Source organism: Arsenophonus sp. aPb (assembly GCF_029873475.1).
GTDB lineage: Bacteria > Pseudomonadota > Gammaproteobacteria > Enterobacterales > Enterobacteriaceae > Arsenophonus.
On record NZ_CP123499.1, the window covers coordinates 807,400 to 1,038,085 of the forward strand.

Sequence of the window (230,686 nt, forward strand, 5' to 3'; positions counted from 1 at the left end):
ATAAAGAAGGTGAAAACCGTGAAAATGATGAAATGTTATATAAATATAACAAAATAAATAATTGGCTTATACAGTCTCCTGATGAAAAAAAATCTTTTGAATCAATAAAACAGGAGATGTATGAGATTTTATCGTAATGTAAAAAAAAGGCATACTCTAATATGTCAAAAAATAAATCAGAACGATATTTTACTGCAAAAATTAGATAATAAGATAATGATATTAGAAGATGAAATAAATGAAATTAATAAAGAAATCTTATTTATAAATAGCTTATTGACAGATATTAATAATTTAGGATTTTTATCAAAAGAGGAATTATTAGCAATAAAAAGAAAACAAGCTGTATTTAATCATCAATTAATCGATTTAAAACTGGAGAAAGCAAAAAAGGAAGCTACCCATCAGGCTATTATTTTAGAAAAAAAAGAAAAATTAAATATTAAAAAAAATTTACACATGAAAAATGAAAAGTATATTTTTTTGTTGAAAAAAGAAATGGTTAAAATTATTCAAAGGAAGTATCTTATTGAAGAAAATGAAATAGAGGAAGTTCTTTATGCCAAAAGTAAGCTCAATAAAAATTTATAATATGCAATCAAAGCAAAATAGAACATGCTCATTAGATGATATTATTAAAGAGAATATAAAAAATAATAAATCATTATCTCAAATTGATTTAACAAAAACTAATGATTTTGATTTATCAAATGATAATGCTATTTTTTATGATCATAAATATAAAGATGAAATTGATGAAGTTGATTATCCTAGAAATATTAATGAAATTAATTTGTTAATAAAAAATGAAGAAAAAGATAGTGTAATAGTAGATAATGAAAGTTATGATATGTCTTTAAAGTTATCTGAAGATAATATAAAAAACATTATAACAAGTAATCACTCAATATTTAACGATTTTGCAAATGGGGAGGAGATAAAGAATGATAAATTTAGCAATCATAAAAATTATATTTCCACTGATAAATTATCTAGCCAAATACACTTTATAAAATATGAACATAGCCTTATAAAAAAAGAAAATACTATTAATAAATTAAGTATCAGTAATCCTGTTGATGCTAGTTATATAACGACTTTAGTTGACACTATTGATTTAGGATCTCGTGGACAGAACAAAAAAAGTAGCGTAAATAATTTATTTCACAATCAAGAAATAAATTTAACAGCCAACTATGAAACAATACCCGTAAGTTATAAAAATAGTAATGATTACGATTATCATAATACATTTTTGTTATCTAAAAAAACATTTAATAAAAATATAGAGTTACCCTTATTTGAAAATTCACTAAAAAATAAAAATATAAAAAATAGCTTTATTAATAGTAATGAAAATAGAGAGTTAAAATATTATTTTAAAAAATGGGGAAAAACACATTATGTGGATATAAGTATAAGTAAGAATTTAGAGCATTATCCATTATTTAGCTTTTGTCCATCAGATTCATTAGTTGATAATAGAATTCATAACTATTTAAATAGTAATAATAGTTGTGAAAAAAATTTTTTCATTATAAAACAAGATAATAAAGATGAAGATAATGAAAAAAGTGATAAATATCGAATAGTTTCCGAGGATGAAGAATGATAAAAAATTATTTTCCTATAAAAAGCCACAAGGAAATTAATTTTAAACAATTGTTAATTTCATGGCAAAAAAAAGGAATTAGTCAAAAAAAATTTCCATTACCAAATGGAGAATTTTTATTATCTTTTTTTACTGATAAAAATTGGAAAGGGATCATAGACTTAAGCGAATGGTTAGAATTAATAAAACCAGATTTAAATGGTTTATCTAAGTATGCCTGGAAATTTGAAGAATTAGAGGCTCTTTTTTTAAATAGCTATACAATAAATGAACTTTTACCTTATGAATTAGAATTTAATGTCATATATAGTAATGGAAAAGTTAGTTGTAATGATAGCGATTATAAAAATATTATAGCTATGCTTAGGACAGATTATGGTAATATATGGATCCATGATATTGATAATAACTTGAATGATGTAAATAAATTAGAAAAATATAAATGTGATCATATCCCAGTGGAATTAATTTTCAGAATGGGTTTCAGTAATATAACTGCAATAACTTTAAATAAGATTAATGTGGGTGATATTTTATTTGTAAATCAGCAAACGTATGATGTGGTTATTCAGAACAAAGTTATTGGTCATTTTACTAACGATAATGGTGTTTATATGGTAAATACTAATTTTTATGATGAAAGTATTGATGATACAATCAATGAGGATAATATTCTAATTGAGTCTAGCAATAAAATAAGATCTAAAGATGATATTCCTATTACCCTTGAATATATTTTACAAAAAAGCAAAATTCCTTTATCCGAATTAGAAAATATTTTTCAAGGTAAAGTATTACCATGTGACTTAGCAGCAGAAAATAATGTTAAAGTTGTTGCTAATGGAGTTTTAATTGCAAAAGGAAATATAATATGGATTGAAGATAGATTAGGTGTAGAGATCACTCATTTATTTCATAACGAAAAATAAACAATTACTAATATTGAGAGTAAAAATAGAAATTATGAATAATGATATTTCTCTGATTACCCTATTGGCATTTTCTACCTTATTACCATTTATTATAGCGACGGGAACATGCTATATAAAATTTTCTATTGTTTTTATTATGGCAAGGAATGCTTTAGGTCTACAGCAAATTCCTTCTAACATGGTGTTAAATGGTATTGCATTAATATTATCATTTTTTGTCTTACTGCCAATAGTAAAAACCAGTTATCAAGAATTTAATAAGGTCAATATAGATTATAAAGATATTGATTCTATTATTAATTCAGTAAATTCTGGGCTAAGTGGATATAAAAATTATTTAATAAAATATTCAGATAAAGATTTAGTCTCATTTTTTGATAAGTTACATCAAAAGTCGGATGATGGAAATGATAATCAATATGAAAATGGTAATGATAGTTCTATTGTTTCATTACTTCCAGCATATGCTTTAAGTGAAATAAAAAACGCCTTTACTATCGGATTTTATTTATATTTGCCTTTTGTTGTTATCGATTTACTTATTTCAAGTATTTTATTATCGCTTGGAATGATGATGATGAGTCCGGTAACAATATCTGTTCCCATAAAGTTAATTTTATTTATATGTTTAGATGGATGGAGCTTGTTATCAAAAGGATTAATAACTCAGTATATTGAACTAGCAACAGGATAATGTATAAAAATTATGAGTAATATTATTTTTGCAAGTAATAAAGCATTATATTTAATATTAATATTTTCATTATTACCCGTCATAGTTGCAACAATAATTGGATTGTTTGTTGGACTTTTTCAGACGGTAACTCAACTACAAGAACAAACTTTGCCTTTTGGGTTAAAGTTAATTGGTGTAATGGGATGTTTATATTTACTATCAGGTTGGTATAGCGAAGTTCTTTTAAGTTATGCTCATGAAGTTATTAAATTAGCCCTATCGTGATGTAATATTATGCATATAGATACCAATCTTTATTTTAATATTTATAATTTTTTATCCCATTTAGTGGTCATAGCATCCCGTATTTTTCCAATATTTTCGATTATTCCATTTTTATCTAACAATATTCTATCTCCCACAATAAAATTTCCTCTTTCGTTATTTATTGCTATGGGTGTATGGCCATATGATGTATATGCATTACCTCAATTAGAATCGATGAGTTATTTAGTTATCTTGTTAAAAGAAATTATTATTGGATTAATGATTGCTATTTTTATTTCTTTACCTTTTTGTGTTTTACAAATAACCGGAAATATTATTGATAATCAAAGAGGAGCGACATTAAGTAGTAGTATTGACCCTATTAATGGTGTAGATACATCCGAACTGGCTAATTTTTTTAATTTATTTGTGGTGACACTATTTTTAGCTAATGGTGGAGTTATAACAATTTTGGAAATTTATCATCATAGTTATCGTTTGTGGCTACCTTTTTCAATGGAATTTCCATCAATTTCAAATATTTTAACTTTTATTTCTTATGCCATTTCAAAAGCAGTAATGTTAGCAAGTCCATTAATTATTATTTTTTTGGTCACTGAAATTATGCTTGGACTGCTTGGTCGATATGCTCCACAATTAAATCCCTTTTCTATTGCTTTAACTGTTAAAAGTCTAATTTGTTTTACTATATTGATGATTTATTTTTCTTCATCTTTTAGTGAAACGGTATTAATCATGCAGGAAATATCTTTTAAACTAATACAAAACAGTATCTAATGGAAAGCTATGTCAGCAAACAAAACAGAGAAACCAACACCTAAGAAGTTAAAAGATGCAGCCCAAAAAGGAAAAAGTTTTAAAAGCAAAGACTTAGTTATTAGTTGCCTTATTTTTTTAGGTTGTTTATATTTGACAAATTATATTAATTTTACAACTATAATAGATATTTGGGCAAATACATTAAAAAATAATCATAGTATCACACCACTAAATTATACTTTTGTTCTTTTTTTTACGGCATTAAAGATTTTTTTACCTTTTCTTTTTTTATGTATATTAATTATTATGCTGACAACGATGGCACAGACAGGATTTAAAATTGCAACTAAAATATTAAAGTTTGATTTTAATAATTTAAATCCTATTAATGGGATTAAAAAGATATTTAGTATTAGAACTATAAAAGATTTTATTAAAACATTTTTATTTATCATAATATTTTTTATTGTTACATATATTTATTGGAATAGTAATAAAAAAATTATTTTTGCTCAAATTTATTTAAATATTGAAAGTATTTTTATAATTTGGAAAGAATTAGTTAGTGATTTTATTATTATTTTATTATTATCATCTATTATTATTTTAATCTTAGATGCAGTTGCAGAATATTTTATTCACATTAAAGATTTAAAAATGGATAAAAATGAAGTTAAACGTGAATATAAAGAACAGGAAGGAAATCCTGAAATAAAATCAAAAAGAAAAGAATTGCATGTTGAGATTTTATCTGAACAAGTAAAAAGTGATATTAAGAGTTCCAAATTTATGATCGCTAATCCAACACATATAATTATCGGTATCTATTTAAATCCACAAATAGTTGCAATACCAATGGTTTCGGTATTAGAAACCAATCAACGTGCACTTGCTGCACGTGCTTATGCTGAAAAAGAGGGCGTACCCGTGGTAGAAAATATTGCATTAGCACGTCGAATATATAATACACACCAACTTTATGCTTTTATTAATTTAGAGGAAATTGGTGAAGTAATTAAAATTCTAAGTTGGTTGCAAAAAGTTGAAAATGAGTGGGATAACTAAATTACATAAAGAATTACTTTTTGTATGAGCGTTATTTATGTGTACATGATTTATTTATCTGTTTTAATTATGAAAATGAATGCTAATAGCAATTCAGGAGATTTACTATGCCCTGTAATAATGAAAATATATCTCTTACTCAGAATGAACAAGATAGTTTTGGTCTTGAAGAAACTATTCTGACAGTTATGAATACGGGTGCCACTTTAAAAGATATCTATGAAATAGATGAAAATGTTATAGAGAATATTTACGCGCATGCTTATGAATTTTATCAACAGGGTAGGCTTGATGAAGCCGAAAAGTTTTTTAAATTTCTATGTATGTACGATTTGAAAAATGCGGATTATTTCATTGGCTTAGGTGTTGTTTATCAGCTTAAAAAGGATTATACCAAAGCTTGTGATATTTATGCTTTATCTTATGTAATGGCAAAAGATAATCATTGCCCTGTCTTTTATTCAGGCCAATGCCATTTACAAATGGGCGATATTGCTAAAGCTCTTTATTGTTTTGATTTAGTTTGTAATGAAAGTACGGATGTTAAATTAGTAAAAAAAGCGGAAGTTTATCGAAAAGTTATTAAAGAAACGAGATTATCAGAATCAGAAGTGAAAACAGAAAGTTCAACTTCATAATAACATATATACAATTAGGGGTTATTTTATGGGAGAAATAGATACATTAAATATAAGGAGAAATTTTTCTAATAATTTTAATAATGAAAATGTCAATGATGATCATTTTAATGAAATTGCCAGCGTTATTAAAAATAAAATGACTATTTCTCCCGAAGAAAGAACACAATTAACTAATAAAGCTAAGTTAGAATTAATTCTAAAATCAGATTCTAATAATAAAGAGATTTCTAATAGTTTCATAGATATTCCCCAAATTAGAAAGCCTAATTCTTCACTATCAGGAAAAGGTAATTTATTATTTCTTTTGGCTGAAATGCAAAAAATTAGTGTTGATCTTCAAGGAGAAAATTTAAAACTAAGAATTCAAGTGTTTAACGTTAAATTAAAAGCTAAGACTGAAAATGCTAATCAACTATCAAGCGAAATTGATCAGTTGAATCGTGAATATCAACAGCAATTAGCGTGTTTAGATAGCATGACGATAAAACTACGAGAACTAAAATCTTATAAACAATCACTTGAGAATGAAGTTAGTGCTAAAAAAAATGAACTAGATAGCAAGCAGCTAGAATATAAAAATATAAAAGAAAATTTAACAGCAAATATAAAAGAAAATCTAACTGAAAATAGTTTGCTGTTAGAAAAAAAGTTAGCAGAGGAAATAAAGACGCTTACTAATTTTATTCAGCAAAAAGAAAGTGAGTTAATTGAAATAAATAACTTATTTGAGGTGAAATCAAATGAGTGTGAAACTGCTATTAATAATGTAGCTCAATGTGCTGATTTGCTTGATGATGCACTAAATAAATTGCGTGAATTTAAAGCAAACGATATAGAAAGCAATAAACCTATTGAACATCATATTGAAGAGGCTCTGTCAAACACAGCTAAGTTGTTAGAAATTTTAACAACATTAATTATTACTATTGGCAATAGTGCTGTTGATAAATTAAAGGATGATCTTGAGATCAATCGTAAACGGGCAACGGCTAATCAAAATGAGCTGAAACGCAAATCGGAAGAATATGAACAACAAGTACAAAAAGCTGAACAAACACAAAAAATAGCCAAATGTGTCGGACAAATTCTGGGTGGTTTGGTTATGGCTATTGGTGCAGTCGGTGCGCTATTTGGCGGCGCTGGCATTGCTTTAATGGCGGTTGGTATAGGGTTATTAGCAGTAGATTTTATTGCTGAAAAAGCGACAGGTCGATCATTAACCGATAGGATCATGAGTCCGTTAATGGAGCATGTTTTTATGCCATTAATGGAGATAATAGGTAAAGTTGTCGATGCGATATTAGAATATACGCCACTTGGTAGTTTATTAAAAGAGATCGATAAGGCTGCTGGCACTGATTTATTGTCAATAGCAAAAGGCATTGCAACTGCGGCGGTCGCGGTTGCTGCGATGATTGCTTTAGCTTATGTGGCGAAATCTTCAGCAAAATTTCTTTTTGAAAAAATGTCACAAACTTTTATCAACTCAATTATGCAAGTCGCTAAACAAGCAATTACTCAGGCAATAAAGAAAATTATTCCAAATGTAGTAAAGAATATGAGTAATCAAACATCTGTGGTAGTAAAAAAAATAATCGATGAAATTGCTAAAAAGTTAGAACAAGTTGCTAGTAAGATTTCAGCGATGATGGAAAAGGCGACGCAACACGTTAATAAGTCGGTATTTAAAGATATCAAGCTAAGAACGCCAGAAGAAATTCATCGTTTGATGAGAATTACCGCCAATAGATTAGCTATGGCTAATCAAGCTATTATGTTTAGCAATACCGCAACGCAAGGAGGATTAAGAATTAATGTTGCTAATGCTGAGTTACAGAAAGCCAATATCAATGCTGCAATGTTGTTTGATCGATATGAAATTGACCGTTTAATGGATGATTCACAGCATTTATTTACAACTTATAAACATCAGCAAGAGAGCGTGATGAAATTATTTTCTGATATAACAGAGATAATCACTGCTCAAAATGATACTGGTAAATATATCAGTAAGCCTTTGCGTGCTTAAATTAAAGAGGAACATATGACAGCAATAAGTAATTCTGATAATAAAGCTATCTCATACCCAACTCATCCTAATATTGATGATCCAGAGACTATTTCTAGTAAGGAAAAACCTTCTATAGCTGGATCTGTGCCAACAGCAGCCAATATAAAAAACATAATAAATAATATAAATACAACAAGCGATGAATTGGAAAAACCTTTATTACGAAAATCAGTCAAGCCTGACGGAAAAGATTCAGCTAGTGATGTAAAAGAAGCTGTTGAAAGCTTACTTGCTAATGTTGAAAATAGAGCAGAATTATTTAACTTTTTGCTAACAGTTAAAGGTAAAGAAGGGAGCATCGAGATTGATGAAAACCTAAATGTTAGCAATCGTTTTGAGATCACCCAATTGGCCAATGGTTATACCGGTAACCAGGATAAATTAATCCAGGCAATGTTGATGGCGGCTTTAAGCCAGTTAGAGACCCGTCGTCAATTAGCTAATATGGAGGTTAAGATCGCCTATGATTCAATCAAATCAAGTGCTAATAATATGGTCGAGGCGGCTCAGGAAGGGAAAAAACAAGCAATAACAACGGCCATGGTTTCTATTACTATGGCTGGTGCTGGAACCTTTGGGTCAATTAAGAGCTTAACTAAACAAAATTCGTCACTCAAACTTCACGATTCTCAAGCAGTTAAATTAAATGCAGATGCAATAGAGCAAAGAAATGCGGCCTACAATGCATCGCGTGCTGGTACGGATAATGAAGCCGCAGCAGCTTTTATGTCTAATTCACAGGAATATCAAACTAAAGCACAGTTGCTTCAGTTGACTGGACGAGAAACGCAAAATCAAGCGCAAAAAGGTTTAGTGGCGGCAAATGCACTAAATCAAAATTCGGCAGTGGTAGGCCAGATGGCTGGACAGCAGAATGCAACAGCGCAGGCAGAAAAATCGGCTCAATCGCAGGTTGATTCTGCGGTAGAACGTGCTTATAACGAAATAGCGCAAATATCTAAAAAGGCGCAAGATGAATTTATCACATTATTAAAACAGATTTTAGATATGTTCATGGAAGAATATCGACGTCGAGCTCAAACTAGCCGAGCAATTATTGGTTAATTTATTAACGATATTCGAGATAAAAAGTAAGCTGCTAGACTAATATTATTGAAATTTAAGGCTAATATTAAGCGCCCTTATTGGGGTTTTTAGACAAGATTCTTACAGGAATGGAGATGGAAATTTATAACCCCTTTATAAATCAGGCATCAATTTTTTATAAGAATGATGATAACGTTGATAATGCTGATAGTAATTCTTCCCAGGTAAGGAATAAAAAAACGGTTATTGCTAATCAGAATGTTGGATTAAATCAACTAAAATATTTGCGTAACCGTAATGAAGATTTAGTTAGGAAAAATAAAAAGTTAATTCAGATAATGGAAAATCCAGCGAGTAGTGAAAAATCAAATCAACAAGCGGAAAAGATAAATAATCATGAACGTTTGTTGTCATCTGCAGACGCTCTACGTGGTGGACAACAGATAGAAAATCAGGCAATAGCACAGTTTTTGGCTAGTCTGGATTATGAGGGGAAAGACAGCGAAGAGACTGCTAGAAAAATTAGAACAATGCGTAGTGTAATCGATCAATATAAAGAAGAAAATCTACCAGGCGCAAAAAATTCTTTATCTAGCAATGCTAATGTTTCTCAGGTTAAATCAAGTCGGGAAATAGCTATAAGCTTATATGAATGTATTACTAATATTAATAAAGATTATTTAAAAGTTTTTCAGGATAGCGCTAAATCTTATGCGGATGCGCTAAGAGAACTCAATGAAATACTTGCCTCCTTTAAAGATGCCATAAAAACCGATAAAGATACGATTGAATTTAAATTTGATGAAACAAAAAAGATAATTGATAAGCTCATAGCGCTGAAAAAGAAGTATCAAGATAGAAGGCTGGTACCCGCTGAAGGTTATCTAAAAAATCGAGCTGAGGCAGATGCATGGTTTAGACAGCTTGGTTTGAATGACGAAAAATGCATCTTTGGTGATAAAATAAATTTTTATCTTAAAATGGATATAAGCTTTATTGATGAAATAATCAATCATTTTCCAAAGCTTAGCGATAAAGAAGGTGACAAAAAATTTTTATCTGATGTTAAATATAATTCAGCACGTTGGGCGGCATGGCAATCTGGTTTCGACCAATTTAAAACAGAAGCGCAAACCATTTCACAAACAGTGACGCAGAAATATTCAAATGCGAACGCTATTTACGATAATGTCATTAAAATATTGACCAATACAATTAGGGAATTACAAGAATCGAATAAATCATTTCTTACTATTTAATAATTGGAGAGGAGTTATGCCTAATCCATCTTGTATTAATAAAGCTAGTTTAACAGCAAATTTTAGTCAGCCAATAGGTCAAACTAATTATCCTGAAGACACATCAAATGTATACGTAAGTAAAATCCAGAAAGTTGGTAATAGTAATAGAGATTCGATAGCTGGTATTTCGCATTCTAAACAATCTATTTCTGTTTTTAATGATAAAGGTAATAGCAGTATTAATAACAGTAATACTGTATTATTAAGTGAACGTATATATAAAGCTAAGATAAAAATGCCAGATCAAAAAACAGCAATATTGATGAGTTTTGATCGTCAATTAGATCGATTAGAAAAGAGCAGTCAGTTAATTTTAAATCAGTGTCTGGAGATCTTCAAAAAACATTCTTTTAGCCAACTAAACAAAAAACAAAAAGAATATCTCTATATTTTTATTGCGTTAAATAATTTTATATTAACATCAGATTTAGTTAAGAATAATAAAAAGAAAATATATGAAGAGTTTAATGATTTTTTTAAAAAAGTAGTAGATTATAAATGTGATATTACAATATTAAATGGGACTACCACTAGCTACGTAAAAGATGCGCTTAAATTCCAAAAAATAGCTAAATATTTATTAACTAGATATAGCGAAACTATAAATAAAAATGGATTGTCATTTTCTGATTATATCAAAGAACTTGCATTAACAGAGTTATATGCTCATTTTAAGCAGTATGGTATAGAGCAAAGTATAATTGATAGTGAAATAGAAAATGGACAGCTTTTTTCGGCAGGATTTAATATTTTTTATGATAAGAGAATGCTAACAATCAAAAATGAAGAAGATATTTTGATGCGCTTTAATAATATAGTTAATTGTGAATTTATTGCTTTTAATTCATTAAATTTTTCAAACAAATATGGTATAGAAGAAATCGCTGCTAGTGATATTACACAAAATCACAATAATGATAACTCTTGTGCCCAATCAATTGAAAATAATAAAGGTATTTTTCAACAATTATCAGATGAAGCGAGTGCTCCGCTTGAAACATTGGCGACTAATTTTCAAAATGTTAAATATATTATGGGATGGAAGCCAGAGTATCGATTAGAATTTCAACCAGAGTATAATCCAAAAAATACTTAATTTAGTAATTATTATTGCTAAATTATACAAAGAATAAATATTAATAAAATATAGTTATAATTTTATTATAAATAAAACAATTTTTTTCTTAATAATTATAATTTAAAGTGTCAAATTTAATAAAATGGCGCTCTGTTTTATAATTTAGTGCTATATTTTTATTTAATGAAATTTTTTTATTATCTATGCTGAGATAATATAATACATGGATCCTTTTAATTATAAAATGATAAATAATATTATTGCAAAAAGTCTCAATTTATCCCTTGAAGAAATTTCATCAGAAATGCATTTACTATATGATTGTATGGCTGATTCTTTAATGTTAATAGATTTATTTATTGAGTTAGAAAATTATTATCAAATAAATTTCACAAGTAAAGATATTGAAAGTATCGAAACTGTTGGTGATATATATAATTTTTTAGGTTTATCTGAATTAGTTTTAAATAAAACATATTAATTACGTTAGTGAATATTACATGGATTACTTTTCCATTTTTTAATTATCATTATAATTTGATGATTATTTGATTATGCTTTTTTTTGTAAAAAAATGTATTGTAGACAAAAGTAATAATTAGATAAGTATTAACTGTATGGAGATGAATAAAGATAAGCAACTTATTTTTAGGATCCTAAATGGAAAACTAGCTGGGTGTGAATTTTTGCTTGATAATCTTCATACTGTTTTTATGGTCACAAATGATAACACTATTGAGACGATACATAAAGGAAACTTATATCCAAATAATCTTATTTATATTCCTTGTATTGATCGTGAATATAGTTTTGAAATCATTGTTAAAAATAATACATTAAATGGTAATGGTAATATTATTGTTAGGGAAACCAGTAATGAAAATGTAGATAATGAAAAAAGTATTATCTTGAATGAAATATACCATGTTAACGATCTTTCGTTTGCGATTCGTAACATGGGTGATAGCTTTAGTGAAGAGGTTTTACATTACCGTTATCCGATTATTGATATAACGGCAGATAGATTTTCTCCAGCCAAGAAAAATTATTTAGTTATTACATTATTTTGTTTATTGATATCATTAGTTATAGGTATTTGCGCTTATTTTTATTTTACTAGTGAACAAAGAAAGATATCTAAGCTTTCTGTTTTATTACGTAATGATTTAGAACATTATCGAATAAGTTATGGGCAGGATAACATTATATATCTGTTAGCAAACAAAGAACGTTATGTATATCATGCTAGAAAGCTATTAAATAATAGCGATGATGCTAGTCAAGTGAAAGTATTATCGAAAAAAAAGCAAATAAAAGCTCTTGCTAGCTGGTTAAGAAAAAATTTTCCGCTAGTCTATTTTCATGCTATTGAGCTGGATAAAGCTGAGCAGCCAGTCCTATCACTTAGTAAAGAAAGGGCAAGCTTAACAGATAAAGAAAAATCTTATTTAATCAAAAAGTTAAAAAAAGATTTTTTATTTATAAGAAATGTGGTTTTTAAGTCGATTAGTGATAAGTATATTGAAAATATTTCAGAAAATGGAATTAAAAAACTAAAAATAAATTATAAAAAAATTGTCTCTAAAAATAGCATTACTTTTTTTATCTTAGATAATTTAAGTGATCAGGAAATGCAGTCAATAAAGCTATTTATTAATAATTTTTATAAAAATTGGGGAAAAAATTATATTGATTTTACTATTGAGTTAAATAGTGACTGGCTACAAGATAAATCTTTTAGGTACGGTAGTAAAAATTATATACGTACTTCTCCATTTCACTATTATTTTAATAAAAATTAACAGGAGGTTTTATATGGCGGAACCAATTGGCGGTAGCAACATTAATGGGGCGAATACTGGTCATAAACAAGAGAAATTTGATGCAACACAGTCTGTTGGTGGTTATCTGGTTAAAACAGCGGCCAGCTTTGATAATGGTGTGAAAGAAATGAATAGAGCTCTTGATGACACCTTAGCTGAATTAACTCAGGATCCATCAAATCCGATGTTGTTAGCTAAATATCAATCTCTACTTTCTGAATATACCTTATATCGTAATCTCCAATCTAACGTGATAAAAGCGCTTAAAGATGTGGATAACAATATTATTTCTAATTTCCGTTAAACTTTTTAGGAAAATATTTTTTATTAAGAGTGATTTATGATAACAAAAATTATTAATTCTTTTGTTAGTAATCATATTACTGATATTGTTAAGTTACATTCTAGCACGGTCGGCTTAGATAATTATTTAATAGCGCATTTTGCTAGGCTATCTTATACAACTAAAATGGAATACGAACAAATATTGAATGTAGCAAATAACCCTGCAAATTATTCGGATCCAAAGTGTTTAAGTTATCTTCAACAAAGGACGGCAGATTATAATTTACGTCTTTCACTGTTACAAACGCTCTCTCGCAAAGGAGTAACCGCGGTTGAAACATTATTGAAAACCTAGTATGAAAAAATTTTATCTCAACTTAATTTTGTTACTGCTGTTATTAACCGGTTGTAATGAACAAGAATTACTTAAAAATTTGGATCAAAATCAAGCTAATGAAGTGATAGCTTTATTACAACAAAATAATATTGATGCTTATAAAAAAGAGAGCGCAAAATCAGGTTATATTATTTATATTGAAAAAGAAGATTTTATTCCGGCGGTAGATTTGATTAATCGTTACGGTTTACCACGTAAACCCAGATTAGAAATTGCGCATATGTTTCCGTCTGATAGCTTAGTATCCTCACCGTTAGCTGAAAAAGCACGCCTCTATTCAGGAATTGAACAGAGGTTGGCGCAATCTTTACATTCTATTGAGGGCATCGTAACTGCTCATGTGCATATTAGCTATGAGTTAAATAGTGTTGAAAGCAAAAAAGAGCACAAATATCATGTCTCGGCATTAATTAAATATAATGATACGATTAAAGATGTAAACCTATTAATTAATGATATAAAAAGATTTTTAAAAAATAGTGTAAATGGTGTAAGTTACGATGATATATCTGTTGTTACCACAGAAATGGAACAGATAAATCGAATAAAACTAATATCCAATCATCAGGATGCAACATCCGGTTTAATATGGTTATTTTTTGCTAATATTTTTCTTGTTTTAATTATCTGTTTTATATTTTTCTTGATAAATAAAAATAGAAAAACACCAGCATTACTTACGATGAATAATAATTCTATGGCAAATTTCATTAAAGAAAAACTCTCTATAAAAGATAGAAGTAATAAATAAATGGTTATGATGTCTAGTAATACAATTAATTTTTTTTTATATGATCCGCTATCTTGGATGCATCGCGATCATTTTTCTCTTCCTTTATTTTTTAATAATAAAGTTTGTCGATCGATTTTTAATAGTGTAGTAATAGATTTTTATTCTCTTCCGATTAATAGTAATTTTAATCACAATTATATTGAAAGATATATTATAAAAAATTGGAAGATAGTATTGCAGGTTTCCTTTATGTTAGCTTGCTTACGCTATCGTTCACTATTATTCCGCAGTGGAAAAATAGTCAAATTAGATGAAAATATAAGAAGTTTTTGTAAGTTAAATATTATTGATGATTTTTCTCTTATCGCAAAAAACAATTTTTCTGATATTGATTTTTGGTTATTAGCCAGAAACGAAATATTTATATTCCAAGACTTTTTGTCAGAAACAGTAATGAAGAGATTGGCGATATTATTTCCTAGAATAAACAATAATGATTATAACTTTATTAAAATAAATCCGCAATTTAGCTTATTAAAATTGGCTGTTCAATATGCAAAAAGATATCAATAATCTCAGTATAATAGATAATGTTTTATTAAAAAAAGAGATATTAACTGAACATACTAAAGCATTTTCAATTATTGAAAAGTCAGAAAATTATGCCAATGTTGTAGTCAATCATGCAGTCAAAGAGTCGGATAGAATAACTAAAGAAGCATTTTTAATCGGCTACAAAGCTGGGCTAAAAAGTATTATTGACAATATTATCTGTTATTTTAAAAATTCTGATGATATTTATCATGCAATTCAGCAAAAAGTACTAAATCAAGTTAATCAATGTTTGATAAAAATTATTGATGATGAAAAATTAGTTGCTCATTTTATTAATAGCTATTTAGCTAGTTTTTCCACTAGTATAGAGGAAGATGAACTTATTATTATTCAGCCAAAATTATATAAAAAATTAGAGTATAAAATTATTAATAGTATTCAATTCAAACAACAAAATATTATTTTTGATTATCATTCTGAAAACTATTTTCTTATTAAATATAAAGATAATATGATAAGATTTGAACATAGCTTGATATTAGAACATATAAATTTATCTATACAAGAAAAATATTTTTATAAAGAAATGATCGAAAATATTGATCAACTTATTGATAATCTTTCACCTTTAGGAAAAAAATATGAAAATTCCGATGATGAATAATACTGTGTCATCTATTATAGAATCTCCTATTACAGAAACAACTAAATCATTAGATGATAGATTGAAAGAAAATGAAATAGCTGCAAATTATCATGATTCTGGCGCGGTAAATAAAAAAGCTGGTGTAGATCCTTTTTTATATACCCAACTACGTGAACTATATGAAAAGGCTGAAGAAAGCGAAAAGGAAGGATTATAAATGGTAGGTAAAACTATTTTTATTTATCTTATCATATTTTTTTCTGGCATTATCAGTGGTTGCCATACTTTTTTTGATCAGAGTAATTCACCGGTCAGCGGTTTAAATAACAATCTACAATGTGCAAAGGTAAAAGGTAATTTAAATAAATCTACACCGATTGTTTTGTATAAGGGAATGGTGGATTGTATAAAACTACATCAATATGAGAAAGGTGTTTTTCTTTATTCATTAGCTGGAAGTTATACTTACTACGATGCAAATCGTATAAATACTTTTTATGCTAGAAAAGCTCATCATGATTTATTGACTGAAAATTTAGCTTTTTTAACAAAAGCTGAATATAACTCTTTTTGGATTTTTTTAAATAATTTTATGCAGCAAGATAAGCAGAAAAAGATGATCTGTAGCAAAATTGAACAAGTTGGAGCACCCGATTATCAACCCATTTATATGTTGAAAAATAAAGTTAGTACAATCTCACGATATGATATTGATTACGCTTTATTTAAAAAAAGTTTAAATAACTACTTGAATTGTTGATGTAAATAGCTGTCAGCTCTTTTTTATAAAAAATAAATTGTTTATCATAAGTTAGTCTTTTATTTTATTTAAATATTATATTTTAGTATTTATTAATTTTCTCATCATGATTATGATTAATATTTTAGTTAATATACCTTCATGCTAAATGTCTCATTTGATGGTGAATATTATGGATTGTATAAATTATAATATTGGACAAATGATAAGAAAAAAAAGACAAAAATTGCAAATTTCAGCTGCAGATCTGTCAGCTTTATTAGGTATTAGCCAACAGCATCTTTCTCGCTATGAGAGAGGTGAAGTTAGGATTAATGTTGAATGGTTGATTAAAGTTTCAAGGGTACTAGATATCGCTATAGAAAGTTATTTTGTTAATTCGAGAATTAACTTTTGGGAGGATTATTATAGTATGGGAAATTGTTTAATGGTAACTAAAAATAAACGTTAGTAAGTGTTCAGCTTCTTTTTAACTGTCTATTAGAATTAAAAATCAAGCTAATATTGATATAATTTATAAATAGAATCTTCTTCGTCCCTATAGAAAAATAAACTGCCTCTTTATTTTTCTTTTTAATAACCAATACAGAGTTATTACCCCCATTTCTTTGATAGGAATTGGGGGTTTTTAATGGTTTTAGCTAAATTTATACTAGTATAATTATATTATGTTTGACTTAATTGTATTGAATAAATTATTCCTACTTACCAGATAACTATTTAACCGTATGAAAAAATAGATACTTTCATGCGGTTATTTTTTTATTACTAATTACTATTCTATAAGCATAATTGTATTTTAAAATAATTAATTGTTTAGACGAGAATATTTATGGAAATAACACCTAGTCGTATTAAAAATATAAATCCTGTCAAATTAGATACGGACAATGAGAGTAATAATAAGCTAAAGGAAGACAAATCAGCAAAACAAATATTAGATGAAAAAACGACAGTGCTGATATCGTCAGATGAAGGGGCTGTAATCACTGATCATTTTGAAATGATGAATGCAATGAGTGCTCAGCGCGCAGAAAATATACGCAATACTCAAGTAAAGAAAACAATTTCAAACGAAATTCTTGTTGATGTTCTCAATTTAATTAATGCTGCTGACAATAATATGAAATATCCAAATAACACAGCTGTGATGAATTATTATTTTATAGTAAAAGATAAAATTGCTATAAAGAAACTACAACTAGAAAATTATCAACAGCAATTAACGGTATTAAAAACAGATGAACAGAAATATAAAACAGTACAAAATGAAATAATTGGAATTGAAAATGATATTGAAGTTTGTCGTAACGTATTGTTGATAGCTGAAAAATCTACTCGTGTTCATCAGCTCAGTAAGCTAGGCTTTTCAATAAATACAATCCCTATTTTTAGATTTATTCAAGCATTAAGCAATATAATCGAGAATAATTTTTATTATTCCCTTTCAGCTGATAGTAGTAAATCGTTTGTTTATGGATTAGATAATATTATTAGTTTAATCGATCAAACTGATAAATATGTTTCTGATCACTACTTAAATATGCTTGAAGCATTATATGAAAATAAATTAAAAAGTATAGTAAAAACACCGATACATTTTAATAAAGAAGATATTATCCAGCATATAATTACCCTCAATGTAGAAGATTGGCAAAATAAAACTGCGGCAGAAAAAGCAGAAGTATATGAAATGATTAATGCAGCAAATAAAATAATAAAAAAACTTAATAGCGGCAAATCTACTATTAATCCAGAAATTGAAACATTAAATATTTATGCAATATCTGTTTTAGCATCTATTTATGAAACCGACGCACACGTGTTTGGTAAATTATCATTAGATGATATTACATCAACTGAGTATGTTTATAGTTATAAAGATCTAAATGGTAGAACTCAAGTTGATACAACCACAATTTATGAATATATGTTACGACATATAAAAGAAATTGATTCACCTTTATCAAAAAGAGATCATATTAAACTAAAATTTCCTGCTGAATTTCAACCTGGTTTAATTTATTATCTGGAAGAAGAGTGTGAAAATATCAAACAGCATTATTTTTTTATTAAAAATTTTCAAAAGCTAGAACAAGAAGTTAATGATATTAATAAGTTAATACCCAGCTCAGCGCAATATTTAACTGATTTTTTATCTCATCTAGAGGATAAATATCAAGTGGAAAACCTTTCTTTAACAGATGAAGTGAATTATGAAATAACTAGAGTTGTACCTACTGGTTTAGTTGATTTTGATTCAGTTAGTAAATATAAAAAATTTACAATATATGATATTCTTACTGGTAGAGATAGAAAATATATATCAAAAGAATTTGGGCTTATTAATTATTCACTATATAGAGACTTCTCATCTAAATATGATAAAAAAATCATCGAAGTAATAGATTCAGTCGATATTCAAACTGATTATACTAATAAGATAGAAGTATTAAAAAATAATGCTAATTCGAAAAATAAATTTTATCATTATATCGATACGTTACTTACTGTTTATAATAATAAAAACAAACCCTATTATCTTGTCGAAAATTGCCCATCGTTGTTAGTTTATGCACAGCATGAAATAATGGATCGCACCGGAAATGACCCAATTAATTATCAAAACCTGCATCCTGAGAATACCCCAATTAGTGTGATCTCAATTATTACCGGTCAACGTCTCCAATTTAGTTCATTACGTGATATGAAAAATAAAATAAAAAATAATAAAGAAATAAGCGATTGGTTTAATTATCACTTTCCGCTTGATTATAAAATAGCTGCTGCAGAATTAAGACTAATAAAGCAGGGTAAGGATTATTCTTATTTATATGACAATATATTAGAAAAGTATCTTACTGATATAGATGTATTAGTTTTTTCTCATAGTGAAAATAAAATATTTAATATATTCGAACATATTAAATTATTTATATTACCTGCTTTTTTTATGGAACCTGTAGCTGGAATTTTATATGGTAGTTTAATTACTATTTTACCTTTACTTGGCCAGGCTGCTAATAGTGATACTGTAGAAGAGCGTAATTATTATTTAAAACAAGCCGCTTTTGCGATGGCTCTCGAAGTCGCGGGTGGGATCTCTCTTGTGGTTTTAAAAAAGATAATTTCTATGGCAGCGACGCTCTATGCCAAGACTAAATTACCTAAACAAGTATTTGTTGCTCCAAATAATATTATGGATGATTTGTCCCATTATGGAATAAATCGAACTGGTACGTCTAGTTTAGCGTTAGGAACGACAAGGATGACGTTGTGGCCACAAAATATTAATATCCTTAATAGTACTAACACTATGAGTTATATAGGATTGGCGCCGAGAAATCGCATAAGAGAGGCTATTCGCTCAAATATGCTGGCAGGGACAAAGTATGAAACAGCTGAACTTTATATTGCCGATATATTAAAGCAAGCAAATATCATTACTGAGCTACAAGAACGCTCATTAATTGAAAATTTAAAGAAGGCAAAATATTATACTGATTTTTTGCGTAATAGTGATTTATTTAATGATATACAAAAAATAACCACCATAGATGATCTTTTGCGAATTAAACAAGGACAACTTGTTGTCTTTACCAAAACAGTGGCTAATACAGATTGGCCAGTGCATGCAATGGTTAGTGTAGGTAATGGCCGTTTTGCCGGCATAAAAAATAGCCTATTGGATGTTAATTTAGGTGATGGTAAGAAAATTATTACGGCAGAACAATTAGGCCAATTTGAAGGCGGTATTTTAAAACATTCCGGTTCATTAGAAGTCGGTGGATTCAATGTCTGGGCTGGTTATCCTAAAGGAGCAAAATATAGCTATGGTCAACCAATAGACCAAGTTGCTAAAGATTTAATCTCAGAGCCTATTATAGATTCAGCAAAATGTATTGCTGAGCTATTGGAGCGTTCAGGTGAATTATCTACTGAGCAAGCGTTGGTATTTTATGGTGTGGCGAAATCGCTATATTCCTCCAGTAATCATCAAAAAGCGCTACAACGGTTACTCACTAATCAAAAACAAATTAATCATTATTCGGAATTGGCGTCGTTGCCTAAAGGTAGCCTAGTTGCTTTTCATGAAAATGATTTTTCTGTTAAGAAATTAATGGTTAGCCTGGGTGATAGAAAATTTGCCATTAGGCATCCTGATCATTTGGAATTAGCTTTTGTTAGTAATTTTACCCAACTTGTTGATGGTAAATTTGGTCCCTATCAAGTAACGGCTGGTAAGGTTAACTTATCGTCGATGCGACAAGCGTCATTGTTAGGTAAAGATTCCAATTTTGGTTTACAAGGTAATAAATTACTGATTAGGGCACATGGGGCACCATCAATTATTAATTATATGGATTCAATAGAATTTGCCAATGTTGTTAAGGGTTTAATGTTAAGAGCAGAAGATACGATTGATTTACGAAGCGTCGGCGCTATCGAGTTACAATCATGCTTTGGTGCTTTCGGCAGGTATTCTTCTGGGCAGGTTTTAGCCAATGAATTAGGCAAAAAAGTCACAGCTTACCCGCTAGCATACAGTAAAAAGATTGCGCAAAATCCCGAATGGTGGCGGCCATACCCCAAAACGTTTATGCCAGCGAGTGATTTAAATTTCACCCAACAATGGCTAATTAATCAGCAACACATGCGCAATCATAATTTTTGGAATGAATTACTTGGTCTATACAAAAAAGTTACCATGACTAATAGTCGCCTTGCCCGAGCAGTAGAGCATAATAAAGCGGACAGCACTATTGAATCATTGACCCATGATATAGCAAAATTAGTATTAAAAAAAATAAGCGTTGATGATTTCTTACAATTGCATGCCGAATATTATAGTGATGGTCTAACAGAGGTTCCGCCAGCGGTGATAAAGTTAGCATTAGAAACTTTATTGGCGAAGGATATACCTAGTAATGAACAAAGTTTTGCCGAACAGATAATCGCTGTTTTCTCGTTAAATAGATATTCATTTCAGTTATTAGATAATTATCTCTCTAATATATAATGGTCTTAACGTATGACAATATTATTAGCCGCTGTAGCGGTAACTGATAATAAATCTGCTTATCGGTAAAATACAGGCTTGATGAATTCTGCTATCCATAACGATGATAGCAGAATAATTGTCACTATAAAGGTATTAAAGGTGTCTGTGTTAAAACACCTTTTCGCTTGTAGATCTTAGGGCTTTAATATGGAAATTTTTACCGTTTAATGCCGGATTTCGCACTTTTGTACTAAAAATCACCGTTGTGCTAGCAATAGGATAAATATCTTATAAATGACAGTGGCAAATTTTGATTTAATTTTTTTAAAATATACTTTTATTTTTTTAATTAAATTTTAAATTAAAAATAAACATTAAAATCAGCAAATAAACTTTGCCATATCTTTGTCTATTAATGAAATAGTATTAGCTTTAATGCCAAATTAAAAACTATCAAAATTATCTTTACTAATTATTTTAATAAGTAACAAAATAACGAAATGACTTTATTGAATTTTTTATTAATTGTGTTTTGTAAGATATTTATTTTGAGGATAATAAAATGACTAACATAGCATTTAAAACTAGTCGTTGGACTAGAGCTGATGCGCTTAAAGTTTGTATTGATGATCCAACAACAACCCAACCACTTATTGATTATAATTTTCCAGTTATGGATGAAACATTGTTTATCTGGGATACCATGCCGCTTAGAACGTTAGATGGAACGATTGTTTCGGTTAATGGATGGTCAATCATTTTTACGTTAACGGCTGAAAGACGCCCAGATTTATTTAAATACAAAGATGGTCGGTACGATATAACGAGTGATTGGCATGACCGTCACGGCCGTGCTCGTATCTGCTTTTGGTATTCAAGAGATGGCCAAAGTTGGGAATTCGGTGGTCGAGTGATGCAAGAAGGGGTTTCACCTACTAGTAGAGAATGGGCTGGAACACCGATTCTTATGAATGATAAAGGTGAAATAGAGTTATATTTTTCCTGTGTAACCCCAGGTGCGTGCATGGCTAAAGTTTGTGGTCGGGTTGTTACAACGAACAGGGATGTTAGAATGGTCGGTTTTGACGAAGTAATCCAGCTATTCTCGGCGGATGGTTTTTATTATCAGACCGAAGAACAAAATCAATACTGGAATTTTCGCGATCCATGGCCTTTTATCGATCCTATCGATGGTAAGCTCTATATGGTTTTTGAAGGCAATGTGGCTGGTGAACGTGGTACACATATTATTACCAGTGATGATATGGGGGACATTCCGCCTGGATATGAAGAAGTTGGAGGGGCGCGTTTTCAGTGTGGTTGTATTGGAATTGCGGTAGCAAAAGACAAATCTGGTGAGAACTGGCAGTTACTTCCTCCATTGCTCACTGCTGTAGGCGTGAATGATCAGACTGAACGGCCACATTATGTATTTAAAGACGGTAAATATTATTTATTTACCGTCAGTCATCAGTACACCTATGCCGACGGTTTAAATGGCCCTGATGGGGTATATGGTTTTGTCAGTAATAAACTGCTCGGACCTTATGAACCATTAAATGGCTCTGGTTTAGTTCTTGGAAATCCATCAGCTCGCCCTTATCAAACTTATTCACATTATGTTATGTCCAATGGCTTAGTCACATCATTCATTGATAATATTCCCAATCCTAATATCGATGATGGCAAAGGACAATATCGCATTGGTGGCACTGAGGCACCAACGATCCAAATCAAAATTGAAGGAAACCGTACATTTATGGTGAAAGAATTTGGCTACGGTTATATTCCACCGATGGAAAATGTAGTAGTTAGAAAGAGATGTAGTGGTTAACTAGTTTTAGTTGCTAAATCTATTTTAAATTTTGCCCAGATGAATAGTAATTTAAGAATCGTATTTGCTGGCTAATTTGATATTTTCTGTTCTTTAATCTATTAGTTTCAAATTATGGCTGGAAAATTAACCTATAACATTTAGTTGTTGCTTTTGTACGGCTATTAACTCATATCGATTAGTCAGTAAGAGAGATAAAATTAATTTGATAGATAATCCAGCATTGATATAAAAGATTTTCACCTAATATTCATTGAGAAATAAACGTTTATTTGATTTATAAGAAATGAATACATTATTTATTTTCAAGTAATTAATCTAATTGATTTTATGATGAATATTGAAAATGTTAATGAAAATTATTAAAGATTAATCATATTATTGATTGTTTAATTTAGATTTCTATTGGAATATTTAATTGTCAGATGTTAATTAATTTAAGCATTTTTTATTCGCTTTGATTTAGTATGATTAGCATTCTCCTCTGTTTAAAGGAGAATGCTAAATTTTAAAATTGTGATAATTTTAATTTTGTAATATTAAGTGAGTTTTATCAACCGCAGACAAAAAATTAAAGCGGTAGACATTAATGTCACGCAAACAAAAGCTGCTGGTAGGGTGAACATATGGGCAATACCGCCAATCAAAGCAGGTCCAAGTAAAATACCAGAATAACCTAGCGTTGACACTGCGGCTACGGCTAATGCTTCAGGCATTGCGGTTTGCTTTCCTGAGACAGTAAATAGCATAGGTGCAATATTTGATAATCCAAGACCTATTAGCATAAAGGCTATTGCTAATGTCCATAATGGACCATTGGCTACCAAAATAGCAAAACCAAATACTGCCATAAAGCTACCATTAATAAATACCCGTTGAGCCCCCCATTGGCTAATTGCTTTATCGCCAAAGATGCGGCCAAGCGTCATCATGATGGCAAATAATGTATAGCCTAGCCCGGCATGGTTAGGAGCAATATTCTGTTGACTGAGGAGTAAAATACCACTCCAGTCGAGCATTGAACCTTCCATGATATAAGCGATACAGCATAATAATCCCAAGATAATCACACTACCTTTTGGTAGGACAAAAAAAGGCGTGTCATTAGAGGTAGTATAATTTGTTAGGCCGTTCCAGGTTGATATCATTAATAAACATATAAATAATATAACTAATATAATTACTTGTAATGGTGTAGCGCCTAATGTTAATAACAAGCTAACAATGCCAGCGCCAGCAAATCCTCCTAAGCTAAATAGTGCATGAAAACCTGACATTATTGGTTTTTGTGCTTGTTTTTCGGTCATCACCGCATGAATATTAACGACAACATCCATTGCACCAATACCCGCACCAAACAAAAATAGTGTGATTGCTAATGGTAAAACCGTTTCTATTGAAACGAGTGCTGGTAATGTTACCAGCACTAATATTGTCGCTAGAGTAAATATTCGCCGGCATCCAAAACGAGCTGCTAGCATCCCAGATAATGGCATCATTAATAAAGAGCCCACACCAAAAGCCAGTAGTATCGCCCCCATGGTGCCATTTTCTACCTGTAGTCGTTGCTTAGCTAAAGGTATTAATGGTGCCCAGCTTGCCAAACTAAAGCCAGCAATAAAAAATGCTTTACGAGTTGCAATAATAGGCAAGTGCATAGCTCTCACGATATTTATTTCAGACACAACGAGTTCCTCGACAGCGAACAGATATCTTAAAAAGTGATTGAAAATTAGTTTTAATTTTTCAGCTTGGCAAAATCCACTATCTCATCGAGATGGTTAATGATTGCAGTGGCTTGATGATAACATTGCTGACTAGATAACTTATGCGGCCAGGCATATATCTTACGAAGACCGGCATCATAAGCTGAACTGATACCTAAATCTGTATCTTCAATAACGATGGTGTTATTGATGTTAGCTTTTAGTTGAGTCATCATCGTGAGATAGGGTTCTGGATGAGGTTTGGTACATTTAACATCATTACCCGCAATCAATTTAATAGGGGTCAATAGTTCAAGTAAATTTATGTTTGCTAAACATACATCGCGTGGTGCCGTAGAAACGAATCCAAATGGAATATGTCGTTGTTCCAGTAAATTAATTAAATCAGTGACCCCCGGTCGCAAATATTTTTTAGCTAATTTAGCTTTATAGGTTTCAATTATTTGAGCGGAAACCGATGGTTGCTGTTCTGGTGGGATACCAATATATGATAAGGTTTCCTCTATACTTAGCCCAATTAATTGTTGTGCTGCAATATACTGAGTTTGCTCAGTTACCACTGTGCGTAGAACATCAAAATGTAATTGTTCGCTATCAACAATAACACCGTCTATATCAAAAATAACCGTCAGTTTATCCATTTTACTATTCTGCTTATCAGCTAATTAATATTAGATAGTCGTAGTAGTACTTTGCAGTTGGGCGCTTCAAGTGGAGCCATCGTTTTGTTATTAATATCGCAGCCAACGGTACGAAAAGCGGATAGATAATCGGAAAAATTGAATGTATGGCTTATTAATTTTTCTGCCGGGATTTGTTTGTCGCGGATCATCGCATAAGCACGTTCGAAACTATTATTTAGCGAATCAATTGAACCTATGATTGATAAACTTTTATCAGCGATTTTTAGTACGTCTAGCGTTGCTTTTTTATCCTTCAAGGCAACATTCAGTAATTTACCACCTGGGGCCAGATGAGAAATGAGTAATTCGGTAATTTGGCCGGTGGTATCAATACATAAATCTATTTGACTATTACTTGTACCATACTCTTGTTCTATTGCTGACTGAAAATCATGATAAATTTTACTATTGGGTGGTAAATTTTTACTGGCAAACTGATAACGATGGGAATTTTTTTCAACAATAAATGCATTTACACCTCGTTGATGAAGTACCCACAAATAGAGCATTCCCATTGGGCCTGCACCGATTACCGCAGCACGAATATTAGTATGGGTAATGGCTAGTTTATCGACTCCGGTAATGGTACAACTCAAGGGTTCAGTGAGTGAGGCTGCCTCCATACTAACATGCTCGTCTAACTTAATTAAAAAAGCTTCTTTAGCTCGATATTGATTAGCAAAAGCGCCATCATAAGAAACACCGGCTTCAGTCCCCATTTTCATTTCACAATGATTAGGATTACCAGTTAAACACATCCGACATTTTTGGCAGGCATAAGTTGGATTGATAACAACCCGATCGCCAACTTTAAATTTAGTGACATTCTTACCAATTTCAGTTACTACGCCACTGGCCTCATGACCGAGTGTGGTTCCCGCTATCGCAACCGGATAGTTATCATTAATAATACCGATATCTGTCCCACAAACGCCACATACTGCGATATTAACAATCACATCATCAGCCTCTTGGCAGTGAAGAGCAGGAGTTTCATGGATATTGATTTGCCAAGCTTGTGAATATTTGAGTGCCTTCATGGTATCATTACCTCTGGTTTATTTGATTTTAACTGACTCATTTCATTAAACGTGATATCCAGTTTATTGATAATTTCATCGATATGCTGGCGGGTACAAATGAGTGGTGGACGTACTTTTAAGGTGCAACTTTTACCATAACGCGATCCTCGAATGATAAGATGATGCTTGTTAGCGAGGTCAATAATTTGGGCGGCGTATTCAGGTGATGGTGTGTCGAAACCAAACATATATCCAAGACCACGTACTTTAGTAATATCAGCGTGCTTATTTTGTAATGCAATTAAACTATCTCGTAAATAACCTTCATTTTGTTGTACATTAGCCAAAATATTTTCATCTTCGATGATATCAATAATTTCATTAAGTGCGGTTAATGCTAATGGATTGGCACCAGAAGTACTTGAGTGCTCATAGAATTCAAGCACATCTAATTCTTCTTTCATTAAAATGCCGCCTGTTGGAATACCAATTCCACCTGCACTTTTAGCAAAAACAATAATGTCAGGCTCAAGATCTTTGGCATAACCATTAGAAGCAAAGAATGTTCCTGTACGACCAAAGCCGGTTTGTACTTCATCAGCAATAATAATAATGCCGTATTTATGACAGACATCTTTTATATAGCGGTAGAAATCAGTGGGTATAACAATATTTCCACCATTACCCATAACAGGCTCAATAATAAGACAAGCAATATTGTCATTAGAACCGAGTTGGATAATTTGATCTAGATCGGGATAAGAAGCTAACGTATTTGTTTCTTCAGCACCGGCTAGTATGCTGGGTGGCATAGGAATTTTAAGCGACCCTTCAATATTAATGCGAAAATTTTTGATTCGAAAAGCATTCCCGGATATTTGTGCCGTTGCCAGCGATTGGCCATGATGAGCCAGGTATAGTGAAATGACGCCAGAACGGCCAGTCGCTTTTTGTGCCATTCTTATTGCACCTTCAACAGCACCCGATCCTGAAACATCTCTAAACCAAATACGATTAATTTTTTCAGGAAGATATTTGCTTAATTTTTGTAGAATGCAAATTGACATTTCACGGGTAAAGGCAGAGCTTAAATGGGTACAGCGATCTATTTGCTGCTTTAGTTTATCGGCTATTCTTTTATTAGTGTAGCCAAGTGGTAGATTGAATGTTCCTGAAGCCGCATCAATATATTTATTTCCGTCTATTATTAAGTAGGGGCCGTCACCTTGGTATTTAGCAATGAGAGTTTCAAATGTTGTCTGCATAATATTAAAGCCTCCAATTTAGTGAATATTTTATATTTTATGGTTTTATGATTATTATTTATTAATAAATATCAAAAAATAAATAAAAAAATGATAATTACATATAAATCAAAAAATATTAAAAAAATAAATTAGTATTAAATTAATGGCTATTAACTCTGGTTGCGTTATTTTTTTATTATAAATCAATTTGTTATGTATTTTTTTTGTAATTAATGAATTCATTCGTTCAATGAATTATTTTGAATTTTTATAATTGTAATATCAGTTATAATATCGACGCGATATTAAAAATAATAATTTAAAATTAAAGATTGTGTAGATTAATCTCCATTATGATGTCTTTAATTAAAAAATTAAACAGATAATATTTTTTTTTACAGAGGATGTTAATTTTCTTAAAATATTATTTGATTATAAATATCGATTGATATTTTAAATTAATATTTTACATGATTAGTAATAATTATTTAAAAAATAACTTTAATTAACTAATCAGAAAAATAGTTTAACAACCAGTTAGTGGTGCTTAAATCGATGTTAGATGCTCTCCTGTTAGGAAAAATATCGACCACAACACTTTTTCAATCTGTTTTGCCAGATAAAAATATTTTATTTTTTGTTATTTACTATATTACACTGTATTTTTATACAGTATTGTTGTGGTGATTAATATGGATAATTTGCCTTTATTTTTAGATAAGATCGCTTGTGGCTTTCCATCTCCTGCTCAAGATTATGTTGAAAAGCGGCTTTCTTTAGACAAACAATTAATTCGTTTTCCTGAAAGTACCTATTTTTTGCGGGCATCAGGTCATTCGATGAAAGATGCCGGGATCTTAGATGGTGATTTGCTGATTGTGGAGTGCCATAACACAGCAAAACAGGGTGAGATTGTGATTGCCGAGTTAAATGGAGAATTTACATGTAAATATTTACAATTATCTCCGTTTAAAGCACTTCTTTCAGCTAATTCTGTTTTTCCGCCGATTGTTATCAATGAAGATATGTCGGTACGTATTTTTGGTGTTGTCAGATATGCTATTCATTATTTTTGAGTGACAAAATGTTTGCGCTTATTGATGTTAATAGTTTTTATGTATCTTGCGAGCAAGTTTTTCAGCCTGATTTAAAAGGAAAACCAACGGTTGTTCTTTCTAATAATGATGGCTGTGTTATTTCACGTTCTGAGCAAGCCAAAGCTTTTATAAAAATGGGAGCACCCTGGTTTGAAATTGAGTCGATGGTTAAAGCTAACAATATAGCGGTATTTTCCTCCAATTATACCTACTATGCTGATATGAGTATGCGTGTCATGGAAGTGTTAGCCTCTTTGGTACCCAAATTAGAAGTTTATTCTATTGATGAGGCATTTTGTGATCTCACTGGTATTGACTCATTACACGATTTAACCCAATTCGGTTGTTATCTACAACAACAAATTATGCAACGCTGTCATTTGCCTGTTGGGGTAGGGATAGCCACGACAAAGACGTTAGCGAAATTAGCCAATTTTGCCGCCAAGCAATGGAAAGGTGCAAAAGGTGTTGTTGATCTTAGTCAACGCGATAGGCAACAAAAATTAATGTCTTTAATTGCTGTTGATGAAGTGTGGGGGATAGGTCGAAAATTAGCCAACAAGTTAAAATTAATGAATATTAAAACAGCATTAGATTTAAGCCAACTGCCACCAAGCGATGCGCGCAAATTTGGTTCTGTCGTATTAGAAAGGACAGTCCGCGAATTAAATGGCGTTTCGTGCTTAACATTAGAGCAGCAACAAAAAGCCAAAAAGCAGATAATTTGTTCTCGTTCTTTTGGCCGCAAGATCACCGAGTTTGAATTTGTTAGACAAAGTATTTGTGCGCATGCAGAGCGTGCAGCAGAAAAATTAAGGCAACAAAGACAATGCTGCCGTTTTGTTAGGGTTGCGATCCAAACTAGTCGTTTCTCATCAAGCGACCCGGCTATTTACCGCTATGCGAGCAAAATATTGTCTTATCCAACGCAAGATAGTCGAGATATTATTAAGGCGGCAACGGAGATTTTATTGCAGATATGGCAGCCGGGAGTTAGATATAGCAAAAGTAGTGTCATGCTGAGTGATTTTAGTGAGCCAGATTTGAGCCAACTTTCTCTTTTTGCAACAGAAAAGCCATTAGCTAACGCTTATTCCCTTATGCAAGTGATCGACACTATCAATCAAAATCAAATTGGCAAAATAGGCTTCGCCGGGCAAGGGCTGATTAATAAAAAATATCCTTGGGTAATGAAGCAAGAATATCTTTCTCCTCATTGGACGACGGATATTAATCAAATACCTATCGTAAAATGCTAATGTAAGAAACGGTTTGATAATATTTACACTGCTGTATTTGACTACTGTTTTTGATAAGAGTTGCTGATTTTAGGTTGCCTTGTAATGGTTATTATACGGAGTGTGTCAGATTTTTATTAAACAAATTCAATGCTATTTTTTAATCTATAGTTTGTAGCTGTTTCTTAATGCTCAATGGCTTATTTATCATATCTGTATAGTATATTCCGCTATTAACCAATTTTTAGCACAAAAATAATTGCTAAAAAAATTATTTATTTGTGCAGCAATTTAACAAATAAAAAACATTTGATTATATAGTTTAACATTCGTGAAAATTAAATAATGGAATGTATCATGACATTAGTAAACTCAAACGCCCCATCATCTGCCTGGTTAGCATCTACTTCAGATTTTTCACAACGTAACAAAAGAGCGGCTGAAAATAGAGCCAATGAAGAACAAGCAACAGATAATTTAATAAATTCAGAAAGTATAATACCGCAAAATGAAGAAACGTCATCAACATCACTGGCAAATAACGCTACTACCAAATATGAGTATGAAAGTGTTGCACTTATCAATCAATTGCATCATACATTATCAACTGCTATATCATTATCGACAGAAGATTTTTATTATTCTGTTAACGATGAACAGGTTAGACTCTTATGTGGCCTGCTAACCGAAGAAGGTTATATCACTTGTCAACCTTGCGATATTATTTTAGCCAGTGAGTTGGTAAATCATGTCACTGATTACCTGATCCGCTATAAAGATAATGAAGAGCAGATAGCCAAGCTCGTTAGGTTACTATTAAAACCTTTAGGTGAATATGGGGCTAATCCAGAGGAAAAAATTTCTTCTGCCCGCCAGCAAGCAGCTATTGCCAATTGGTTACAATATGCTGTATTAGGTATAACATTTGAGGCATGGATATTAAAACAAATCAGTGATATCAAATCACAGGGGGATCCCCTATTCCACCATTCCAGTCTGCAAGGTCGGTTATTCAATCAACTCAATAGTCAGAGTGAGTCTGGCAAATTGTCGCCTGACACCTGCGCTTATTTTCAACAGCACGTCATTAATCGTATCATGCCAGCCTTTATGCCACAGGTTGAGGCGCATAAGGATGGGGCAAAACTACCAGGGGTGATGATAAATCAACCAGAATGGGGCTATTTGCATGCCGGACTGACACTATTACAGGAGAGTGGTGCTGACATTAAGGGTATGAGCCTGGTAGAGATTAGTAATAATGGTATGCTGCTGGCCGCACTTTTGCAGGAAAAGCTTGTTACCGCTGAATATAAGCGATACTTCAAAATACCGGCTATGATCCATGAGCAATTAAATCGCGAACAGAGCTCCACCCCAACGTCGGAAATGACCGACGTTTATGACAATTATTTTGATTATTTAACCCAATCTGAACAAAACAATCCCTTTATTAAATTGATTAATTTATCACAAAATTGGAAGTCCCGACCCGAACTAGCTAGTCAAAAATTAACAGCGCATAATATCCCTAGCAGTTGGTTAAATGACTATTTGGATCAAAATAGAGAGGTTACTATTGAAAATGAACAGGGAGAAACGTTTTTATTACCTAATATAGATGAAGTTTTTGCCGAGCAGAACCAACAAATTGCTAAATTTACCGAACAGACAGACAGGATTATGCTACCCCTGGCTTTTAATTCAATCAAACAAGATGATCAAGTCTTTATTGAACGGGCTGACATTAAACTGGTGAAGGCCGAATTTAATGCTATTGGTAGTTATCGCAGTTACCCTATGCGAGGAGCAAGGCGAGGAATGGCTGCGGGTGGATTAATAACCCGGGTGCCTGAATCAATTGATTTGCTACAGTGTAAGTTTAATGGCGAACAACGTATGTACGCATTAACCCTGGAGCAGGATGTAGGGCGTTATAGATTATATCGTGTGGATGAAGATAAACAGTCAATTCTTGGCCTATTTGGTCATGATGGTCGAGCCTATAATGATGATTATAAATTAAAAACCCATCCTATCATGCCTTTAAAAACAGCAAATGATAAAGCCGATATTCTGTTTGAAAAGTTGGCTAAGCGGCATGGTGAAAAATTAGCTGCACAACTGCAAGAGGAAGGTTATCAGGAAACCACCCGGCAAAAAGTCGAGGCTTTTTTCTTAAGTCTTATTCCCTTCTATACCATGATTACTGAGGCACAAAAGGGGAACAAAGGGAAGGCGGTTCTGGCGGGCTCACTTGATCTGTTAAGTTTTTTACCATTTATCGGCAAAGGTGCTCAAGTTGGTAGCCGGTTCAGTATCGCGATGGGAGAAGCAGCAATTAGAGGCTTACGAACTGGATTAATGAAGACTACACTCAGACAAGCATTACGGAAAGGTGGAGAACAATTTGTTAAGTTTGGCATTCCTCATGTAATGAACAGGGTGCCACAGAAAACTTATATTAACTTAGGGATTACTTTTTTACATAGTACTGATCCGGGTTTTGGATTGTTAGTCTCAGGTGGCATAAAAGGAATTAATGCGTTAAAAAATGCGGCAAAGTATTTACAACATGAAATTAAAGGATTAACTCCCTTAATCAAGGCGTTGGAAAAAAAGACACAAGATTTGGCTGCTGAGTCAGTTAAAGCGTTCAAGATGGAGACCGCTTATCATCCTGAATTGGGAAAAGAAGTTCAGATCGTTAATATTGGCCAGCAGCAAGGTAAAGACATTTGGGTACAAGTCAATTTAGAAAACAATACCCTTTTTGGTCGAAAATATCTGCGTAATTCAGCGGGGGAGCTGGAATTAGCACCGATACCAATTCGTGAGCGATTGTATCAACTAACAACCCAGGGAATGGGTGGTAAAGGGGCAAGTAAAGCCGCTCAAAGATGGGCTGCCGAATCTAAGCGAGTAGCAGGATCGGCAGCAAATGCTGAGCGACTCTATAAGCTAAAAGAATTAATTGTTAATCGGGAGGCTAACACGGTTATCAATTTAGCCGATGCGGATTTGAGTAATATAAACTTTAGCAGTTATTTTAATATGTTTAATGTAAAAATAGATCTCTCATTCGCTGACCTATCCAATGCTAATTTAAGTAATAGTAAGCTATATCAAGTTAATCTGAAAAAAGCTAATTTCGATGTTGCTAACTTGGCTCAAAGCAGTCTCATGCATTCAAATTTAACCGAAGCCTCAATGGTGGCCGCTAACCTACGTGACGCTAAATTGAATCAGGCTATTCTGAGGAAGGTTGATCTAAGGGCTGCTGATCTGACAAAAGCGACCCTAAATGGTGTTGATTTGACAGAAGCTAAACTCATGAATAGCCAGCTGGTGGATGCGCAGATGATTTTCACTAAATTAAATAACGCTGATTTAAATAGCGCTGATTTAAATAATGCAATACTGATTAATGCTGATCTGACGCAAGCTGATTTAGTTGGTGCTAACTTGACAGATGCGGATATGACAGCTGCGACACTCACTAAAAGCAACTTAAATGATGCTGAATTAAAAAACGCAATTCTAAATGACGCTGATCTAACTAAAACTAAATTGCATGGAGCAAAATTAATTGGCGTTCAATTGGAAAATGCTAATCTGACAGAAGCTAGACTAGGCCAGACTAACTTATCTCGGGCTAACTTAGCCGGTGCGAAGTTGATAAAAGCTAACTTGGCTGAAAGTAGGATGGTTAATGCTACTTTGTCCAATGCCGATCTATCGAATGCTTATCTAGTTGATGCTGAGTTAATGAATGCTAAATTAATGAATGCTAATTTATATGAGGCTAATCTCACTAACGCGAAGTTGGTTGAGGCTGACTTAACTGGAGCTAAATTAATTAAAACTCGTTTAAATCATGCTATTTTGTTCAAAGCTAATCTAAACAATGCGGATCTAACGCATGCGAAAATGCAGCAGATTGATTTAGCGGCAGCTGATTTGAGTGATGCTGTTCTCAATGGTGCTGATATGAGAGAAGCTAAATTGGCGAACGCTAATTTAATTAAGGCGCAATTACAGGGCGCTGATCTTAGTGAGGCTAAACTAACAGAAGCTGTTCTAAAGGCCGCAGATCTGACGGGTGTTAAGTTGATAAACGCTAAATTAAATGGTGCTGATTTGACTCGTGCTACGCTAATTGGCGTGGATCTGCATGGCGCGCATCTGATTGAAGTTAAATTTAACGACGCTAACATGGCTAAAGCCGATTTGACAGACGCTGATCTGACTGACGCCAAATTGAATGGTGCTAATCTGATTGGTGCTGAGCTAACTAAGGCTAAATTAGGTGGTGCTAAGTTAATAAAAGCACAATTGGATGAAGCTAATCTATCTGATGCTCTATTGATTGAAACTGATTTAACGGAAGCTAGACTGGTAAAAGCAAATTTACATAGTACGGTTTTATTCAAGGCTAATTTGACTGGTGCTGATTTGAGCGAAGCTAAATTGATTGAGGCTGATCTATTAGAAGCTGATTTGAAAAATGCTAATTTAACTGCGGTTAAAATGCATCGAGCGAATTTATCCAAGGTTCAATTGACCAAAACTACCCTAACTGGGGCAGATTTGACTGAAATTAAGTTGAATGGTACTAGTCTAATTAATGCTAACTTAAATAGCGTTGATCTGACCAGGGCGGAACTTAAAGAGGTCGATCTCACCAAAGCAGATTTATCGGCGGCTAAGTTGACAGAAGCGAAATTAGAAGACACTAATCTGACTGAGGCTAATTTGACGCAGGCTAAGTTGAACAAAGCCAGTATGCAGCTAGTTAATTTGACCAAAGCGGAATTAAATGGTGCAAAATTGTATAATGCTGACCTAAGTAAAGCTAAACTCACTGGCGCTAAAATGGCTAACGCTAAATTGGATGAAGCAATATTGATTGCTGCCGAGTTGAATAATGTAGATTTGACTAAAGCGAGTATGCAATTGGTTGATCTAAAGGAGGCCAAATTAAGGGGCGCTAAATTGAATGATGCTGAACTAACTGGAGCTAAACTGAGGAACGCGAAGCTAGAGAACGCTGAATTAATCAATATAAATCTGTCAAAGGCTGATCTATTCCAGGCTGAATTAAGTCAAGCGAAATTAACTGAAGCCAATCTATATAAGGCAGATTTGACTAAAGCAACGTTGACTAAAGCTAAATTAAGAGGCGCTAAATTAAATAAGACTAACTTGACTGAGGTCACGATGGATCAGGCTGATTTATCTGAGGCTGATTTGAGTAGTGCTATGCTCTATAATGCCAGCCTGAGCGGAGTAAATTTCAGTAACGCTATATTAAATGATACAAAATTGAATGGCGCTCAGCTGGTTACTGCTATTTTAACCGAGGCTGATCTGACTAATGCTAATCTGACGGATGCTAAATTGATGTATGCAGATTTAACCGGTGCTAATTTAACCGGTACTAATTTGACTAATGCTATTCTGATTGACGCTAAAATAAATAAAACTAAATTGGCTAATACCAATCTAACCGGCGTTAAATTAATTGGCAATCATCTGGCAGAAGTTCAGTGGCAGGGAATTAGGCTAGCAAACGCTAATCTAAACAGAGTGAAAATGCGTCATGCCAATCTGAGCAAGGCTGATCTCACTAATACTAAATTAGTAGATGCTGAGCTAACAGGGACTGATCTAACAGAAATAAAATTAAATAAAGCCGATTTGTCTAACGCTAACCTAAAAGCGAGTAAACTGATTCGGGCTGATTTGCAGAGTGCTAAACTAAAAAACGCCGATTTAACTAACGCAATATTAACTGATGCTAATCTTGATAGTGCTGACTTAAGTGGCGCGACGTTAGTCGGTACTGATATTAGAAATCTTGATCTCAGTAAGACGACGCTATCACAATTACATATTAGGAATACAGATTTTACTGGCACGGTTCTCAACGATACCTTTACTCTTGGTCTTCCTACCGAATGGAATGACGACAAGCTAGAATTAATGCTTAACCATTTTAATAATTCTGGCAGTATTTTAACCAGCATCAATAGTATTGATAGTGCCTATGATAAGTTAAAAACGGAGCTGGTTATTCAATTAATTCACTCTCTAGATCAGCCAACGATTAATCTCAATCGCGTTACGCTACCGTTATTAGATATTGTCGCTAGATCGCCGTTTATAAAAAATCAGCAAATCAATCAGTTTGTTAATAAACTGCTAGATAATTACTTGAAGGATTACTCATCAGAATTGCTAAGTGCGCTAGAAGCGCATCCGACAATAATTAATAGCTTACTCAATTATTTCGAGCAAAAGCCGAGCTTGATGGTGTTGCCAGGATTCCATAGTAGTTTTATGCAAACTATTTTGGCGGCAAGGAATCAAGGTCTTGATGTTGCAAACACTGGACTGGCTAATAACTTATATGAAAAATATTTAAAACTACCTGAAATTCAGCAACAACTGCAATATGAACAAATTAAAGATATTTTTGGTGATTATGCAGGGAATGTAGATTGGTCAGATAACAGTGCGCAAAACTATCTGTTTTTATCGCCGACTAAGCCAGGCAGAGTATTAGTTGTTGCTGAAAATATCCTGTCACAAATGCTACATCCTAATTCAGAAACCAAATGGGATAATATTTTCCGCTTTCAGGATGGTGAGTATTTAAGCTTTAGCGAGTCTAACTTAGATAAATGCTACAACGAAGAGTTTCCTCTATTCTCTAAATATTATATCTATAATCATCATCAGGCTACATTTGGTAAGTTAATCGAGGCGCTGGATTTGGGTGACCAACTTAAACCTTTATTTCATGATGCCTTGAAAAACAATACATTTACGACAAAATTAGTCGATGATGCCTCGCAACAAGCATTAAGTGATGTTTTTTCTAAGGTACTTAATTTTACTAATAATAGTTTAAAAAGCGAAAATTATAGCCAGATCATGAAATTATATGATTTGACAGCCAGCTCAGAGAGAGAAAAAGCGGAACATTTATTCTCACTATCAGCCGTTTTTACCCGTTATTCCTCCAGCACTATATTTGGCACTGAACATCATTCGCCATTAATGCTAAGGTACTATGCCTATGCTTTAATGGAACAAGCCCACAAATGTGATCCAACCCTAATTGGTCAAAATTTATTTAATGATTGGAAGGCGCGATTATTAGGAACAGAGGATGCTTTCACTTGTACGGCGCTTTTATCTGATGTGATGATTGAGCGAGCAAGAGAACGTTGTAATGAAGTTTTAAAAAGGATCCAACCACCGGCCTGGCGGTAAGGATTCTTATATATTAATCAGTTACTAAATAAAATGGCACTGGTGTTATTTATCACAGTGCCACCATTGAAATACCACTATTTTTGCTTAGCCAGTTTTTCATTGATTACGGCTAACCGATTAGCATATTATTAGTTAATAATACTATTTATTGCCACTCTCTTTAATCTAACTGTAGTAAAATATTTTTATGATATTTTATTAGTAATAAATCTCTTTATATAAAATATTAATTAAATATTGAAAAACCTTCTATCAAAAGAAGAAAAGTATTGCTAATCAGTAAATTTAAATAACTTGTAATAAGATAATAGTGAAGTCATTAACAATAGAGGAAGTTATTATTCTATTATCAAAGTAATTTATTGAAAATTTATAACTCTATTTAATGTCAAATTTATATGCTCTTCTATAATTATTTTTCAATTTTTATTTTGTGACGACAAATAAATAGAGGATAAATTTAATGCAAGATAAATTAGGTAGCCATGACTCGACTAATAAGATAATTAATGGCACTGATGGTAATAATATATTACAAGGAACGACAAGAGATGATGAAATATACGGTCATGGAGGGAATGATAAAATATTTGGTTATGCGGGTAATGATAACTTAGCTGGAGGTGCTGGCAATGATATTATTTCAGCTGGGGACGGTGATGATCACTTGGAAGGTAATTCAGGCGATGATCTCCTACAAGGTGATGCTGGTAATGATAATATCGAAGGGGGAGAAGGAAATGATCATTTAACTGGAGGTAAAGGTGATGATCGAATATTTGGCAATCAGGGAAATGATAATATAGATGGTGATGAGGGAGATGACACCATAGAAGGCGGTGAGGGAAATGATAATATAAAAGGTGGTGAGGGAAATGATAATATAAAAGGCGGTGAGGGATATGACAAAATAGAAGGTGGTGAGGGAAATGATATTATCACAGGTGATGCAGGACGCGATTATATCGATGGGGGTTTAGGAAATGATAATTTAGCTGGTGGTGAGGATAATGACATATTAATCGGCGGTGATGGCAATGACACCATAACCGGCGATAATGGCAATGATGCTATTATAGGCGGCTTTGGCGCCGATCAATTAACCGGTGGTGCTGGCAGTGATATTTTTGTTTATATAACAGTAAATGACTCTTCAGTAGCAGCACCGGATAAAATAAATGATTTTGAAACGGGTATAGATAAAATAAATCTTAATTCACTTAAAAAATTTAATAATGAAGAAGTTGAAATTAAAAAAGTAGCTAGTTTTACTGGAAAAATAAATGAATTATTGCTTGATTATAATGAAAATACTAATGTGACCAATCTAATATTAGATCACGATGGTAATGGGCAAGCAGAATTTAACATTGAAATTGTAGGTAAAGTCGATTTTGAGCAGGATATTGTTACTTAAGAGTTGTAAAAAGTAAAATCGATTAATACGACATTATCATACAACGACTCGAAATAACCGGGTCGTTTGCCGATATAATCTAATAATAAAGCCAGCAAAGCTAAAAAGATGGCACTGAATATCGACAGTTAGCTTAACAACGCAACTTCTATTTTTGGGCAGTCTAGAAATGCGGGTAACGCACAGGAAGTTTCAATCACGTGGACGCGAGTGATGCCATGGCGGACTGACGTAGCGACCACTGTCAGCTTTACAGGTGACCCAATCGGTATTGTAATCATATCTTTTCAACAGTAATGTTATGAGCTACTCCTACGTCATAACTTTTATTGGCAATATCACTCAACCAAACGATCACCGGCATTTTCAGAGCGGAATTAAAAACGGCTAAAATTTTATCAATGTTAACTTCGGACTTTTTACCAAACCTTATCCTTAAGGGGTAGAACGTATAGAGTCTTCTTTAAATCGCCAGCATAAGTTAATAACCTTATTAAAATACAATATATTAAATAAAGTTAAACTAACACTTTAAACTAATAAAATAATTAATAAGAAAAATTTTCGCTAGAAAGGGCAAATTTTCATAATTTAAATATAATTGATTATTTAAATTGAATAACGGCTCGAGAATGACAACTATAAGCTCAATATTTTCATCTACAGCCAGCTTATCATCTAATTCAGATCTTTCACAGCATAATAAACGAGAAGCTGAAAATATATTAACTGAAGAACAGCGCTTAAATGACAAAGAAACGCTAAACAAGCAAATAAAAGAGAGTGAAAAGCTACCATTAAATGCCTTAGCGGAGGGAGAATTCACTAGTTCAACTGGAAACAGTGTCGAGGTAACCAGCAAGCAATTTGCTTATAATTTAGAATTACTATTACGCAATTCAAACCATCGAATAAATATTACTTTACCCGCTTCAGAGATTCCTTTTTTTAATTCAGTTGCCTATAAAGAGCAAAATCGTCTGTTATGTTCCCTGTTAACTCAAGAAGGTTATACAATAAATCAGCAAGATGATGGCATGTTATCATATCGTTTAGTCAACCATATTAGCGATTATCTTTCTCGTAATGAAAATGCGCAAGATGAAATAGCAACCGTCGCAAAGCTACTATTAAGGCCATTAGGTGAATATGGTGCCGGTGAGGGAGAAAAAATTTCATCATCTCGTCACCGGGCCATTATTGCTCAATGGCTGCAGCATGCGGTGTTAAATTTGCCATCCGACATATGGGTTTTATTGCAACTTGAGTCGGCTATCACAGGTAATAATACGGGTAAAATTGAAAATAATTTACTTTTTCGTCATCAATATCTAAAACACCGTTTTTTTAAACAATTTAATAGCACAAAGGAACTGGCCACATTATCTTCGCAGGCTCGCACTTATTATCAAGAAAATGTATTAAGCAGAGTCTTGCCTACATTTTGTCTGCAGTTTAAGGATCAGAATGAACAGCTAAGACTGGAAAATATGAGGCTAGAGCAACCGGAGTGGGGTTACTTGCATGCGGGTGCTATGATACTTAGAGAAAGTGGGGTTGAACTGAACCGAATGCGTTTGGATGATATTATTAGCACTGGAATTCTACTGGAAACACTTATTGCAGGTGAGAAAGTCACTGCTGAATATGCTCATTATTTCAAATTACCCGCTCTTATCCATTACCAATTAAAAACCGGGTATGAGACAGATAGCACAGAAATAAATGAGCAAGCTATGCCATCTATTTATCAGAATTATTTTAAAGAATTACATCAAGTCAGCCAAAATAATCCTCTGCTCCAATTTAGTAACTTATTACAAAATTGGAAAAGCCGACCAGAGCTAGCTAAGCAACAATTAAAAGCACATGATGTTGATGAGGGCTGGTTAAATCAATATTTATATCACAATCGAGAGGTTGTTTTTTACAATCGATTGGGAGAAACGCCGTTATTACCCAATATAGATAAAGTTTTTGCCGAGCAGAATCAACAAATTGCTAAATTTAGCGAACAAACAGAAAAGATCTTGCTACCCCTGACTTTTAATTCAATTAATCAAACCGAACAAAACTTTATTGGACAAGCTGACATTCAACTAATAAAGGCTGAATTTAACGCTATTGGTAGTTATCGCAGTTACCCTATGGGAAAAGCAAGGCGGGGAATGGCTGCGGGTGGATTAATAACCCGGTTACCTGACTCAATTGATCTGCTGAAGTGTACGGTTAACGGCGAAAAACGTATGTACGCGTTAACTCTGGAGGAAAGTTTAGGGTGCTATAAATTATATCGTGTTGATGAAGATAAAGCATCAATTCTTAGCCTATTTGGTCATGATGGTAGAGCCTATGATGATGATTATAAATTAAAAACGCATCCTATTTTGACCTTAAAAACAACAAATGATAAACCTAGCATACTGTTCGATAAATTGGCTAAGCGGCACGGTGAACGATTATATGAAAAACTGCAAAAAGAAGGTTATCAGCAAACAACCCGGCAAAAAGTAGACGCTTTTTTCTTAAGTCTTATTCCACTCTATACCTGTATTACTGAAGCACAAAAAGGCAATGCAGGCAAAGCAATTGAAGCCGGTTTATTAGATATCGTAGGCTTTTTTCCTTTTATCGGCAAGAGTGCTCAAGTTGGCAGCCGATTTAGTGTTGCGGCCGGGGAGGCGGCTATTAATGGACTACTAACTGCCTTAAGACAAGCGACGATTGCTCAGGCTTTAAAAGAAGGAGGAAAACAGCTTATCAAATTTGGGCTACCTCATATAATGAAAAGTGTACCGCCAAAAGCTTATGTTGGTCTGGGGGTAGAATTTATTCGTTCGGCTGATCCTGGATTTGAGTTACTGACATCAGGCGGAATAAAAGGTCTTAATAGTCTAAGAAATGCTGCTATAAAGGTAAGGAAGGAAATTAACGGCTTAACTCCGTTGCTAGAAGCTATTGAGAAGCAAATAAAAGGGTTATCAAATAGACCCGTTAGGAGGTTCAATACTGAACTCGCTTTTCGTCCTGATTTGGCTAAAGAAGTTCAGGTAGTTAACATTGGCCAGGAACGGGGAAAAGATATTTGGGTACAAGTACATCCTATAACCGATACTCTTTTTGGTCGAAAATATCTGAAAGATGCTGCCGGTAATCTGGAATTGGCGCCTGTTTTAATACGAGAACGTCTTTACCATTTAAAAACACAAGGTATGGGTGGAAAAGGTGCTAGTAAAGCCGCCAGAAATTTATCTTTTCAATCCGATACCTTTTCAACTCAATTAGAGAAAATACCGCTTAAGCAAGTGGAAAAATTATTAGTAAATCAACAAGCTAATACAATTATCGATTTATCCAGAAAAGATTTGAGTAACATGCAGCTTTCTCACTGTTTTAATCAAAACATAGACAGCGCTTTCGTCAATCTCAATGGTGCTAATCTCACTAAGTCTAAATTGATTAAAGCTAATCTAATTAACATTAAGCTAAATGACGCGAATTTGACAGAGGCCAATCTGACAAATGCTAACTTATTCGCCGCTGATCTGACAGCAGCGGACCTGACAATCGCTAACTTATTTGCCGCTGATCTGACAGAAGCTAATTTAAGTAATGCTAAGTTGTTCGCCGCTGATCTGACAGAAGCTAATCTGACAAATGCTAAGTTGTTTGCTGCTGATTTGACAGAAGCTAACCTGACAAAGGCTATGTTATGCGCAGCTGTCCTGACAGAAGCTAACCTGACAAAGGCTAAATTATTAACCGCTAATTTGATAGATGCCGATTTAACAAAGACTAACTTATTCGCCGCTAATCTAACCAGCAGCAACCTTACTAATGCGAACTTAACAGCAGCGGATCTGACAGAGGCTGAATTATCAAATGCTAGCTTCTTAGACGCTAATCTGACAGAAGTTAATCTAACAAAAGCTAACTGCTTAGAGGCAAATCTGACAGGTGCTAACCTGACAAAATCTAACTGCGTAGAAGCTAATCTGATAAAAGCCAATTTAACAAAGACTAATTTATTCGCCGCAAATCTTACCAAAAGCAGCCTTATTAATGCTGATTTATCAGCAGCTAATTTAAGTAATAGCAAATTGATTGATGTTAACTTAAGTGGGGCTAAGCTTTATGATGCCAAAATGCTTTATGCCAATATGCACGGAGCTAATCTGTCAAGTGCTGACCTGACAAAAGTGCATTTAACCCATGCCAATTTAGTCAATAGCAATTTCAGTAATGCTAACTTATCAGCAGCGGATCTGACAGAGGCTGAACTATCAAATGCTAACTTCTTAAAAGCTAATCTGACAGAAGTAAACCTGACAAAAGCTAACTGCTTAGACGCTAATCTGGTGGGTGCTAACTTGACAAACGTTAACGGCTTAGAGGCTGATCTGACAATGGCTGATTTAACAGGCGCTAATCTTACCAATAGCAACTTCACTAATACTAGTTTAGAGGACGCTAATCTAACCGATGCCAATCTGACAAAAATTAATTTAACTGAAGCTGAACTTATCGATACCAACTTGGCAAATGCTAATTTGCAATTAGCTAATCTAACAGATAGCTACTTGATAAATGTCAACCTGACCAATGCTAACTTAGCAGGAGTTGATTTTAGTGGTGCTTTTTTGCGTAGAATTAATTTTAGGGGGGCTAATCTAGGTGATGCTAATCTGGAAGGAGTAAATATTATATCTGTTGATTTTTCTGGTGCGCTCTTAAACAATACACTTTCACTGAATCCATCTGTTGAATGGAGTGACGCTAACTTGGATTTGATACTTAATCATTTTGCTCATGAAGAAGGTAGTTTTTTAACTAGTATTAAGAGCATAGATGATAGATATGGTGAATTAAAAACTAAATTGGCGCTGCAACTTATTCATTCCCTTAACCGTACTGACATTAATCTTGCCCAGGTCAGGCTACCACTGATAGAAGTGTTAGGGCAGCCCCCTTTTATAAAAAATCGAGAAATTAGCAATTTTATTAATAAACTGATAGAGAATTATTTAATAGACTCTTCCTTAGAACTACTCAATAACTTGGAGTCTCATCCTAAACTCATTAAGCCCTTTTTCAATTATTTCGACCAACATCCACATTTACTAGCCTCAGCACACGCTAATAGCGCTTTTATGCAAACCATATTAGCGGCCAGAATGCCAGGCATAAACGTGATAGAGATTTCGGCTGTGAATAAACTGTATGAAAAATATTTAAGACTACCTGAAATTCAGCAACAACTACAATACGGACAAATTAAAGACATTTTTGGTGATTATAAAGGCAATGCAGACTGGGCAGATAAATATGCAACAAATTATCTGTTATTATCGCCAACAAAACCAGGCAGAGTATTAGTAGTTTCTGAATATATTTTTACTCATATGCTGCACACTGATTTGGACACACCATGGGATAACATTGTTCTTTTTCAGGATGGCAACTGTTTGAGTCCGGCTGAATACAATCTGAGCCAATGTTATAAACAAGACTTTCCCCTTTTCGCCGCACCGTTTATTAATAGTGAAAATCAGATAACATTTAATCGATTAATTGATAGCTTCGATTTAAATCAAAAATATAAACACTATTTCCTTGAGGCGATAAAATCCAATTCCTATAGTACAAAACTCATAGCTGACACTCATCAACAGGCATTAATTAAAATTTTTTCTCGTCTACTTGATTTTCAACAGGGCTACAGTTTAAAAAAACAAAATTATGATCAGATTATCAACTTATACAATTTAACATCGAGTACGGATAGAGAAAAAGCAGAGCATCTATTTGCATTATCTACCGTTTTTACTCGTTATTCATCCAGTGCTATTTTTGGCACCGAGTCAGATTCCCCACAAATACTCAGATATTATGCTTGCGCCTTAATGGAAAAAGCCCACAATCTGGATCATACACTGATTGGTCAAGATAAATTCAATGATTGGAAAGATAGATTATTAGGAACAGGTAATGCTTTTACTTGTACGGCACTTTTGTCTGACATGATGATTGTGCATGCCAGAGAATACTGTAATGGGGTTTTCAAAAAAATCCAACCACCGGCATGGCGGTAAGGGTTCTGCTATATTAATTAAGTTGCTAAATACAATGGCACTATTGTAATTTATCACAGTGCTAATTAAACAGGCTGATATTTTTTCCTAATTGAAGTACTGATTACAGATACCTAATTGGAATCATCATTAGTTAATAATATTAGCCACTATATTTATTATTAAATATCTTTAATGTAGCCATAAGAAAATATACGCACTATCTTTATTTTATTCTATTAATAATGATTAATGTTTTTTATTAAGAATTAATTGAAAAATATAAATTAAATATACTATTAAAACAAAATGGCTATTGATAATAACTAAATATAACCATCTGATAATCCGACTTTTAATAAACGCATTAATAATAATGTAAGTTATAAGTTTGGGTTAAAATAATTAATTGAAGGTTTTATAATGTTATTTAAGGCTAAAATAATATGCTCTCCTATAATTACTTTTAATTTTTTATATTTTGTGGTGATAAATAGAGGAGAAATTTAATGCAAAATAAACCAGAGAGTCAAAATACTACTTATAATATCATTAATGGTACAGATGATAGTGATATATTAACAGGTACAGCAAAAAATGATCAAATATATGGTAATGCAGGAAGTGACCAAATATTAGGTTATGACGGTAATGATCGTATTTTTGGTGGTGCAGGGAATGATGTTATTTCAGGAGGTGAGGGGGATGATTATCTAGAGAGTAACTCAGGCGATGATGTGGTAGTTGGTGATGCTGGGGCTGATAAGATAATTGGTGGTCCAGGGGCTGATAATTTATCCGGTGATGACGGGAATGATGATTTATCCGGAGGAGATGGGAATGATAATATAGCAGGTGGTGCAGGAGATGATAATATCGACGGTGGTGACGGAAGTGATAACCTTGCCGGAGGAGATGGAAACGATAATATTGTCGGTGGTAATGGAAATGATAACCTTTCCGGTGGTGATGGAAATGATAACCTTGCCGGAGGTAACGGAAATGACACCATAAAAGGTGATAAAGGTGATGATAATTTATCTGGTGGATCTGGCAATGATATTCTATCTGGCGGCGAAGGCGATGATTTTATCATGGGGGGTTTCGGTGCTGATGAATTATCAGGTGGTAGTGGAGATGATATTTTTCTTTATCAATCAATCGTTGACTCTTTACCACAATCACCGGATAAAATAACTGATTTTGAGAGCGGTAGAGATAAAATAGATATTTCTATTTTTAGAAGAATTAGTAATCAAAATATTGAATTTAAAAAAGTAAATAGTTTTACGCATCATAAGAATGAGTTGTTATTTGCTTATAATCAAGAAGCTAATTTGACCAATCTAATGTTAGACAATGATGGTGATGGACAAGTGGATTTTAAAATTGAAATTATCGGTGAAGTCAAATTTGCCGAGGATATTTTAATTTAAATGCTATAAAAAAATAAAATCTATTAATATTAAATGATAATAGAAACGACTCGAAACAGCTGGGTCGTTTGCCGAATTAAGTTGATAATAAAGTCAGACTAGAGTAAATAATGTAATCGGGATTATGCACTACTCTACTTCTATTTATTATTTCGTTAAATTTGACCATAATAAGCATGCCCTCATTGCTCTTTAGACTGGTTATATTAATGTGATATAACTAAAGTAGATTATTTTCCAGCAGATAGATATTTTATAATAAAAAAATTGTCTCTTATCAGACGTTAATTTATTTTTTAGTATAGTTATTTTTGCAACTAATATAAATTATATAAATGTATTTTTAATGTATATAAAAATTGTGAAATAGATTCTCTCATTTAATGTTTATAAAATGTTGTTCATCAGTTAAAAATAATTTATTTGGTTCCAATATTTTAGCTTTTGCCATCTATTCTTCTTCATGATTCATAACTGTTTCGATAGTTGAAAAAAGATAAGCTATTACTTTTTTGTTTAGTACATAAGCTAATTTTTGTCCTAAAGAACTACTTCCTAACGTACTAAAACAAGACCGTAACGCTATACCAGGGTGTGGTATTGCTAAGTCCTGCGGTTTCTCTTAATAGGAATCTTGCATATATTACATAAAGACAAAATTTCTCTATAGCATAAAACTATCAAGCGAGTAGATTCATTTAGGGTTTAGTTGTCTGAAAATTTTTCATTTGGCAACTTGATGTGGCGAAACTAGCTATAATAATAATTCAATTGATATATATCAGTATTAAAATTAAAAATTAACACATAATAATATATTCAGTTTATCTATTTTTAATTTATTATTTAAACTGAAAAATTATTAAAACAAGCAATATACATTATCCTTTTTTATTTTAACAAAAAATAAATATGTTATTAAAAAATAAATTACTCCTCGGGGGAGGGTTAGCTGTCTCTGCTGGTTTTATGTGGGGAACGCTAGGTGTAATTACTGTTGAATTGATTAATTTAGGTTTAGACGCCTTTCAAATTAGTTTTATTAGAATGGGAGGCGCTTTTTTAATCTGTTTATTAGTTGGCTTGTACAGGCAGCAGTTTACATTAATTAATTTACGCCAGTTTTTTTTTCTTATATTGGTTGGATTGATTTGTCAGGCACTAAGTAGCTATGCATTTTCCGAATCAGCCAGCAAGATTGGTGGAAATATTACCATTGCATTGATGTGTACAGGGCCAATCTTTACATTATTTTTAAACCGTATTCTGTTTGCTGAAGTCCTACAAATAAAAAGTGTGTTATCAGTCTTAGTTGCAATTTTAGGTTTGCTTTTTTTAGTTATCAGCAACGATATTTCTATGAACCATAAAAATTTAGTCAACATTTGGATTGGCTTAATTTTTGGTATTATTTCTGGCTTTTGTTATGGTTTATTTCCTATCTTAGCTCGTTACTTAGAGAGTGTCTCCCCCTTTATTATTGTTAGTTATAGTTGTGGGTTTGCTGCACTTATATTACTTCCAGTTCAATCAAATTTAGTCATTAATCAACATCTCAGTTTAGACCTGATATTTTGGGGCGCGTTATTAATTTTTATACCGACGATAATTGCTGATCTATTTTATGTTAAAGCAATCCATCTCTCAGGAACATTAATCGCATCTTTATTTGCTTTAGTCGAAGTTCCTGCAGCAACTATTTTCGCTGTAATGATCCAATCAACCCACATCAACCTTATTCAAATATTAGGTATAGGTATTTTTTGCATAGGACTTTCTGGATTGATTATTAATAAAAATTTAACAAATTAAAAAGGTGTTTTTATGCCAAATTATTTTAACCAAGTAATATCCTTTTTTAATGAAATACATAATCAAATATTAAAAGATGCTGAACTAAAGCAACAAAAATTACCAGAAATAAAAAGTTTCAAAAATAATTTAGGCGCAAAATTTCCAGTTACACCGTTTAATTATATTAACGAACTAAAATCAATTCATGATAGCCCATGTTCAAAACAACAGTTAATAACTGAAGCCGCTAAATTTTTTGAAGGTTCAATCCAAGTTGGCTCAAAAAAATCTTTATTTAATATGATCCCTCAACCAAGCCCTGAAGCAACGGCAGCTGCTTGGGCGGCAACCTATTTTAATGTTAACAGTCTTATGGATGCATTTGGTGGAAAAAGTCTGTTAGTTGAGCAACAAGTAAGCCGTACTATTGGTCGTTGGGTAGGTTGGCATGATGCGATGGGAATTTCATGTAGTGGTGGAAAAATAACAATTTTGTATGCACTTAAATCCGCTATCTCCAGACTTTGTCCTACTTCAATTCGTGATGGCTTACCGAATAATTTAGTTATCCTATGTAGTGAAGGGGCACACTATTGTGTCGAACATGTTGCCAGTATGATAGGAATAGGAGCAACTAACTGTTGGCGACTGAAATCTGACGATGAGGGAAAAACCACCGCTGGATCGTTAAAATTAGCATTAGAAACTGCATTAAATAAAGGTAAAAAAAATAGCTGCAATCATCTGTTGTGGCGGTACCACAATCAACTTTAATTGTGAAGATACTGTGACAATTAATACTGTTATTGATCAATTTATTGTTGAGAATAAACTTAATTATCGTCCTTACCTGCATTTAGATAGTGTTATTGGTTGGTTGTTTTTTTCGCTGATGAATCAATATGAAAATCAACTAACGACTAAAATTAACAATGATACGATTGCTAAAAAATTTCAGATAGTATTAAAAAGATTTCAAGCGCTAGATAAATTTGATTCTTTCGGCGTTGATTTTCATAAAAATGGTTTATGTCCTTATTCCAGTAGTTTTTTCATCAGTAAAGATTGTAGATTTATGGATGAGCTAGGAGATGGAAGTTATCGCTATTCTAAGCAAGATTTTCAGTATGGGAATTTACGAGCCTATAGATATACGTTAGAAAATTCACGTTCTAGTCATGGGATACTCTCAAGTTGGGTAAATCTTAAATCCAAAGGACGACTAGGGATGGGAGAATACCTTATTTCACTCTATCAAAGTCGTTTTAATCTAGAAAAAAAAATGCAAACAATCAGCCGGCTATCAATTCTAAATGGCAAAACATTAGGATGGGAAATAGTCTTTGATATCAATTTTTCTACCCATATTGTTAATATATTTGGTGACCAGCATAAAACAAAAACAAATTTTATAATTTATTGTTGGGAAATAAGCAACTTAGGCTATGACATTCCTTTTTTCAGTATTGTGCCAAATTACCGGATTAATAACCAAAGAGATAGGGTTACTACAGGTTTTTTATTCTATCCGATGAAACTATTATCTGAAAAAGAATGGTTAGATATTCTTGGGCAACTAGAACTATTGATAAACAAATTTGAGCATAAATCACAAAAAGAGCAACAAAATATACCGCAAAAAACAACTAAGTTTGAGGCGCCAATTCGTTAATTACTATAATTGACTCAATTGAAAAAATAAAAAATGTTAAAAAATAGTTATTGTTAGCATAATTGATTTTTTAATCTTAATTTTATCTCTACATAGAAAACAAATTATGATAATCCAAGAACAAGAAGAAGATATTTTTGTCTGTATCGAACAATGGTGTCGTGAATATCAAAATAAAGTCATTAAAAATCCAAAACAACTGCCATTGATTGATTTATCTATAGGAAATCCTGATTTACCACCAAATGAAATATGGAAAAAAAAATTGTGTTCTGCCATTCAGCAGCAAAATATGCATGGTTATGCTGATTTCAGACCTGAAATTAATCAAAAATTAAGAGCTAGCTTTAGTGATTATTTTAATCGTCGTTTTATTTCTGATGATCGATATACGATTGAGGCAGAAAAACATGTAATTGACTTCGCTGGAAGCAAGGAAGGCATTTTTTTTAGTTTATTTTGCTTACTTTCGGCAGGTGATACGGTTTTGATGCCAGATCCTTCCTATTCAGTTTATCATAGCTGTATCCAAAAAATTGGTGCTAAGGTTGAATTCTTTTCGTGCGATATAAAAGGGCAGCCAGATCTTAGTTCAATTACTGCCGCACAACTATCAAAGGCACAATTGATGGTGTTATGTTCACCAAACAACCCAACGACAGATAGTATAGAAGAGAGCGTGCTAGATGAAATACTAGCATTTGCTGAACAACATAAACTGACAATTATACTGGATCGCGCTTATGCCGAAATACAGTTTATAAACCCACCGCTCGTTAAAAATTTACCAGGCTCTCTTTTATCTCGACCTAAAGCATTTGAGCGAGTGATTGAATTACATAGTTTAAGTAAATCTTGCAGTATCGCTGGATGGCGGGTTGGTTTCATCGTTGGGGCAGAATCAATTATTAATAAACTTAAATCCATGCGCTTTAATACTAATTTTGGATTATTTTTGCCAATCCAAGCTGTTGTGACAGATATGTTGGATTCTTTGGAACAAATCGCGCAACAAAATAGCATTATTTATGAACAACGTATAAATTACTTCATAAATCAATTATCAGAAGCTGGATGGAATATTACAAAACCCAAAGGGACTTTTTTTATTTGGACACCCTTACCGAAAACAATAAAAGCAATGTCTGATCGCATTTTTGTCAAAGAATTACTTAATGAAACGGGAGTGTTAATTTCGCCAGGCAGCGGTTTTGGTTCTGCAGGGTCAAATTATGTTAGAATTGCTTTAGTGCAAAATGAAGAAAAACTAAAAGAAGCGACAAGCCGAATAAAACGATGGCTTAATGAGATAGTGATATAACTGGAATTATAAGCGTTGTAAAAATTTGGCAAGCTAGATTTAACAAATTTATGTGATATCGTTTTTATTTAGTCCATCCTAATTACTATCGGTTTAATAAAATTTAAATTTACGGCAATTAATGCCGTAAATTTAATGCTTGATAATCATTATTAAAACTAAGATTAACGCGATTATCATTTTCACATACTCGTAACTAGATGGGGTCAAGAAACGGTACTTGTGTAATAGTTACTAATATTAATAAAAAATACCGTGGCAATTATTTTGCAAAAAATGAGAGCACCCCTGTATTAAATAAGGTTGAAATAAAGGTATTAATTCCAAACACCTATATCGCAACTATTCAGAACAACAGTATGTTAAATTTGACAATTGATGATTTGGGGAAAAACCTTACTGAAGCTAATTTCTGCTTTACATAAGATGGAGCAAAATGCCAAATGTTTTTCCCATTACCTGAGGGCGATAACAAAGAAGAAAGTATTACATTTTTACTAAGTCCGATAAAATTAAAATAGATAACCTCGTGCACCTTAGTTCTTAATGTGACAAAACCAAAGCAAATTATACTTTACAAAAAGATAGCTATTGATTTTTTAATAAAAATTTGCGTCATATTATGTGTTAATTCATTTTTGAATATTGTTATTTTAGCAAATTTAAACTTAATGCATATAAAAATTCATAAAATATAGTTTTAATAACGATAAAAAAAGTATCGATATTTTTTATTGCGGTTGTATTAATTTCTAATGGTATAATTTATTGCAATAATGTCATTATATAAATATATTTTTAATAAATAAAATATATTACAATATCTTTAATTATTTATTTTCTGTAAATTTTTTAGAATCTTATATACTAAGATATTATATTAATATTGATGGATTTTATGGAAAACAATGATGAAAATTTCAAATAATAATTTTAATGTAAATTATATGTCTTTGGATAATAAAAAAAACATTAATGATGAACAAATCACAGTAATTAACTCAGATGAAAATAAAATTAATACTGATAGTCTTTATTCCTTTAAAAATCAAGCTGTTTTTAAGGAAAGAGTAGTTAGGGATGTATTTCCTACTGAAGCTACTGAAGCTACTGAAGCGACAGAATCCAATGAACTAAATTTTCAATCAGATGCTTTACTTAATTTACTTAAACGTATAAAAGAGAATATTATTGAATTAATTAATATAAATGATACCGCTGAATACTTAAAATTAAAAAAAGAAATTTTTTCTCTCCAGTTAAAAATAACCAATGATAAAAAATTGAGTTCAGCAATAAAAAATGCAAGAGAAGTTTATCAATCCCTGAGAAAAGATATATATAGCCATGAGCTTACTAATTTGCTTTATCGTAAAATTTTATTTTTAGCCGAAAAATCTTCATTTATAAATTACATTTATGAATTAGGGTTTCAAATCAATAAATTACATATAGCTGATATAATAGAAAAAATAGAAAAAATGGAGGAAACTATTGCTGAACTCAGTGAGATAAATAAATATGCCTCTTTAGAAGAGTTTAACAAACATAAGGAAAGTTTAATTCATGATATAGGGGATATTCTTTTAGCAACAAATCTGACGCATGAATTTGTAAAAGATCATTTTTTTGATCTTGTAAAACAGACCATCGATCAAAAACTGTCTGATATAAATCCTATACCTATAGGCTTTCAATTGCATAATATTTTGCAAGAGGCACTCAATGATGAACTTAAAAATACCGATGCTAAAGATGAAAAAAAAGTATTAGAATTCATCTATAAATCAAATGCTATTAATAATTTATTTAGTATAAAATATAATTTTAATAATAAGTTGAATTCTTTGTATGATATTCTTAAAGTTTTTGCGTTATCAAAAATTAATGATGTTTATGAAACAGATAAACATGTTTTTGGGGATCTATCAATTGAAGATATCATCAATACAGAAATCATTTATAGTTATACTACGAATAACCAAACTCACTATTCAACTTTTACTATTTTTGATTATCTTGTTCGTCATGTGATAGGAAAAGATTCTCCTTTAATAACAAGAAGCAATATTAATATAACGTTCCCTAATAAATTTAGTTCCCAATTGATAAAGTATTTAGACGAAGAAGCGTTACAAATAAAAAAAGAGCTTGATTTGGTAAAAAATATTGATTTATTAAAAGAAAAAAAAGATAAATTACAAGAAAAAATGCCCAATCTGGAAACTTATTTAAAAACATATTTAGCAAAAATAAGTAGAGAGCATAATGTTAGCCATACTAGCTTAAATGACCTAGTTGAATGTCGCTATATAGCTACTTCATTTAATCCTGAATTGAATGCTGCTATCAATAATTATCACCCACCGGTTGAAAAATTATATACTGTACGTGATATTTTGCTAGGTAAAGAGCGAAAATGGTTATCTGAAAATACCAATTATAAATTAGATGAAGTATTAAGCGTTTTATATCCTACTCAATATACAACAGAACTTATTAGTAAAATAAATTCTGCTGATATTCAAAATAGTTATATTGCTGAAATGGAAGAAGTTAAAAAAAGTAAGGAGATAAAAGAGCTGTTTAATGACTTTAGAATCCAATTATTAACTACCTATGGTAAAAAGGACGTTTCATACTATTTAGTGGAAGATAGTCCGGGTTTGTTAATTTTTTCTGATAAAGATGGCGGACCTGTTACTGGCATTGATGAAAACGTTAACAGCATTGACCCGGACCACACACCTATTGCCGTGATATCGATTTTTACCGGTGAATGTCTTCATTATCCCTCATTCCGTGATTTTAAACGCGCGATTACTGCAAGTGAAAAATTAAAATTATGGATAACGGCACATTTCACTAATTACAGTGAAATTAATCCTTCTCAACTTAAATTAAAAAGAAAAAATAAGGATTATTCATTTCTATTTGAGGATATTATCAATTTTAATATAAAAAAAGCCGATGTATTAGTTAGATCCCATAAAGAAGCCTCGCTGTTTGAATTATTTGAGCGACTTAAGCATATAACATTTCCTTATACTTTTTTTACATTTTTAATGGGTAATATTCCTGGGATTGTCTATGGTAGTGTTTTATCAGCCACGCCTTCATTTTTACAAGCGTCGATTAGTGATACAGAAGCTGAATATAAAAATTATTTAAAAGAAGGAGTAATCAATATTATAGCGGAAACTCTTGGCGTAGTAGTTCCAGAGGCTATTATTCATGTAGCTAAAGGAACGTCAAAAGGAATTAATCTTTATGCAAAATACAAATTTAACCAAAAAATTCTTCAGATTGATAAAGATGCTATCCAACAGTTAGCTAATGATTTTCATCATAGTCAAAATAATTTAAGACTTGGCGTAAGGTCTATTAAAAATGAAAATCAATATTTACTGGAAATTAAACCTGCCTTCAAGCCAAATAATTTAACAAATGATATACCCGCGACTGAATATCTAACTGAACTTCAATTCAATTCTTCTACTGCTCAAATAATTAATAATCCTACTGCGGAGGATAATGTTTTAATGAGTGCGGTAGCCCTATTTATGCGTCAGCATGGTATGGTTGATATTAAATATCGAGGAATATATATTTGGCAGAATGTGAAAGATGAAACCCCAATAACGCATTTTGCTGTGGTTGGCAAAAAACAGGATAAAAATTATATTTTTGATTTAACAGCCGAACGTTTTAAAAATATTAGTAATTCAAATTTAGATGGCCCACTTATTTTAGAAGAATCCGTATGGAAAAATAGATATCGGCAAGCTTTTGCTGATAGTGTTGTTAGATATAATGATTTTGTCAACGAGGAAATAGCGGAAGGCTCATTCAAAAAATATTTAAATTTAGAGATTGCTGAAGCTATTAAAAATTCTACAGCATTAACAACGCCAGCCTGGTACACGGAACAACTTACAGGACAAAAGAATTTTATAGACAAATTTAATAGCTTAATTAACAACAATTCAATTCACAATATAATACATGAAATGTATTGGTATAATAATTTACCCAAAGATAATATCAACTATATAGCTGAGGTTTTATATCAGGCTAATATGTTATTAAATAAAGAAAATAAGAAAAAATTAGTAGAAGCATTATCAAAAATATTACAAAATGAAAATATTAAAAATAGCAAAAGCTTGTGGTTGCAAGCACTAGATAATTACCGTCAAATTAATAGTATGGATCAATTATTACTCGTTAAGCCAGGAGAAATTATATTTTTTAATAACCAAGAAGAAAAGCTTGTTTCGATGTTGGTTAGTTTGGGCAATGGCTTATTTTCTAGTCTAGAAAATAATAAATTATGCCCTTATGTTAAAAATAACAATGGTATTATTATGGCAGAACAAATTGGCCTATTTGTTCAAGGTCAGTTAGAGCAATATACTACGCCAGTAACAAAACTAAATGCCTATGTGGGTCAAGCGAAAGGCTCACAGATACAACACAACTCACTTAATGAAGTGGTTGAAAAATCTTTAAAAGAAGAATTCGTTGAATTACCAGAATATATGGCAGAAACTTTAAAGGAAGCTAACGTATTATCTGATGAACAGGCGTTAATTTTTTATGAAGATTTGAAGTTACTTCGCACTAATAACAACAAATCAAAAAGTGTGAGAAGCTTACTAGCAGATGTAAAACCAATAAACAGTGCTACGCAATTATCTTCTTTGCCAACGGGTCGTTTGGTGGTTTTCTATGACTTGGATTATGAATTAAAAAGTATGATGATAAGTTTAGGTGACGGCAAATTTGTTATTAGCAATGGAGCTAGTATAGGCATGCCCACAGAAAAGTATAATGATATTATTTCAGCTTCTCAATTTGATAAAATTGTTAATGGCAAACTTCATAACACAAATGTTATTTCAGGCTCAGTTAATGTACAGGGAAGCCGACAAGAAACTTTACTTGGGAAAGATGCCATTTTCAATATAGAAGGAAATCGATTATTTATTAAAACACAAGGAATACCGTCTAGTGTAAATTATATGGATGGCTCCGAGCTGAGTAATGTTATTGAAGGATTAGCAATACAGTCTCTTGGTTTTAATAATTGGCAAAAAGTAGAAGTCATTGAATTACAATCTTGTTTTGGTCCATTTGGTAGCATTCCTATTGGTCAAGTGATAGCACATAAATTAAATAAAAAAGTAATAATACATCCATTTTCAGCAGAAAAAGGTTTTGGAGTAACAAATCAACCATTAGCACCGATGTCTAAAATATATGAAGCCGGGGTTTATCTTAGTGAGGATGATTTAAAGCTTGCTAGTGAGCAGAGTTATCTGAATACCTTATTTTGGCAGCAATTATTGTTTTTATTTGAAAACACAAATAAATTGCTCGATATAGCAGAAAATATTGAACATGCGTTGGAAGATAAAGTAACCCTCTTAATACTGGACTTAGTCAAATTAATTTCCAAAAAAATAACTATCGATAAATTTTTACAGTTTCATCCAGAATATTATGCATATAATGGTGAATTAGGTAAATATTTATTCCCTAAAATCGATAGGCTATTAAAGATAAAAAAAGTTACTAATGCTGATGAATTTGCTGAACTTATGATTGAATTTCTTTCTTTAAGTAATAATTCTTATACTTTGTTGGATAAGTTTATGGGAATAAACATTGAAGCAGTAAAATTATTAAATCAACGTTCAATCGAGGGTGATTTCAAAAAATAATTGAAATACTCAGTTTCAATGACTGTACTAGGATGTGGTGCCCGGAGGCGGAATCGAACCACCGACACGAGGATTTTCAATCCTCTGCTCTACCGACTGAGCTATCCGGGCAACAGGGCGTATTAAACCTGATTATAATATTTTCGTCAATTAAAATTATTGCAATAAACTTTCTTATGCTTGTTTTTTCAACAATTTAAGTAGTGCTATATAAAAATTGTTCTAAGCTTTTTCGCCAAGTAGAAATGGTACCCTTTTTATCAGGGTACCAATTTAACTAAATAAAAAGGTAATTAACGGTAATTTTTCTGCGCATTATTTACTTTAATCAAATAATTACGTGATTGAGCTGCCGGATGTTTAGTCACTAATGTTTGGTAAACGTCACCCGGTGGCATTTGATTAATAATTTGGGCTGCCAGCTTTTTATCGTTATGGAACACTCTTAAAACACTGCCAGCTCCACCGTTATAGGCGGTGATGATCGCATAGCGACGCGAGGTAGCATTGGTAATTTCACCTAGATAAGTGTTTTGTAACAGTGATAAATAGGCGGTCCCTAGATCAATATTATTGGCCGGATCAAATAAATAACTGCGACTTGGTATGCCCGATTTTCCTTGGGCACGAAAAACGTCTCTACCTGCGGTGTTTGGCATAATCTGCATTAAACCTAAGGCATCAGAGCGACTCACTGCATAAGGATTAAAACTAGATTCTATTTGCATAATTGCCAGAATCAACGATTCATCAACGTCATATTTTGCCGCTGCCTGTCGGATATACGGTAAATACTTATGAGCACGTTTATCCAGGTGATTTGGCACTAATTGGATGGTAATTGACCAGATGACGTGCAGGCCTGACTGACGTCGCTGTAATTTATTTTCTAATAAATAGTCGGCGAATTTTGTTGCTCGCCATTCCCAACGGATCGGTTGATTTGTGTGATCAAGTACTTGTCCATACAAAAACGGCTCTTTACTGATAGCGATATTATTAATATCAGAGTAGAGATCAATGGAACCTGGATCATCTCCCATCAATAAGGTGGTCATGATTGCCTTTTTTAAGTATTCCTTCGGCTCTACGCCCGCAATCGTTTCAATTGTAATGCGGCCGCTATCAAAATTAATATGGCTACGGGTTTGGTATTGATCAGTATATTTGACGTAATCTTTTGGTCCCGCAATCAGGACTTCGTGAATGCCCCAAATATTCTCAATATTATGAGCAAATTGCTGAACTAAAATATCAAATCCATTGGTATCTTTGACGTATTCGGGATGAAATGAGATTTCTTTTTTACTGGAACAAGCCAGCAAAAGTTGGGCAATGAAGAGAGGGAGCAGCAGCTTTTTCATATCACATATCATTCACAGTTTGTCAGATAAAAAGCCATCAGAATGGTCAAGATTCTGATGGGTTAAGCATTATTTTTCGGGTGGAGTATAGCCTTCGATATGAATGTCTTGCCCCTCAAACAAAAATTTTACCATCTCTTGCTCTAGTAATTTTCTGTCTTCAGGATTCATCGTGCTAAGCTTTTTTTCATTGATCAGCATAGTTTGTTTACTCATCCATTGTCCCCAGGCTTCTTTAGATATTTGATTAAAAATCCGTTTACCTATTTCACCAGGATAAAGCTGAAAATCTAAACCTTCCGCTTCACGTTGTAAAAAAGTACAAAAAATAGTTCTACTCATTAAGTGATCCTCAGAATGGCAAAGTTAATTTTTAAATTGTTTCAGTAAGTTTTCAACCGGTGCTGCTAAGCCTATTTTTATATCTTGCTGTAAGTTATACCAAAGTCCTTTCGTTTCATCCATGCAAGCGGAAAATTGATTAATAGTGACATAAATAGGGATAACATCTAAATGAAAATGGCTAAAAGTATGACGAAATGTAATGAGTTGTTCTATTTTGTCATATACAACACCTGAATTATCAAGCCACTCATTTAGTGCATTAAGCGTATCAAATTGTGGAAAAATAAATAAGCCTCCCCAAATACCAGAAGGAGGGCGTTTTTCTAACCAAATTGAATTTTCATGTTGTAGAATCAAAAACCAGCCACTTTTGGCAGGAATTTGTTGTTTAGGTTTTTTTGTAGGAAAATTTTGCCAGCTATGGTTTATAAAAGCATGGCACCCTTTTTGTAACGGACAAAGCTCGCATTTAGGTTTACTACGACTACAGATCATAGCACCGAGATCCATCATCGCCTGATTAAAATATTGGGCATCATTAGCAGGAGTTAACCGGGCACTGATAGCCCACAGTTGGTTTTCAACTTCTTTTTTACCGGGCCAACCTCCAATTCCATAATAACGCGTAAGCACGCGTTTTACGTTACCATCCAGGATCGGGAAATGTTGATTTTGTGATAACGATAAAATAGCGCCAGCGGTAGAGCGTCCGATGCCCGGCAGTGAAATAACATGTTCGAATTTATTAGGAAAATGGCCATCATAGTTTGCCACAATTTGTTGAGCTGCTTTATGTAAATTGCGAGCTCTGGCATAGTAGCCGAGGCCAGTCCATAGATGCAATATTTCATCTTGCGAAGCATTTGCTAAAGAGGTGATGTCAGGGAAATGGTTAATAAATTTCTCAAAATAGGGGATCACGGTAGCAACTTGTGTTTGCTGCAACATGACTTCAGATAACCAGACGTGATAGGGTGATTTTTCTTGTTGCCAGGGAAGCGTTTTGCGCCCATAACGATGATACCAGTTAAGTACAGAATGAGAAAATTGCAGTGTATCCATATAAAAAGTCTTTACTCTAAACAGTTTTTATAAAAAGTAGGTTTTGATATGAGCAGTGGTATCATTGATAGCCGTTTTGTTGTTAGGAATATATATTTTTACTTTTTAATCAGATATTAGCTTTGATAAGGCTTTTTATTCCGTCAATAAAATAATGCTTTTTTATCAGCCATTTTCATATTCAACTACTCGTAATATAATTGTCACTATTATGAATAGTATTAATTGGTAAAAATAATCTCAATACTTATGATGAAAAATGTTATTACTCCAGAAGTTAATGAAGAAGGCAAAGTTATACGTCGCGTTCGTAGCTTTGTCCGCCGTCAGGGACGATTAACTCCTCGTCAGGAAAATGCGCTGCAAATGTTATGGCCTAAGATGGGAGTAGATTTTACCGGCCAACCGCTATCGTTTGATTCACTATTTGGTAATAATGCTCCGGTGATCCTGGAAATTGGTTTTGGTATGGGAGCATCATTAGTTACCATGGCAGAACAAAATCCGGCCAAAAATTTTTTGGGCATTGAAGTCCATGCTCCGGGAATTGGTGCCTGTTTGGCTGCAGCCGAACAGGCTAATCTGAGTAATTTACGCGTTATGTGTCATGACGCAATTGAAGTATTGGAGAAAATGTTGCCAGATGATTCGTTAAATATGGTGCAACTTTTTTTCCCGGATCCCTGGCATAAAGTAAGGCATAATAAGCGACGAATTGTGCAGCGACCTTTTGCTGAGCTTGTTTTACATAAATTGAAATTAGGTGGAATATTTCATATGGCGACCGACTGGCAGCCTTATGCCGAGCATATGTTAAATGTAATGCATGACATCAGTGATTATCGAAATTTGTCAGCAGCAGGCGATTATGTTGAGCGACCCACTTCGCGACCGATGACTAAATTTGAAAAGCGTGGCCAACAGTTAGGCCATGGGGTATTTGATCTTATGTTTGAGAGGATAAAATAATGTCTAAGCAGCGTAGCCGCCGTTTACGTAAAAAACTACATATAGACGAATTTCAGGAGGTTGGTTTCTCAGTAAATTGGTCTTTTGCCGCTAAAACACCAGTTGATAAGATTGATAATATGGTTGATACCTTTATTATAGAGCTTATTCAGCCTAATGGTTTAGCGATGGACGCCAGTGGTTATTTAGATTGGGAAGGATTAATCTGTATGGAAAAAACTGGCAAATGTACAGAAGAGCATCGTAAATTAGTTGAAGAATGGTTAAAAAACCAAGGTATGAAGAAGGTGGTTACTTCTGAATTATTTGATATTTGGTGGGATTAATCTGTTTTAAATATTATTAGACAGATTATTGTTACTAAGTATTTTTGGCATCTTTAATTTGTCTAACATAAGAATAAGGGATTCTTTAATCTACATATAACGATTGCTTTTTTGATGTAAATAAGTTTATTAATAAAATTTTGTACTATAAAAGTTTATTTTTAAAGATAATCGCTTATTATTTTTTAGTTGATATTAATTAAAGAAAAAATAAATAGAATATTTAACAAATTTAAAATTATTTTTTATATTTTTAAATTGCAAATAATTAATTAGAAAATTGATAAGTGTTACGCTATATTGTTTTTTGATTTCTCATAATAAATAATGATAAAATTAAATTTATATTAACTCATTGAATAAAAAACTATTCTAATATTTCTATTTTAAGTAATAAATATTGTCTTTATTACAAGAATATATTTTTAATAATTTTAAATCATCAAAATGGTTGTATGCCATTCTACCTACTATACATGTATAAAAATATTAATATTTTTTTCAAATAGTTAACTATAGCCTGCTTATAATATTAGCTAAAATAAGTATTAACTTAGCATTCAATTGATTATTTATTTTATGTGGTATTCATTAAATTGATTAATTAATTTTACTGATGCTTAATATTGGGTGGTTATATATTACATTATAAGTTAAAATTTTATTATGTTTTTTATATTATAGTTAATGTTGAATGTTTTTTTGTCATTAACTTAACTAAGTGATATTTTACAGTATAATAAACACTTGATAATTATGAGTTTTGAAATTAATTAAATTTTTTAATCATCAATTGGGTAAATTTTAAGCATAAAGAGAAAGTAGATAAAAATTAACCTAATAAATAGATTATATTTTTATCATGGTAATTTATAGGAAATAAAAATAATATCGGATAGTATTAAGACATGAAAACTTTAAACACAACGCTTTCTAATACATTACTCATAGATATTTTACAGCAAGTTCGTGCTCTGATTGGACAAGGAAAAGTAGCAAATTATATCCCAGCGTTAGCAGAAGTAGCGAATCACCATTTGGCTATGGCTGTTTGTACTATTGAAGGAGAAATATTCTCGGCCGGTGATGCATATGAGCGTTTTTCTATTCAGTCAATTTCAAAAGTCCTTGGCCTTACCTTAGCCATGACCCGTTACCGGGAAGATGAAATTTGGTGTCGTGTTGGCAAGGAACCGTCAGGATTACCTTTTAATTCATTGGTACAGTTAGAAATGGAAAAGGGCATACCGCGGAATCCTTTTATTAATGCAGGGGCTATTATTATCACAGATATGTTGCAGTTTCGATTTAGCACACCCAAGCAACGAATGCTGGAATTTGTCCGTTCACTTACCGGTCAATCGGATATTGGTTACGATAACCAAGTGGCGCGCTCGGAAATGGAGCATGCGAGCCGCAATGCAGCAATTGCCTATTTAATGAAATCTTTTGGTAATTTTAAGAGTGATGTTTTAGCAGTATTAGAAACTTATTTTCATTATTGTTCGTTAAGCATGAATTGTGTGGAATTGGCCCAATGTTTTAATTATTTAGCTAATAATGGAAGATTATTAAATAATGATCAGATCATCACACCAATCCAAGCCCGACAAATTAACGCCCTTATGATGACTTGTGGTATGTATGATGGTTCTGGTGAATTTGCTTTTCGTATTGGTATGCCGGGTAAATCAGGTGTTGGTGGTGGCATCATTTGTGTTGTGCCTAATGCTTTTACCGTAGCGGTATGGTCACCTGAATTGAATAAATCAGGGAACTCTTTGGCAGGTTGCGCTGCCTTAGAATTATTATCCCAACGGATAGGTCGCTCTGTTTTTTAGTATATGGCAATATAAAGCAGCGGGTTACAGGAGAAGATATGTTACGTATTTTACTAATTGTTTGTACATTACTGATGGCAACTTTTGCTGTGGCTGAAGGGCATCAATGTTCTACAAAGCTTAAAGATGACATTATTATTACCAAACAGCATATCCAGGTGAAAGGTGCCAGTGGTAATTTACAGATAACACCTGATGGTGGCGTTAGATTGAATGATAAAGTAATACCATTAACCGCAAAGCAGAGACTACAAGCTATTGATTATCAAACAGAGGTGCGTAAGGAGTTGCCGTGGATAAGACAGAATACAGAGCAGAAATTAGCTGAAGCTAAGCAAATACTCGATAAGCTGGTTGTTCGGGTGATGGGACAAGACAGTCAAGTGAGGAATCGCTTAAATGTGCTAAAACAGAATTTGAATAAGCAGATAGATAAGGTTATCGAACAACGTGCTGATAGTCTGATCTTTCATCATCAGAGGTTAAAAACGCTTGAAGCTGATAGCCGTATTTTACTCAATGAAAGTTTAGGTGGAATATTGCAAGATAGTATTAATGAAATGGGACGTAGACAATTATTAACCGGTAATGATGCAAATCAGTCGCTACAAAATTTGCTCGGTGGGTTAAGCGGATTACAGCAGGATTTAGAATTAGAATGGAAAAAACAGGAAGATAATTTTCGCCAGTTTGGTCAACAGGTTTGTCGAAAAATTGCCCATATGGAGCAGCTTCGTATTGATCTATTAAATAAGTTGAAATAGTTTTTTAAGCTCTCATCTATTTCAACCATACAATTTAACCCCGTCATGATTAAATTGAGGGCTTAATTTAATCGCAATTTATTTTAATCAATAAAATTTAATCTGATTATTACCTGTTATTGTTGCAGGTATTAGTCAGGTTAAATTTTCTGACATTTTTCTTGCTAGATTTCAGTGAAGTTTTTAATGAGAAAAAATTAAAAATCTACAAGCTTGTTCATTACTCCATGAAATATTAACTATTTGATAAAAATCAGGCTATACCCTGATATCTCTATTCTATTAAATGAAATAATTTATTAAATATAATAACACTTATCGTTAAATAGACTGTTTTTGTTAGTGGCTAATGTCAATAAAAAAGACAGTACTAAGTATGAAACTTAATTGATAAGCCTGTTATAGGAAATAAATGACTAAAAAAGTTTGGCTTTGATAGGAGCACAATTCATGTCTACCATATTAAACCTAGGTCATAATCACAATTATAACTTTAATGAAAGTCGCCTTAATCGTGTTATGAATGCAGAAACTTTGGCTGAAGCACAATATATGGGATTATGGGATCGGATTAAAGATTTTTTTCAAGGTGGTGTGAAGCGGCAAGCAATAGAGGCATTGTTTGATCAAATTAATCAACCAGCACGCCATGATGCATCACCGAATAAACAACTAGAGAAATTTGAACGATTGATTGATTTAGCCAAATCAGAACAACAAACAAAGTTTACTGTTGAGGTTAATCCACCTAATCAAGCTAGAGAATGGAGTTTTCAATTCAAGATTGGCCAACACAATATATATCAATCCAATATGATCCCTGATCAGGCAGAAACCTCCTATGATAGTTTTTGCTCAGTTAAAACAGAGATGGAACATCGTCAATTTATAAGACAAAATGCCGAGTTATTAGAACAGGTTAACGGTTTTTTTCAAGATGAAATGAAGCCACAGGTATTAGAGAAATTATTTCAAATTTATCATCCATCATCGGATGATATTGCACTAAATGACCGATTACAGAAATTTGAACAGTTGCGTCAGTTAGCCAAACCTGAACACCAAAAAGATTTTACCATTGACGCTGATCCACCTAATAAATATGGTAAATGGGATTATCGATTACAGATCGCAGCACATAATGTATATCAAGCCAATAAGATAGTTGATAGTGCAACCACCTCTTATGGTGCTTTTTGTGCAGCTATGACAGGTATGGCGTTTCGCCAATATATATCTGATAACCCTGATATTTTTGGTATTGGTAATGCGAATACTGATGATCATATTAGAGTAAGTATCCAATGTATGAGTGATGATGAAATAATACGCGAGCAGCTTGGAAAAAACTTAGACAACCCTAAGTATGGCCATGAAAATTTTTGTACAATCGAAGAAGGTGCTGATTCAGCAAAATTTATTGCTCACTTCAAAGAGGGGAGTTTAGAATTTTCTAATAGAGACAATTTACACGGTGAATTTAGGGGAGCTCTTTTAAAAAACGCATTGCAAAGTGGTAATTATCGCAATTTGAGAGAATTGTGTGTACAAGGTAATAATCGTACAGGACAAAATACCATGCTACTGTATGCGGTACCTCCTCATCTGGATATTTTTATTCAACTGCTGACTAAGGGTAATTCCATTGAGTGGCGGGATGGCATGTATGATCCCATTAAGTTTCTAATTGAAAATAAAAGTCCTCTAATTAGCAAGGAAACTGTACAAGCACTCCATAAACAGGTTATTGGTGATACGACATTAGGTAAATTATTTGGTATCACTCAACCTGATATTAATGATACTGATGGTAAGCGTAGGAATACTATAGTAGATAAGAGAGTATAATTGCTCAGATAAGTAGAATAATATGCCGTCGTTTACATCCCATTTTATATGGGATGTAAACGACTTTACAGAAATAGCGTTAACAAGGAGTTAAGAAATAATTTACCCTGCTCGGTGATCTGCCAGTGCGATTTTGTTTCTGTGATATAACCTTGCTTCAATGCGTTATCAAGTTGTTGGCGAATGACATTTTCGGCTAAACCTGTGTAATCAATAAAATCCTGTCTTGCTACCGCCTCAAGCAAGCGAAAGCGATTCATAAAGAATTCAAAAGGTCTCTCTGATTGGTTTATCTCTTGTTGTTGATAGAGATAGTGACCCGTCATATAGCCTCGGGGATGTTTTGTTTTCATCGTTCGCAAAATACGACCATCGGCAAAAGAAATTTTCCCATGTGCTCCACAGCCAATACCTAGATAATCGCCAAAGCGCCAATAATTTAAATTGTGCTGACACTGATAGCCAGGCTTAGCATAACCAGATATTTCATATTGTTGATATCCGGCTTTATTAAGTAGCTGATGTCCTTGAGAGAAAATCTCCCATAGTGCATCATCATTAGGCAGTATCGGTGGGCAAGAGCCAAAATGGGTATTAGGCTCAATCGTTAATTGATACCAAGAAATATGGGGCGGAGATAAGTCAATTGCTTGGCGTAGATCAGAAAGGGCTTGTTCAAGAGTCTGATCAGGTAAGCCATGCATTAGATCAAGATTAAAACTACGTAAATTTAATGCTGCTGCCAGAGAAGCGGCTTGGATGGCTTCTTCGGGACCATGTATTCTGCCTAGTTTAGTGAGTTTATCGGCAGCAAAACTTTGTACGCCAATCGAAATCCGATTAATGCCAGCTTGTTGATATTGGCTAAAACGATCCGCCTCAACGCTGCCAGGATTTGCCTCCATGGTGATTTCAGCATCTGAAGCTAACGATAATCTTTGCCGTATACCATCAAGTAAAGATTGCATCGCGTTAGCGTCGAGTAGACTTGGCGTACCTCCACCAATAAAGATACTATTAACTTGGCGACCATTTATTAATGCCAGGTCAGCCTGGAGATCGGTTAGAAGATGTGTGACATATTCTTGTTGGGGTAGCTCACCTTTTAGTGCATGTGAATTAAAATCACAATAAGGACATTTTTGCACACACCAAGGGATATGAACATACAGACTCAATGGCGGTAATTTAAGCATTAGTTAAAGATCCTAATAACATCCTTAATGCTTGCCCACGATGAGATAGTGCATTTTTTTGTGCTTTGGTTAATTGAGCTGCGGTAAGTTTTAATTTGGTGTCATAAAAAATCGGATCATAACCAAAACCGTTGCTACCTTTGGGTTCATGGGTTAGCACACCTTGCCATATACCGTGACATATAATCGGTGTTGGATCGGCAAAATGGCGGAGATAAACCAGTACACAATTGAATTGAGCTTGGCGTTGGTTATCCGGGATATCTTTCATGACGGATAATAGTTTATGCAAATTTTCTTCGTCCGAAGCATTTTCACCCGCAAAGCGAGCTGAATAGATACCAGGCGCCCCATTTAGCGCATTAACCGAAAGGCCTGAATCATCGGCAATGGCCGCTAAACCAGAGACTTTTGCCGCGTTACGTGCTTTTAATATCGCATTTTCAATAAAAGTTAACCCAGTTTCCTCAATCGCCCTGATAGCTAACTCAGTTTGAGCAATAATATTTAAGTTACACTCTTTTAATAGTTCAGAAAATTCACATACCTTGCCGGCATTACCCGTTGCTAATACCACTTTTTGCATGAAGTCTGTTCACCTTTTCATCAAATAGCCAACTGAAAAAGTATGCTGGTAATAGTCGGATCAATAAATAGCAGGATATCCAAACGTAGATAATTTAAAGCTATCAAGATCAGCATCACTATCATGGCAGAGAAATCCAATCCACCCATAGCAGGAATGATTCGACGAATAGGTGACATCAAAGGTTCGGTTAATTGCATAAGCATGTAATCAATAGGATTGCGGCCTTGGCTTATCCAACTAAGAATAGCTCGAATCAAGATTAGCCAAAAAACTAACTTGCCAGCATAGGTTAATAATTGGATAAAGCTAATAGGTAGTAGCGTTATACTGATTAAAGCGAGCGTATTAGTTGCCCACATGACAAAAAGAATATTGGCTACGGTAAGAATATAGGCGACTAATAAAGTTGCTGTATCAATCGCACCGACGGCAGGAATCAAGCGACGCAATGGTCCTACTATCGGTTGAGTAACTTTGACCACAAATTGGGAAAATGGATTGTAGAAATCTGCTCTGACCCACTGCATCCAAACGCGTAGCAATAAAATAATAATGTATAGTTGAATAATAGTTGGTACGATAAAAGTTAAAAATTGCATTTAATTATCCTGAAAGATCAAAATTGTTTTTCCATTTCTTCAGCGCGACGGATTGCCGCACGCATGGCGTTGGTAACAATTTGAGGTAAATTAGCTTGATAAAACTGTTCTAAGGCTTTAGCTGTAGTCCCGCCCTTAGAGGTTACTTGTTCTCTTAGTGCCGCGAAAGAAAGATCTGATTTGCTTGCCGCCAGGGCAGAAGAGCCTTGGGCGGTATATAAAACCAGCTCTCTTGCTGTTTTACTATCATAACCAAGTCGTTCAGCCTCCTGTTGCATTGACTCCATAAATAGAAAAAAGTAAGCGGGTGCACTACCAGTGACGGCAATAATATCATTAATTGTCGCTTCGTTAGTCAGCCAGAAAACTTTACCAACACTTGCCATTAGTTCTGTGGCAAAGGTTTTATCATCCTCTGATACACAATCCATGGCATACAATCCACTAACACCTTGGCCAACCAATGATGGTGTGTTTGGCATAACACGCACCAAATTTATGTTAGGCGCAAGATATTGTTGGTAACGTTTGACCGGAATTCCTGCGGCAATTGTTAAAACCAGTTTATTGGTAAAATTAACCTGTTCTTTTAGTGGTTGACAAACAGTTTCCATAATCTGAGGCTTAACAGCAAGAATAATAACATCTGCATGTTTGCTTGCATCACTGTTATCACTTTTTCCGTTTATACCATATTTTTTTACCAGTAGATCACGATTTGTAGCCGTGGGGGAACATGCTGTAATGTAATTTGCTGGATAGCCAGCTGAAATTAATCCTGTAATAATCGCATGAGCCATATTCCCAGCTCCGATAAAGGTAATTTTTCGCTGTTGCATTATATAGCTCCTTTTACTGATCGCCTCGATTTGCAAATTAATTCGTTATCGGGAACCAAAAATAGCTGTGCCAATTCTGACTAATGTTGAACCACAAGCAATTGCAATATCGAGATCAGCGCTCATACCCATGGAAAGTGTATCAATATCTGGATATTGTTTTTTTAACTGGTTGAATAAATTTTCCATACTGCGAAAAATTGACATCTGTTGGCTCAATTCATTATTTGGTGCTGGAATTGCCATTAAACCACGTAATTTTAAATTTGGTAGCAAGACAATTTCAGCCGCTAATTTATCTAATTCTTCTGGCGCAATACCTGATTTACTTATTTCATCACTGATATTAATTTGGATCAGTACGTTTAATGGTGTCTTATTTGCCGGACGCTGATTATTTAATCGTTGTGCTATTTTTAATCTATCAATGGTATGACACCAATCAAAATTCTCAGCTATCAATCGGCTTTTATTGGATTGTAGCGCGCCAATAAAGTGCCATATTAAATCCTGTTTATGACTAAAATAGGCGATTTTTTCTATCCCTTCTTGCAGATAATTTTCGCCAAACTGGTATTGCCCCGCATCGATAGCTTCTTGAATTGCATCACATGATTTAGTTTTACTGACGGCAAGCAGTGTAATATCTTCTGGCGATCGATGATATTTATTGGCCGCTTGTATAATGCGATTTTTGACATTAACCAGATTTTGTTGGATTTTTTTCATAAAATTCAGATGCTAAATAAAAAGTAAAAAAGGATAAAAGTATAATTTCATTGTCGCGGCCATAAGTAACAGTTTATTATAATTATGCTGACTAAGCATGTTGTTCAAACCAACTTTCTAAAATAATGACAGCAGAAATGGAATCAATTTTGCTTTTATTTAAAGCCCGATAACCACCCTGATTAAATAGTTGTGCTCGCGCTTCTATCGTTGTTAGACGTTCGTCGTGTAATGTAACTTGGATACCAAAGCGCCCATGAAGGCGATTAGCAAATTTACGAGCTTGATTGCTTATTGGTTGCTCTGTTCCGTCCATATTGAGAGGGAGTCCAACTATAGCCAGTTCAGGTTGCCATTCTTGTAATATTTTTTCAATTTCTAACCAATTGGGTTTACCATCTTTGGCTTTTAATGCTGTTAAAGGACGGGCAGTTGTTGTAATTTCCTGCCCGATGGCGATGCCAATACTCAGAGTACCGAAATCAAAGGCGATAATTGTTCTATTTGCCATTATGCATGACCTGCTTGATTTGAAATATTAAAAATATCAATTCCAATCAAAGCAGCGGCTTCACGCCAGCGTTCGGTAATAGGTGTGTGAAAAATGATATTGCTATCAGCTTTGGCGGTTAGCCAATTATTTTCCATCATCTCTTTTTCCAGTTGCCCTTGTTCCCAGCTTGAATATCCTAAGGCGATAAGTGTTTTTTCTGGTTGCTTGGTCGTGCCTAAAGTTTCGAGAATATCTTTTGACGTTGTGATCATAATTTCATCAGAAAGCTTTAAGGTAGAATGAAAGCCATTTTGTGGCGAATGTAGAATAAAACCATGCGCCTCTGCGATCGGGCCACCAGAAAAAACCGGTTGGCTTAATTCAGTTATATGATCGTATTCTGTTGTTTTGATGTTTAAATTTTTCAATATACTATTGATTGAAATTTGTTCAATTGGTCTATTGATAACTAAACCCATAGCACCTTTTTCATTATGTTCACAGATATAAACCACCGACTTTTGAAAAAACGGATCTAATAATGTTGGCATGGCGATGAGAAAGTGGTTTTGTAAATTCATATTATTAAACTTATTTTCCTGAATTATCAATAAAATATACCCGAATTAAGCGATAAAAAATAATTAATCAAACACACTAGGTTGTATAAATTCTATCGAGGGTTGACTGTACGATATTCGTATTTTATAACAGTAGAAAACATTTATAGTATCTTTTTTATTATTCAGTTAACCACAATGTTAAGTATTCGTTAATTTTTTGTTTTTGCAGTTAGCCGTTTTTCTATTGCATCAAATAACATACCAGTAATTGATATATCCGAAAATGCGGCTTCAATTTCACGTATACAGGTAGGGCTGGTGACATTAATTTCGGTTAAGCGATCACCAATAATATCTAAGCCAACAAAAATTAATCCTTTTTCTTTTAATATAGGTGCGACCGTTCTAGCAATTTTCCAATCACTTCCTGTCAATGGTCTTGCTTCACCATATCCTCCGGCAGCTAGATTTCCTCTCGTTTCGCCTTGAGCTGGAATACGGGCTAAGCAATAAGGAACCGGCTCACCATCGACAACCAACACCCGTTTATCACCTTCTTTGATAGCAGGTAAGTAATCTTGCGCCATACAGAAACGTTGGCCATGTTGGGTTAATGTTTCGATAATGACGCTGACATTAGGATCATCTTTTGTTAGCCGGAAAATAGACGCGCCACCCATTCCATCCAGCGGTTTAAAGATGACATCACCATATTTTTGATGAAATTCACGCAGTTTTTTATTATTTCGGGTTACTAATGTATCAGGCGTTAACTTAGCAAACCAGGCAGTAAATAGTTTTTCGTTACAATCCCGTAGGCTTTGAGGTTTATTGACAATTAAACTACCTGCTTGTTCTGCCCTCTCAAGAATATAAGTGGTGTAAATATATTCAGTATCAAAGGGAGGATCCTTTCGCATTAAAATCACATCAAAATTTTTCAGCGCAATATCTTGCCCCGCGCCAAATTCATACCATTGCGTCGTATCTTGTTGGATATTGATCAGTTGCTTAGTATGCCCGTATGCTTCGCCTTGTAATAAATAGAGATCGCCCATTTCCATATAGTGAATTTCATATCCACGGCATTGTGCTTCCAATAGCATAGCGAAACTACTATCTTTTTTAATTTTTATGGTTGAAATGGGATCCATCACAATACCTAATTTGATCATTTTGTCTCCTTAACCAAGATCGCCGAAACGAACTTGTAATGCTGTGATTGCAGTTAACGCAGTGGTTTCTGTTCTTAATATCCGAGGTCCAAGTAGGATATTAGTAAATTGGTAATTAGTTGTCATTATGATTTCATCCGGTGAAAGTCCACCTTCTGGGCCAATGAGTAAACGGATTTTATTAACAGATGCAGGCAGTGTATTAATACTTGATTGAGCTTTAGGATGAAGATTAATTTTTAATGCATCATCTTTTTCCATGCACCAAGCTTCAACAGGCATTACTGGACGAATTAAGGGGATTTTGTTACGTCCACATTGTTCGCAAGCAGAAATAGCAATACTCTGCCATTGTTGTTGCTTTTTACTAAGTCGCACAGGATCCAATTTAACATTACAGCGTTCAGAAAGAAGTGGAGTAATGATATTAACACCAAGTTCTACTGATTTTTGAATAGTGAATTCCATTTTTTCCCCGCGGGAAATGACTTGTCCTAGGTGGAGATCTAAAGGGGATTCTCTGTTTGCAATTGTCGCCAGCCCGAGCTGGACTTTAACTGACTTTTTATTAGCCTCAAGTATTTTCCCCACGAAAATAGAATTACTACCATCAAATAACTCAATATTTTGTCCTACACTCATGCGTAGAACTCGACTAATGTGGTTAGTAGCATTATCGCTTAATCGTATTATTGTGCCTGATTCTAATGGTTCAGGATGATAGATCCGAGGAATGCGCATAGCCATGCTTCCTTATAAACTCAATGCTAGCAAAATATTGTGCCTATAATAGAGATGGGAAAATAAACTAGCAAGTTGTCTGGCTAGCTATTGTTTTTCCCTTTTTATTTTGCGTACTAATTCGCAAAAATTCGCTCACAACCAGATTATTGTTAATATTTATTGTAGAACTGTTATATAGCATTGCTTTTTTATTTATAGATATTGGAAAAGGATGCTGAGTGACTAATGAGAATTTTTCAAAAAGGAATTTGAAGATGGCAACATGGCTCACTACTTTTTCGTATTGGTCGCTGATACAAGCGTTTATTATAACGATTATTTTATTACCATTAAGCCACTTATTAATTAATTTTTTACCCCTTTATCTATTTAATTATAGATTAAAGGACTCACTGAGTAGATATCTCCTTTTTATCACTCTTTTTATTCCTTTCAGTATCATTTTTTTGCTGATCTCAGACTTTAACCATATGGTGATTTTACTTTTTTTCGTCTGGTTCAGCGTATTACTTGCTTTTATTGATCATCACACAGGCTATTTGCCAGATTTATTAGTCTACCCATTACTTGTATTAGCGTTGCTTTTTCATGCTATGCAATCTAATGAGCAGTTGTTATTAGCTATTTATGGTGCCTTAATTGGTTATTTAATATTTTGGTTTATTTATGGTTTTTTTAAATTAGCTATCAAGCGTCGAGGATTAGCGCAAGGAGATATTAAACTGGTTGCGGCTTATGGCGCTTGGTTAGGCATATATATTTTACCTTATTTGATGTTATTATCTGCTTGCCTGGGCATACTTAATTATGTTTTTTTATGGATCAAAATACGATATAAACCAGATAAAATTGCTTTTGGACCAGCATTTACCAGCGCAGGTATTAGTCTAATGTTGATTAAATATTTTAAAGAAGATTGGATGATAAAAATTATTCTTTAACAGGTTAGCATGCCGCTATTTGGGGCTATAGGGTAATATCTGTTAAACTAGACTGGTATTTTTAATGAAAAAAGACTTCATTAATTTTATGTACTTTTAACTCACTAGATAAAATATGAGGAAAGTTCAAATGAAAAAAGCAAGTTTGCTGTTATCTTTTCTTTTCTGTTGTTCATTTTCAATTATGGCATCTGTGCCAAATGGTGTTACGGTATTTGCCTCTCAAAAAGAAGCCGGTAGTATTTCTACACCGAAGAAATCTTATTATACAAAAACATTTGATGTAATGGTTGCCAATTTATCTGAAAAGGAGCTTGATCTATCTAAATATTGTTTCAAGGCCTTTTTAGGTTCACGAGAATTTAAAGTGGATACCATTGATGAGAACTTACATAATAAAGTGCTAAAAAATAATGAAAATGCAAAAGGTATGATTGTATTTGCTTCTATTAATCGTGATATTACTAAAGCAGCAATGGTTAAATTAACTGATAAATGTAAATAATCTCTAAACGCAGCTTAATTTTATAATAAGAAGCTGCGTTAAATTATTAACGCCGGCATTTTATTAAGTTAAAATTTATTCGTACGCTAAGTAAATAACTGTTAATCCCTTTCCATCCATGGAAAGACATAAATAATTTTTATGATAAGGAAGCAGCCGATAAATTTTCCAGATATTTTTGCCATAGCTGTGGTTGAGAAAAATATTTATCTAAATTTATTACCATTAGGTTTTCATTATGTTGAGCAATTAAGGTCGGAAAACCGGAACGAGCAACTTGATGTAATAAGGTACGACTTGATTGGATATGTTTGTTTGTTGGTTCATCTTTATTAATAGCAAAAGTTTGTTGAAATAGCTGTTTATCTAGTCCAATCTGTTGTGCTAATTGCAACAAAGTCTTTTCGTCACTAACTCGACGACCATCAATATAATGTGCTGTTTGGATGGCCTTTAACATTGTTAAACCTTCATTTGCTAATTCATCAGCGGTAATAATTGCTGTTATCGGTGGTAATGAATCTAGTATTACATCATTTTGTTGTAACATTTGGTGATAACTATCACCAAATGTTTGTCCAGTAATACTGGCGATCTGCTTATCAGTATCTAACAAAAATTGACGCCATTGATCGTCTATCTTTACTCGGTTGTAACCTGTCAGCATACCACCACCATGTAGTTGTAGTTTAATATTTGGCTGACTAGCTGCAATTTCTATCAATGGAGACGCACCATAACACCAACCACAGAAAGGATCAAAAATATAGTGTAAGGTTATTGATGACATTTTTTCCTCGCGAAATTATTGCGGCCATTTCATTTCGCCCTTCAATACTTTGGCGCTCAATTCGAGACTAGTAGGCTCTTTTAAATTTGGATAAGCTTGCTGCATAATGTCAATGACTTCAGTTGAATTTTTACTTTTTGCTAAAACTTTTTCTAGTTTTTTCAAATAGTTTTCTGTAAAAGTAACGGTGGTAATATCTTTTGCCGATGGTTCAAGATAATGTCCGGGAATAACGACTTTTGGCTTAAGTTGTTTAATACTTTCCAGGGATTGTTGCCAGTGTTGGCGAGATGCTTTGCTTTGAGTATCAGCTGTCCAGACATGAATATTGTCAGAGACAAGAACGCCACCAACAACAGCTTTAAGTTTGGGGATCCAAACAAAAGTACGATCAGGCGCAGCGCTTTTTAATCCCTGAATTTTAATTTTTTCACCATCAACCACTAATGTATTACCTTGTAACACATCAGGAACAATAATTTTAGTTGGTGCTTGTTCTTTCAATATAGGCCCCCAATAGGCCTGTTTACCATCTTTGGTCGCCTTTATCGCTTTAACCGTCTCGGCTGTTGCTAATACTTTTGCATTAGGAAAAGCTTTAGTAATAACCTCTAGCCCAAAATAATAATCGGGATCAGAATGACTAATATAAATTGTTTTTAGTTTTTTATTTAGTTTTTTTATACGATTAACTAATTCTTCCGCATCATTTTTTTGAAATTGTGCATCAATGAGAATTATTTCATGCTCGCCACTAATAATTTCAGAAGAAACAGGAAAAATACTTTTTTCACCAGGGTTATAGACTGACATTTTTAAATTTGTCGCTTGAACTAATGTGCTGAAAGTAAAAAGCACAGCCATAGTGATGATGGAGCCAACTTTCATAATGTTTTCCTTAATACTGAATGAATGTTTAGTCACTCATAGCAAATGGTAAAAAACTGAAAAAAATAACACAATTGACAGTAAGTTGTTGCATAAAATGTCTATCCAAACAGGATAACAACACAATTTCACTCGTAAAGCGTATTTTAGTCGCTAGCTTGGCAAATTGCGCCCATTTACAAAATAGTATTACTGTGGATCGACAATTAAGCAATAAAACAGTTAACTGACGAGATGATCATATTGAATTAGCATGACATCTTATTAATAAATCAAAAAACAATCTAATTATTTTAATTATCAATATGTTATTTGCCAAAATAAGTCAGTAAGATTAAGAATTATTATTCAATTTTTAAACTTAAGTTGGGTGATGGCTCAGATTAAAAGTAATCAATAATGAAAGGCATTGAGTAACTGCGTTTCAAATTCTTTAATTGTGATTTTTAGGCATTGAATAAATCGTTCGGTAAGTTCAGAAGATGGCCGATGCATTGGCTTAATTAAATTGACAGTGAAAGGAATTGGTTTAATAAAAGGTCTAGTACAAAAGCTATCAGGTTCATGTTGTAAAAAATCAATAACGGTAAATGGGTTGACGATTGAAATACCTAATCCTTCCCTTACCATAGCACAAACAGAGGCAGCATTATGCACTTCCATTATCATTCGCCGGCTAATATGTTGTTCAGCAAAAAATGTATCAATTGCTTGTCGATAATTATCGGTAATTGAGAGACTAATAAAAGCAACATTATTAAAGTCTTTAGCAGTTAAATATTTTTTTTTACTTAGTGGGTGCATACGAGGCAAAATAACGACTTCATTTAGGCTAGTTAAAATATCGCCATAGGTGCCGGTGGGTATCTGTCGATTCTCTGTCAAACCGATATCATAGTGTTGCGCCGAAAGCCATTCCTCTAATATAGGTGACTCTTGAGAGGTAATAGTGAAGTTAACTTCAGGGTAATCAAGCAGAAACTGCTTACAGACTTTAGGTAATAGCGACTGACTAAATACCGGTAAGCAGGCAATTGAAAGCTGAGTATCTCTAAATTGTCTAATAATTTCCACCATATTATAGATCCTTTCTAATCCATAATAAGAACGTTCGACTTCTGCGAATAACCTTAATCCCTGAGCAGTTGGTAATAGCCGTCCTTTGATCCTATCGAATAACTTAAATCGTAACAGTTTTTCTAGACGACTGATTTCACGGCTGATTGTAGGCTGAGATGTTCTAAGTAATTGAGCTGCATCGGTTAAGTTTTTGGTGGTCATGACCGCGCGAAAAATTTCTATATGACGCCAGGAAAAAGTTTTCATTTACATAACTCGCTGCAATTAACTATATCCAATATGAATAAACTATAGCTAAATAGATATTTTTAATCCTTATTTTTTCTATTAATAATAATAAAAAAATGAAAAAATAAATTAAGGTTATTAATGACAACATTTGCAACCACGACAAGTCGATATTTGACAGCAGAACAATTAATTAAACTTCCCACTCAATTCGGAACCCCTATCTGGATCTATGATAGCGAAGTTATTACACAGGCTATTAAACAGTTGAGTGCATTTGATGTGATCCGTTTTGCGCAAAAAGCATGCTCCAATATTCATATTTTGCGTTTGATGCGTGAACAAGGTGTGAAAGTTGATGCTGTATCATTAGGCGAAATTGAAAGGGCATTAGTGGCAGGTTTTCGTCCGGGAAGCGAAAAAGCCGAAATTGTATTTACCGCAGATGTCATTGAAAAGCAAACTATTGAGCGGGTAATAGAGTTAGATATTCCGGTTAATGTCGGATCAATTGATATGCTCGTTCAATTGGGAAAAGCCAAACGACATCATCCTATTTGGTTACGTATCAATCCTGGGTTTGGCCATGGACACAGCCAAAAAACCAATACCGGTGGAGAAAATAGTAAGCACGGTATCTGGTTTAGTGATCTGCCGTTAGCAATTGAAAAAATTAATCAATATCAGTTAATGCTGGTCGGGATACATATGCATATTGGTTCTGGGGTTGATTATTGTCACCTAGCTAAAGTCTGTGACGCTATGGTAGAGCAGGTCATCTTAAGTGGTTGTGATATACAAGCTATTTCTGCTGGTGGAGGATTGTCGATCCCTTATCATTTAGCTGAGGAGCGAATTGATATTAACCACTATTTTGCTTTGTGGCATGACGCTCGTGAACGTATTTCAGCGCATTTGGGGCACCATATAACACTAGAAATTGAGCCTGGTCGTTATTTGGTTGCAGAATCAGGTGTACTTTTAGCTGAAGTTAGAGCGATAAAAAGAATGGGGAAAAATCATTATGTATTAGTTGATAGTGGTTTTAATGATCTCATGCGTCCTGCTATGTATGGTTGTTATCATCATATTTCTGTCTTGGCCGCGGATAATCGTGATCTTTCGAATGGAAATTTACGTGAAACATTAGTTGCTGGTCCTTTATGTGAATCTGGTGATGTTTTTACGCAGGCAAATAACGGCGCTGTTGTCTCTCGTTTATTACCTGAAATTTATGTGGGAGATTACTTAGTCTTTCATGATACTGGTGCTTATGGTGCGTCTATGTCTTCTAATTATAATAGTCGCCCGCTAATCGCTGAAGTGATGTATTTAAATGGTGAACCAAAATTAATTCGTCGGCGTCAAACATTAGCAGAGTTGCTGGCATTAGAAACATGTTTGATAACTAGTGATTAGGGAGCTTAATAGCTCCCTGTAAGATCCAGTATTAAGCTGCTTGCTCTTTATTTAATGACGAACTATTTTTCTGTTTATCAGATTTTTTACTAGCCACAGCCAGGGCATCATATTCAAATTCATCAACATTGATTGATCTCAAACGGCTGGCTTCTGCTTTACGTAAAATGTCAGCTTCTTGCTGGGTAATTTTACCGTCGGCAAGTGCTTGCTTGGCAAGTTTATCTAAATTGGTAAAGTGCGGTTTATGTGCATTTTGGCTAACCAAGCGTTCGAAGATTGGCTCGGCGGCAATAATATCTAATAATGCAGTATTAATTATGCCATGAGGGTTGTGCTCACTGGGTATCATATATTGACCGCGACCAATGCGATCACGTGTTTCTGATGGTGTCATCATAATTTTTGCTAGTTTATGATCAAGTTGATCACTAGGTGGTGCATAGCGATAACCCAAAGGAAAAATGATAATACGGGTTAACGCAGCTACTAGGCGATTTGGAAAGTTACGTAGCAGTGCTTGCATGGCTTTCTCTGATTGAAACAGACAATCTTTTATTACCCATTCAACAATAGGTAAATCCATTGTTGGGCGGTCATCATCTTCAAAACGTTTAAGTGTTGCTGATGCTAAATAGAGGTGACTTAAAATATCGCCTAAACGGGCAGAAATACGTTCGCGACGTTTTAACCCACCACCTAATACAGCCATAGAAATATCAGCCAGTAAGGCAAGGTTGGCACTTTGTCGATTTAATTGTTGATAAAAGCGGCGAGTGTTATCTTTTATTGGTGTTTTACTTGTTCTGCCGTTTGTTATACCCAAGTAAAAACTGCGGAATAGGTTACTTATTGTATGGCTCAAATGGCTAAATAGTAATTTATCAAAAGTGGCTATATCGTTATTTTGTGTTGCTGCTATTTCCTGCAAAATATAAGGATGACAGCGAATAGCTCCTTGGCCAAAAATCATCATACTTCGTGTTAAAATATTGGCGCCCTCAACAGTAATCGCGATAGGAGCCCCTTGATAAAACCGAGCGAGGAAATTTGCAGGGCCCATACAAATACCTTTACCGCCGGCAATATCCATTGCATCAATAATTGCTCTTTGGCCTCGATGAGTACAGTGGTACTTCACAATCGCAGAGAGGACGGCTGGTTTTTCGCCAGATATAATTGCTGTAGTAATTAACGTTGAAGCGGCATCCATTAAATAAGCATTACCAGCGATACGCGCTAAAGGCTCCTCAATACCCTCCATTTTTCCAATAGGTACTTTGAATTGACGACGAATATAGGCATATGCACCAATTGCCATTGCAATACTTTTTAAACCACCCGTTGCGTTAGAGGGAAGAGTAATGCCACGACCAATAGAAAGACACTCCATTAACATACGCCAGCCTTGGCCGGCCATTTTGGCACCACCGAGAATATAATCAATCGGCACAAAAATATTTTTACCGCGTGTAGGGCCATTTTGGAAAGGAATATTCAAAGGAAAATGGCGATGGCCAATTTCTATACCATCAATATTGGTAGGGATCAAAGCGCAGGTAATGCCTAGATCAGTTATATCGCCCAATAAATGATCAGGATCATAAAGTTTAAATGCTAGCCCTAATACTGTAGCTACCGGGGCTAAGGTAATATAACGTTTATTCCAATTTAAACGCATGCCTAATATTTGTTGGTTTTCCCATTCGCCCATACAGACAACACCGGTGTCAGGAATGGCTCCAGCATCAGAACCAGCTTCAGGACTTGTTAATGCAAAACAAGGGATCTCTTCACCGCGAGCTAGTCTAGGCAGATAGTGTTGTTTTTGTTCATCGGTGCCATAATGTTGTAAAAGCTCTCCTGGGCCTAATGAGTTAGGTACACCAACAGTAATGGCTAATATGCCGGAAACCCCAGCTAATTTTTGTAATACTAGTGCTTGAGCATAAGCAGAAAATTCGAGACCACCATACTCTTTTTTGATGATCATAGCGAAAAAACGGTGTTGTTTTAAATGTTGCCATAATTCAGTGGGTAGATCTGCTAGTTCATGGCTAATTTGAAAGTCATTAGCCATACGGCATGCTTCTTCAACTGGGCCATTTAGAAAAGCTTGTTCTTCAGTTGTTAATTGTGGTTTTGGATAATTATGTAATTTATCCCAGTTAGGCTTACCTTGAAATAAGTCGCCTTCCCACCAGGTTGTGCCCGCCTCGATGGCTTCTTTCTCGGTTTTTGACATCGAGGGAATGATTTTCTGAAAAATTTGTAAGACTTTGCTTGAAATGAATGAGCGGCGTATTGGCAGGTAGACAAGCGGAAATAGTATCGCTGCTGCGAGCAATAACGTCCAATAATACCATAAACCAGTACTAGCCATAATTAAACAATAAGCAAGTATAAGTAGGCTACTAAATAGTAGATTTGCTTTGTGATAACAAAGAATTCCGATTAAACCAATAAATAGAAAAATAGTGAGTAGAGCCATCATGGTACTCCTGATTATGATTAAACTAAGTCATCGGAGGTCATATCTGTGTTTTTTCTTATCTTTAATCCATGTGATTTTATTTATCAATATTTTTACATGTTAATTACAATGTAGTTCACAAATTATTTATTGAGCTTAACTTAGTTATGATAAGTATTTTTGATACTTCTTTCATAAAGTTTAATCCGTTACACTGGGATTGTTGAAAAAAATAATATTTTATTAGGAGTAAAAATGATGTACCACGAGCTTATTTGTGCTGAATTAGAAGAAGCGGCGGTGACATTGAAGAATTTTCTTCAAAATAGAGAAAATATTGAAGCGATTGAGCAAGCCGCGATTATGTTGGCAAATGCCTTTAAAGCGGGAGGAAAAGTAATATCTTGTGGCAATGGTGGCTCGCATTGTGATGCTATGCATTTTGCAGAAGAATTAACCGGACGTTATCGTGAAAATCGGCCGGGTTATCCAGCCATTGCGATTTCTGATGTTAGTCATCTCTCCTGCGTTGGTAATGATTTTGGCTATGACTATGTTTTTTCTCGTTATATAGAGGCAGTGGGTAAAGAAGGGGATGTATTATTTGCACTTTCAACTTCAGGTAATTCTGGCAATATCATCAAGGCAATTGAGGCGGCGCGAGCTAAAGGGATGCAAGTGATTATATTGACAGGTAAAGAGGGCGGGAAAATGGCAGGAACCGCTGATATTGAGATTCGTGTACCTCATTTTGGCTATGCCGATCGGATCCAAGAAATTCATATTAAAGTGATCCATATCTTAATTCAGTTAATAGAAAAAGAGATGGAGAAATAACATTGCTATGCAACATTGCCGGATAGGCGATGGGATTATTTTGCATGATTATGTTTAGATTTAGAAATTTTATTCTGGCATAAAGGAGACATTATGTGTGAATTACTCGGTATGAGTGCTAATGTCCCGACAGATATTAATTTTAGTTTAAGTGGTCTTATCCCTCGAGGAGGCCAGACAGGGCCACATAAAGATGGTTGGGGTATTACTTTTTATGAAGGTCGAGGGTGCCGAACATTTAAAGATCCCAAACCTTGCTATCAGTCGCCTATTGCGCGCTTTGTGCAAGAGTATCCGATTAAATCGGAGGCAGTTATTGCACATATTCGCCAGGCAAATCGGGGCGAGGTCTTATTAGAAAACACCCATCCTTTTACCAGAGAACTGTGGGGAAGAAATTGGACTTATGCACATAACGGCCAACTTAAAGGTTATAAAAAATTACCTGTAGGGCATTATCGACCAATTGGAGCGACAGATAGTGAGTGGGTGTTTTGTTGGATTTTAAATCAATTATCAGAAAGATATCCTAAAAAACCGACTAACTGGTTAACTCTATATCGGTTTATTGCCAAGCTTGCTGATCAATTAAAGCTGATGGGGGTATTTAATATGTTGATTTCCGATGGAAAATACATAATGGCGTATTGCTCGACTAATTTGCATTGGCTTACACGCAAAGCACCTTTTGGTAAGGCAAGATTGCTTGATAATGATATTGAAATTGATTTTCAGCAACATACTCAAACTACTGATATTGTATCAGTGATTGCAACCCAGCCTTTAACTGGCAATGAGAATTGGCACCGAATTCAGCCGGGCAGTTTTGTTTTATTCCATTTGGGTAAGCGCATATTGTAATCTTTCACCAGCTATAGCTGGTGATAATTGATGGTTAGGAAATTTGTTTACTAAATATTGTCCTTGTTGGATATTAATTACCGGCAATTGATTTGTTTTAGTAAAATATTCATATGCAGGTTGCAGTTGCTGCCAAAACGTATAGTAACGTGAATTCCGGTGGCGATTCATATTGGCAGATGTCATTTTAAATGGATAAATATTGACCTGTATTTCATATTGGCCATTCTGTAATGCATTTTCCACATAACGATAGATTTCATTTATATAGCGATCCGTCATAGCATAGCAGCCAATTGACCTACACCCACCATGTACCATCAAATAAGCGCCAGTATAGCCATGAGCTCGGTCATATTCATTAGGAAAACCTAAATTAAAAGCGCGATAATATTTACTATCGGGTTTTAATTGTGAGCGTGTAATGCGATAAAATCCTTCTGGACTTTTTAAGTCACCTTGTTTTGTTTTAGGCCCTAATCCACCAGAAAAATTACAGATTGGATAGCTTTTAAACAATGAAAATAAACCTTTTTCATTTTTAGTATAGAGTTCAAGTACTCTTTCTTCTTTAAAAATTTGAATAAATAGTGAATTATTTAACAATTTTTTGCCGTTATCACTGATATCTAATGGATAAAATGGTCTTGACGCTGAGTAGCTATTACTGATAAAAAATGAAAGGGAAAAGATCCCTATGCTAATAAAAAAAGAGCGTTTCATAAGCTTCCATACAAAAGTGAGTTATTGTACAAAAAAAGTACACAAATATTAATCATACATTTGTATTGTAGTTTTTTATATTAAAAATTAATAATTTTGTCTCCTGCCATTTTTGGCTTATTTTGCTAAAAATTCTAATATCCATCGAAAAAGATGATTCAAATGATCGTTATTTGCGAATTGTTCTCAAAATAATAAAAAATTTATTCTTATTTGCTTGAACTAAATCACTTGTTGTATCAGACAGCAAGCCAGGGAACTGATAAAATCATCTGCGTTAAAATAATAGGTAAATTGTAATAATTAGTGGAGATTCATTAGCTGGCTTGTTTCAATTATTCAACAGCCTTTTGATTATTGGTTGCTATCTGATTTCATTTGAAATCGTTAGCTTAGGGTTTAACTGATAAACTTGTGCAATTCTTATGATTAAAATTAAAAAAGGACTCAACCTCCCGATTGCAGGAGTGCCCGCTCAAGTGGTAGCGGATAGCCCTGTCATTCATCATGTTGCAGTATTGGGTGAAGAGTATATAGGGATGCGTCCTTCAATGTTGGTGAAGGAAGGTGAGCAAGTTAAAAAGGGGCAAATTCTTTTCGAAGATAAGAAAAATCCAGGCGTATTTTTCACCAGCCCGGCTTGTGGCACTATCATAAAAATCAATCGGGGTGAACGCCGAGTACTTCAATCTATTGTTATTGAAATTAATGGCGATGAGCAAATTGTATTTAACCGTTATGATAATAATCAACTTGATACATTAACACATCAACAAGTAGAAGCTAATTTACTTCAGTCAGGTTTGTGGACAGCGATGCGGACGCGTCCTTTTAGCCATACTCCAGTACCCGGTACTAGCCCAAAAGCAATTTTTGTTACGGCGATGGACACGCGTCCACTGGCGGCTGATCCCTTGTTGATTATTGCGGCGGAGGAAACGGCTTTCAATGATGGTTTGAAAGTATTAACTAAATTAACCGAAGGAAAAATGTATGTTTGCCATGGAGAAGGTAACTTAGTTAAGTTAACTGGCAATAAACAAATTATTTATAAGCAATTTATTGGACCCCATCCTGCGGGGTTAGTCGGTACCCATATCCATTTTCTAGAGCCGGTAAGTACAGAGAAAACTGTCTGGCATTTAAATTATCAAGATGTGATTGCGATCGGTAAACTTTTTACGACGGGTCATCTTTATTCGGATCGCATTATCTCACTTGCTGGACCTCAAGTTAAAAAGCCACGTTTAGTTCGGACTTGTTTAGGCGCTGATCTCTATGAATTAACGGATGGTGAATTAAAAATAGGAGAAAACAGAATTATCTCAGGGTCAATCTTATGGGGTAATAAATGTGATGATACACGAGGTTATTTGGGCAGATTCCATAATCAAGTTTCGGTATTGAGCGAAGGGCGTGAAAAAGAGTTATTTGGCTGGATTGTACCCGGAAGAGATAAGTTTACTATCACCCGCACGACACTTGGCCATTTCCTGAAAAATAAACAGTTTAATTTCACCACGACGACCAATGGTAGTGAACGTTCTATGGTTCCGATTGGTAATTATGAACGTATTATGCCGCTTGATATTATGATCACTCATTTATTACGCGATCTGCTAGTTGGTGATTTAGCCAGCTCTCAGCAACTTGGTTGTTTGGAACTGGATGAGGAAGATTTGGAGCTGTGCACCTATGTCTGCCCAGCCAAATATGAGTATGGTCCTGTACTTCGTGAGGTATTGGCCAGAATTGAGCAAGAAGGTTAACTACATGGGCTTAAAGAATTTATTTGAAAAGTATGAACGTCATTTTGAACCCGGTGGAAAACTAGAAAAATACTATGTGCTCTATGAAGCAGTGGCGACTATTTTTTATACCCCGGGCACAATCACACACGGGTGTTCACATGTTCGTGACAGTATTGATCTAAAGCGAATGATGATTCTAGTCTGGCTGTCCGTTTTTCCAGCCATGTTTTGGGGAATGTATAATGTCGGCGCACAAGCGATTCCAGCTCTTTATCAATTACATAGTGAAGCTGACTTGCAGAAGATCCTGGTTTCTGATTGGCATTATAGCGTCGCTCAGTTTTTGGGTGCTTCATTAACACCAGAAGCAGGCTGGGCAAGTAAAATGTTGCTTGGTGCAGTATATTTTTTACCTATCTATATGGTTGTTTTTTTAGTCGGTGGGTTTTGGGAAGTATTATTTTCGTTGATCCGTGGTCATGAAATCAACGAAGGTTTCTTTGTCTCTTCGATTCTGTTTGCCCTTATTGTACCGCCTACTATACCACTTTGGCAGGCGGCATTAGGTATTACGTTTGGTATTGTTGTGGCGAAAGAAATTTTTGGTGGTACTGGGCGTAATTTTTTAAATCCAGCATTAGCTGGTCGTGCATTTCTATTTTTTGCTTATCCAGCTCAAATTTCAGGTGATTTAGTTTGGACTGCGACAGATGGTTTCTCTGGTGCTACGCCATTATCACAATGGGCTAGGGGTGGAGATCATGCATTAATAAATAATTTGACACATCAGCCTGTTACTTGGATGGATGCTTTTTTTGGCAATATTCCAGGCTCAATTGGAGAAGTTTCAACATTAATGATCTTAATCGGTGGGGCGTTGATTTTATTTTGCCGAATAGCTTCATGGCGTATCGTTGCCGGTGTAATGATAGGCATGATGGCAATGTCTTATCTATTTAATGCTATTGGATCATCGACTAATCCATTATTTGCGATGCCTTGGTACTGGCATTTGGTGCTAGGCGGTTTTGCTTTTGGCATGATGTTTATGGCAACTGATCCTGTTTCGGCCTCTTTTACTAATGAAGGTAAATGGGCTTATGGCATGTTGATTGGTGTAATGTGTGTTCTCATCAGAGTCATTAATCCTGCTTATCCGGAAGGGATGATGTTGGCGATTTTGTTTGCCAACTTATTTGCGCCTCTGTTTGATTATCTGGTAGTTCAGGCAAATATTAAACGGAGAAAAGCCCGTGGCTAACGATAAAACAAAAAATCCAAAAGATAGCATCGGCAGAACATTTCTTGTGGTATTTATTCTGTGTTTAGTGTGTTCAGTAGTTGTATCTGGTGCAGCGGTAGGTTTGAAATCTAAACAGCAAGCACAAAAATTATTAGATAAACAACGTAATATTCTTGATGTTGCCGGTTTACTCAAGCCCAAAATGTCAGCTGAAGAGATACAATCTCTTTATAATAGTCGTATTAGCGCTAAAATTTTGAATTTCAAAACAACTGAAATATCAAATAGTAATGGCAACTTCGATCTTAATAATCAGCTACGTAATGATGAAACACGAATGGTATTATCACCAGAACAGGACGTTGCTAAGATTCGTTATAGAGCCAACTCGGCAGAAATTTATTTAGTCAATGATGATCATGGTAAAACCATGGCGCTTGTTTTGCCGGTTTATGGTTCTGGTTTATGGTCGGTAATGTATGCTTTTATTGCTGTTGATATAGATGGGATCACATCACGTGGTATAACTTATTATTCGCATGGTGAAACGCCAGGTCTAGGTGGAGAGGTGGATAATCCACAATGGCGTGCCCAATGGATTGGTAAAAAGCTTTACAATCAACAAGGGAAACCTGCGATAAAAATTGTCCGTGGTGGAGCAATAGGTGATCCCTCTAGCATCGATGGTCTATCAGGAGCAACATTGACATCAAACGGTATCCAGAAAATGTTTGATTTCTGGTTGGGTAATAATGGTTTTGGTCCGTTTCTGGATAAAGTACGCAAAGGAGAGTTAAATCATGGCTGATAGTAAAGAGATTAAACGCGTGCTAATTGGACCTTTATTGGATAATAATCCTATTGCTTTGCAAGTTTTAGGGGTTTGTTCGGCTTTAGCGGTAACGACAAAATTAGAAACTGCTCTTGTAATGGCTATTGCTGTAACTTTAGTGACCGGTTTTTCTAGCTTTTTTATCTCATTGATTCGTCATTATATTCCTAGCAGTGTGCGAATTATTGCTCAAATGACTATCATTGCTTCTTTGGTTATCGTGGTTGATCAAATCTTGCGCGCTTACGCTTATGAAGTCTCTAAGCAACTTTCAGTATTTGTCGGTTTAATTATTACTAATTGTATCGTCATGGGACGTGCTGAAGCTTATGCAATGAAATCGCCACCAATTGAAAGTTTTATGGATGGTATTGGTAATGGTTTGGGATATGGCGCTATTTTAATTTTAGTTGGTTTCCTAAGAGAACTATTTGGTTCAGGTAAACTGTTCGGTATTACTATTCTGCAGTCGGTTCAGAATGGTGGTTGGTATCAGCCAAATGGCTTGTTCCTGCTTGCACCAAGTGCGTTTTTCATCATTGGTATGTTGATTTGGGGACTGCGCACATTAAAACCTTCACAGGTTGAAAAGGAGTAACAGACGCAATGGAACATTATATCAGCTTGTTTGTTCGAGCTGTGTTTATTGAAAACATGGCTCTCGCCTTTTTTCTGGGTATGTGTACATTTTTGGCCGTTTCTAAAAATGTCAAAACCGCCTTCGGGTTAGGAATTGCAGTTACTGTTGTTCTGGGTATTTCCGTACCAGCGAATAATTTAGTTTATAATTTCATTTTACGTGATGGTGCCCTAATAGAGGGAGTTGATTTAAGTTTTTTAAACTTCATAACTTTTATCGGTGTCATTGCCGCATTAGTACAAATTCTTGAAATGATTTTGGATCGTTATTTTCCCGCCCTTTATAACGCATTAGGTATTTTTCTACCATTGATCACCGTTAATTGTGCGATTTTTGGTGGTGTCTCGTTTATGGCCCAGCGCGAATATAATTTTAGTGAATCTATTGTTTATGGATTTGGTTCAGGATTGGGATGGATGCTAGCCATTGTTTTATTGGCATCTATTCGTGAAAAAATGAAATATGCTGATATCCCATCGGGTTTAAAAGGTTTAGGCATCACCTTTGTCACTACTGGTTTGATGGCATTGGGCTTTATGTCTTTTTCCGGTGTACAGTTATAAGGGTGAAAATAATTCATGGATATTATTATTCTTGGTGTCGTAATGTTTACCCTAATTGTGTTGATTCTAACGGCAATGATTTTATTTGCCAAATCTAGGTTAGTAAACACAGGGGATGTAAAAATTGAAGTTAATGGTGACCCTAAAAAGAGTTTTGCTGCTCCAGCAGGCGATAAGCTATTAAATATGTTGTCCAATCAGGGTATTTTTGTTTCATCTGCTTGTGGCGGCGGTGGTTCTTGTGGCCAATGTCGGGTGACAATCAAGCAGGGTGGCGGTGATATCCTGCCTACTGAACTGGCCCATATTAATAAACGAGAAGCTAGAGCAGGATGTCGTTTGGCTTGTCAGGTTAATGTAAAACAGGATCTGAAAATTGAATTACCTGAAGAGATTTTTGGGGTAAAAAAATGGGAATGTGAAGTTATCTCGAATGAGAATAAAGCAACTTTCATTAAAGAACTGAAATTAAAAATTCCAGCCGGAGAAGTTGTCCCATTTCGGGCAGGTGGCTATATTCAGATCGAATGTCCGCCACATAAAGTTTCTTATGCTGATTTTGCTGTGCCTGATGAGTATCGTGAAGATTGGGATAAATTCAATCTATTTCGTTATGTTTCTGAAGTAAAACAGCAGACAGTAAGAGCATATTCAATGGCAAATTATCCAGATGAACATGGAATTATCATGTTAAACGTCAGGATAGCAACACCACCGCCAAAAGCCGCAGATTTACCTCCAGGAATTATGTCCTCTTACATTTGGTCATTAAAACCAGGTGACAAAGTCACTATTTCTGGTCCATTTGGTGAGTTTTTCGCTAAAGACACCAATGCGGAAATGATTTTTATTGGTGGGGGAGCTGGTATGGCGCCAATGCGCTCTCATATTTTTGATCAATTAAAGCGCTTAAATTCTAAACGAAAAATCAGCTTTTGGTATGGGGCTCGTTCAAAACGTGAAATGTTTTATGTTGAAGACTTTGATCAATTGGCTGCGGAAAATGAAAACTTTACCTGGCATGTTGCGCTATCAGATGCCATGCCAGAAGATAACTGGCAAGGCTATACAGGCTTTATTCATAACGTTTTATATGAAAACTATTTGAAAGATCATCCAGCGCCTGAGGATTGTGAGTTTTATATGTGTGGTCCTCCTGTGATGAATGCCGCAGTTATTAAGATGCTTAAAGATTTAGGTGTTGAAGATGAAAATATTTTATTAGATGATTTTGGTGGTTGATTCTTTCCTGTATTTTGACTCATTGTATAACCGTTGAGTTAATATGGACTTAATATTCTTAAAAAATTTTATGCTAAAAAATAAATTATTCAATTGGATTATTACCTTATCTACTATTTTCATGCTTTGTGGTTGTTTTGATACAGAGCAAAAGAGTATTCAAGGGCAAACGATGGGAACTTACTATGTCATTAAGTATGTCAGTGAATCATCTCATCCTTTTTGGGAAACATTGCGTGACGATATTAATAGTCGTTTGGAAGAAGTTAACAATCAAATGTCAACTTACCGCCCTAAATCTGAATTAAGCCAATTTAATCAATTTCAACATGTAAATACACCATTTCCTGTGTCGCTAGCCATGATGACAGTGATTAAAGAAGCGATTCATATTAATAAATTAACCAATGGTGCGCTCGATATTACTATCGGGCCATTAGTTAATTTATGGGGATTTGGCCCAGAAGGCAGAATAACCAAATCACCACCGGAAGAGACATTGGAGTTGCGTCGGCAATGGATTGGTATTGATAAACTTGCAATTGATGGTAATAGCCTGATAAAAAAAATACCTCAACTCTACGTAGATCTCTCATCTATCGCTAAAGGATACGGCGTTGATGTTATAGCGGAATATTTAGAGTCACAAAATATTCATAATTATATGGTCGATATTGGTGGTGAAGTCCGGACAAAAGGCCATAATGGCAAAGGGATAGCGTGGCGTATTGCAATTGAAAAACCTTCGGATAAAGGACTAGAACAGTCGGTACAAGAAATTATTGAGCCTGGGAATATGTCAGTTGCTACCTCTGGTGACTATCGTAATTATTTTGAACAAGATGGTGTTTATTATTCACATACTATTGATCCAAAGACCGGTAGACCGATTGTTCATAATTTAATATCTATTACTGTTATCGCCCCAACTTGCATGATGGCAGATGGTTTATCTACTGGCATAAATGTGTTGGGGGCTGAAAAAGGAATGGAATTAGCGGAACGTTTAAATTTACCGGTTTTCATGGTCGTTACGACTAATAAAGGTTTCGAAGAACGTTATAGTTCGGCATTTAAACCTTATTTAGTAAAAAAAATGTAGCGGAGGTTTTATGTTAACGATATTTATCGCTACTTTGTTTTTTTTTCTACTTGCTTTTATTGCTATGTCTCTTGGATATATTATTAAACGCAAGGAAATTCAAGGAAGTTGTGGTGGGTTAAGTAATATTGGCATTGAAAAAGTTTGTGATTGCCCGCAGCCATGTGATCTTCGCAAGAAGCGTATGGCTATGGAAAACCGTCAAAAGTAACAACAGATGAACGACCGTATTATTTGATAAAAAATCTCGTTATTAATAGTAATAACGAGATTATTAATATTTTGTTTTTTATTATTTTATATCTTTAAAATATTTAGGTGAATCGACCATAACTTCGTCTGCACCTAGCTCTTTAGCCAGTTGATAATCAGCTTCATCTTTTATGCCAAATAAAACGATATGTGCTCCACCGCTGGCACGAAAACATTTCATTGCTTCATGATCCCAAACTAAATCTGATGATGAACGAGCTTCACCAAGAGTATATTTTTCTACAACTTCTACTTTACGTCGCAGTTCCAGTCCATACCAGCGCTGAGTATTAATTTTTTTATCAATCAGACAATGATGATTCATGGTAATATTAGCCAGAATATCGCGGGTTTCATCACGACTTTCAAAACGCTGTACATGATCAGATAAAGCATTTAAGAAAGCTTCGTTGGTGGAATAAAAGCGAGTACGTCGAAAAGCTTTTTCTTCTTTTAATACTTTTTCAATCGCTTGTGCTTGTTCGTAAGGATCGGCATCGGGAGATTTCAGATCAATATAGAAATCGGTTGCCCGAAACTGTTGCAGTACTTGCTTCAATGTAGGAATGACTATACCTTTATTACAATAGAGATGGTTATGACGAGAACCGAAACGGTAACCAGCATCAGCTTTCATAAGTTGCTGTGCACGGTATGAGGAAACCGGCCCACTTCTATTGGTTAAGGTATTTAAATCAGATGGGCGATATAATATGGGAACTTTATCACTGGAAAGTTGCACAGTGATCCATATTTTGTCTGCACCATTTTTTAGTGCCTGGTCAATGGCATAAATGGTGTTTTCTGGTGCATCAGCAGTTCCTCCGCGATGGGCAACGATTTTTGGTGAATTTGCTAAGGCAGTGACTGAACAAAGCAAAAGTAGTACTGCGGTGATACTTTTATGCATTATCTTCTCCATAAGTTGTGTGTATGAAAAATTTTATGAATTAATTTTATTATTAAAAGCAGTAGATTAAATATAAATTAATATAGCAAATTTTTATTATTTTTTATCGTAAATATAAAAATATAACTTAGCATTATGTTAGTTATAAAATTATTTATTTTTTTAATTATAAAATCGAAAGTTATTTTCTGAATAAATAATTTTTTCTATTGTTAGGTAGAATATTATATATTATTTTAAAGTATTTTATCTTTTTAATGATAACTTGCTGTAATAGAGCTTATTATCTATTAGATAAAATTAGTTATAATAAAATAGAAAAATAAACTTATTTTATCTTTATCTCATATAAAAACATATTAATTTTTTATATGCTATATATTATATTATATTATATTATATTATATTATATTATATTATATTTATGGAAATTTTTTATTCTAGTTGTTTGTAAAAACAATTAAAGAATATAATTATAACTTATTCTTTAATAAAGCCTGAATAATGAATTAAAAAAATTTTTTCTTTTTATATTCTATCATTTTTTAATTTAAATTTATTTTATTTTATTAATAATTAAAATAACTATCGCTTAATATAAAATAGGATATTAAAATTATAATGTTTTAAATGAACTTATTGGTTTATAGATAATAGTAAAATAGCATTATTGAATTTTTTAAATTAAGAAATAATAGTAACCACTATTATTTAAATTATTTTTTTAATTAAAAAGGCTATTAATCATGAAAGTTTATACGTTTAATAACACGGTAAAAGATCCTTTTTGTCGAGGAAAACAGATTGGTGAATATTGGGCGCCGCAAATAAAACAGACGGTGATGCTTTATTTAGATTTTTTTTCTCGTATTGGTATAACTGGCGATCAGGCGAAAAAAATTGGAGAAAATAGTTTGGCTGCCCTGGAATATTGGTGTCCGGATTTGGCAAGTGAAATGGAAGCAACAGCTATGGGAGCTAATCTTCCGATTTGGTATCTAGCAAGTTTAAATGCACGAACTGAAATTTTATCAACAAAGTCAACATCCTATGCGAGTGAATGCTCTACCGCAATTTATGCAGCTCCTGATATTAATATGCCACAAACCATGCAAACCTGGGATTGGCATGATGTTTTAGCGCCTCATGGGTTGATGATTCAATTACAAAATAGAAAAGGGATGCAATTTAAGCTTTTTACTGAATTTGGTATGTTAGGTAAAATTGGTGTTAACAGTGCTGGATTAGGTTTACATTTTAATATCTTACATCATACAAGTGACAATGATTCTGGTGGTGTGCCTGTACATGCAGTAGCTCGCCGAATATTAGAAGAAGCAACAACCATAGAAGAGGCTATCGCTTTAGCATTTTCTGCGCAAGTCAGTGCATCGTCAGTATTAAGTGTCTTTTGCCATCATGCAGCACGATGCCGAGCAGTAAGTATTGAGTTAAGTCCATTTCGGTCAGCGATTGTTTACCCACAACAAAATAATTGGTTACTTCATACTAATCATTTTCTAGCGTCGGAATTGGTTTCGGGGGAAGGTACTACTGATGATACGACTTATAAACGTTATGAACATTTAAAAAGCGTATCTAGTGATATGAAAAATAAAAGCATTATGGCGCGCGCGGCTGCAATGTGTGGTCCTGAAGGTGAGCAATCACCAATTTGTTTTCTACCTGACAGTTCGCAACCGGATACAGAGCGTTGGCAAACTTTATTAACAATTAGTATTAATACTAAAAATGCTATATTAAAATATGCAGCAGGTAATCCTTATCAATTATCGCAAACCGGTTATCTTTCTTTCTGACAAGGAAACTTATTAAATCCAATAAAAGGTAATATGCAATTCTAATCAAGTATTTTATGGCCATAATCCTATAGTGGAGTTGTTATTTTAATTAAATTTTTTGTTTACCATTGGTAAAATTAGCATTACACTGTTTATTTAAACAGTGTTATTAGGAGAGGGTGTGCGCAAAATTATCCATATTGATATGGATTGCTTTTATGCAGCCATAGAGATGCGTGACAATCCTTCTTTACGCACTATTCCGCTAGCGATCGGAGGTAGAGCCGATCGGCGTGGAGTAGTTAGTACAGCCAATTATTTGGCTCGACGTTATGGCGTGCATAGTGCAATGTCTACAGCTTTGGCACTTAAACGTTGCCCTCAATTGAAAATCATTCCTGGCCGCATGTCCTTATATAAAGAAATATCATGGCAGATACGGCAAATTTTGCTCGAATTTACCCAATTAGTTGAGCCAATTTCTTTAGATGAAGCTTATCTTGATGTGACAAATAGTCCTCATTATCACGGTTCGGCAACCTTGATAGCAAATGAGATAAGACAGCGGATTTTTAATGAATTATCGCTTACGGCATCAGCGGGTATCGCACCGGTCAAATTTCTAGCTAAAATTGCTTCAGATATAAATAAACCCAATGGGCAATATGTTATTACCCCTGAGCAAGTGACCAATTTTATTTATCCATTGCCCTTAAGAAAAATTCCTGGAGTGGGTAAAGTTACGGCACAACGGTTGCAAAAAATGGGATTGGAAACCTGCGGCGATATACAACAATTTGATTTGCTTACATTAGTGAAAGAATTAGGTAAGTTTGGTCAAATTTTATGGGATCTTAGTCATGGCGTAGATCCGCGTAGGATCAATAGTGAGCGTTTACGCAAATCAGTTGGGGTCGAGCGTACTGTTGCTAAGGATATTTATCAATGGGATGAATGTATGAAAATTATTGAACGACTCTATCCAGAGCTTGAGAGCCGATTAGCAAAAATTAAACCAGAGCTTAGCATCGCCAGTCAAGGGGTGAAGATGAAATTTGCCGATTTTCAATTAACGACTCAAGAGCATAGTTATCCCATTTTAAGTAAAGGGGATCTTATCCAAATAGCGCAACAAATTTGGCAACAAAGACGAGCGGATCGTGGTGTTAGATTAGTTGGACTACATGTCACTTTACAAAATCCTCAGTTAGAAAAGCAGTTAATACTGAATTGGTGAAAAGCAGGCTAGATTAGCCTGCTAGGATTGTTAACTTTTCTCAGGTATTGATTTGAGTACTGATGTTAATAACTGCCAATACTTCGCTACACTTTTAATATTGGCGCGTTCATCAGGTGAATGAGCGCCATATATTGTTGGCCCAATGGAGACCATATCCATCTGCGGATAAGGTTTTTTAAATAGCCCACATTCTAAACCAGCATGGATCACCATGATCTTTGGAGCTTTACCAAATAGTTGCTGATAGGTATTGCTAACAAGTGCCATGACGGGAGATTTCGGATCAGGTTTCCAGCCAGGATAGCTGCCTTTATGTTCAAATTCTGCACCGGCAAGCATCGATAATGATGTCAACATATTAACGACATAATCTTTGCCTGTTTCGATTAATGAGCGAATTAAAAAAGTAATTTCGGCTTTTTTTTCGTCCATATCAACAACGCCGGTATTAAGGGAAGTTTCAACAACATCTTTTATTTCATCGCTCATCCTAATAACACCGTTAGGTGCAGCATTGAGAAAATTTAATAGACGAGATTGGCAATCCGCAGTTAGCGTTAATAATTCTGTGCTTGTCTCATCAAGGGTAATGACTAAATTTTTTTCGATCGCGGCAAATTCAGATTTTAGTAGTGTTAGATAGTGATTTTTGCTGGTCTCTAAATTAGCTGCTATTGATATAGGCACTGCAACAATTGCTTCACTCTCGCGTGGGATTGCATTACGTAAACTACCCCCTTGAATGTGAATGAGCCTTAATTGTAATTCACTCCCATGCCCTGCTAGAAAACGTGCCAATAGTTTATTAGCATTAGCCAATCCTAAATGAATATCACCACCCGAATGGCCACCGGTCAATCCTTTAAGTGTTATTTTATACACTTTATGATTAGCTGGAATTGCTTCTCTTGCCAATGTAAAGGTGGTGGTAAAATCAACGCCGCCTGCGCAACCCATGTAGATCTCGCCTTCTTGTTCCGAATCGGTATTGATCAGAATATCCGCTTGTAACCAATTTGGCTGTATGCCAAAAGCACCAACCATACCGGTTTCTTCTGTCATGGTGAGTAAAACTTCTATTGGTCCATGTTTAATATTTTCATCATCCAGTACAGCTAAAGCGGAAGCCATACCGATACCATTATCTGCACCTAATGTAGTACCTTGCGCTTTTACCCACTCATTATCAACGTAAGGACGGATAGGATCCTGAGTAAAATTGTGCTGAGTATCACCGTTTTTTTGTGGCACCATATCCAAATGGGCTTGAAGAACAACAGGTAGGAGATTTTCCATGCCGGCTGTTGCCGGTTTGCGAATAAGAATATTACCGACTTTATCGCGTTCAACATTAAGTTTTTTTCTCTCTGCCCATTGCATAATATAAGCAGCAAGTGCTTCTTCATGTCCAGATGGATGAGGAATTGCACAAATTTGTGCAAAAATATCCCAAAGTGGCTGTGGTGAAAGTTGTGAAAGCTCAGACACGTTTTCTCTCCTATTACTACCCTATTATTAAGATTGCTAATTAATTCTACAGTTTTGGAAAATATTATTTATCTTATTAATTCAGAATATCATCTTCTGGCGTCTATTCCTTTAGTTAATTGTGATAATATTAATTAATTTCTGGTTTTTGTTATTACAAATCACTATAATCTCGCGCAATATTTTTTCCACTAATGTACTTTGCTAAAATAGTCTCTAGTCGTTGGGATCAAAATTTTATGAGTGAAAAATACATCGTAACATGGGATATGTTGCAAATGCATGCCCGTACTTTGGCACAACGCTTATTACCTGCCAAGCAATGGAAAGGCATTATTGCTGTTAGCCGCGGTGGGCTTGTTCCAAGTGCTATTCTTGCTCGTGAATTAGGTTTACGCCATGTTGATACTGTCTGTATTTCAAGTTACGACCATAATAACCAAAGAGAACTCAAAGTGATTAAGCGAGTGGAAGGTGATGGTGAGGGGTATATTGTTGTTGACGATTTGGTCGATACTGGCGGAACAGCGCAAGCTATCAGGGATATGTATCCCAAAGGCTATTTTGTGACTATTTTTGCTAAACCTGCCGGACGCCCATTAGTTGATAATTATGTTATTGATATACCGCAAAATACCTGGATAGAACAGCCATGGGATATGGAAAAAGAGGTTTTTATTAAGCCACTTTGTGAACAATAATAATTGTTTTATTTATTTCGCTTTAATCACTAAATAAAGTATATGATATAGGGGATGCTAATCGCATCCCTTTTTTATTGCTGAATTTTTTAACAGAATAAGGTCGATATGAGTGAAAAAAATCTGTCAGAAAAGCTGTTTAAGCCTAAATCAAAACTGAAACAAACTGAGACTTCTGTTCTGGTGACTTATAGTGTGCCTAAAACCCACTTATTGAAGCATAGTTCAACATTCGAAGGGACGAGTTATGTTAGCTGGTATCGTATGATTAATCGGCTAATATGGATTTGGCGTGGCAACGATGGATTAGAGATTGAAGCGGTATTAAGTCGAATTGCGGCAAATAATCGTGTTCGTAGCTGTGAAAATTTACTTGATACCGTAATTGGTTATCAGCCGGGAAATTGGGCTTATGAATGGTCACAGCAAGCAATGGCCTGGCAGAAAAAAGCGCTTGAGTTGCCTACAAAAATAGCAACTAGCCAGGCTTGGTTACGGGCCGCTAATTTATATAGTATCGCTGCCTATCCTCATCTTAAGGGTGATCATCTTGCTGAACAAGCGGTATTATTAGCGAATAAAGCTTATGAAAATGCTGAGCAATTGACCGATTTTCGACTGAAAAAAATTTCTTTCAAAATAGAGGATGGTAAAAAAGAGCTAATTGGTTTTTTACATTTGCCTAATACCAACCAAGGCCCATGTCCTACGATTTTAGTTTGCGGCACATTAGATAGTTTGCAGCTAGATTATTACCGCCTTTTTAGCCAATATTTAGCGCCGCAAGGTTTTGCTATGTTAACCCTGGATATGCCATCAATTGGCTATTCTATTAAATATAAACTTTCTCAGGATACTAGCGCGCTGCATCAACAGATACTTAATCAATTGGCTAATATTCCATGGATCGATCATACTCGAATAGGGGTAATTGGTTTGCGTTTTGGCGCTAATATTGCCCTTCGTTTAGCTTATTTAGAGCCCAAGCGCTTAAAAGGTGTTGCAGTTTTGGGGCCAATTGTTCATAGCTTATTTAATGAGCAAAAATATCAAGATCAAATACCGGTAATGAATATTGATATCTTTGCCAGTCGACTAGGTTTCTATCAGGTAGATGAAGCCGTTTTACGCTCAGAGCTTAGCTGTTACTCATTAAAAAAGCAGGGATTATTGGGGCGTCGTTGTCCTGTACCATTTATGGTTGTTAATTGGCAAAATGATGTTTTCAGCCCTAAGGAAGACGCATTGCTTATCGTGCGCTCCTCAATTGAAGGTAAGTTATTAACCTTACCCGCCAAGCCGTTATATCAAAATTTTCATCAGTCACTTTCTGCAGTAGTGAGTTGGCTGAAAAGCAAAATTGAATAATTATTGTGATTACTTGATTATTTTTCCTTATTTGCTAAAAAGGTAGCTTAACAACAAGGAGATCCTTATTATGGCTTTAACTTCAAATTATTCTAAAAGTAAATTATTGAAGCATTTTACCAGGTTAGGACCTTATCTCCGTGAATCTCAATGTCAGGATGATCTCTTTTTTTTCGACTGTCTTGCTATTTGTGTTAATGCAAAAACTGCTCCAGAAAAGCGTGAATTTTGGGGATGGTGGTTGGAATTAAGACGAGAACTTAACGGATTTGTATATCATTATAAATTAGGTATGTTTGATAAAGCCGGTAATTGGCAGCATATCGAAATTAATAAATCAAACATTATCAAGTCGCTTGAAGATACATTACAAGAATTCCATAAACGTTTAAGTGATTCACTTAATACATTAGAATTAACATTAACCCCTTGCCCAAAAATGGTTGCAATTAATTTATAGTTTGTATTGTTTGCAGCTATTGTAAAATCAACTTTTCATTAAAATTGCGTTATGTCGGTTGGCATGACGCTTCTTACTTGATAAAACTGATGACTAAATTTTTATCGTTATAGAGAGTTAATAACAGAAGCATGATGAACAACAGCCAAACTTTGGTGATAAAACTAGGAACAAGTGTATTAACAGGTGGCTCGCTTTGTCTAAATCAGGCGCGTATTGTTGAATTAGTGCGCCAATGTGCACAGCAGTATGAAAAAGGTCACCACATTGTCATTGTCACTTCGGGCGCAATTACTGCGGGCCGAGCCCATTTAGGTTATCCAACTTTACCTGAGACAATTGCCTCAAAACAATTGCTCGCGGCGGTTGGGCAAAGTCATCTGATCCAACTTTGGGAACGATTGTTTTCAATTTATGGTATTCATATTGGTCAGATGTTATTAACTCGGGCGGACATTGAAGATCGAGAACGTTTTTTAAATGCACGGGATACATTACAAGCGTTACTAGATAACCGTATTATTCCGGTTATCAATGAAAACGATGCCGTTGCGACGGCCGAAATTAAAGTTGGTGATAATGATAATTTATCGGCATTGGTTGCAATTTTAGCTGATGCGGATAAGTTACTATTATTAACGGATATTGACGGACTACATACAGCAGACCCTCGGCACAATCCAAATGCACAATTGATCACTGAAGTTCATGATATTAATGATGAACTAAGATGCATTGCAGGTGATAGTGTGAGCGGTTTAGGTACCGGTGGAATGGCAACAAAATTGCAAGCCGCAGGCATAGCTGGTCGAGCGGGAATAGAAGTCATTATTGCCGCCGGTGATAAGCATAATGTGATTGCAAATGTGCTCGAAGGTCAACCGGTAGGAACAAAATTTCATCGCTTAAAAACGCCAATGGAAAACCGAAAACGGTGGATTTTTGGTGCACCTTTGGCGGGTGAAATTGTTGTTGATGAGGGAGCTGCTTTGGCAATCCAACAAAAAGGCAGCTCATTATTACCAAAAGGTATAAAGAAAATTAGTGGTAATTTTTCGCGCGGCGATGTTGTGCGTATTCTTAATTTATTAGGTAACGACTTAGCTCATGGTGTGACTCATTATAATAGCGATGCTTTACGTTTAATCGCAGGGCATCATTCGCAAGAAATTAATCAAATTTTGGGTTATGAATATGGTGCTGTTGCCGTTCACCGGGACGATATGATAGTGAGTAAATGATGTTGGAAGAAATAGGCAAAGCGGCTAAAAAAGCTTCATGGTACCTGGCAGGGCTAAACACAAAACAGAAAAATAATATCTTAATGGGTATAGCAGATTGCCTGCAACAACAGAGTGATGCAATTTTAGCCGCTAATGCTCAAGATATGGTGTCAGCAAAAGTTAACCATATGGGTGCTGCTATGCAAGACAGATTATTGCTAACTGTCGAGCGATTAGCTGCCATTGCAAATGATGTAAGAAAGGTATGTCAATTAGCTGATCCAGTTGGACGTATCCTCGATGGCGGTTTATTAGAAAACGGCTTAAATATACAACGGCGATGTGTCCCACTGGGCGTGATTGGCGTTATTTATGAAGCGCGGCCGAATGTAACGATCGATGTTGCTTCGTTATGTTTGAAAACAGGTAATGCGGTAATTTTACGTGGTGGGAAAGAAACATCACAGACTAATCAAGCAATCGTTAAAGTTATTAAGCAAGCGTTGCAACAAAATGCTATTCCGCAGGCAGCAGTTCAGTCTATTGACGACCCAGATAGAAAATTAGTAACACAATTACTGAAAATGGATCGTTATGTAGATATGTTGATCCCGCGTGGTGGTGCAGGGTTACATAAGCTATGCCGTGAACAATCGACTATTCCAGTGATTACTGGCGGTATTGGTGTCTGTCATATTTATGTCGATCAACATATTGATTTTGACAAAGCACTTCCACTCATTGTGAATGCTAAGGTGCAGCGTCCAAGTGCCTGTAATTCATTAGAAACTTTATTAGTTCATAAAAGTATTGCGGCTACATTTCTACCGCTTCTGGCTGAGAAAATGGCTGAGCAAAATGTGACACTCCATGCCAGTCGGCATGCAATGTCCTATTTAAAATCGAGCCCAGCAAGCGTTGTTGAAGTAATGGAGGAGAATTACCGTGATGAATGGTTATCGCTTGATGTTAACGTCAAAATTGTCAATGATATTGATGCCGCGATTAACCACATCCGGGATTATGGAACGGCCCATTCTGATGCTATTTTGACCCAATCAATTCAACAAGCAGATTATTTTGTTCAGCGTGTCGATTCTGCGGCTGTTTATGTTAATGCAAGTACACGATTTACTGATGGTGGACAATTTGGATTGGGTGCGGAGGTTGCGGTAAGTACGCAAAAACTCCATGCACGAGGCCCAATGGGATTAGATGCATTAACAACCTATAAATGGATTGGTTATGGCGATAATTTAACGCGTTCTTGAGTTATTACTTCACGATTTTTTGAGCCACACTGTTGTTGTGTGGCTTTATTTTAATCGTGTTAATTTAGGATTTTTACTTTTGTAAATTTTAAATCGTGCTTGTAAGCTGACATATATATTCTGACTAATTAAATAAATTATCGATTAGGACAACTTGACATGCTTTATCTTATTGGACCAAGAGGTGCAGGGAAGACAACAGTAGGAAGAACGTTAGCTGAATCTAGGATGTGTCATTTTTTTGATACCGATTCGTTAGTTAAACAGAATGCTAAAATAAGTATTGCTGAGATAGTTGAACGAGATGGTTGGCCTCGCTTTCGTGACTTGGAATCCAGTGTTTTGCGATCAATACAACAACCAAATTCAGTGATATCAACGGGTGGCGGGATTATTTTACTAAAAGAAAATCGTGATTTTATGAAAAAAAATGGCTGTATTATTTATTTACAAGCGCCATCGGAAGTATTAATTAACCGTTTGTCTGTTGATCCTGAAACTTCGCAACGACCGACATTAACAGGTAAACCCTTAGCAGAAGAAATAGTTGAAGTCATGAAAGAAAGAGAAAGCTACTATTTAGATACCGCTGATTACATTATTGATGCCGCTTTACCTACGACAAAAATTGTTTACCAAATAGACCGCTTTTTGCAAAACGATAAAAAATACTTTGTATGATCTCAATTTTGCTATGTAACGCCTCTTTGGTGATAGATGTACTCTAAAATGATCAATAACATTAAGGAGTAAGGAAAGAGATATGCTGATAAAATTATTGCGCGCAATATTCCAGTTTTTTTTCCGTGTAACAGTGGTTGGTGAAATAAAACTTAAAAAATATGAGCGATGTTTAATAACACCTAATCATGTCTCTTTTCTAGATGGGATTCTGCTCGCTCTCTTCTTACCTATTCGCCCTCTTTTTGCTGTTTATTCATCTATCGGTACCCCACGCTTTATTAAATTATTAAAGCCCTATGCCGATGTTGTTCCGCTAGATCCTGCTAACCCGATGGCTATTCGAACTTTAGTTAGAGAAATAGAAAAAGGGCGCCCGATCGTCATTTTTCCTGAAGGAAGAATTAGCGTTCATGGCTCGTTGATGAAAATTTATGATGGTGCTGCGTTTGTGGCGGCAAAAACTGGCGCTAAAATTGTTCCTATTAGAATTGATGGGCCTGAATTAAGTTATTTCAGTCGATTAAAAGGGATTTTTAAGCTCAAATGTTTTCCTAAAATGACACTAACGATTTTACCAGCAACAAAAATCACCATGCCTGAGGCGAAACGAGCAGCAGAGCGTCGTCGGCTGGCGGGGGCACAACTTTATAAGATTATGAAAGAAGCTCGGTTGCATAATCGCCCCCAGCAAACATTGATGGAAGCTTATTTTGATGCGATGAAACGTTTTGGTCGTTTTACTGCTTGTATCGAAGATATTAGTTTTAAAGAAGACAGTTATCAAAGTTTTCTCAAGAAAATCTTAGCGGTTGGGCGTATTATTGAACGTTATACCAAACAGCATGAACATATCGGCTTACTTTTATCAAATGCAACAATGACGGCGGCGACAATTTTTGGATCAATATTGCGTGGTCGGATCCCTGCCATGATGAATTATACTGCTGGGAGCAATGGGTTAAAAAATGCCATCAAAGCGGCATCCATTAAAACCATTTTTAGTTCTCGTCAGTTTATTGAAAAAGGTAAGCTGTCGCATTTGCCTGAACAGGTTACTGAAGTTAATTGGATTTATTTAGAAGATCTGCAAGACTCCCTGACTTGGCAAGATAAAAAATGGATCCTCTATCACTTACTATTGCCCAAAAAAGCGCTTATACCAGCAAAACCGGATGATGCGGCATTGATCCTTTTTACCTCGGGCTCGGAAGGAACGCCTAAAGGGGTAGTACATAGCCATACCAGTTTATTGGCTAATGTAGAGCAAGTTAAAACAGTGGCTGATTTTACGCCTAAAGATCGCTTTATGTCCGCTTTACCTCTTTTCCATGCTTTTGGGCTGACGGTAGGTTTATTTATTCCTATTTTTTCCGGTAGTCGTGTATTGCTTTATCCTAGTCCACTGCATTATCGGGTGATCCCAGAGTTGGTCTATGAAAAAAATTGCACGGTACTTTTCGCTACTCCTACTTTTCTAGCACATTATGCTCGTTTTGCCCATCCTTACGATTTTGCGCGCGTGCGTTATGTTGTTGCCGGAGCTGAAAAACTTATTGAAAGCACAAAAAAAGTTTGGTTCGACAAATTTGGCATCCGAATACTTGAAGGTTATGGTGTAACTGAATGTGCTCCTATTGTATCCATTAACGTTCCGATGGCAGCTAAAGTTGATACTGTTGGTCAAATTTTACCTGGTATAGAAACCAGACTACTGCCGGTACCAGGTATTAAGCAAGCCGGCCGTTTACAGTTACGTGGCCCAAATGTCATGAAAGGCTATTTACGCGTTGAAGATCCTAATCGTTTAGAGTTGCCTCATGCAGAAAATAGTCAAGGAGAGAATGAGAAGGGATGGTATGATACCGGTGATATTGTTGAATTTGATAGTGACGATTATTGTGTCATTCGCGGTAGAGCTAAACGTTTTGCAAAACTAGCGGGCGAAATGGTTTCACTAGAAACCGTCGAGCATCTTGTTGGCAGTATATCACCTCATGCTCAGCATGGCGTCGTGATCAAAACTACCGATAATAAAGGTGAAAGTCTGATCTTATATACCAGCGATAATACATTAGATCGTCGTCGATTATTGGCGGCGGCGAAAGAAAAAGGATTACCTGAATTAGCGGTACCCAGAGATATTCGCTACCTAAAAACATTTCCTTTACTTGGCAGTGGAAAACCTGATTTTGTGGCGTTAAAAAAAATCGCGGAAGAGAAATCTTGATGAATGATTCGATAATATCACCGTCGCTATTAACTAGAGGGATGAAAGCGCTACTTTTATCTCAATTTTTTTCTGCTTTTGCTGATAATGCCCTATTATTTATTATTTTAGCGCAACTCAAAGCCGCGCTTTATCCCGATTGGAGTCAACCTATCTTACAAGTGGTGTTTGTTTTTACTTATATTATATTAGCGCCTTTTGTGGGGCAAATAGCCGATTGTTTTGCTAAAGGTCGAGTCATGCTATTGGCTAATATTAGTAAATTGATTGGGGCGGTCGGCATTCTGTTCGGATTAGATCCTTTTCTCTGCTATGGTTTAGTTGGCATTGGTGCTGCAGCTTACTCACCAGCAAAATATGGCATCTTAGGTGAGATCACAACGGGCAATAATTTAGTCAAGGCGAATGGTTATATTGAAGCTTCGACGATAGCGGCTATTTTATTTGGTTCTGTTGCGGGCGGTTTTTTTTCCGATATTAATCTGTTATTTGCTTTAGCAATGTGTGTACTGTTTTATGCAACTGCTGTGGTGATTAATTTATATATTCCTCAATTAATGCCGGCTAAAAGCAAGCAAAAGTGGATTTTTTGCCAGTTAATTTTGAATTTTATCTGTCTATTTAAAACACTTTGGCGTGATAATGAAGGACGATTTTCTTTAATTGGTACCAGTCTTTTTTGGGGCGCCGGTGTAACACTACGTTTTTTATTAGTGCTCTGGGTGCCAATAGCACTTAATATTACCGATAATACGACACCCACATTGCTTAATGGCGTGGTGGCAATTGGTATCATCATAGGCGCCGGATTGGCGGCACATGTTTTTACACTTAATAAAGTTAGTCGGTGTATGCCGGTAGGGATCTTTGTTGGTGTGATAATTATTATTTTGTCAATGCAACAACATCTTTTATCTACTTATTTGATCCTTATTATATTAGGTGTCCTAGGTGGTTTATATATAGTTCCGCTTAATGCTCTGCTACAAGAAAAAGGTAAACAGACGATTGGTGCGGGTAATGCTGTCGCTATCCAGAATTTAAGTGAAAATACCACCATGCTAATTATTTTAGGGTTTTATTCATTAGCGCTTAAAGCAGGTATTTCTATTATTACTGTAGGAATAGTGTTTGGTACAACCTTTGCGATAGCAATCGGAAGCCTGTGGATTTGGTATCTATATCGCAAGATGTATGAAAAAGGAAAATAGCTAAAATGAATAGTGAGCAGTTGCTCTATGAATTAAGTAATAATTTGGCTAATAGCTTAAAGAAACAGGGTAAAACAATAACCTGTGCAGAGTCATGTACAGGCGGATGGATTGCTAAAGTCATTACTGATATTTCAGGTAGTTCTGCCTATTTTCAGCGAGGTTTTGTTACATATAGCAATGAAGCTAAGCATGATATGCTAGGTGTGAGTAAAAACACCTTGCATAAATATGGTGCCGTTAGTGAACAAGTTGTCATAGAGATGGCAGAAAGAGCGTTAGCTCGAGCGAATGCTGATTTTGCGGTTTCAGTTAGCGGTATTGCCGGCCCTGATGGCGGTACTGAGGTAAAACCGGTTGGTACAGTTTGGTTTGGTTTTGCTAGCAAGACTCTTTCTATCGCTAGGGTGGTAACCCGTTGCTGCTTGTTTAAAGGCGATCGTATTCAGATCCGACGCCAAGCTGTGGTATTTTCGTTGACTACATTAATGAAAGAAATAATCAAAAATTAACTTGATACTGGATGGTTATACAGTATAATTATCAACAACCGATATCTAATCGTCTTATCTGCAGTGAAGTATTATCTTCACTTCATTGCTCGGGGGAGTTAAACAATGGCTATTGATGAAAACAAACAGAAAGCACTTGCTGCCGCATTGGGTCAAATTGAAAAGCAATTTGGTAAAGGATCAATTATGCGCTTAGGTGAAGATCGTTCTATGGATGTAGAAACTATCTCTACCGGTTCATTATCTCTTGATGTTGCCTTAGGTGCAGGAGGCTTGCCATTAGGTCGTATTGTTGAAATTTATGGCCCAGAATCTTCCGGTAAGACCACGTTAACATTACAGGTCATTGCTGCAGCTCAACGTGAAGGTAAGACTTGTGCTTTTATTGACGCAGAACACGCTTTAGATCCTATTTATGCCAAAAAACTTGGCGTTGATATTGATAATTTACTTTGCTCACAGCCGGATACGGGTGAACAAGCACTGGAGATTTGTGATGCTTTAACACGGTCTGGGGCGGTAGATGTTATTATTGTTGATTCTGTAGCGGCTTTAACACCAAAAGCTGAAATTGAAGGTGAAATTGGTGATTCACATATGGGATTAGCTGCTCGTATGATGAGTCAAGCGATGCGTAAGTTAGCCGGAAATTTAAAAAATTCTAATACGCTATTAATTTTTATTAATCAAATCCGAATGAAAATTGGCGTTATGTTTGGCAATCCTGAAACAACAACCGGTGGAAATGCGTTAAAATTTTATGCTTCAGTGCGCCTTGATATCCGACGTATTGGTTCCGTCAAAAATGGTGAAGAAGTTATTGGTAGCGAAACGCGCGTTAAAGTAGTAAAAAATAAGGTTGCGGCTCCTTTTAAACAAGCAGAGTTTCAAATCCTGTATGGAGAGGGGATTAACATCTATAGTGAACTTATCGATCTAGGTGTGAAATATAAATTGATTGAAAAAGCGGGGGCTTGGTATAGCTATAATGGTGAGAAGATAGGTCAAGGCAAAGCAAATGCGACAGTCTATTTGAAAGAACGCCCGAAAATTTATACTGAATTAGATAAAAAATTACGCGCTATGTTGCTTAATCATGCTGGTGAATTTAGTAGTGCTGCTTCTGATTTTGTAACAGAAGCGGTAGAGGAAACTTCATTACCAGAAGAATTTTAACTTAATAAATAAAATTGATTAAATCTATGGGCTATATTCGATTTGGATATAGCCTTTTGCTTATTATAAATTAGTTATTAATATAAGTTAGATTAAATTATGATTTGAAACGCACTTTAATAAAATAGCCTCAGGATTTACAATATTATTAGCAATTAATGGATATGATTGGTTCATTTTTTACAAAAAGTGCTTTGTTTTATTATATATAGTAAATTGTTATTATTGGCTTAATATATACAGGCGCAGTTTTTGATTAACTTGTGTTAGACTTATACTATCTTTTTTCTCAATCTTCTATTTAGCTAATAACTAATAGCTTATACGTAATTTAAACTAAGTGAAATTAGCCACTCGGGTTATCTATTGGAAGTTGTTTTACTAAAGGTAGATGGAGATAAAATTTAACAGCTTTGTTCCTATAATAGGAAAATAAATATAATGAAATAATGTTAATGTAGTGTTAGTTTCGCTGCATAATAATTAAATCTTTTTGTGTTAAACTAACCAGACTAGTCGTTGTTGTGTTAGTTAGAAAACGATATATTTAGGGAAAGGTGTACCTATAAAACCTGGACATTTGAGCGATGTATTAATACACATCAGTTAGTAGATCCTTGTCACCAATTTAGTCATAAAACAATTTAAGGATTTCTCAGGTTTGCCAGGTAAAAACGCCGCCGGTAACTTGATTGATGATAAAAAATGTTTATCACATCAAGTCATAAATCTGTTTTTCCAGCTTGATTTCAGGATAATTATGAGTAGTAAAAGCACCGCTGAGATCCGTCAAGCGTTTCTCGACTTTTTTCATACTAAAGGGCACGAAATTGTACCTAGTAGTTCATTAGTACCAAATAATGACCCGACATTATTGTTTACTAATGCAGGCATGAACCAATTTAAAGATGTATTTTTGGGATTGGATAAAAGAGCTTATTCACGAGCAACAACTGCGCAACGTTGTGTGCGTGCAGGAGGCAAACATAATGATTTAGAGAATGTTGGTTATACTGCCCGCCATCATACTTTTTTTGAAATGTTAGGTAACTTCAGCTTTGGTGACTATTTTAAACAGGATGCAATCAAATATGCCTGGGAACTACTGACAAGTGAGCAGTGGTTTAATTTACCAAAAGAGCGGCTTTGGGTTACCGTTTATCACACTGATGAGGAAGCTTATAATATTTGGCAGCAAGAAATTGGTATTCCGACCGAACGTATTATTCGAATAGGTGATAATAAAGGTACTCCTTATGCTTCTGACAACTTCTGGCAAATGGGGGATACCGGTCCTTGCGGTCCTTGTACAGAAATTTTTTATGATCATGGTGAACATATTTTAGGCGGACCGCCAGGTTCACCTGAAGAGGATGGTGATCGCTATATTGAAATCTGGAATATTGTTTTCATGCAATTTAACCGCCAGTCCGATGGCAGTTTAAAGGCACTTCCAACGCCTTCTGTTGATACCGGTATGGGACTTGAACGTATTGCCGCTGTATTACAACATGTTAACTCAAATTATGAGATTGATTTATTTCGTCAATTAATTGCTTCTATTGCTAAAGTGGTCGCTTTATCGGATCTGAATAATAAATCATTACGCGTCATCGCTGATCATATTCGATCAAGTGCTTTTCTTATTGGTGATGGTGTATTTCCTGCTAATGAAGGACGTGGTTATGTGTTGCGTCGGATTATTCGTCGAGCGGTCCGTCATGGATATATGCTAGGAGCGAAAGAGACCTTTTTCTATAAATTAGTTGCACCGTTGATTCAGGTAATGGGTAACGCAGCGGATGAGCTAAAATCTCACCAAGCAACGATTGAAAAAACATTGAAGAATGAAGAGGAACAGTTTGCTCGTACTTTAGCGCGTGGACTGCAACTATTAGATGAGGAATTAGCGCAATTACAAGGGGATACTTTAGCGGGTGAAATCGCATTTCGCCTCTATGATACTTATGGTTTCCCATTTGATTTAACCGCTGATGTTTGCCGTGAACGTAATATTAAGGTCGACGAGTCAGGTTTTAATGAGGCGATGGAGCAGCAAAGATATCGAGCTCGGGAGTCGAGTGGCTTTGCGACCGATTATAATGATGTCATTAAAGTAGATAGTCATAGTGATTTTTCAGGCTATGAAAATAACAACCAACAAGCTACAGTAACAGCTATTTTTCATCATGGTAAGCCTGTCAATGTATTAAACCAAGGTGAAGAAGGAATCATTATTCTGGATAAAACCTCTTTTTATGCTGAGTCAGGTGGTCAGGTTGGTGATAGCGGCATACTTAGCAATAGCCATGGACAATTTGCTGTTTCTGACACACAAAAATACGTCCAAGCAATTGGACATATTGGTAAGGTGATAACTGGCTCAATAACGGTAAATAATTCAATTGAAGCAAAAATTGACATTGAACGTCGTAATGCTATTCGTCTCAATCACTCTGCTACCCATTTGTTGCATGCGGCTTTGCGTGATGTATTGGGAGAGCATGTTAGCCAAAAAGGATCTTTAGTGAATGAGAAATATTTACGGTTTGATTTTTCTCATTTTGCCGCAATGACGCCTAAGCAAATACGCCAAATTGAAGATATCGTAAATTGTCAAATTCGTAAAAATGACCCTATTATAACGACATTAATGGATTTAGAGACGGCAAAAGAAAAAGGCGCGATGGCGCTTTTTGGTGAAAAATATGATTCCAAGGTACGTGTTCTTAGTATCGGGGATTTTTCTATTGAGTTGTGCGGCGGTACTCATGCCAATCGGACAGGCGATATAGGATTATTTCGCATTAGCAGCGAATCAGGTACGGCAGCTGGAATTCGTCGGATCGAAGCAATAACCGGTCAAGCTGCTATAGATGACCTTCACCAGCAATCCCAGGTATTGGCAGAGATTGGTCAATTAATGAAAGGTGATGCTAATAGTCTAATGGAAAAAATTAAAGCGACATTAGATAAAGTTAAGCTATTAGAAAGGTCGTTAAATCAACTGAAAGGGCAACAAGCAGCTCAAGAAAGCGTTTCTTTAAGTCAACAAGTTAAAAAAATTAACGGAGTAAATTTATTAGTTACTCAATTAAATAACACTGAGCCTAAACAGCTACGCATCATTGTTGATGACTTAAAAAATCAATTAAAATCAGCAATTATTGTGCTTTCTACTATAAGTAATGATAAAGTCAGTCTAATTGTTGGTGTAACCAATGATTTGACTGCTAAAATAAAGGCTGGTGATTTAATTTCATTTGTTGCGCAGCAAGTAGGCGGAAAAGGGGGTGGTCGCCCTGACATGGCTCAGGCCGGCGGCTCTAATATAACAGCACTTCCTGCTGCATTAGCATCAGTTGAAGAGTGGGTTAATTCACACTTGATATGAGTTAACCATGAAGGTTGCATAACTTAATTATGCAACCTTTAACGGATTGTTTTTAAATGACCTAAGTACAAAATTATATTTTTAGCTACAATATTAGTATGATGATTGCTTTAGGTTAAATACTTTAGGTGAATATCATTGCTTTACGTTTTCACGGTGTGTGATGGATAATAGCGGGGAAACCTAGAGACCCGACTCTTTTTAATTTTCAAGGAGCAAAGAATGCTTATTCTGACTCGTCGAGTTGGTGAAACGCTCATGATAGGCGATGAGGTAACAGTAACGGTGCTGGGTGTAAAAGGCAACCAGGTACGTATAGGGGTTAATGCACCCAAAGAGGTTTCTGTTCACCGTGAAGAAATTTATCAACGGATCCAAGCTGAAAAAAGCCAGCCCAATAATCAGTAATTTTTAGTAAAGCGTTCATTCTTAGGTATATGTTAATTATATTTATGGAATGAGCGCTGTTTCTTATTGCCGTCTATTTTATGACTGTATTTTTTCAAGCTTTGTATCCTATAAAATCAATTACATAGATTGTAAAAAATGTCTTTTTCTAGTATTTTTTTACATTTATTAATAAACACTGGATTTTAATTGTTAGATGCCAACACATTTTAAAATGCTTATAAATAAATGATTAAGTTATTAGCTAACATAAGTTTATAAAAAGGAAATGCTTAGGTTAACTATTCTACTCTGGAATAGTTTCTTTTATTGAAGGATAAGAACTTACTTTTTATCTGTTTTTTTCTGTTAATCTTCCAACTTCGACGTTTTTATTGGTGAACATAAAATGCCATATTGTTTTATTTCGTTGTTAAACTACTCATCTTGATTGTGAAATGTGCAAACGAACTAAAGAACGTAAAAAGATTGGAAAAATTGTTTGACTTCTAAGTCTGGGAAAGTAATATGAGCGCCACGCAACAGAGAGAGGGTTCAATATTGTCTCGTTGCTATTCGATGGTGAGGTGGCCGAGAGGCTGAAGGCGCTCCCCTGCTAAGGGAGTATGCGGTTAATAGCTGCATCGAGGGTTCGAATCCCTCCCTCACCGCCATTTTGATAGTGCATCCATAGCTCAGCTGGATAGAGTACTCGGCTACGAACCGAGCGGTCGGAGGTTCGAATCCTTCTGGATGCGCCATTAATTTTAGAATAAAGAATATTGTTTATTAAGGATAACTAGCGTATCTTTAATAATAGCAAAACAAAAATTGCATCCATAGCTCAGCTGGATAGAGTACTCGGCTACGAACCGAGCGGTCGGAGGTTCGAATCCTTCTGGATGCGCCATATAATAAAACCCTGTCAATCAACGACAGGGTTTTTTGTTTTATAATTAAAACGTGTTTATTAATAAAATATACCTATTACTTTAGTCATTTGGTCTAAATGATCTAGACGGCGACAATTCTAGTTATTTACGCTAAAGTAACTTTTCTAAAAGTAAAAATAACGAACGGATAACGGGAGGTCGATTTGATCCCGAATGTATCAAAAGCGCTATCATGGTTAGAGGCACGGCCTAATATTTTACAGGGTCTTCGTCGAGGTATTGAACGTGAAACATTGAGAATTACGCCAACAGGCGATTTGGCTAAGTCTCCACACCCTGATAGTTTAGGGAAAGCGTTAACTCATCCATGGATCACGACTGACTTCGCTGAAGCTTTGTTGGAATTCATCACCCCGGTTGATAATAATATTGGGCACGTTTTGGCATTTTTAAGAGATCTACATCGTTATACAGCACGTCATCTTGATCATGAATTGATGTGGCCATTGAGTATGCCTTGTTTTATAGAGCGCCAAGATAACATTAAACTTGCTCAATATGGTGTTTCTAATATTGGCCGTTTTAAAACTTTATATCGGGAAGGATTAAAGAATCGTTATGGTGCGTTAATGCAAACAATTGCAGGAATCCATTATAATTTTTCTTTACCGCTTGAATTTTGGCAAGCGTTGGTTGGAGTTAAAGATGCCGAAAGTGGTAAGGATAAAATTTCTGCTGGCTATTTTCGACTCATTCGTAATTATTACCGTTTTGGTTGGGTTATCCCCTATTTATTTGGTGCGTCGCCAGCAATTTGTGGTTCTTTTTTGCGCGGAAATGCCAGGAATCTTCCCTTTGAGAAGACAGCGAAAGGAACCTACTATCTACCTTATGCCACATCGCTACGAATGAGTGATTTGGGATATACCAACAAATCCCAAAGTGATCTGAAAATTACCTTTAATGATCTATCGACTTATGTTGCTGGCCTTAAACAAGCGATAAAACAGCCATCGCCCGAGTTTACAAAATTAGGGATATACAATAAAGATGGCAAACATTTGCAGCTGAATACCAATATTTTACAAATTGAAAATGAATTATATGCGCCTATTCGTCCCAAACGAGTACTTATTGGTGATGAGTCGCCATCCGATGCACTGTTAAAAAGAGGAATCGAATATATTGAAGTTAGAGCTTTGGATATTAACCCATTTACTGCCATTGGTATTGATGAAGCTCAGATCCATTTTCTTGATCTTTTTTTAATCTGGTGTGTGTTAGCAGATGCACCCATGATGGATGAAAAAGAGTTGAATTGTTGCCGAACGAATTGGAATAGAGTGATCCTTGAAGGTCGTAAACCTGGACAAATAATCGGTGTTGGTTGCGGTGAATCAATGAGGCCTTTAAAAGAGGTAGGGCAGATATTATTTGATGATTTAATTAGAGTTGCTGATGTGTTAGATGTTAGCGGTAATACCCGATATCGTGAAATTTGTTCTCAATTAATAGCAATGTTTGAAAATCCAGAGCTTACTTATTCTGGCCAAATATTATCCCCAATGATTGAACAAAGTATTAGTCAATATGGCTTACAGTTAGCCAAAAGCTATTATCAGCAATTAAGCAATGAATCTTATGAAGTGATAACGGCTACTGAATTTACTGATGTTCGTCACGCCTCAGTTCGCAAACAATCAGCACTTGAACAAGCAGATAAAATAAGTTTTGAGCGCTACTGGCAGAAACATGCAGGGTGAGAATAAAAGAAAATGGCCACTTTAAAGTGGCCAAAATAAAATCTCTTAGAGAATAGGATGATAACAATTTTCGCGTCTTGCCTAAGTAAGACTTGCAATATGATGGGAAGTTCCATTTATTTTGTAAAAAAATAATTTTTTGGAGGCTGCAGTAATGCCACTACTTGATAGTTTTATCTGATGCGCCGTAAAACCCCGTCCTTAGGGCGGGGATATAAGGCGCGGTTTTCAAACTAACCAGGTGTTTGCTGTTGCTCAATGTACTGTCGGATAATAGATATCGGTGCGCCGCCACAACTCCCTGCAAAATAACTTGGTGCCCATAGAACTCCTTTGTAGTAATAACGTTGTGCTATATCAGAGCGATCCCGTCGAAGTAATCGACTCGACACCCCTTTGAGACTGTTAACCAGATTAGATATCGCCAATTTTGGGGGGTAATTAATCAGTAAGTGAACGTGATCATTCTCGCCATCCATCTCAACCAGTTCAACATCAAAATCGACGCATACACTGGCGAAATATCCTCTCAGTTTTTCTATAGCATCCTGATCAAATATTTTTCGCCTGTATTTTGTGACAAAGACCAAATGGACGTGCATCAGGAATACACAATGTCTGCCACGGCGAATATCGGTTTCTTTTTTCATAGACCAAAGTATAATAGATAAAATGAAACGCCTACAAGCCTTTAAATTCCAGTTAAGACCAAATGGTCAGCAGGAGCGTGAGATGAGACGCTTCGCTGGGGCTTATCGTTTTGTTTTCAATCGGGCGTTAAAGCTTCAAAACGAGAATCACGAAGCAGGAAACAAATACATTCCTTACACAAAGATGGCTTCCTGGCTCATTGAGTGGAAATCTGACATAGAGACACAATGGCTGAAAGAAGCGCCATCACAGCCGTTACAACAATCACTTAAAGATTTGGAACGGGCTTACAAGAATTTCTTCCAGAAGCGAGCCGCTTTTCCCCGTTTCAAAAAACGCGGTCAAAATGACGCTTTTCGCTACCCGCAGGGTGTGAAGCTCGAACAGAAGAACAGCCGTGTTTTTCTCCCTAAACTCGGTTGGATATGCTATCGCCATAGTCGTGAGGTTGTAGGAACGGTGAAGAATGTCACTATCAGCCAGTCATGTGGTAAATGGTACGCCAGTATCCAGACGGAATACGAAGTGGCTGCTCCTGTTCACAATGCAGAGTCGATGGTAGGACTGGATGCCGGAGTAACGAAACTCGCCACACTTTCAGATGGCACGGTATATCAGCCCGTCAATAGTTTTAAAGCAAGCCAGCGCAAGCTAGCAATGCTCCAACGACAATTAAGCCGCAAAGAAAAGTTCAGTGCAAACTGGCAGAAACAGAAACGAAAAATCCAGCGTCTTCACTCGCACATTGCTAATATCCGGCGCGATTACCTTCACAAAGTCACCAGTGAAATCAGCAAAAACCACGCGATGATCGTCATTGAGGAATTGAAGGTCTGTAATATGTCAAAATCGGCAAAAGGTACCGCAGAGCAGCAAGGGCGAAACGTCAAAGCTAAATCTGGCTTGAACCGTTCGATACTGGATCAGGGCTGGTACGAAATGCGCCGTCAGCTTGAATACAAGCAGCTTTGGCGCGGCGGTCAGGTGCTGGCAATACCGCCTACCTATACCAGTCAGCGGTGTGCGTGCTGTGGTCATACAGCAAAAGAAAATCGCCAGTCACAAAGTAAATTTGAATGCCTCGAATGCGGATATACCGAAAACGCGGATATCAATGGGGCGCGTAACATTTTAGCGGCAGGACATGCCGTGCTTGCCTGTGGAGGGAGGGTGCAGTCAAACCGCCCGTTGAAGCAGGAACCCACCGAGGCGAATCAGACTTCACTCTGAACGCGGGAGGAATCCACGTCCTTTAGGGGGTGGAGGATGTCAAGCGTGATCACCTTAATAATAGCGATATAGAGATTATTGATATCTCACCGATGGGTTGTCGTACAGGATTTTATATGAGTTTAATCGGCCAGCCTAATGAGCAATGTGTTGCTGATGCTTGGAAAATGGCCATGCAAGATGTACTTAAGGTCGCGGCTCAAAATCAAATACCTGAGTTAAATAAATATCAGTGTGGTACTTATGAAATGCACTCTTTAGTTGAAGCACAGCAAATTGCTCGCAATGTGATTCAAAGTGGCATTGTTGTTAATAAAAATAGCGAACTGATGTTATCGAAAGAAAAATTAACTCAGTTATCATCATAAAATAGCCTAATAAAAAGTGGCTAAAGCGATATCTAAGATGATTTTTGTCCTGTCGTAAAGGGTAAGTCAATCGGCATTGCTCTAACTTGTTTGATCACGTTACCATTGATAGCTAATACTTCAAAACGGTACTTACCTATCAGGATTTCAGTATTTAGCATGGGAGTGTCACCCAGCTCTTCTAATAACAAACCATTGATAGTCCTAGCGCCGTCAACAGGTAAGTGCCAATTAAAAGCTTTATTGATTTCTCGTATATTAGCAGTACCATCAATTAATACAGACCCATCGGTTTGTGGTAAAACTTCCTCGGCTAAACTGGGCGACATTGAGGTAGTAAAATCACCAACTATCTCTTCAAGAATATCTTCTACCGTTACCAGTCCTTGAATATCGCCATATTCATCAACAATAATCCCTACTTTTTCATTATTACGTTGAAATTTTATTAGTTGTATATTTAATGGGGTACTCTCTGGAATAAAATAAATTTTATCAGCCGCTCTGATTAAGTTTTGCTTGTTAAATTCTTTCTTTTCGACCATCAGCCGATAAGCTTCACGCACTCGCAACATACCGATAATATCATCAAGGGTATCTCGGTAAAGGACAATTCGACCGTGTGGCGAGTGCGTTAATTGGCGGATAATCGATTTCCATTCGGTATTAACGTCAATCCCAACGATTTCATTGCGAGGAACCATAATGTCGCCTACGGTAACTTTTTCTAAATCTAAAATTGAGATCAACATATCCTGATTACGGCGAGAAAGTTTACTTTTGGATTCATTAACAATCGTACGCAATTCATCTTTGCTAATCGCATCGCTACTGATAATGGGTGATTTAATACCAAAGAAATGCATGAACATTAGGGTGATAGTGTTAAATAACCAAACTACGGGTAACATTAATTTCTGTAGCGGTTTAAGTAGAATACTACTAGGAAAAGCCACTTTTTCTGGATAGAGTGCCGCCATGGTTTTGGGTAACACTTCAGCAAAAACCAGGATCACAAAAGTTAAGATACCAGTAGCAATAGCAACCCCAACATCGCCGTAAAGTCTCATTCCAACGATGGTTGCTAGCGACGAGGCTAAAATATTAATCAGATTATTACCAATCAAAATAAGACTGATTAGGCGATCTGGCTGTTTTAATAATGATTCAACGCGACGAGCAGCTTGATGGCCATGTTTGGCTAAATGACGTAATCGATATCGATTAAGGGTCATCATTCCTGTTTCAGAGGCAGAAAAATAGGCTGATAAAATAATCATGACAATAAGTATGATGATTAAAGTACTGGTTGAGACTTGCTCCAAGGTAAAATTCCTATGTTGTTCATCAGTTAATTGTAAAATAATCTAAAAATTAAATGGTTACTATATGTAGTAGCAATCGATTACCAAAAAAAGCCAATGTTAAAATGAATGCGCCAATCAGATTAAAAACGATCACCCTTCTACCACGCCATCCGTGATGAAAGTGACCCCATAACAAAATAAGGTAAATTACCCAAGCACAAATGGATAAAATAGCTTTATGGATGTTTTCTTTATTAAAAACATTATCCATAAAAATCATTCCTGTCCCGAGGGTGAGGGTTAGTAAAATGACCCCAACTTGGATAATGTGAAACATTTTACGCTCAATAACCATTAATGGTGGTATATCCGGTGTAAATATTAATTTTTTATTTTTTAATTGATAATCTAATAAAGCTAATTGTAGTGCATATAACGCGGCAATAATCAGGGTTGCATAGCCTAATAATGCTAGCCCGATATGAATAAAAGTTGTCACACTTGCTTCTAGGTGGGTGATAAACTCACCAGGCATAATGGTTGCTAATAGTAAGTTGATAATAGACAAACTATAAACGATCGGTAATAGGAACCAGGCGCGGCCATTAAAGGCAACAATGGTCATAATAATACTGATTAACAAACTGACGGTAGAGCCTAAATTTAACAAGGTTAAGTTCTGACCTTCGCTAACAAAGATCAATGTTTTTAATGCGATACCATGACTTACCAGAGCAATAACCGCTAATACGAGTGTAAGCCTGGCGTAAATTTTTTGTTTACCAGCTAAACCTGGCATAATGAGTAGCACACTCAAAAAATAGGTACTAATGGCTATAATAGCGAATACTGACATAATGTTTTTATTTGTTAGCTAATTTATTAAATGTAAGTAAGTTAGTATAGCGTTTGCCAGCATTGCCTCCAACTGTTGATCACTATTCTTATGAAACTCGATGCAGAGATTGAATTATCATCGTGTTATAATAAAAAATTAACTGACAGCAGATCCCTTTAACAGAATTGAGTTAAGCACATGTTTGATAATTTAACTGACAGACTTTCGCGTACATTGCGCAATATTAGTGGCCGTGGAAGATTGACTGAAGACAATATTAAAGAAACATTACGTGAAGTTCGCATGGCTCTATTAGAAGCTGATGTTGCTTTGCCAGTTGTACGCGAATTCATTCAATCGGTAAAAGAAAGTGCAGTAGGTCAAGATGTCAATAAAAGTCTAACACCAGGCCAAGAATTCGTTAAAATTGTGCAAAATGAGCTCACTAAAGCGATGGGTGAGGAGAACAGCGCTTTAAATTTAGCCATACAACCGCCGGCCGTTATTCTTATGGCGGGCTTGCAAGGTGCGGGTAAAACCACCACTGTGGCTAAATTAGGAAAATTATTAAAAGAAAAACAGAAGAAAAAAGTTTTAGTCGTTTCTGCTGATATTTATCGTCCTGCTGCCATTAAGCAGTTAGAAACACTCACTCAAACGGTCGGAATTGATTTTTTTCCATCCACCTCAAGTGAGAAACCTGTTGAGATTGCGACTAATGCGCTACAACATGCAAAATTAAAATTTTATGATGTGCTAATCATCGATACTGCTGGGCGTCTACATGTTGATGAAGCCATGATGGAAGAAATTCAGGCGATCCATCGCGCCATTAATCCAATTGAAACCCTATTTATTGTTGATGCAATGACCGGGCAAGATGCGGCTAATACCGCTAAGTCTTTTAATGAAAGTTTGCCATTAACCGGTATCATATTAACGAAAATTGATGGTGATGCTCGTGGTGGTGCCGCATTATCAATCCGTCATATTACCGGTAAACCCATTAAATTTTTGGGAATAGGGGAGAAAATTGATGGCTTAGAACCTTTTTATCCTGACAGGATTGCCTCTCGTATCCTGGGTATGGGAGATGTTTTATCGCTGATTGAAGAGATAGAAAGTAAAGTTGACCGTGAAAAGGCGGAGAAGCTTGCTAATAAACTTAAAAAAGGGAATAGTTTTGATCTAAATGATTTTCTTGAGCAGCTTAAACAGATGCGCAATATGGGCGGTATGGCGAGTATGCTAAGTAAAATGCCAGGTATATCCCAAGTTCCTGATGCGGTTAAGTCACAAATGGATGATAATGTGTTGGTCAGAATGGAAGCGATTATTAGTTCGATGACCATTAAAGAACGACAAAAACCAGAAATTATTAAAGGATCACGCAAGAGACGCATTGCAGCCGGTTCTGGCACACAGGTACAGGATATTAACCGGCTACTGAAGCAGTTTGATGATATGCAACGCATGATGAAGAAAATGAAAAAAGGCGGATTAGCTAAGATGATGCGCGGGATGAAAGGTATGATGCCACCGGGTTTCCCTGGCGGTTAACAACTGAGCATTAAATAAACAATTCGTACTTTTGATTGCTTTTTATCTTAAAAAGAGTAGAATCTTGGGGCTTTTTATATGACAACCAGACTCTATTCCTCGATAGAGTCTGGTTGTTTTGTTAACTAATGAGGATGTTATGGTAACAATTCGTTTAGCTCGTGGTGGCGCAAAGAAGCGTCCATTTTATCAAATAGTTGTCACAGATAGCCGTAATGCACGTGATGGTCGCTTTATTGAGCGTATCGGTTTTTTTAACCCTATCGCATCAGGTAATGCGGAAGAATTGCGTTTAGATTTAGATCGTGTAGAGCATTGGGTTGGTTTAGGTGCAGCAGTTTCTGATCGTGTTTCGACACTGATCAAACAAGCAAAAAAAGCAGCTTAATTTACTACGGTGGTGGTGATGAGCAAAGAGGTTTGCCTTAAGATCCCTGTTAATCCTATTGTATTAGGAAAATTAGGCTCTGCCCATGGCATTCGTGGTTGGCTCAGAGTTTTTTCATCCACCGAATATACCGAAGATATTTTTGAGTATCAGCCTTGGTTTATTCAACGTTCTGGTCAGTGGCAACAACTGGAATTAGAAGGTTGGAAGCATCATAACCAAGATATTATCATCAAAATAAAGCATATTGATGATAGAAATGCTGCTAACTCAATGACTAATTGCGAAATTATCGTTGATTCAGCACAACTACCTGTACTTGAAGGTAATGAGTATTATTGGAAAGATCTGATTGGTTGCCAAGTCATAACTACTAAAGGTTATAGTTTGGGTTATGTTCAGGATTTAATGGAAACAGGCTCAAATGATGTGCTGGTAATTAAAGCAAATCTGAAAGATGCATTCGGTATTAAAGAACGGTTGATACCGTTTCTTGATGAGCAGGTGATCAAAAACGTTGATCTTACTACTAAGACAATTGAAGTAGATTGGGATCCTGGTTTTTAAACGCCAGTTGTAGGTTGAATGAGTGGAACGCAAGATGTGGATTGGGATTATTAGCCTGTTTCCAGAAATGTTTCGCGCAATAACCGAGTATGGGGTGATAGGTCGCGCAGTTAAAAATGGCCTATTGAATATACAGTGTTGGGATCCGCGAGATTATACTCACGACAGGCACCGCACTGTAGATGATCGCCCTTATGGCGGCGGTCCAGGTATGTTGATGATGGTGCAGCCTCTTAGAGATGCCATCCATGCAGCAAAATCTGAGATCGGTGAAGATGTTAAAGTAATTTATCTTTCACCACAGGGGCGCAAACTTAATCAGCAAGGTGTTTGCCAATTGACGGCAAATAAAAAGCTTATTTTAGTTTGTGGTCGATATGAAGGTATTGATGAACGGATCATTGAAACCGAAATTGATGAAGAATGGTCAATTGGTGATTATGTTCTTAGTGGAGGAGAATTACCAGCAATGGTAATGATCGATTCAATTTCCCGGTTTATTCCTGGTGTATTAGGTCATCATGCATCAGCGGAAGAGGACTCTTTCATGACTGGGTTACTTGATTGTCCTCACTATACCCGTCCTGAGGTGTTAGAAGGTATGGAAGTTCCGAGTGTCTTATTGTCGGGCAACCATGCTGAAATAGAGCGTTGGAGAAGAAAACAGTCACTAGGCCGAACTTGGCTTAGAAGACCTGAACTTCTAACAAGCCTAGCTCTGACTGACGAGCAGAGAATGTTGTTGGCAGAATTTCAACAGGAATATGAAGAACAGCAACGTATTAATTGAGACATTGTATCACACTGTCTTGTACATATCAGTTTACCTAGGGTAAGAGAGTAATTATGAGCAACATTATTAAACAGCTTGAACAAGAGCAAATGAAGCAAAATATTCCTTCATTTCGTCCAGGAGATACCGTAGAAGTTAAGGTATGGGTGGTTGAAGGTTCTAAAAGACGTTTGCAGGCATTCGAGGGCGTGGTTATCGCGATTCGTAACCGCGGTTTGCATTCAGCATTTACTGTTCGTAAAATTTCTAATGGTGAAGGTGTTGAGCGGGTATTCCAGACACATTCACCAGTTATAGATAGTATCACAGTTAAACGTTGTGGTGCTGTTCGCAGAGCTAAATTGTATTACCTGCGAGAGCGTTCTGGTAAAGCCGCTCGTATTAAAGAGCGCTTGAATACTAAATAATTCGCTTTTCGCTACATCCTAACAATCTTTAAAGCTCGCAAAACTGCGAGCTTTTTTTATTATCTTTTTTCAGCTTTTTGCATTATCAGTCATTATTTTATTAAATCTTTTGTGTAATTTTTTATAAACATAAAAATATTTTTCTTAATTATAGAATAGAATTTTTTTGTTTATTTTCATTTGATTATATATTTTTGTTCCATTTTTATTTTATTAGTAAAGCAAATGTTACTATGTGTTGTCGCCAATGGATTGTAATATTTACAGTTCATGTTATCGTATAGCTGAACCTCAAATCGGTGTAATGCAATGCAGGATAAAAAGTTAAACAGGTAAAGATAATGATCATGCAAAAAGATGAGCTTAATAATGTTAATATTTCTGATGAACAGATTTTAATTACACCGAAAGAGCTTAAAAAATATTATCCATTGGATCACAAGAATCAGCAAATAATTACCCATTCTCGCCGAATTATTGCTGATATTATTCAGCATCGTGACCCACGGTTATTAGTTATTTGTGGTCCCTGCTCTATCCATGATGTGGATGCAGCACTGGAATATGCCCATCGTTTAAAGCAGTTAGCAATAGAACTTGGTGATAGTTTATATATTGTTATGCGGGTTTATTTTGAAAAACCTCGTACCACCACTGGCTGGAAAGGTCTGATTAGTGATCCGATGATGGATGGTTCTTTTGATATGGAAAAAGGGCTGCATATTGCACGTAAGTTATTGTTATCGCTTGTGGATATGGGATTGCCATTAGCGACAGAAGCACTTGATCCAAATACTCCACAATATTTAGGCGATTTATTTAGTTGGTCCGCTATAGGTGCTAGAACGACTGAATCACAAACACATCGTGAAATGGCTTCTGGACTCTCTATGCCAGTGGGTTTTAAAAATGGTACTGATGGTAATTTAGTTACAGCAATTAATGCAATGAGAGCAGCAGCGATGCCACATCGCTTTATGGGTATTAATCAATCAGGTCAAGTTTGTTTATTACAAACGCAAGGTAACCCTGATGGTCATATCATTTTAAGGGGAGGGGAAAAGCCAAATTATAGTGCGCAAGATATTGCAAATTGTGAAATACAGATGCGCAATACTAATTTATTACCCTCTTTAATGATTGATTGTAGCCATGGTAATTCGAGAAAAGATTTTCGTCGTCAACCGTTAGTGGTGGAATCGATTGTAGAGCAAATAACTCATGGTAATCGGTCAATTACAGGTATGATGCTTGAAAGCCATATTAATGAAGGAAGTCAATCTTCAGAACAATTACGTTCTAAAATGAAATATGGCGTTTCTGTCACTGATGCTTGTATTAGTTGGGACACAACAGACGCAGTATTAAGAAAATTACATACTAAAATTCACTCGGTACTTAAAGAGCGTATTAAGACCCTAGAAAAAGCAAGCTAATACAAGGTAAATTGATGTCAGCAGAATTATTACAATTACGTCAACAGATTGACGAAATCGATAAATCATTACTCGCATTACTAGCAAAAAGAATGCAATTAGTGTCGGCAGTTGGTGAAGTAAAAAGCCAACAAGGGTTACCTATCTATGTCCCAGAGCGCGAGGCTTCAATGTTAGAAGCGCGTCGCAAAGAAGCGGAAAAAATAGGTATTGCTCCTGATCTGATTGAAGATATTTTACGCCGCATTATGCGTGAATCTTACCAGCATGAAAATAATCAAGGTTATAAAAAACTAAATGCTGATCTAGGACCTATTATCATTGTGGGTGGCGAAGGTCGGATGGGAAAATTATTTAGTCAATTATTTACCCTCTCAGGCTATGAAGTTTATAGTTTGAACGAAGAAGATTGGAATACAGCAGATAAATTATTGGCTAATGCTGCCGTAGTCATGATTAGTGTCCCTATCCATTCAACGGTAGAAGTTATCCATAGATTGCCAAAGTTGTCTGAAGATACATTATTGATGGATATCTCTTCTATTAAGCAGCAACCGCTTGAAGCTATGTTATCAGTACATAATGGGCCTGTTATTGGTTTACATCCCATGTTCGGCTCAGATATCAATAGCATTGCTAAACAGGTAATTATTTATTGTGAAGGAAGAAATCCACAAGCATACCAATGGCTATTAGAACAATTGACGGTTTGGGGAGCCAGATTACATAAAATTAATGCTACAGAGCATGATAAATGTATGGCATTTATTCAGGCGCTTCGCCATTTTACTACTTTTGCTTATGGACAATATTTATCTGAACAAAAAGTCGATCTCCAACAATTATTAACTCTTTCATCGCCTATATATCGATTAGAGTTAGCAATGGTTGGACGTCTGTTTGCTCAAGATCCACAACTTTATGCAGATATTATTATGGCATCCGATGAAAACATTGATTTGATTGTTAAATATTATCAAAGTTTTGGTCATTCGGTGGCATTGCTTAAAGATCAAGATAAGAACAAGTTTATTTCTCAATTTGAGAGAATTAGTCAATGGTTTGGTCAGGATGCTAAACGGTTAATGCAAGAAAGCAATGCATTATTACAACAAGCTAATGATATTAGTCGTTAATTTACTGTTACTAATACTTTTTGAAAAACCGGTTATACAACCGGTTTTTTAGTTAGCAACACCGCTAGGTACTAAATTATCAGCTGGGTAGCAGCCTAAAATTTTTATTGAGCGCGTCATTGCAGTTAATTTTTCTAATGCATGTTGCATATCTAATGAGCGTAAGTTTGCCTGTACATCAATATAAAACATCTCTTCCCATGGTTTATTTTTAATTGGACGGGATTCTAATTTACTCATAACAATATTATGCTCTTTAAGTACTAATAATGCATCGACTAAAGCACCAGCATGTTGACTGGTCGCGATTAACAATGTTGTTTTAGCCGGAATTTGCGCTGAAACTTGTACAGCATTACGGGCGATAACAATAAAACGTGTCATATTATCGGGTTGATTAGCAATATTTTGTTCAAGAATGGTCAAGCCATATAATGAGCCGCCCATTTCGCTACCCAATGCGGCTACTTTAGCTGAATTGATTTTAACCACTTTTTGCATGGCACTAGAGCTACTATCGCAATATTTAATTTTCCAATTGGGATATTGTTGTAGAAATTGATTGCATTGTTGAAATGGTTGTGGATGGCTATATACCGTTTCGATGTTTTTCAATGGCACCTGAGTTATCGCTAGTAGGCAGTGATTGATGGGTAATCGCATTTCACCCACGATCGCAAGTTGGGTGTTTTGTAGCAAATCGTAAACGTCATTAATTGCCCCTGAGCTGGAATTTTCTAAAGGTAAAATACCATAATCAGCTTGTTTTGTTTCAACTAAAGCAAAGATATCTTGGAATTTATTACAGCTACATTCGATAGAATGGCTAAAATTTCTCGCTGAATATTGGCGTGCTGCAAGATGAGAATAGGATCCATTGGGTCCTAAAAAAGCAATTCGGGCAGAACCATTTACTACTGGATTTAAATGTTGCTGAAAAACAGCTTGCTGAGTTAACACACAATCTTGGTTGATGATTTGAAAAAGGCGAGTAATATAAAAGCTATCTAAGCCTTGCTTCTTCCCTTCAGCTATTAATCTATTTAGTAATTGCTGTTCATGGTTTATATCATCAATAGGCTGCTGCAGTTTTAATTTAGTCTGAGCGATATGAGTCGCTAAATCATGTCGTTCAGCCAGTAAATTTAATAACAAATTATCAAGTTGATTTATTTTTTTCTGCATGTTTAATAGATTGGATATACTGTCCATAATTATTTTCTCTGCTGTTTTATTTTTTTATTATTGTGTAATGAATGAGAATAAAAACGCCTTTATCATAATTATCAAGAAGCTAACAAAAAACTCAGTAAGTTTAAGGATTAAGCTAGATTATTAATAATGTATTTAATCAACTTGAATTATGAAGCTTATTTTTATGTTAAGCAAAACAAATAAAATAATAAAAAGCGCACTTCTATAAGTACGCTTATAGAAAAGTAAAATGGCACATACTTATGGCTGAATGGCTAGATCTATCTCTTTTGCAGTTGGATGAGCACGTCTGGCCTCATTTTTATGTTGACGCTTATTAAGTTGTTTTTCTAGTTTATTTATTAATTCATTGGTTGCAATATAAAAATTACTATGTTTTGCACTAGCAAATAATTTTCCATTTGGTGTATGAATATTGGCATCAACAATAAACTCTTGAGGCTCTTTTGACAGCACAATGTGAGGATTAATTAAAGAAACTCGCCATTTGCTAAGTTTATTCAAACGTTCTTCAATATGGTGACGTATAGCAGGTGTAATTTCTATGCACTTACTTGTTATACTTACTATCATATCGCTACCTCACTTGTCATTGAGTTATAGATATTTTCAGGATAGCGATAATTAATAGAAAAAACGTGATCTTGATCGGTTTTATTTGCTCTCTTGCTAAAGTAATGATGGGAGTGTGGATGTATTATCAAAAAAAATGCTTGTTACTTGCATAAGAAACTCGTTTTTTGCATTATTGATGGATTGATCTATTTTTATCAGTTTAAAAAATTAGTATCTAGCTAAAATTATTTTTTAATGATTAATATTAAAAAACAGCAAAATAGCTTTGCTGTTTTTTAATCAATAAATTTTAGTGATTATTTAGCCGTTAGGCGGGGTTAGCTGCGATTAACGCTGCAACTTTATTTTTTTCCTGGATTAAGCCTAACTTATTATAGGCTATCTCCATATATTTTAGTGCATTGCGTGTTGACTGGGTATCTGGATAATTTTTTAGCATTTGTTCAGAGCGATTAATAACAGCAACATACGCACCACGTTTATTATAATATTTAATAATAGCCAGCTCATATTTTGCTAAACGTTCTTTTAGAAACGCTAAACGTTTGCTAGCATCTGTTGCATAAATACTATTTGGATAAAAACGAACCAGCTGGCTAAAGTCTCTAAAGGCTACGAGCGCATGTTGAGGATCGCGATCTGAACGATCAATACCAAAAAAATCTTGTAGTGCACTATCGTCTAACGCTTGTGCTGTAAGACCACGCATATACAAAACATAGTCAATATTAGGATGTGTTGGATTAAGGCGAATAAATCGGTCAATAGTTGCTATCGCTAATGGTAGCTCAGCTGATTTATAATAAGCATAAATCATATCCAATTGAGCTTGTTGGGCATAAGGGCCAAATGGATAACGATTATCGAGAATTTCTAATAACTTGATAGCCCCTTTATAATTACCGCTTTGTAGTTTCTCTTGACTGCTGGTATAGATATCAGTGGGAGAGCTTTCTGGTACAGCATCCTTATTGCTGGAGCATCCGGTAACAAGTAAACTCAGTGTGGCTGCTGCCAGCAGATATTTTATACGTATAATCACGTGGTTGTTTCCTCTGAATGTTTTTGGGCGATCTCCATAAAGCCCCCTAACGAAATATGAGTTACAATAGCACATATTTTAATTAAAACGGCACTGCCGTCAAAATGTAAACTTTACTGTAGATAATTTTATGGCTCAACAATTACAACTTCAGGCACAAATTCTAGAATCGCAACTTGGCCAACGTTTAGACCAAGCATTAGCTGAATTATTTCCTGATTATTCTCGCTCACGAATAAAAGAGTGGATTTTAGATAATAGAGTGCTGGTAAATGGCAAAATTATAAATAGACCGAAAGAAAAAGTATTTGGCAGTGAACAAATTGCTATTGATGTACTGATTGAAGAAGATATGCGTTGGCAGCCACAAAATATTCCACTAAATATTGTTTATGAAGATGACGAAATTCTTGTCATAAATAAACCTCGTGATTTAGTGGTCCATCCCGGTGCTGGCAATCCAGATGGAACGGTACTAAATGCACTGTTATATCGTTATCCTGAGATTATTAATGTTCCACGAGCAGGGATCGTTCATCGGCTTGATAAAGATACTACCGGGTTAATGGTTATTGCAAAAACGATACCTGCTCAGACTCATTTGGTAGAAGCTTTGCAGCGAAGAGAAATTACCCGTGAATATGAAGCGGTAGTAAATGGTCGTATGACGGCAGGAGGAACGGTAGATGAGCCGATTGCTCGTCACTCAACTAAGCGAACACATATGGCTATCCACCCGATGGGCAAACCCGCTATTACTCATTATCGGGTAATGGAGCATTTTCGCGCCCATACTAGGCTCAGATTGCGCTTAGAATCAGGTAGAACGCATCAAATCCGCGTTCACATGGCGCATATTAATCATCCTTTAGTTGGCGATCCGGTATATGGTGGTCGGCCACGCCCCTTAAAAGGTGTCTCAGAAGAGTTTCGTCAAATTATGAGCAATTTTAATCGTCAGGCGCTCCATGCCACAATGTTACGTTTATATCACCCTCTAACGGGTATTGAAATGGAGTGGCACGCAGATATTCCTGCAGATATGGTTATACTAATTAATATACTCAAAGCCGATGCAATGATGCACAGAGATGAGATGGATTGGTAATGGATAGCTTAATATATCCGAACTGGCCGCAACCTGAAACAGTCATGGCTTGTAGCACAACGCGTATTGGTGGCGACAGTTTGCCACCTTATGACAGTTTTAATCTAGGGTTACATGTCGGTGATCAAGCGCGATTAGTGAAACAAAATCGCAATAGCTTAATGAAAATTGCACAACTACCCACCCAGCCTAGCTGGCTTAATCAGGTACATGGCACGCGTATTATCGATTTGGCTAAGCAAAAAAAGGGTAATCTGCAAGCGGATGCCGCCTACAGTTGTGAACTAGGACAGGTGTGTGTCGTGATGACAGCAGACTGTTTGCCTGTTTTACTCTGTAACGAACAAGGCACAGAAATTGCTGCCGTACATGCTGGTTGGCGAGGTTTGTGTGATGGGATTTTGGAAAAAGCGATAAAACAATTTAAATCACCGGTTTACTCTATTATGGCCTGGCTAGGGCCGGCAATTGGCGCGGAAAAATTTGAAGTAGGTAGTGAAGTGAGAAGTGCTTTTATTGAACATAGTGCAGAATTAGCGCAAGGCTTTAAAGCTTTTGAACAGGGTAAGTATCTTGCTGATCTCTACTTGCTAGCGCGTTTAAAATTGAACGCAATGGGCGTCCAGCATATATATGGTGGAACCTATTGTACCATGAGTGAGCCAACGCGTTTTTTTTCTTATCGTCGTGATGGCGTAACGGGACGAATGGCATCATTAATCTGGTTAAAATAAATCTTTAACAATATTAGTTATTATTTTTATATCAATAGTTGATTTTTATCGTAAGTAACTTGAATAATGTGAAATAAAACCTCATTTAATCTGCATAAATGATTGCAATTGTATTTTGGAGGTATTATGCGTTTGGATCGTCTTACCAACAAATTCCAACAAGCACTAGCTGATGCTCAATCTTTAGCAATTGGACAAGATAATCAATTTATTGAACCAGTACATTTACTCGTTGCCTTGTTAGATCAAGAAGGCGGTACTTTACGTCCTTTATTGACATCGATAGGGGTTAATGTCAGTCAGCTAAGTAACAAATTAAACGATATTCTCAATACCTTACCGCAAGTGCATGGCACGGCTGGTGATATCCAACCCTCAAATGATCTTATTCGGCACTTAAATTTGTGTGATAAGTTGGCACAACAGCGCGGTGATACGTTTATTTCCTCAGAGTTATTTCTTCTGGCAATTTTTGATGCCAAAACCTCCCTGGCAGATACGCTTAAAACGATGGGAGCTAATAAAGCAAATATAGAAAAGGCGATAGAACAAATGCGTGGTGGTGAAAATGTTAATGATCAAAGTGCTGAAGAGCAGCGTCAAGCACTTAAAAAATACACAATTGATTTAACAGAAAGAGCCGAACAAGGCAAACTCGATCCTGTTATTGGACGCGATGAAGAGATCCGCCGCACAATACAAGTTCTCCAGCGCCGAACAAAAAATAATCCGGTTTTAATTGGTGAACCAGGAGTTGGTAAAACCGCGATTGTCGAAGGTCTCGCTCAACGAATTGTTAATGGTGAAGTCCCCGAAGGGCTGAAAAATAAACGTGTTCTCTCCTTAGATATGGGGGCTTTGCTGGCTGGCGCAAAATATCGCGGTGAATTTGAAGAGCGCTTAAAGGCAGTTTTAAATGATCTGGCCAAGCAAGAAGGAAATGTGATTCTGTTTATCGATGAATTGCATACTATGGTTGGTGCAGGTAAAGCTGAAGGTGCGATGGACGCCGGTAATATGTTAAAACCAGCACTAGCACGAGGAGAATTACATTGTGTCGGGGCAACTACACTTGATGAATATCGTCAGTATATTGAAAAGGATGCGGCATTAGAGCGTCGTTTCCAAAAAGTTTATGTTGCTGAACCTACTGTTGAGGACACCATAGCAATATTAAGGGGACTAAAAGAACGTTATGAACTGCATCATCATGTACAGATAACTGATCCTGCCATTGTTGCTGCTGCCAGTTTATCAAATCGTTATATTTCTGATCGTATGCTACCTGATAAAGCCATAGATTTAATTGATGAAGCAGGTGCCAGTTTACGCATGCAGATGGACTCTAAACCGGAAGCCCTTGATCGCTTAGAACGCCGGGTTATTCAATTAAAACTTGAACAACAAGCACTGAAAAAAGAATCTGATGAAGCCAGTAAAAAGCGGCTTAAAATGTTAGAAGAAGAGCTAACAGAAAAAGAACGGGAATATTCAGAGCTAGAAGAAGAATGGAAAGCAGAAAAAGCAGAGCTTACCGGGACACAGCATATAAAAGCAGAATTAGAAAATGCACGTATAAGTTTGGAACAGGCTCGGCGCAGTGGTGATTTAGCTAAAATGTCAGAATTGCAATATGGTAAAATTCCTGAATTAGAAAAACAACTTGCAGCTGCTACCAAAGCCGAAAGTAAAACCATGAAGTTGTTGCGTAATAAAGTGACTGATGCTGAAATTGCTGAAATATTAGCACGCTGGACAGGCATTCCTGTTTCCAGAATGTTAGAAAGTGAACGTGAAAAGTTACTTCATATGGAACAGGATCTGCATAAGCGTGTCATTGGCCAGAATGAAGCTGTTGACGCAGTATCTAATGCCATTCGCCGTAGCCGTGCTGGTTTATCAGATCCAAATCGACCTATTGGCTCATTCTTATTTTTAGGTCCTACCGGTGTGGGTAAAACTGAGCTATGTAAGGCACTGGCAAATTTTTTATTTGATAGTGATGATGCGATGGTGCGCATTGATATGTCTGAATTTATGGAAAAACATACTGTTTCCAGACTAGTTGGTGCACCTCCTGGTTATGTAGGATATGAAGAAGGTGGTTATTTAACCGAGGCAATCCGACGCCGCCCTTATTCAGTTATTTTGCTTGATGAAATTGAAAAAGCGCATCCCGATGTTTTCAATATTTTATTACAAGTTTTGGATGATGGGCGCTTGACTGATGGGCAGGGAAGAACTGTCGATTTTCGTAATACAGTTGTTATTATGACATCAAACTTAGGCTCGGATTTGATCCAAGAGCGTTTTGGTAGTCTGGGCTACAACGAAATGAAAGAGATTGTCATGGAAGTTGTTAGCCGTAGTTTCCGACCTGAATTTATTAACCGTATTGATGAAGTTGTGGTATTCCATCCACTTAATAAAGAGCAAATTACAGACATTGCGCAGATCCAACTATCTCGTTTATATAAGCGTATGGAAGAGCAAGGCTATAAAGTAAAAATAACGCCAGCAGCGTTAGAAAAATTGGGTGAAGCGGGCTTTGATCCGGTATTTGGTGCACGTCCTTTGAAACGTGCGATCCAACAAGAGATAGAAAATCCATTGGCTGAACAGATGCTATCAGGTAAGTTAGTGCCTGGCAAACAAGTAACTTTAGATATTAAAAAAGGTGTTATTGTTGCTAAGCAATAAATAAAATTAAATTGTTAATCCTATTTGAAGAGGCAATATTTGCCTCTTCAATGTATTATAGTAATTCAATAACTTTGATTAAAGATCGTTATTAGCTTAAGTGATTAACAACTAACATCGTTGCTATCAATTTACGGTTAGCACAATAAATGAGCACTTAAACAGAAAAAATGCAAATAATAGTTGTTAGTTTCAGAAAACCCCCTATAATGCCCTTCCTGTTATCGCGACTTATTCATCAACGGGTGAATAAAAGTGTAACGTTAATTTAAGGTGAAAAGCGTAATATATGCCACCTCGCGACTCCGGTCGCACGCTCTTTAACAATTAATCAGACAATCTGTGTGGGCACTCGCAAGACATCATCAAAACTATTTGAAGATTAAGTCTTGAAGAGTGACGAAACAGTTAATTCATAACGAATAGCAGTCAGAAATTCTTTGAGCATCAAACTTTTAATTGAAGAGTTTGATCATGGCTCAGATTGAACGCTGGCGGCAGGCCTAACACATGCAAGTCGAGCGGCAGCGGGAGAAAGCTTGCTTTCTTGCCGGCGAGCGGCGGACGGGTGAGTAAGGTATGGGGATCTGGCCGAAGGCGGGGGATAACCACTGGAAACGGTGGCTAATACCGCATAATCTCTAAGGAGCAAAGTGGGGGACCTTCTGGCCTCACACCTTCGGATGAACCCATATGAGATTAGCTAGTAGGTGGGGTAAAGGCTCACCTAGGCGACGATCTCTAGCTGGTCTGAGAGGATGATCAGCCACACTGGGACTGAGACACGGCCCAGACTCCTACGGGAGGCAGCAGTGGGGAATATTGCACAATGGGCGCAAGCCTGATGCAGCCATGCCGCGTGTATGAAGAAGGCCTTCGGGTTGTAAAGTACTTTCAGTCGTGAGGAAGGTGTTAAGATTAATATTCTTAGCAATTGACGTTAGCGACAGAAGAAGCACCGGCTAACTCCGTGCCAGCAGCCGCGGTAATACGGAGGGTGCGAGCGTTAATCGGAATTACTGGGCGTAAAGGGCACGCAGGCGGTTAATTAAGTTGGATGTGAAATCCCCGGGCTTAACCTGGGAATGGCATTCAAGACTGGTTAGCTAGAGTCTTGTAGAGGGGGGTAGAATTCCATGTGTAGCGGTGAAATGCGTAGAGATGTGGAGGAATACCGGTGGCGAAGGCGGCCCCCTGGACAAAGACTGACGCTCATGTGCGAAAGCGTGGGGAGCAAACAGGATTAGATACCCTGGTAGTCCACGCTGTAAACGATGTCGATTTGGAGGTTGTGGTCATGAACTGTGGCCTCCGGAGCTAACGCGTTAAATCGACCGCCTGGGGAGTACGGCCGCAAGGTTAAAACTCAAATGAATTGACGGGGGCCGCACAAGCGGTGGAGCATGTGGTTTAATTCGATGCAACGCGAAGAACCTTACCTACTCTTGACATCCAGCGAAGCCTTTAGAGATAGAGGCGTGCCTTCGGGAGCGCTGAGACAGGTGCTGCATGGCTGTCGTCAGCTCGTGTTGTGAAATGTTGGGTTAAGTCCCGCAACGAGCGCAACCCTTATCCTTTGTTGCCATCGAGTTATGTCGGGAACTCAAAGGAGACTGCCGGTGATAAACCGGAGGAAGGTGGGGATGACGTCAAGTCATCATGGCCCTTACGAGTAGGGCTACACACGTGCTACAATGGCGTATACAGAGAGAGGCGAGCCTGCGAGGGGAAGCGGAACTCAGAAAGTACGTCGAAGTCCGGATTGGAGTCTGCAACTCGACTCCATGAAGTCGGAATCGCTAGTAATCGCGGATCAGCATGTCGCGGTGAATACGTTCCCGGGCCTTGTACACACCGCCCGTCACACCATGGGAGTGGGTTGCAAAAGAAGTAGGTAGCTTAACCTTCGGGATGGCGCTTACCACTTTGTGATTCATGACTGGGGTGAAGTCGTAACAAGGTAACCGTAGGGGAACCTGCGGTTGGATCACCTCCTTACCGAGATAGATGGAATGTGAGTGTTCACACAGATTGTCTGATGAAGATTGAGCAGAAGGTATCATTAGGCTTGTAGCTCAGGTGGTTAGAGCGCACCCCTGATAAGGGTGAGGTCGGTGGTTCAAGTCCACTCAGGCCTACCAAGATTGCTGGCAGATATTGCCTAAAGGCGAAGTTAGCGGGAAGGAGTAATGATACAAGAATCTTAATGGGGCTATAGCTCAGCTGGGAGAGCGCCTGCTTTGCACGCAGGAGGTCAGCGGTTCGATCCCGCTTAGCTCCACCATATTGCAAGATAAAACTAGATAAAAAGTTATTCAGAGCAGGCTGGCAACAGTATGCTGCGAATAATAATGCTCTTTAACAATCTGGAACAAGCTGAAAATTGAAACACACATTATTGAGAAAAATAATGTGGAGAACTCTCAAACTCCAACGTGAAGTGTATTCGCTGTCAGGAAGGCAGGCATTATGAGCGAGCAGTCAGGAATTCGAGGCGGCCAGCGCGCAGCAAGCGCAGCGTACAAAGTACGTGAGCATTGCGAGCACTGCCCAACAAAGAATTGCTGCACGCGCAGCCATAACCTATCAGAATGATAGTGAAATAAAGACATCTTCGGGTTGTGAGGTTAAGCGAACGAAGCGTACACGGTGGATGCCTAGGCAGTCAGAGGCGATGAAGGACGTGCTAATCTGCGAAAAGCGTCGGTAAGCTGATATGAAGCGTAATAGCCGGCGATGTCCGAATGGGGAAACCCAGTGCATTAATGCACTATCGTTTGATGAATTCATAGTCAAACGAGGCGAACCGGGGGAACTGAAACATCTCAGTACCCCGAGGAAAAGAAATCAACCGAGATTCCCCTAGTAGCGGCGAGCGAACGGGGAGCAGCCCAGAGTCAGCATCGATATTAGTATCAGGAGAAGGGTCTGGAAAGGCCAGCAATAAAGGGTGATAGCCCCGTATCCGAAGATGTTAGTATTGTGAGCTCGAAGAGTAGGGCGGGACACGTGTTATCCTGTCTGAATATGGGGGACCATCCTCCAAGGCTAAATACTCCTGACTGACCGATAGTGAACCAGTACCGTGAGGGAAAGGCGAAAAGAACCCCGGCGAGGGAGTGAAAAAGAACCTGAAACCGTGTACGTACAAGCAGTGGAGCCCCACCACCAAAGTATTTCTGCACGCTGTTTGGCGGTTGGCGGAGCGTAGCGACGCCCAACCAATCCAATCAAGCAGTGTAAGTCCCAACGAATCAAGGCGCGTGATTTAGATTGAATCAGGTAAAATCTGATTTAAGACGCATCAGGCCAATTGACTGGGATGGGGTGGGTTGCCGAAGGCAACCGCCGCAAAGTACGGAGTACTTTGGGGTGGGGTGACTGCGTACCTTTTGTATAATGGGTCAGCGACTTATATTCTGTAGCAAGGTTAACCGCATAGGGGAGCCGTAGGGAAACCGAGTCTTAACTGGGCGTTAAGTTGCAGGGTATAGACCCGAAACCCGGTGATCTAGCCATGGGCAGGTTGAAGGTTGGGTAACACTAACTGGAGGACCGAACCGACTAATGTTGAAAAATTAGCGGATGACTTGTGGCTGGGGGTGAAAGGCCAATCAAACCGGGAGATAGCTGGTTCTCCCCGAAAGCTATTTAGGTAGCGCCTCGTGAATTCATCTTCGGGGGTAGAGCACTGTTTCGGCTAGGGGGTCATCCCGACTTACCAACCCGATGCAAACTACGAATACCGAAGAATGTTATCACGGGAGACACACGGCGGGTGCTAACGTCCGTCGTGAAGAGGGAAACAACCCAGACCGCCAGCTAAGGTCCCAAAGTCATGGTTAAGTGGGAAACGAAGTGGGAAGGCTTAGACAGCCAGGATGTTGGCTTAGAAGCAGCCATCATTTAAAGAAAGCGTAATAGCTCACTGGTCGAGTCGGCCTGCGCGGAAGATGTAACGGGGCTAAACCATGCACCGAAGCTGCGGCAGCAACAGCAATGTTGTTGGGTAGGGGAGCGTTCTGTAAGCCGTCGAAGGTGGACTGAGAGGTCTGCTGGAGGTATCAGAAGTGCGAATGCTGACATAAGTAACGATAAAGCGGGTGAAAAACCCGCTCGCCGAAAGACCAAGGGTTCCTGTCCAACGTTAATCGGGGCAGGGTAAGTCGACCCCTAAGGCGAGGCTGAAAAGCGTAGTCGATGGGAAACGGGTTAATATTCCCGTACTAAGGGTTACTGCGAAGGGGGGACGGAGAAGGCTAGGCTATCCGGGCGACGGTTGTCCCGGTTTAAGCGTGTAGGTGGGTCGTGCAGGCAAATCCGCATGGCTATAACACTGAGGCGTGATGACGAGCCACCAAGGTGGTGAAGTAGTTGATGCCAAGCTTCCAGGAAAAGCCTCTAAGCGATAGGTAACCGTTAATCGTACCCCAAACCGGACACAGGTGGTTAGGTAGAGAATACTCAGGCGCTTGAGAGAACTCGGGTGAAGGAACTAGGCAAAATGGTGCCGTAACTTCGGGAGAAGGCACGCTGGCGTTAGGTGAAGTGGTTCGCCCATGGAGCTGAAGCCAGTCGCAGATACCAGCTGGCTGCAACTGTTTATTAAAAACACAGCACTGTGCAAACACGAAAGTGGACGTATACGGTGTGACGCCTGCCCGGTGCTGGAAGGTTAATTGATGGGGTAAGCCGTAAGGCGAAGCTCTTGATCGAAGCCCCAGTAAACGGCGGCCGTAACTATAACGGTCCTAAGGTAGCGAAATTCCTTGTCGGGTAAGTTCCGACCTGCACGAATGGCGTAATGATGGCCAGGCTGTCTCCACCCGAGACTCAGTGAAATTGAACTCGCTGTGAAGATGCAGTGTACCCGCGGCAAGACGGAAAGACCCCGTGAACCTTTACTATAGCTTGACACTGAACATTGAGCCTTGATGTGTAGGATAGGTGGGAGGCTTTGAAGTGTGGACGCCAGTTCGCATGGAGCCAACGTTGAAATACCACCCTTTAATGTTTGATGTTCTAACTTAGGCCCGTAATCCGGGCTGAGGACAGTGTCTGGTGGGTAGTTTGACTGGGGCGGTCTCCTCCCAAAGCGTAACGGAGGAGCACGAAGGTTGGCTAATCACGGTCGGACATCGTGAGGTTAGTGCAAAGGCATAAGCCAGCTTGACTGCGAGCGTGACGGCGCGAGCAGGTACGAAAGTAGGTCTTAGTGATCCGGTGGTTCTGAATGGAAGGGCCATCGCTCAACGGATAAAAGGTACTCCGGGGATAACAGGCTGATACCGCCCAAGAGTTCATATCGACGGCGGTGTTTGGCACCTCGATGTCGGCTCATCACATCCTGGGGCTGAAGTAGGTCCCAAGGGTATGGCTGTTCGCCATTTAAAGTGGTACGCGAGCTGGGTTTAGAACGTCGTGAGACAGTTCGGTCCCTATCTGTCGTGGGCGAAGGAAGATTGAGGGGGGCTGCTCCTAGTACGAGAGGACCGGAGTGGACGCACCACTGGTGTACAGGTTGTCATGCCAATGGCATAGCCTGGTAGCTAAGTGCGGAAGAGATAACCGCTGAAAGCATCTAAGCGGGAAACTTGCCTCAAGATGAGTCTTCCCTGACAGCAATGTCCTATAAGGGGTGTTCGAGACGAGGACGTAGATAGGCTGGGTGTGTAAGCGTAGCGATACGTTGAGCTAACCAGTACTAATGACCCGAGAGGCTTAACCTGACAACACCGAAGGTGTTTTGAGAAGAGAGAAGAAATTTTAGCTTGTTCGGAGATTGACTCCTGTAGGAATTTACGTGAATGGCAGTGAGCTGGCGCTAGGTGCATACTGAGGTATGTGAATGAGGCGAAAGGCTGGCCGAGATAGCAGCGTAATGAAACAGGATAGCGAAAAAAGAATTTGTCTGGCGGCAATAGCGCGGTGGTCCCACCTGACCCCATGCCGAACTCAGAAGTGAAATGCCGTAGCGCCGATGGTAGTGTGGGGTCTCCCCATGTGAGAGTAGGGAGCTGCCAGACTTTAATTATGTTAAAAAAGCCACCTAAGGATGGCTTTTTGACGTTTTATCTACTGATAACTTTTTTGATTTTTGATATAAAAATCTAATTATTTTAGCAGTAGAAAATTGAGCTAGCCTATTAGAGAATGCGACGTATTAACCTATCCACGCGGATCCTGCGTAAACGTCGAATAAGTTTTTTAATTTTTACTGGATAACGTTGGATATTTTCAAGCTCTTGGTAATGCTTCACGATATGAGTATTTGTGGTTATACATTTTAATTCTTTGTTTTTTTGCTGTAGCAGAACTTTTTGCGGATCATGAATTAAAATTGCATTTTCCAAATCGAGCCCCCATGCCCGAGGATTGAGATTATTGCCAGTAAGTAATTGCCAATTATTATCTATCCAAATTCCTTTTAAGTGATAGCTATTGTCACCATCTTTCCATAATCTGATGGTTAATTGTTGGCTATCTACAAAGTGTTGTAATCGACAGATAAATCGACGTAGGTTAATTTCATATAAATAAGGTAATGCACTGATAATTTTGAAAGGTTTTTCTGGTGGAATATAAAAGTCATTAGCAGTTTTATCGCCAATAATAATTTCAATGTGTTTGCCGTCACGCAATAATTTACTAATTATACGCGTTAAAATAGTGGGCAAATTAAAATAGGGGGTACAGATAGTCATTTTCTTTTCTGTACTATTCATTAAATGCATAATAACTTTATTTAATTCATTTTTTTTGCCTAAACCAATTAATGGAGTTACTGCTAACTCTTCATTTGTGGCATTATTATGCAACTGGTAGTGACAACTTTTTAAACTATGACGAAATTGTTTAATCAAACTTTTAATTTGAGTATTTCGTGGGCGATGTGCTTGATCTAGACGCTGTATGGCGGGTGAAGATAGCAAGCTTTGGTCGATAAAACTTTTCATTGTCGCTGCTAATTGGGCATTATCTAATATATGATAACGATCGTAGCGATAACGTTGATGTTGTTGCAGATAGACATCATTAATACTGGCACCACTATAAATAATGGTATCATCGAAGATGAAGCCTTTTAGATGTAAAACGCCTAGTGCTTCCCGTGTATTAACAGGGATACCAAAAATAGCAATATTCAGTCCTGGGTGGGCCATCATCATTTGATAATACCAATCGGCATTAGTTGCGTTGGCATCTGCACCAATGCGACCACGTTGGGCGCGATGCCAGTCAACCATTATTTTGATATCTAATTCTGGTCGTGCCATTTTTGCTTGATAAAGCGCATTTAGTATGTCTTGTCCTGCATCATCATGTTCGAAATAAAGTGCAGTTATATAAATATACCGTTGAGCGCTGGCAATTTTGTCTAACAGCGCTTTACGGAAACTTTCTGTTTGGTAAAGGGTGACAACACCAGTTGCAGACTGAGGTAATTTTGCTAATTGCTCAAGATATAGTTGATGCTTTGCTTTTTTTAATTTGGACAACATCACAGTGTAAATTTTCTCTTTTTTATTAAGGGAGTAGATTATATACTTTGGTTTAGGTTAATTGAAAATTAGTAATCCATGATACCATTAGTTTAATTTTTTGTATCTATTAATCCCAGCTATGTTGACCGATTATTCAGTCATTATTTATTACATTATTAGATCTATTTAGTTATAAGATTATTTTCCTCAAAGTGCTAGATCTAGGTTGACAATGCTATCTTCAAATTGAGGATCGAGATTAAAACCTAATTTTTGTGCCAGTTGTAGCATTTTTTTATTTTCAGGCATGGTAATTGCAGTAAGTCGCTGAGTACCACGGCTACGGCTATATCTAATAATTTTATCCATTAACTGATAGCCAAGTGTATTACCTTTCATATCAGAACGTACTAAAACGGCAAATTCTGCTTGCTGATTGTCAGGATCCTCTACCACGCGAACTACTCCAATGATCTCGGAATTTTTTTTAATAGCAATAAAAGCCATTTCTCGGTCATAATCGATTTGTGTCATATTTGCTAAGTCATCATGGGTAAATTCGCTGATTTCACTAAAATAACGATAATAAAGATCTTCTTTTGTTACCTGAGTAATAAAATCTTTAAGTAAATGTTCGTCTTCGGGTAGGATAGGCCTAAGTAGACACTTTATTCCATTTTTAAGAGAAATAATTTCTTCTAATTCATTAGGATAAGGTCTAATAGCTAGTCTTGCTTTAGGATCACCAACAATAGGGCAGAGTTCCATTGTAACATCCAGTAAAGTGAATTCCTCCTCAAATGCTAAAAGTGGGTGAATATTTAGTCGGACAATTTGCGGGCAATCTATCAGTAAATTTGAAACGCGGACCAGTAATTGGCAAAGACCATCAATATTTAGTTGATGGGATGAATTTGTTGATTTTATCTTTTGATTTTTAATTGCTTGAATAACTAAATATCTGGCTAATGTCATGTTAAGAGGGGGGAGCGCCACCGCAGCATGGGTTTCTGGCTGCCATTCAATATCACCATCACCTAATAAGATCAAAGGACCAAAAATGGGATCTTGTTCAATTGCTATTTTTAACTCGAGAGAACCTGCTTTATTTGCCATACTTTGTACTAATAAACCTTGAATTATGGCGTTAGGAAAGTGTTGAGCGGCACGATCAAAAATTCCCTGGCTAGCATCTGCCACTTCTTTGGCATTGCGTAAATAAAGCATAACGCCTTGAATATCAGATTTGTGAGGAATATCTGCTGAGCGTAATTTTAAAGCAACCGGATAGCCAATTTTTTCAGCAATAGCGATTGCCTGATCACTATTATGAGCTATCCATGTGGGTAATATTTTTAAGCCATAGGCGCGTAAAATAGGTTCCACCTCGTGAGTATCAAGCTGGGTTACCCCTTTTTTTAATGCTTTTTCAATCAATGCATGGGCTTTTGTAGTGTTAGCGGTTAATCCAATAGGTAATGCCGGTGTCTCAGTCAATTGTTTTTGGTTACGGCGATATTCAACCATATGCATATAAGCAGTAATGGCGCCTTCCGGAGTTCGATATGTTGGAATACTCGTTTCACTAAAACGTTTACGTGCATCCTGGGATGAATATTCGCCACACCAGTTAGTTAATATAGTTAACCATTTACCGCGGGGATGTGATTGAATAGTTTGAATGATCCTCTCCGCGGTAAATAAACTGGGGGCTATAGTACTAGGCGAATGAATAAGTAATATAGCATCATGATCCTGGCTATCTAACATAATATTAAGGATTTTAATGTAACATTCGATGGTTGCATCATCACCGATATTAATTGGATTTTGATTTGAGTGAAGATTGGGAAAAATGGCTTGAATTTTTTGTTGAGTATTAGTATTAAGTTTTGCCAACTTTCCTTTGCGCCGAAAAAGCTCATCGAGGGCCATTGCGGCAGGCCCGTTACCATTACTAATAATAGAGAGTCTGTCCCCCTTTAAAGGGGACATGTGACTTAATGTTTCAACTGCGGAAAACATTTCATGGGTATCTTGCACTCGAAGTAATCCTGCTCGTTGAATAGCTGCGTCATAAGCAGCATCAAAGCTTTGTACTTCTCCTAGTAAATATTGTGCTTGTTGAGTACGTCCACTTTTAACAACTAGAATAGGTTTATTACGTGATGCACTGCGAGCAGCTGAAAGGAATCTCCGCGCCTGCTGAATATGTTCTATATAGAGTAATATGGCGCTGGTTTTATTATCTCTAGCAAGAAAATCAAGTAGATCATCGATATCAATATCCAAACTATTTCCCAATGCAATAAAGTAAGAAAAGCCAATTTTACGCTGTTGTGCCCAGTCCAGAATAATATTAGAAACTGCAGCAGATTGAGAAATAAAAGCTAGTTTGCCTTTTAAGATTGGAATTGGTGAAAAGCTAGCATTTAATTGTTGCCAGGGTGCTAGGATCCCCAAACTATTGGGCCCCAATAATCTTATATTGTATCGTTGTGTTAATGCTTTCAGTTTTACAAACTGAGAAGGAGGCGATGATAGGATAATGGCTGCTTTACAACCCATTTTGCCCAGTTGTTTTAGACAAGTTAAATTTCTATCTGCATTTGTGCAGATAACCGCTAAATCTGGTGAGAATGGTAATTTATCAATTGTAGGATAGGTGAGTATTCCCATTACCGCATTTTTATTTGGTGTAACCGGCAGGATCGGGCCTGTAAAACCACTAGAAAGTAGATTCTTTATAATCACGGATCCTGCTCGTTCTGGTTTTTCTGAGGCACCAATAACTGCAATGGATTTAGGTCGCAATAATGCGTCGAGTCCACGCTGGCTCATAGATATTTACCTTGTCATGGGTATTGTCTATCAATGTAGCTGATATTTTCGCATTTTTCTGTGATTTTTGCCGCCAGAGAACAAAGTTTGTTGGTTAGATACTATTTATAAAAAATAAATCATGAAGTGATAATTTTATAATTATTAGTTTCTTATGAATATTTTTTCATTCTTGAATGGTGTTATTTTAACATCACACACATTTACACGATAAAGATTAAGTGGTGTTAAAAAAATTAGTTTGTTATTGAGAGCGGAATTTAAAAGTAAAAAAAAGATAAAAGTTTACTATTCCAAATAGTAAAGAATATTATTTTGTTTTATATGAAATAAAAAATTATTTTAACATGTTACTGTCAAGAATTATTATTCTGAACAGAAATTAATAAAAAAGTATTTTGAGCGATATGATATTGGCAATAATGGAGAATTCAACATCATAGAGGTTAATATGTTTAATATCTTTAAAAACGAAAATATTTTATTTTCACCCATAGAGCCCGACCTTATTAGCGAAGAACAGGCCAAAGTAAAAAAGGACTTGGCAATTTTAACCAAAAAATTAACTTTAGATAGTGGTTTAGCTGATAGGCAAGATTTGCAAAATAAAAAACTAGCTATTTTACTGGAGAAATTACAAACAAGAGAAGCAGGTGATTGCGTTGAACTAAATGAAATTGACTTGACGGGCATGGAATTACCCGCAGCGATTGAACTTTATAACGTTAATTTAATGCACAGTAAATTAGTAGCGGTTAAGATGATGAATGCTAATTTACAACATAGTAATTTGTCTAGCACGGATTTGAGCAAAATAGATTTAAGTGATGCTAAATTAAATAATGCCACTTTGATCCAGTCGGTTCTGACAGATGCGAATATCGCTAATGCAGATTTGCAAAACGCAAATTTCAGGAGCGCTAATTTAAAATATTGCAATTTGGCAATGGCTAATTTGAGCAGAGCTCATCTACAAGACGCTGATTTAATGAGAGCGAAGTTGATGGGAGCAAATTTATCGCAGGCATTTTTATTGTGTAGCATTATGCAGCGAGCTGATTTAACCGCAGCAAATATGTTTAATGCCGAGATGTTGAGCATAGATTTAACAGACGCTAATTTGACTAACGCTAATTTAGAACAGGTGAGGGGTGAAAATTCAATATTAAATAACGCTAAATTAATAGGTGCAAATTTAACGCGAGCTTTTTTTCGTGGCGCTAATATGCAAAATGTAGATCTTACCAACGCAATTTTACTTAATACCCATTTGTTTGGTGCAGACTTGACTAATGCGAATCTCACGGATGCAAATTTAAAAAATGCTAATCTAACCAATGTTAACCTCACTAACAGCAATTTAAGTGGTGCGACAATATCTTTGCAATCGGTTATTAACTTAGATCTCCAGTCGATCATTTTGCATAAAGCAATTAATTTATCGATTGAGTTAAAGTGGGAACAAAATAGCCTTGATCAATATTTAAATCATTTAAATAATCGAGAGACAAATAGTGTATTAACCCAGATAGCTAGCATTGATAAAATGTACGATGCGGCAAAAATAGATATGATAAAACAAATTATCGCATCATTAAGTAATCAGCGAGTTAACATTTCCTCTGTCGCAGCATCATTGATCGATATTTTAGCTGAACCACCCTATTATGCGGATGCTGAAATTTCAAATTGGCTAAAAAGTGTTTGTGCTAACTATATTGAAAAATTTAATGATTGGCCGATGCCATTACAAAAAGAATCGGTTATTAATTTGATGATTGATACTTTCCAACATTATCCTGATTTACTTTTTAATTGTAATTCAGCCTTTATACAGATTATTTCCCAAGCAATATATAAAATTGATTCAGCGCAATTAAAGCAAAAAGCGATTTCTGTTTATGAGCATTACCTAAAAAGTAGCCAAATCCAACCTTATGTCCAGATGGATGATTTTGGCTGTTATGGTGAAAATAAAACCGATTGGTCAGACAAAAATGCGGCAAACTATATTCTATTTTCTTCTACCGAACAGGGTTATGCCATGATGTTGTCGCAAAATGTACTAGCTGGAATGTTAATGCCAAATCTAGCAGGCAAAGATCAAGTATTAAACCAATTTTTTCTTTACCAGCAACAAAATAATTTAAATCAAGCTGATTATCAATTAGAGGATATTTTAAAAAATAAATTTCCAATATTTTATAGCGGATATCAATCTCTGCTTAGAATAAATACTTTTAACCGTTTGCTTGATTTATTAGATTTAGATGAAAAATTGTATGACTTATTTATTGCAGTAACAAAAAAAGCTATTTCAACAGAAAAATTAGTTAATCCTGAAGAACAAATTCAACTAGAAAAGCTATTAACTAATAAAGCATATCAGTTTATCGCGCCAAGTGATTATCAATTAACAGAAAAATTTTATCAGAATATTCTCAATACCTATAAATTGAAAGAGGCAACTGATAAGGAAAAAGCAGAAAAAATATTTAGCTTATCAGCGGTATTTGTTAAATATACTTCTAGTGCTATTTTGGGTACTGAGACGGAATCACCTAATGCTTTAAGATATTTTTCCTGTGCGATGTTAAATAAAGCCTATGAACTTTGCCCGGCCATTTTTGATTCTGAGCAACAAATTACAGAGTGGAAAAATAGATTACTTGGCTTAGAAAAAACTTTTTCTTGTACTGCGGTATTGTCTAGCGCAATGATAGATCACGCAAGGAAACAATTTTCTAATCAATTAGCAACTGTATTGCCGCCTGATTGGTATTAAACGTTAATCTAAAATTTTACCGAGATGATTTTTTTAGCTTTACCGTTTAATTGGTTATAAATTGATTGTTTGTTGGTAAATAATAATAGCGAGTTCTCTGACGTAGGCTAACAGCGCTTTTTATATTGCTATTTACCCATCAACATTTGATTTGAATGGTTTACTATCAATGGTATGTTGTAGAGCTAAACCTTAGCATGATATTAATAACATACATGCCAAACTCTTGCTAATGATTAGAATCAATACTCAGAGAACTCACTGTGACATATATGAACACAACTTTATTTAATTTAAGCTAACTTTTCCATACGTAAAATATGTCCTGTACTGTAATTAGTGCCATCTATTGCTCCGGCTAATAGTGCACCGCCTAAATTCATTATTGTACCAACAGGATCACCAATCTTGGCCCAACCTACCGATGATCTGGCGAAGGCAGAGGTATTAGATCTAAAACCATTTTCAACATCAGTGCTATCCTGAGCATACTGCCTAGCCTTCCAGCTGGGTATATCTACCCCGTAAGTTCCCATACTACCGTTTATATTATATATTGCTTGACCAAATGGTTGATGGCAATTCTGAGTCTGCTCAGAAAGCAGCTGTCGAGTTTGGCTTAATTGCTGAGGAGTGACTTGGTTTGGAAATAGCGCTTGATTAACACCAACAACAAAATCATTAAACATCTTCATTTTTCCCCCTAGTTAAGTATTTAAACGTTGATCCTAAAATTAGTTATAAGTATTTAAATTATTCGCTAAAAACTTACTCACTATGCTTAAGTAATGGCAATAGGTTGCTATTTTTTGTAACAAATAAGTTCTTTGCAGCAAATTTCTTATGCTATAATTTCTAGCATTAATTCAGAAAATTGAACAAACTCATCGAACCTGCCGATTAAATTTTTTTCAGAAAAAACCATATCAGTAAATCCTTGCCAAATAACTAGCTGTTTATCATCACTGATTGCTAATACTGGTTGATGCATTTGATGATTTATTAAATTAAATTTCATTAACTCAAGAATTTTTTCTTGGCTAATAGTTTGTAATACAGTGCACAAAACCAATCTACCCACAGGGTACTCAATTAATCTAACGGAAAATTTTCCATCTACTCTGATGGAAAAATCAATTTGATTGAAATTTATTGGTAATTGCAGTCCAATATTTTCATACAGTAACGTTAATTGAGCCGCAAATTCATCTCTCATATGTTTATCCCTTTCGAATAATACAAATTAGATGGTCTAATTATTAAATGAATAAAATTCAATCATGATCAGGTATAGACCTGAAATATTTTATATTTTGTTAAAATACCCATTAGTAGCTAAAAATAAGCTAAATCTAAAGGTGAGCAAATAATTAAATAAGCCTGATTTAAAAAACAACACTATTATAAAAATAATATTATTGACTAAGGCCGATGTTTAATTAAAAACGCTATTACTATGTTTGCATTTAGAACTTAGCGAGCAATAGAACGCTTTGGAAAGAGTAGAGATACTACACATACAAGCTACACAACAGCTACTTATCAATAGGTAACTATAAATTAGGGAAATGTCTTTTATCCTTTAATTGGCTGAAAATTTTTCTATAGCAGCAAAATTTAATCTTTCTCTACTAATGCGCCAGCTTTCTATTTGTTCGGTTAATAATAAAGTATAAAAAGTCAGTAGCGTTAGATCCTAACATCATGTAATCTGCCTGGCATAACGTGGCTGGAGGCACTCATGAATGATTCATATAGCGGTAAAAACGGTAAAGTAAAAGTGATGTATGTTCGTAATAACGACAACAACACCACCAATGATCGACGAAAGAATAAACATCTTTCCGCTAAAAATAAGAAATCGTCATCACGCCGTAGTGATCGTAATCATGAACGTTTAACGGATGATCCTTGGAAAGCGATTTCTCAAAGGAGAGATCCTGTTACTAGCCATAGTGGTATTAGTGGTAAAAGTCTACTTGATCCAGAACAAATCCGTCGCCAGCGTTTAGAAGAGACACGTATCTATGGTGAGCATGCCTGTCAAGCGATGTTCAAACATCGTCCGGAGGCAATTGTTCGCGCCTGGTTTGTTCAGTCTATCACTCCCCATTTCCGCGATGCACTTAAGTGGATGGCAGCAAATCGCAAAGCTTATCATGTGGTTAACGAAGAAGAGCTGGTAAAAGCTTCTGGTACAGAGCATCACGGTGGAGTTTGTTTCTTGATTAAAAAGCGAGCTGGGTTTGATGCTGAAGCTTATTTAGCCCAATCGACTAAAATTGATTGTGTATTAGCTGTTGAAGATATTGGTAATCCACATAATTTAGGGGCGATTATGCGTAGTTGCGCTCATTTTGGTGTACAAGGCATTATTCTGCATGATGTTGCAGCAATGGAATCAGGCTCTGCGGTTAGAACCGCAGCAGGGGGCGCCGAGTATATTAAAGGCATTCAATCAGATAATTTTGCTACCACATTGAATAAATTTCGTCATGCAGGCTATACCATTGTTACAACGTCTAGTCACAAAGATAATATTGATATTGCTAAAGCTGAGTTACCGGGAAAAACAGTACTGCTATTGGAACAGGAAAGTGATGGATTGACGGCAAGCCTTTGTCAGAATGGCGATATGAGTTTGTCTATTGGAGGCACTGGTCAGGTTAAAAGTCTAAACGTTTCGGTCGCTGCCGGTATTATATTGGCTAAATGGTGGCAACAAAATAAAATTTAGTCATATTTTATTGAGATAGTTAGTCAAACTAAACTATCTCAATAACTATCATAATTATTGCCTAGCTTATTTTTTATCACACTTTCTATTAATGTGCGCCTCCGCTGTTTTGGCTATCGCCTGCAGTGAAAGGTGGTTTTGCCAACCAAAGTAAAACTAAAAGAGCAATAAAAACGCCTGCTGATAACCAAAAAATTTCATTAGCTGAGATAATTAATCCTTGATCAGTAATCATTTTGGCTAGATAAGCTGATGATTGTTGCTCATTTAATCCTAGTGCGGACAATTTTGCGTAGAATTGTTGCGACTCTGGATTATAGGGGGTAATAATCTCCGTAAAGTGGGCATGATGCATTGCTTCCCTTTGTGTCCATAAAGTGGTTGTTACAGACGTTCCTATCGCTCCGGCAAGTGTGCGGGCAAAATTGGATAAACTGGATGCTGAGGCGATCTTTTCAGCTGGCAAGCCAGATAGAGTAATGGTGGTAAGTGGCATAAAAAAGCAAGCAATAGCTAATCCTTGAACGAATTGCGGCCAAGCTGCGGCTGCAAAATCCATTGCCGGCTCAAATGTCCACGCGCGCCAATAATAGCATACGGCATAAACAATAAAGCTGAAGGTAACGATAACACGCATATCAATTTTATGGCTAAATCGCCCAATTAATGGTGTTATCAGTAGGGGTAAAATCCCGACCGGCGCTGAGGCTAAACCTGCCCAAGTTGCCGTATAACCAAACACTTCCTGTAATAACTGCGGTAGTAATACAATCGTACCAAAGTAGAGCATATAAGCCAGACTAAGCGATAAACAGCCAATAGTGAAGTTACGCTCTTTAAACAGTGAAAGATCAATAACCGGATTATTATCTGTGAGTTCCCAAATAATGAGGAAGCTCAATGCAATTACTGCGGTTATTGCTAGCACAATAATTTCTGTTGAATTAAACCAATCTAGCTCTTTACCTCGATCTAGCATAATTTGTAATGCACCGATACCAATGATCAGTAATGTTAATCCAATAGTATCAATCGGTTTTATCTCAGTTGCTGTTTCCCGATCACGCAATATTTGCATAATAATGAAAATAATAGCGATACCAAACGGGACATTAATAAAGAAAATCCAACCCCAGTGATAATTATCACTAATATACCCCCCCAAGATCGGACCACAAATCGGGGCAATGACAATGGTTATTGACCAAAGCGCAAGCGCCATATTACGTTTAAGCGGGGGATAATTATTAAGTAGCAAGCTTTGTGACAAAGGAATAAGAGGGCCTGCCACCATCCCTTGTAAGATGCGAAAGAAGATCAATGTTTCCAAACTGCCAGCAACACCACATAACCATGATGTTAGGGTGAATAGCCCAGTTGACCAAAGAAAAAGTTTAACTTCGCCAATACGTTTAGCCAACCAACCTGTTATGGGGATTGAAATGGCATTCGCTACCCCAAAGGAAGTAATCACCCAGGTACCTTGTGAATTAGAAGCACCTAAATTACCAGCGATTGTCGGGATAGCTACATTAGCGATGGTAGAATCCAAAACCTGCATAAAGGTCGCTAATGATAGTGCAAATGTCATCCATGCCAGTTTTGCGCCTTGTAATGGCTCTTTAGCCACGATTAGCTCCTTTTATTTGGTTCCTGAATTGTTATTAATAATATCGGTAACGAGTTGATCGACGGGAGCCATATCAATTTTAAACACATTCGTATGGTAAGCGGGATTAGCGCGAATTTTTCGTGAAAGTGTCAGGCCATTTTTGTTATTTGTATCGACGGTAACTTCACTTGAAAGTCCAATCCTTAAAGGGTATTTTTTTAACTGTTCTGCATCAATGGTTATACGGACGGGTAAGCGTTGAACAATTTTGATCCAGTTACCACTTGCATTTTGGGCAGGTAATAGTGAAAAAGCACTACCTGTTCCCATATCCATGCCTTCAACGCGTCCTTGGTAAACAATATTTTTACCATAAAAATCGGTAGTAATTTTTGCTGGTTGACCGATACGAATATCGGCAAGTTGGGTTTCTTTAAAATTTGCGTCAATCCACATATTGTCAGTGGGCACTACCGCCATAAGCGGTGTTGCTGGAGTAATACGAGCACCGACTTGAACACTTCGACGTGAAACATAGCCATCAACTGGGGTAACAATTTGAGTTCGTTCTAAAGTTAACCAAGCATTACGAAGCTCAGTGGCCGCTTGTAAAACCGCAGGTTGTTTATCTAGCGGAGTATCTAACACGATAGCTTGGTTAGCATTAAATTGCTCAACAGCAATATCGAGAGCGGCTTTAGCGCTGGTCACCGCTTCACGAGCGTGTTGTAATTCTTCTTTACCAATAACTTTTGATTGGCCAAGAATTTCACGACGTTGAAGATCTTGCTGTAATTTATTCAGTTCAGAGCGACGAAGAGAGATATTAGCTTGATATTGTCGACTATTAATCATATGTTGATGGGTTTGCCGGACGCTGTTAGCTAAGTTAGTTTTTGCTTTTTCCAATGCCAAAGTGGCATCTTTGGCATCAAGCTTAACCAATACTGTGCCACTTTTTACAAAATCCGTATTTTCAACGTTAACGGTAATAACGCTGCCGGGCACTTGAGACATTATCTGGATTTGATTGCCTGCAATGTAGGCATTATCGGTACTTTGATGGTGTCGAAGCACTAAAAACCAATAAATCCCACATATTAATGCAGTAATAATAAAAAAAATGCTAACTAGTACAATTATAGTTCGGCGTTTTTGTGTTTTAGTAGCTGTTATTTGTTGTTCATTAACGCCCATGTTGTATCAAACTCCATATTATTCATTTTACTAATGTTTAATCTACGCTTAATAAGCAAAAGTTTCCAGTAGCTTATTATTATACCACTGGAAACGGTATGGTTATTATTAATAATTTTTTATGATTGGGGATGGTTTTGTGGTAATCATCAACATACTGTTTGATTGTCAAGATCATCAAGTTTAACTAATAACTTTCTCATCAATTTTTCGATAGTATTTTTTTCTTCAGCGCTAAAAACAGACCAAATTTTTTCTAAATTTTCGTTTTGACGAGGAAGTATTTTTTTTAAAAAGTTTGATCCCTCTTCGGTTAAATGTAGATGTAAGCATCGACGATCATTGTGACTTTCCTTACGTTCAATCCATTTGCGATTTTCTAGTTCATCTGCAATACGCGTTGCATTTGTTCTCGAAGAACCTAAAGCATCGCTAAGTTCAGATGGTTGTATGCTATGAGTTTTTTGGGTGTCGAGAATTATTAACGCCATAAATAATGTTTCATTAATTCCTTGTTTTTTAAGCATATTATTTCTATTTTCTAACAATTTACCTTGAACATGCATACATAGGCGCGTAAGCAAAATTTGCTGATAGGGTAACGGAATTGTTGTTTTTTGTTGTTGTTGTTTGCGTTCATTAAGTAATTGCTCTATGGGAGAAAATGAAGTTTCTTTTTGTGTTTGTGTGCTTTCCATTATTTATATACCTTATTAGTTTCAGTTGGTAAGATAGCAACTGTCATAATCAATCTAAATGGTATATCAAAAGCTAAAATTATCAATTATAGTTATTTATTATCGCGAAATTTATTTTGTTATTGGTATTTAATTCATAAATATTTTGAATGTTAATATAAGAAAAATAAATTTTAAAATAGATTTAAATAGTCCATAACTTCTTATTTGCAAAATAATTTCATTATCCAATTAATAAAAAATAAATATCATTAGCAATAAATAATATACATTTAATATTAATTTATTGTTTTGTTATAACAATAATATTAAATTAAGTATATATAAATTAAAATAAACAATGGCTAATCTAAACTAGCTATCTATTTGATTGTAAGATGATAAGTAAAAATTATTTTACTTATTCCTTTAAATATTGGCGAATGTCTTTATTCCCATTAAGTTGCAATACAATATAAAAATAGGTTAAAAATAGAGCATTCAACCTATTTATATAAAATCACATAAAATGTGTAACGATAGGGTTTTTACAAGCTAGCTTTCTAAAGCCATCTTTATCCAGGTATTGAAAAGTTGTTGATGAGCTTTTATCCAGCCTCGAGCATGACGTTCAATGTCAGCTTGTGAAGCTTCACCATTATGCATACGAAGATTCTGGGCATTGATATCAGTAATTGGAATTTTCATAATGGCAAATAGTTTCGCAGCAGCAGGATTCTTTTCCGCCCAAGTTTTATTGGCGACGATATGCATCGAACTAGGTGGAAAACCATAATTTTTACCATTTGTTAAAGTGGTATCAGTTTTATCATTGTTTGGTAGTGAAGAAAAAGGAACTTGCAACCAGACAACGTCTTTACCCGGTTTAAGCACGGCGTTGACCCAATAAGGTGCCCAGGTATAGTAGAGGATGGGTTTGCCTTCTTTATAACGAGTGATGGTATCTGCAATCATCGCCGCATAGTTACCCTGATTGTGCTCAACGGTTGTATTTAAGTGATAAGCATTTAAATGGTTATTAATTGCGGCTTCACAACCCCAACCTGGGTTACAGCCAGTCAGGTCAGCTTTACCGTTGCCATTAGTATCGAATAATTTAGCAATATTCGCCTCTTTAAGTTGTGCTAAGTTGGTGATGTGGTATTTATCAGCCGTTTTTTTATCTATCAGGTAACCTTGAACTGCATTACTGATATAGATACCTTTGCGGTATAGGCGTTTATCGCCACCAACTGCTTCATATTGAGCATTGTGTAATGGCTGCCAATTGACAGCCATAAAAGTTGCATCACCGGCAGCAAGAGATGCGTAAGCAACGGTATAGTCGACCTCTTGAGTCGGTAATATTTGGTAACCTAATTTTTCCAATGCTTTATTCACGATCAAAGTTTGAAAAGTCTCTTCTGCAATGGTGCTTTGAATAGGTTGTACTTTTATACCTTTGCCAGGTAGTTCAGTAGCAGAAAGTTTAATACTAATTAATATTGTTAAAACCGCAGCCAGGAAAACAGAGTTGCGCATTGCTATTTCCTCTCTAGGGATCACAGACAGATGAGCGAGCTAAAAAATTTTTTATCTGATGAAAATAACGTCATGTCTATTGCCCGAAGCGACTTTTAGTTTTTTGCAATAAACAGATAATTAAGCCAATAGGTCCCGTGTGATACCACGCGATATTTTTTTTAATGCTGGCTTTTTCACCTAATGATTGTGTTAGTCGATCCAGAATAATAGCTAATATAACAATACCAGTACCGCCTACGGCCGCTAATCCCATATCTAATCGGCCTATTCCCCTTAGTACCATTTGCCCTAAACCGCCAACAGCAATCATAGAGGCAATAACAACCATTGAAAGTGATAACATCAATGTCTGATTAACACCCGCCATAATAGTTGGCGCAGCAAGAGGTAGCTGGACTTTAAATAAAAGTTGATTTCGACTGGCACCAAACGATTCTGCTGCTTCAATAAGATCATCAGGGACTTGCCTTATTCCCAAAATAGTTAATCGAATGATTGGTGGTAGAGCAAAAATAATTGTAACGACAATACCAGGGACGTTACCAATTCCAAATAACATGACAATAGGGACCAGATAAACAAACGCGGGTGTAGTTTGCATTGCATCTAATAGTGGCCGAATTATTTGGCTTGCTGGTTTGCTATTTGCTAACCATATTCCCAAGGGTAAACCAATTAACAGACAGAAAAATAAGGAAGTTAATACCAGAGATAAAGTGATCATTGCTTCTGACCAGGCGCCGATGGCTCCAATGAAAACCAATGAGATAAACGTAGCTACTGCTATTTTTTTATTTGCTAACTGCCAGGCTAACAGTGCGAAAGAAATAATAATTAAAGTAGCAGGTAATGTGGTTAGTATATGTTCAAAACGACTTAACATAAAATCAATCGGCAGACGGATCCCCTGAAACAATGGGCGAAAATGTAAAACTATCCAATCGATAGCCTGCGAAACCCATGAGTCCAGCGGTATTAGTGGCTGCTGGAAGGGATGCATGATATCAAAATGTTCCGTAGCTACATCTGCGGGGTTATCTAACCAATCTGTAGCGCTTTCTGTTGTTACCGTGTTCCAAGGGTCATTAATTATTTCTTGATTTATGGGAGTTTGTTTAGCCATTTATTGTCTCCTTGTCTAATGCTTGCAGTAAGATCCCTTTGGAAATAACGCCAATATAACGTTGATTATCACCAATGACAGGAACTGCACAGGGAGATTGAGCAATGGTTGAAATAAGTTCATTCAGTGGCGTGTTGGCATCAAGAGCACCAGGTGAGGCTAGGATTGCCTGTTCAATATTTTTTTTATCGTGTAATGCTTGTTCCAATGAGCTAATCGAAACGATACCGACAAATTTTTGTCCTCTTTCAATTAGATAGCCATAATCACGATCTTCATCATTCAGTATTTTTAGTGCTGAACGTGGTCCAAAACCAGGAGCAACATGTAATAGGGCGTCAGGGCGACGGCGGGCAATATCTTTGGCAGAGAAGACTTGGCTAATATCAACGCCACGAAAAAATGTTTTAACATAATTGTTTACGGGATTATTTAAGATTTCATCAGGGGTACCGATCTGGATGATAATGCCATCTTGCATAATAGCGATTCGATCACCGATCCGCATCGCTTCATCCAAATCGTGAGAGATAAAGATAATTGTGCGTTGTTTATCACCTTGCAATGACAGTAATTCATCTTGCATTTCTGTTCTAATTAGCGGATCTAGTGCAGAGAAAGCCTCATCCATCAGCAGAATGTCAGGATCATTAGCCAATGCCCGCGCAAGACCGATACGTTGACGCATCCCACCTGATAGTTCGTTTGGAAAAGATTGAGCCCATTGTTCAAGATTAACTTGTCGTAAAGCGGCTAATGCTTTTTCTATTCGTTCTGGTTTGGCAACACCGGCTAATTCCATACCAAATGCGACATTATCTAAGACATTGAGATGGGGCATTAAAGCAAAGGATTGAAATACCATACTAATTTTTTTACGGCGTACTTTACGTAATTTTTCCTGTGAAATGCTAGCAATATCTTCGCCGTCAATTAAGACTTGTCCTTTGGTCGGTTCGATTAGGTGATTGAGGAGGCGCACTAGGGTAGATTTTCCTGATCCCGATAGACCCATAATGACAAAAATTTCGCCTTCTTCAATGGCCAGATTGGCGTTTTTAACACCAACCGTTAAACCGGTTTTATTAAATATTTGTTCTTTACTTAAGCCTTTATCGATAAGTTTAAAAGCCTGCTTAGGGTGATCTCCGAATATTTTGTATAAATTTTTCACTTCAATTTTAAATGACATGCAATAATAATATCCTTTGACTAGTTAATTAATGGTTTATTAATTCTTCGTATCCTTATTTAAATTTATGCTTTATATAACCTAACATAATGAAATGTGCTGACAACCCTATATTTAATAAAATTAATCAAAAAGCAGGATGTTGTTTTTTGAAAAATGTGGATTGATGCTTTATTTTTGTCGTTGATTATTTGGAGGGTGATAAGCTTTTTGTTTTGTAACTTATTGATATTAATGTTAATATTTTTTATTTTTCTTTAAGGGTATTATTTTTTATATTATTAAGTGATTTTTAGTATAATTTTTTATTTACCAATTAAATTAATTTATAAAATTAATTAATTTTATTTTTTATAGTCAAATAACATGTCTAATTATCGCGAAAATAGGTTTATTTTCTGTTATCAAGGTGAAAAAAATTGATTTGATATCTGTTATTGATAATAAAAAGCAGGCTAAATAAAGTATGCATATTTAATATTATAAACGGCATTTATTTAGCTGCTTTATTGTCATTATTTAATAAAATATTAATAAATTAGAAGTTCCAATCCTCATCTTCTGTAGTGATCGTTTTACCAATAATGTAAGAAGAACCTGAACCAGAAAAGAAATCGTGATTTTCATTGGCATTTGGGGATAGTGCTGACAAGATTGCCGGGCTGACATCAGTCATCGTTTCTGGAAAAAGAGACTCATAGCCTAAATTCATTAAGGCTTTATTGGCATTATAGTGAAGAAATTTTTTTACATCTTCTGTCCAACCAACTTCATCATATAAAGATTCACTATATTTAATTTCATTCTCGTATAAGTTTAATAATAATAAGTAGGCAAAATCTTTTATTTCATCTTTTTCTTTATCACTATATTTGATTAAAGATTTTTGAAATTTATAGCCGATATAGTAGCCATGGATCGCTTCGTCGCGGATTATTAGCCGAATAAGATCGGCAGTATTGGTTAATTTGCCTCGGCTTGACCAGTACATTGGCAGGTAAAATCCGGAATAGAAGAGAAAGGATTCGAGAAAGACACTGGCAATTTTTTTCTTAAGTGGATGAGTATTACAATAGTGCTCCAATATTAAATGGGCTTTTTTTTGTAAAGCGCTATTTTCTTCACTCCATTGATAAGCATCATCAACATCAGTTGTTAGACAAAGGGTTGAAAAGATAGAGCTATATGAACGAGCATGGACTGCTTCCATAAAGCTGATATTTGACATGACGGCTTCTTCATGAGGTGTTAAGGCATCTGTCATTAATGCAGGCGCTCCTACATTGTTTTGGATAGTATCCAGGAGGGTTAAGCCAGTAAAAACGCGTATTGTTAATTTTTTTTCCTCTTTTGTTAATGTATTCCAAGTTGGAATATCATTTGAAAGCGGAATTTTTTCTGGCAACCAAAAATTGGTGGTTAATTTATTCCATACTTCTAGATCCTTATCATCTTCAATACGGTTCCAGTTGATTGCTCGTACTATCGAATTTGTTATCGCCATTTGTTAAACCTATAAATTATAGTGCACATGAAACGCAGCCTTTGACTTCTGTCCCTTCTAATGTTGATTGGCGGATACGTATGTAATAAAGGGTTTTTATACCTTTTTTCCAGGCATAAATCTGAGCACGATTAATATCTCGAGTGGTTGCGTCATCAGTAAAGAAAAGGGTTAATGACAATCCTTGATCCACATGTTGAGTAGCAGCTGCATAAGTATCAATGATTTTTTCAGCGCCTATCTGATAAGCATCTTGATAATATTCTAAATTTTCGTTCGTCAGGTAAGGCGCAGGATAATAGACGCGGCCAATTTTACCTTCTTTACGAATTTCAATACGTGCAACAATAGGATGAATGCTTGAAGTTGAATGATTAATATAAGAAATAGACCCAGTTGGCGGAATAGCTTGTAAATTCTGATTATAGATCCCGTGTTCCATAATAGATTGTTTGAGTTTTTGCCAATCTTCAGAAGTGGGAATATGAATGGCTGAGCGTTGAAATAGCTGTTTTACTTTTTCAGTTTTAGGTTGCCACTGCTGATTGATATATTTTTCAAAATATTCGCCAGAGGCGTATTTAGAGTGCTCAAAACCGCTAAAATAGCGTTGACGCTCAATAGCTAGCTTATTCGACGCCTGTAATGCATAGTAAGTTACGGTATAAAAATAGATATTGGTGAAATCAATTCCCTCTTCTGAACCATAGTGAATATGTTCACGAGCCAGGTAGCCATGTAAATTCATTTGTCCTAAGCCAATAGCGTGTGATTTATTATTACCTTCTTGAATTGAGGGCACTGATTGGATCTGGCTCATATCTGAAACAGCCGTTAATGCTCGAATGGCAATTTCAATTGAATGAGCAAAGTCAGGGGAATCCATCGTTTTAGCGATATTCATTGAGCCTAAATTACAGCTAATATCCTTACCGACATGACGATAATCTAAATTTTCGTCGTAAATACTGGCATCATTAACTTGTAAGATTTCGGAGCACAGATTGCTCATATTAATTCGGCCATAGATAGGATTTAGGCGATTGGCATTATCTTCAAATAAAATATAGGGATAACCTGATTCAAATTGAATTTCTGCTAAAGTGAGAAAAAACTCACGGGCGTTGATCTTCTGTTTGCGAATGTTTTTATTATTTACCATCTCTGAATATTTTTCAGTGACGTTAATTTCTGACATTGGGACACCATAACAGTGCTCAATATCGTAAGGTGAGAAAAGATACATATCTTGATTATTTTTAGCCAGATGAAAGGTAATATCAGGGATCACTACACCCAGTGATAAGGTTTTAATGCGGACTTTTTCATCGGCGTTTTCACGTTTAGTATCTAAAAAGCTTAAAATATCAGGATGATGGGCGTGGAGATAAACGGCTCCAGCGCCTTGTCTTGCGCCGAGTTGATTGGCATAAGAAAATGCATCTTCTAACATTTTCATCACAGGGACTACACCAGAAGATTGGTTCTCAATTAGCTTTATTGGTGCTCCAGCCTCACGTAAATTGGTCAGTAAAAAAGCCACGCCGCCGCCACGTTTTGACAATTGTAAGGCCGAATTAACAGAACGGCCTATCGATTCCATGTTATCTTCAATTCGTAGTAAGAAACAAGATACCAGTTCACCGCGCTGTTTTTTACCGCAATTTAAAAAAGTGGGAGTTGCTGGTTGGAAGCGGCCACTAATGATTTCATCTACCAGTTGGCTAGCTAACTCTTGATTTCCTTGTGCAAGTGTCAAAGCAACCATGCATACTCTATCTTCATAACGTTCTAAGTAACGTCTACCATCAAAAGTTTTTAAGGTATAACTAGTATAATATTTAAAGGCACCAAGAAATGTTTGAAAGCGAAACTTGTGGTTATAGGCTTGCTGGAAAAGTTTTTTTATAAAAGTAAATTCATATTGTGCCAGTATTGCCGATTCGTAATAATTTTCTGCTACCAAAAAATCCAGTTTCTCTTGTAAATTATGAAAAAAAACCGTGTTTTGATTGACATGGTGGCGGAAGTAATGATGGGCCGCTTGCTTATCTTTATCGAGTTGAATTTTATTATCGTTATCATACAGATTTAGCATAGCATTGAGCGCATGATAATCGAGTTGTTCTTGAGGCTGTACTGTCATAAAGGAAGCTCCGTATTACTTTACTGCATTTGTTGTTGCCAAAATTGTTGTAACCCTTGGCGTACTTGTTGAAGATCCCGTTCAGTACCGAGTAATTCAAAACGATAGAGCAATGGTACTTGGCATTTAGCGGAAATAATGTTGCCTGCTATAGCATAAGTTTCACCAAAATTACTATTTCCTGAAGCAATGACGCCCCGCAAAAATTTTCGATTTTGTTGTTGATTTAAAAAGTAAATAACAGGTTTAGGTACAGCTCCTGTTGTGCCACCTCCACCATAGGTAGGTAGCAGTAAAACGTAAGGTTGTGTCGCATTTGTTAGTATTTCATTTGCATCAATGGGAATGCGTGTAGCCGGGATGCCCAACCTTTGCACAAAACGATGGCAATTTTCCGATTTACTGGAATAGTAAATAAGTGACTGTGTTTTCATCATATTGTTTTAGTTACTGGCTAATTGACTAATCATATCTGGCCGAAAGCCTGACCAATGTTGCTTACCTGCGATAACAACGGGCACTTGTTGATAGCCCAATTTGGTAATAAAACGTAGTGCTTCATGATCTTGGGTTAAATCCACGACATCATAAGGTAAGTTTTTACGTTTTAGTGCTAGACAAGTTGCATTGCACTGTACACAATCTGGTTTACTATAGACGGTAATAATCATTGTTAGCTCCTTAATTCGTAATGACTAAGTTTACAATCGATCAATTATTATAAATACTATATCTTGATTTATTTTTATTCAACCATACTATATATAGTGTTATCTGATTTGTGGCAGGAATTTTATCTAACTTATTATTTCAACAAGAAATAAAAAATTTGTATTTTTATTATATTTTTTTAACAATATTCCAAATAGGCGGAAATATTTTTGCAAACAGAGGTAATTTTGCTTGAGGGATAAAATGAATTGTTAAAATAGTTCTCTATTTTAAGGAAGTTGTTATGTACCATCATTACTTTTCTACTCCCAAAGACTTTCCAAGACCCTACATTCACATTACCGCTGATAATAGCGGAATAATCGGTGTTAATTTTGTTGCACAAATGATTGAAAGAGAAAGTAAAAATGCTCATATCGAACAATGTATAAAAGAATTACACGAGTATTTTAATGGTGAAAGAAACAATTTTTCTGTCATATTGAATCCCAGCGGTAGCCATTTTCAAAAAAGAGTTTGGCAGCAACTTAGTGAAATTCCGTATGGCCAATGTTGGAGTTATAAGAAACTGGCAATTGCGCTAGGTTCTGCTAATTTTTGTAGAGCAGTTGGTATGGCGAATTCGCGAAATCCTATTGCGCTGATTATCCCTTGTCATCGTGTTATTGGTCATGATGGTAAATTGGTAGGTTACAGTGGCGGGCTAGATATAAAAAGCTGGCTGTTAGATTATGAAAAGAATGTAAATAATCGAAAAGTTGGCTAAAAATGTTATAATAAATATTAATAAACACGATTATTAGTTTTTTTTATTGTTTTTTTAGGTTGTTATCCTATATTATAATGATAATTTAGGTTTTTGATTAATTTCGTGATCTTAGTAGTAGACAATCAAGCATAATTTTTGCTGTACTATATACGGCACAAACTGTGTGTTTTTATTAAGTAAAGGTAATTTTGATGTCAAAAGTTAAAGGTAATGTTAAGTGGTTCAACGAAGCAAAAGGTTTTGGTTTTATCACTCCAGAAGATGGCAGTAAAGATGTATTCGTTCACTTCACCGCTATTAAATCCGAAGGTTTTAAAACTCTAGCCGAAGGACAGAAAGTTGAGTTTGATATAACTGAGGGGGAGAAAGGGCCATCTGCTATCAACGTTGTCGCCATTTGATTTACTATAAGAATTTATAACAGTCCGTCTCATCAATTGAGACGGGTTCTTATGTGGTATGAAATTAAATGATTTATCATTTAATTTCTATGCCTTTCGCTTGTAAATCTGCATGATAAGATGAGCGAACTAATGGGCCGCAGGCTGCATGCGTGAAACCCATTGCGATTGCCTCATTTTTCATTTCTTCAAATTCTTTCGGGCTGACGTAACGTTTTACTGATAAATGATGGCGGCTGGGTTGAAGATATTGGCCCAAAGTTAACATGGTAACGCCGTGGCGGCGTAAATCACGCATAACATCAACAATTTCTTCATTAGTTTCACCTAATCCAACCATTAATCCTGATTTTGTTGGTATTTTAGGATGCATTTGCTTGAATTTTGCAAGTAGTTGCAATGACCATTCGTAATTAGCGCCAGGACGTACTTGGCGATAGATACGAGGAACATTCTCAAGGTTATGGTTAAAAACATCGGGTGGCGCAGTGGCCAAAATTGTTAAGGCGCGATCCATACGACCCCGGAAATCAGGCACTAGTGTCTCTATTTTGATGTTTGGATTTTTCTCTCGAATAGCAGTAATGCAATCAGCAAAATGTTGAGCTCCGCCATCACGTAGATCATCACGATCAACTGACGTAATGACAACGTACTTTAATCCCATATCTTTAATAGTTTCTGCTAATTTTTCTGGTTCATTGGGATCAGGAGCATTAGGTCGTCCATGGGCAACATCGCAGAATGGACAGCGACGAGTGCAGATAGCGCCTAAAATCATGAAAGTGGCGGTACCATGATTAAAACATTCAGCGAGGTTAGGACAAGAGGCTTCTTCACAGACTGAATGTAACCCATTCTTACGCATTGCGTTTTTTATTTCTTTTATTCGGCTGGAATCAGCGGGAAGTTTTATTTTCATCCATTTAGGTTTAGGTAAAATTTCTGTATGATCCGTTGTTACTGTTTTGACAGGGATCAATGCCATTTTATCAGCGTCACGATATTTAACGCCACGCTCCATTTGAATTGGTCTACTCATAATTATGCCAGTTCCATTAGGTTCCTGCTGCGGATCAATAATAGATATATTTTATGCTATCACATGTGATCATTATTTATGTCATTTTCAATTTTTTTTTAATAATTATAAAAAAATTATAACAATTTATTCTGCAAGTTGAAATCCTAATAGGTTGCAGAAATGTTTTATTAGTAAAGGTTCGACATCTTTAACCTGGCAGCCAGGAACTAAATCATTAAGTTGAGTCATTTGCATACCGGCATAGCCACAAGGATTAATACGCTGAAAGGGGGCAAGATCCATATTAATATTTAATGCTAGGCCATGGAACGAACAACCTTTATGAATACGTAATCCAAGAGAGCATATTTTTTTTTGTTCAACATAAACACCAGGGGCTTCGCGCTGCGCATAAGCGGTAATACCAAATTCGGATAAAGTATCAATTACCGTATTTTCCATTGTAGTAACCAGATCTCTTACACTAATTTTATTACGCTTTAAATCTAATAAAATGTACATTATTTGCTGACCAGGGCCATGATAGGTGATTTGTCCGCCACGATCAGATTGGATAACAGGAATATTTCCGGCCGCGAGTAGGTGCTCTTTTTTACCCGCTTGGCCTTGGGTAAAAACAGGGTAATGCTCCACTAACCAAAGTTCATCTGGCGTATCAATCGTGCGTTTTTTAGTAAACTGATGCATTGCATCGGAAATGGGTTGGTAAGTATGAAGCCCAAGTTGACGTAATATAATGGTTTTTTTTAACAATCTTTCTCTGCCGCTGATAGATATATGCACTAATTATGCAGTATAACCTGCGCAAATTATTCTTGCTAGCATAGTTAGTGCTGCACTTGAAATTATAAAACCCGAAAATATCGGATTTTCGGGTTTTATAATTTCAAGCACAACAATAAATTGTGTTTACAGCACCATACGAACTAATTCTAGTTTTGCTAATTCTTCATACAGTTTTTCTATCTGGTCAATATTAGTTGCTGTGATGGTAATTGATACTGAGTGAAAGTTACCTTTACTACTAGGCTTAACTGATGGCACATAATCACCAGGAACATGTCGTTGAACCACCTCAATGATTTGATCAGTTAACTCAGGTTTAGCGACCCCCATCACTTTGTAGGTAAATGAGCAGGGAAACTCTAGTAGCTCATGTAGTCTGGTTTTCATAGGTTCTCCTAAAATACTACCACTAACCTTATTACAATATTAAAAATTATATGATTTAGGTGGTATACTTATTCATATTTCTTAATTAAAAATTAAGTTATAAATTGAACATATTTACCATAATGGAGGTAGCAATGTTATTTTTCAATATTTAGCCAAACCAGCGCTGAAAAAACAATTTAATATAATCTAATATTTTACTAAAAAATCCACCTTCATCGACTTCTTTTAATACTACCAGCGGACGTTGTTCAATAATCTTACCATCTAATTGTAAGTTAATCGTGCCAACAACTTGGTTTTTTGCTAAAGGTGCCTGTAGTTCAGTATTGTTTAATGTATAACTGGCTTTTAAATCTTTCATACGCCCACGGGGAATGGTCAGATAGAGATCCTTTTCAATACCCAGTTTTACCTGATCAGTATTAGCAAACCAAACGGGTTGAGAGGCAAACTCCATCCCACCTTGTAATGGTTTAACGGTTTCAAAAAAGCGAAAGCCCCAAGTGAGTAATTTTTTACTTTCTGCATCACGCCCTTTACTGCTATGCCCCCCTAACACAACAGATATCAGCCGCATATTTCCCTCGGTAGCAGAGGCAACGAGGTTATAACCGGCAGCATTAGTATGTCCTGTCTTAATACCATCAACATTCAGGCTTTTATCCCATAACAAACCATTCCTATTTAATTGACGGATCTTATTAAAGGTGAACTCTTTTTCTTTATAAATAGCATATTCTTCAGGGACATCGCGGATTAGCGCTTGACCGATTAACGCCATATCCCGAGCGGAACTATATTGCCCATCGGCATCTAAGCCATGGACAGTAAGAAAGTGGGTGTTTTTTAATCCAAGGCGTTGAACATTGTCGTTCATTAATTTGACAAAACTCGCTTCATCACCCGCTACATACTCGGCCATTGCAACACATGCATCATTACCAGACTGCAAATTGATACCACGTATCAGTTGAGATACTGATACGCGATCACCGGGTTTTAAGAACATCAGCGAAGAGCCTTTAAAAACCGGGTTACCGGTAGCCCAAGCATTTTCGTCGATAGTAACAATATCATCCATGCTAATTTTGCCGGCTTTAATGGTTTGACCAATGATATAACTGGTCATCATTTTAGTCAGACTGGCAGGATCTCGACGTTGGTCGGCATTTTTCTCTGCTAAAACTTTGCCTGAATAATAATCAATAAGAATATAAGCTTCAGCGTCAATATTTGGTGCCGAGGGGATCACATTGATTTGCATCGCATTATTGCTATTAGCGAATAGAGTGCTGGAAAATATAAGACTAGTAATTAATATTAGACTACCGATAGAACGGGAGAAAATTGCATATTTCATAATATTATACGGGATCCGAGGACAATATGTTAATAGAGTGGGCATCCTATTATCAGCATAAAAAAGTAATATTTTATTCTGAAATAGAGATGCCAGCTTAGTTGATTTTTATTTTACTCTAATTAGATTTTATTGATTAATCAATAAATTATTCGCTATTTATGATAATGCTCGATTGTTTTAATTCTGTTAATATTTTATTTTTTATCTGTTCTGCTGTTTGAGGATCTTGAAATGGGCCGAGTTGTACGCGATAGATATTGTTAAATGGTTGAATACGGCCAGTTGTGTTCAGTTGTTTGGAAACAGACTGTTGCCATGCTTCTGCTCTTGCTTGATTACTTAATGCACCTATTTGTACAAAGTAACGTTTAGTAGCACCACTAGTCGATTTCATTGACGACGGATTAGGATGGTTATTTTCAACAACCCTATTATTAGTTGCTACCGTATTGCCGATTGTCGTTGGTTGGATTGATTGAGATAAAGTGGGTGGGTGAGCATGATCCTCTATCGTTGATTGATTGTTGTTTGAAGAGAAGTTTGCAAAATGGGTCTCTAATTTCGGTGGCTTAGGCAAGGCATAATTCTGCTTAGCAATATTGACACCAATTGTACCAGGTCCAGTTAAATTGCCGGCAGGGGAAACTAAAATCGGATCAATTTTGATACGCGCAGTTAGCATTAAATTTAACCTATCGCCAGCTGCTTGAGAGAGGGCAATATTTTTACCTGATATATAGGGGCCTCGATCATTAATACGTACTATTATCATTCTGCCATTAATTAAATTAGTAATGCGGGCATAACTTGGAATAGGTAAAGTAGGGTGTGAAGCCGTGAATGCATAAGGACTGGCTTTTTCACCTGTCGCAGTTATTTTACCGATAACTTCAGGGCCAAAAATGCTGGCAAAACCTGTTTCACTGAAATGAGCAGGATCTTTTACTATTTGATAAGTTTGACCATTAAGTTGGTAGTCATCATTAGCGCCAGAATGATAAGGCTCGTAACGGGGCTCTGCTCCTAATATATCTTGTACCGGCATCATAGGCATATCGGTATTTTGTTGAGTTTGAGAAGCACAGCCAGCTAAAATTGCTATTGTAATGCTAAGTATAAGTCCATGATAGTGCATTACAGACCTCGTGGTTATAAACTTTTTGACAGAAATTTTCGGTGGGTATGGATTGACATAATAATACCGAATCCGGCCATTAAAACAATTAATGCAGAGCCGCCATAACTTACCAACGGTAAAGGAACACCCACTACAGGTAAGATACCGCTAACCATGCCAATATTGACGAATATGTAGACAAACAAAATTAACATTAGGCCACCAACCATCACTCTACCAAAGGTATTTTGTGCATTAGCTGCAATTATTAGCCCGCGCATAATTAGCAATAGATATAATGCGAGTAAAATAACGACACCAATTAGTCCAAGCTCTTCAGCTAATACGGCAAAAATAAAATCAGTGTGGCGTTCTGGTAGAAATTCTAATTGCGATTGTGTGCCATGTAACCAACCTTTACCAAATAATCCGCCTGAGCCAATGGCAATTTTAGATTGGATAATATGATAACCCGCTCCCAGTGGATCCGTTTCTGGATCGAGTAACATCATAACGCGATCTCGTTGATAATCATGCATCAGAAAGAACCAAAGAATAGGAATAAAACAAGCAATACCTGTGGCTGCAATGGCAATTAATTTCCAATTCATACCCGCTAAGAATAGGATAAACAAACCGGAGGCAGCAACTAGAATAGATGTGCCCAAATCAGGTTGAGCGGCAACAAGTAGAGTGGGCAGAAATATAAGTATTAATGCCAGTAGAGTATTTTTTAATGTGGGAGGACAGAGATCGCGATTAACAAAACGTGCAACCATTAATGGAACCGCAATTTTAGCAATTTCAGAGGGTTGAAAACGAACAAAGCCAAGATCTAACCATCTTTGTGCACCTTTACTGATTTGACCAAATGCATCGACAAAAACTAATAAAATTAGGCAGAAAACATAGAGGTAAGGCGCCCAATTTTCATATATACGCGGTGAAATTTGCGCCATAACGATCATGACCACAAATCCAATTGCGATTTGTATTAGTTTACGCTGCATCATATCCATGTCTTGACCACTTGCGCTCCACATGATCATGACACTGTATATTGTTAAGGCAAGAATAATCAGTAACATTGGAATATCAATATGTAAGCGTGTCCAAATAGGTAATTTATGTGAATTATCGGTCATATATTACTGATCTTCTTCTGGAGATACATTCGTATCGGGCGTTTGTGATGTCGTTTTTTTACCAAGCAATACATAATCAAAAATATTGCGAACAAGATCGCCAACAGCCGGCCCGGCACCACCATTTTCCAGAATAATAGCAACGGAAACGGTTGGATTTTGGTAAGGGGCGAATCCAATCATTAATTTATGATCACGCAGGTGCTCAGCCAATTTACTCGCATTGTAGGTTTCATAACTGAATACCTGTGCCGTACCTGATTTGACAGCGGCTTTATAGGGTGTATTAGCAAAACTTCTCCGTGCTGTACCGTTTGGTGCATTAGCAACACCATACATACCTTCTTTAGCTAATTCCCAAAAGCCTGAATGAATATCGCCGATTTGGATATAATCTTTCTGTTCATAGGGTAGCATAGCGTTACCTAATTTAGTGCCATAAAGCAGGTGGGGAATTTTAACTACGCCGTCATTAATTAATGTCATTAATACTTTTGCCATTTGGATTGGGGTTGTGGTCCAATAACCTTGGCCAATGCCTACTGGAATAGTGTCTCCTTGATACCAAGGTTTTTTGTAACGTTTTTGTTTCCATTCACGCGTTGGCATAATGCCAGAACGTTCTTCCGCAAGATCAATGCCGGTATAGTGACCATAGCCAAATTTCTGCATCCAATCGGAGATACGATCGATACCCATATCATAAGCAACCTGATAGAAAAAGGTGTCGGCTGATTCGATAATGGCTCTAACAACACTTAATCTACCATGTCCCCATCGTTTCCAATCCCGATAACGTTTTTCGGAATTTGGTAACTGCCACCATCCTGGATCAAAAATAGCGGAGTTAGGCGTGATAACATTTTCACTTAATGCGGCAACGGCAATAAACGGTTTAACGGTAGAGGCGGGTGGATATAATCCCTGGGTCGTTCTATTAATGAGTGGGCGATCGGGATTATTTAATAAAGCTTGGTAGTCCTTATTAGAGATACCATTAACAAATAGATTAGGGTCATAGCTGGGGGTAGAGACCAGAGCCAGTACTTCTCCGTTGCGGGGATCGGTGACAACAACGGCAGCTCGGCTGGTGGTTAGCAACTTTTCGATCTCAATTTGTAAATTGAGATCGATAGTGAGATAAATATCTTTGCCAGCTTGAGGTGGTTGTTCATGAAGTTGACGTATAACTTTTCCCCGACTATTTACTTCAACTTCTTCATAGCCGGTTTTGCCATGTAAATTATTTTCGTAATACCGTTCTATACCTAATTTACCAATATCATGGGTATCAGTGTAATTTTTTAGTAGACCGTCACTTTCTAGACGTTCTATATCCTTATCATTAATTTTGGCAACATAACCGATAACATGCGTTAGCGCGGAGCCATAAGGATAATAACGGCGTTGGTAACCTTTGACCTCAATCCCCGGGAACCGGTATTGATTAACAGCAAAACGTGCAACTTGTACTTCATCTAGTGAGGTTTTCAATGGGATAGAGGTAAAGCGACGTGAGCGTTTACGCTCTTTTTTGAAGTTTGCAATGTCGTCGTCAGTGAGATCAACTACATCACGCAATTGTGCTAACATCTCTGTTAAATTAGTTACTTTTTCAGGAATGACCTCTAATTGATAAAATGTTCTATTTAACGCGAGAGGAATACCATTTCTATCGTAAATAATACCTCTACTTGGTGGAACAGGCACCAGTTTTATCCGATTATCGTTGGAGCGAGTTTGGTAATCTTCATGGCGAACCACTTGTAGATGATAAAGATTGGCAATTAAAATACTGACTAATATTACAATGATAATAAAAGCTATTAACGCCCGACGAATGAATAGAGTAGATTCAGCGGTGTAATCGCGAAAAGGGGTGCGCTTCTTTTTTTTTGTTTCTTTCTTCGCATTCACACTCATAACCTACATAAATATGTTATTCCCGATGGTAAGGATGATTTGTTGTAATGCTCCAGGCCCGGTAAAGGCTTTCAACAACAAATATTCGAACTAAAGGATGAGGCATAGTTAAGGATGACAGTGACCAACTTTGCTCTGCTGCTGCTTTACAGGCAGGAGCAAGACCTTCTGGGCCACCAATTAGAAAGCTAATATTACGTCCATCTTGTTTCCATTGATTTAATTGTGCGGCAAGTTGTTGAGTTGTCCAGCTTGTGCCTGGTATATCCAGGGTAATTATGCGGTTACCTTTGCCTACAGCAGCCAGCATTTGTTCTCCTTCTTTCTCGATGATACGTTTGATATCGGCATTTTTCCCGCGTTTTCCCGCTGGGATCTCAATGAGTTCAAAAGCCATATCTTTTGGAAAACGATGAAGATAATCTTGAAAACCTGTTTGGATCCAGTCAACCATTTTGCTACCAACCGCAATCAGTTGTAATTTCAAATTCAACTCCAGAGTTTTTCAAGTTCATACATACGGCGACTATCTTCTTGCATGATATGAACAATTGCATCGCCTAAGTCAACAACGATCCAATCCGAAACACCTTGTCCTTCAACGCCAAGAGGAATTACTCCTGTCTTACGACATGCTTCAATTAATTTGTCGGAAACTGATGTCAGATGGCGATTAGATGTTCCAGTACAGATTATCATGCAATCAGTAATGCTAGATTTTCCACTTACATCAATAGTGACAATATCTTGCGCTTTGGTATCGACCAGTTGGTCGATAATAAATTGTTGGAGTTCAGTTCCTTGCAAAGGTTCACCTTTCATTTCAAGTTAAATAAAAAATATTAATGTTTTATTTTATTCAGTTATAAAATTTTGTTGAAAGAAACAAGCATAAGATAATCTATATTTTAATCTAATTTTTGGTAAAACCAGTTGAATATTTATAATTAGTTTTAGGATAAATTATCGGAAATTATGCCTTATTTTCAACAGTAGTATAAAAAGCGCCAAGATAGTACCAATCACCTTATATACTCACAATAGTTTAAGGTAATTTTTGTCAATTTTTTATATTTATTGATTAATTATGCGCAATTTTGATAAAGATGATGTTTATCAATATAGCGCAAAACTGCGGGTGGCAATATATCTTTACAACTTTTTCTATCACGTTTTCGTTCACGAATTTCAGTTGCGGAAATATTTAATAACGGAGTATCAGCCAGATATATGGCACCACAGGGTTTATGGCTGAGTATTTCCGGATCATTCACTTGATGGTGTGTTAGCCATTGTTGCATTGGTGAAGTTGGAAAATAAGTGGGATAGCCTGGACGGGCGCAAACTAATAAATGACAAAGATCTAGAATTTTTTGCCAATCAAACCAGGTATCGATCGACAGTAGTGAATCTTGTCCGATAATAAAAGCTAAAGGTTTTTGCCAACCAATTTGTTGCCGGAAAGAGAGTAATGTTTCAACGGTATAGGAGGGGGTTGTACGTTTAAGTTCACGGGTATCAATACTAAATAGTGGATTATTTTTGATCGCTAATTTTATCATCGTCAGTCTTTGTCGAACGGTTGCTTCAGGTTGTGGGCGATGAGGTGGCACATGATTAGGAAGTAAAACAACCTGTTGTAAACCAACTTGTTTAGCTAGTGCTTCAACAGGAAGTAAATGACCATAATGTATCGGATCAAAGGTACCACCAAATAGTGCTTGAATAGATGGAAAATTAGCTGTTTGTTTAGTTTGTTGAGTCATTAATAAAACTCTCGGGCAGTGATTTACCGCACAATAGCATAGATAAAGTTTCTAATTTTGGCCAAATTGAGTGACCATAATCTTGTTTTAAATGTAATTCAGCTTGGGTAATTAACTCTATTGCATGCTGTAGTTCGTGAAGTGGTAAGCGTTGTAGTGCAGCATTAATGAGAGGGCGGCGGGCTTGCCAAATTCTATGCTGATCAAATAATTTTTTTAAATCTTTATCGTTACTTTGTTGTTTTAATGTTAAAAGCAATATGAGCTCACGTTGAATTATACGTAATAGAATCACTGCTTCATAATCTTCGCGTTGTAATTGTTGCAAGATATGCCAACTGCGTTTAATTTTGCCGGCAAGTAGCGCATCAACCCAATGATAAGGTGTAAAATTAACGGCATTATTTACTGCTTCTTTGACACGAGGTAAGGTGAGATTACCGTCAGGATATAATAGTGATATACGTTCAAGCGCTTGATTAAGAGCCAGTAAGTTGCCTTCATAGCTGTAGCAAAGAAGCTGATTAGCTTGTTTATCTAAGGTAACAGACATCGCTTTTGCTCGTTGCGTTACCCATTGAGTCAGTCTGGACTGTTCAGGTGTTAGACAATTAATATAGACTCCATCTTGGCCTATTTTTTTGTACCAGGCACTATTCTCTTGTGCTTTAGTTAATTTGCCGCCGCGTAATATAAGTAATAAATCAGGATGTAATAATTCAGCCAACTTAAGCAGCTTTTCTGCTATGACGGCGGTGGGACCACTTTCAGGCAATATCAAGATAAGGATTTGTCGGCTAGCAAACAGGCTAAGCGATTGACTCAGACGATAAATAGTATCCCAGTCGGTGCTTGTATCTAACGAATAGCTATAGCGTTCAGTAAAACCTTGCTGCTTGGCAACTTGACAAATTTTGTCCACGCTTTCTTGTGCTAAAAAAGGGTCATTGCCAAAAATCAGGTAACAAGCTCGCAGCTTATCAGCAAGCTGCGAAGTGAGTTGTTCCGGATAAAGACGGATCATTCTGAATCTTCCGCTCGCGCTTTTTCAACAGCAACGGATTGTTCAGGTTCATTTTGAATAGAGCTATGAACGATCAGTAATTTACGAATTAACTGACGAGCAGCTTGTTCACGCATTTCTTGTTTAACAAGTTCGTTTTCGGCGTCTTTTGCCAGTGTTTCTAACGGATTATCAAAGAAAGCGCGCTCGACACGGGTTTTGATTGGGTAAACAGTGCCGTTGGGTAGGATAATTTGCGCGCTGACCCAAAAATTTAACTGTTTTTCTGCACTTTTACCATCTTGGTAGATGGAAACGGTTGTGGTGTTTTCAGATGAACCAACAATTTTTAAAATTGGCACATTCTGCAAATTTTCATCAATTAAGTTGACATTATTTAGGCGTAATTGCTGTCTAATTGCGCGCGCCAGCGGGCCGTATGGATCGCCGCTACTTAATCTTAATGTTTTTAGTTCTTCAGGTACTTGCGTCGTACCTTGTAAGCGAAATCCACAACCAGCCGTGATCAACACGGCTAAGCTTAGAAATAAGGTAATTAAATAACGCACATCTTCTCCTTATTAAATTAGCCAACAACAAGGTTTAACAGCTTGCCTGGCACATAAATTACCTTACGGATGTTCATACCTTCAAGATATTTTGCTACACCATATTCTTGCATTGCCAAAGCTAAAACAGAATCTTGTGATGCATTGATATCGACAGTAATACGTCCACGAACTTTACCATTGACTTGAATAATGATTAATTTAGTATCGTCTATTTTGGCTTGTTCGTCAGCAACCGGCCAAGGCGCATTATCGATATCTTCCTGGTGACCCAGTGCTTTCCACATCATAAAGCAGGCATGAGGAATAATAGGTGACAGCATCCGCACGATAGCCTCTAAAGATTCTTGGAGTAACGCACGATCCTGCTCACTGTCATGAGAGGCACGCGTCAGTTTATTCATGAATTCCATAATAGCGGCAATCGCAGTATTAAATGCATAACGGCGGCCGATATCATCAGTCACTTTAGCGATGGTTTTATGTAGCTCACGCCGAAGGTTTTTCTGCTCTGGCGTGAGGCTGCTGCTATCTAATGGCGCTGTTTTACCTTTTTGTGTATGTTCAAAAACGGTGCGCCAGAGACGACGAACAAAACGATTAGCACCTTCTACACTGGATTCTTGCCATTCTAAAGTTAGTTCCGGTGGAGCGGCAAACATCATAAATAGGCGGACCGTATCAGCTCCATATTTTTCTACCATTAATTGTGGATCGATGCCGTTATTTTTTGATTTGGACATTTTACTCATTCCGGTATAGAAGAGTTGATGTCCATGTTGATCGATTGCTTTGACAATCTTACCTTTTTCATCGCGTTCAACCGTTGTATCAACGGGTGACACCCAAACTCGTTGTCCATTTTCACCTAAGTAATAAAAAGCATCTGCTAATACCATTCCTTGACATAACAGGCGTTTAGCCGGCTCATCTGAATTTACTAAGCCAGCATCTCGCATTAATTTATGGAAAAAACGAAAGTACAATAGATGCATAATGGCATGCTCAATACCACCGATATATTGATCAACGGGCAACCAATAATTGGCCGCGGCCGGATCTAGCATTCCTTGGTCATAATTAGGACAGGTATAACGAGCATAATACCAGGATGACTCCATAAAGGTATCAAAGGTATCGGTTTCACGTAATGCCGCATGACCATTGATGTCGGTTTTGGCCCATTGTGGATCGGCTTTGATTGGACTTGTGATCCCATTCATCACGACATCTTCAGGTAAGATGACGGGTAGTTGTTCTTCTGGTACTGGCATAACAGAGCCGTCTTCCATGGTTACCATTGGGATGGGGGCTCCCCAATAACGTTGGCGAGAAACGCCCCAGTCACGCAGACGATAATTAACTTTGCGTTGAGCAGCACCTTGTGCAACCAGTTTATCCGCAATCGCATTGCCGCCTGTTTGGTTATCCATACCACTAAATTCACCTGAATTGATTAGTGCATTTTTTTCAGTCAGCGGACCCGTTTTTAGATCAGGGATCTGGCCTTCATTATCAGCAATAACTGCTTTAATCGGTAAATGATATTTGGTTGCAAATTCCCAGTCACGTTGATCATGTCCTGGAACCGCCATTACTGCCCCTGTACCATATTCCATTAACACAAAATTGGCTATCCAGATCGGAATTTTTTCATTAGTTAGTGGGTGAATTGCGAACAAATTGGTGGCGATACCTTTTTTCTCCATGGTTGCCATTTCTGCTTCAGCAACTTTGGTATTGCGACATTCATCAATAAAAGCGCTAAGTTTAGCATTTTCTTCTGCCGCGTCTTTTGCTAGCGGATGAGTAGCTGCAATAGCGAGATAAGTCACTCCCATAAAAGTATCAGGCCGAGTAGTATAAACAGTTAGTTTTTCATCCTTGTCTGCCAGAGCAAAGGTAATTTCAACCCCTTCTGAGCGGCCGATCCAGTTACGTTGCATGGTTTTAACTTGTTCTGGCCAGCCATCGAGTTTATCTAAATCATTGAGAAGCTCTTCAGCATATGCGGTAATTTTTATGAACCATTGAGGAATTTCTTTACGCTCGACAGGGGTATCGCAACGCCAGCAGCAACCATCAATAACTTGCTCGTTAGCTAAGACCGTTAAATCATTTGGACACCAGTTAACAGCGGAGGTTTTCTTATAAACCAAACCTTTCTCATAAAGCTTTGTAAAAAACCATTGCTCCCAACGATAATACTCCGGGGTACAAGTTGTGACTTCTCGACTCCAGTCATAACCAAATCCGAGCATTTTTAATTGATTTTTCATGTACTCAATATTGGCATAAGTCCATGGTGCTGGCGCAGTATTATTTTTTACCGCAGCTCCTTCTGCTGGTAAACCAAAAGCATCCCAGCCGATAGGTTGCAGAACATTTTTGCCTAGCATGCGTTGATAACGTGAGATAACATCACCAATAGTATAGTTGCGAACATGCCCCATATGTAGTTGACCAGATGGGTAAGGTAACATTGACAGGCAATAGTATTTTTCTTTGTTATTATCTTCTATTACTTTAAATGTTTGTTTTTCTTCCCAATGACGTTGTACGTATTGTTCTATCTCTTCTGGTCGATATTGTTCTTGCATGACACCGTTGTTCCTATGGCGAAAATGCGGCATTGGCCGCGAATAAAACTGTGAATTTTAGATCTGCATAGAATAGCGGATAATTGGCCCTAACAACAACTATTGATGAATATTTAATGGACAGGCAAAATTAAATTTATATATGCAAAAGTTGTTTAGTTTCAAAGAGTAGTATTTTAGATTATCCGTCTAGCCGGAATTAGACTCTATTTTAATATTATTATTTAGCTGATTGGGCGACGGTTTTGGTCACCCAATTACGGATAGTTGGATTAATGTATGATCTTAGCAAGAAATTCTTTAGCGCGTTCTGATTTCGGCGCAGTAAAGAAATCGTCTTTATTGCTATCCTCAATTATTTTTCCTTCGTTCATAAAAATCATTCGATGAGCAACTTTTTTAGCGAATCCCATTTCGTGAGTAACGACTATCATGGTCATTCCTTCTTTAGCAAGCTTTATCATCACATCAAGTACTTCGTTGATCATTTCGGGATCTAATGCGGAGGTTGGTTCGTCAAATAGCATCGCAATGGGATCCATACAGAGTGCTCTAGTAATGGCAACACGCTGCTGTTGCCCACCTGATAATTGGGCTGGAAATTTATTGGTGTGGTTAGCTAATCCAACTCGCTCTAATAATTTTAAGGCAGTGCTTTCAGCGGTTTTTTTATCTCTGTTTAAGACTTTTATTTGTGCTAGTGTTAAATTCTCAATAATTGATAGATGAGGAAAGAGTTCAAAATGTTGAAATACCATACCTACTTTTGACCGCAATTTAGCTAAATCGGTCTTTTTGTCATTAACATGAATATTATCAATATATATTTCACCACTTTGAATTGGCTCTAAACCATTAATGGTTTTTATTAATGTTGATTTACCTGAACCAGAGGGGCCACAGATAACGACAACTTCCCCCTTTTTGACATCCATCGAACAATCAGAAAGCACCTGAAACTGTCCATACCATTTAGAAACATTTTTTAAAGAAATCATTAATAGTCCTTTTTCAGATAACTGACCAGCATAAATCTAAATAAACCAATAAAAAATCAAATTTTTCAACAAATAATAAATTATTATAATAAAAGAGAACATTAATTTAATGATAAATATTAATAAGCAAGATAAAACCGTATCATCGGTGGTTTAATCCATGATGATAATTAATATATGCTAAATTAGTTAATCTTCTTTTCGCTTAATAAAGCATGCCCATATAAGAAATAGAGTCACCAAGGCCCACATAGGCCAGTTACTCCAACGTGCATAAGGTGTAAGACCCGATGTTGGTGTTACCTCGGTATTTAATACTGAGCGAGTAAATTGAGGAAGTTCTGCCTGAATATCTCCATCGGCTGTGATCACTGCCGTAACACCGTTATTAGTGGCTCGCAATAGTGGTCGGCCAAGCTCAAGCGCACGCATGCGCGCCATTTGAAAGTGTTGCCATGGGCCGATAGAATGGCCAAACCAGGCATCATTTGAAACTGTTAATAGAAAATCGGTATTTGATTTAAAGTTATCCCTAACTTGGCTACCTAAAATAATTTCATAGCAGATAGCGGCAGTTAAATGAATATTGCCAGCAGTTAATTGCTGTTGCTCATAATTACCACGACTAAAACCTGACATTGGTAAATTGAATAAAGGGGCAATGGGTCGAAGAATATTTTCTAATGGCACAAATTCACCAAAAGGCACTAGGTGGTGTTTTTGATAACGGTTACTGGTTGGATATTGATAAGGTTTATTTTCTCCCAGCACAATAATACTATTAAAAAAATCACTTACGCCTTGTTTGCTTGGTTTGGCATCAACAATGCCAGTAATTAAGCGAGTATTTTGTAAGCGTAGTAGTTTATCTAATGAGGTTAGCCAAATGTTATTATCTAATTCGATCGAGGGTATAGCCGATTCGGGCCAAATAATGATATTAGCGTTGCCAAAATAAGGTCTGGAGAGATCAAGGTAGGTGCTAATGGTTTGTTCGAGAAATCCTGGTTGCCATTTTAAGCTTTGCGGAATGTTACCTTGAACTAAAACAATTTGTGATTTTTTTTCTGCATCCGGTGTAAACCAGTGATAATTTTTAATTACTAACGGTAAAAATAATAAGATCACGGCCGTGATTAGCGGAATAACTCGGCGTTTTACGCAAGCAAAAACCAAACAACTACTAATAATCAGCATTAGCAAAGTTATCATCTCAACGCCAAATATCGGTGCAATGCCTTTGAGTGGCCCATCGATTTGACTATAACCAAATTGCAACCAAGGAAAACCAGTTAATATCCAGCCACGTAAATATTCAGTTATTTGCCATATTGCTGGCGCGGCAAAAATAAAGCGTGCAATATTAAGGTTTGGAAAGAATCGATTGAGTAGATAAGCAAATAGCGCGGGATAGAATGATAAATAAGCTGCCAGTAAGATGACTAAAAAGACATTAACCAGCAATGGCATACCGCCAAACTCGGCAATACTCACATAAACCCAGTTAATACCACTGCCAAATAAACCAATACCCCAACAAAATGCTATCAAACCAGCTTGTTTGCTTGAACGATTAACAATTAACAGTTGTAAGCCAAAAAGAGAAAAAAGAGCGGCTAACCAAAAATCAAAAGGTGAAAATGCCAGTGTTCCGCAGAGCCCGAAAATTAACGCGATTAAGGCTCGTAACCACTGACGCTGATAGAGTGGCATTTTTTTCATTAATGCTATTCTTCTACAAGATTTGGGATAGGTGCTTGATCAGGAATTTTTACCTGAACTTGAATGATTTTGCGGCTATCAGCCATGGTAATTTTAAAGATATAACCATCAATTGTGATGATTTCACCTCGGGCAGGCAAATGGCCGAATGCTTGCATCACCAAACCACCAATGGTATCAACTTCTTCATCGTTAAAACGCGTGCCAAATGCTTTGTTGAAATCATCAATTTGGGTTAACGCACGAACAGAGTAAGCATGTTTACTTAGTTGGCGAATATCAATGTCATCTTCATCATCATATTCGTCTTCAATCTCACCAACAATTAATTCAAGAATATCTTCGATGGTAACTAAGCCGGAAACGCCACCAAATTCATCGATGACAATTGCCATGTGATAACGTTGTGAACGGAACTCTTTTAATAATAGATCAACACGTTTACTTTCAGGTACAACAACAGCAGGACGTAATACTTTATCGATATTGAAAGGTTCAGCATCAGTACGCATAAATGGCAGTAAATCTTTCGCCATTAATAGACCTTCAATATGATCTTTATCTTCACTAATTACTGGAAAACGAGAATGTGCTGAGTCGATAATTACATCAAGGCATTCATCTAACGATTGATTTCGTTTTAAGGTTACTATCTGCGAGCGTGGGATCATGATATCCCGAACACGTTCGTCAGAAATATTCATGACACCTTCAAGCATTTCTCTGGTATCAGGATCAATAACATCTTTTTGCTCTGAATCACGAATTAGTTCAACTAAGTCATCACGATTTTTGGGTTCACCGTGAAATAATTGATTTAGGCGCCCGAAAAAACTCTTTTTCGAGTGATGATTGTCATTGTTTGTAGGATGGTCGTCGCTCATGGCGTTTTATTAATATTTCTCTAGGTAGTTAATCGTATCATACATTGTTTAGCATAAAAGTAGCATTATGATTAAGCTTTTTCATGCTGATAGGGATCAGGATAACCTAATTTTTGCATAATTTCAGTTTCTATTGTCTCCATTTCTTCTGCTTCAAAGTCATTTTGATGATCATAGCCTAGTAGATGAAGACAACCATGTATTACCATATGCGCCCAGTGAGCATCTAAGGTTTTGTGTTGTTCAATAGCTTCTTTTTCAACTATTTGACGACAAATAACCAGATCGCCGAGTAAGGGTAATGTAATATTGTCTAATGCCTCAAATGGAAAGGATAGCACATTTGTTGGCTTATCTTTGCCTCGATAAGTCAGATTTAAATATTGGCTTTCTGCGATATCGACAATACGAATTGTAACTTCACTTTCAGCTTGAAATTGTGGCAGAAAAGCCTCAAGCCAATGTTGGAATGTCGTTTCATCGGGTAAGCCATGATGATCGCTACAGGCCAGCTGGAGATCAAGAATAACTGATTGCAAGCTAATATCTCCCTTTTTATAGAGCGCCTGAAGGCTCTTTTTGTTGACGAAGTAACTGTTTGCGTTCTTGTTCTTTTGCTTCCCAATTTTCGTAGGCAATAACCACTTTTGCTACTATAGGATGACGTACTACATCATCACTATGAAAGAAATTAAAGCTAAGTTCTTTAACTTCAGAAAGTACTTCAATTGCATGGCGTAAACCTGATTTATGACCGCGTGGCAGATCAATTTGGGTTACATCTCCAGTGATTACGGTTTTAGAGTTAAACCCAATGCGGGTCAGAAACATTTTCATCTGTTCAATCGTGGTATTCTGGCTTTCATCCAAAATGATAAAAGCATCATTCAGAGTACGACCTCGCATATAGGCTAATGGTGCTACTTCAATCACATTGCGCTCAATCAATTTTTCTACTTTTTCAAAACCAAGCATTTCAAATAAGGCATCATAAAGAGGCCGTAAATAAGGATCAACTTTCTGACTGAGATCACCTGGTAGAAAACCAAGTTTTTCGCCGGCCTCAACAGCGGGGCGAGTAAGTAGAATACGACGTATTTCTTGACGTTCTAAAGCATCAACAGCAGCTGCAACGGCGAGATAGGTTTTACCTGTTCCGGCAGGACCAATGCCGAAAGTGATGTCATGGCTAAGCATATTAGCAATATATTGCGCCTGATTCGACGTGCGTGGTTTGATAATGCCTCGTTTGGTTTTAATGTTGATGAATTTGTTGTAACTACCAACATTTTCAACTGATTGTTCAACAAATTGACTTTCCATGATAGATAGGTGGATTTGTTCAGGGACAATATCAGGGATAATGCCACGTATAGGCGCTGTATCAACATATAGGCGGCGTAAAATATTGCTAGCTGCGTTGATATTAAGTGGTTTGCCAATCAATTTGAAACGGTTATTTCGACGATTGATTTCAATACCGAGTCTGCGCTCCAGCTGCTTTATATTATCATCGAACGGCCCACAGAGGCTGATTAACCGTTGATTATCAGCCGGCTCTAAAAATATTTCGCTAGTGGCAATTTGTGGATTATCTTTTGGGGTCACTGAGTCTCTCTATTTAATATTAAGGTTGGTAATTTGCTACACCAAGATCGTCTTCTTTACGTGTCCGAGCAATAACCGATTCGGGTGATTGTTGGCTCCTTAACGCCATGCTATCTTCAGTTTTCACTACTTTACCGCGCAAAGAATTGGCATAGACATCGACAATTTCGACATCGACAAACTTTCCGATCATATTTTGTGTCCCTTCGAAGTTTACCACCCGATTATTTTCGGCACGGCCAGAAAGTTCCATGATATTTTTACGCGAAGGGCCTTCAACCAGAATACGTTGAATGCTACCCAACATTGTTCGGCTATAATTCATTGCTTGTTGATTAATGCGTTGCTGAAGTAGATAGAGGCGTTGTTTTTTTTCATCTTCACTCACATCGTCAGGCAAATCAGCGGCAGGCGTACCAGGGCGTGGTGAGTAGATAAAACTAAAACTCATATCAAAATTAACATCAGCAATAAGTTGCATGGTTTTTTGAAAATCATCTTCGGTTTCACCAGGAAAACCAACAATGAAATCTGAACTGATGAGGATATCAGGTCGTGCTTTACGTAATTTACGGATAATACTTTTATACTCAAGGGCCGTATGTGATCTTTTCATCATTGTCAAAATACGATCTGAGCCACTTTGAACCGGCAGATGCAAGAAGCTAACAACTTCAGGGGTATCTTCATAGACAGCAATAATATCGTCGGTAAACTCAATCGGATGACTGGTGGTAAAACGGATGCGATCAACGCCATCAATGGCGGCAACCAGACGCAATAATTCTGCAAATGAACAAATGGCACCGTCAAAAGTTGCTCCACGATAGGCATTGACATTTTGACCCAATAAGTGAATTTCACGTACTCCTTGCGCGGCTAATTGTGCGATTTCAAATAACACATCATCACATGGTCGGCTTACCTCCTCACCCCGTGTGTAAGGCACGACACAAAATGAGCAGTATTTATTACAGCCTTCCATAATGGAAACATAAGCGGAAGGGCCTTCTGCTCGTGGTTCCGGTAATCGATCAAATTTTTCAATTTCTGGAAAACTGATGTCGACAATTGGACTACGCGTCCCCTTAACTTGATTGATCATCTCTGGTAGACGATGCAAAGTTTGTGGGCCGAAAATAATGTCAACACTAGGAGCACGTTGACGAATGAAATCCCCTTCCTGTGAAGCGACACAACCACCAACACCAATAATAATATCAGGATTAAGCTCTTTTAGATTTTTCCAGCGCCCTAATTGATGAAATACTTTTTCTTGCGCTTTTTCACGAATTGAGCAGGTATTTAGTAGTAGAATATCGGCTTCTTCGGCAATTTCTGTTAATTGATATCCATGGGTGCTGTTGAGCAGGTCAGCCATTTTCGATGAATCATATTCATTCATTTGGCAACCCCAGGTTTTAATGTATAGTTTTTTATTCGTCAACATTTTGTCTATCCGAAGTTTTCAGCAGCAAAATCTGTCATACTGAAAACATTATGTATTAAATTAGAAAATTTTGATATGTATTGTATTCGTTTGGGGCATCGCTGACCAGTATGTAGAATAGATTATTAGTAAATGACTTAAGAAAAACTAGCCCTACTATTAGATTGATGACTATAGATAGCTAAGTTGATATGAATAGAGTAGATGAAAATTATGACATTGTAGTCGTTGGTGCGGGTATGATAGGCGCAGCCATGGCAATTGGATTAGCCAAAGAAGGTTGGCGGATCCTGTTACTTGAACATACTAAACCGGCACCTTTCGATCCGTTAGAGCAGCCTGATTTACGTGTTTCAGCGCTGAGTTGTACTTCCGTGGATTTACTCAAGCAACTTGGTGTGTGGAATAGTGTTTTAAATATGCGCGTTGCCCCATATCGAAGATTAGAAACATGGGAAGGGGAAAATACACATGTAATGTTTGAAGCAAGCAGTCTGGGTTTACCTGAACTGGGTTATATGGTTGAAAACCGTATTTTGCAATTGGCATTATGGCAACAATTTTCTCAATATCCCAATCTTACCTTGCTATGTCCGGCTAAATTGGCCGCAATGCAGCGTCACCATCAACAGTGGAAAATTACCTTAAATAACAATCAGCAAGTGTTGGCAAATTTAATTATTGCTGCTGATGGTGCTCATTCACAGGTGCGTTCTTTGGCTGGAATTGGTAGTAATGGTTGGCAATATGGTCAATCATGTCTGCTTATTACGGTTAAGATGGAACAACCACAACAGGATATTACTTGGCAACAATTTTTTCCTTCTGGCCCGCGAGCATTTTTGCCTTTATTTGATCATTGGGCCTGTTTGGTTTGGTATGATAAACCTGCCCGAATTAGACAACTGCAAGCTATGTCTTTGGAGCAACTGAAGCAAGAAATTATTTCAGCTTTTCCAGCTCGCCTTGGCTCACTGCAAGTTGTTGCTAAAGGTAGTTTTCCACTGAACCGCCATCACGCTAATCGTTATGTTGACGAGGGGCTAGCGTTGATTGGCGATGCTGCCCATACCATCAACCCACTTGCCGGACAGGGAGTCAATCTCGGTTACCGTGATGTTGATAGTCTATTAAAGGTGTTGATTGATGCCAAGGCGCATTTATTACCTTACTATGATCGAAAAACTTTAGTGATATATCAACAGGATAGAATGCGAGATAATAAATTGATGCAGGCAGGTATGGATGCTATCTATACACTATTTAGTTCCCAGTTAGCGACGGTAAAAGCTGGCCGAAATTTAGCCTTAATGGTGGTACAACAGCTAAGTAGCGTTAAGAAAAAGGTACTTAAATATGCTTTAGGTTTATGAAATAAAGATGGTTGTTATGCTATTTTCTGACTGCTGTGTCGTGACACCTTGTTCTTTAGATAGAGAAGAATGTCAAAATTAATTAAATTGTGAGATGGATCCAAAAACCATCATTTTTGTTATTCTTTTATGAGTCACGTGTTATACTGCTATATAGTTATTTGTTTTTATTCATAAAGTTTATCGTCCTTACTGGTGTTGGCAGTCCAACTTGGCATATGTTTTTGTCTATTTCTATCATATTAAAGTGATCTTAATAGCTATATTTTGATATTTTTTATTTTATGCGTTTGAAGTAAATCGCCGCTGTTTTTCAGCGGCGTTGTTAATTTGGTATCTACCATCTACCATCTATCTGTTATTCTCATATTGTCTCAATATTATCTATCTTCTTTTCTCTAACTATTTATAACGCTACATACTAATTTTTTGCCAGCCTAAGGGACTATCACGATAAATAATAAAAGTAATAGATAGTCATTTTGCGATGATAGGTCACATTGTTTGAATAAATTAACAAGTAATTTTTAATCAAAACTTTTCAGGTGCTTCTATTTTGGAGATTTTTACCCTTAGCGACGTTTAACTAAGCCTTTAGAAGTTATGCTAGTAAAATTATTGTTAATAAAAAATTATTTTTTACATCTAGCTTATTCTTTTTGAATTCTGTTAGGTATTTTTGATTTGTATAATTGATTGAAAATAATGGCTGGGGTACCAGGATTCGAACCTGGGAGTGCCGGAATCAGAATCCGGTGCCTTACCGCTTGGCGATACCCCAATCGGGGATAATTGATATAATAGTTAAAATTTATAATATGGCTGGGGTACCAGGATTCGAACCTGGGAATGCCAGGATCAAAACCTGGTGCCTTACCGCTTGGCGATACCCCAACTGAATAAACGATAAACTAACTAACATCTATAAAGTGGCTGGGGTACCTGGATTCGAACCAGGGTGTGCCAGGATCAAAACCTGGTGCCTTACCGCTTGGCGATACCCCAACAAGATATAAACAATTTTTATAAAGAATGGTGCGGGAGGCGAGACTTGAACTCGCACACCTTGCGGCGCCAGAACCTAAATCTGGTGCGTCTACCAATTTCGCCACTCCCGCAAATTATGGTGGCTACGACGGGAATCGAACCTGTGACCCCAGCATTATGAGTGCTGTGCTCTAACCAGCTGAGCTACGTAGCCATCTTTTTGCACAACCTTTATCGGCGTTGCGGGGCGCATTATGCGTATATCGCCCCGAATCGTCAACAGATTTTTTTACGATTTCCGCAGAAAAATATCTGTTTGTTTGGGTTGTAATCACTTTGTCGATAAAATCGACAAAAAATAACGGTGTTATTGCCAAATAATAATAGCTTGATATGTCAAATATAAAAACTAATTGAGTTAGCTATTTTTGCTAATCAAATAAGCGATGCTTTTTACTTCAATGGTGGTGATAATTTTCATTAACAACCAAACGCATTTATTAATTTATTGAGATAAAATGTGATAGTCATTGAGCTATTTATTAGTGAGCGAAAATGAACAAATTAGCGCAAAATATTGTATCTATGCTGCTACTTTTTAGCGATTAATAATTGCTGTTGTATATTAAAAATTTTTTTAATTAAAAGAAAAATGTGTTATTTGCAGCATAATTTTTTATATTCCCGCTAATAAAAAGCATCGAACGATGTATTACAACGTTATTGCTATTCAAGCAAATGTTGCAAAAGTTCGCCATTTAACATAGCACGTTTAGTTAAGGCGAAAGCGCCAATCGCTGAATTATGTACCAGTTGTGAAGTAACAATCGGTAGATCATTACGAAAATCTTTTAGTGCTTGGGTTTTGATACAGTTTTGCATGGCGGGTAGGAGAACTTTTTCGGCTGCTGTTATTTCTCCTGCAATGACGACTTTTTGCGGATTAAATAGGTTAATAATAATGGCAATTGCTTTACCAAGATGATGACCTACGTGTTTAATTACTTCAATTGCTAACGGATCGTTTTTATTTGCTGCCTGGCAAATTGCTTTAATAGAACAATTATTTGGTTTTAATTGGCTTGGATAATTTTGTTCAAGTTGTTGCCTAATTCTATTTTCAATAGCGCTATTAGCTGCAATTGTTTCCAGACAACCAAAGTTACCGCAATGACACCGTTCTCCTAATGGATCTATTTGTATATGGCCGACTTCACCCAGGTTGTAACGGTTGTTTAATAAAATTTCACCTCCCATAATCACACCAGCTCCAGCGCCATGATGGATGCGTACAAAAATTGAATCGGCGCAATTTTGTGTTGCACCGAAATAATGTTCTGCCAGTGCAAAACTACGAATGTCGTGACCGATAAAACAGGTCATTTTGAAATGCTCTTTCAGATTACGCAGTAACTGCCAGTTATGTACTTTTATATGGGGCATATAATGGACAATTCCTGCTTGTGGATTGACTAAACCAGGTAAAATAACTGAAATAGCAATCAACTCGCGATTAGGGCGTTGATGTTGTTGAATGAAATTTTCAATAGCTGCAATTAAATGATTTTCTATTTCTTGTTGGCCGGTTTCGGGTAATGGTGAATGCGCTTCAGCGAGCATTTTGCCGTTTAAGGCGTAAAGTGCTAATGTACAATCACGACGACCCAATCTCACGCCAATGCTATGAAAAAGGTGATGTTCAGAAATAATTGAAATGGGTCGGCGACCACCAGTGGAGGCTTGTTGGGCGACTTCTTTAATTAAACCGCGCTCAAGTAATTGGCGCGTTATTTTGGTTACACTGGCAGGCGCCAATTGGCTCTGTTCTGAGATCTGAATTCGAGAAATAGGGCCATTTTGATCAATAATTCGATATACTACAGCACTATTTAATTGTTTAACTAAATCAATATTACCAATTTGTTTCAAAATGTAATTGTGACTCATCAGTATATATGCTCGTTACAGTTTGATTTCACGGCCATTAACAATGGTTTTATGGATAATGAAGTCGCGATTAAATACCATAAGATTGGCAACTTTATCTTTTTCTATGCTCCCAAGTTTTTTGTCGACACCAATAGCACGAGCGGGATAAAGTGTGGCCATTCGTAGCGCTTCATCTAATGCAATACCTACATGTTCAACACTATTTTTCACAGCATTTAACATCGTTAACGATGAACCGCTTAATGTACCATTTTTATCAACACATAATCCATCACGATAATATATGGTTTTACCTGCAAAGGTAAAATAATCCATTTCATTGCCATTAGGATCAAGTCCAGCAGGTGCGGTAGCATCTGTTACTAAAATTAATTTATCGCCTTTTAATTGTTTACTATCACGAATATTAGCCCAGTGAACATGTAATCCATCGGCAATAATTCCTGCATATACATTAGGCGTATTATAAATAGCGCCAACTAATCCAGGAGCTCGACCTGAAATAGCAGGCATAGCATTGAAAAGATGAGTTGAGAATTGAATACCGGCCTTGAAACCATTCTGTGCCTCTTCGTAAGTTGCATTGGAATGACCGGCTGAAACAACAATACCTGCTTCAACTAATTGGTGAATATATTTTTCGGCAACGATTTCTGGTGCTAAAGTAATTTTAGTGATCACATCAGCATTTTGACATAAATAGTTGATCATTTCGGCCGAAGGCTTACGAATATATTCGGCATTATGTGTACCTTTTTTGACTGGGTTAATGTAAGGTCCTTCAATATGTAGCCCTAATGCCTGGTTTTTATATTTGGCCAGATAGTCACGCATCGTTTCTATTGCTGTTTTAATCAACGAATCAGGGCTGGTGATCAATGTAGGTAGGAAGCTGGTACAACCATGTCGTTCATTGGCTTTTTGCATAATTTCCAGCGTCTTAATTGAGATATCTGCTAGATTATCATTGAACTGTACACCACCGCAGCCATTAACTTGTAGATCAATAAATCCTGGCGCTAGAATGGCATTTTGTAGATCATGAATTTCAATATCCTGAGGTAATTCTGCTATTGGACAAACGTGTTTTATTTGTTCTTTTTCAATAATAACTGCATGATTGTCCAGTTTTTCATAACCTGTGTAAATAATGCAGTTGGTTAATGCATACATGATGTTTTACTCTTTTGTTATGGACAAAAAATAGGATAATCTATCGAGTTATTAGCCTATTTTTAGTCGATAGTATTAAATTTTACTATCTTAATTTAACTAGCAAATTGATTTATAATGTCAGATTCTAATTGACGGAAATATTTTAAAGTTTTTACTTTTAGCTCAAGGGTTGCTGGTTCATCACAAACCAGCGCTGATTTTGCATGCATTTGTAGGCAGCTAATCGTCCACATATGGTTAATCGAGCCTTCTACCGCAGCTTCAACAGCTAATGCTTTATTGGCACCGGTTGCTAGGACTAAAATTTCTTCAGCATCAAGTAAAGTTCCTACACCAACCGTGACGGCATATTTAGGCACTAGATCAATATTGTTGTCAAAAAAACGGGAATTTGCCTGTCTGGTTTCTGGTGTTAGCGTTTTGATCCGGGTTCGAGAAGATAGCGATGAAGCGGGTTCGTTGAAGGCAATATGGCCATCACTACCAACACCCCCCATAAATAGATGTATTTTACCATAAGACTTGATTTTATCTTCGTAACGTTTACATTCAGCATCAATATCTTTTGCATTACCATCAAGTAAATTAATATTATTTTTCGTGATATCGATATGGTTAAAGAAATTTTCATACATGAAAGTATAATAGCTTTGGGGATGATCTTGCGGGATCCCGACATATTCATCCATATTAAAAGTAACCACATTTTTAAAACTAACTTTACCCGCCTTAAAAAGATTAATCAGCTCATGATAAGTAGCGAGTGGTGTTCCGCCTGTGGGCAGTCCTAATATAAATGGATGTGCAGCCGTTGGATTGAATTGATTAATTTTATTTGCAATATAATTAGCGGAAAAAATACCAACATCTTTTGCAGTTGTTAGAGGAATAAGCCTCATTATTTTTTTACCTCACTTAATTTTGCTGCATATCAGCTATATTTTAATGATTTTATATTATTCTTTGCTATTAATTCAGTTTTTATAACGCAAAGATTGTCTATTTGTTAACGTCTGAAATCTAGTAAAATAAGATATTTTTCACAAAAAAAAAAGATTTTTTGTTTAGCCACTATTTTAATCAAATAACAGAGTGACATTTAGACTTTTATCACAACTTTAGCTGATTTAATTTGTGATGCAAAATAATTAGGTCTAAGTGACTTAATGATAATATATGCAAAAAATTGAATATTTATAATATTTAGCCATAAGAACTCAGCAATGAGGTTATTCAAGGGGAAAACAGAGTGAATGTGTTAAGTTATTTGCAGCGAATAGGTCGTGCTCTTATGGTACCTGTTGCTGTGTTACCTGCCGCTGCGATTTTAATGGGGATTGGTTATTGGATTGATCCTAACGGCTTGGGGGCTAATAGTACCATTGCCGCTTTATTGTTCAAATCAGGTGCGGCAATTATAGATAATATGTCAACCCTGTTTGCAATTGGTGTTGCTTATGGTTTGTCGAAAGATAAAGATGGTTCTGCGGCATTAACCGGTTTTGTTGGTTTTTTAGTGGTAACCACCCTATGTTCTCCGACTGCTTTTTCGATGATCATGGGCGTTGCTAGTGAGCAGGTCCCAGCGGCATTTAGCAAAATTAATAATCAGTTTATCGGGATATTGGTCGGTGTATTGGCTGCGGAACTTTATAATCGCTATAGTGGTGTTGAGTTACCAAAAGCTTTGTCGTTCTTTAGTGGCCGCCGTTTAGTACCTATATTGACTTCTTTTTTGATGATCCTGGTGTCCTTCGTTCTGATGTATGTTTGGCCATTCATTTATAATGTATTAGTGGTGTTTGGTGAAAATATTAAAGATTTGGGTTCATTAGGCGCCGGTATTTATGCTTTTTTTAATCGTCTGTTGATCCCAGTTGGATTACATCATGCATTAAATTCAGTATTTTGGTTTGATGTGGCGGGTATTAATGATATTCCCAACTTTTTGGCGGGAGCTAAATCGTTGGCAGCAGGTATGGCCGAAAAAGGGATTACTGGGCGTTATCAAGCTGGATTTTTCCCCATTATGATGTTTGGTTTACCAGGTGCGGCATTGGCCATTTATCACTGTGCCCGCCCGGAAAATAAAGCAAAAGTAGCGGGTATCATGATGGCAGGTGCTTTCGCCGCCTTTTTTACTGGCATTACTGAGCCACTCGAATTCTCATTCATGTTTGTTGCGCCGATTCTTTATGTCATTCATGCGCTATTAACTGGATTTTCTGTTTATATTGCCGCAGCAATGCACTGGATCTCGGGTTTTGGCTTTAGTGCGGGTTTAGTTGATATGTTACTGCAGAGTCATAATCCATTAGCAGTGCATTGGTATATGTTGATTTTCCAAGGTTTAATTTTCTTTTGTTTGTATTATGTCATATTTCGTTTCGTGATTAATAAATTCAATTTAATGACTCTTGGTCGTGAAATGACAAACGGGGAGCAAGAAGTTGATGATTATGACAAAGATATCACGATCAGTGATAAAGATATTACCCATGAAGCATACCAATATCTTGCGGCGGCGGGTGGAACAGATAATTTAACAGTAATCGATGCTTGTATTACTCGTTTACGTCTAGGCGTTAAAACCGGTGATATTGTTAATGATGATTTGGTAAAAAAATTGGGTGCATCAGGCATTATTCGTTTAAATAAACACAATGTGCAAATTATTGTTGGAACGCGCGCAGAAATGATAGCAGAAGCAATGAAAAGGATTGCTGCAAGAGAGGTTGTTGCACCATCAAATTTTGTTGAGAAAGATAATCGACAATTAGCAGTAAAAGCAAAAAATAAACCTATAGGGCAAACGATTTTAACGCTGGTTGCGCCAGTTAGTGGTGAAATTTATTCCCTTGATGAAGTTCCTGATGAAGCTTTTGCTAGCCGTATTGTCGGTGATGGTTTAGCGATCAAGCCAACCAATGGTGAGGTGTTAGCGCCTGTAGCGGGCAAGATTGTAAAAATTTTTGCTACCAATCATGCCTTCTGTATTGAGACTAATGAAGGTGTTGAAGTGATCGTTCACATGGGTATTGATACTGTGGCATTAAAGGGGCAAGGATGCGAGCGTTTAGTTGTAGAAAATAGTGACGTAAAGGTAGGTCAGCCTATCCTGAAACTAGATCTACCTTACTTAGAGCAGCATGCTAAATCAATGATAAGTCCAATTATTATCAGTAATATTGATGATTATCAGGGATTGACAATAGTGGCAACGGGTGAAGTAATCGCGGGAATAACGCCAATTTATGATATATTGAAGTAATGTGTTTTATTATTATGATTTGATATAATAACCGTAGAATTAATAATGGATAAAAACGGGAAGGGTTATGAACCTCCCGTTTTTCCTTTATGCGCTTTTTATTAATTCAATAAAGCTTAATAATATGTGTTAATAAACGGTTGTTTCTAATTCGGATATCGTAGATGATAAAAGCGTTATTAACATGCTTTTGCATTGAGGAACTATGACAATGAATGAGGCAGATACTCGCCCAACAAATTTCATTCGCCAGATTATTGATGAAGATTTGGCTACAGGTAAACATACTCATGTATATACCCGTTTTCCACCTGAGCCAAATGGTTATTTACATATTGGTCATGCGAAATCAATCTGTCTGAATTTTGGTATTGCTAAGGATTATCAGGGTCAATGCAATTTGCGTTTTGATGATACTAATCCAGTTAAAGAAGATGTTGAATATGTTAACTCTATTCAAGAAGATGTGAAATGGCTAGGCTTTAATTGGAGTGGTAACGTTAAATATTCGTCAGATTATTTTGATGACCTTTATCAATATGCTATTGAGCTGATTAAAAAAGGCTTAGCGTATGTTGATGAATTAAGTCCTGATGCTATTCGAGAATATCGAGGAACTTTAAAGCAGCCGGGTAAAAATAGTCCATATCGTGATCGCAGTATTAAGCAAAATTTGCAGCTCTTTGACAAGATGCGAGCGGGCGGATTTGAAGAGGGTAAGGCCTGTCTGCGCGCTAAAATTGATATGTCATCTCCTTTTATCGTTATGCGTGATCCGGTGTTATATCGAATAAAATATGCCGAGCACCACCAATCAGGTAATAAATGGTGTATTTATCCAATGTATGATTTTACCCATTGTATTTCGGACGCATTAGAGGGGATTACTCACTCACTTTGTACCCTGGAATTTCAGGATAATCGCCGCTTATATGATTGGGTATTAGATAATATTACTATTGATTGTCATCCAAGACAGTATGAGTTTTCACGTCTAAATCTTGCCTATACGGTGATGTCAAAACGTAAACTAAATCAGTTAGTGGCAGAAAATAGGGTTGAAAGCTGGGATGATCCTAGAATGCCAACTATTTCAGGTTTACGTCGTCGTGGCTATACGGCTGCATCAATTCGTGAGTTTTGTCGGCGTATTGGCGTTACCAAGCAAGATAATACGGTTGAAATGGCAGCATTGGAGTCTTGCATTCGTGATGATCTAAATGAAAATGCACCACGAGCCATGGCGGTATTAGATCCGATAAAGTTAGTGATTGAAAATATGTCCGCTGATGAGCAAATGCTGACAATGTATAATCACCCGAATAAACCTGAGATGGGCACCCGTCAAGTACCATTTAGTCGAGAGCTTTATATCGATCGGGCTGATTTTCGTGAAGAAGCTAATCGACAATATAAGCGCTTAGTTTTAGGTAAAGAGGTGCGTTTACGTAATGCTTATATTATACAGGCTAATCGGGTTGATAAAGATGCAGCAGGTAATATTACCACGATTTATTGTACTTATGATGTTGATACATTAAATAAAGATCCTGCCGACGGGCGTAAAGTCAAAGGGGTTATCCATTGGGTAAGTGCATTACATGCGCTGCCAGCAGAAATCAGGTTGTATGATCGCTTATTTACGGTGCCTAATCCGGCCGCAGAAGAGGACTTTTTAGCCGCTATTAATCCAGATTCTTTAGTGATTCGGCATGGGTTTGTTGAGCCAAGTTTAATTACCGCGCAAGCTGGAAAAGCTTATCAGTTTGAACGCGAGGGCTATTTTTGTGCCGATAGCCATGATCATACTGCTGAACAGTTGGTATTTAATCGCACGGTAGGGTTAAGAGATAGTTGGGCAAAAATCGCCAGCTAAGAAATTATATCATTGATAATGACTATAAAAAGCGTGGTTGATAACCATGCTTTTTTTATTAAAAAGAAGAGAGAGTTTGTTTGGATAGTATATTTTTTTAAACAGAAAAATATGGCTTTTAGTCATAGATTTCTAGTTGGTTAAAACAAGATAACCACTCTTTGGCAAATATAATTATTAAACTGACCCATTGGCTATTAATAAGGATGTTATGCCATGCCAAACTTAATCAATTCAAACTATTTAGTAAAAAATGTGTTTTTGCCTAAGGAGTCGCAGCTAATATCCCCTAAGGACAATTTGCTCTCTCTATTAAAGACTATCCATAATAGTAATGTTGAGATATTACAACAAAAAACGTCGCTAAATGAGTTGCATACTTGCCAAAAATTAAGTCTCCTGTTAGATAAAGCCAGCATCAAGCAACATTATCATGATGCGTTATTAGCTGATTTTGTGTACAACCGTAACCTTGCCACATTAGAATCCACCCAATGGGGGATCGATCGTGAATTGGCCAGCTTCCTATCTAAAAAGACCAATATAAAACTGTATCCGCAGCATGGTTTATTAAACGATAGTAAAACCGGATTAGTTGCTTATATTTTTCACAATAAGATTAGGCAGGAAATTCGCTTGGTTTTTGGTGGTACCACCAGTGGTGAAGCGGTAAGTGGTGGAGCGCCGCGTTATATGAAGAATCCGAGAACTTTTATTAATCAATGCAATGCGAATATTAATAATGTGTTTGGTGACATTCCTGCTTGCTATAAGCAAGCTAGCCAGCTACTGCACAATTTGCAACTACTTATGCAACAGGAGAAATGGCAGAAATATAGTCTTTCAACCAGCGGTCATTCATTAGGCGGAGGCTTAGCGGCTTATTCTGCGCTAAAAGTATCTACTACAGAAAAGGCTATTCGAGCAGAATGTTTTAGCAGCGCTCAACTTGGCTTAGGTTTACAGAACGACTTGTTAGCGCAATATAGCAATTTAGCCAACTTAAAAAAAGTTAAGGGTAATATTAATCACTACTATGTTGATGGTGATATTGTGCCAAAGTTGGATAAATTTTTTGCCGTTGATCATATTGGTAGCGTTAATATTATTCCGCAGATAGCGGAGAAAAAAGATAGCGCCTTAGCCGCACATAGCAGATATGTAGCGCATATTCGTACTTTGTATCAGCAAGCAGTTTGACAACCTAGTTGCTACCACTTTTTGACCCTATTTTGATAAGTGTTAAAATATTTCTTTGATGTAATGAATACACTTTCAAGCCGTGCGCGCAGGATCGTAAAAGAGAAATAAACGTTATTAACGCTTCCATTGATAATCAAAATGGAAGCGACGATTAATATTAATCCTCGGGAATATTGCTAATTTGTTGTTCAGCAGATTTTTGTAGTTGCATTAAAGCAGGTAGCAAAATAGCAATAGCTGACAATCCATGACCTAATTGACATAGGCTTTCCAGAGAGAACTCTGATACTTTATTATCTGCCAAAGAAAGCAAGGTTTTCGCCAAAAAATGTAAATTATGGCATAATCCAGCGCAACACTCTTCGCTGCTGTTTGCTAACTGTAGGATATTATCGGTACTCAAATGTGAGATATCTAGCTTGCGAAGCACATTAGCTCATTCGGAAAAAAGAATATTGCTATCAGACAGCATTGTGCACCCCCAATGATTGACGACAGATAAGTAATAATGGAAACGTGGTCAATATCGCGTGGGCTTGCACTTTTTCTCTCGCCAATATGAAAATCAAACGTAATAACTGGCTTTTCGAGCCCATCTTATGGGTATGATAGTGAAGGAATGTATAGCGCTTTAGATATGTGTTTGTGATACTATTGGTACTAGCCATAGCATTAGCCCTGTTAATGTTGTGGTGAGAGGCTCGTAGGTGTTGGTAGCACCTGCGGGCTTCGTTGTTTTATGGTGACTGTATCATTACAATAATGGTTACCATCTAAACATCATAATATCTGGTAATTACCAATGTCAATACCAAAAGAAAAACGTTCGCCACAATATCAAATGCGTCTTACGGAGAAATTTCGTGAGCAGCTCGAAGAGCAGGCCAAAAAAGATGGTGATACTTCTTTAGCGATGTGGATCAAGCGTATCTTAAGGAAGGAGTTACGTAAGCGGGGAATTGAACCGCAAGGGTAAGCTGCATGTCAAGCAAGATGTTAGCGCTATAGCCTACAATAGGCCAAGCATATATTATTTGTTGTATCATACTTAAGGATATTATACATGAGCGATTATTTGTAGCTGAATAAGCTGTAACAGTGTTAGGCATAATACTTTTCAACTGATATCTCATTGTTTGCAAGGTAAAATGAAAAAATTGTTAAAATCTGGGCTAATTTTTAGGTTGAACAATAAAGTAAAATATTACGGTTAAATAAAAGGAGAAATACGCTTGCTATTCTCCTTTTATTTTCAATTGATTAATAACAAAAACAGTGATAGGCAGGGTTATTTTTCTTCTTTACTATTGCGGGCTGGGTGCCCCAAGTCGTTTTCATCACAATGGTCTTTTTTGGAGCAATGTCCATAGAGATAGAGACTGTGATTAGAGAGTTTAATACCATGACGTTCGGCGATGTTTTTTTGTCTTGTTTCAATCGATTCATCACTAAATTCAATAACTTTACCACAATCTAGGCAAATTAAGTGATCGTGGTGATGTTGTTGTGTCAGCTCAAAAACTGATTTACCGCCTTCAAAGTTATGGCGAGTAACAATACCCGCTTCATCAAATTGGTTTAGAACACGATAAACCGTTGCGAGGCCAATCTCTTCCCCCATATCAATGAGTTTTTTATAGAGATCTTCCGCACTGACGTGATGGCACTCTGGCTCTTGTAATACCTCTAAAATTTTCAAACGTGGAAGTGTTACTTTAAGCCCTGCATTCTTCAATGCTTTATTGTTGTCGGTCATGCGGATCCTACCTTGTTGCATTAGTAGTGAATTCAATAATATCAAAACATTGTTAACAGTAGCATACTGTTTCTTTCAAACTAATTTTACAATTATATATGTCTTAATATCATTACACAATTTGCAGGAATTATCATGTACAAAAAAAATTGGCATCTATCTATGGATGATGGCTGGCAATTCTAGCTCGTCGGATATTTGTTTTACCCAATTTTTCACCCGCTCATCGGTTAGTTCCGGTTGCCGGTCTTCATCAATGGCAAGACCAATAAAATGAGTGTCATCAGCGAGTCCTTTTGATGCTTCGAAGTGGTAACCTTCGGTTGGCCAGTGACCAATAATGCTAGCACCGTTAGGTTCAATAATCTCTTTCACAGTTCCCATTGCATCACAAAAATATTCCGCATAATCCTCTTGATCGCCACAACCAAAAATAGCGACCAGCTTACCTTCAAAATCAATTTCTTCCAATGTCGGAAAGAAATCGTCCCAATCACACTGTGCTTCACCATAATACCAGGTAGGAATACCGAATAGTAAAATATCAAATGCTTCAATATCCTCTTTACTGCTTTTAGCAATATCATGAATTTCAGCAATATCAGCGCCGCCAAGCTTTTCTTGGATCATTTTGGCAATATTTTCTGTATTGCCAGTATCACTGCCGAAGAAGATACCTATGATTGCCATAAAGTAAATAAACCTCTTAATTTTAATTTGCGTTGTTTAGTTATCTTATTGTTACTAATAGTAGTAATAGGAAAGATAATAACAGTTGATTAATAAATAATTAAATGACCATTATTTTGACGAAAATAACTGCATAATTCTGTCAATTTTGTGTGTTTTAGACAAAATAAACCAGTAAAACTGCAATTCATCGGTTTTTCTTTGCTAATTGTGTCAGTAATATTTGTTCTATTAGTTCACTACGGCTTATTTTTTGTTCTTGGGCTAGCATATTTAATGCCGCAACAGCCCGCTCATTGATTTTTAATTCGACACGACGTAAGCCTTTACTTTTATCACGTTTTAATTGATTACGTTTATTAATTTTTAATTGTTCATGTCGAGATAAGGGATTAGTTTTCGGACGCCCAGGCCTAAGTTCATCGGCGAATAGATCCCGGGTTGTGCGATCAGTCTGCTCTTTTGCCATAAATTTAAATGTTGATGGAAATTTGCTAGTTACTTAAAACAATCATACCCTAGCAAGATAACTATCGCTACTATCAGATAAAATATATCCTATTGATAAAGCAGCCTATTAGTGAGCAAGTGAAATTAGACATAGCCAGTAAAACAGATAAATGAGAGCTTACTGGCAACTTATGTCATGTTTAAGCGTTAATTTTTGCCTTTGATCCTATTTGCTGATACCAGAGTTGAGCATAAAACCCATTTAACCTGAGTAGATTATCATGGCTATCGCATTCAACGACTTGTCCTTCATTTATCACACAAATTTTATCAGCATGACGGATGGTATTAAGCCGGTGGGCAATACTAATTACTGTTCGACCAGCAGATAGATAATGCATATTTTTCATGATAGCGGCTTCTGAATCGTAATCTAGCGCAGAAGTGGCTTCATCAAGAATTAAAATGCGTGGTTGTGTTAACAGGGCACGGGCAAGCGCTATACGTTGCCGTTGGCCACCTGATAAATTCATCCCCCTCTCTGCTAACTGGGTATTGAAACCCTGCGGAAGTTGTTGAATAAAATCGAGTGCGCCTGCCATTTGCGCGGCCTGGGTCACGGCTTCGTCAGAAGTTGCCGGCTGGCTTAAGCGGATATTGTCTGCTATTGAGCCTGCAAACAGAATACTTTCTTGCAGTACTACACTCATATTAAGACGTAAAGCCATGGGATCAGTGACAGCCAGATCCATACCATCAATTGTAATTTGACCCTGCTGAGGAATATAAAGTCGTTGTAATAGTTTCGTTAAGGTACTTTTTCCGGATCCTGAAGGGCCTGTGATACCAATAAATTGTCCGGCTTTAATTGACAAGGATAGGTTTTGCAATACTTCTGGCATATCACTAGCATAACGAAATCTGATGTGATTAAATTCTATATTACCCTCAAGAGATGCTGTATTAGTTAACCCTGTTTGGCCAAATTCGGTAGGTTCATCAAGAATATCACCAACACGTTTTAGCGCGATAAGGGTATGTTGAAAATCTTGCCATACTTGTGCCAGCCGGAGAATCGGTTGGGTTACATGAGCACTAAGCATATTAAACGCAATTAATTCTCCAGGGCTAAGCTGGCCTTGCATGACGGCTTTAACACCAAACCATAATAAAATAGCGGTAGTTATTTTATTGACCAGTGTTATGATTTGACTGGCTATCACACTACTTTTTTGCACCTGAAAGCTTTTTTGTAATTGGTGACTTAAAATTTTCTGCCAGCGTTGTAAAAACCTATTCTCTGTGGCAGTTGTTTTAATGGTTTCAATACCAGTGATTGATTCAGTAAGAAAAGTGGTATTTTCGGCTTGAGCTTCATACTCTTTTTCTACCCGTTTACGGATAATGGGGCCAATTAATAACCAAAAGATAAAATAGATAACCAATGAACCAACGACGATACCAGCGAGCAGTGCACTGTAATTGAACAACACAGCAATAAATAAGGTGACAAAAACGAGATCGATAAACAACATTAAAGTTGAGCCAGTGAGGAATTGCCGAATTTGAGCCATTTCACGAACCCGGGCAATAATTTGTCCTGTTTGTCGTTGTTTAAAATAATCGAGTGGTAGCCCTAATAAATGACGATATAAGCGGCCAGATAATTCAGCATTAATTTGGCTAGAGGTATGGTTAAAAATTTTATTACGAATAAAGCTATAAATAGGTTCGGCTATTGCTAATGACACCATAGCAAATGCTAAAACATGTAAGCTATTTAGGCTACGACCCACCAAGACTTTATCAATGAGATGTTGAAAAAGGATTGGATGAATAAGGGCAAATATTTGCACTACACTGGCGAGTATAAAAATATCTCTTAGTTGTTTATTTTGTCTAAGAACCGAAGGGGAAAACCAATCTAATCCAAACTTGATTTTTTTGGCAGTTAATTTTTTTTCAGCCACCAGCAATATTTTAAATTTGATTGGGCTATTTGGGTTATTATGATGGGGAAAAGTTAATGTTTTCTCAGAACACGGATTTATTACTTCAATGATTTGTTGCGTTATATTGGTAAATACCCACCATATTCCTTCTATTTCAATTAATGCGGGTAACGGAATTTGCTCCAGTTCAGAGGGTGTAAGAAAGTTTACTTTGCTTCTTAATTGCATAAAATCCGCACACTCTCGTAACTGCCAGTCGGTTAGATGTTCAGATTCTAATCCTAAAGAGTGAGTTAATTGTTCAATTGTAATGGATTTACTCAGTTGTTTACCAAGCCAGATTATTGCATCTAAGGCTTGGTTAGTTGACATTATAATTAAGCGTTAATTATCAGTATAATAGAAATGCATTATCACTATAATTCACTATTCATTCACTATAAATTATAACTCAACCCAACCGTTATTTCTTTCATCTTGATATTTTTCTGTCATTTCAATTGACTTATGACCAAGTAGTTTTTTGGCAAAATCTGTTCCCATAGTCTCAGTATATAATCTAGCTGATAAACTCCTAATTTCATGAAAAGAGGGTGGATTTCCCTCCCATTTCAACTCAGATTTATCTCTAAACTTAGCAAATGTCTTAGATATTTTATCTGTTGACAATTTTTTATCTCCATTTGTAATAATATATTCTGATCTTTCGTTTTTTAGTTCTAATAACTTTGATAACTTAATATTTGCTATTTCAATATTTAAAGGAATTGCTATTTTGGATTCTGTTTTTTGTTGAATAATCCATAATTTATTATCATAAATATTTTCCCATTTTAATTTAGAAATATCAGATATTCTTTGTCCTGTTACTAGAGCTATTTTCATTGATTTTGTCAGCCAATGATTTTCATCATTAATTAAATTTAATATAGCTGTAAAATCATTAAAAGATAGTCTTGCTCTTTGTATTTTTATTTTCGGTATTTTTGTTGGGGTAACTGGATTTATTTTTAATATACCTAATGATATAGCCTCTTTAAAATAGTCATTTAAAAATACACGCATTAATTTTGCTGTTGTTATCTTTCCTTTATTAATAAAGGGATGAAGTAAATCAGCAATATTTTTAGTTGTTATACTTTCAATTGGTACATCAATCATTTCTTTTCTTATAACACTAATCCTATGTTTATAATCTTTCATTGTTTTTTCTTTCAAACCTCTGGAATATAGAATTTCCTCATACCTATCCAAAAACTCATAAAAAGAGACCGATCCGTGTCCCTCTATTCTTTCAGTTAAAGGCTTTGAGACTTCGTGATTAAGTAATAGTTGATTAGCGCTAACTGCTTCGTTGATTGCGTAGGCTTTCTTTCTGCCTAGGCTATATTCTTTTCTAGTGCGAGGGTCGCGATAGGAATAGTAACCGTTTCTGACATATAAATTAGGTGGTAAATCCCGATTTTTTTGACTTCTCACGCGCGGCATGTCCGATCCTCTGCAACAAATTAGGTGAACCTGTTTCATTAATGCTGTTAACTTTGACGGCAAATTCGTCTACTAGATACTCTCTGCCATCTTTAACGGGTGGGGGCTGGATTAGCCCATTTCTAACCCATCCCCTTACTGTGTCCATCCTTCTAGGCCTATCCCTCCTTGCATTCCATTCTGCTAATGTTATTTTCATTGGATGTCCTCTGATTTACACGCAAATCTCACGCAATTTTTGTTTGTTTGATGATTTTGTTTCCTATTGACATTAATTCGTCACGATCGACATAGTTTGTTATATTTCTAGGTTTAATGAAGGGTCTCCAGATAAACAAAACAGATCCTTTCGTATTGCCATCTTTCTTTTTGTTTTCGCCGGCAGGAATAAAGTTAATCCGGCCATTTTCAATAAATCTGACTTCATCAGCCGTTTTTCTTGCTGTACAAAACCATTTAACCGATATATCAGCAGGCAGAAGCATAACAACCGTCTGCATTTGTTTTCTGCACTCTTCATTTGCTTTTATTACCCATGGCAAAATTTTTGAGTAGGGCGGATTACAAAATATCGCTCCGTAGCTAATCCAGTCACAATTTAAAGCATCATTTTTTTCCGTCAGATAATGGCTGCATAGCGCATTGTTATGCGCTGCCGCAGCGTCTAAATAAAATCCGAATTCTGAATCAAGTGCTAAAAAGAGTGAAAGGGGAGTTTGCCATCTGTCACGTATTTCTTTTGGTGTGTGGCTGCCACCAAAGTCTGTTTTCATGTGTTCTTACACCTCGACCAACGTATTTTTACCGTCTTTATTATCTAAATCTACTATTGCAACTGGACAGGGTTGCCCTCTATTTGGCACCCACACCTTAGCCACACAATCGTATTTTGGCATCTGAAGATAGCCAAAAACACAACCATCATCGTCAGTAGCTAAAAAATTAATATCAGCATCAACCGTTAATTCAATGCCAAAATAATTGACGTCTTTAGTTTCTCTTTCACATTTTTCAATTAATTTCATTTTTTATTTTCTAAATGATTAATTAGTTCTGCGGTAAGTCTTTTTACTTTGTACACATCTAATTCAGTTGCTTTAGTTGATTTGATATCTACTAATTTTTCACCACAAGTTAATTCTTCCATTTGTTTTTCTCTAGTTAATTCAGCCATTATTTCTTTATCATGTAATATGTTTATAAGATTATATACTCTTACATCTAGCTTTTTCATTTCACTTTAAACCCCTGTTCTGTTAGTTTTTGTTTTACTTCTTTAACTTTATAAAACCCACCATCACGTAAACTGTAAATACCAGAGTATTCGCTAGGCAACTCTACTTCAAGATTTTCTCTGGATGCTTGCCAAGCCTCCCACATCCTTCTCACGTAAGGGCTATAGTACTTACCACTAATAGGGCATAAATTCTCTACGCTCGATCTAGTGTACCCTTTGCTAGTCACTAACCACCTCTCAAACTCTTCCCGCATTTTTTCGTTAGTCATTTTCTGCCTCAATATTTTCTATAGCCCCCATCACATCAGAGCCTCTAATTTTTTCAAAAGCTAAACAAACCATTTCAAAAATTAACTGTTCCTGAGGATGGCTGGATTCCCAATATTTGAAATTCTTTCTTGCTACATAACCATGTAAGCGATAAAAATCGTTAGCTAAAGCTATTGCGGCATTAACTAATTCCTCATCAGTCATTGTTTCCATTTCAAAACCTCAAAGCTGATTGCCCATACCCATGGATTAGTTTCCCAGCTACCTTTGCCATAAATTGAGTCCCATGTTTGAGCAAACCATGAGCGTGAGAAATCTGAAAACCAGGGTTCTTGTGATGAGGTATTTACAGCTGGGTGATCTGGAATAACTCCTTCTGCTATCGTATCTACCAGGCTGATATCATTCAATTTCTCTACACGAACACCAGTAATTTTTAATGTGATGCGAGAAGCCCAGCGTGGCATGTTAGGTGGGTTAGCTACTGGGTTTTCATTCCAGGTCTTAGCGTTCCGCACTGACCAGATGGTTGATTGCGATACCCCATACTTAACGGAGAGGGCTCTTTGGCTTAGTCTAGACTCCCGGATATCATTTACGATTTCTGTCGTGAGCTTGGAGTTGTGATGATCTTCACCAAGTGATATCCCATTAACGAGTCGGTCTGACCAGTTCTGCTCCTGGGTTCCATAATCCAAATTTTCAGGAGCATTGTTTCTCTGGAAGCCATCAAGATGTCGAATTTGCATCCCGTCCGGCCGCTCCCCAAGAAAAGCCTCCGAAACCAAATCATGAACCAGCCTAGTTTTGTACTTCCCATTACTCGCCGGAGTTACTGTTAAATACCCTTTGCCGTTGGCGGAGCCAGAAAGTCGCCTCCATTCACCACCTGAATTAGCTCGTGACCAAATATAACCAAACACATCTGCGCAATATCTTCTGTCGAGTGATGGAATGTACATTGCTGGGATTAGCCGATCGCCAACATTTCCGAACGGACAAGGTAAAGGCCTGCCATGCTCATCTTCATAACCTGCATGACCATTAAAAATGACATTGCTATATCTAACAATGTTTGGATTACTTTTTATTGGTCTCCTGGTCTGCGTTTTACGTCCGTCTAAAATAGCTCTTACCATTTCTCCGTTAAAAATTATTGGTCTTTCTTTAGTCATGATTGCTTCCTAATTTTTTCGCTGGAAAAGACGGCCAGAATTCCATTTCTACCTTAAAATCTCCTATTATTTCATTATTAGCAAAAATTCTGATAACTAGCGGCCAATCAGATTCCCAGCCATCATGATTATTGTGATAATCTTCCGCGCATTGTGTTGCTATAAGATCAGACCATTTTTCGTCATATGAATTAATTTCAAGTTCATATCTATCTTCTTCATCATTAATATCATGTATTGCATATTGAATTAACATAACTCACCTTTATTAAATACATGTAAATAATTACAGTATTTTGTTTAATTTATGTTATAATTGAGACTTAAAACTACAATATAATTCCCTGGTGTTGGCCAGCCTTGCGCTGGCTATTTTTTATTTATCATTCGTATATATGCGCTTATAAATTCTTTCGCGACCGGCGCGACAAGGGCATTACCGTAGGCGCGCAGGCGTCCCACTCTGTTGGTAACCCCATTAGCCAGCGGGAATGTGCCGGATTCAATCGGGCGCAACTTTCCATCTCTACACAAGATCCAGTCTGTATTTTCCCAGAATCCAGATACATAATTGCTTGCTCTTCCAGATTCCCCGGGCTTAATGATGACCTTCCCGTTATCAACCTTTTTCTCTGACGTTCTGCTAGCGCATCCGGTGATCGTGTTGAATTCACCGTTGTCGGCGTTAACCATCCTGTTATCATCATTCCTTGTTCTGTTGCATAATCCAGTCTGCTGAACATCCTGTTTTTTCCATCCTTCCGAATTATTGTTGGTCCACTTCCTTTGCAGTCGTTCGCCGTTGGTGTTGGCCACCCAGTAGAGTCTTTGCCTGATGTGCGGCGCACCGAAGCCCGCAGCGCATAAATCAAGCGCTGTTGTGGTGTAGTTCTCTGCTTCCAGGTCAGTTTGTACAATGTCGAGCCAAGTGAGTCCGTCTTTGCTTGCAACCTGTTCACCAAAGATAACGTCAGGGTTGCACTGGCAAATGAGGTGGAAAAACGCGGGCCATAAGTGCCGCTCATCAGCAAACCCATTTCTTTTGCCTGCCGCGCTGAAAGGCTGGCAGGGGCAACTTCCTGTCCATACTGGTTTATCATCTGGCCATCCTGCCTTGCGTAATGCGTATGACCAGACGCCGATTCCTGCGAAGAAATGACATTGTGTATATGCTTTAAGGTCATCGGGTTTAACATCCTCTATTGAGCGTTCATCGACATCGCCATCGGCAATATGTCCTGCTGAGATTAAATTACGCAACCATTGAGCTGCGTAAGGGTCAATTTCATTGTAATAAGCAGCCAAAAGGACTCCTTACCTTGCGGCATTGGTTATTTACATTGGGTAATTAGGGAAGGTTACTTCTTAACGCATATAGCCCTGGCGTTAACATCAAGCAGTTGTTTAAACTTTTCTTTGAACTTGTCTGCTGCGATTAAGCAAGTTGTTTCTGTACTAAACTCTTGTGTGTTGATAGTAGAAAACTTACCGTCTGAGTACTGATTTGCGTACATTGCTAAGATGAGTATCCACATGATAGTTACCTCGTTTTAATGATTAATAGCCTCTTCATTTTGCATAAACTTTGATTTTATTTTCAAAAATCCCTCTTTTAAGATACTGCTTTTCATGTTTTCAATGGCTGTCCAGCTCCTAGTTCCGAAAAACTCCTCCATGATATTCTGTCGCTGTTCTTTGGCCTGCTGGCCATTTCCGTCCATGCTGTATTTAACAAACAACCCTTTGATTTCTTCACACATAATCTCTCTTTGCTTTTTCTCATAAGAAAAGCCATTGTCTGTAATTTCATTTTCAAAGAGAGATGAGCTATCTTTTGTTTCCATTGAGCCAAAATGCTGGCCGCCAATATTTAAGAAATCAAAGTGGGGTGAAAATGTCTCAAAATTAGGAAAGTCGAATTCTTTACCGTTTAGTCTGTCAGTTCTATCTTTTTCAACCAACGCACGATTTATGATCCGTCCATCTTCTCTGTGCTTAATCATTTCGATAAGCAGTGATGGCTCATATCCCATTTCTTTTTCTGTGGCCATCTTAGTACCGCTGGTGATGAGTTCCATTTTTCCGGTTTCATCATTTTTTTGATATTCGTAAATAGAACCCGCTCTGCCGCAAACTATTGCATGTATTTTTGACGACAGGAATAAATCTGTGAACGATGACCATTGTGCTTTGATCGGCTTCCAATGATGAAATTCGAGTTGATACATCGGCCTTGCTCTTGGATTTGTTTCTCTTCTTTTTGCGTTAAGCGCTTTTAAATATGAGTCCTGACAGTCTTTCCAAATGTGCGTAATACTATCAACGATGATGACGGAACATGCTTTCTCTGCTTCATGCCAAAATGAAACTAAATCTTTCAACGCGCGGCTTTCGTCATAAACATAAAATTCAATACCGGCTTTCTCAAAAAAAGGTATGATATACGTAGCGGCCGGTTCAGTATCGAACATTGCAACGGGTTTTTTCAGGTCGTATTGTTTCCACAATCCAATTGCTATTTCAGTTGCAGTTCGTGTTTTACCTGAACCGGCATCACCGTAGATGCCGATTTTTGCATAAGCCTGTTTTCTTTCTGCCTTTTTTAGATAGCTTTTCACAATAAACCTCGCTTATCTTTTAAATAGATTTCAATTGTTGCTTTGAGACTGTTTTCAAAATTGTTTTGTGCTTTTAGACTTTCTCTTAATATGGGCTCTAGTATTTTTGCTGCCTCATCGCTTAATAAATTAACTGGCAGTTCGTTATAAATATCATTAGCATCATTAACCGCCATTTCATTTAGAAAATCTAATTCATCTGATTTATCCATACGTTCATTTTCTATTTTGTCTTTGAGATAATAAGCATTCATGTGACTTTTCTTGATATTAATAAAACGAGGGTGGCTAATAAGATGGTTACTATTGTTGGTATTAACTTTATTTTTCCGTGTTCTGGAGGATTTCTATTTTTAAAGCTATCGCTATTTAAACGATAGCGTAACTCCTGCTGTTTAAGCATATTCATAAGTTAGTCTCGATTATTATTAGAAGTGAAGAACTAGAAATGTTATTTATTAATATATTATTTTTGTATGACTAATTAATCCTTTCGCGATTAATTTAATACATAATTTAGCGTATTTTTCTGATACGTGATTTTTAATAAAATCATTTAATATTTCATTATGTATATTACGTTGATGTTCTATGTCTGCTTGTCGTTTTAATTCCTCTTGTTTTAAGCGTTCAATTTCTGCCAAGCGCATTCTTTCAGCTTGTTCTGCTTTTCTACGTTCGGCTTCAATTGCTTCCTGCTTTTCACGTTCAGCTCGCTCAATCGCTAACTGCTTTTCTCTCTCTGCACGTTCGGCTGCTAATTTAAGTTCAGCCTCACGTCTTGCTGCTGCTTCTATCTCTTCTCTGGCTTTATTCTCAGCTTCAATTCTTGCCTTTTCTGCTGCTTGACGCTTAAGCTCATTCTCATGCTCAATACGCTTACGTTCCGCTTCTGCTTTACGTAAATCAAAAACCTCATTCATCTGTATCGCTTCTGCATGATCAGACTCTATTTGCTTTTTAAGCTGTTCTGCTGCAATACGTTCTTTTTCTGCATTCTCCCACGCCGTCACTGGCTGTCTGATATCTTCACTTAGCTTATCGAGTTCATCTCTTATTTGCTTACGTGCAGCATCAACTTTCTTTGGCATCTCTTTTAATTTTGCAGCCAAGTCTTTGCCAAAAGTTTCAATGTAAGTTTTTGTTCTTGTGACATCAGAAGATAATGAAATAATTTTCTTTCTGTTTGTGCCAACCGATAAATCAAGTTTTCCGAGTTCATTTTGCTTTTCTGCTGCAATCTGTTTTACTTGATTAATTAATGACTCTACTTTGTCATTCTCAGTAAATAAAACAAGCGCACTAGATTGCTCAATTGAAATTAATTCATTTGACATGATATTTACTCTTTATTTGTTTATTTGAAACTGAATTGAAGATATTAAGCGATGAAAAGTTTTGATATTTTGTTTTTGAGATATGCTTTTTTATTTATTCTTTTTCTTATTATTTCAGAACGTTTAATTGTTGTTTTTAACAAATAATCAAGTGATTTATCTGACTCCGTTGTTTCATGAGTTAATTTATTATAAACAATATCGTTAAGTATTCTTGCTAATACTTTTTCTTCACCGTTATTGTCTACATATGTGATATAAGTAATAAAGTTATTCTTTGGTTTGTGCATTTTCATTTCTCACCTCTAGTATTGCGTCAGCCATCTCATAAGCCGCTTCTGCTAATGCTGTGTATTCCACTATTTTCCTGTAATCGTGCTGGTGTCCCATGGCATTTATAACAGCCATCGCAAACTCATCGCGGAGGGTTTTTTGTGCCACATCTTTATCATGATGTATAACCTCCAATAGATGGCAGCATTTGCGGATGAAGTATATATCACCTGCATCATTTATGATATACGCATCCAAATCGTCAGCTATGTACACATCATAAATCTTACCTAATGTTAAGAAATACCCTTCATTAATACATTTAACTTTCATTTTTATCATCCTCAACCACATATGGAATACCTATCGTCAGTTCACGATTATGTATTTTAATTAATGTATCAGGTGGATTAATACCATTTAAATCAACATCAACAAGATGGTATTTTTGATAATCACTACTATAATTGTTAAAATCCCACTCCCAATTTCCCGTATATTCATCGTAATGAAGTCCATTATTAGACGTAAACCCGATAATTCTCCCGTATCTATCTGTTGCCAGATACTCAATAAACTGTGGGATGGATAGCGTTAAACCTAAGTATTCTGTTTTATAAATATCCAGTGTATTATTTTGTTTTAAAATTAATTCTCGCATTTCAAACTCTTCCATATATTTAAATATTCTTTTTTTCAAAATGATTTACCATTGACGTTACAAAATATTCAGCTTCAACCAATTCATTTCTTAGTTGTGATATTTTTTCTTCGTGTTTATTTCCGCACATTATTTCGATATTCTTTGCTGATAACTCAAAAAACTCCCTCTCTTTTTTAATATGTTTTAAATCCCATTTAAATATTAGTAAACTTGCTTCGTTAGGGGTCATTATTATTCCAAATCATCTTGGCTATTTAATTTCGTAACTTGATCTTGCAAATAGACAACATGCTCCATTGTCTTTGTTATTTCTGTATTTAAATAGTTCTCTATCCAGTAATTTTTAGCGCTTTGATAATCATTAAATAAAATATACCAGCGACTTTGAATAGTTGTTGAATAACCATTTTTATATTTTTTTACTTTAACTTGTTTTGCGGTTGGATGAGATAGAGCTATAAACTTATTAAAAAGAGGGAATTCACCATCTATTTTTACTGCATAAAATACATCACCACATTTGATGTCTTTAATTTGTATTTTCATTATTTAACCACCATCAACTTCATAATTAAATTATCTATTCTTTTCTTTGATTCTTTGGTAATATTTTTTATTTCATTGCTATCAGTAGAAATAAAAATAAAACAACTTAGCGGTATATTTAAAGCATTACAAATATTTTCAATATTTTCTAAACTTGGTATTTTTCCATTTTTGATAATATGTGTTATATAAGAGTTAGATAAATTACATTTTTTTGCCAGCTCTATTTTTTTCATGTTGCGTTTTTTTCGTAAAATATCAATGGCTTCTCCTATGTTCATTATTTAACCTCACACTCTTCAATAGCTCTTAAAGTAGCTTTCCAATCCATTGCCTCTAAGTCAACAATAGCTAGTACGTGTGTTTCATTCCCATCCACATACGAATGCCAGTAATCTTTACTTAATTCATTTTCATTACCAAGCTCATCAGGAACGATATAGTGAGTATTATCTTCCTATTTAATAACATATAATTTGTCCTTTTTGTAAATGAGGTCTCTTTTGAAAATACAATCTTCCAAAAACTTAATTTGCTTTGTCATAATTTTTTACTCATTAACTTTAATTGATTTAAATTAAAAAACACTGTGTCTTTTAAATTATCAAATTCAATTTGAAGCTCTATCTCATTTTTATTCATGTTAACTTTTATACAATTAGCTTTGTAATATAAAGCTATAAATCTTAAATAAATAATAAATATTTCTTCTCCTTCCTCTGCTTTGTATTTAACTCCATAGACGTGTTCTTTATTTTTAAGTTTGTAGTGACTTATAATTTCCATTTTATATATGTCTTATGACTCCATCATTCTCGATAGATATTTCGGCATGAGATGGCATTTCTAGAATAGTTTTAACTGCACACTCAGCCTCTTGCTTATATAACCTGAATTTAGTTTCTAATTCTTTGTATTTTCTTTCCCAGACATCGTTATTTGTTTGTGCTATATCTGAAGGTGAGGGATAGCTATGTGCCAGACTGTAATTTTCAAATGTACCCTCAACACTTCCGGCCAGGCATTCAACCTGTTCTTTCGTTAGTTGTAATCCGCATTCTTCTGCGCCGATTACAATACTTTCTTTCCAACATTCAATGCACATTTTTTATCCTTAATTTAGGTAATAAAAAAGACCGGTTAGGTCTTGTTTTTTTATAATTTTAATCCTCTTGAAACATGGTTATTTTTATTGTGGCCTTTTTATCTTTACTAAATATTTCAGAAATAACATCAGATATAATTAATAAAGAAGATATTGTTTCTATTCTTTCAAACCCGTATTTACTAAGAACGCTTATCTTATAAGCTTCTCCCGTAATCCATAATTTATTGTGTTTAGCCTTGGATTTTTTTAGAATTTCTTTAGCCTCAGATTCTCTATTAAAGAATAGAGTCTCACTTTGTCCGTCATCATAAACTTTCGTTAAATAAATCATTTATTCATCCCAAAATTAATTTTATTAAAAAGGCCACTTATGCGATTTAAGCGGCCTTGGAACATTAAAAATTTACTACGTGATTGCCTGCTTTTAACCACGTCAGGCGAGGTGGTTTGTGTATTTACCACAACACACAAAAAACGCTACTATGTGCTTACCACAACACATAGAAATGAGATTTTAATTATGCCTGATTGGGTTATGTCTGTTATTTCCTTTTTAAAGGGAAAAATTTCGGTGAGTTTTAGTATGTTTTGGTTAATGTTTGGTTTGATATTGTGGATATTTTTACCTGAGAGTTTTTTCATTTATGTGGATTATAGGCCCATCTTGCCTAATGTTTCTAATTCACTTCTTCTAATTTTTTTCACAGGTTTCTTTGTTTCTAAGTTAGTGAAATTTAGTATAATATTTTTTTCTACATTAAGAAAAAAGATAAAATTAGCAAAAGAAAAAAAAGATAGTGAAAACCTGATAAACAATCTTTCCAGTAAAGAATTAAATATTTTGTATGATGCCATAATTGACGGTAAAAGGCTTTTTAAATTTCACAATAGAAGTCCATCTGCATTGAGATTGATTGAAAAAAACATATTAAAATATCATGGCACTATCAAAGATAAACCAATTATGGGATGGTTTGAAATAAATAAAAAATATTATCAGATAATATTAAAAAAGTATGCTGATAAGATAAATCATCGTTAACACTTTGCCGTCACCTCTCCAGACATCAGAATAGGGCGGCGGCGTTTTTGACAATTAACTTATTTCCGCATCCTGGACAGTAGTTCATATCGTTTTCTTTCGGACCACCATCCATGAATTGAAATGTAAACCCGCAAGATGCTTCCCAGAAATAATCTGAATCAATCCAAGACCACTCACATTTTTTGTGATCTTTTTCGTCATTATCAGGCATTAGCGCTAATTCCAAACTGTGTTTTAGGCTTGCTGTTAAAACGTTTGGTGCTGTACATAGCAGTAGTTGGCATACAACAGTTATCAAACGTATCTTTAACTTTTTTCTCAACATTTCCCTTAAACTGAACGATTAAATCAACGATAACATTTACCCATGTGTTAATTTTTTTACGTTTTGTGGTCAACTCTTTTTGAACACTGTTTTTTATGCCAAAGGCTTTATCGATAATGCTTTCAAGAAATTTTCTTTTAGAACGGCGGATATTTTCTTCAAGACGACGGATCATCATTAAACGACCGCGCTTTTCATAACGACGCATTTTTGAGTTAGTACGACCGGTTCTGGGTAAGTAAATGATTGTTGCCATAAATTCTCCGCTTGTAGATTAGATGCCGTCTTTCCGGCTGTCATCACTCCCACTGTTACACCGGTATTTCTCTCGTAATACTCAGCCGTTACTCGATTGCGATACCCTAACTATTAGGTCACCCGTTAAGGGAGGGAGTGAACCCACCCATCAGTTCGAAAATGGCACCTGCTTTTGTATACCGCTCAGGTGGCGCGGTTCCTTGCTTTCCACAGTCAAGGAAAATTGATATAGTTGTAATTCCACAGTCAAAATAAGGAAATAAAATGGCAGACTTTACTGTTCGTGTAGAATTACATGGTGCAAATGCTGATGATTACGTATTACTCCATGACAAGATGCAAGCAAAAGGATATTTCAAAGAAATCATCCATTCAGATGGAAAAAGATATAAATTGCCCATGGCTGAATATATAACTACTAAAAATAAAGCAGCATCTGATATATGCAGAGAAGTTGTAAATATAGCATCTGAGGTTAAAAAATATCCTGATGTGCTAGTTACAAAATCAGAAACCAGAGCTTGGTCTCTAAGTATCGCTTGAACCAAATTCAGGTAATTTTTCTTCGCTTTCTAGTTCCACAAATGCTTTTCTTATTTTGTGGGCTAGAAAGGTAACCACATCGTCATCGAGAACAAATACTTGTTGATACTTAATACGCAATAATTCAGCTAAAACTTCCCGTGCTTTTTCTTGCGATTGTTCGCTTAACTCTTCAAACTTCATAACCTCTCCTTGAATAAATAAGTTTTAGCGATGTGTGACAGGTAACCTCTCCTGCTCAGTGCCGCGGTGTTTTTAATCATAGCCGACCGTTCCATCAACGTATCTTTGGCCTTAGATAGCATATCCTTATGTTCGCTTAGGACGTTTAGGCTGCTTATCTTGTCCCGACCGTTTGACGATTGTCATTCGTCATTCACACATCCCAAAACTTACTTGCTTGGCGCTACACTCTCGTAGTAGCCAACGCTCATGCCCTTGAGTCTATGTCGCCTCAGCCGCTAATAACCGGTGAGAGTCTGGCTTTCTCTCTGCATGCTTTACCGGCGCACCTTCTTCTTTAATTAACCCTAACTAGCGTGCGTTGAAGTTTGCACCTTCATCTAGCTCTCAAGGAGACTCGGGGCTACTTCATGACAGTAGCTTGCAAGTTGCCCATCACTTAATTCACCATGATTAATATCTCCGTAGATGAAAACTTAACTACTAAATATTTTCAGGTAGTTCAAAACTAGGTGAAAATAAGAATTAACAGAGTATTAATCTATCAACTTGATATTGCCTCTCCACAAGAGCGGAGCATTCGTTTTTGTACTTCTGTGTTGATAGAGTTAATTATCACTGATGGAGGTTTTATTGTCAACACCGCCAGTGATTATTTTAATTAAAAAAACACAACACATTGATTCAAAAAGAATTATTTTTTGTAAATTTTTTTGGAAAGGTAAGAAATGGAGAGGAGGGCAATAAAAAACCCTCGGGGAAGCGATTAAAATTTGGGTATGATAGGTAGATTCTCTATATTGAATCCTGACATATTTAGCAGGTTTACAATATACGTTCTAATATAAGGATAAGCTAATCGATGAAAGTTAATCTCAGCCATAAAATCATTTAATTTACTACTTGAAATTTCTTTTTTAAATTTTAGGAAAAAGTTGTATTTGAAAGATAATTCTAATGTGTCAGCAATTAATAGTACTGTTTCCATGGTTGCTTTAATGTTTTTTTTATCTTTCTGATCAATAAAGTAAAACGATGTTATAATTATGTTGCTTTTAGTATGAGATGTATTTTCTTCAAGCTTAATCTCTGAAACGTTTGCTTTAGTTATTGTAAATTCCATTTAAACCTCAAAGAGACATTCTCATAGTGTTATGAGTAACAGATTGACATTCAATCCAATGGTGAACTTCTTGCTTAATTGAAGATGATTTAACGTTAATCGTAATAGAGGTATTGCTTTGATCTAATTGATTGCTATCAGCAATTCCTGCACTAACAAGTTCAGATAATAACTCATTTCTACTCATTGATTTCAGACGAGCAATAGATTCTTTTGCTAGTTGCATTTGGCTTTTCATATCACCCTCCCTCGTTGTACAACTGTCAATGAATTTTTGTCAATAGAACGTAATGGCTCCCTTATGCTTATAATTGTACAATTTTGAATCCTAGAGTTGTATATATTTTTTCTTGACCACAGATCAAGCTTGATATATTCACTCCTAATAATAGCATCACAACCTATTGCTTTTGCTATATAGTTGCATACCTCACAATCATTCTTGAGTGATTTTTCGAATGATTTAGTTGATGAGATGTTATTTTTCTTCATAATACCAATTAGTTCATCTCTATAGTAATTAAATACTTTTTTCCCTTCTATAGAATCCAGGTTTAGTGGGTTATTTATACTAATATTAGCTTTAATTACAGAAAATTGTGTATATTTATAACGTTTTCTAATTTTATCGTATGAATGTCTTTTAGCCCAACACGAAGCATTATGTTCTGGATCGCTAACTCCATCGATAAAAAAATAAGCCCCAGTTCCTAGCCATTCATCTTCCTTTGTACTGACGCGAAAATTACCACTCAGAATCATATCTTCATTTTCAGCATTTGTACCGTGATAACCTATTAATTCCATATTAAAACCAATAAATTTGCATCCATTATTGTAATTACTCTTTTTTACTGCTCTCTACCCACCTCACGATGCTCTTTTGGATTTTTTCTCTTTTTCTTTTAAAAACTCAGCTATCTCGTCTATGTGTTTCTTTTTGTTAATAATTGCTTTGATAATGTCTTCTTGATCCTTTTCAGTAATGTTATTGAAGAGATCTAAGAAAATTTTGTCTTTTCGTGAAATCTCAATAAAATCTTGTTTGTGATGATCTAGGTCGACAGCTTGATACATTTTGACTATTTCTTTGGCAATAGTAGGACTGAAATCATTTACAGATACTTTCAGAAGTTTTGCTAAAGCAACAGCATTTCGTAAATTTAATGCATTTATTCCATTGAAAAGAGAATTAACAGCACTTTGTACAATGCCTAAATGATCAGCAACTACTGCTTGAGATAAGCCCAATTCCTTTTTTTTGGCGTTATATATAGCCTTTAATCGCTTAGCGTCTGCGAGCTGTTCCGCATTTAATGGTTTCTTTTTCATAAAAAAAATTTTATCACCAAACGGGATAATTCCCAACCTCCTGCGGTGTTGACAATGAAATCTCTCAAGGTGATAATGAATAAGCACCAAAGGAGATTGAAATGAAACAATTAACACTAGCTGAATATGTAAATATTCACGGACAAGAAAAAACAGCTAAAACTTTTGGGATTTATCAAAGCGCTATTAATAAAGCCATTCATTCTAAAAGAAAAATTACAGTTTTTATTTATGAGGATGGAAAAGTAGAGGCCAAAGAATTAAAGCCATTTCCATCTCAGCGTCCTAACAAAAAATTAAATTAAATTTTTACTGTTCTTTAACAACTAACCAGTTCCGCCTATGTGGAACACTTTTTAACCGCTGCATTTTTTGCAGTAGTTACCTATTTAACATTCCCTCACAGGGAGGGGTAAGTATTACTTTACGGAAATTATTATCACAAATGGAAAGTACAGTTACACGTAAATCGAACGTAAAACAAATAGAAGCACGTATTAGGAATGCTATTCAAATGCACTCAGGAGTGAAGATAGCAGAAGTAGTGGGGTTAAGCTCAGCACAGATAACACGCTGGCAATATGAGAATGGCATCATAGAGAAGATGGCTAAGTTACTCGATTTCATCGGCTACGACTCACCCAATCAGGATTTAGTAATTACAAACATATCAGGTGATGAAATTCGAAAACTAATCGACATGTTAGAGCACTTAAGGTTGCCAAAAAAGAGAGCCTCGAAGGCGGCGACCAATGAGGCTAAATACAATTTTGGTTTTGAATAAAAAGTAAACTGTTAAAGCAAGGTAATTATACATGAAAACGAAATTTTATCATAGCGCTGTGCATAAAAATATCCAGCGCGAGCGAGTTTATCGCGCTTTCACCAAGTTGGGCGTTAAAAAATTAAAGGCTGCATTTGAAGATGCAAAATTAAGACTGAAACATCGTAGGGAATTAACAGGAGATAACCATCATGAGTAGATTGCTAATTAATGAGCCTCCTATCGTGTTTTCTCCTTCATTGGCTGCATTAATTGGGACTAATGAGGCGATAGCTCTTCAACAGATACATTATTATGTGGAAATATCTAACAATCTTCATGATGGATGTCGATGGGTATACAACAGTGTTACCAAGTGGAAAATTAATCATTTTCCTTTTTGGAGTGAATCAACAGTTAAAAGAACCTTATTAAATTTAGAAAAAAGTGGATTACTCATTACTGGAAATTACAACAAAGATAGTAGAGATAGAAGTAAGTGGTACACAATTGATTATGCCAAATTAAATGAACTCGAAAACAACGATAAAGATAAGGATGAGGAAAATGCATTAGGTCAAAATGACCTAATGGACGATGTCAAAATGACCCAACCATTACCAAAGACTACTACAAATATAAATAATAAAAACCAACAAAAAATATCGTCTGACGACTCGAAACCTGCAAAACAGGTTTCACGTAACCGGCAAAGTAAAATTCCCTATCAGGAGATTATTCAGGCGTTCAATGAGGCTGTCGGTGATACACTGCCTAATGCTGAAACCCTGAATGACAAACGAAAACGGGCAATATCCAAGTTCTGGAAAGAACTCAAAGAACCATCACTGGAAGCGGTCAAAAACTATTTTGGGTATTTCATGGAAACGGCAACGCCTTGGTATTTCGGTGAAAATGATCGGGGCTGGAGAGCTAATTTTGATTATCTGTTACGGCCTGACACGATAACAAAAACACGGGAGGGTTCACTTTGATACACCAGGTACCTCACAACTATCTGGCTGAGCAAAGTGTGATTGGTGGATTACTGATTGATCCTCAGGGTGAAAACTCCCAACAGGTGTTTTCCCTGATAAGCCCAGATGATTTTTACTCACACCACCACAGTGAAATTTATGCCCAGATGCGAGTAATGAACAGTCACAGAGAGCCGATAGATATTATTACTCTATCGGATAGAATAACCAAATGCGGGAAAAATGAATCAACAGGCGGTTTGGCTTATCTGGCTGAAATAGCCAAAAATGTTCCTAGTGCTGCAAATATTGTGAATTACGCAAAGAGTATCAAAGACTGTGCGCTCAGCCGATATGCGATTGAAAAAGCAAAAGAAATTCAGCGATTATTTACAGAAAATACGCTCATGCAATTTAGTGAAAAAATCAATATAGCCCAAAGGTTGATCGATGATGCAGCCAACTTTGGTAAAACTGGCCAAAAGACAGGTCTTCGTAGAATTGATGATGTGGTTGATGATGTATTTACTGAAATATGTGAGAGGCAGGATGATCCGGAAAAACATCGTGGTTTAAAAACGGGTTTTCAACATTTGGATGAATTATTTGCACCGAAACAGATCATGGCTGGTTCATTGTTTGTGATCGGAGCAAGACCAAAGATGGGGAAAACAACCGTACTGACGGAAATGGCAAAAAATGTTTCAAGGCAGGATAAGTCTGTTTTGTTATTCAGCATGGAAATGACCGAGAAACAAATTGTGGAAAGGTCGCTATCACAACAATCAAATATCAATTCAGACAGATTTTATGAGAAACTTGAGCAACAAGAATGGGATATGCTCTATAAAGCGATAGGAGAATTAAAAAACGAACCGAACATTTGGATCGATGAAACCCCTGCAATGACTTTGCAGCATATTCAATCTGAATGTCGGAAGATAAAACGTAAAATTGGCAGTATAGGATTTATCGGCGTTGATTATTTAACCCTGATGCAAACTGAAAAGGCTGACAGAAATGATTTAGCATATGGAAATATTACAAAGGGTTTGAAAATATTAGCAAAAGAATTGAATACAGTTGTTGTGTTATTGACTCAACTTAACCGTAAACTGGAAGACAGGGCAAATAAGCGTCCTATCCCCAGCGATAGTCGAGATACTGGACAGATCGAGCAGGATTGTGATTATTGGCTCGGTGTTCACAGAGAAGCATTCTATGATCCGAATGCAGATAAAACCTTGACAGAATTAATTGTACGATTAAACCGACATGGTAAAACAGGAACCATTTATGTAGACCAGAAAGGGCTCTGTATTTTTCCCCTTGATCAGCATCTCGCCGCAGCAAAAAGCCAACCAAAGAAAGAACCCAAGCGTTATTCAGACAAGAAGTTTTAATTGAAAGGATCATGATGACCTACCTAATCGAAGCAACCATTGTTAAAGATATAAACTAAATTGAAAAGTTGAATGTTTTTTCTGGAAAAAATATCATTTAATTCTTCATATGGGTTTATTTGATCACAAGTTATAATATCTTGTGTTTTTTTATCAAGACAAAGAGGTTTAGCAGTTATATTTGGATCTTTATTGTTAATACAAATAATTCCATTTATATTATGTTTTGTATATCCATTAGGACAACTAACAATATTATTTGAAAATACAAATATGAGAATTAATAAAATTGAATTTTTCATATTTTTATCTTCCTGTTGTTTTATTTAACTTTATAGAAATTATTTTTTAATGATGAAAAATTTATTCCTTAAAGTGAGTAGCGAGGATGGATTAAAATGATCAATCATGAAGTTTGTTATATTTTGTAATTAAAGCAGAATAAAAAATAAACAAGAAAAAGTAAAAAGAATTTTTGTCAATTAAATAATTGGATGAAGGAGTAAGAATGGAAGATAAAGTAATCCTTCACGACTCAACAAGACACAATGTCTGGCCAATACTTCAAGCAGTACTAGCAACAAAACAACCTCACTATCTCATCATCAAGCCCTATAAACAAACTAGAAGCCTATCGCAAAATGCCACAGCCCATTTGTGGTTTGGAGAGATAAGCAAGTATCTGTGTGCAAATGGCGCTAACTATACGCCTGAGCAAGTGAAAGAGATGCTTAAGCACACATTCTTAGGCTATGAAGTCGTAGAGCGTATTGATGTGACAACACAAGAACCTGAGCGTGTGAGAGCGCTCAGGAGAACTTCTAAGTTAGACACGGGTGAGATGTATATCTTTATGCAAAGAGTGGAAGCATGGGCGGCTAGCATACGTTGTTTCGTGACAATACCTTGTAACTCAGAGTATATCAAATTAAAAAATAGGCAGGAGGAATGATGACAGATTTTAAAATAGCAATTTGTTGTTTTTGTAATAAGATATTAGGTCTTTATGAGCATAAATATAATAACGCCTGGGATGTTGAATTAAATAAAATGATTGATAACTGTGAGGTTATTCAATGTAACGAATTCAGAATATCATTTAAAACAGGAGAAAAAATAACTGAGGTGTGGATAGGAAACCCATTTTATGCTTATGCTAATAAAATAAAAGATGGCCACCTTAGCTATTCTTATTTTGGAGGAAAACACAGGCCATCATATAAAACAATGAAGAAGTTATATCGATTAGTTGAATCGTTGGAAAATAAAAAATGGATAGCTTGATAATTTTTATTATCATCTTTGTCATCATTTTTTGGTTATTAATAGCACTCGGAAATTTGTAAAATATGAACTCAGCTAAAAAGCTGAGGCCAAAAGTCTGTAAAATCTGCAAGAATAAATTCACTCCTATTAAATCTCTTCAATTAGTTTGTAATCACCAATGCGCAATTCAATATGCACGTCAAAATCTAGATAAGTTAGCTAAAAAGCGAGTTATCGAAGAAAGACGTCTATTGAAACAAAGAAAGACAGCATTAAAACCGCTTTCGCATTGGCTACGCATGACACAAAGAGTATTTAACGATTATATTCGAGAGCGAGATAAAAACGATGGCTGTATTAGCTGTGGCAGTAAAACAGCTATTAGTTATCATGCAGGACATTACAGAACAACAGCCTCGGCATCACAACTTAGATTTAAAGAAAATAATTGTCATAAACAATGTTCTGCATGTAATACACATAAATCAGGATCAATAACTGAATATAGAATTGGGATAATAAATAAAATAGGAATTAATAAAGTAATCGAATTAGAAAATAACAATGAAATAATTAAATACACGCCTGAAGTTTTAAAAGAAATTCGCAATAAATATAGAAAGAAAATAAAAGAACTTTGATATAATATCAACGGAGAATATTGATGCGAGACATACAGCAAGTTTTAGAGCGTTGGGGCGCATGGGTCGCTGATAATCCAAATGATGTGGCGTGGTCTCATATTGCGGCTGGGTTTAAAAGCGTGATACCGAGAAAGGTAAAATCAAGGCCACAATGTTGTGAAGATGATGCAATGATAATCTCCAGCTGTGTAGCAAAACTAAATAAAAATAATCGCGATATTCATGACCTAATATTTGAGTATTACGTTTTCGGAAAAACTTTTATTCAATTAGCTAGACAATATAGTTGTTCAGATACACATATAGGAAAAAAATTACAAAAAGCGGAAGGGGTAATTGAAGGTATGTTGATGATGCTTAATATTAAATTAGAAATGGATAAATTTGTTCAAAAGAATTAAATAAATAACTTTACGATCGTAAAAATAATGATATTGTGATAGTGTCTGTGTTTATAAAGACAATTAGACACGAAATAAAATATTATCGATATTATCCAAAAGCCCACATTTAAAGTTCAATACCAATAGTTAACAGTATTCTAACTGCCGATGTGGCAAGTATTTATAACCTCGCTTATGCTGGGTTTTTATTGATTTTTAGTATATATATCGTTATTATTTACTTTCCATTCCATAGAATGGAATAGATTTACCCTTTATGTTTAATTATGATTATTATATCCATTATAAAGGTCGCTAAATGCGGCCTTTTTTCATTTTGACTAACGTACAGGGAAACACTCTATCGGAGTGGCATATGCGCATGCCTGAAAAAAATATCGGATTCTGGACTCAGGTATTCATCTGGTTACAGGTTAATGCTCCTTTTCTATTCGGAATTTTATTAGCTGCTGCAACGGCTTTTATCAGAGAACGTAAAAATGGAACTACTCGTAAACAGTCCATTTTTGAAGCGCTTTTATGTGCATTCATTAGTGTGGGTGTAATGAGAGCGCTGCAATGGTTATTTTTATATTACGGGATAGACAGCTCTTTTAACTTGCTCTCTGAATTCTGCGGAGTATTTATTGGCTTCATTGGAACGAAAAAAATCATGGGAATTATCGATTTTATTTTAGCTATTTTTCGCGATAAGTTCGGAATTAATTAACGCATATGATTTAAATGTAATTGTTAGATATTTTCTTTCAGTGATTAGCAGAGCTATTATTTTTATTACAAATAGAACCTTTATTCATTTGACAAATTTTAAAGGGGCAAAATTTTGATAAATCAATATCTTGTTCATTATCAGTTTCTGTAGTTTTCTTTTGTTCATTCATATTTGCAGTAGATGCAAAAGATAAAAAAATAAGAATGAAAATTAATAAAAATTTTTTCATAATATAATCCTCTTTAATTTTATTTACTATGTTATTAAGTTTAGTAAAAAAGAAAATTTAAAAATAATTATATATTTGTTCTGGTTTATTATTTGAATTATTTGATATGTTTACCTGTGTTCTATTGTAAGGGTGTTTCGAGATAAATTTCAAGGGAATTATTTATGCAATTAGGGAGAGGAATAAGAAACAATAACCCTGGAAATATTGATTATAACAACTCGAATAATTGGCGTGGTCAGCTTGAGCATGATCCGGCAATTGAAAGCCGGTTTTGTCGCTTTGCATCAGCAGAGTACGGTATTCGAGCAATCATGTGTCTACTAAGAACTTATCAGCGTAAATATCATTGCGATTCAGTGCTTGCATTGATTAATAGATATGCGCCCGATATTGAAAATGACACTAGTTCTTACGTTAAAAGTGTCTGCAATGCTTTAAGTGTTAACAGTAATGAGAAAATATCAACTGATGATAAAAAAACACTTATCGCATTGACTAAAGCTATTATTCAACATGAGAACGGCCAGCAACCCTATTCTAACGACGTATTCGAAAAAGCTTATTCATTAATCTAATGAAATTTAAAATTATTTTATCTTTAATCTCAGGGATTGCTTTACTCACAATTATCATTATTTACGACAGATATTCACATCTTAAATATAAATATCAGGTCTTAGAAACTGAGTTAAGCAAACAAAAATCACAAGCACAGCAATATCTCACTCAAGTAAAACAACTTCAAGCAATCGACGAAAAACAAACTGAGAATCTCAATAATGCAAAAGCTCAAATACTTAAGCTTAGTGATGATCTGCACAGCAACAATAAGCGGCTGCTCGTCAAAGCCGTGTGTGCAAAGTCCGACAATATTACCGCCACCGCCTCCAGCGTGGATGATGCAAGACCCACCGAACTGGCGCCTGACGCTGAGCGAAATTATCTCCGTCTCAGACGTCAGCTCGAAACCTTAGAGGCTCAGTTTTTGGGATTGAGGGAGCGGGTTAAAGAAGTCTACAAACAAAAACAGGAATATTAAATATGTTTAAACATGAATTAGATCAAAACGTAAAAATTACTGTTAGTAATGAAAATGGACGCATAAAAGGACGAGCTGAATATGCTAATACGGCCAATCAATATCTCATTCATTATAAAGTTGCTGATGGAAGAGCTGTAGATGGATGGTTTTATGAGGATGAAATATCACCTTTAACACCTAATCAAAAAATGTGATGAATATAACTTATAATAAAAATAGTAAATAAAATCATTTAGTTAATTAATGTTACCCTCATCGGTGAGGGTAAGAAACTCACGTTATGGTGATTACCATATCGGAATTAATTCAAGTAGTTACATTTCACTGCGTAACGAAAGCGCACTCAAATAAACCACCGAACCTGACTTTATAGAAATGTGCCCTTGAGGATGTCAGTAGAGCTGACGAGCCTCGGTGGGCTGACATTCCTATTTCGGCAAGGGTTCATTTCATAGAGAAGGTAATACGTTATGTCTAAAACATTAGTATTCAAAGATCGTGAAGTTATTCCTTTTGATAAAGGGGATGACAGAATTTGGTTTACAAGCAAACAAGTGGCTGAATTACTAGCTTACTCAAGAGCAAAATCGGTAACTAATTTGTACAATGCTAATGCTGATGAATTTACCTCAGCAATGACCGAGGTCATTACAACAGTGACCTCGAATAAATCAAAGAGAGGTCGGAATCTTCAAACAAAAGTACGTTTATTTTCTCTTCGTGGACTTCATCTATTAGGTATGCTTGCGGATACCCCTGTTGCTAAAGAAATTCGCAGGTGGGTACTTAATTTAATAGAAAAAGAAGAAATCGATAAAACGACTTTATCCTCTTTAGATATTAATAAATTGAAGGATTTGACCCTTGGAGAAATGCAAAATCGGGTTGTAGCGGCAGATAAATGGTCATCTGCTACTTTTGGCCGTCCAGGAAGCAAGATGATGAATGTGCGTAAAAGACATTTAAAAAAATTACGGGAAGCAGAAAAGACTATTATGGCACTTTCTCAATTGACTTTGCCTGGATTTGAAGACTCAACAGGGGGAGAGAATCCAGCATGAATCATGAACAATTCATTGAGAAAAACATCAAGGCCGAGTTAATAAAGCTCGGCTTTTCTTCATCAATAGCCGCAACAGCAACAAATGAAGCTATCAGATACTATCGACAATCCAAATCAACTCAACGCGGTAAAATGATGGCCAACTGTCTTGAGGTTGCTAAAAAGTGGGCGGGAAGAAATTCAGTAAAACAGCGGTAGATTTGTGATGAACCTCTTCAAAGTAAGAAGAGGTATAAGAATTTCATAGTGAATTGCCCATTTGTAAATCGATATTGATTTTATCTGGGGCAAAGTAGAAGTGTTTTACCATCTTTAACTACAGAATCTATTGCGGGCACTTTCCCAAACTGAGTATCACACATTAGTTCTGTGTTTACTGATTTATCAGATGAATCAGTATTATTAGCTAAAGAAAAAAAGCTGCAACCTAAAAAAGCAATAAATGTCAATTTCTTGAATAACGATTTCATAATTGATTCTCCGTAATTAAATGAAAATTATTATTAATTAAATCTTTCATGTAACAACACATTAACACATTAACACATTTTGTGAATTATATTTTCAAGAATCGCTCAATTCCCCTACGCAACGCACGCGTAAACAATAAACACAGAACCTTACAGAAAGTGTACCTGAAGAATTGTCGCTAATGCTGGCGAGCAATCTGTGGGCGGCTTTTCTGTGCGGACAGGTTCACTTTCTCTAAGGATACGCAATGAAAAATCTCATTAAAAAAGTAAAAGATATTCCTGTTGTTACAACCTATGTTATTGCAGACGAATTTGGTAGAGACCATTTCAGAGTAATGAACAGCATAGATTCTCTGATTATGTCTAATCATTTAGGAAGCTCCGATTTCAGAGCCTCCTCATATATCAGTAAGCAAAATAAAGAGTTGCCTTGTTATGAATTAACTGAACGTGGTTTTTTAATTGCAATGCCATTTATTGGTGGCAATAAAGCAAAAGATGGACAAGTTAGATTGGTTGATAGTTTTATAGAGTTTAGGAAAATAGCAGAGAAAGAAGCTAAAACAAAAGCTGAACGTGAATTAGCGCGTATGGAATACCGCCCGATGACTGATGCTATTAAAAAACTGAAAGAAGATGAAGGTAAAGAGCCTAAGCATTATCACTTCAGTAATGAAGCAGACATGATCAATCGGGTCGTTTTAGGTAAATCAGCAGCTAAGTTCAAGAGTGAACATAACATCGACAAAAAAGCACAGCTTAGAGATTGTCTAACGCCCGATCAAATCAAGAGCATCACTGAGTTACAAAGAGCTAACACAGTATTCATAACATGTATGAACTGGGATTATGAGCAACGTAAAAATGCATTAATTGCTGCTTATCAAAACAATCAAAAAAATTACATCAAAAGTAATTTTAAATTAAATAACTAGAATTTTATTCCTAATGGTATCAAAAAATACCGGTGATTTATTAAATTTAGCAGAATAATGTTCTGAAAGAGTTGAATTTGATAATTGTCAAAAATGAATAAGGCAAAAATATGGCACTCACAGACAAGCAGGAAGCCTTTTGTCGCGAGTACCTGATTGATTTAAACGCGACGCAGGCAGCAATTAGAGCAGGGTACAGTGAAAAAACTGCAAAAGATATCGCATGTCAAAACTTAGCAAAACTCAACATTCAAAAACGAATTCAAGAATTACTGAATGCACGTAATGATCGTTTAGAAATTAATGCTGACTATGTTCTTGAACGATTAGTTGATATCGATCAAATGGATGTACTCGATATTCTGACCGATTCTGGCGATCTAAAGCCTGTCAAAGATTGGCCAAAAGTTTGGCGTACTACATTAGGTGGTTTAGATATCATGGCGATTTCATCAGCTGAAGAGTCAACTGAAACACTACTAAAGAAAATTAAGTGGCCAGACAAGATTAAAAACCTTGAGTTACTTGGTAAGCATGTCTCAGTACAGGCTTTTAGAGAGCAAGTAAAAAATGAGCATGATGTGGTCGGAACATTATCTGATCTTATGGACGAACTTTCACAAAAATAACTATGAAGCCACAACATTTAGCGTTATTACGCGATAAGCTTTGGCGACTAAATCATCTCTATTGGATAACGGATAAAACCGGAAAACCCATTCGTTTTGACATGACGCCTGAGCAGTTATTCTATTTTGAAGGCATGCATACCAGAAACATTATTCTTAAAGCGCGTCAGCTCGGTTTCACGACTGAGGTGTGTATTATTCAGCTTGATGCGGCATTATTTGAGTCAGCTAAATGCGCTTTAATTGCTCACACACTAACTGATGCAAAGCGTTTATTTAGAGAAAAAGTAAAGTACGCTTACGACAAATTGCCTGCCGAAATAAAGGCAGCCAATCCTGCTAGTAATGATTCTGCTGGAGAACTGGTTTTCAAAAAGGGTGGGTCAATTTACATTAGTACATCATTTCGTGGTGGCACATTGCGTTATTTACATATCTCTGAATTTGGGAAAATATGTGCAAAATATCCCGATAAGGCACGTGAAATTGTAACAGGTGCCTTTGAAGCAGTATCCAGTGAGTGTTTTACGACAATAGAAAGCACGGCAGAGGGGAGAGCAGGCTACTTCTATGATTATTGTCAGTCTGCTGAAAAAGCACAACTCCAGGCAAAAAAACTTTCATCATTAGACTGGAAATTCTTTTTCTTTCCATGGTGGAAAAATAATAATTATGCAATTGATCCGGTGGAGTCCATTCCACAGCGGCTAATTGATTATTTTACTGAGCTATCCGGTGAACATGGCATTCGGTTAACTGACAAACAGAAAGCGTGGTATTACGCCAAAGAGAAAACCCTCGGTGATGATATGAAGCGGGAATATCCCTCACTTCCCGCTGAAGCTTTCCAGCAGTCAGTAGAAGGCGCTTACTATGCCAGGCAGTTTCGTTATCTTTATCAAAATAAACGCATTGGCACATTGCCTGATAATTCACATTTGCCAGTACATACATATTGGGATATTGGGGTTGGTGACTCAACGTCAATCTGGTTTGTGCGTGAAGTAGGAAGTGAATTTCATGTCATAGATCACTACTCAAATAGTGGTGAAGGGTTGCGTTATTACATGAAGGTACTAAAAGATAAAGGCTATACCTATGCTAGTCACAACGCCCCTCATGATATCGATAATCGTGAGTTTGGATCTGACGCAAAATCCAGGCGTGAAATTGCCAGAGAAGGCTATGAAATTGATGGACAGAAATACGCAATACGATTTGATGTAGTGCCAAAACTTTCCATTGATGAAGGGATTGAGGCGGTGCGTGAAATATTGCCACATTGCGTATTTGATGAATGTCGATGTGCCGATGGAATTACTAATTTAGAAGCGTATCGCAAGGAGTGGGATGACAAACGGGGTTGCTGGAAAGATAAACCGCTACATGATTTTACGTCACATGATGCCGATGCATTTCGGTATTTTGCTATAAGCAAAGTCAATCGTAAGAAATTCATCAAGAAACTTAATTTTAACTGGAACTAATATGGATAACAATGTTGATTACCGCCATCCTGCTTATACTGAGTTTCTACGGGAATGGGACATGATCGGCGATTGTGTTGAAGGTGAGCGGGTTATTAAAAGTCAGCGTGAACGATATCTACCCCATCCGGCTGATAACAGGGAAAAAGAAGATAAAAAAGGTGAGCGCTATAAAAAATACTTAATGCGTGCCCCTTTTATTAATGCGACCGGTAGAACACTCAGCGGATTGATAGGCATTGCCTTTAGTAAACCGGTATCGGTTGATATCTCTTCGGAGATTGCGTATCTGGAAGATGATATTGATGGCGAAGGTCAGCCGCTGTCACAAATGATAAGGGATGCCTTATCGCAAAACCTGCAAAGAGGACGGGCGGGGTTGCTGACGGATTTTACCGGCTCAGGGATTCAGTCTGAGGCGAATAAAGGCCGTCCCTTTGTCAGATTATTTACTGCCAAACAGATTATCAACTGGCGGGTTACTCACGGTAAAACCTCACTGGTCGTTTTAAAATATCAGGAGCCCGTTGATTCAGATGACTTTGAATTCCAGCTACAGGATAACTGGATTGAGTTGAGACTACGCGAGGGGAAAGCGTATTCACGTCACTGGCGTCAGGATAGTAATTTGATTGTCAGTGACTGGGTAGCGTTAACGGATGCAAAAGGTGCTCCGCTCACAGAATTACCCTGGTCATGGATTGGTGCGGTTAATAACGACCACACGCCTGATGCGCCGCCATTGGCAGATATCGCCTATATCAACATCAAGCATTATCAAACCGAAGCAGATATTGCCGAAACTTCCCATACGGTTGGACAACCGATGGTGGCAATAACCGGCCTGACGGATGACTGGGCTAAAGAATATTTCCCCGATGGATTTACAGTCGGTTCACGCAGAGGGATTGCACTCCCTGTTGGCGGCGATATGAAGTTTGCCCAACCCGAGGAGCGTAATTTTCAGTTAACTGTTGCCGAGCGACGTGAAAAACAGATGGCCATGTTAGGCGCCAAGCTGATAGAAAGGGGCACATCGTCAAGAACCGCAACACAGGCGCAGGATGAAGCCCAGACAGATCATTCAGTCTTGTCCCTTTGTTCCGGCAATGTTGAACAGGCGATTAATCGGGCATTACAGTTCTGCATTCTGTTTGCAGGGAGCGGTAAGGCGGTTGTGACGTTAAACAAACAGTATGAAGTGGCTAAACTGGATTCATCATCCATTACGGCATTGTTAGCGGCTGTCCAGTCAAATAATCTGCGCAAAATCGACTTTATTCGCTATTTACAGCGCATTAATATTGCCCCGCCGGATGAAAAGCCTATGGATATTATTACCGAACTGGAAACCTCAGCCAATAATCTGTTAGGGATGTGAGCATGCAGTCAGATCCCATTATCGATAATGCGCTAATGATTCAGATTATGCTTGAGCGGGTTAAATCGGAGGTGATTAATAACAGAAATCTGGCTTCTGATTTAAGAAAAACGGTTGCAAAAGCCTTAGCGGAATTTTCAGGGCACATCTCATCACGAAATAAACTGAGACTGATTGTCAATTCACTGAAAAAAGAATTAAAGCCATTATTACAGAATTATTCTGATGTTCTCTTGAATTTTGTTATTCAAACAGCTATTGAAATGGCGCATCTGGAATATCTTGGACTTTCTCAATGGTTTGATGATGTTAATGCGGTTGATGATAAAAAAGTAGAATCATCAATGAATAACACACCAATTTCATTAACGCAATGGAACGGATCGCTCTTTCTCGACAGGTTTATCGCTACCTGGATTGATAATTCGCTGCAACAGATTGAAAACCAGGCTGTATTGACGATGGCATCAAGTGAAGATGTCAATTATCTAAAAGATAGTATTAACGGCACGTCAGTTGAGCCGATGATAATTGCTGCCGCTGTTATTGGTCGCATTATTCGCAATTATCAGACAATAGCAAGCACAGCATTACAGCATGCCCATAGTGTCGCGGCGGTCGATTTCTATAAAGAAAATCCTGATATGATTGAAGAGGAAGAATTTAGCGCAATTCTGGATTTAAAGACATCGACGGTGTGTCGTTCGCTATCCGGCAATCGTTATCCTCTTGGTACTGGGCCAATGCCGCCGCTTCATCCCCGCTGCCGTAGTCGTCTGTTACCAGTATTAAAACCTGAATTGATGAAAAAACTGGTAACAAAGCCAGCAAGAAAATCGGAATGGGGAGAGGAAACGTATTACGAGTGGTTAACTAGACAATCAGCAACACGACAGGACATTGTATTAGGATCAACAAGGGGTAAGCTGTTTCGTGACGGCGGTTTGTCTCCCGCACAGTTTGCTAAATTGCAATTACACAAAAATTTCAAACCGATGACGCTTGAAGAGATGCGACGAGTAGCTCCCGATGCATTTAAGCGAGCCGGAATTTAATTAACTCAAGCCCGTCACCAGACGGGTTTTTTATTATCTGTAGTTGGCGACTACACCATCAAACCCGAGGTTAATGATGACATTAAGGTATCAGTTAAGCAAAGAAGAATTTGATTCATTAAGTGATGAGCAAAAAGTGTTATATAAAGTATCTGGCGATAATTACCAGATGCACATTGAAGGTCTACCTGAATTTCCTGACGTTTCAGGACTGCAAAAGAAAGTAAATGAGCTGCTTTCCGAGAAAAAAGCAGAGCAGGAGAAGCGACGTCAGGCCGAAGAGGCGGCAAAAAAAGCCGCAGAAGAGCAGGCAAGAAAAAACGGGGATATTGCCGCACTGGAAAAAAGCTGGTCAGAAAAGCTTGTCTCCCGTGAAAATGAATTACTGAAGCAGATTGAAGAAAAAGATACAAATTTAAGAACGTTACTGGTTGATAATGTTGCTCAATCTTTAGCGGCCAAACTGGCCGGTGACAGTGCTGAATTACTTTTACCCCATATTAAATCCAGGCTGACAGTAGAAGAAGGTAAAACCCGTATTATTGATGCAGAAGGAAAACCCTCTGCGGCAACCCTTGATGATTTAGAAAAAGAAATGCGTAGCAACAGGTTATTTGCACCTGTTGTTATTGGAAGTAAGGCGACTGGAACAACCCGAGGTGAACCGCGCCATACCACTACTGGGGGTGGTGGTAAAATCTGGAAGGATTATACGGAAGCTGAACGCATTCGTATTTTCGAAGAAAATCCGGCGGAATTTAAACGCCTGGCCGAAACACAATAGGAATGAATTATGCCAACAGTCGCAACACGATTATCTGATATTTTTATCGGTGACTATTATCAGACCATTCAACCCCAAAACAGTCCTGAAAAAACGGCAGTCTTTGAATCGGGAATTATCAGCAAATTACCGCAGCTTGATGCCATTGCATCAGAGGGGCAAGGTACAGCAACCATTAGCTACTGGAATGACCTTGACGCAGATGAAGCGCCAAATCAAACAACTGATGACCCCGATCAAATTGGTACAGTTGGTAAAGCTGACCAGTCAAAATTAAAAGCCCGCGTATTATATCTCAATAAAGGTTATGGTGTGGCGGATTTAGCCGCCGAGCTTGCCAACAGTGAGCCGATGACACATATACGAAACCGCTTCGGTGTCTATTGGACACGACAATGGCAGCGCTATTTAATCGGTTCTGCGAGAGGCATTATCGGCAGTAATATCGCCAATGATAAGAGTGACATGATCATTGAAGGTGGGGATAAAATTTCGGCAGATAATTTAATTGATGCTGCCTTTACTGCGGGTGATGCTGCAAGTGCTTTCAGCGCACTCGGTGTTCATTCTGTTGTCATGAAACAAATGGCAAAACAGGATTTGATTGAGACACTTAAAGACTCAACCGGCCGCATTATTCTGCAAACCTATCTGGGTAAACCCATCTTTATGGATGATAGTTTAAAATATACCGATGGTCGTTATTTGACGGTTTTCTTCGGTAGTGGGGCTTTTGGTTATGGTAATGGGAATCCGCATACGCCGGTTGAACTGGAGCGGAAAGCGTCTGGTGGTAACGGGGGTGGTGCAGAGGTTCTGTGGGAGAGGAAAACATTTATTCTTCAGCCAGCAGGGTTTAGCTGGAAAGGAGAAGATGATCCGAATAAAACCCCATCTATTGATGATATTGCCAAACCTGACAACTGGGAACGTAAGTTTGAGCGTAAAAATGTTCCTTTTGCAGCAGTATTGAGTGGTAATGAATCAGGTAGTTGATAACAGGGGCATCAAGCCCCTTTTTAGGTGACCTATGTCGGTAAAAATCACATTAGAACAAGTGAAATCTCAATTATCAACGATGGGGTTCACTACACCTGACTTTATTATTGAAGCCATGTTATCTATTGTTGATGAGATAGATGATTGTCTCGATGAGGCTAACTATTCAGACTCAGTGAAAACGCTGATAAAGATTTATGCTGTTGTCATTATGTTGTCAGCCACTGATGTACGAAAAGTTTCGTCTGAATCATCACCTTCAGGCGCATCCAGATCTTACAACTATTTTGATGATGGTAGAAAATCATTATTAAAATTGCTTTCTGTATTAGATACGGCTGGCTGCACTAACTCACTGCCTATCAATCAATCATCGGTAATTATTCAGTTTAATGTTGTGCGAGGTTGATATGGGCGCAAAAGTAAAGGGAATAAACCAGGCAAGAGATAATCTGGCAAAACTGGTTGACCATGAGATATCTAATAAAGTGATGAGAGCACTTCATCGAGCAATGGATATCGGCGGGACACAATCAGCTATTTATACACCAATCGACACCAAGAAACTGATCAACTCTCAATTTCGTGAAATTACTGATAATGGCACATTGATTACTGGCAGAGTGGGCTATTCAACTAATTATGCTGCGTATGTTCATGATCCGGCTGTTAAACAAAAATTCAAACGTCCTACGGCGAAAAAAGAATTTTTACGGCTTGGGTTTGATGAAAATAAGCCATTAATAGATAAAGTTGTAATGGAAGAGTTGAAACTATGAGTTCACTGGCAAACTGGAGTTATACCGCAATCTGTACTCTATGGCGTAATTTGGGCATTGATGAAAATGGCGATCATATTGGCTGGTCAGAACCTATTTCAATTTTATGTGACTATCAAGGTAATTCAACAGCAAAAATAGGCAACATTGGTATTGAAATAAATATCAAAAATACGTTTTGGACAGAATATGCAGAGGCAAAGCGTGGCGATTATATTGCTATTGGCCAGTCAGCTTACTGTGATCCAGTTTTGGCCGGTGCGGATGAAATCATGCAGGTTATTCGTTATGCGGACACTTTTGAGAGAGCAAAAGATGATTTTGCCATTATTACTGGGGCTTGATAATGACGCCACCTATGTATAAACGAGTGAGCAATCTGTTCATTGATGCAGGATTAACTGAGGGATTTATTGTTCAGTATCTTCTATGGACAGATGATCCTAATGATAGAGGTAAAGCAAAAAGTTATCTGGTTTTTCGTCCTGGTGGCGGTACAAACATCGATAAAGATATTGGCAGTGACTATTTCGTTATGGTCGATGTGATTTCGGCTAAAGGACAGCACGCCTA

At 36.3% G+C, this 230,686-nt stretch carries 217 protein-coding genes, 11 tRNA genes, 3 rRNA genes and 3 pseudogenes (2 of these 234 running past the window's edge); 126 read left to right on the forward strand and 108 right to left on the reverse strand.

What is annotated here, in order from left to right; genetic code table 11:
• The 25 genes from sctN to QE177_RS03535 form a co-directional block, all read left to right on the forward strand.
• On the forward strand, nucleotides 1-137 hold the end of the coding sequence (gene sctN, locus QE177_RS03415) for a type III secretion system ATPase SctN (protein ID WP_280551336.1). The gene continues 1,156 nt to the left of window position 1, outside the view; the window shows 137 of its 1,293 coding nt (coding positions 1,157-1,293); the start codon falls outside the window, past its left edge; it ends in the stop codon at nucleotides 135-137.
• A complete protein-coding gene (locus QE177_RS03420; protein WP_280551337.1) occupies nucleotides 121-591 on the forward strand; it encodes a hypothetical protein in 471 nt (156 codons plus the stop codon). Before sctN ends, QE177_RS03420 begins: the two co-directional genes overlap by 17 nt.
• Nucleotides 560-1,612, forward strand: a complete 1,053-nt coding sequence (locus QE177_RS03425) for a hypothetical protein (RefSeq protein WP_280551338.1) — start codon at nucleotides 560-562, stop codon at nucleotides 1,610-1,612. The genes QE177_RS03420 and QE177_RS03425 overlap by 32 nt, the downstream gene beginning before the upstream one ends.
• Entirely contained in the window at nucleotides 1,609-2,541 is a 933-nt protein-coding gene (locus QE177_RS03430) for a FliM/FliN family flagellar motor switch protein (protein WP_280551339.1), read from the forward strand. The genes QE177_RS03425 and QE177_RS03430 overlap by 4 nt, the downstream gene beginning before the upstream one ends.
• A 34-nt stretch (nucleotides 2,542-2,575) precedes the next feature.
• Nucleotides 2,576-3,238, forward strand: a complete 663-nt coding sequence (locus tag QE177_RS03435) for an EscR/YscR/HrcR family type III secretion system export apparatus protein (protein ID WP_280551340.1) — start codon at nucleotides 2,576-2,578, stop codon at nucleotides 3,236-3,238.
• 12 nt (nucleotides 3,239-3,250) lie between these two features.
• Entirely contained in the window at nucleotides 3,251-3,505 is a 255-nt protein-coding gene (locus QE177_RS03440; protein ID WP_280551341.1) for an EscS/YscS/HrcS family type III secretion system export apparatus protein, read from the forward strand.
• Between the two features lie 9 nt (nucleotides 3,506-3,514).
• Nucleotides 3,515-4,285: a type III secretion system export apparatus subunit SctT gene (gene sctT / locus QE177_RS03445; protein WP_280551342.1), complete on the forward strand. Its 771-nt coding sequence runs from the start codon at nucleotides 3,515-3,517 to the stop codon at nucleotides 4,283-4,285.
• A gap of 9 nt (nucleotides 4,286-4,294) precedes the next feature.
• Complete coding sequence (locus tag QE177_RS03450) at nucleotides 4,295-5,332, forward strand: EscU/YscU/HrcU family type III secretion system export apparatus switch protein (RefSeq protein WP_280551343.1); 1,038 nt, start codon at nucleotides 4,295-4,297, stop codon at nucleotides 5,330-5,332.
• A 107-nt stretch (nucleotides 5,333-5,439) separates the two neighbouring features.
• On the forward strand, nucleotides 5,440-5,970 hold the full coding sequence (locus QE177_RS03455) for a SycD/LcrH family type III secretion system chaperone (RefSeq protein ID WP_280551344.1): 531 nt from the start codon (nucleotides 5,440-5,442) through the stop codon (nucleotides 5,968-5,970).
• A 28-nt stretch (nucleotides 5,971-5,998) separates the two neighbouring features.
• Entirely contained in the window at nucleotides 5,999-8,002 is a 2,004-nt protein-coding gene (gene sctE, locus QE177_RS03460) for a type III secretion system translocon subunit SctE (RefSeq protein WP_280551345.1), read from the forward strand.
• A 15-nt stretch (nucleotides 8,003-8,017) separates the two neighbouring features.
• Nucleotides 8,018-9,109 carry a hypothetical protein gene (locus QE177_RS03465; protein WP_280551346.1) on the forward strand — a complete coding sequence of 364 codons (1,092 nt, stop codon included), beginning with the start codon at nucleotides 8,018-8,020 and terminating at the stop codon, nucleotides 9,107-9,109.
• Between the two features lie 116 nt (nucleotides 9,110-9,225).
• Nucleotides 9,226-10,350: an IpaD/SipD/SspD family type III secretion system needle tip protein gene (locus tag QE177_RS03470; protein WP_280551347.1), complete on the forward strand. Its 1,125-nt coding sequence runs from the start codon at nucleotides 9,226-9,228 to the stop codon at nucleotides 10,348-10,350.
• 16 nt (nucleotides 10,351-10,366) lie between these two features.
• Nucleotides 10,367-11,488: a hypothetical protein gene (locus QE177_RS03475; protein WP_280551348.1), complete on the forward strand. Its 1,122-nt coding sequence runs from the start codon at nucleotides 10,367-10,369 to the stop codon at nucleotides 11,486-11,488.
• A 205-nt stretch (nucleotides 11,489-11,693) separates the two neighbouring features.
• Nucleotides 11,694-11,951, forward strand: a complete 258-nt coding sequence (locus tag QE177_RS03480) for an acyl carrier protein (RefSeq protein ID WP_280551349.1) — start codon at nucleotides 11,694-11,696, stop codon at nucleotides 11,949-11,951.
• A gap of 136 nt (nucleotides 11,952-12,087) precedes the next feature.
• Nucleotides 12,088-13,272, forward strand: a complete 1,185-nt coding sequence (locus tag QE177_RS03485; protein WP_280551350.1) for a PrgH/EprH family type III secretion apparatus protein — start codon at nucleotides 12,088-12,090, stop codon at nucleotides 13,270-13,272.
• Between the two features lie 40 nt (nucleotides 13,273-13,312).
• The gene (gene sctF, locus QE177_RS03490; protein ID WP_280552202.1) at nucleotides 13,313-13,597 is read left to right on the forward strand and encodes a type III secretion system needle filament subunit SctF; all 285 of its coding nucleotides are present in this window, start codon (nucleotides 13,313-13,315) and stop codon (nucleotides 13,595-13,597) included.
• A 36-nt stretch (nucleotides 13,598-13,633) separates the two neighbouring features.
• Nucleotides 13,634-13,933 (forward strand): type III secretion system inner rod subunit SctI, encoded by a 300-nt coding sequence (sctI, locus tag QE177_RS03495; RefSeq protein WP_280551351.1) that lies wholly within the window; start codon nucleotides 13,634-13,636, stop codon nucleotides 13,931-13,933.
• A 1-nt stretch (nucleotide 13,934) separates the two neighbouring features.
• Nucleotides 13,935-14,726 (forward strand): type III secretion inner membrane ring lipoprotein SctJ, encoded by a 792-nt coding sequence (gene sctJ, locus QE177_RS03500; RefSeq protein WP_280551352.1) that lies wholly within the window; start codon nucleotides 13,935-13,937, stop codon nucleotides 14,724-14,726.
• Nucleotides 14,727-15,281, forward strand: coding sequence for a hypothetical protein (locus QE177_RS03505; protein ID WP_280551353.1), 555 nt, complete (start codon nucleotides 14,727-14,729; stop codon nucleotides 15,279-15,281).
• The gene (locus QE177_RS03510) at nucleotides 15,262-15,927 is read left to right on the forward strand and encodes a hypothetical protein (RefSeq protein ID WP_280551354.1); all 666 of its coding nucleotides are present in this window, start codon (nucleotides 15,262-15,264) and stop codon (nucleotides 15,925-15,927) included. The genes QE177_RS03505 and QE177_RS03510 overlap by 20 nt, the downstream gene beginning before the upstream one ends.
• Nucleotides 15,905-16,126, forward strand: a complete 222-nt coding sequence (locus QE177_RS03515) for a hypothetical protein (protein WP_280551355.1) — start codon at nucleotides 15,905-15,907, stop codon at nucleotides 16,124-16,126. The genes QE177_RS03510 and QE177_RS03515 overlap by 23 nt, the downstream gene beginning before the upstream one ends.
• Nucleotides 16,127-16,669 carry a hypothetical protein gene (locus tag QE177_RS03520; protein ID WP_280551356.1) on the forward strand — a complete coding sequence of 181 codons (543 nt, stop codon included), beginning with the start codon at nucleotides 16,127-16,129 and terminating at the stop codon, nucleotides 16,667-16,669.
• A gap of 172 nt (nucleotides 16,670-16,841) precedes the next feature.
• Nucleotides 16,842-17,120 (forward strand): helix-turn-helix transcriptional regulator, encoded by a 279-nt coding sequence (locus tag QE177_RS03525; protein WP_051296968.1) that lies wholly within the window; start codon nucleotides 16,842-16,844, stop codon nucleotides 17,118-17,120.
• A 381-nt stretch (nucleotides 17,121-17,501) separates the two neighbouring features.
• Nucleotides 17,502-21,689 carry a hypothetical protein gene (locus QE177_RS03530; protein ID WP_280551357.1) on the forward strand — a complete coding sequence of 1,396 codons (4,188 nt, stop codon included), beginning with the start codon at nucleotides 17,502-17,504 and terminating at the stop codon, nucleotides 21,687-21,689.
• A gap of 544 nt (nucleotides 21,690-22,233) precedes the next feature.
• A complete protein-coding gene (locus tag QE177_RS03535) occupies nucleotides 22,234-23,505 on the forward strand; it encodes a glycoside hydrolase family 68 protein (protein WP_280551358.1) in 1,272 nt (423 codons plus the stop codon).
• A 539-nt stretch (nucleotides 23,506-24,044) separates the two neighbouring features.
• Here the strand turns inward: QE177_RS03535 and QE177_RS03540 are convergent.
• From QE177_RS03540 to QE177_RS03555, 4 genes are all read right to left on the reverse strand, one after another.
• Nucleotides 24,045-25,163, reverse strand: coding sequence for an MFS transporter (locus tag QE177_RS03540; protein WP_280552203.1), 1,119 nt, complete (start codon nucleotides 25,161-25,163; stop codon nucleotides 24,045-24,047).
• 80 nt (nucleotides 25,164-25,243) lie between these two features.
• Nucleotides 25,244-25,873, reverse strand: a complete 630-nt coding sequence (locus QE177_RS03545; protein WP_280551359.1) for an HAD family phosphatase — start codon at nucleotides 25,871-25,873, stop codon at nucleotides 25,244-25,246.
• 20 nt (nucleotides 25,874-25,893) lie between these two features.
• Nucleotides 25,894-26,955, reverse strand: a complete 1,062-nt coding sequence (locus tag QE177_RS03550; RefSeq protein WP_280551360.1) for an alcohol dehydrogenase catalytic domain-containing protein — start codon at nucleotides 26,953-26,955, stop codon at nucleotides 25,894-25,896.
• Nucleotides 26,952-28,202 (reverse strand): aspartate aminotransferase family protein, encoded by a 1,251-nt coding sequence (locus QE177_RS03555; protein WP_280551361.1) that lies wholly within the window; start codon nucleotides 28,200-28,202, stop codon nucleotides 26,952-26,954. Before QE177_RS03555 ends, QE177_RS03550 begins: the two co-directional genes overlap by 4 nt.
• 674 nt (nucleotides 28,203-28,876) lie before the next feature.
• On the opposite strand from QE177_RS03555, the gene umuD reads away from it, so the two are divergent.
• The 11 genes from umuD (at nucleotide 28,877) to QE177_RS03610 (ending at nucleotide 57,240) form a co-directional block, all read left to right on the forward strand.
• Nucleotides 28,877-29,260: a translesion error-prone DNA polymerase V autoproteolytic subunit gene (gene umuD / locus QE177_RS03560; RefSeq protein ID WP_280551362.1), complete on the forward strand. Its 384-nt coding sequence runs from the start codon at nucleotides 28,877-28,879 to the stop codon at nucleotides 29,258-29,260.
• A gap of 8 nt (nucleotides 29,261-29,268) precedes the next feature.
• A complete protein-coding gene (umuC, locus tag QE177_RS03565) occupies nucleotides 29,269-30,540 on the forward strand; it encodes a translesion error-prone DNA polymerase V subunit UmuC (protein WP_280551363.1) in 1,272 nt (423 codons plus the stop codon).
• A 336-nt stretch (nucleotides 30,541-30,876) separates the two neighbouring features.
• Nucleotides 30,877-37,800 carry a pentapeptide repeat-containing protein gene (locus QE177_RS03570; RefSeq protein WP_280551364.1) on the forward strand — a complete coding sequence of 2,308 codons (6,924 nt, stop codon included), beginning with the start codon at nucleotides 30,877-30,879 and terminating at the stop codon, nucleotides 37,798-37,800.
• 466 nt (nucleotides 37,801-38,266) lie between these two features.
• Nucleotides 38,267-39,220 carry a calcium-binding protein gene (locus tag QE177_RS03575; protein ID WP_280551365.1) on the forward strand — a complete coding sequence of 318 codons (954 nt, stop codon included), beginning with the start codon at nucleotides 38,267-38,269 and terminating at the stop codon, nucleotides 39,218-39,220.
• Nucleotides 39,221-39,852: 632 nt separating this feature from the next.
• Entirely contained in the window at nucleotides 39,853-45,312 is a 5,460-nt protein-coding gene (locus tag QE177_RS03580) for a pentapeptide repeat-containing protein (RefSeq protein WP_280551366.1), read from the forward strand.
• A gap of 488 nt (nucleotides 45,313-45,800) precedes the next feature.
• Nucleotides 45,801-46,727 (forward strand): calcium-binding protein, encoded by a 927-nt coding sequence (locus tag QE177_RS03585; RefSeq protein WP_280551367.1) that lies wholly within the window; start codon nucleotides 45,801-45,803, stop codon nucleotides 46,725-46,727.
• A 912-nt stretch (nucleotides 46,728-47,639) separates the two neighbouring features.
• On the forward strand, nucleotides 47,640-48,539 hold the full coding sequence (locus QE177_RS03590; protein ID WP_280551368.1) for a DMT family transporter: 900 nt from the start codon (nucleotides 47,640-47,642) through the stop codon (nucleotides 48,537-48,539).
• Between the two features lie 12 nt (nucleotides 48,540-48,551).
• Nucleotides 48,552-49,295, forward strand: a complete 744-nt coding sequence (locus QE177_RS03595; protein ID WP_280551369.1) for a pyridoxal-dependent decarboxylase — start codon at nucleotides 48,552-48,554, stop codon at nucleotides 49,293-49,295.
• A 13-nt stretch (nucleotides 49,296-49,308) separates the two neighbouring features.
• Nucleotides 49,309-50,193, forward strand: coding sequence for a hypothetical protein (locus tag QE177_RS03600; RefSeq protein ID WP_280551370.1), 885 nt, complete (start codon nucleotides 49,309-49,311; stop codon nucleotides 50,191-50,193).
• A gap of 106 nt (nucleotides 50,194-50,299) precedes the next feature.
• Nucleotides 50,300-51,514 (forward strand): pyridoxal phosphate-dependent aminotransferase, encoded by a 1,215-nt coding sequence (locus tag QE177_RS03605; RefSeq protein WP_280551371.1) that lies wholly within the window; start codon nucleotides 50,300-50,302, stop codon nucleotides 51,512-51,514.
• A gap of 911 nt (nucleotides 51,515-52,425) precedes the next feature.
• The gene (locus QE177_RS03610; RefSeq protein ID WP_280551372.1) at nucleotides 52,426-57,240 is read left to right on the forward strand and encodes a hypothetical protein; all 4,815 of its coding nucleotides are present in this window, start codon (nucleotides 52,426-52,428) and stop codon (nucleotides 57,238-57,240) included.
• Nucleotides 57,241-57,275: 35 nt separating this feature from the next.
• On the opposite strand, the gene QE177_RS03615 is transcribed toward QE177_RS03610, so the two are convergent.
• From QE177_RS03615 to mutY, 4 genes are all read right to left on the reverse strand, one after another.
• Nucleotides 57,276-57,351, reverse strand: a tRNA-Phe gene (locus QE177_RS03615).
• Nucleotides 57,352-57,533: 182 nt separating this feature from the next.
• Complete coding sequence (gene mltC, locus QE177_RS03620) at nucleotides 57,534-58,604, reverse strand: membrane-bound lytic murein transglycosylase MltC (RefSeq protein ID WP_280551373.1); 1,071 nt, start codon at nucleotides 58,602-58,604, stop codon at nucleotides 57,534-57,536.
• A 69-nt stretch (nucleotides 58,605-58,673) separates the two neighbouring features.
• Nucleotides 58,674-58,946 (reverse strand): oxidative damage protection protein, encoded by a 273-nt coding sequence (locus QE177_RS03625; RefSeq protein ID WP_225506985.1) that lies wholly within the window; start codon nucleotides 58,944-58,946, stop codon nucleotides 58,674-58,676.
• A 24-nt stretch (nucleotides 58,947-58,970) separates the two neighbouring features.
• Complete coding sequence (mutY, locus tag QE177_RS03630; protein ID WP_280551374.1) at nucleotides 58,971-60,011, reverse strand: A/G-specific adenine glycosylase; 1,041 nt, start codon at nucleotides 60,009-60,011, stop codon at nucleotides 58,971-58,973.
• 249 nt (nucleotides 60,012-60,260) lie between these two features.
• Here mutY and trmB point away from each other — a divergent pair, with 249 nt between their 5' ends.
• From trmB to QE177_RS03655, 5 genes are all read left to right on the forward strand, one after another.
• On the forward strand, nucleotides 60,261-60,980 hold the full coding sequence (gene trmB, locus QE177_RS03635) for a tRNA (guanosine(46)-N7)-methyltransferase TrmB (protein ID WP_280552204.1): 720 nt from the start codon (nucleotides 60,261-60,263) through the stop codon (nucleotides 60,978-60,980).
• Nucleotides 60,980-61,306, forward strand: a complete 327-nt coding sequence (locus tag QE177_RS03640) for a YggL family protein (protein ID WP_280551375.1) — start codon at nucleotides 60,980-60,982, stop codon at nucleotides 61,304-61,306. Before trmB ends, QE177_RS03640 begins: the two co-directional genes overlap by 1 nt.
• A 908-nt stretch (nucleotides 61,307-62,214) precedes the next feature.
• Entirely contained in the window at nucleotides 62,215-63,147 is a 933-nt protein-coding gene (gene glsB, locus QE177_RS03645) for a glutaminase B (RefSeq protein WP_280551376.1), read from the forward strand.
• 38 nt (nucleotides 63,148-63,185) lie between these two features.
• Nucleotides 63,186-63,911, forward strand: coding sequence for a DUF2884 family protein (locus QE177_RS03650; protein ID WP_280551377.1), 726 nt, complete (start codon nucleotides 63,186-63,188; stop codon nucleotides 63,909-63,911).
• A gap of 450 nt (nucleotides 63,912-64,361) precedes the next feature.
• Nucleotides 64,362-65,759, forward strand: coding sequence for a hypothetical protein (locus QE177_RS03655; protein WP_280551378.1), 1,398 nt, complete (start codon nucleotides 64,362-64,364; stop codon nucleotides 65,757-65,759).
• Between the two features lie 65 nt (nucleotides 65,760-65,824).
• On the opposite strand, the gene hemW is transcribed toward QE177_RS03655, so the two are convergent.
• From hemW to rsmE, 9 genes are all read right to left on the reverse strand, one after another.
• Nucleotides 65,825-66,955 carry a radical SAM family heme chaperone HemW gene (gene hemW / locus QE177_RS03660; RefSeq protein ID WP_280551379.1) on the reverse strand — a complete coding sequence of 377 codons (1,131 nt, stop codon included), beginning with the start codon at nucleotides 66,953-66,955 and terminating at the stop codon, nucleotides 65,825-65,827.
• On the reverse strand, nucleotides 66,948-67,541 hold the full coding sequence (rdgB, locus tag QE177_RS03665; protein WP_026823041.1) for an RdgB/HAM1 family non-canonical purine NTP pyrophosphatase: 594 nt from the start codon (nucleotides 67,539-67,541) through the stop codon (nucleotides 66,948-66,950). The genes hemW and rdgB overlap by 8 nt, the downstream gene beginning before the upstream one ends.
• A gap of 20 nt (nucleotides 67,542-67,561) precedes the next feature.
• A complete protein-coding gene (locus QE177_RS03670; protein ID WP_280551380.1) occupies nucleotides 67,562-68,143 on the reverse strand; it encodes a YggT family protein in 582 nt (193 codons plus the stop codon).
• Between the two features lie 17 nt (nucleotides 68,144-68,160).
• Nucleotides 68,161-68,982, reverse strand: coding sequence for a pyrroline-5-carboxylate reductase (gene proC / locus QE177_RS03675; RefSeq protein WP_280551381.1), 822 nt, complete (start codon nucleotides 68,980-68,982; stop codon nucleotides 68,161-68,163).
• A 45-nt stretch (nucleotides 68,983-69,027) separates the two neighbouring features.
• A complete protein-coding gene (locus tag QE177_RS03680; protein ID WP_280551382.1) occupies nucleotides 69,028-69,711 on the reverse strand; it encodes a YggS family pyridoxal phosphate-dependent enzyme in 684 nt (227 codons plus the stop codon).
• A gap of 91 nt (nucleotides 69,712-69,802) precedes the next feature.
• The gene (ruvX, locus tag QE177_RS03685; protein WP_280551383.1) at nucleotides 69,803-70,222 is read right to left on the reverse strand and encodes a Holliday junction resolvase RuvX; all 420 of its coding nucleotides are present in this window, start codon (nucleotides 70,220-70,222) and stop codon (nucleotides 69,803-69,805) included.
• The gene (locus QE177_RS03690; RefSeq protein ID WP_280551384.1) at nucleotides 70,222-70,785 is read right to left on the reverse strand and encodes a YqgE/AlgH family protein; all 564 of its coding nucleotides are present in this window, start codon (nucleotides 70,783-70,785) and stop codon (nucleotides 70,222-70,224) included. The genes ruvX and QE177_RS03690 overlap by 1 nt, the downstream gene beginning before the upstream one ends.
• Before the next feature lie 191 nt (nucleotides 70,786-70,976).
• On the reverse strand, nucleotides 70,977-71,942 hold the full coding sequence (gshB, locus tag QE177_RS03695; RefSeq protein WP_280551385.1) for a glutathione synthase: 966 nt from the start codon (nucleotides 71,940-71,942) through the stop codon (nucleotides 70,977-70,979).
• 9 nt (nucleotides 71,943-71,951) lie between these two features.
• On the reverse strand, nucleotides 71,952-72,683 hold the full coding sequence (gene rsmE / locus QE177_RS03700) for a 16S rRNA (uracil(1498)-N(3))-methyltransferase (protein ID WP_280551386.1): 732 nt from the start codon (nucleotides 72,681-72,683) through the stop codon (nucleotides 71,952-71,954).
• A 257-nt stretch (nucleotides 72,684-72,940) separates the two neighbouring features.
• On the opposite strand from rsmE, the gene QE177_RS03705 reads away from it, so the two are divergent.
• Nucleotides 72,941-73,627, forward strand: coding sequence for an A24 family peptidase (locus QE177_RS03705; protein WP_280551387.1), 687 nt, complete (start codon nucleotides 72,941-72,943; stop codon nucleotides 73,625-73,627).
• A gap of 130 nt (nucleotides 73,628-73,757) precedes the next feature.
• Nucleotides 73,758-74,132 carry a DUF4354 family protein gene (locus QE177_RS03710; protein ID WP_280551388.1) on the forward strand — a complete coding sequence of 125 codons (375 nt, stop codon included), beginning with the start codon at nucleotides 73,758-73,760 and terminating at the stop codon, nucleotides 74,130-74,132.
• A 139-nt stretch (nucleotides 74,133-74,271) separates the two neighbouring features.
• On the opposite strand, the gene QE177_RS03715 is transcribed toward QE177_RS03710, so the two are convergent.
• The 3 genes from QE177_RS03715 to QE177_RS03725 form a co-directional block, all read right to left on the reverse strand.
• Nucleotides 74,272-74,922, reverse strand: a complete 651-nt coding sequence (locus QE177_RS03715) for a DsbA family protein (protein WP_280551389.1) — start codon at nucleotides 74,920-74,922, stop codon at nucleotides 74,272-74,274.
• A gap of 15 nt (nucleotides 74,923-74,937) precedes the next feature.
• Nucleotides 74,938-75,810 carry an MBL fold metallo-hydrolase gene (locus tag QE177_RS03720; RefSeq protein ID WP_280551390.1) on the reverse strand — a complete coding sequence of 291 codons (873 nt, stop codon included), beginning with the start codon at nucleotides 75,808-75,810 and terminating at the stop codon, nucleotides 74,938-74,940.
• Nucleotides 75,811-76,203: 393 nt separating this feature from the next.
• On the reverse strand, nucleotides 76,204-77,136 hold the full coding sequence (locus QE177_RS03725; RefSeq protein ID WP_280551391.1) for a LysR family transcriptional regulator: 933 nt from the start codon (nucleotides 77,134-77,136) through the stop codon (nucleotides 76,204-76,206).
• Nucleotides 77,137-77,259: 123 nt separating this feature from the next.
• Between QE177_RS03725 and lysA the strand changes: the two genes are divergently transcribed.
• Complete coding sequence (gene lysA / locus QE177_RS03730) at nucleotides 77,260-78,537, forward strand: diaminopimelate decarboxylase (RefSeq protein ID WP_280551392.1); 1,278 nt, start codon at nucleotides 77,260-77,262, stop codon at nucleotides 78,535-78,537.
• Between the two features lie 31 nt (nucleotides 78,538-78,568).
• On the opposite strand, the gene fadE is transcribed toward lysA, so the two are convergent.
• Nucleotides 78,569-81,028, reverse strand: a complete 2,460-nt coding sequence (gene fadE, locus QE177_RS03735) for an acyl-CoA dehydrogenase FadE (RefSeq protein WP_280551393.1) — start codon at nucleotides 81,026-81,028, stop codon at nucleotides 78,569-78,571.
• A 240-nt stretch (nucleotides 81,029-81,268) separates the two neighbouring features.
• On the opposite strand from fadE, the gene lpcA reads away from it, so the two are divergent.
• Both lpcA and QE177_RS03745 read left to right on the forward strand, forming a co-directional pair.
• Nucleotides 81,269-81,847 carry a D-sedoheptulose 7-phosphate isomerase gene (gene lpcA / locus QE177_RS03740; RefSeq protein ID WP_280552205.1) on the forward strand — a complete coding sequence of 193 codons (579 nt, stop codon included), beginning with the start codon at nucleotides 81,269-81,271 and terminating at the stop codon, nucleotides 81,845-81,847.
• Between the two features lie 93 nt (nucleotides 81,848-81,940).
• Nucleotides 81,941-82,708 carry a class II glutamine amidotransferase gene (locus QE177_RS03745; protein ID WP_280551394.1) on the forward strand — a complete coding sequence of 256 codons (768 nt, stop codon included), beginning with the start codon at nucleotides 81,941-81,943 and terminating at the stop codon, nucleotides 82,706-82,708.
• On the opposite strand, the gene QE177_RS03750 is transcribed toward QE177_RS03745, so the two are convergent.
• Complete coding sequence (locus QE177_RS03750) at nucleotides 82,679-83,431, reverse strand: murein L,D-transpeptidase family protein (protein ID WP_280551395.1); 753 nt, start codon at nucleotides 83,429-83,431, stop codon at nucleotides 82,679-82,681. The genes QE177_RS03745 and QE177_RS03750 overlap by 30 nt on opposite strands.
• A 425-nt stretch (nucleotides 83,432-83,856) precedes the next feature.
• Here QE177_RS03750 and QE177_RS03755 point away from each other — a divergent pair, with 425 nt between their 5' ends.
• The 8 genes from QE177_RS03755 (at nucleotide 83,857) to nqrM (ending at nucleotide 91,015) form a co-directional block, all read left to right on the forward strand.
• Nucleotides 83,857-85,200: a Na(+)-translocating NADH-quinone reductase subunit A gene (locus tag QE177_RS03755; RefSeq protein WP_280551396.1), complete on the forward strand. Its 1,344-nt coding sequence runs from the start codon at nucleotides 83,857-83,859 to the stop codon at nucleotides 85,198-85,200.
• Nucleotides 85,201-85,204: 4 nt separating this feature from the next.
• Nucleotides 85,205-86,443, forward strand: a complete 1,239-nt coding sequence (locus QE177_RS03760; protein ID WP_280551397.1) for an NADH:ubiquinone reductase (Na(+)-transporting) subunit B — start codon at nucleotides 85,205-85,207, stop codon at nucleotides 86,441-86,443.
• A complete protein-coding gene (locus QE177_RS03765; RefSeq protein WP_280551398.1) occupies nucleotides 86,436-87,233 on the forward strand; it encodes a Na(+)-translocating NADH-quinone reductase subunit C in 798 nt (265 codons plus the stop codon). Before QE177_RS03760 ends, QE177_RS03765 begins: the two co-directional genes overlap by 8 nt.
• Complete coding sequence (locus QE177_RS03770; protein ID WP_180560501.1) at nucleotides 87,226-87,855, forward strand: NADH:ubiquinone reductase (Na(+)-transporting) subunit D; 630 nt, start codon at nucleotides 87,226-87,228, stop codon at nucleotides 87,853-87,855. The genes QE177_RS03765 and QE177_RS03770 overlap by 8 nt, the downstream gene beginning before the upstream one ends.
• 8 nt (nucleotides 87,856-87,863) lie before the next feature.
• Nucleotides 87,864-88,460, forward strand: a complete 597-nt coding sequence (gene nqrE / locus QE177_RS03775) for an NADH:ubiquinone reductase (Na(+)-transporting) subunit E (protein ID WP_026823020.1) — start codon at nucleotides 87,864-87,866, stop codon at nucleotides 88,458-88,460.
• 15 nt (nucleotides 88,461-88,475) lie between these two features.
• Nucleotides 88,476-89,702 (forward strand): NADH:ubiquinone reductase (Na(+)-transporting) subunit F, encoded by a 1,227-nt coding sequence (gene nqrF / locus QE177_RS03780; protein WP_280551399.1) that lies wholly within the window; start codon nucleotides 88,476-88,478, stop codon nucleotides 89,700-89,702.
• 70 nt (nucleotides 89,703-89,772) lie between these two features.
• Nucleotides 89,773-90,804 (forward strand): FAD:protein FMN transferase, encoded by a 1,032-nt coding sequence (locus QE177_RS03785; RefSeq protein WP_280552206.1) that lies wholly within the window; start codon nucleotides 89,773-89,775, stop codon nucleotides 90,802-90,804.
• 10 nt (nucleotides 90,805-90,814) lie between these two features.
• Complete coding sequence (nqrM, locus tag QE177_RS03790) at nucleotides 90,815-91,015, forward strand: (Na+)-NQR maturation NqrM (protein ID WP_280551400.1); 201 nt, start codon at nucleotides 90,815-90,817, stop codon at nucleotides 91,013-91,015.
• Nucleotides 91,016-91,096: 81 nt separating this feature from the next.
• On the opposite strand, the gene QE177_RS03795 is transcribed toward nqrM, so the two are convergent.
• Nucleotides 91,097-91,966 (reverse strand): glycerophosphodiester phosphodiesterase family protein, encoded by an 870-nt coding sequence (locus QE177_RS03795; RefSeq protein WP_280551401.1) that lies wholly within the window; start codon nucleotides 91,964-91,966, stop codon nucleotides 91,097-91,099.
• Between the two features lie 746 nt (nucleotides 91,967-92,712).
• Here QE177_RS03795 and QE177_RS03800 point away from each other — a divergent pair.
• A complete protein-coding gene (locus QE177_RS03800; protein WP_280551402.1) occupies nucleotides 92,713-93,786 on the forward strand; it encodes a C45 family autoproteolytic acyltransferase/hydolase in 1,074 nt (357 codons plus the stop codon).
• A gap of 163 nt (nucleotides 93,787-93,949) precedes the next feature.
• Nucleotides 93,950-95,005: a DNA polymerase IV gene (gene dinB / locus QE177_RS03805; RefSeq protein WP_280551403.1), complete on the forward strand. Its 1,056-nt coding sequence runs from the start codon at nucleotides 93,950-93,952 to the stop codon at nucleotides 95,003-95,005.
• A gap of 30 nt (nucleotides 95,006-95,035) precedes the next feature.
• Here the strand turns inward: dinB and QE177_RS03810 are convergent, their stop codons facing one another.
• Nucleotides 95,036-96,496 carry an aminoacyl-histidine dipeptidase gene (locus QE177_RS03810; RefSeq protein ID WP_280551404.1) on the reverse strand — a complete coding sequence of 487 codons (1,461 nt, stop codon included), beginning with the start codon at nucleotides 96,494-96,496 and terminating at the stop codon, nucleotides 95,036-95,038.
• A 239-nt stretch (nucleotides 96,497-96,735) separates the two neighbouring features.
• Between QE177_RS03810 and gpt the strand changes: the two genes are divergently transcribed.
• From gpt to gshA, 16 genes are all read left to right on the forward strand, one after another.
• Nucleotides 96,736-97,197, forward strand: coding sequence for a xanthine phosphoribosyltransferase (gene gpt / locus QE177_RS03815; RefSeq protein WP_280551405.1), 462 nt, complete (start codon nucleotides 96,736-96,738; stop codon nucleotides 97,195-97,197).
• Nucleotides 97,198-97,305: 108 nt separating this feature from the next.
• Nucleotides 97,306-98,565, forward strand: a complete 1,260-nt coding sequence (gene frsA, locus QE177_RS03820; RefSeq protein WP_280551406.1) for an esterase FrsA — start codon at nucleotides 97,306-97,308, stop codon at nucleotides 98,563-98,565.
• A gap of 70 nt (nucleotides 98,566-98,635) precedes the next feature.
• Nucleotides 98,636-99,025: a sigma factor-binding protein Crl gene (gene crl, locus QE177_RS03825; RefSeq protein WP_180560492.1), complete on the forward strand. Its 390-nt coding sequence runs from the start codon at nucleotides 98,636-98,638 to the stop codon at nucleotides 99,023-99,025.
• A 131-nt stretch (nucleotides 99,026-99,156) separates the two neighbouring features.
• A complete protein-coding gene (gene proB, locus QE177_RS03830) occupies nucleotides 99,157-100,266 on the forward strand; it encodes a glutamate 5-kinase (protein WP_280551407.1) in 1,110 nt (369 codons plus the stop codon).
• Nucleotides 100,266-101,519 (forward strand): glutamate-5-semialdehyde dehydrogenase, encoded by a 1,254-nt coding sequence (proA, locus tag QE177_RS03835; RefSeq protein ID WP_280552207.1) that lies wholly within the window; start codon nucleotides 100,266-100,268, stop codon nucleotides 101,517-101,519. The genes proB and proA overlap by 1 nt, the downstream gene beginning before the upstream one ends.
• Before the next feature lie 159 nt (nucleotides 101,520-101,678).
• A complete protein-coding gene (gene aroL, locus QE177_RS03840) occupies nucleotides 101,679-102,200 on the forward strand; it encodes a shikimate kinase AroL (protein ID WP_280551408.1) in 522 nt (173 codons plus the stop codon).
• Nucleotides 102,201-102,282: 82 nt separating this feature from the next.
• Complete coding sequence (gene aas, locus QE177_RS03845) at nucleotides 102,283-104,430, forward strand: bifunctional acyl-ACP--phospholipid O-acyltransferase/long-chain-fatty-acid--ACP ligase (RefSeq protein WP_280551409.1); 2,148 nt, start codon at nucleotides 102,283-102,285, stop codon at nucleotides 104,428-104,430.
• Entirely contained in the window at nucleotides 104,430-105,641 is a 1,212-nt protein-coding gene (lplT, locus tag QE177_RS03850) for a lysophospholipid transporter LplT (RefSeq protein ID WP_280551410.1), read from the forward strand. Before aas ends, lplT begins: the two co-directional genes overlap by 1 nt.
• A 5-nt stretch (nucleotides 105,642-105,646) precedes the next feature.
• The gene (pncC, locus tag QE177_RS03855) at nucleotides 105,647-106,153 is read left to right on the forward strand and encodes a nicotinamide-nucleotide amidase (RefSeq protein ID WP_280551411.1); all 507 of its coding nucleotides are present in this window, start codon (nucleotides 105,647-105,649) and stop codon (nucleotides 106,151-106,153) included.
• Nucleotides 106,154-106,258: 105 nt separating this feature from the next.
• Nucleotides 106,259-107,329, forward strand: a complete 1,071-nt coding sequence (gene recA, locus QE177_RS03860; protein ID WP_280551412.1) for a recombinase RecA — start codon at nucleotides 106,259-106,261, stop codon at nucleotides 107,327-107,329.
• A 760-nt stretch (nucleotides 107,330-108,089) separates the two neighbouring features.
• Nucleotides 108,090-110,723, forward strand: coding sequence for an alanine--tRNA ligase (gene alaS, locus QE177_RS03865; protein WP_280551413.1), 2,634 nt, complete (start codon nucleotides 108,090-108,092; stop codon nucleotides 110,721-110,723).
• A 222-nt stretch (nucleotides 110,724-110,945) separates the two neighbouring features.
• Nucleotides 110,946-111,131 carry a carbon storage regulator CsrA gene (gene csrA / locus QE177_RS03870; protein WP_026822683.1) on the forward strand — a complete coding sequence of 62 codons (186 nt, stop codon included), beginning with the start codon at nucleotides 110,946-110,948 and terminating at the stop codon, nucleotides 111,129-111,131.
• A gap of 560 nt (nucleotides 111,132-111,691) precedes the next feature.
• A tRNA-Ser gene (locus QE177_RS03875) sits at nucleotides 111,692-111,784 on the forward strand.
• Nucleotides 111,785-111,794: 10 nt separating this feature from the next.
• Nucleotides 111,795-111,871 (forward strand) — tRNA-Arg (locus QE177_RS03880).
• Between the two features lie 72 nt (nucleotides 111,872-111,943).
• Nucleotides 111,944-112,020 (forward strand) — tRNA-Arg (locus tag QE177_RS03885).
• Between the two features lie 186 nt (nucleotides 112,021-112,206).
• The gene (gene gshA / locus QE177_RS03890; RefSeq protein WP_280551414.1) at nucleotides 112,207-113,766 is read left to right on the forward strand and encodes a glutamate--cysteine ligase; all 1,560 of its coding nucleotides are present in this window, start codon (nucleotides 112,207-112,209) and stop codon (nucleotides 113,764-113,766) included.
• 233 nt (nucleotides 113,767-113,999) lie between these two features.
• Here gshA and tnpA read toward each other — a convergent pair whose 3' ends face one another.
• Nucleotides 114,000-114,416 (reverse strand): IS200/IS605 family transposase, encoded by a 417-nt coding sequence (gene tnpA, locus QE177_RS03895; RefSeq protein WP_280551415.1) that lies wholly within the window; start codon nucleotides 114,414-114,416, stop codon nucleotides 114,000-114,002.
• A 22-nt stretch (nucleotides 114,417-114,438) separates the two neighbouring features.
• Here tnpA and QE177_RS03900 point away from each other — a divergent pair, with 22 nt between their 5' ends.
• Both QE177_RS03900 and QE177_RS03905 read left to right on the forward strand, forming a co-directional pair.
• Complete coding sequence (locus QE177_RS03900; RefSeq protein ID WP_280551416.1) at nucleotides 114,439-115,647, forward strand: transposase; 1,209 nt, start codon at nucleotides 114,439-114,441, stop codon at nucleotides 115,645-115,647.
• A 44-nt stretch (nucleotides 115,648-115,691) separates the two neighbouring features.
• Nucleotides 115,692-116,015: pseudogene (locus QE177_RS03905) on the forward strand (S-ribosylhomocysteine lyase); the annotation flags it as partial.
• A 32-nt stretch (nucleotides 116,016-116,047) separates the two neighbouring features.
• Here the strand turns inward: QE177_RS03905 and QE177_RS03910 are convergent.
• Both QE177_RS03910 and QE177_RS03915 read right to left on the reverse strand, forming a co-directional pair.
• Nucleotides 116,048-117,340, reverse strand: a complete 1,293-nt coding sequence (locus QE177_RS03910; RefSeq protein WP_280551417.1) for an HlyC/CorC family transporter — start codon at nucleotides 117,338-117,340, stop codon at nucleotides 116,048-116,050.
• A 49-nt stretch (nucleotides 117,341-117,389) separates the two neighbouring features.
• Entirely contained in the window at nucleotides 117,390-118,178 is a 789-nt protein-coding gene (locus QE177_RS03915) for an inner membrane protein YpjD (protein WP_280551418.1), read from the reverse strand.
• A gap of 180 nt (nucleotides 118,179-118,358) precedes the next feature.
• On the opposite strand from QE177_RS03915, the gene ffh reads away from it, so the two are divergent.
• The 7 genes from ffh to tyrA all read left to right on the forward strand — a co-directional run bounded on the left by ffh (nucleotide 118,359) and on the right by tyrA (nucleotide 124,447).
• On the forward strand, nucleotides 118,359-119,720 hold the full coding sequence (ffh, locus tag QE177_RS03920; RefSeq protein ID WP_280551419.1) for a signal recognition particle protein: 1,362 nt from the start codon (nucleotides 118,359-118,361) through the stop codon (nucleotides 119,718-119,720).
• Between the two features lie 139 nt (nucleotides 119,721-119,859).
• Entirely contained in the window at nucleotides 119,860-120,108 is a 249-nt protein-coding gene (gene rpsP / locus QE177_RS03925; RefSeq protein ID WP_280551420.1) for a 30S ribosomal protein S16, read from the forward strand.
• 18 nt (nucleotides 120,109-120,126) lie between these two features.
• Nucleotides 120,127-120,675 (forward strand): ribosome maturation factor RimM, encoded by a 549-nt coding sequence (gene rimM, locus QE177_RS03930; RefSeq protein WP_280551421.1) that lies wholly within the window; start codon nucleotides 120,127-120,129, stop codon nucleotides 120,673-120,675.
• A 34-nt stretch (nucleotides 120,676-120,709) separates the two neighbouring features.
• Complete coding sequence (gene trmD / locus QE177_RS03935) at nucleotides 120,710-121,465, forward strand: tRNA (guanosine(37)-N1)-methyltransferase TrmD (protein WP_280552208.1); 756 nt, start codon at nucleotides 120,710-120,712, stop codon at nucleotides 121,463-121,465.
• 56 nt (nucleotides 121,466-121,521) lie between these two features.
• Nucleotides 121,522-121,875 carry a 50S ribosomal protein L19 gene (gene rplS / locus QE177_RS03940; RefSeq protein WP_026822674.1) on the forward strand — a complete coding sequence of 118 codons (354 nt, stop codon included), beginning with the start codon at nucleotides 121,522-121,524 and terminating at the stop codon, nucleotides 121,873-121,875.
• Nucleotides 121,876-122,216: 341 nt separating this feature from the next.
• Entirely contained in the window at nucleotides 122,217-123,311 is a 1,095-nt protein-coding gene (locus QE177_RS03945) for a 3-deoxy-7-phosphoheptulonate synthase (RefSeq protein WP_280551422.1), read from the forward strand.
• Between the two features lie 14 nt (nucleotides 123,312-123,325).
• Entirely contained in the window at nucleotides 123,326-124,447 is a 1,122-nt protein-coding gene (gene tyrA / locus QE177_RS03950; protein WP_280551423.1) for a bifunctional chorismate mutase/prephenate dehydrogenase, read from the forward strand.
• Between the two features lie 48 nt (nucleotides 124,448-124,495).
• Here tyrA and pheA read toward each other — a convergent pair whose 3' ends face one another.
• The 3 genes from pheA to bamD form a co-directional block, all read right to left on the reverse strand.
• Nucleotides 124,496-125,659 (reverse strand): bifunctional chorismate mutase/prephenate dehydratase, encoded by a 1,164-nt coding sequence (pheA, locus tag QE177_RS03955; protein WP_280551424.1) that lies wholly within the window; start codon nucleotides 125,657-125,659, stop codon nucleotides 124,496-124,498.
• Between the two features lie 243 nt (nucleotides 125,660-125,902).
• Nucleotides 125,903-126,235: a ribosome-associated translation inhibitor RaiA gene (gene raiA, locus QE177_RS03960; protein WP_280551425.1), complete on the reverse strand. Its 333-nt coding sequence runs from the start codon at nucleotides 126,233-126,235 to the stop codon at nucleotides 125,903-125,905.
• Between the two features lie 310 nt (nucleotides 126,236-126,545).
• Nucleotides 126,546-127,277, reverse strand: a complete 732-nt coding sequence (gene bamD, locus QE177_RS03965; RefSeq protein ID WP_280552209.1) for an outer membrane protein assembly factor BamD — start codon at nucleotides 127,275-127,277, stop codon at nucleotides 126,546-126,548.
• Nucleotides 127,278-127,410: 133 nt separating this feature from the next.
• Here bamD and rluD point away from each other — a divergent pair, with 133 nt between their 5' ends.
• From rluD to rrf, 8 genes are all read left to right on the forward strand, one after another.
• Nucleotides 127,411-128,388, forward strand: coding sequence for a 23S rRNA pseudouridine(1911/1915/1917) synthase RluD (rluD, locus tag QE177_RS03970; protein ID WP_280551426.1), 978 nt, complete (start codon nucleotides 127,411-127,413; stop codon nucleotides 128,386-128,388).
• A complete protein-coding gene (yfiH, locus tag QE177_RS03975; RefSeq protein WP_280551427.1) occupies nucleotides 128,388-129,122 on the forward strand; it encodes a purine nucleoside phosphorylase YfiH in 735 nt (244 codons plus the stop codon). Before rluD ends, yfiH begins: the two co-directional genes overlap by 1 nt.
• 126 nt (nucleotides 129,123-129,248) lie before the next feature.
• On the forward strand, nucleotides 129,249-131,822 hold the full coding sequence (clpB, locus tag QE177_RS03980) for an ATP-dependent chaperone ClpB (protein WP_280551428.1): 2,574 nt from the start codon (nucleotides 129,249-129,251) through the stop codon (nucleotides 131,820-131,822).
• 456 nt (nucleotides 131,823-132,278) lie between these two features.
• Nucleotides 132,279-133,820, forward strand: a 16S ribosomal RNA gene (locus QE177_RS03985).
• Nucleotides 133,821-133,886: 66 nt separating this feature from the next.
• Nucleotides 133,887-133,963: transfer RNA gene (locus tag QE177_RS03990), tRNA-Ile, on the forward strand.
• Between the two features lie 67 nt (nucleotides 133,964-134,030).
• A tRNA-Ala gene (locus QE177_RS03995) sits at nucleotides 134,031-134,106 on the forward strand.
• A gap of 341 nt (nucleotides 134,107-134,447) precedes the next feature.
• A 23S ribosomal RNA gene (locus QE177_RS04000) occupies nucleotides 134,448-137,551 on the forward strand.
• Nucleotides 137,552-137,732: 181 nt separating this feature from the next.
• Nucleotides 137,733-137,848: ribosomal RNA gene (gene rrf, locus QE177_RS04005) — 5S ribosomal RNA — on the forward strand.
• Together the 16S, 23S and 5S rRNA genes with 2 tRNA genes alongside form the textbook arrangement of a ribosomal RNA operon.
• A 120-nt stretch (nucleotides 137,849-137,968) precedes the next feature.
• Here the strand turns inward: rrf and pssA are convergent.
• Both pssA and QE177_RS04015 read right to left on the reverse strand, forming a co-directional pair.
• Nucleotides 137,969-139,324, reverse strand: coding sequence for a CDP-diacylglycerol--serine O-phosphatidyltransferase (gene pssA / locus QE177_RS04010; RefSeq protein ID WP_280551429.1), 1,356 nt, complete (start codon nucleotides 139,322-139,324; stop codon nucleotides 137,969-137,971).
• Nucleotides 139,325-139,513: 189 nt separating this feature from the next.
• Nucleotides 139,514-142,147 (reverse strand): bifunctional acetate--CoA ligase family protein/GNAT family N-acetyltransferase, encoded by a 2,634-nt coding sequence (locus QE177_RS04015; RefSeq protein ID WP_280551430.1) that lies wholly within the window; start codon nucleotides 142,145-142,147, stop codon nucleotides 139,514-139,516.
• Between the two features lie 451 nt (nucleotides 142,148-142,598).
• Here QE177_RS04015 and QE177_RS04020 point away from each other — a divergent pair, with 451 nt between their 5' ends.
• Complete coding sequence (locus QE177_RS04020) at nucleotides 142,599-144,932, forward strand: pentapeptide repeat-containing protein (protein WP_280551431.1); 2,334 nt, start codon at nucleotides 142,599-142,601, stop codon at nucleotides 144,930-144,932.
• A gap of 293 nt (nucleotides 144,933-145,225) precedes the next feature.
• Here the strand turns inward: QE177_RS04020 and QE177_RS04025 are convergent, their stop codons facing one another.
• Together QE177_RS04025 and QE177_RS04030 are read right to left on the reverse strand one after the other, a co-directional pair.
• On the reverse strand, nucleotides 145,226-145,627 hold the full coding sequence (locus QE177_RS04025) for a hypothetical protein (protein ID WP_280551432.1): 402 nt from the start codon (nucleotides 145,625-145,627) through the stop codon (nucleotides 145,226-145,228).
• A 146-nt stretch (nucleotides 145,628-145,773) separates the two neighbouring features.
• Nucleotides 145,774-146,148 carry a CesT family type III secretion system chaperone gene (locus QE177_RS04030; protein ID WP_280551433.1) on the reverse strand — a complete coding sequence of 125 codons (375 nt, stop codon included), beginning with the start codon at nucleotides 146,146-146,148 and terminating at the stop codon, nucleotides 145,774-145,776.
• 525 nt (nucleotides 146,149-146,673) lie between these two features.
• Here QE177_RS04030 and QE177_RS04035 point away from each other — a divergent pair.
• Complete coding sequence (locus QE177_RS04035; RefSeq protein WP_280551434.1) at nucleotides 146,674-147,669, forward strand: tRNA/rRNA methyltransferase; 996 nt, start codon at nucleotides 146,674-146,676, stop codon at nucleotides 147,667-147,669.
• 88 nt (nucleotides 147,670-147,757) lie between these two features.
• Here QE177_RS04035 and emrB read toward each other — a convergent pair whose 3' ends face one another.
• The 10 genes from emrB to QE177_RS04085 form a co-directional block, all read right to left on the reverse strand.
• On the reverse strand, nucleotides 147,758-149,299 hold the full coding sequence (gene emrB / locus QE177_RS04040) for a multidrug efflux MFS transporter permease subunit EmrB (protein WP_280551435.1): 1,542 nt from the start codon (nucleotides 149,297-149,299) through the stop codon (nucleotides 147,758-147,760).
• Between the two features lie 12 nt (nucleotides 149,300-149,311).
• Nucleotides 149,312-150,478 carry a multidrug efflux MFS transporter periplasmic adaptor subunit EmrA gene (emrA, locus tag QE177_RS04045; protein WP_280551436.1) on the reverse strand — a complete coding sequence of 389 codons (1,167 nt, stop codon included), beginning with the start codon at nucleotides 150,476-150,478 and terminating at the stop codon, nucleotides 149,312-149,314.
• Between the two features lie 149 nt (nucleotides 150,479-150,627).
• A complete protein-coding gene (mprA, locus tag QE177_RS04050; RefSeq protein WP_280551437.1) occupies nucleotides 150,628-151,176 on the reverse strand; it encodes a transcriptional repressor MprA in 549 nt (182 codons plus the stop codon).
• Nucleotides 151,177-151,710: 534 nt separating this feature from the next.
• Nucleotides 151,711-152,697 (reverse strand): glycine betaine/L-proline ABC transporter substrate-binding protein ProX, encoded by a 987-nt coding sequence (gene proX, locus QE177_RS04055; RefSeq protein WP_280551438.1) that lies wholly within the window; start codon nucleotides 152,695-152,697, stop codon nucleotides 151,711-151,713.
• A 76-nt stretch (nucleotides 152,698-152,773) separates the two neighbouring features.
• The gene (gene proW / locus QE177_RS04060; protein WP_280551439.1) at nucleotides 152,774-153,823 is read right to left on the reverse strand and encodes a glycine betaine/L-proline ABC transporter permease ProW; all 1,050 of its coding nucleotides are present in this window, start codon (nucleotides 153,821-153,823) and stop codon (nucleotides 152,774-152,776) included.
• A complete protein-coding gene (gene proV, locus QE177_RS04065; RefSeq protein ID WP_280551440.1) occupies nucleotides 153,816-155,015 on the reverse strand; it encodes a glycine betaine/L-proline ABC transporter ATP-binding protein ProV in 1,200 nt (399 codons plus the stop codon). The genes proW and proV overlap by 8 nt, the downstream gene beginning before the upstream one ends.
• A gap of 538 nt (nucleotides 155,016-155,553) precedes the next feature.
• Complete coding sequence (nrdF, locus tag QE177_RS04070; RefSeq protein WP_026822456.1) at nucleotides 155,554-156,519, reverse strand: class 1b ribonucleoside-diphosphate reductase subunit beta; 966 nt, start codon at nucleotides 156,517-156,519, stop codon at nucleotides 155,554-155,556.
• Nucleotides 156,520-156,535: 16 nt separating this feature from the next.
• Entirely contained in the window at nucleotides 156,536-158,665 is a 2,130-nt protein-coding gene (nrdE, locus tag QE177_RS04075) for a class 1b ribonucleoside-diphosphate reductase subunit alpha (protein ID WP_280551441.1), read from the reverse strand.
• Between the two features lie 20 nt (nucleotides 158,666-158,685).
• The gene (gene nrdI / locus QE177_RS04080) at nucleotides 158,686-159,099 is read right to left on the reverse strand and encodes a class Ib ribonucleoside-diphosphate reductase assembly flavoprotein NrdI (RefSeq protein WP_280552210.1); all 414 of its coding nucleotides are present in this window, start codon (nucleotides 159,097-159,099) and stop codon (nucleotides 158,686-158,688) included.
• A 9-nt stretch (nucleotides 159,100-159,108) separates the two neighbouring features.
• Entirely contained in the window at nucleotides 159,109-159,336 is a 228-nt protein-coding gene (locus tag QE177_RS04085) for a glutaredoxin family protein (protein WP_180559559.1), read from the reverse strand.
• A 284-nt stretch (nucleotides 159,337-159,620) separates the two neighbouring features.
• On the opposite strand from QE177_RS04085, the gene QE177_RS04090 reads away from it, so the two are divergent.
• Both QE177_RS04090 and cspE read left to right on the forward strand, forming a co-directional pair.
• Nucleotides 159,621-160,103 (forward strand): methylated-DNA--[protein]-cysteine S-methyltransferase, encoded by a 483-nt coding sequence (locus QE177_RS04090; RefSeq protein WP_280551442.1) that lies wholly within the window; start codon nucleotides 159,621-159,623, stop codon nucleotides 160,101-160,103.
• 194 nt (nucleotides 160,104-160,297) lie between these two features.
• Complete coding sequence (gene cspE, locus QE177_RS04095) at nucleotides 160,298-160,507, forward strand: transcription antiterminator/RNA stability regulator CspE (RefSeq protein ID WP_026822451.1); 210 nt, start codon at nucleotides 160,298-160,300, stop codon at nucleotides 160,505-160,507.
• 76 nt (nucleotides 160,508-160,583) lie between these two features.
• Here cspE and lipA read toward each other — a convergent pair whose 3' ends face one another.
• The 19 genes from lipA to miaB form a co-directional block, all read right to left on the reverse strand.
• Nucleotides 160,584-161,549 carry a lipoyl synthase gene (lipA, locus tag QE177_RS04100; protein ID WP_280551443.1) on the reverse strand — a complete coding sequence of 322 codons (966 nt, stop codon included), beginning with the start codon at nucleotides 161,547-161,549 and terminating at the stop codon, nucleotides 160,584-160,586.
• Between the two features lie 126 nt (nucleotides 161,550-161,675).
• The gene (gene lipB / locus QE177_RS04105) at nucleotides 161,676-162,305 is read right to left on the reverse strand and encodes a lipoyl(octanoyl) transferase LipB (RefSeq protein ID WP_280551444.1); all 630 of its coding nucleotides are present in this window, start codon (nucleotides 162,303-162,305) and stop codon (nucleotides 161,676-161,678) included.
• 156 nt (nucleotides 162,306-162,461) lie between these two features.
• Nucleotides 162,462-162,725, reverse strand: a complete 264-nt coding sequence (ybeD, locus tag QE177_RS04110) for a DUF493 family protein YbeD (protein ID WP_280551445.1) — start codon at nucleotides 162,723-162,725, stop codon at nucleotides 162,462-162,464.
• 151 nt (nucleotides 162,726-162,876) lie between these two features.
• A complete protein-coding gene (gene dacA, locus QE177_RS04115) occupies nucleotides 162,877-164,088 on the reverse strand; it encodes a D-alanyl-D-alanine carboxypeptidase DacA (RefSeq protein ID WP_280551446.1) in 1,212 nt (403 codons plus the stop codon).
• Nucleotides 164,089-164,236: 148 nt separating this feature from the next.
• Entirely contained in the window at nucleotides 164,237-165,226 is a 990-nt protein-coding gene (rlpA, locus tag QE177_RS04120) for an endolytic peptidoglycan transglycosylase RlpA (RefSeq protein ID WP_280551447.1), read from the reverse strand.
• Nucleotides 165,227-165,240: 14 nt separating this feature from the next.
• Nucleotides 165,241-166,353: a peptidoglycan glycosyltransferase MrdB gene (gene mrdB / locus QE177_RS04125; protein ID WP_280551448.1), complete on the reverse strand. Its 1,113-nt coding sequence runs from the start codon at nucleotides 166,351-166,353 to the stop codon at nucleotides 165,241-165,243.
• 3 nt (nucleotides 166,354-166,356) lie between these two features.
• Entirely contained in the window at nucleotides 166,357-168,270 is a 1,914-nt protein-coding gene (gene mrdA, locus QE177_RS04130; protein ID WP_280551449.1) for a peptidoglycan DD-transpeptidase MrdA, read from the reverse strand.
• 22 nt (nucleotides 168,271-168,292) lie between these two features.
• Entirely contained in the window at nucleotides 168,293-168,763 is a 471-nt protein-coding gene (rlmH, locus tag QE177_RS04135; protein WP_280551450.1) for a 23S rRNA (pseudouridine(1915)-N(3))-methyltransferase RlmH, read from the reverse strand.
• A gap of 2 nt (nucleotides 168,764-168,765) precedes the next feature.
• The gene (gene rsfS / locus QE177_RS04140; protein ID WP_280551451.1) at nucleotides 168,766-169,083 is read right to left on the reverse strand and encodes a ribosome silencing factor; all 318 of its coding nucleotides are present in this window, start codon (nucleotides 169,081-169,083) and stop codon (nucleotides 168,766-168,768) included.
• 278 nt (nucleotides 169,084-169,361) lie between these two features.
• On the reverse strand, nucleotides 169,362-170,042 hold the full coding sequence (gene nadD, locus QE177_RS04145) for a nicotinate-nucleotide adenylyltransferase (protein ID WP_280551452.1): 681 nt from the start codon (nucleotides 170,040-170,042) through the stop codon (nucleotides 169,362-169,364).
• On the reverse strand, nucleotides 170,026-171,066 hold the full coding sequence (gene holA / locus QE177_RS04150) for a DNA polymerase III subunit delta (RefSeq protein WP_280551453.1): 1,041 nt from the start codon (nucleotides 171,064-171,066) through the stop codon (nucleotides 170,026-170,028). Before holA ends, nadD begins: the two co-directional genes overlap by 17 nt.
• Nucleotides 171,063-171,614, reverse strand: coding sequence for an LPS assembly lipoprotein LptE (gene lptE / locus QE177_RS04155; RefSeq protein WP_280551454.1), 552 nt, complete (start codon nucleotides 171,612-171,614; stop codon nucleotides 171,063-171,065). The genes holA and lptE overlap by 4 nt, the downstream gene beginning before the upstream one ends.
• Before the next feature lie 17 nt (nucleotides 171,615-171,631).
• Nucleotides 171,632-174,214: a leucine--tRNA ligase gene (gene leuS, locus QE177_RS04160; protein ID WP_280551455.1), complete on the reverse strand. Its 2,583-nt coding sequence runs from the start codon at nucleotides 174,212-174,214 to the stop codon at nucleotides 171,632-171,634.
• A gap of 272 nt (nucleotides 174,215-174,486) precedes the next feature.
• Nucleotides 174,487-175,212 carry an amino acid ABC transporter ATP-binding protein gene (locus tag QE177_RS04165; RefSeq protein ID WP_280551456.1) on the reverse strand — a complete coding sequence of 242 codons (726 nt, stop codon included), beginning with the start codon at nucleotides 175,210-175,212 and terminating at the stop codon, nucleotides 174,487-174,489.
• A 189-nt stretch (nucleotides 175,213-175,401) separates the two neighbouring features.
• Nucleotides 175,402-176,925, reverse strand: coding sequence for an apolipoprotein N-acyltransferase (gene lnt / locus QE177_RS04170; RefSeq protein WP_348519926.1), 1,524 nt, complete (start codon nucleotides 176,923-176,925; stop codon nucleotides 175,402-175,404).
• Nucleotides 176,926-176,939: 14 nt separating this feature from the next.
• Nucleotides 176,940-177,818: a CNNM family magnesium/cobalt transport protein CorC gene (corC, locus tag QE177_RS04175; RefSeq protein WP_280551458.1), complete on the reverse strand. Its 879-nt coding sequence runs from the start codon at nucleotides 177,816-177,818 to the stop codon at nucleotides 176,940-176,942.
• A gap of 71 nt (nucleotides 177,819-177,889) precedes the next feature.
• Entirely contained in the window at nucleotides 177,890-178,357 is a 468-nt protein-coding gene (gene ybeY / locus QE177_RS04180; protein WP_280551459.1) for an rRNA maturation RNase YbeY, read from the reverse strand.
• A 16-nt stretch (nucleotides 178,358-178,373) separates the two neighbouring features.
• Nucleotides 178,374-179,426, reverse strand: a complete 1,053-nt coding sequence (locus tag QE177_RS04185; RefSeq protein WP_280551460.1) for a PhoH family protein — start codon at nucleotides 179,424-179,426, stop codon at nucleotides 178,374-178,376.
• Nucleotides 179,427-179,445: 19 nt separating this feature from the next.
• The gene (gene miaB / locus QE177_RS04190) at nucleotides 179,446-180,876 is read right to left on the reverse strand and encodes a tRNA (N6-isopentenyl adenosine(37)-C2)-methylthiotransferase MiaB (RefSeq protein ID WP_280551461.1); all 1,431 of its coding nucleotides are present in this window, start codon (nucleotides 180,874-180,876) and stop codon (nucleotides 179,446-179,448) included.
• 191 nt (nucleotides 180,877-181,067) lie between these two features.
• Here miaB and ubiF point away from each other — a divergent pair, with 191 nt between their 5' ends.
• The gene (ubiF, locus tag QE177_RS04195; RefSeq protein WP_280551462.1) at nucleotides 181,068-182,249 is read left to right on the forward strand and encodes a 3-demethoxyubiquinol 3-hydroxylase; all 1,182 of its coding nucleotides are present in this window, start codon (nucleotides 181,068-181,070) and stop codon (nucleotides 182,247-182,249) included.
• Nucleotides 182,250-182,955: 706 nt separating this feature from the next.
• Here ubiF and QE177_RS04200 read toward each other — a convergent pair.
• From QE177_RS04200 to nagB, 8 genes are all read right to left on the reverse strand, one after another.
• A tRNA-Gln gene (locus QE177_RS04200) sits at nucleotides 182,956-183,030 on the reverse strand.
• Between the two features lie 38 nt (nucleotides 183,031-183,068).
• Nucleotides 183,069-183,143: transfer RNA gene (locus tag QE177_RS04205), tRNA-Gln, on the reverse strand.
• Between the two features lie 36 nt (nucleotides 183,144-183,179).
• Nucleotides 183,180-183,254, reverse strand: a tRNA-Gln gene (locus QE177_RS04210).
• Between the two features lie 28 nt (nucleotides 183,255-183,282).
• Nucleotides 183,283-183,367, reverse strand: a tRNA-Leu gene (locus QE177_RS04215).
• Nucleotides 183,368-183,373: 6 nt separating this feature from the next.
• Nucleotides 183,374-183,450: transfer RNA gene (locus QE177_RS04220), tRNA-Met, on the reverse strand.
• Nucleotides 183,451-183,962: 512 nt separating this feature from the next.
• Complete coding sequence (locus QE177_RS04225) at nucleotides 183,963-185,183, reverse strand: ROK family protein (protein ID WP_280551463.1); 1,221 nt, start codon at nucleotides 185,181-185,183, stop codon at nucleotides 183,963-183,965.
• A 15-nt stretch (nucleotides 185,184-185,198) separates the two neighbouring features.
• Nucleotides 185,199-186,359: an N-acetylglucosamine-6-phosphate deacetylase gene (gene nagA / locus QE177_RS04230; RefSeq protein WP_280551464.1), complete on the reverse strand. Its 1,161-nt coding sequence runs from the start codon at nucleotides 186,357-186,359 to the stop codon at nucleotides 185,199-185,201.
• Nucleotides 186,360-186,454: 95 nt separating this feature from the next.
• The gene (nagB, locus tag QE177_RS04235) at nucleotides 186,455-187,261 is read right to left on the reverse strand and encodes a glucosamine-6-phosphate deaminase (RefSeq protein WP_280551465.1); all 807 of its coding nucleotides are present in this window, start codon (nucleotides 187,259-187,261) and stop codon (nucleotides 186,455-186,457) included.
• A 350-nt stretch (nucleotides 187,262-187,611) separates the two neighbouring features.
• Between nagB and nagE the strand changes: the two genes are divergently transcribed.
• From nagE to QE177_RS04250, 3 genes are all read left to right on the forward strand, one after another.
• Nucleotides 187,612-189,633, forward strand: coding sequence for an N-acetylglucosamine-specific PTS transporter subunit IIBC (nagE, locus tag QE177_RS04240; protein WP_280551466.1), 2,022 nt, complete (start codon nucleotides 187,612-187,614; stop codon nucleotides 189,631-189,633).
• 211 nt (nucleotides 189,634-189,844) lie between these two features.
• On the forward strand, nucleotides 189,845-191,509 hold the full coding sequence (gene glnS / locus QE177_RS04245) for a glutamine--tRNA ligase (protein ID WP_280551467.1): 1,665 nt from the start codon (nucleotides 189,845-189,847) through the stop codon (nucleotides 191,507-191,509).
• 216 nt (nucleotides 191,510-191,725) lie between these two features.
• Nucleotides 191,726-192,709 carry a hypothetical protein gene (locus QE177_RS04250; RefSeq protein WP_280551468.1) on the forward strand — a complete coding sequence of 328 codons (984 nt, stop codon included), beginning with the start codon at nucleotides 191,726-191,728 and terminating at the stop codon, nucleotides 192,707-192,709.
• 160 nt (nucleotides 192,710-192,869) lie between these two features.
• Here QE177_RS04250 and QE177_RS04255 read toward each other — a convergent pair whose 3' ends face one another.
• A complete protein-coding gene (locus QE177_RS04255) occupies nucleotides 192,870-193,142 on the reverse strand; it encodes a hypothetical protein (protein WP_280551469.1) in 273 nt (90 codons plus the stop codon).
• A gap of 372 nt (nucleotides 193,143-193,514) precedes the next feature.
• Here QE177_RS04255 and QE177_RS04260 point away from each other — a divergent pair, with 372 nt between their 5' ends.
• A complete protein-coding gene (locus QE177_RS04260) occupies nucleotides 193,515-193,688 on the forward strand; it encodes a hypothetical protein (RefSeq protein ID WP_280551470.1) in 174 nt (57 codons plus the stop codon).
• Between the two features lie 312 nt (nucleotides 193,689-194,000).
• Here the strand turns inward: QE177_RS04260 and fur are convergent, their stop codons facing one another.
• The 27 genes and pseudogenes from fur to QE177_RS04395 all read right to left on the reverse strand — a co-directional run bounded on the left by fur (nucleotide 194,001) and on the right by QE177_RS04395 (nucleotide 208,607).
• Nucleotides 194,001-194,468, reverse strand: a complete 468-nt coding sequence (gene fur / locus QE177_RS04265; protein ID WP_280551471.1) for a ferric iron uptake transcriptional regulator — start codon at nucleotides 194,466-194,468, stop codon at nucleotides 194,001-194,003.
• Between the two features lie 156 nt (nucleotides 194,469-194,624).
• Nucleotides 194,625-195,158 (reverse strand): flavodoxin FldA, encoded by a 534-nt coding sequence (fldA, locus tag QE177_RS04270; protein WP_280551472.1) that lies wholly within the window; start codon nucleotides 195,156-195,158, stop codon nucleotides 194,625-194,627.
• 187 nt (nucleotides 195,159-195,345) lie between these two features.
• Nucleotides 195,346-195,627, reverse strand: coding sequence for a LexA regulated protein (gene ybfE, locus QE177_RS04275; protein ID WP_280551473.1), 282 nt, complete (start codon nucleotides 195,625-195,627; stop codon nucleotides 195,346-195,348).
• A gap of 181 nt (nucleotides 195,628-195,808) precedes the next feature.
• Entirely contained in the window at nucleotides 195,809-197,932 is a 2,124-nt protein-coding gene (locus QE177_RS04280) for a type I secretion system permease/ATPase (RefSeq protein ID WP_280551474.1), read from the reverse strand.
• A 72-nt stretch (nucleotides 197,933-198,004) separates the two neighbouring features.
• Complete coding sequence (locus QE177_RS04285) at nucleotides 198,005-199,048, reverse strand: tyrosine-type recombinase/integrase (RefSeq protein WP_280551475.1); 1,044 nt, start codon at nucleotides 199,046-199,048, stop codon at nucleotides 198,005-198,007.
• Entirely contained in the window at nucleotides 199,005-199,196 is a 192-nt protein-coding gene (locus QE177_RS04290) for an excisionase (RefSeq protein ID WP_280551476.1), read from the reverse strand. Before QE177_RS04290 ends, QE177_RS04285 begins: the two co-directional genes overlap by 44 nt.
• 79 nt (nucleotides 199,197-199,275) lie before the next feature.
• The gene (locus QE177_RS04295) at nucleotides 199,276-199,821 is read right to left on the reverse strand and encodes a phage N-6-adenine-methyltransferase (protein WP_280551477.1); all 546 of its coding nucleotides are present in this window, start codon (nucleotides 199,819-199,821) and stop codon (nucleotides 199,276-199,278) included.
• A 6-nt stretch (nucleotides 199,822-199,827) separates the two neighbouring features.
• Nucleotides 199,828-200,073: a hypothetical protein gene (locus QE177_RS04300; protein WP_280551478.1), complete on the reverse strand. Its 246-nt coding sequence runs from the start codon at nucleotides 200,071-200,073 to the stop codon at nucleotides 199,828-199,830.
• Nucleotides 200,070-200,282 (reverse strand): hypothetical protein, encoded by a 213-nt coding sequence (locus QE177_RS04305; RefSeq protein ID WP_280551479.1) that lies wholly within the window; start codon nucleotides 200,280-200,282, stop codon nucleotides 200,070-200,072. The genes QE177_RS04300 and QE177_RS04305 overlap by 4 nt, the downstream gene beginning before the upstream one ends.
• On the reverse strand, nucleotides 200,279-200,428 hold the full coding sequence (locus QE177_RS04310) for a hypothetical protein (protein ID WP_280551480.1): 150 nt from the start codon (nucleotides 200,426-200,428) through the stop codon (nucleotides 200,279-200,281). The genes QE177_RS04305 and QE177_RS04310 overlap by 4 nt, the downstream gene beginning before the upstream one ends.
• Before the next feature lie 118 nt (nucleotides 200,429-200,546).
• Nucleotides 200,547-200,759 carry a hypothetical protein gene (locus QE177_RS04315; RefSeq protein WP_280552211.1) on the reverse strand — a complete coding sequence of 71 codons (213 nt, stop codon included), beginning with the start codon at nucleotides 200,757-200,759 and terminating at the stop codon, nucleotides 200,547-200,549.
• Nucleotides 200,756-201,517 carry an HNH endonuclease signature motif containing protein gene (locus tag QE177_RS04320; RefSeq protein WP_348519927.1) on the reverse strand — a complete coding sequence of 254 codons (762 nt, stop codon included), beginning with the start codon at nucleotides 201,515-201,517 and terminating at the stop codon, nucleotides 200,756-200,758. The genes QE177_RS04315 and QE177_RS04320 overlap by 4 nt, the downstream gene beginning before the upstream one ends.
• A gap of 123 nt (nucleotides 201,518-201,640) precedes the next feature.
• Nucleotides 201,641-201,730 (reverse strand): annotated as a pseudogene (locus QE177_RS04325) (morphogenetic protein); the annotation flags it as partial.
• On the reverse strand, nucleotides 201,723-201,986 hold the full coding sequence (locus tag QE177_RS04330; protein WP_280551481.1) for a hypothetical protein: 264 nt from the start codon (nucleotides 201,984-201,986) through the stop codon (nucleotides 201,723-201,725). The pseudogene QE177_RS04325 and the gene QE177_RS04330, both read right to left, overlap by 8 nt.
• Nucleotides 201,987-202,099: 113 nt before the next feature.
• Nucleotides 202,100-203,035 carry a DNA cytosine methyltransferase gene (locus tag QE177_RS04335; protein WP_280551482.1) on the reverse strand — a complete coding sequence of 312 codons (936 nt, stop codon included), beginning with the start codon at nucleotides 203,033-203,035 and terminating at the stop codon, nucleotides 202,100-202,102.
• A 245-nt stretch (nucleotides 203,036-203,280) separates the two neighbouring features.
• Nucleotides 203,281-204,348: an AAA family ATPase gene (locus tag QE177_RS04340; RefSeq protein WP_280551483.1), complete on the reverse strand. Its 1,068-nt coding sequence runs from the start codon at nucleotides 204,346-204,348 to the stop codon at nucleotides 203,281-203,283.
• Nucleotides 204,345-204,602, reverse strand: coding sequence for a hypothetical protein (locus QE177_RS04345; RefSeq protein ID WP_280551484.1), 258 nt, complete (start codon nucleotides 204,600-204,602; stop codon nucleotides 204,345-204,347). Before QE177_RS04345 ends, QE177_RS04340 begins: the two co-directional genes overlap by 4 nt.
• 204 nt (nucleotides 204,603-204,806) lie before the next feature.
• Nucleotides 204,807-205,685 (reverse strand): hypothetical protein, encoded by an 879-nt coding sequence (locus QE177_RS04350; RefSeq protein ID WP_280551485.1) that lies wholly within the window; start codon nucleotides 205,683-205,685, stop codon nucleotides 204,807-204,809.
• 44 nt (nucleotides 205,686-205,729) lie between these two features.
• Nucleotides 205,730-205,981, reverse strand: coding sequence for a hypothetical protein (locus tag QE177_RS04355; protein ID WP_280551486.1), 252 nt, complete (start codon nucleotides 205,979-205,981; stop codon nucleotides 205,730-205,732).
• Entirely contained in the window at nucleotides 205,956-206,291 is a 336-nt protein-coding gene (locus tag QE177_RS04360) for a hypothetical protein (RefSeq protein WP_280551487.1), read from the reverse strand. The genes QE177_RS04355 and QE177_RS04360 overlap by 26 nt, the downstream gene beginning before the upstream one ends.
• Nucleotides 206,281-206,634, reverse strand: coding sequence for a hypothetical protein (locus QE177_RS04365; RefSeq protein WP_280551488.1), 354 nt, complete (start codon nucleotides 206,632-206,634; stop codon nucleotides 206,281-206,283). Before QE177_RS04365 ends, QE177_RS04360 begins: the two co-directional genes overlap by 11 nt.
• A 4-nt stretch (nucleotides 206,635-206,638) precedes the next feature.
• Nucleotides 206,639-206,851, reverse strand: a complete 213-nt coding sequence (locus tag QE177_RS04370; RefSeq protein WP_280551489.1) for a hypothetical protein — start codon at nucleotides 206,849-206,851, stop codon at nucleotides 206,639-206,641.
• A gap of 2 nt (nucleotides 206,852-206,853) precedes the next feature.
• Nucleotides 206,854-207,168: a hypothetical protein gene (locus QE177_RS04375; RefSeq protein WP_280551490.1), complete on the reverse strand. Its 315-nt coding sequence runs from the start codon at nucleotides 207,166-207,168 to the stop codon at nucleotides 206,854-206,856.
• Nucleotides 207,168-207,449: a helix-turn-helix transcriptional regulator gene (locus QE177_RS04380; RefSeq protein ID WP_280551491.1), complete on the reverse strand. Its 282-nt coding sequence runs from the start codon at nucleotides 207,447-207,449 to the stop codon at nucleotides 207,168-207,170. Before QE177_RS04380 ends, QE177_RS04375 begins: the two co-directional genes overlap by 1 nt.
• A gap of 259 nt (nucleotides 207,450-207,708) precedes the next feature.
• On the reverse strand, nucleotides 207,709-207,954 hold the full coding sequence (locus QE177_RS04385) for a hypothetical protein (RefSeq protein ID WP_280551492.1): 246 nt from the start codon (nucleotides 207,952-207,954) through the stop codon (nucleotides 207,709-207,711).
• Between the two features lies 1 nt (nucleotide 207,955).
• A complete protein-coding gene (locus QE177_RS04390) occupies nucleotides 207,956-208,273 on the reverse strand; it encodes a hypothetical protein (protein WP_280551493.1) in 318 nt (105 codons plus the stop codon).
• Nucleotides 208,274-208,331: 58 nt separating this feature from the next.
• Nucleotides 208,332-208,607: a hypothetical protein gene (locus QE177_RS04395; RefSeq protein WP_280551494.1), complete on the reverse strand. Its 276-nt coding sequence runs from the start codon at nucleotides 208,605-208,607 to the stop codon at nucleotides 208,332-208,334.
• Between the two features lie 189 nt (nucleotides 208,608-208,796).
• Here QE177_RS04395 and QE177_RS04400 point away from each other — a divergent pair, with 189 nt between their 5' ends.
• Complete coding sequence (locus QE177_RS04400; protein ID WP_280551495.1) at nucleotides 208,797-209,318, forward strand: super-infection exclusion protein B; 522 nt, start codon at nucleotides 208,797-208,799, stop codon at nucleotides 209,316-209,318.
• A 25-nt stretch (nucleotides 209,319-209,343) separates the two neighbouring features.
• Here the strand turns inward: QE177_RS04400 and QE177_RS04405 are convergent, their stop codons facing one another.
• Nucleotides 209,344-209,532 carry a hypothetical protein gene (locus QE177_RS04405; RefSeq protein ID WP_280551496.1) on the reverse strand — a complete coding sequence of 63 codons (189 nt, stop codon included), beginning with the start codon at nucleotides 209,530-209,532 and terminating at the stop codon, nucleotides 209,344-209,346.
• Nucleotides 209,525-209,902, reverse strand: a complete 378-nt coding sequence (locus QE177_RS04410; protein ID WP_280551497.1) for a hypothetical protein — start codon at nucleotides 209,900-209,902, stop codon at nucleotides 209,525-209,527. Before QE177_RS04410 ends, QE177_RS04405 begins: the two co-directional genes overlap by 8 nt.
• A 266-nt stretch (nucleotides 209,903-210,168) precedes the next feature.
• Between QE177_RS04410 and QE177_RS04415 the strand changes: the two genes are divergently transcribed.
• The gene (locus tag QE177_RS04415; protein ID WP_280551498.1) at nucleotides 210,169-210,447 is read left to right on the forward strand and encodes a hypothetical protein; all 279 of its coding nucleotides are present in this window, start codon (nucleotides 210,169-210,171) and stop codon (nucleotides 210,445-210,447) included.
• On the opposite strand, the gene QE177_RS04420 is transcribed toward QE177_RS04415, so the two are convergent.
• The 5 genes and pseudogenes from QE177_RS04420 to QE177_RS04440 form a co-directional block, all read right to left on the reverse strand.
• On the reverse strand, nucleotides 210,433-210,630 hold the full coding sequence (locus QE177_RS04420; RefSeq protein WP_280551499.1) for a hypothetical protein: 198 nt from the start codon (nucleotides 210,628-210,630) through the stop codon (nucleotides 210,433-210,435). The two genes, QE177_RS04415 and QE177_RS04420, sit on opposite strands and share 15 nt — an antisense overlap.
• 766 nt (nucleotides 210,631-211,396) lie before the next feature.
• Nucleotides 211,397-211,753 carry a hypothetical protein gene (locus QE177_RS04425; RefSeq protein WP_280551500.1) on the reverse strand — a complete coding sequence of 119 codons (357 nt, stop codon included), beginning with the start codon at nucleotides 211,751-211,753 and terminating at the stop codon, nucleotides 211,397-211,399.
• 7 nt (nucleotides 211,754-211,760) lie between these two features.
• Nucleotides 211,761-211,991 (reverse strand): hypothetical protein, encoded by a 231-nt coding sequence (locus QE177_RS04430; protein WP_280551501.1) that lies wholly within the window; start codon nucleotides 211,989-211,991, stop codon nucleotides 211,761-211,763.
• Nucleotides 211,988-212,560: a hypothetical protein gene (locus QE177_RS04435; RefSeq protein ID WP_280551502.1), complete on the reverse strand. Its 573-nt coding sequence runs from the start codon at nucleotides 212,558-212,560 to the stop codon at nucleotides 211,988-211,990. The genes QE177_RS04430 and QE177_RS04435 overlap by 4 nt, the downstream gene beginning before the upstream one ends.
• 249 nt (nucleotides 212,561-212,809) lie before the next feature.
• Nucleotides 212,810-213,085 (reverse strand): annotated as a pseudogene (locus tag QE177_RS04440) (helix-turn-helix transcriptional regulator); the annotation flags it as partial.
• A gap of 101 nt (nucleotides 213,086-213,186) precedes the next feature.
• On the opposite strand from QE177_RS04440, the gene QE177_RS04445 reads away from it, so the two are divergent.
• The 5 genes from QE177_RS04445 (at nucleotide 213,187) to QE177_RS04465 (ending at nucleotide 216,228) form a co-directional block, all read left to right on the forward strand.
• On the forward strand, nucleotides 213,187-213,390 hold the full coding sequence (locus QE177_RS04445; RefSeq protein WP_280551503.1) for a Cro/CI family transcriptional regulator: 204 nt from the start codon (nucleotides 213,187-213,189) through the stop codon (nucleotides 213,388-213,390).
• A gap of 140 nt (nucleotides 213,391-213,530) precedes the next feature.
• A complete protein-coding gene (locus tag QE177_RS04450; protein WP_280551504.1) occupies nucleotides 213,531-213,869 on the forward strand; it encodes a CII family transcriptional regulator in 339 nt (112 codons plus the stop codon).
• A gap of 31 nt (nucleotides 213,870-213,900) precedes the next feature.
• Nucleotides 213,901-214,068, forward strand: a complete 168-nt coding sequence (locus QE177_RS04455; protein WP_280551505.1) for a hypothetical protein — start codon at nucleotides 213,901-213,903, stop codon at nucleotides 214,066-214,068.
• Nucleotides 214,061-214,843, forward strand: a complete 783-nt coding sequence (locus QE177_RS04460; protein WP_280551506.1) for a replication protein RepO — start codon at nucleotides 214,061-214,063, stop codon at nucleotides 214,841-214,843. Before QE177_RS04455 ends, QE177_RS04460 begins: the two co-directional genes overlap by 8 nt.
• Nucleotides 214,843-216,228 (forward strand): DnaB-like helicase C-terminal domain-containing protein, encoded by a 1,386-nt coding sequence (locus QE177_RS04465; RefSeq protein WP_280552213.1) that lies wholly within the window; start codon nucleotides 214,843-214,845, stop codon nucleotides 216,226-216,228. The genes QE177_RS04460 and QE177_RS04465 overlap by 1 nt, the downstream gene beginning before the upstream one ends.
• 23 nt (nucleotides 216,229-216,251) lie before the next feature.
• Here QE177_RS04465 and QE177_RS04470 read toward each other — a convergent pair whose 3' ends face one another.
• Entirely contained in the window at nucleotides 216,252-216,530 is a 279-nt protein-coding gene (locus tag QE177_RS04470; protein WP_280551507.1) for a hypothetical protein, read from the reverse strand.
• Nucleotides 216,531-216,736: 206 nt separating this feature from the next.
• Here QE177_RS04470 and QE177_RS04475 point away from each other — a divergent pair, with 206 nt between their 5' ends.
• The 5 genes from QE177_RS04475 to QE177_RS04495 all read left to right on the forward strand — a co-directional run bounded on the left by QE177_RS04475 (nucleotide 216,737) and on the right by QE177_RS04495 (nucleotide 219,251).
• Nucleotides 216,737-217,180 (forward strand): recombination protein NinB, encoded by a 444-nt coding sequence (locus tag QE177_RS04475; protein ID WP_280551508.1) that lies wholly within the window; start codon nucleotides 216,737-216,739, stop codon nucleotides 217,178-217,180.
• Nucleotides 217,180-217,512 carry a hypothetical protein gene (locus QE177_RS04480; RefSeq protein WP_280551509.1) on the forward strand — a complete coding sequence of 111 codons (333 nt, stop codon included), beginning with the start codon at nucleotides 217,180-217,182 and terminating at the stop codon, nucleotides 217,510-217,512. Before QE177_RS04475 ends, QE177_RS04480 begins: the two co-directional genes overlap by 1 nt.
• A 65-nt stretch (nucleotides 217,513-217,577) precedes the next feature.
• Nucleotides 217,578-218,135, forward strand: coding sequence for a recombination protein NinG (locus tag QE177_RS04485; RefSeq protein ID WP_280551510.1), 558 nt, complete (start codon nucleotides 217,578-217,580; stop codon nucleotides 218,133-218,135).
• A 23-nt stretch (nucleotides 218,136-218,158) separates the two neighbouring features.
• Nucleotides 218,159-218,539: an antiterminator Q family protein gene (locus QE177_RS04490; protein ID WP_280551511.1), complete on the forward strand. Its 381-nt coding sequence runs from the start codon at nucleotides 218,159-218,161 to the stop codon at nucleotides 218,537-218,539.
• A gap of 358 nt (nucleotides 218,540-218,897) precedes the next feature.
• Nucleotides 218,898-219,251: a phage holin, lambda family gene (locus tag QE177_RS04495; protein ID WP_280551512.1), complete on the forward strand. Its 354-nt coding sequence runs from the start codon at nucleotides 218,898-218,900 to the stop codon at nucleotides 219,249-219,251.
• A 37-nt stretch (nucleotides 219,252-219,288) separates the two neighbouring features.
• Here QE177_RS04495 and QE177_RS04500 read toward each other — a convergent pair whose 3' ends face one another.
• Nucleotides 219,289-219,483 (reverse strand): hypothetical protein, encoded by a 195-nt coding sequence (locus QE177_RS04500; protein ID WP_280551513.1) that lies wholly within the window; start codon nucleotides 219,481-219,483, stop codon nucleotides 219,289-219,291.
• 164 nt (nucleotides 219,484-219,647) lie between these two features.
• On the opposite strand from QE177_RS04500, the gene QE177_RS04505 reads away from it, so the two are divergent.
• The 16 genes from QE177_RS04505 to QE177_RS04580 form a co-directional block, all read left to right on the forward strand.
• On the forward strand, nucleotides 219,648-220,061 hold the full coding sequence (locus QE177_RS04505) for a structural protein (protein ID WP_280551514.1): 414 nt from the start codon (nucleotides 219,648-219,650) through the stop codon (nucleotides 220,059-220,061).
• Nucleotides 220,061-220,525, forward strand: coding sequence for a lysis system i-spanin subunit Rz (locus tag QE177_RS04510; protein ID WP_280551515.1), 465 nt, complete (start codon nucleotides 220,061-220,063; stop codon nucleotides 220,523-220,525). Before QE177_RS04505 ends, QE177_RS04510 begins: the two co-directional genes overlap by 1 nt.
• 2 nt (nucleotides 220,526-220,527) lie before the next feature.
• Nucleotides 220,528-220,722, forward strand: a complete 195-nt coding sequence (locus QE177_RS04515; protein ID WP_280551516.1) for a hypothetical protein — start codon at nucleotides 220,528-220,530, stop codon at nucleotides 220,720-220,722.
• Between the two features lie 276 nt (nucleotides 220,723-220,998).
• A complete protein-coding gene (locus QE177_RS04520) occupies nucleotides 220,999-221,589 on the forward strand; it encodes a Bro-N domain-containing protein (protein WP_280551517.1) in 591 nt (196 codons plus the stop codon).
• Nucleotides 221,586-221,789 (forward strand): hypothetical protein, encoded by a 204-nt coding sequence (locus QE177_RS04525; protein ID WP_280551518.1) that lies wholly within the window; start codon nucleotides 221,586-221,588, stop codon nucleotides 221,787-221,789. The genes QE177_RS04520 and QE177_RS04525 overlap by 4 nt, the downstream gene beginning before the upstream one ends.
• A 520-nt stretch (nucleotides 221,790-222,309) precedes the next feature.
• Nucleotides 222,310-222,999, forward strand: a complete 690-nt coding sequence (locus QE177_RS04530) for a Rha family transcriptional regulator (protein WP_280551519.1) — start codon at nucleotides 222,310-222,312, stop codon at nucleotides 222,997-222,999.
• A gap of 110 nt (nucleotides 223,000-223,109) precedes the next feature.
• Nucleotides 223,110-223,628 carry a terminase small subunit gene (locus QE177_RS04535; RefSeq protein ID WP_280551520.1) on the forward strand — a complete coding sequence of 173 codons (519 nt, stop codon included), beginning with the start codon at nucleotides 223,110-223,112 and terminating at the stop codon, nucleotides 223,626-223,628.
• A 2-nt stretch (nucleotides 223,629-223,630) separates the two neighbouring features.
• Entirely contained in the window at nucleotides 223,631-225,115 is a 1,485-nt protein-coding gene (locus QE177_RS04540) for a terminase (protein ID WP_280551521.1), read from the forward strand.
• Nucleotide 225,116: 1 nt separating this feature from the next.
• Entirely contained in the window at nucleotides 225,117-226,496 is a 1,380-nt protein-coding gene (locus QE177_RS04545; RefSeq protein WP_280551522.1) for a DUF4055 domain-containing protein, read from the forward strand.
• A 2-nt stretch (nucleotides 226,497-226,498) separates the two neighbouring features.
• Nucleotides 226,499-227,551: a phage head morphogenesis protein gene (locus tag QE177_RS04550; protein ID WP_280551523.1), complete on the forward strand. Its 1,053-nt coding sequence runs from the start codon at nucleotides 226,499-226,501 to the stop codon at nucleotides 227,549-227,551.
• A gap of 73 nt (nucleotides 227,552-227,624) precedes the next feature.
• The gene (locus tag QE177_RS04555; protein ID WP_280551524.1) at nucleotides 227,625-228,335 is read left to right on the forward strand and encodes a hypothetical protein; all 711 of its coding nucleotides are present in this window, start codon (nucleotides 227,625-227,627) and stop codon (nucleotides 228,333-228,335) included.
• 9 nt (nucleotides 228,336-228,344) lie between these two features.
• Nucleotides 228,345-229,331 (forward strand): phage coat protein, encoded by a 987-nt coding sequence (locus tag QE177_RS04560; RefSeq protein WP_280551525.1) that lies wholly within the window; start codon nucleotides 228,345-228,347, stop codon nucleotides 229,329-229,331.
• Between the two features lie 34 nt (nucleotides 229,332-229,365).
• Nucleotides 229,366-229,743: a hypothetical protein gene (locus QE177_RS04565; protein WP_280551526.1), complete on the forward strand. Its 378-nt coding sequence runs from the start codon at nucleotides 229,366-229,368 to the stop codon at nucleotides 229,741-229,743.
• A 1-nt stretch (nucleotide 229,744) separates the two neighbouring features.
• A complete protein-coding gene (locus tag QE177_RS04570) occupies nucleotides 229,745-230,113 on the forward strand; it encodes an HK97 gp10 family phage protein (RefSeq protein WP_280551527.1) in 369 nt (122 codons plus the stop codon).
• On the forward strand, nucleotides 230,110-230,457 hold the full coding sequence (locus tag QE177_RS04575) for a hypothetical protein (protein WP_280551528.1): 348 nt from the start codon (nucleotides 230,110-230,112) through the stop codon (nucleotides 230,455-230,457). The genes QE177_RS04570 and QE177_RS04575 overlap by 4 nt, the downstream gene beginning before the upstream one ends.
• 2 nt (nucleotides 230,458-230,459) lie before the next feature.
• A protein-coding gene (locus tag QE177_RS04580) for a hypothetical protein (protein ID WP_280551529.1) crosses the window boundary here: on the forward strand, nucleotides 230,460-230,686 show its 5' portion. The gene runs 172 nt beyond the window's last position; 227 of the gene's 399 nt are visible here — the first part of the coding sequence; the start codon lies at nucleotides 230,460-230,462; the stop codon falls past the right edge of the window.

Bases quoted from the DNA above. Each gene is read 5' to 3' on its own strand.
- QE177_RS04320 (WP_348519927.1), bottom strand. From the start codon at position 201,517: ATGTACATTCCATCACTCGACAGAAGATATTGCGCAGATGTGTTTGGT.
- frsA (WP_280551406.1), top strand. From the start codon at position 97,306: ATGAGTGAAAAAAATCTGTCAGAAAAGCTGTTTAAGCCTAAATCAAAA.
- QE177_RS04350 (WP_280551485.1), bottom strand. From the start codon at position 205,685: ATGTCAAATGAATTAATTTCAATTGAGCAATCTAGTGCGCTTGTTTTA.
- QE177_RS03795 (WP_280551401.1), bottom strand. From the start codon at position 91,966: ATGCATAAAAGTATCACCGCAGTACTACTTTTGCTTTGTTCAGTCACT.
- QE177_RS04390 (WP_280551493.1), bottom strand. From the start codon at position 208,273: ATGTGCATTGAATGTTGGAAAGAAAGTATTGTAATCGGCGCAGAAGAA.
- yfiH (WP_280551427.1), top strand. From the start codon at position 128,388: ATGGATAGCTTAATATATCCGAACTGGCCGCAACCTGAAACAGTCATG.
- aas (WP_280551409.1), top strand. From the start codon at position 102,283: ATGCTGATAAAATTATTGCGCGCAATATTCCAGTTTTTTTTCCGTGTA.
- rdgB (WP_026823041.1), bottom strand. From the start codon at position 67,541: ATGCAAAAAGTGGTATTAGCAACGGGTAATGCCGGCAAGGTATGTGAA.
- QE177_RS04305 (WP_280551479.1), bottom strand. From the start codon at position 200,282: ATGAAAAAGCTAGATGTAAGAGTATATAATCTTATAAACATATTACAT.
- QE177_RS04315 (WP_280552211.1), bottom strand. From the start codon at position 200,759: ATGACTGATGAGGAATTAGTTAATGCCGCAATAGCTTTAGCTAACGAT.
- proW (WP_280551439.1), bottom strand. From the start codon at position 153,823: ATGGCTAAACAAACTCCCATAAATCAAGAAATAATTAATGACCCTTGG.
- QE177_RS03650 (WP_280551377.1), top strand. From the start codon at position 63,186: ATGTTACGTATTTTACTAATTGTTTGTACATTACTGATGGCAACTTTT.
- proX (WP_280551438.1), bottom strand. From the start codon at position 152,697: ATGCGCAACTCTGTTTTCCTGGCTGCGGTTTTAACAATATTAATTAGT.
- QE177_RS03725 (WP_280551391.1), bottom strand. From the start codon at position 77,136: ATGAAAACTTTTTCCTGGCGTCATATAGAAATTTTTCGCGCGGTCATG.
- QE177_RS04425 (WP_280551500.1), bottom strand. From the start codon at position 211,753: ATGGAATTTACAATAACTAAAGCAAACGTTTCAGAGATTAAGCTTGAA.
- QE177_RS04455 (WP_280551505.1), top strand. From the start codon at position 213,901: ATGAAAACGAAATTTTATCATAGCGCTGTGCATAAAAATATCCAGCGC.
- QE177_RS03900 (WP_280551416.1), top strand. From the start codon at position 114,439: ATGAAACGCCTACAAGCCTTTAAATTCCAGTTAAGACCAAATGGTCAG.
- lplT (WP_280551410.1), top strand. From the start codon at position 104,430: ATGAATGATTCGATAATATCACCGTCGCTATTAACTAGAGGGATGAAA.
- QE177_RS03435 (WP_280551340.1), top strand. From the start codon at position 2,576: ATGAATAATGATATTTCTCTGATTACCCTATTGGCATTTTCTACCTTA.
- QE177_RS04385 (WP_280551492.1), bottom strand. From the start codon at position 207,954: ATGGAAATTATAAGTCACTACAAACTTAAAAATAAAGAACACGTCTAT.
- QE177_RS04530 (WP_280551519.1), top strand. From the start codon at position 222,310: ATGAAAAATCTCATTAAAAAAGTAAAAGATATTCCTGTTGTTACAACC.
- sctE (WP_280551345.1), top strand. From the start codon at position 5,999: ATGGGAGAAATAGATACATTAAATATAAGGAGAAATTTTTCTAATAAT.
- QE177_RS04565 (WP_280551526.1), top strand. From the start codon at position 229,366: ATGTCGGTAAAAATCACATTAGAACAAGTGAAATCTCAATTATCAACG.
- QE177_RS03540 (WP_280552203.1), bottom strand. From the start codon at position 25,163: ATGCACTTGCCTATTATTGCAACTCGTAAAGCATTTTTTATTGCTGGC.
- lpcA (WP_280552205.1), top strand. From the start codon at position 81,269: ATGTACCACGAGCTTATTTGTGCTGAATTAGAAGAAGCGGCGGTGACA.
- QE177_RS03760 (WP_280551397.1), top strand. From the start codon at position 85,205: ATGGGCTTAAAGAATTTATTTGAAAAGTATGAACGTCATTTTGAACCC.
- QE177_RS04560 (WP_280551525.1), top strand. From the start codon at position 228,345: ATGCCAACAGTCGCAACACGATTATCTGATATTTTTATCGGTGACTAT.
- QE177_RS03915 (WP_280551418.1), bottom strand. From the start codon at position 118,178: ATGTCAGTATTCGCTATTATAGCCATTAGTACCTATTTTTTGAGTGTG.
- QE177_RS04540 (WP_280551521.1), top strand. From the start codon at position 223,631: ATGAAGCCACAACATTTAGCGTTATTACGCGATAAGCTTTGGCGACTA.
- ruvX (WP_280551383.1), bottom strand. From the start codon at position 70,222: ATGGCAAATAGAACAATTATCGCCTTTGATTTCGGTACTCTGAGTATT.
- miaB (WP_280551461.1), bottom strand. From the start codon at position 180,876: ATGTTGACGAATAAAAAACTATACATTAAAACCTGGGGTTGCCAAATG.
- sctT (WP_280551342.1), top strand. From the start codon at position 3,515: ATGCATATAGATACCAATCTTTATTTTAATATTTATAATTTTTTATCC.
- pncC (WP_280551411.1), top strand. From the start codon at position 105,647: ATGAATAGTGAGCAGTTGCTCTATGAATTAAGTAATAATTTGGCTAAT.
- QE177_RS04020 (WP_280551431.1), top strand. From the start codon at position 142,599: ATGTTTAATATCTTTAAAAACGAAAATATTTTATTTTCACCCATAGAG.
- QE177_RS04505 (WP_280551514.1), top strand. From the start codon at position 219,648: ATGCAATTAGGGAGAGGAATAAGAAACAATAACCCTGGAAATATTGAT.
- QE177_RS03575 (WP_280551365.1), top strand. From the start codon at position 38,267: ATGCAAGATAAATTAGGTAGCCATGACTCGACTAATAAGATAATTAAT.
- QE177_RS04480 (WP_280551509.1), top strand. From the start codon at position 217,180: ATGACAGATTTTAAAATAGCAATTTGTTGTTTTTGTAATAAGATATTA.
- QE177_RS04330 (WP_280551481.1), bottom strand. From the start codon at position 201,986: ATGTTAATTCAATATGCAATACATGATATTAATGATGAAGAAGATAGA.
- QE177_RS03420 (WP_280551337.1), top strand. From the start codon at position 121: ATGAGATTTTATCGTAATGTAAAAAAAAGGCATACTCTAATATGTCAA.
- QE177_RS03580 (WP_280551366.1), top strand. From the start codon at position 39,853: ATGACAACTATAAGCTCAATATTTTCATCTACAGCCAGCTTATCATCT.
- QE177_RS03520 (WP_280551356.1), top strand. From the start codon at position 16,127: ATGGTAGGTAAAACTATTTTTATTTATCTTATCATATTTTTTTCTGGC.
- mrdB (WP_280551448.1), bottom strand. From the start codon at position 166,353: ATGACCGATAATTCACATAAATTACCTATTTGGACACGCTTACATATT.
- corC (WP_280551458.1), bottom strand. From the start codon at position 177,818: ATGAGCGACGACCATCCTACAAACAATGACAATCATCACTCGAAAAAG.
- QE177_RS04550 (WP_280551523.1), top strand. From the start codon at position 226,499: ATGCAGTCAGATCCCATTATCGATAATGCGCTAATGATTCAGATTATG.
- QE177_RS04570 (WP_280551527.1), top strand. From the start codon at position 229,745: ATGGGCGCAAAAGTAAAGGGAATAAACCAGGCAAGAGATAATCTGGCA.
- QE177_RS03800 (WP_280551402.1), top strand. From the start codon at position 92,713: ATGAAAGTTTATACGTTTAATAACACGGTAAAAGATCCTTTTTGTCGA.
- clpB (WP_280551428.1), top strand. From the start codon at position 129,249: ATGCGTTTGGATCGTCTTACCAACAAATTCCAACAAGCACTAGCTGAT.
- QE177_RS03945 (WP_280551422.1), top strand. From the start codon at position 122,217: ATGATCATGCAAAAAGATGAGCTTAATAATGTTAATATTTCTGATGAA.
- mutY (WP_280551374.1), bottom strand. From the start codon at position 60,011: ATGGATACACTGCAATTTTCTCATTCTGTACTTAACTGGTATCATCGT.
- QE177_RS04085 (WP_180559559.1), bottom strand. From the start codon at position 159,336: ATGATTATTACCGTCTATAGTAAACCAGATTGTGTACAGTGCAATGCA.
- QE177_RS04515 (WP_280551516.1), top strand. From the start codon at position 220,528: ATGTTTAAACATGAATTAGATCAAAACGTAAAAATTACTGTTAGTAAT.
- QE177_RS03465 (WP_280551346.1), top strand. From the start codon at position 8,018: ATGACAGCAATAAGTAATTCTGATAATAAAGCTATCTCATACCCAACT.
- proC (WP_280551381.1), bottom strand. From the start codon at position 68,982: ATGCAACAGCGAAAAATTACCTTTATCGGAGCTGGGAATATGGCTCAT.
- QE177_RS04435 (WP_280551502.1), bottom strand. From the start codon at position 212,560: ATGGAATTAATAGGTTATCACGGTACAAATGCTGAAAATGAAGATATG.
- QE177_RS03430 (WP_280551339.1), top strand. From the start codon at position 1,609: ATGATAAAAAATTATTTTCCTATAAAAAGCCACAAGGAAATTAATTTT.
- trmB (WP_280552204.1), top strand. From the start codon at position 60,261: ATGATGAAAAATGTTATTACTCCAGAAGTTAATGAAGAAGGCAAAGTT.
- QE177_RS04460 (WP_280551506.1), top strand. From the start codon at position 214,061: ATGAGTAGATTGCTAATTAATGAGCCTCCTATCGTGTTTTCTCCTTCA.
- nqrF (WP_280551399.1), top strand. From the start codon at position 88,476: ATGGATATTATTATTCTTGGTGTCGTAATGTTTACCCTAATTGTGTTG.
- QE177_RS04545 (WP_280551522.1), top strand. From the start codon at position 225,117: ATGGATAACAATGTTGATTACCGCCATCCTGCTTATACTGAGTTTCTA.
- gshB (WP_280551385.1), bottom strand. From the start codon at position 71,942: ATGATCAAATTAGGTATTGTGATGGATCCCATTTCAACCATAAAAATT.
- holA (WP_280551453.1), bottom strand. From the start codon at position 171,066: ATGATCCGTCTTTATCCGGAACAACTCACTTCGCAGCTTGCTGATAAG.
- QE177_RS03595 (WP_280551369.1), top strand. From the start codon at position 48,552: ATGCCAAATTATTTTAACCAAGTAATATCCTTTTTTAATGAAATACAT.
- tnpA (WP_280551415.1), bottom strand. From the start codon at position 114,416: ATGAAAAAAGAAACCGATATTCGCCGTGGCAGACATTGTGTATTCCTG.
- nrdF (WP_026822456.1), bottom strand. From the start codon at position 156,519: ATGGCGATAACAAATTCGATAGTACGAGCAATCAACTGGAACCGTATT.
- QE177_RS04260 (WP_280551470.1), top strand. From the start codon at position 193,515: ATGTCAATACCAAAAGAAAAACGTTCGCCACAATATCAAATGCGTCTT.
- QE177_RS03535 (WP_280551358.1), top strand. From the start codon at position 22,234: ATGACTAACATAGCATTTAAAACTAGTCGTTGGACTAGAGCTGATGCG.
- QE177_RS03655 (WP_280551378.1), top strand. From the start codon at position 64,362: ATGTCTACCATATTAAACCTAGGTCATAATCACAATTATAACTTTAAT.
- QE177_RS03475 (WP_280551348.1), top strand. From the start codon at position 10,367: ATGCCTAATCCATCTTGTATTAATAAAGCTAGTTTAACAGCAAATTTT.
- pheA (WP_280551424.1), bottom strand. From the start codon at position 125,659: ATGGACAGTATATCCAATCTATTAAACATGCAGAAAAAAATAAATCAA.
- QE177_RS04250 (WP_280551468.1), top strand. From the start codon at position 191,726: ATGCCAAACTTAATCAATTCAAACTATTTAGTAAAAAATGTGTTTTTG.
- ffh (WP_280551419.1), top strand. From the start codon at position 118,359: ATGTTTGATAATTTAACTGACAGACTTTCGCGTACATTGCGCAATATT.
- QE177_RS04345 (WP_280551484.1), bottom strand. From the start codon at position 204,602: ATGAATGCTTATTATCTCAAAGACAAAATAGAAAATGAACGTATGGAT.
- QE177_RS03750 (WP_280551395.1), bottom strand. From the start codon at position 83,431: ATGAAACGCTCTTTTTTTATTAGCATAGGGATCTTTTCCCTTTCATTT.
- crl (WP_180560492.1), top strand. From the start codon at position 98,636: ATGGCTTTAACTTCAAATTATTCTAAAAGTAAATTATTGAAGCATTTT.
- QE177_RS03510 (WP_280551354.1), top strand. From the start codon at position 15,262: ATGCAAAAAGATATCAATAATCTCAGTATAATAGATAATGTTTTATTA.
- fadE (WP_280551393.1), bottom strand. From the start codon at position 81,028: ATGGCTCTACTCACTATTTTTCTATTTATTGGTTTAATCGGAATTCTT.
- QE177_RS04380 (WP_280551491.1), bottom strand. From the start codon at position 207,449: ATGAACATAGGAGAAGCCATTGATATTTTACGAAAAAAACGCAACATG.
- QE177_RS03715 (WP_280551389.1), bottom strand. From the start codon at position 74,922: ATGTCATCAATAACCTTACACTATATTTTTGATCCTTTCTGTGGTTGG.
- QE177_RS04520 (WP_280551517.1), top strand. From the start codon at position 220,999: ATGTCTAAAACATTAGTATTCAAAGATCGTGAAGTTATTCCTTTTGAT.
- pssA (WP_280551429.1), bottom strand. From the start codon at position 139,324: ATGTTGTCCAAATTAAAAAAAGCAAAGCATCAACTATATCTTGAGCAA.
- sctI (WP_280551351.1), top strand. From the start codon at position 13,634: ATGATAACAAAAATTATTAATTCTTTTGTTAGTAATCATATTACTGAT.
- rplS (WP_026822674.1), top strand. From the start codon at position 121,522: ATGAGCAACATTATTAAACAGCTTGAACAAGAGCAAATGAAGCAAAAT.
- QE177_RS04165 (WP_280551456.1), bottom strand. From the start codon at position 175,212: ATGATTTCTTTAAAAAATGTTTCTAAATGGTATGGACAGTTTCAGGTG.
- proA (WP_280552207.1), top strand. From the start codon at position 100,266: ATGTTGGAAGAAATAGGCAAAGCGGCTAAAAAAGCTTCATGGTACCTG.
- QE177_RS03450 (WP_280551343.1), top strand. From the start codon at position 4,295: ATGTCAGCAAACAAAACAGAGAAACCAACACCTAAGAAGTTAAAAGAT.
- QE177_RS03745 (WP_280551394.1), top strand. From the start codon at position 81,941: ATGTGTGAATTACTCGGTATGAGTGCTAATGTCCCGACAGATATTAAT.
- hemW (WP_280551379.1), bottom strand. From the start codon at position 66,955: ATGCTTAAATTACCGCCATTGAGTCTGTATGTTCATATCCCTTGGTGT.
- QE177_RS04375 (WP_280551490.1), bottom strand. From the start codon at position 207,168: ATGAAAATACAAATTAAAGACATCAAATGTGGTGATGTATTTTATGCA.
- QE177_RS04285 (WP_280551475.1), bottom strand. From the start codon at position 199,048: ATGCCGCGCGTGAGAAGTCAAAAAAATCGGGATTTACCACCTAATTTA.
- QE177_RS03640 (WP_280551375.1), top strand. From the start codon at position 60,980: ATGTCTAAGCAGCGTAGCCGCCGTTTACGTAAAAAACTACATATAGAC.
- QE177_RS03470 (WP_280551347.1), top strand. From the start codon at position 9,226: ATGGAAATTTATAACCCCTTTATAAATCAGGCATCAATTTTTTATAAG.
- QE177_RS04445 (WP_280551503.1), top strand. From the start codon at position 213,187: ATGAAACAATTAACACTAGCTGAATATGTAAATATTCACGGACAAGAA.
- QE177_RS03610 (WP_280551372.1), top strand. From the start codon at position 52,426: ATGAAAATTTCAAATAATAATTTTAATGTAAATTATATGTCTTTGGAT.
- rsmE (WP_280551386.1), bottom strand. From the start codon at position 72,683: ATGCGCATTCCTCGGATCTATCATCCTGAACCATTAGAATCAGGCACA.
- tyrA (WP_280551423.1), top strand. From the start codon at position 123,326: ATGTCAGCAGAATTATTACAATTACGTCAACAGATTGACGAAATCGAT.
- QE177_RS03770 (WP_180560501.1), top strand. From the start codon at position 87,226: ATGGCTGATAGTAAAGAGATTAAACGCGTGCTAATTGGACCTTTATTG.
- fldA (WP_280551472.1), bottom strand. From the start codon at position 195,158: ATGGCAATCATAGGTATCTTCTTCGGCAGTGATACTGGCAATACAGAA.
- QE177_RS04535 (WP_280551520.1), top strand. From the start codon at position 223,110: ATGGCACTCACAGACAAGCAGGAAGCCTTTTGTCGCGAGTACCTGATT.
- ybeD (WP_280551445.1), bottom strand. From the start codon at position 162,725: ATGAAAACCAGACTACATGAGCTACTAGAGTTTCCCTGCTCATTTACC.
- nqrE (WP_026823020.1), top strand. From the start codon at position 87,864: ATGGAACATTATATCAGCTTGTTTGTTCGAGCTGTGTTTATTGAAAAC.
- nagA (WP_280551464.1), bottom strand. From the start codon at position 186,359: ATGTATGCATTAACCAACTGCATTATTTACACAGGTTATGAAAAACTG.
- trmD (WP_280552208.1), top strand. From the start codon at position 120,710: ATGTGGATTGGGATTATTAGCCTGTTTCCAGAAATGTTTCGCGCAATA.
- QE177_RS03680 (WP_280551382.1), bottom strand. From the start codon at position 69,711: ATGAAAAAAATCCAACAAAATCTGGTTAATGTCAAAAATCGCATTATA.
- nrdI (WP_280552210.1), bottom strand. From the start codon at position 159,099: ATGAAAACACAGTCACTTATTTACTATTCCAGTAAATCGGAAAATTGC.
- QE177_RS04360 (WP_280551487.1), bottom strand. From the start codon at position 206,291: ATGAAAGTTAAATGTATTAATGAAGGGTATTTCTTAACATTAGGTAAG.
- QE177_RS03440 (WP_280551341.1), top strand. From the start codon at position 3,251: ATGAGTAATATTATTTTTGCAAGTAATAAAGCATTATATTTAATATTA.
- umuC (WP_280551363.1), top strand. From the start codon at position 29,269: ATGTTTGCGCTTATTGATGTTAATAGTTTTTATGTATCTTGCGAGCAA.
- QE177_RS03670 (WP_280551380.1), bottom strand. From the start codon at position 68,143: ATGCAATTTTTAACTTTTATCGTACCAACTATTATTCAACTATACATT.
- QE177_RS04410 (WP_280551497.1), bottom strand. From the start codon at position 209,902: ATGGCAACAATCATTTACTTACCCAGAACCGGTCGTACTAACTCAAAA.
- nadD (WP_280551452.1), bottom strand. From the start codon at position 170,042: ATGACTCAACAAACTAAACAAACAGCTAATTTTCCATCTATTCAAGCA.
- QE177_RS04430 (WP_280551501.1), bottom strand. From the start codon at position 211,991: ATGAAAAGCCAAATGCAACTAGCAAAAGAATCTATTGCTCGTCTGAAA.
- QE177_RS04415 (WP_280551498.1), top strand. From the start codon at position 210,169: ATGGCAGACTTTACTGTTCGTGTAGAATTACATGGTGCAAATGCTGAT.
- QE177_RS04485 (WP_280551510.1), top strand. From the start codon at position 217,578: ATGAACTCAGCTAAAAAGCTGAGGCCAAAAGTCTGTAAAATCTGCAAG.
- sctJ (WP_280551352.1), top strand. From the start codon at position 13,935: ATGAAAAAATTTTATCTCAACTTAATTTTGTTACTGCTGTTATTAACC.
- QE177_RS04490 (WP_280551511.1), top strand. From the start codon at position 218,159: ATGCGAGACATACAGCAAGTTTTAGAGCGTTGGGGCGCATGGGTCGCT.
- QE177_RS04395 (WP_280551494.1), bottom strand. From the start codon at position 208,607: ATGATTTATTTAACGAAAGTTTATGATGACGGACAAAGTGAGACTCTA.
- QE177_RS04015 (WP_280551430.1), bottom strand. From the start codon at position 142,147: ATGAGCCAGCGTGGACTCGACGCATTATTGCGACCTAAATCCATTGCA.
- rlpA (WP_280551447.1), bottom strand. From the start codon at position 165,226: ATGCACTATCATGGACTTATACTTAGCATTACAATAGCAATTTTAGCT.
- umuD (WP_280551362.1), top strand. From the start codon at position 28,877: ATGGATAATTTGCCTTTATTTTTAGATAAGATCGCTTGTGGCTTTCCA.
- QE177_RS04300 (WP_280551478.1), bottom strand. From the start codon at position 200,073: ATGAAATTAATTGAAAAATGTGAAAGAGAAACTAAAGACGTCAATTAT.
- aroL (WP_280551408.1), top strand. From the start codon at position 101,679: ATGCTTTATCTTATTGGACCAAGAGGTGCAGGGAAGACAACAGTAGGA.
- QE177_RS03705 (WP_280551387.1), top strand. From the start codon at position 72,941: ATGGCAACATGGCTCACTACTTTTTCGTATTGGTCGCTGATACAAGCG.
- QE177_RS03555 (WP_280551361.1), bottom strand. From the start codon at position 28,202: ATGCAGACAACATTTGAAACTCTCATTGCTAAATACCAAGGTGACGGC.
- QE177_RS03545 (WP_280551359.1), bottom strand. From the start codon at position 25,873: ATGGATAAACTGACGGTTATTTTTGATATAGACGGTGTTATTGTTGAT.
- QE177_RS04555 (WP_280551524.1), top strand. From the start codon at position 227,625: ATGATGACATTAAGGTATCAGTTAAGCAAAGAAGAATTTGATTCATTA.
- csrA (WP_026822683.1), top strand. From the start codon at position 110,946: ATGCTTATTCTGACTCGTCGAGTTGGTGAAACGCTCATGATAGGCGAT.
- raiA (WP_280551425.1), bottom strand. From the start codon at position 126,235: ATGATAGTAAGTATAACAAGTAAGTGCATAGAAATTACACCTGCTATA.
- QE177_RS03625 (WP_225506985.1), bottom strand. From the start codon at position 58,946: ATGAGTAGAACTATTTTTTGTACTTTTTTACAACGTGAAGCGGAAGGT.
- QE177_RS03720 (WP_280551390.1), bottom strand. From the start codon at position 75,810: ATGAAAGTTGGCTCCATCATCACTATGGCTGTGCTTTTTACTTTCAGC.
- QE177_RS04495 (WP_280551512.1), top strand. From the start codon at position 218,898: ATGCGCATGCCTGAAAAAAATATCGGATTCTGGACTCAGGTATTCATC.
- dacA (WP_280551446.1), bottom strand. From the start codon at position 164,088: ATGAAATATGCAATTTTCTCCCGTTCTATCGGTAGTCTAATATTAATT.
- QE177_RS04370 (WP_280551489.1), bottom strand. From the start codon at position 206,851: ATGACCCCTAACGAAGCAAGTTTACTAATATTTAAATGGGATTTAAAA.
- nrdE (WP_280551441.1), bottom strand. From the start codon at position 158,665: ATGACAGTACAGCCTCAAGAACAACTCGATTATCATGCGCTCAATGCT.
- QE177_RS04035 (WP_280551434.1), top strand. From the start codon at position 146,674: ATGAATGATTCATATAGCGGTAAAAACGGTAAAGTAAAAGTGATGTAT.
- QE177_RS03505 (WP_280551353.1), top strand. From the start codon at position 14,727: ATGGTTATGATGTCTAGTAATACAATTAATTTTTTTTTATATGATCCG.
- QE177_RS04510 (WP_280551515.1), top strand. From the start codon at position 220,061: ATGAAATTTAAAATTATTTTATCTTTAATCTCAGGGATTGCTTTACTC.
- lipA (WP_280551443.1), bottom strand. From the start codon at position 161,549: ATGAGTAGACCAATTCAAATGGAGCGTGGCGTTAAATATCGTGACGCT.
- QE177_RS03550 (WP_280551360.1), bottom strand. From the start codon at position 26,955: ATGAAGGCACTCAAATATTCACAAGCTTGGCAAATCAATATCCATGAA.
- lnt (WP_348519926.1), bottom strand. From the start codon at position 176,925: ATGCCACTCTATCAGCGTCAGTGGTTACGAGCCTTAATCGCGTTAATT.
- QE177_RS04310 (WP_280551480.1), bottom strand. From the start codon at position 200,428: ATGTGGGAGGCTTGGCAAGCATCCAGAGAAAATCTTGAAGTAGAGTTG.
- leuS (WP_280551455.1), bottom strand. From the start codon at position 174,214: ATGCAAGAACAATATCGACCAGAAGAGATAGAACAATACGTACAACGT.
- gpt (WP_280551405.1), top strand. From the start codon at position 96,736: ATGAGTGAAAAATACATCGTAACATGGGATATGTTGCAAATGCATGCC.
- rpsP (WP_280551420.1), top strand. From the start codon at position 119,860: ATGGTAACAATTCGTTTAGCTCGTGGTGGCGCAAAGAAGCGTCCATTT.
- QE177_RS04295 (WP_280551477.1), bottom strand. From the start codon at position 199,821: ATGAAAACAGACTTTGGTGGCAGCCACACACCAAAAGAAATACGTGAC.
- alaS (WP_280551413.1), top strand. From the start codon at position 108,090: ATGAGTAGTAAAAGCACCGCTGAGATCCGTCAAGCGTTTCTCGACTTT.
- fur (WP_280551471.1), bottom strand. From the start codon at position 194,468: ATGACCGACAACAATAAAGCATTGAAGAATGCAGGGCTTAAAGTAACA.
- QE177_RS04280 (WP_280551474.1), bottom strand. From the start codon at position 197,932: ATGTCAACTAACCAAGCCTTAGATGCAATAATCTGGCTTGGTAAACAA.
- QE177_RS03480 (WP_280551349.1), top strand. From the start codon at position 11,694: ATGGATCCTTTTAATTATAAAATGATAAATAATATTATTGCAAAAAGT.
- QE177_RS03425 (WP_280551338.1), top strand. From the start codon at position 560: ATGCCAAAAGTAAGCTCAATAAAAATTTATAATATGCAATCAAAGCAA.
- lysA (WP_280551392.1), top strand. From the start codon at position 77,260: ATGACAACATTTGCAACCACGACAAGTCGATATTTGACAGCAGAACAA.
- proV (WP_280551440.1), bottom strand. From the start codon at position 155,015: ATGTCATTTAAAATTGAAGTGAAAAATTTATACAAAATATTCGGAGAT.
- glnS (WP_280551467.1), top strand. From the start codon at position 189,845: ATGAATGAGGCAGATACTCGCCCAACAAATTTCATTCGCCAGATTATT.
- QE177_RS04400 (WP_280551495.1), top strand. From the start codon at position 208,797: ATGCCTGATTGGGTTATGTCTGTTATTTCCTTTTTAAAGGGAAAAATT.
- QE177_RS04025 (WP_280551432.1), bottom strand. From the start codon at position 145,627: ATGAAGATGTTTAATGATTTTGTTGTTGGTGTTAATCAAGCGCTATTT.
- QE177_RS04420 (WP_280551499.1), bottom strand. From the start codon at position 210,630: ATGAAGTTTGAAGAGTTAAGCGAACAATCGCAAGAAAAAGCACGGGAA.
- QE177_RS03485 (WP_280551350.1), top strand. From the start codon at position 12,088: ATGGAGATGAATAAAGATAAGCAACTTATTTTTAGGATCCTAAATGGA.
- QE177_RS03785 (WP_280552206.1), top strand. From the start codon at position 89,773: ATGCTAAAAAATAAATTATTCAATTGGATTATTACCTTATCTACTATT.
- QE177_RS04225 (WP_280551463.1), bottom strand. From the start codon at position 185,183: ATGAGTCACAATTACATTTTGAAACAAATTGGTAATATTGATTTAGTT.
- QE177_RS04405 (WP_280551496.1), bottom strand. From the start codon at position 209,532: ATGCCTGATAATGACGAAAAAGATCACAAAAAATGTGAGTGGTCTTGG.
- rimM (WP_280551421.1), top strand. From the start codon at position 120,127: ATGAGCAAAGAGGTTTGCCTTAAGATCCCTGTTAATCCTATTGTATTA.
- QE177_RS03590 (WP_280551368.1), top strand. From the start codon at position 47,640: ATGTTATTAAAAAATAAATTACTCCTCGGGGGAGGGTTAGCTGTCTCT.
- rluD (WP_280551426.1), top strand. From the start codon at position 127,411: ATGGCTCAACAATTACAACTTCAGGCACAAATTCTAGAATCGCAACTT.
- QE177_RS03605 (WP_280551371.1), top strand. From the start codon at position 50,300: ATGATAATCCAAGAACAAGAAGAAGATATTTTTGTCTGTATCGAACAA.
- QE177_RS04575 (WP_280551528.1), top strand. From the start codon at position 230,110: ATGAGTTCACTGGCAAACTGGAGTTATACCGCAATCTGTACTCTATGG.
- nqrM (WP_280551400.1), top strand. From the start codon at position 90,815: ATGTTAACGATATTTATCGCTACTTTGTTTTTTTTTCTACTTGCTTTT.
- mltC (WP_280551373.1), bottom strand. From the start codon at position 58,604: ATGAAAAAGCTGCTGCTCCCTCTCTTCATTGCCCAACTTTTGCTGGCT.
- QE177_RS03455 (WP_280551344.1), top strand. From the start codon at position 5,440: ATGCCCTGTAATAATGAAAATATATCTCTTACTCAGAATGAACAAGAT.
- QE177_RS03755 (WP_280551396.1), top strand. From the start codon at position 83,857: ATGATTAAAATTAAAAAAGGACTCAACCTCCCGATTGCAGGAGTGCCC.
- QE177_RS04500 (WP_280551513.1), bottom strand. From the start codon at position 219,483: ATGAAAAAATTTTTATTAATTTTCATTCTTATTTTTTTATCTTTTGCA.
- mprA (WP_280551437.1), bottom strand. From the start codon at position 151,176: ATGGAAAGCACACAAACACAAAAAGAAACTTCATTTTCTCCCATAGAG.
- QE177_RS03570 (WP_280551364.1), top strand. From the start codon at position 30,877: ATGACATTAGTAAACTCAAACGCCCCATCATCTGCCTGGTTAGCATCT.
- ybfE (WP_280551473.1), bottom strand. From the start codon at position 195,627: ATGGCAAAAGAGCAGACTGATCGCACAACCCGGGATCTATTCGCCGAT.
- recA (WP_280551412.1), top strand. From the start codon at position 106,259: ATGGCTATTGATGAAAACAAACAGAAAGCACTTGCTGCCGCATTGGGT.
- emrA (WP_280551436.1), bottom strand. From the start codon at position 150,478: ATGGGCGTTAATGAACAACAAATAACAGCTACTAAAACACAAAAACGC.
- QE177_RS04450 (WP_280551504.1), top strand. From the start codon at position 213,531: ATGGAAAGTACAGTTACACGTAAATCGAACGTAAAACAAATAGAAGCA.
- QE177_RS04525 (WP_280551518.1), top strand. From the start codon at position 221,586: ATGAATCATGAACAATTCATTGAGAAAAACATCAAGGCCGAGTTAATA.
- QE177_RS04475 (WP_280551508.1), top strand. From the start codon at position 216,737: ATGGAAGATAAAGTAATCCTTCACGACTCAACAAGACACAATGTCTGG.
- QE177_RS04290 (WP_280551476.1), bottom strand. From the start codon at position 199,196: ATGGACACAGTAAGGGGATGGGTTAGAAATGGGCTAATCCAGCCCCCA.
- QE177_RS04030 (WP_280551433.1), bottom strand. From the start codon at position 146,148: ATGAGAGATGAATTTGCGGCTCAATTAACGTTACTGTATGAAAATATT.
- QE177_RS03585 (WP_280551367.1), top strand. From the start codon at position 45,801: ATGCAAAATAAACCAGAGAGTCAAAATACTACTTATAATATCATTAAT.
- QE177_RS03530 (WP_280551357.1), top strand. From the start codon at position 17,502: ATGGAAATAACACCTAGTCGTATTAAAAATATAAATCCTGTCAAATTA.
- QE177_RS04355 (WP_280551486.1), bottom strand. From the start codon at position 205,981: ATGAAAATGCACAAACCAAAGAATAACTTTATTACTTATATCACATAT.
- cspE (WP_026822451.1), top strand. From the start codon at position 160,298: ATGTCAAAAGTTAAAGGTAATGTTAAGTGGTTCAACGAAGCAAAAGGT.
- QE177_RS03525 (WP_051296968.1), top strand. From the start codon at position 16,842: ATGGATTGTATAAATTATAATATTGGACAAATGATAAGAAAAAAAAGA.
- nagB (WP_280551465.1), bottom strand. From the start codon at position 187,261: ATGAGGCTTATTCCTCTAACAACTGCAAAAGATGTTGGTATTTTTTCC.
- proB (WP_280551407.1), top strand. From the start codon at position 99,157: ATGATGAACAACAGCCAAACTTTGGTGATAAAACTAGGAACAAGTGTA.
- glsB (WP_280551376.1), top strand. From the start codon at position 62,215: ATGAAAACTTTAAACACAACGCTTTCTAATACATTACTCATAGATATT.
- QE177_RS04090 (WP_280551442.1), top strand. From the start codon at position 159,621: ATGTACCATCATTACTTTTCTACTCCCAAAGACTTTCCAAGACCCTAC.
- QE177_RS04470 (WP_280551507.1), bottom strand. From the start codon at position 216,530: ATGAAAAATTCAATTTTATTAATTCTCATATTTGTATTTTCAAATAAT.
- QE177_RS03710 (WP_280551388.1), top strand. From the start codon at position 73,758: ATGAAAAAAGCAAGTTTGCTGTTATCTTTTCTTTTCTGTTGTTCATTT.
- ubiF (WP_280551462.1), top strand. From the start codon at position 181,068: ATGAATAGAGTAGATGAAAATTATGACATTGTAGTCGTTGGTGCGGGT.
- QE177_RS03690 (WP_280551384.1), bottom strand. From the start codon at position 70,785: ATGAATTTACAAAACCACTTTCTCATCGCCATGCCAACATTATTAGAT.
- QE177_RS03515 (WP_280551355.1), top strand. From the start codon at position 15,905: ATGAAAATTCCGATGATGAATAATACTGTGTCATCTATTATAGAATCT.
- QE177_RS04365 (WP_280551488.1), bottom strand. From the start codon at position 206,634: ATGGAAGAGTTTGAAATGCGAGAATTAATTTTAAAACAAAATAATACA.